Genomic DNA, 230,686 nt, shown 5'->3' on the forward strand with positions numbered 1-230,686 from the left:
GCTTTTATGCATACTGAAAAGGATCTTCAGGAAATGTTTAGTGTTGTAGGCTCTCATAAATAGGCTTAGTCTTACAAAGATAATTTTTTCATTTTATCCCTGCTTTATCATGAAGCTTAAAATAATTTTAAAAATAAGGCAAAAGGGCAAAAAGACAGATTGACCACAGATTTCTCAGATCTTCACAGATGATTGCGCATAGTTTTTTTAACATTAAGATTTGTGAAGGAGATAAGGACAGTTAGGAGAAAATCTTAGATTTTTTTTAGCTCTGGTTCTTAAAGCGAAGCTCAGCTTAATGATCTTAAAATCTTCAAAGATCTTAATGTTTTAAATCCTGTTTATAAAAATCTCTGATTTTTAAACTTATGTGTACTTCTTATTCTCAATACTTTAAACTAAAAAATAACTAAAGTGTTTAAAAACTTTTGTCCTTTTGTTGTTTAAATCAGGGCCCAGAATTCCCGATACCATTTTTTAATTTTCACAGATTTCAAAAAAACACTATTTTTATTTCGCATTAAATAACAAACAAGATGATCCTCGAAAACGTAGATGTAGTCAACGATATCAGTAAAGAAGATTTTCAGAAGAATTATTTCAAAAAACATAAGCCGCTTTTGATCAAAAATTTTGCGGCCAGATGGGATGCCTTCGACAAATGGAATCTTGCCTATATCCGTGAGAAAGCAGGTGATCAGATCGTACCGTTGTATGATAATAAACCGGCTGATGCTTCCAAAAGCTCAGATGCTCCTGTCACGAATATGAAAATGAAGGATTATATCGACCGGATTAAAAGCGGACCATCAGATCTGCGGATCTTTTTCTATATCATTACAGACCGACTTCCGGAACTGCTGAAAAATTTCACGTATCCCGACTTGGGAATTAAGTTTTTTAAGCGGCTGCCAACTCTTTTCTTTGGAGGAAGTGAGGCCCATGTTCTGATGCATTATGATGTAGATTTGGGAGATTTTCTTCATATTCATTTCGAGGGTAAGAAAAGAATCCTGCTATTTGATCAAAAACAATCTGCCTTTTTATATAAAGTGCCGCTCTCTGTTCATACGGTTTATGATATAGATTATGAAAATCCTGATTATGAGAAGTTTCCGGCCTTACAGTATGCCAAAGGCTATGAAATTTTTATGGAGCATGGTGATGCGCTTTTCATTCCCGGGGCATTCTGGCATTTTAACAGATATCTGGAACCGGGATTTTCCATGTCGCTCAGGGCTCTTCCCAACAAACCGAATGTTTTTGCCAATATGATGTACCATGTTTTTATCATGAGGTATACAGATAAGCTTCTTCGTAAGCTGTTTAAGGCTAAGTGGGTGAATTACAAGCAGAAATGGGCTTATGAAAAAGGGACGGAAGCTTTTGAAAAGAAAAGGAAATAGCCTTGAAGGTTGAAGAGGGAAGCTGGAGGTTAATGTATCTCCTTATAATATTTCCTGTGACAGTTATAATTGAAAGTCAATTAGGAAAGTCAAAATGTTTTAAAAAATTAATTAAAAAATATTCATTGGTTTTGTAGAGCTTCAGAAACTTCCCTCTTCGGAATCCATCTTCTCTTTTATTCATTAATAAGACCGAAGATTTTGGCATCTACAAACCTTCCTTTTTCAAAAAAGTAATCACGCAGAGTGCCCTCATCTTTAAAGTTTAAAGAGTTCAAAAGCTTCTCGGAAGAAATATTGGAAGGATCTATGAATGCGTCTACCCGGTGAAGTTTCATACTTTCAAAGCCAAAAGTAAGAATAGAAAGAATAGCTTCTTTCATATAAGAGTTTCTCCAAAATTTAGGATTCAGTTCATAGCCGATCTCAGCACGGAAATGTTCAGGGTACCAGTTATGGTAACCGCATGTTCCAATAACTTTCTTGTCAGATTTTAATTCCAGTGCCCATCGGAATCCTTTTCCTTTTTCAAATTCATTATTAAAATGTCGGATGATCTTTTGAGCATCTTCCTGTGTTTTAAAGGTTTCCAGATCATAATATTCCATGACTTCATCCAGAGAAAAATATTCGAAGAGGTCTTCTGCATCATCAATAGTCAGCTGTCTTAAAAGAAGTCTTTCAGTTTCTAAAACAGGGTAGATCATAGAGTTTATTTTACTGAAAAATACAACAAATATTTTATTATGAACATATAATACAGCTTTTGATCCCCATAGCGAGATTAATTTCATCACAATTTTCAACCCTGAATTTATTTTATTTAAATTTGGGGCTCATTTTTTATTATGGCAAAAACGAAGAAGGAAACCCCATTAATGACGCAGTATAATACCATCAAGGCGAAATACCCTGATGCACTGCTGTTATTCAGGGTTGGAGACTTTTATGAAACGTTCGGGCAGGATGCTGTGAGAACCTCCCAGATTCTGGGTATTGTTCTTACCAAAAGAGCTAATGGAGAAGGACATATAGAGCTGGCAGGATTTCCACACCATTCAGTAGACTCCTATCTTCCAAAATTGGTAAGAGCCGGAATGAGAGTTGCCATCTGTGATCAGCTGGAAGACCCAAAAATGGTCAAAGGAATTGTAAAAAGAGGCGTTACAGAGCTTGTGACACCAGGTGTTACCTTTAACGATCAGGTATTAAATTCAAAAAAGAATAATTTCCTTCTTTCTCTGCATAAAGAAAAAGAGAAGTACGGAATTGCCATGGTGGATGTTTCTACCGGCGAGTTTTTGGTGAGCGAAGGAAATCTGGAAAAGATCCTGCATATTATCAATACTTTTGATCCCAGCGAAATTGTGTATCAAAGAAGTGTTCAACTGCCGGAACAGCTCAAAAATAAAAGTGCCTTTAAGCTTGAAGACTGGGCTTTCCAGTATAATTTTGCCTACGAAAAACTGACCTCGCATTTTAAAACGAATTCTTTAAAAGGGTTTGGTACAGAAAACCTTCCACTGGCTATTACAGCAGCGGGAGCCATTTTCGCTTACCTGGTAGAAGATACACACCACAATCTGCTGGCACATATCACAAAGCTTCAGATCATTCCACAGGAAGATTACCTGATGATGGACAACTTTACCCTGAGAAATCTTGAAATTGTTTATCCAAGTAATCCACAGGGAAAATCGCTCCTGGATATTATTGACAAAACATCTACCCCGATGGGTGGAAGGTTATTGAGAAGAAGAATCATTCTTCCGTTAAAATCGGTGGACGAAATTATGAGGAGACTTTCTCTGATTGATTTTCTGAACGAAAATGATCAACTGAAATACGAGATTTGTCAGTTGTTGAAATCGATCTCGGACCTTGACAGGCTGATGGGGAAACTGGCTGCAGAAAAGATATCTCCGAAAGAACTTGGCTATCTGCGCCAGAGTCTGATCAATATTCATCAGATTAAAGCGTTGCTTCATCCTCATGCAGATGTTCTGGCCTGGCTGGAGCCGTTATTTGATATGGATGAACTGATCAAATTTTTGCAGAATCATCTCAATGAAGAGCTTCCGGTGAATATCTCCAAAGGAAATATTATCAAAGAAAGCATCTCGGAAGAGCTTGACCGATTGAGAAATCTACAAAGTAAAGGCCGTGGTTTCCTGGATGAGATGTGCCAGAGAGAAATAGAAAGAACGGGAATTTCAAGCCTTAAAATCGATTTTAATAATGTTTTCGGATATTATATAGAAGTAAGGAATGCCCATAAAGATAAAGTTCCCGCTGATTGGTTGAGAAAACAAACGCTTGTCAATGCAGAGCGTTACATCACCGAAGAGCTGAAAGAATATGAAAGCCAGATTCTGGGTGCCGAAGAAAAAATAGGGGTATTAGAAAATGAGCTGTATAGAAATGTGTGTGCCGAAACAATGGTCTATATGGATCAGATCCAGGGAAATTCCAATATTATTGCACAGCTTGATGTAGCGGTGGGACTTTCGGAACTGGCTGTTTCTGAAAGCTATACGAAGCCCATTCTTAATCAGGGATATGCCATTGACCTTAAAGAGGCAAGACACCCGATTATTGAAAATGCACTTCCTTTGGGAGAGAAATACATTCCCAACGATATATTTTTAGACAAAGATTCCCAGCAGATCATCATGGTGACTGGACCTAACATGGCCGGTAAATCAGCAATTCTGCGTCAAACGGCTATTGTGTGTCTCTTGGCTCAGATTGGAAGTTTTGTTCCCGCAAAACATGCTGAGATTGGGGTTTTGGATAAAATTTTTACAAGGGTAGGGGCGACTGATAATATTTCGGCCGGTGAATCTACTTTTATGGTAGAAATGAACGAAGCAGCCAATATCCTGAACAATATTTCGGAACGCAGTCTTATCCTGCTTGACGAAATAGGACGTGGAACATCTACTTACGATGGGGTTTCTATCGCATGGGCTATTGCAGAATACCTTCATCAGCATCCTACGCAGGCAAAAACTTTATTTGCAACCCATTATCATGAATTGAATGAAATGACGGTGAATTTTGAAAGAGTGAAGAACTTCCACGTTTCCATCCAGGAAAATAAAGGAAATATCATTTTCTTAAGAAAGCTGATTCCGGGAGGCAGTGAGCACAGTTTCGGTATTCATGTGGCTAAACTGGCGGGAATGCCGGCAAAAGTGGTCAACAGAGCCAATGAAATCCTTAAAACCCTTGAAGCGAGCCGTACACAAAACACCAGCACTTCTGAAAGCATCAAAAGAGTAACAGAAGAAAATATGCAGCTCTCGTTCTTCCAGCTGGATGATCCGGTTCTGGAAAATATCCGTGAGGAACTTACAAAAATAGATATCAATACCTTGACACCTATTGAAGCTTTAATGAAGCTTAATTCAATAAAAAAAATGATTGGAGGATAGATATATGCAGGCTTCCGGTGGGTTTTTGTTTTTCCGATCACTGTATTGCAGGAAGATATTAATATGCATTAAATTATTAAGAAAACAGGCTGGATCATCTCCAGCCTGTTTATATTTCTTTATAAAGGAATGTCTAGCAGCAGTATCCGTCACTGCCTCTCGGTCCAATGATCATGAAATGGCTGGGTACACCTCTGAGCTTGCACAGGCCTTCAGCACATGAAGCTCCTCCGTTGATCTCTTTTAACTCTTTTTTTGTAAGTTTTCTGCTTTGAAAGTTTGATTTTTTCATACTAATTATTTTGTAGTTAATTTAAATCCTTAACAGCAGTATCCGTCCTGAATACCATAAACGCCATACAATTCTACTCCGGTCACCGGATCAATACAGCTTACGACTCTTGGACATACAGGTCTGAAGCCTCCACTGATTTCTTTCAATTCTTTTTTTGAAAGCTTTCTTGGTTGAAGATTTGATTTTTTCATAATAATTTTAATTTGGTTATAGCTAATTTACATTTTATTTTATATAATTCTATAGTTGGTGATAAAAAATAAATATCATTAACAAAGTTTAACAGATTGATACTTAAAGAAAAGGATAGCATTCGTTAACTTTAAGCATGAAGAATTTATTAAGTATACTCCTCCTTTTTTTATCCTTTGCTGGTTTGAGTGCTCAGCAGAAAGAAGTTTCCATTATGAAATACGAAGATTTTGAAAAACGTATTCAGAAGGATAATGATAAGTTGTTGGTTGTCAATTTCTGGGCGACTACCTGCGCTCCTTGTGTGAAAGAACTGCCTCATTTTATGGAGATTAATAATAAATTTAAGGATCACTCAAACTTTAAAATGATTTTAGTTTCGTTGGACAGGCTTGTAGATAAAGAAAGAGTATTGAAATTTATCAAAAATAAAAACCTTACTGCTGAAGTGATCCTGCTGGATGATATTAAAAGAATGAATACCTGGATTCCAAGGTTTGAAAAAGACTGGGACGGAAATATTCCGGTGACAATCTTCTATAAAAATGGTGAAAAAGTGTATTTCAACGATGGCGAAATGAGCAAAGAAGACCTGGAAAAGACCATCAACAATAATTTAAAATAAAAAAATATCATATGAAAAATCTGAAAATTTTAATGGCTGCATTTATTGCTGGGCTTGGAGTTCTGAGCTTTACAACAACAGATCATAAAGCTGACGCTTCTCAAAATACATCTGTAAATTCTGCTGTAAAAGGGTATGAAGTTGGAGATGAAGCCGCTGATTTTAAGTTGAAGAATATTGACGGTAAAATGGTTTCTTTAAGCGATTTTAAAAGCTCGAAAGGATTTATAGTAATATTTACCTGCAACCATTGTCCGTACGCAAAAAAATACGAAGACAGGATTGTAGAGTTAGATAAAAAGTTCAAGGACCAGGGTTATCCGGTTATTGCTGTTAATCCCAATGATCCCAATGTACAGCCGGAAGACGGGTATCAACAAATGATCGAAAGGGCAAAACAGAAGGGGTTTACTTTCCCATATTTGGTAGATGAAGGACAAAAGATATATCCGCTTTACGGAGCTACAAAAACACCTCATGTTTTTGTCCTTCAGAAAGAAAACGGAAAAAATATCGTGAAATATATCGGAGCTATTGACAACAATTATGAAAATCCAGACGATGTATCCGAATATTATGTTCAGGATGCTGTAAATGCCCTGATCAAAGGGGAACCCATAAAAATGAAAAAAACAGTAGCTATAGGATGTACAATCAAAGTAAAGAAATAATATATTTGTATTAATATTATAAAAAATCGGTGTTCATTGAATGCCGATTTTTTATGACCGAAATTGAATGTCGATTTATCCATTCAATAGGGGTGGGCTTTAGCCCGCGCGAAAGGAAATTGGCCGTTAAAGGCTTTAGCCAAAATTTAAACACAGCATGGAATTTAAATTCAGCCTGAAATATCTTCTTCTTACCATTGTTATCTTTCTTATAGAAGTTCTGATCGCCACAAAACTGGCCCATATTTTCTTTGTAAGAGCTTATCTTGGTGACGTGATAGTCGTTATGCTTCTATACACATTTGTTAAAACCTTTGTGAAGATCAATAATGAAAAGCTTATCCTTGGAATTTTAATTTTTTCCTGTATGGTAGAATTTGCACAATACTTTACTGTTGCAGAAAAATTAGGCTTCCGTCCTGGAAGCCTGATGTATATTGTAATCGGAAATTCTTTCTCTTGGATAGATATTCTGTGTTATGCCGCAGGATGCCTGCTGCTTTTCCTTGGGCTGAAGTTTAGCCAATTGAAGAAAGAAAAGCAAACTATTGCAGGCTGAATACCAAAGGTTGCCTCATGATGCTCCGGACTTTTTTGCCATTCTCTTCTGCAGGAATCCATTGTGTTTTGATCATTTTCAAAGCTCTTAGAAATTCATCTTTTACCATTTTATATTCGTAGGATTCTATTTTAATATCCACCATATTTCCTTCCGTGTCTACAATAAAAGTAGCAACGGCTTTAGCTTTCATAATCTCCGCTTTTACTAATGGAGAGGTCCGGAAATTCTTTAAAACTTCCTTTACAAATGCCTGGTGCCCGCCAGGAAACGCCGCAATCTGGGATGGCCGGGGTTCTGTATCTACCGATGGCTTTGGACCTGGAATTACAGTTGAATCTTTTTGGGCAGCAATAGAAACAGTCCAGAATAACAGAATAAAAAACAAATATTTTTTCATGGAGTAAGTCTTATCTTCCAAAGCTGTCATATTTATCTTCCGCATATTTTATAAAGCGGTTAAGCAAAGCTACATTCTCCTTTTCCATTGGAGAAAGTTCCTTGTCAACATTATTTGAAACAGGAATATACCAGTCCGTCTGTTCAAAGAAATACCTGTAAGTCTCTTTTTTGAAAGAATAACCATGTCTTGCAAAAACAGAATTTTTGATGATTTCAAGATCTATTTTCCGTAAGTTTTTCAGGTCTTTTTCAGATAGCTTTTGCTTTGATGCATTCAAATTAAAAATCGCTTCAGAAGCTACCCTGTTTTTAGAAGTCGTATAGCTTTCCGTCTTTCCGGTTTCTTCGTCTGTATATTTTTCCACAAAATCCTTTGGATTGGACCAGTCAACCAGATCAGAATCCTTATCCAGCATAAAATTAGGATTGTATACAAATTCCTTTTTTGAAAGTTTAATCGTTTTTAAAGGTGATTTTACTGCAGTTTTATTAAAAGCATTCCATTTTCCGGTGATGCTGTCACCGCTTAATTTTACTTCAAATCTACCGTCTGTTTTATCATTGCCAGGTTCATCCAGTACAAAAGATTTAGTGCTTTCATTAAAAATACCCCTGAATGGACGCTGATTTCCATTGACGATGCTTTGTCCATAGACACTGTCTTTAGTTATTCTGTTAATTTTCAGTGAAATTCTCTTATTAATGCTGCCCTCATATTCAGAACCGTCTGTTTCATCTACCATTTTTTCCATACCGGCAAAATCACCGGTATAAATTCCGTAATATTCTTTGTAGATTTCAGGAACTGCTACAGAATCTTTTTTGGCGATCACCGAATCTTTTCCTGTTTCGTTTACTTTTCCATCTTTCTTACAGCTCAGAAGAGAGACTGCCAGCATGGAAGCTAGGGTGTAATTTAGAATTTTCATATATGTTTTTTTGTAATTAAATATTCAATCAAAAGGATATTGGGAATCCAGCCAAGCCATGCGATGATTTGGTAGACATCCATTGGGTTTGGGTGGAATAAATATACAATAATAACTTTCCAGATCCGTAAGGTAAGCGCAGATAAAGTAAGGGCAAAACTTCGCCACATCCACTGCTTGTGTTCTTTAAACCTTTTCTTTCTTGCCGATTGATAGGCTTTATACGTAGTAAACCACCAAAGAGACCCTAGAATAACGAACGAAATTTTAGATAAAAAGCCTCCGTTGGCAAAAAATCCCATATAGATTCCGGAAGGTGCCGCCAGAATCAGAATTAAAAAAATATAGACTTTGCCAATATTCCTGTGAAAATTTTCAATCCCGAAATTTTTTCTGAGAATAGCCAGAAATCCAGAAAATAGCACAAAAATACTGGTATACACATGGGTGTAGAAAAAAGAAAGATATTCCGGTCTGTCATGAACTTCCGTCTGCTTGATCATCAGAAAGCTTACATTAGGATCGAAGGGAAAATATTCTAGCGTAATTTTAAGCATCAGCCCAAAAAAATATCCAAATCCAATGATTAAAAGGATTTTTAATGAAAGGAGAATATGTTTTTTGGCGGTAAGCATTTAATTATTCATAGTTAAGGTGAAAGGAACCTTATAATACGAGCGGACAAGAACTCCTTTATCCTCTGCCGGTTTCCATCTGGTTCTCAAAGATTTTAGGGCTCTCTCTACTTCATTATTGAAATCGACATCGTCTCCGATTACCACAATGCCCTCTAATCTTCCTTTGATATTAACTATAAATTTTGCTTGCGAAAAGAGGATTCCCTTTTTTCCTTCTATTCCTTTTATTTTGTTTATTTTTAGTTTGTTAGCGATGTCTTTTCGAAGCTCCATCATCCCTCCGGGATATTCAGCACCTTTAGATTTTTCTGAAATATCTTGTAAAAGAGATGTTTTCAAAGTATCCAGTGTTTGCGTATATGCTGTTATTGTACTTAAAAATAAGATGAATAATATTATTTTTTTCATCATGATAAATTATTTAAATGTTGTGAAATAAGCCACGCCTCACTCCAGCATGCTTGGAAATTAAATCCTCCCGTCACAGCATCAATATTCAAAACTTCTCCGGCAATATAAAAATTCGGGAGCAGTTTTGAAGACATATTTTTAAAGTTAATTTCCTTTAAATCAACACCTCCGGCGGTTACAAACTCGTCTTTAAAAGTAGACTTTCCCGTAACCTTCAGCTTTTTTCTACAAAGGTTTTCAAGGATCTTCTGTATTTCTTTCCCTGAAATATTGGAGATTTGTTTATTAAGATCAACCTGTGAAACATCCAATATTTTCTGCCAGAATCGGTTGGTAATGTCAAAGATTTTCGCCTGTCCAATTGTCTTTTTCGGATTAGACTGTTTAAAGTTATGGAAACTTTCTTCAGCCTCATCCACAGATTTTGAAATAAAATTCACTTCAATTTCAAAATGGTACTTTGATTTCGCAAGACTTATCGCTTCCCATGCTGAAATTTTCAGAACAGCTGGTCCTGAAAGGCCCCAGTGTGTAATAAGCAAAGGTCCGTTTTCCTCAGTTCTTAAGGAAGGAATTGAGATTTCAGCATTTTCAAAGCTGGTTCCGGGAATATCCTGTAGCAATTCATCTTTAATATTGAAGGTAAAAAGTGATGGGACGAGATCTATGATCTTGTGACCCAGATTTTCAACGATTTTCAGTGATTTCGGAGAACTTCCGGTCGTATAAACGACATAATCCGCCTGAAAATCTCCCAAACTGGTCTTGACAAGATATTTTTCATCCTGTTTTTCAATTTCTTTTACAGAACATTTTGTTTTGACCTCAACCTTTTTATTCTGAATTTCATTCAGGAAAGTATTGATAATGGTCTGTGAAGAATTGCTTTCCGGAAAAACCCGGTTATCATTCTCAATTTTCAATGGTACATTGCGTTGGTCAAACCAATCCATAGTATCTCCCGGCTGAAATTTGGTAAAAACACTTAGCAGTTCCTTATTTCCCCTTGGATAAAACTGAACCAGTTCCCTTGGATCAAAACAGGCATGCGTAACATTGCAACGTCCGCCACCTGAGATTTTTACCTTCTGAAGTACATCCGAGTTCTGTTCAAGGATGGTAATTTTATATTTTTTTTCGTCAAGATTCGATGCGCAGAAAAAGCCTGCGGCGCCACCTCCGATAATAATGATCTGTTTCATGTAATGGTAATCCTATGCTGAAGATTATTTTTCCAAAAGTACAATTTTTATAAACCATCTTATTTGAGTAATTTTGAAGAATATAATTTAATCATACTAAAAACAACTTTTACATGATTTTTTACCATAAATTCGAAGTACGCTGGAGTGATCTGGATGCCAATAAACACTTAGCCAATTCATCATATGTACAGTACTGTGCCCAGTCCAGAATGGCCTTTATGACCAAAGAAAAAATGGGAGTAACCCAGTTGAGCCGATGGGGAATAGGACCTGTGATTCTGCATGAAAGATATTCTTTCTTCAAAGAGATCTACGCCGACCAGACGGTTGTCGTAAGCCTTGAGATCGATGGATGCTCGGAAGACTCTTCCATCTACAGATTTCTCCATAAATTCTATACGCCGGACGGAGTACATTGTGCCACTGCAGAGGCTACAGGAGTGTGGATCGATATGATGCTGAGAAAAATGACAACCCCGCCGGATGATGTGGTTGAAGCAATGAACAAATACAAAAGCCCTGAAACAATAGTGATGAGTAGGGAAGATTTCAAAAAGCTTCCTTTCCAGCCAAATAATGTGGATCCGGCAGAATTTAGCTAATTCGAAGTTTAAAGTTCACAGTTCAATGTTGAATGTCTTTAATACATTTTACACTGAACATTAATACAAAAGAAATTATGTTTGAAGATAAATCACAGGAACTTACTCCCATTTCCAAATTAGGAGAATTTGGTCTTATAAAGCATTTGACGCAATATTTTCCACTATCCAATGAGTCTTCGGAACTTGGAGTAGGAGATGATGGGGCAGTTATCAATCCTGGAAATAAAAAAGTTGTTCTTACAACGGACGTCCTTGCAGAAGGAGTTCACTTTAATTTAGGCTACGTCCCATTAAAGCATTTAGGCTACAAAGCTGTTGTCGTAAACCTCAGCGATATTGCAGCAATGAATGCTGTGCCGACGCAGATTTTGGTTTCTATGGCCGTGTCCAGCCGTTTTCCGGTAGAAGCTTTAGAAGAAATTTATTCCGGAATTCAGGCTGCTTGTGCAAGATATAAAGTTGATCTTATTGGTGGAGATACCACAAGCTCTAATTCCGGACTTGTTATGAGTATTACTGCTGTAGGAATTGAGGATGAAGAGAATATTGTAAAAAGAAGCGGGGCAAAACCTAATGACCTGCTGGTTGTAAGTGGAGATTTGGGTGGTGCTTATATGGGATTGCAGATCCTTGAAAGAGAACATGCTGTTTTCCTCGCCGACCCAAATATGCAGCCCGAAATGGAGGGCTATGACTATATTCTTGAAAGACAGCTTAAACCTGAAGCAAGAACAGACGTTAAAGCAATTTTGGAAGAGTTGGATATCAAACCGACTTCTATGATCGATATTTCTGACGGTCTGGCTTCTGAGATCCTTCACCTTTCTGACCAGTCTAAAACCGGTTTCAGATTATATGAAGAGAAAATCCCGATGGACAGCCTTACGATTTCCACGGCGGATGAAATGAATCTTAATCCGGTCATGACTGCATTAAGCGGTGGCGAAGATTATGAACTGCTGTTCACTATTTCACCTAATGATTTTGATAAGATTAAAAACCATCCTGATTTCACTATTATCGGTCATGCGGTAGAAAAGGAGGAAGGAAATTATATGGTAGCAAGGGGTTCCAACCAATTAATTCCACTTACAGCACAAGGCTGGGATGCTTTTTTAGGGAATCAGCAGAACGGATAAGTTAAATTGCATTTAGCTTGAAGATTATAAAAGCCACAGCATTCCCGCTGTGGTTTTTTCTAGGCAGTAATTCTCCGATCTTATAGATTTTATTTTTTTTCCAGTAATTGAATATAATACGATGGGGTCATTTTAGCCCTGTTTTTAAAAGCATTGATAAAGGTAGAGGCACTTTTGTAACCAATCTCTTCAGATATTGTTTTAATAGTATATTTCCGGAGCTTAGGATTTTCAGTTAATTCTTTTAAAATATAACTGATTCTCAAATCATTTACATATTCTGAAAATGTCACCCCTTTATGCTGATTTATTATTTGGGACAAATAAGTGGTGTTCGTATTAACCTGCTTTGCAATATGGGAAAGCTTGAAATCGTTAGACAGGAATTTTTTATCCAGCTCCATTAAGGTAATTTTTTTAAGAATCCGTCTGACCAGTTCATCTTCTATTATCAAAGGAACTTCCTCTTTTTGAGCTATAACAGGATAAATACTGGAATTACTAACGGAATCAGTCCTTTCGGGTAACTTTGAGAAGATGATCTTTTTTCTTTTATTATTTCTATAAGTGATATAAAGTATAATTATGGAGAATATCAATACGATTAAAGCAATTGACAGGAAACTATACCTTTTATTTTCTTTTACCATTTCTTCGGATAAAGCCTTTATTTCCTGCTGTTCATGCATTATTAGGAAAGAATGTCCTGAAGTATCCCAGTTTTTTTTCTTTTCCATTTCATCCAGGCTGAGTTTTGCAAACTTATAGGCATTTTTATGATCTCCAGTGTTTTCATAGTTAATGCTCAGTAAATGATACATTTTTAATTTGCTTTCATAGGTATGGTTTACTTTATTATTTAGCTTATTGATGTAGTAAAATGCGGAGTCGGTTTTATTGATAAATGTATATATTTCCGCTTTTCCAAGCCAGGTTGCCTCGCTTGAAATATTTTCTTTCATAAGAGTTGAATCCTTTTCACATGTATTGTAGAGTGATAATGAATAGAGGTATTGCTTTTTCAGCAGAGCAATATTTGCCAGATGGTCAATAAGTTCATTTTTAGAATGTTGGGAGTAGTTTAGTGAACTTCCCAGTGCATTATAAGCCTTTTCATAATTAATTTTTGAAGAATCCAGATACTCCTTTTTGCCGGTGTCTTTAAACCATTTAATAAATGCATCTCCCTTTGCATTATAAGTAACAGCAATCTCTTCCGGCTTAGAAAAATGACTATAAAGAATATTTTCTGTATCCAGCCGGATGTCATTTAGCCTGAGATCCAGGGACTGAATTCCTTTTTTGTAGTTTCCTAATTCTATATTCGCAACAGCAAAAAAAAGCCTTTGTTTTTTCTTCTGTACAGGGTTTATTTCTTTAGAAAAAAATTGAATATATTTTAATCCCTTTGAAACATTTCCTAGTCTCTTTTCAATATAAAACAGTCCTGATACGCCAATGTGTTTCAGATTTTCATAATCTGCAGATTTAAGTTGGAACTTATTTTTTTCAATCTTATTCAATATAGTTAAGTAAGCCTTTTCTGCATTCAGGTATTCACCTTTTTTATATATAGTAGAGGTAGAATCAAGTTTAATCAGTAAATCATAACGCAATGGATATTCAGAAAGACGTTTGAATTTTATATTTTCACTTTTCAGTTTGAAATGCACCAAATCCATCTGATCTTTTTTTATTAATCCATCTATTTCTGTTGAGAATTTTTGATCCGCCGTACTTTGAGAAAATGTTTTTAGGCATATAAGAAAAGTATGTATGATTAGTACTCTTTTTATTAAAATCATTTGTGTGTGTTTGTATTTTCAAATTTATTCAAAAATTATATTCAAGATATATAATTAGAACACTTCTTGGTGATAAAAATCACGACAATTTGATGTAGTTGGCTATAATTCAATGTTTTAATTGTGATCAAATTTATAAATTCATTCAATGGATTTATAAATTCAATGTATATTTCGTTTTATAGAATTCAAAGTTTGAATAGTTTTACTCAGATATATTATTTAAAAATTTTAATAAAGTGATAAAAAGAATTTTTACTCTTGATTTCTTAGCTAATAATGACAGTCTTTTATAACTGTATGTGCACAATAGAAATATTAAGATTAGAATTCTAGCCCATTTTATAAATCATTATAGAATTAGATCTTTGAATGTCAAATAACCTTTAAAGGGTTAAATTCTGTTAGTAGTAAACTAAATAATAGTCTATAATCAGTTATAACTAAAAAAAGCTTTATGAAAAAATCTTTATCAATTTTGGGCTTAATTATCTTTGGCTCACTTTTTTCTCAGAACATTGCTTTTGACAAACTATATAGTAATTCAGATCCAACACATTATTATTTAGGACATTATCCTGTGGCCAGCTCAGATGGATTAGATATTAACTGGTATGGAGGAATTAAACTTCAAACATCTGCAGGGGTAGGGATCCAGCTTTTAAATAATGGTAATGTAGGTGTAGGGACAAGTGATCCTTCATCAAAGCTAACAGTGCATCATGATGGCTCCCCAGGGTCTAGTCAATTGGAGTTAAGAACAAGCCATTTAAGAAATCCCGAGAGATATTTTATGAAAAATACAATATTCGGAACGGGAGTCGAAGATGTAACTTTTTCATTACGGCACGACGGACAAATGTTCGTAGGAGGGAATGTGGGAATTAAAACAGAACCTCACCCAGATATAGCCTTTAAAGTAAATGGGAGAACCCAAGTTATTACAGATATAGACAGCGATACTTTTTATGTTGGGAATACGGGCTCTAATATTGGTAGTGGTGCATCCCTTGTTTTTTTAAGGTATGGTCAGTATCAGCCTAATAATCCTGGAGTTTTGGATGTTGCCGGCTGGCCAACTTCCAGTGCTTATGAACTGATGTTTTCACTTAAAGCAAACGGTAAACTTTTTTTAGGAACTTCCAGTAATATTTCTTGTTCAGATTGTAATGATTACAGATTGTTTGTAAAGAACGGGATAAGAACTGAAAAAATAAAGGTAGATGTTGCCTCTGCAAACGGCTGGGCAGATTATGTATTCAAGAAAGATTATAAGCTCAACAGTCTGGAATATGTTGAAAGGCATATTAAAGAAAAAGGACATTTACCGAATATTCCTTCTGCTAAAGAAGTAGTGGAAAACGGAATTAATCTGGGTGAAATGAATGCCAAGCTTCTTGAAAAAATAGAAGAGCTCACACTATATGTTATTAAGCTTGACAAGGATTTTAAAAAGCTGGAGGAAGAGAATAAAAAACTCAGAAACAACAGCACTCTTGATCAATAAATTATCATCAGAATTAATAATCAATGTGGCTCTAAGAGCTAACATAATAAAACAGAAAACATCTTATGAAAAAAATTCTATTATTTGCTTTAGTGTCCTTCTCGAATTTTTATTTTTCTCAATCATGGAACCTAACCGGAAATTCGGGAACAAACCCACCTGACAATTTTATTGGAACAATCGACGATAAGGAATTGGTCATCAAAACTAATAATATGGAAAGGTTAAGGGTTTTTGCTGGTCCTTATGTTAACGGTATGGTGATAGGTAATGTAACGGCAACAGGTACAGCAAGAGGAAGATTAGAGATTGCGAGTGTACTTTGTAACGGCTGCGCCTCTAACTGGTCTGTACCTTCAGATATTGTTATTAGAAATCTGGGGAGTAGAAATATGGAATTTCATATGCCAAATAACAATGCAATTGATCCAAATTCAGATGTAACTACTCCTAACTCACCGGGAATTACAAAAATAAAATTTTCGGATAGTGTTCATAAAAGCAACCTTGTAGTATTTAATACAGGAAAAGTAACGGTGGGGACAGATCAGTACGACAGTGATCCTAATTATATATTCTATGTAAGAAAAGGGATAAAAGCTGAACAGATCAAAGTTGAAAATCCTTCTGCAAACGGCTGGGCCGATTATGTATTCAAAAAAGATTATAAGCTTAACAGCTTAGAAACAGTTGAAAAGCATATTGATGAAAAAGGACACTTACCGAATATCCCTTCTGCTAAAGAAGTAAAAGAAAACGGAATCAATTTAGGGGAAATGGATGCTAAACTTCTTGAAAAAATAGAGGAATTAACTCTATATGTTATCCAGCTTAATAAAGATGTGAAACAATTAAGAGGCGAAAACAAGGAGCTTAAAAAAACAATAGAATCACTGAGCAAGTAGAATCGGAGAAAGGGATCAGTCTTTTTCTTACCACTTATGATAGCTGCCTTTATCGGTTAACAATGGTAAGGCTGTTCCCAATCTTTTATAACAAACACATTAAACCTTTCCACATGCAGAAAGTCTACCATAAATCTATATTAGGGATTGCTGTGATGTTCTTTTTTTCATCCTACGGACAGACCAAAGATGGATTAAAAACAGATCCGCAGGAACGCGAAATCCAGGCTTTTCAGAAAAAAGTACAGGATTATACACAAAAGCAAAAAAATGAAATTCAAAGGCTTAAAGGCTTGGGTCATAAAGAATTCATTTCTGAAAATGGGAATGAAAAACAGCTTATAGGAGCTGACGAGAGCGGAAAGCCAATGTATTATACCACTCTTAATGCCGGAGCAGCAAAAATGACAAAGGCTGATAATCTCTATCCGGGCGGCGGAATTGGACTGAATATAACCGGAAACAATATGGTTATTGGTCAGTGGGATTATTCCAAGCCAAGAATAACCCATCAGTTATTAACCGGAAAAATCAATACTTATGATACTTCACAAAATCAAACCATTTCCCGGCATAGTACTAATATAGCGGGGACATTGGCAGGGAATAACGGTGAGGCCGAAGCCAGGGGAATTGCTTACGAAGCAAAAATCAATGCTTATGACTGGGTAAATGATGTTCAGGAAATGCTCTCCGAAGCCTATAACGGTACAACAGGAATATTAGTTGCCAATAACAGTTATGGTTTCGACCCTATGTATCTCCAGACCTATCAATTCGGGAAATATAATGTAACCGCTCAGTCCTGGGATAATCTGATGTATTTAAAACCCTATCTGCAAATTGTAAAGGCAGCGGGAAATGCAAGAGAAATAGATCCCGGTATTGTCCCTCAGGTTTCTGCAAAAAATGGATACGACTTGCTCGAAGGAGCAGGAGTTGCCAAAAACGTTCTGGTTGTGGCTTCAGCAAAGAAGAATATAAATATGAGTTCTGATGAAGCGTTTGATATTTCAGCATTCAGCAGCTATGGACCTACAGATGACGGAAGGATAAAACCTGATATCTGTGCTCCTGGAGAAAATATATATTCATCCATTGAAACATATGACGCAGCATATGGCACCTACAGAGGAACCTCTTCGGCAGCTGCTGTTGTTTCCGGGATTATTACACTCCTTCAGCAATACTATAAATCTGTAAGCCCGTCACAAAAGTATATGCTTTCTTCTACAGTAAGAGCATTACTGGCCCATACCGCAAATGATAAAGGAAGTGAAGGCCCCGATTATATATACGGTTGGGGTCTGGCAGATGCAAAAAGAGCATCTGAAGCCATTTATAATAATATTGAGGGAATTATTAATAATGAAAAAAAATCAACATTAATAAAAGAAGTTACTTTAAATCAAGGGAATAAATATACTCTGTATGTGGTTCCCTATGAAACCACTCAGCCATTATCTGCTACAATTTCATGGACGGACCCTCAGGGAAATACCGTGAATAATGTGGTAGACCTCAGCAATCCGAATGTAATTAATGATTTGGATTTAAAAATTGTAAAAATAAATGCGAACGGAACGGAAAGTACATACTACCCGTGGAAATTGGGGGGGATGAGCAATCTGACAGGAGCTGCAACGAATACATCAACAAACGATGTAGATACCATAGAAAGGGTTGATATTAAGAATCCTGAGAAAGTAACCTATAAGATTATTGTTTCTCCAAAAACAAATACAACTCCTTTGTTACCAAATGGGAATCAGACATTTTCAATTGTAGTTTCGAATGTAGATTTCTGCTATAAAGAAGATCTGAAAACCCTTGTAAGCCCTGCAGATGACATTACAACAACTCAGACAATATTAGCGAAACAGATCGTTGCAAGCAATAAAGTCATTGCTCCGGTACAAGGTGTTGAATATATCGCATCCAGGGATATTCTTTTACTTCCAGGATTCCAGGTTGAGCAGGGAGCTGGTTTTCATGCTTTTATAACACCATGTTTTGATATTATTTCTGCTTTCAGGTATATGGCGCAGCAAAGGGTTGGTGCAGGAGCTCTTTCCACAACCAGCAACAGTGTGGCGCTCGAGCATTTTACCCTGTTCCCAAATCCGGCAAAAGAAGAAGTAAATATCAGATTTTTCCTACAGAGCGAATCTGCAATCAAAATTTCAGTATATGACGCTTCAGGTAAGTTGGTATCAACGGATCAGAGCTCTACGAAATTTCCAAAAGGAGAATTCATAAAGACAATAGATACAAGATCTTTTTCTCAGGGAATCTATATGGTTTCTATAGAAACTGCAGAATATAAGGAAACAAAAAAACTGATAATAAAATAAAAACGCTTTACATGAAAAAAATATTTACGGTTCTCAGCGTTTTACTTGTCTGTATTTCGAATGCCCAGTCTCCCGGCGGAGTAGGAGGTACAAGTGTTTGGTATAAAACCAACTCGCTTCAGACCCCTTCTCTGATATATCAGGATTACAGCGGCAACCAGCATCAGATACAAGCTTTAACAGGAGCCAATAAACCGGCCTATTCATTACTTAATTATAATGAATGTTTAAATTTTGATGGAACAGATGATTTTTTAAAGTTTCCTTTTGTGATAGAAACAATGGATAAGCTGAATTTTTTCACCGCTTATCAGAACAAGAATCCCACACAGGAATCTGCTTTGTTTACAACAGATAATACAGATGAGAAAGAGCTGTTTTACAGTACTAAAAATGTTTTCAGATATAATAATGATCAGATTAATTTCATTAATACCAGTACAATAGATACTCTGGCTTCTTTCAGTCTCTACTCAAAGTTTGGAACCCCTTCAGCTAAAATCACTAAAGTTATAGGTAAAACCGGGCTTTCATCAATGTATATCGGAAAAGATGAAGGAAGCCATCAATGGCAAAACTTTAAGGGAAAGCTTCCTGAGTTTTTTGCTTACGGAAAGATTCTTACCCTTAATGAAAGAAACAGGGTGAATTCCTATCTGGCTGTAAAATATGCCATTACCATGCCTTATACGGAATACCTGAGTTCTAAAAATAAAAAAATCTGGAGACAGGCCGATTTTAATGATTATCCCGCCCGTATCACGGGTATTGCAAGAGACGGATATTCAGATCTTTATCAAAAACAGGCTACCAGCTCATCAGAACCTAAAAGACTGATTATTGCAGCAAAGAAATTAGTGGCAGACAACAGGTCAAATGATGCTCAATTTGCAGATCAGAGTTTTTTGATCTGGGGTGATAATAAAAAGCCCCTGGAGCTGGATAATGATACTTTCGGATATCAATTGTTAAAAAGAAAATGGAAAGCGAGATTTACCTCTGAAAACTCACAAACAATTCCAACGGAAGTGGTTTTTTCCATTAAAGATATTATTCAGCAAATTCCGGCAGATAAAAAACTTTGGCTCCTGGTGGATAGAACAGGGCAGGGAAATTTTAATTCCTCCAATATTGAAGCCTATCCAATGGATCATATTGATAATGATCAGGGTGTGCATTTTAAAGATGTTGTTTTTGATCAGGACTTATCAGGAACGGATGTTTTTTCATTTGCTTTAGGAAATAAGATTTTATCTATCTACGAGATTACCCAGCCTACATGTACCGTTACAAACGGAACGCTTAATTTAAATATTAAAGGAGGGAAAGCCCCGTTTAATGTGGCTCTTACCGGTAACGGGACTTCGCAGAATATCACCGTTCAGACTTCACAGGTATCATTTCCGAACTTAGCAATCGGCAATTATCACCTGGTAATTAAAGATGCTGATAATAATGTGACATCCTATGACTTTTCAGTCAGCGATTTCAGTACTATTAATTTAGACCTTGGTCCGGATGTGGCAATTTCTTCAGGAAATGCGGCCCAGTTTAATGCATCCTCACACATTACAGATCCTCATGCTGTATACTCATGGACTTCTGATAACGGATTTACGAGCAGCTCTCCGGAAATTAATGTTTATGAACCGGGCGAATACACTGTAACGGTAACAACATCAGATGGATGCATTAAAAAAGATACGGTAAAAGTGACAAGAAAACGTGAAAACGGAATTGTAATTTACCCTAATCCGGTACCTAAAGGACAGCAGTTTACCATCAGAATTATTTCAGATAAAATAGAAACGGTAGATATAAAAATCCATGACGGATCGGGAAGATTGGTAAAAACCATACAGGACAAAGGCAAGGATTATTATGAAATAAAAGATACGCTTCCAACAGAAGGGGTATACTTAATTATCGTTAAGACTTCGTCTGAAATCAAAGTATTCAAGCTAATTGTACAAAACTAATATCATGTCCAGGGCAATCCCGATAAAAAAGGAAAGCCCTGGAAAAAAAATACATATAAAAGAATGAAAAGATCTTTATTAAGCGTCTTAAGAACGAATACGAAACTTCTTAATTCAATTATATTTTTCACTTGCTGGTCCCAGGTTCATGCCCATGCTAATTCATATTATCTGAGTAAGCAGGAAAGCGTGGTGCCCATAATGAAAATTGATGATGCATTAAGAAACAATACGAATAAAGAAATTTCCGGTGATAATGTTACTGAAGATTCTAAAGTATCCGATAATATTCCGGAAAGTAGTTTTGATGGAAAGAATAAGAATTCAACCAATAGAATGCCTGTTCCTGTTACCAAAACGATCAGCAGTAAGGCATCTGTATCTGCATCCAATGAAAAAAGGTACTATATTTCTGATATCAGAGAAGGGATAATAGGAACGAATGCAGAACATCCGATTGATCAGATCTATGATAATGTCTTTACGATTTCTGTAGATGAAGAAATCAATCCTGCTTATCAGTATACCTTAGAATATGATCTGTATGGCGTCGACAGTTATAAACAGGTCAGTAAAGTCATCAATGATGATCTGGCAGTGGGAGGCAAGAATGTCGGGAAAAATTCTGATTGGACACATCAATCAGAGCCTATTGCAAACCAGTCTGTCAGAAAGGGAAAAAACACGGTAATTTTTACATTACCTCACCTGTCAGATTACAGTTATAAAGTAAGAAACCTTAGGATCGGAATTTCCAATAAGAAACAGAACCTTGAAACTGCAATTGAAGCAAAATATAATGCCCAGTCTGTTTCAAAATTTGTTGGAAGTATAGGCAATGCCGAAAAGCTTAGCCTGAGCTCAGCTGAATTAAACATTCCGCAAGGAGCTCTTAAAAGTGCAGAAGTTTTCTCAATTACTGCGCTTAGAGATATAGATATGCCTGCACTAACTCCGGAAATGGTCAATGTGACCTCAGACAATGCAGGATATAGGTTCCTTCCTCATGGAAATCATTTCTCGGCTCCGGCAAAAGTATCTTTGGGATACGACAAAAAGAAAATACCTACCGGATATACGGAACAGGATATCAAAACCTTTTATTTTGACACAACAGAGAAAAAGTGGATTGCTTTAGACAAAGACAGTGTCAATGTACAGCAGAATATTTTAGTGTCAAAGACCACTCACTTTACCGATATGGTAAACGGGGTTTTAAAAGTTCCTGAATCTCCGGAAACAGGAAGCTATGCCCCGAACTCTATCAAAGATATCAAAGCGGCCAATCCTTCTGAAGGAATTGTAAGTATTGCCCCGCCATCTCCTAATAGTATGGGAAGTGTTACAACAAGCTTTCCAATCAAACTTCCTGCCGGTAGAGCAGGAATGCAGCCGTCTTTAGGGGTAAGCTACAGCAGTGAAGGAGGAAATAGCTGGATGGGACTCGGTTGGGATATGTCTATCCCTGCTGTAACGATTGATACAAGATGGGGAGTACCAACATATGGAGATTTTGATGGAGATACAGTTGATGATGGAATTGAAACTGAAATTTATTCATTAGGAGGCGAGCAGCTTACCTTTGAAGTGAGCCCGGGCGTTTTTGCCATACCAAACAGAAATGAAGGGTTTAATAAGCCAAGGCAACCGAACAGACAGTTTTACCCTAGAATTGAAGGATCTTATAATAAAATCATAAGAGAAGGTGCTACTTCCGATAGATATGTTTGGGTGGTAACATCAAAAGACGGAACCAAATCTTATTTTGGAGGAGATGAAACGGGAGTAAAAGATAATGCCGTATTAAGAGATATCAATGGAAATATAGGGCATTGGGCTTTATATAAAACAATTGATACGAATGGGAACTATGTGTTATACACTTATGATAAATCGACATATTCGGGAAATCCGGGAACTGGAGGTCAGGAATTACACATTTCTGAAATAGATTATACATTACATACCTCGCAAAACCCGGCAAAAAAGTATAAAGTTTTATTTACAACAACTTCCGGAAGAGAGGATGTCCAGATTAATGGGCGACTAGGATTTCTTCAGATAGAATCAAAGAGATTAACCAAAGTAGAAGTTAAATATGACGATGAAAATGTAAGAAGCTATGAGTTTGAATACAAAAATGATGATAAAACATTCAGAAAATCCCTGTTAAAAAGCATAACGGAGAAAGATGCGGCAGGCGCTGTTTTCTATACTAACAAGATAGAATATAATGAAGCTCCTGATGCGGCCAATATGTTTGGTGCACCCATAAACTGGGGAGCCCCGGATCATGCCAATTTTCCCGGCTTGCTTTCATCAGGGCAATTATTCCAGGGGTATACGATGCTTTCCGGGAGTCAGGGAAAATCTACAGGAACAAACTTTGGAATTAGTGTTGGGGCATATAATTTATCCTCTCCTCCCACAAGTGATACCAGCTTATTTAGTTTCAGAAAAGGAACGGTAGGAGCTCATGGATCTATTACCAATTCGTCCTCAGAAAATCAGATTACTCTAATAGATATAGATGGAGATAACCTGGCGGACAGAGTATATCAGAATAACGGAGTTATTTCTTACTCTAAAAATTTATCAACGGCAACAAACGGGGTTCAGGCATTTGGACCTGTGGTGAATGTTGGAAATTTACAGGATATAGGAAAGTCCAAAAATTCATCCTGGGGAGTAGGTATAGATGCCAATTTTGGTGGCGGAAGTCTTGGATTCGACTATTCCAATAGTACAAATACCACCTCATCCTATTTTATGGATTTCAATAATGATGGGTTAGTAGATTTTGTTAAAAATGGGAAAGTATACTTCAACAGTCTTGTAGGAAATGTTCCTTCATTTGATCCTAATAGTGGATTGACGCCATATCCTATTAATGTTACAGCGACCGGTGTGCAGCCTTCTGTCTCATTGTTTGATGATCAGGATAAAGCAGAGAAAAAGATGATGCTGGAACAAAATCCACTGCATGACGTTGTTCGCGTGTGGGTTGCTCCAAAATCCGGAACTATTACAGTTAAAAATGCTTTCAAACTGAATCAGATATCATGTAATCCGGAAGAAGACTGTAGTAAAGCAGATGGGGTTGCAGTCTCTTTTCAGTATAAGAATAATGATCCGCTAGTTAATAATATCAATGCAGGGGATTATAGTTTGCATTCTTTTGGGGACCAGGTGATAAATATTGGAAAAGGAGAAAAATTATATTTCAGAGTTTCTTCTAAATATGACGGGACAATGGATCAGGTCACATGGAATCCTGAGATCGCCTATTCAACCCCAAATATTCCAGCTGTTGATAGTGATAACAGAGACTTGTCAACCTACAAATCACAGGAAGATTTTGTAAATTCCGGTACCAGCTCTTTCATGGTAGGAAATGCCGGGACATTAAATTTATATTTAAACAAAGCAATCCCACTGTCAGATGATGCTAAAATATTTCTGACAATCAATGATGTGGATTATCCTCAGTTCCCAATGACTATTGCCTCTGGCTCTACTTATAACAATAGTGTCATTGGTTCACAGGTGAATTTAAATCCTAATGATAAAGTATCTGTAAAAGTATATACTGATACCCAGATCGATTGGTCAAACTTTAAATTAATTCCTGAATTTACCGAAACTTCAACTGGTGAAAAGACCTATTTGCAGGTAGAGTACAGTATGTATAATGACAGAGGAAATTTTGTAACCTATGCAACCCAATCAGGAGATATAGGGAAAAAGATTTCTGTAAAAGCATCATCCCTTCCTAATTTTAACGGGAAAAGCGGAAAGGTTGTTATCTCTGCAAAAATTAAAAATAAATTATTAACCAAGACAGTTTATAATGTTGTTAATGGTAATGTAACTCCGGTTTTTGGAACACCATATACTATAGTTTCTCAGGATTTAAATGAGAATATATACCTGGAAACAACAGTAAGTAGTGACGATAGAGACTTTATCAATAATATAACCAGCATTAGCGGCACTCTGATAAATAATGGTCTCAATTATATAGACAATCCGAATAACTTATCAGTACAGTTGTCCGGTTCAAATACAGTGCAGCAGACAGGAACAATTGTAATCAGTCAGGCTACAATGCTGAAGTTTGAATTAGGAAATTATGTTGCAGGAACATCAGCAACCCTTGGTATAAATACATTTTTCCCTAACGGAACTTTATCCGGGCAATCGGGAATGCCTGTATACTCGGAAACCATGCTGAATCCGGGAACCTATACCTATACGCTGACATTTTCTCCTGGTGGAGCGCCTTCAGCATTTACAAAATTATATATTGAAAATCCGGGCAGTGAAACTACCATAACCAGTTTTACAAATTCACCGCCGCATAAACCGGTTCTGGGACCGCAAACACCAACATCTGCGTTAAACTCAAATGAATATGACAGCAGATTTGGTATACTGTATCGCGGGTGGGGTGGATTTATCCTGAATGGGAATAATCTAAGCAAGAATACAGTTGTAGAAGCCTATGACATTAACAATAACTTTGCTAATGGAGGAACTGTTGCGGAAATGAAAGTTGATGAAACCCGCCTGAAACTAAGCAATGCCTATGGTACAGATCCGGGTACAAACCCTACAATTAACAACCCTACAGTTGATCCTAACGGAAATGTTACGATTGTAGATAATGATGGAGCATTATCAAAGAACTATTTCCTGACCATCAATTCAAATGTTAATAATACTGATAAGGGAAGATTAATAGATGTAGATCCAAGCATATATATTTCTCAAAATACAATCAATGCTTCCCGTTTAGGAGTACATAATATAGATTCTAATTTTAATAACAATTCATTAAGCCAGGCTGTCGGGTCTGAGCTGAATGCACCGAATATTCAGCTTAAAAATCAAAGTATAAGTGTTGGTGCGGGAGCAAGTGCGGGCTTTGCCGGAGTGAACGTATCCCAAACTATTTTCTCTGAAAATAAATCTGTACGAAATGTTTTAGATTATAATGGAGACGGATTTCCGGATGATTTCAATAAAACCAATGTGAAAATTACACATCCTGTAGGGTTTTTATCAGGAAATTCTTTAAACGTGGGAAGCCAGTCTATTTCAAAAGCCAGCTCCACAGGTCTTTCATCAAGTTATTCATTTGTACATGGTGAATCTACAAGAATGGCCTTTATACAGACGACTGGAGAAAAATCAAAAAGCAGAGCGTTTAATAATTCATTAATAGAAAGTTCAGTTAAAAGTAAAGTTGCCGCAACAAAATTATCTGTCAGCGCAAATGGAGAAACATCTAGTGAGCATTCAAAGCAGACATTTCTAGATATTAATGGAGACGGTCTTCCGGATAAATTTAATACAAATAATTTTGAACTGAATATCGGAAACGGATTTGCAGGAAATGATTCCTGGGGGTCAGATATCAAACCAGAAGGTGTAGGAAATGGATTTGGACTGGGAGGAGGAATCAGTTTATTCAGAGGAAGCTTTGAATTTGGACTTAACTTCAGTTCTAATACAGGAACAACAACGAAAGAACTGGTTGACATTAATGGTGACGGATTAGCAGATAAGGTTTTATATTCAGGAAATACTGCGACAGTATATCTTAATTTAGGGGATAGAATGTCCAGCACGCCACTTAACTTAAGCTTTCAAAATGTAAATGATATTCATAAAGATATATCTATCAGTGTTGGAGGAAATGCAGCAGGAACTATTTTAATTCCTATTCCTATTGTTGCAGGAGTAAGCGGGCTGAAGCTGAACGTGACTTTAGGCGTTTCGAAAGGAAATTCAACCTCAAGATCCCATGCTACATTCAGAGATATGAATGGAGATGGCTATCCTGATTTTGTAAAATCTGATGATACAGATAATATTACTGTACAACTAAACCAAATTGGTACGACCAACCTTCTTAAAAAAGTAACCACACCAATGGGCGGTTCCTGGGAAGTTGATTATGAAAGAGTAGGAAACACCTATAATATGCCTCAAAGTAAATACGTATTAAAAAGCGTAATTACTAATGACGGATTTACCGGGGATAATGCTTACAGTCCGGATGTATCAAAAGTTACGGTAAATTATGAAGAACCTTATCACAGCCGAAGAGAGAGAACTTTTTATGGATTTGGGAGTGTAACTATCAACCAAATTGACACAAAACAAGGAGGAGCTGCTTCAAATGTAGTTTATAGAAAAACCATTCAAGCCTTTAATAATACAAATTACTATTTAAAAGGAACTTTGTTTATTGAAAGACTTGTTGATTCTAATAATAAATTATGGACGGAGAAAAATAATCAATATAGCCTTAGATATATTAAGAATGTTAATTCTGATGAGCTTCCTTTAGAAAAAGAGGATGAAAAAACAGCAAATAATTATGCTTACTTTGTTTCAGCAGACATTTCAATATCTAATTTTTATGAAGGACAAGCGGCTCCAGGGAAATCGACCTCAACAACTATTGTAGGTTATGACCAATGGGGTGATGCCACTAATATAATTGATACTGGAGACCAACAGATAGGAGTTTCTACTGATGGAATATATACTTTAGTACAATATTCCAATGTTGATCCATCAGGATATGTAATTAGGCCAATTTCTGTAAAAAATACTCCAATTATAGGTAACAGCTTTACCAGAGAGAAAAAAGCAGAATATAACGCTAATGGTAATCTTTCTAAGATGACGGTTCTTAATCAGGGTGTGAATTACTCCGTTTATGATTTTGAGTACGATGTTTATGGAAATATAACTAAATCCACAGGACCTGCAAATGTGCAGAACCAAAGATTCTTCCAGCAATATACTTATGATGATAATGTAAAAACCTACCCGGTAAAAGTTCAGGATGCTTTCGGATACAGCAGCAAAACCCAGTATGATTTCCGTTTCGGAGTGCCTACTTATACTGAGGACATGAACCTTCAGCCAATGAAATATGTATATGATGCCAAAGCAAGAACTACTGAAATTACAGGGCCTTACGAATTATTTAACAATATTCCATGGACTATAAAATTTGAATACAATCCGATTACGGATGCTCCGCTTAATGCAACAAATGCACAGTCTTTTGCGACAACAAAACATTATGATCCGGAATATACAGACAGCACCATTAATACCATTACCATTGCAGATGGTTTTGGAGGGGCGGTTCAGGTGAAGAAAACAGGAGACATTCACAATGAAGGATTAAAATATATTGTGGCTGGTAAAGTAGAAGAAGATGCATTCGGAAGATCTTTAAAAACATACTATCCGACAACAGAAAGTATTGGAGCAGGAAACACTCAGTATAATGCATCAGTAGATAATATAGAACCTACGATTAATCAGTATGATGTATTAGATAGGGTTGTGTATACTAAACTCCCTGGAGAAAACTTATTCTCAACCGTTACTTACAGTTTTGGAACAGACGTTCAGGGAAGAAATATGTTTGAAACGATTTTCAAGGATGAATTGGGAAGCATTAAGAAAACATATACTGACATCAAAGGAAGAACAACTTCGGTTCATGAAGTTTCAAACACCGGGGATATCAAAACTCAGTTTACCCATGATGCTATCGGCGAAATTCTTCAGGTAAAAGATGTAAATGGTAATATTACAACATCCGTTTATGATGATTTGGGAAGAAGGGTTTCTTACACTCACCCTGATAGTGGAGTGACCACTTACAAGTATGATCCGGCAAATAACATGACTTCCAAAACCAATGCAGCCAATGAAACGGTAGAATATCAATATGATTATTCAAGGCTGAAAGAAGTTAAATATCCTTTATATCCGGAAAACAACGTAAAATATTACTACGGAAATGCATTGGATGCTTCAGCAATGGACAATAATGCAGTAGGAAGATTATGGTATCAGACAGATGCGACAGGAACGCAGTATCTGAAATACGGAAGGCTGGGTGAACTTACTTATCAAAGACGTTCAGTTGCAGTACCTGGAGCACAGGTTTACTGGTTCGGAACAGAATGGCAGTATGATACCTGGAACCGTGTGAAAACCATTACGTATCCGGATGGAGAAAAATTAACGTACAAATACAACAGAGCGGGTAACTTAAATAATGTTGCCTCTGTAAAAGACGGTAATTCCTATCCGATGATCAATAGTCTTGGATATGATAAATTTGAACAGAGAGTATACCTGAAAAATGGAAACGGTACGGAAACAACGTATGAATACGAGACAAACCGTAGAAGACTGCTGAAAATGTATGCTCAAAATACCAATACCAACAGGTTCTTCATGCAGAACGTATACCAGTATGATGTGGTATCTAACGTAATGCAAGTTCATAACAATGCCCCTGTCGTAAATGGTCTTTTAGGAGGAGGAACCAATTATGCATTCGGTTATGATGACTTGTACCGTCTGACTTCGGCTTCAGGAAACTGGAGAGGTATTAATACGCAGGCTCAGGAAGAACGTCACCGATATACCGTTGCCATGTCTTATGATAATATGCACAATATCATGAGCAAAACCCAGAAGCATGAATGGACGACAGGTGCAAGCAACAATAACTGGACGGCAATGGAGCCAACCTCTTACAGACTAAACTATAAGTATGAAAATTCTTCACATCCACACGCCCCTACAACCATTGTAGATGAACCTAATTTGGTACCATCGTCTACATGTTGCAATCCGGATGATCCGGGAGTGAAGTTCCAACATTATAAATATGATGCTAAAGGAAATCCTACGACTATTGAACAGGAAACATGTACTTATATTGAAGCAAAAGCGGTATATCAGTGGGATGAAGAAAATCGCCTTCGTTTTGTAGATACCAATCCTTCTACTCCTGAAGTTGACGGGGCAGCGATCTACACTTATGATGCGGGAGGAGAAAGAATTATTAAAGATGTGATGTATTCAGGAATGCTTTTCAGAACAAGAGCAGAACAGACAAATACATGGCCACAGACACTTATGACATACCATTCAGCAACTATTTACCCGAATGGACTGTTGACGATGAACCTTTATTTTGATAGTCTTGGAGGTGTATCACTTCCTCGTTATACAAAACATTATTATGCAGGAAGCCAAAGAATAGTAACTAAGAATGGAACAAGCGATAATATTGGAGTTTTTGATTGTAACTGGCTGATCATTCCGTTTTCAGGAAGTACCCCGCCGATTAATCCGGTCAATACATCAAATACCATTCTGCAGGCAGCTACTCAGGCTACTCTTGCGGTAATGCAGCAGAATAATATCACGCCACCACCTAATTACGGACAGAATGCAGGATACAATGGAGCTTGTGTTAATGATTATGTTGGAGATAAAGAAAAAGAAATCTATTGGTTCCATCCGGATCATTTAGGTTCCAGCAGCTTTATTACAGGTGCAGACGGAGAAGTAACCCAGAATATAGAATACTTCCCAAGTGGCGAAACCTTTGTGGAAAACCACAGAAACAGTAACTATAGCCCATATAAATTTAATGGCAAGGAACTTGATGCTGAAACTGGGTACTATTATTATGGAGCGAGGTATTATAATCCTAGAATTTCTCTATGGTTGAATGTGGATCCGTTGGCGGAACAAACAATGGAGCCTTATATTTATTGTGGAAACCACCCTATTAATTACATTGATCCTGATGGAAATTTTAGATTACCAGCAAATGCTACGAGAGAGCAAAAAAGATTATATAAAGAGGCAATAAAAACTATAAAAGCGGTGTTTCGAGATTCAGGATTTCGAGGAGCGTTCAAAGAGAAATTTGGTGTAGATGATAAAATGATACAGACAATGCTCAAAGATGGAGATGGGCCCACTGTTATAATGAATGAAAGTTTACTTGATTTGGGGAATTTTGATCCAGATGATCCCAATGTTATTAAAATAGATTCTGGCGTAGTAAACACGGTTTCAAAAAATAAAGGAAATAAAAAGTATATTGATAATTTAGCAGAAATTATAATTCATGAAGGTGGTCATTGGGCAGACTATGCAATTGACCATGTTTCCAAGGAAAAGGACCCACTTTTTAAGAAGAGTCTTAAATCAAAAGGTGTTAAGGGTGATATAGGAGATAATTGGGAAATTATTTATTTTGGAACAGATCTTCAATTTTCTGCTTCTGATCGTGATATAATTAGTGAAAAGTTTGATGGATTTAGGAGGAATAATGCTGCAAAAGATTTTAGGCAACAACGTGAAATCAGGGACTTGAAATCAGAAAAAAAGCCATCTATTTTAGATATTTATAAAAAACCAAAAGATAATTTGCGAACAGGAAATCGTTAAAGAGGATGTTATTAATCTAAAATTTCCAAATAGTATGAATTTTAAAACTAAAATAGTTATGATTTTATTATCCTCTTTATTAATTACGAATTGTAAGGAGGAAATGAAAAAATGTGTAAGTCAATCAACCGATACTAATGTAAAACTATATAATGATTTAACAGATCAGTTGATACCTTATTTTTTTAGAGAAGATTATTTAGGTGAAAAAAGATATTTTGATAGTTTAAGAGTTCATGATGATGATTTATATATCGAAGAGAAGACAAAAGCGCACAACGAACTTTTTAATCATCCTGAAAAATTTTGCAATTTGTATATAGATTCTACTAAAAATAAAAATACATATTTCGGGACACATAATACCGAAGTTTATTTAAGACGCATAAAAAGAACGAAGGATTCTTTTAAAGACTTTTCTAATAATCCAGATATTAAAAATTTAAGCATACGAAGTTCTATAAAAGCAAATCAATTTAATTTGTGTACCGCAAAAGTCCTAGATCTGGCAGAGTATGATAAACATACAAATGAATGTGAGATAGGAGTAGTATATTTTTCAGAGATTGTATTTGATCCTTCTAAAAGAAGAGCATTAGTTTTTGTTGACCATCGTATAAAAAATTATTTCCATAGAAATGCTGTATTTGAACTAAGATTGAATAATGATAATTATTGGGAAATAGAAGATTCTATGTTAGTGTCAACTTCCTAATTTCCGGATCTTTTCTTTTTTCCCCGCTGCGCAAAGTCTCCCGACTTTGAGTAACGATAAATAGAACAATGAAAAAACCACCGCAAAAGCGGTGGTTTTTTCATTTATAAAATACTTTGAATTTTCCTTTTTGCAATAAAAGCATCAATGACTGAAAAGATGTGGTTACGCCCTGAATAGCTTCAATTGAAAAATAAGGAGGATTAGCAACAATAATATTAAAATGTGGATAAGGTCAATGCTTTTGCCATCGCTGTTTTACCCACATTTTAACATTTACAACAACAGCGACAATACCGAGATAAAAACCACCGGAACCGGAAAATAAATCAATAAGAAAAAAAATATACCTTTGTGAAAGAAAATAGTCCGCTGGTCAGAGCGGACTATCCATAATTAAAATTACTGAAAGTGATTGCGCTACTATTGTTCACGCAGTCACTTTTTTACTTTCCGGTATTTTTAGAAACAATGACAAAACTTATCATCGCTAAAATAACCAGGAGAAGCATCCCTAAAAACAATATAGCATCGTTCATATCGCAAATATAATATCAGGATTTACCAAAAACATTTTTGCTTAATTTATGCGTTTAAACACTCTGTGCAAGCTTTTTCTATAAAGATAAAATATTGTGAAACCGTCTGTGTTCTCTTCTTTTTTGTAAGTAAATATTTTCTACATTTATCATTCAAAAACAAAAATGCCTCCATCAGAAAAAAACATCCCCACCCATCACCTCACCACAGAACAGTTTCAGCTAATGACTCTGGACACAGGCCATCCGGAGAATTTTAATGATATCCACCGGCATAATTTCTTTGAGATCATATGGTTTCGAGAAGTAAGAGAAAACAGCAGTCTGGAATTGGATTTTGAAAGTTATAGCCTCAAAAATAACCAGATCTGTATCATTGCACCCGGACAGGTATTCAATATGAAGTTAAAAGGGGAAAAAGGATATGTACTTGCCGTTAGCAGAGAAATATTCAGAGAAGCGTGCGATATTGAATCTATCTTGACTGGAGGAACAATTCCATTTTTATTGGATGAAGAAAATGAGGCAACCTGTAGTACGGTTATTTCGCTTATAGAAAAAGAATATAAAGGGACAGCAAGGATAGATTTATTAAAAACCTACCTGAGAGCATTCTGTATCATTATAACAGAACAGATCAGCTTGCAGGATCCTTCAATTAATGACAGGCAGCGTATCCATCAGCTGGTAAGCCTGATTGAAGAACATTATACAGCTGAAAAAGATACCCGTTTCTATTCTGATCAGATAAAAATCAGCACCCATCATCTCAACGATATTGTTCGTTTGTCCAGAGGAACGACTGTGAAAAAAATGATTGCTCAGAGACTTGTTTTGGAAGCTAAAAGGGAACTTAGCTTTGGTGCTTTAACCGTTAAAGAAATTGCTTTTAAACTGGGATTCAGCAACGCGTCTTATTTCTCACGTTTTTTCAAAAAACATACCGGCCGGAATCCGGAGGGATTTAAAGAAGGAAAAGCTTAATCTTCAGAAAGTTCTTTTAAATTCATTTTAAAATAATAAGTTTTCATAAAAATTACAAAATGTAATCCTCAGTTTGTGCTGGTCTTCCTTCAGTTACTGTATTGAAAAGCTATGTTTTTTACCGGAATTTTGCCAGGAGAAAAAACGATCTGTGTAGATCGTTGAATGATTGAACCCCTTTATGAGAAACTTAAGTATCGTAGTGTTTATTCTGGCACTGCTCAACACCCTGGAATCACTGAGTATAGATCTTTATCTGCCTGCTTTTCCAAGCATGGCCCAGATTTTTCAAACTGATATCGGACATATCCAGATCTCAATTTCTGTGTTTTTTGCAGGATTTGCTTTCGGACAATTACTTTGGGGACCTTTGTCTGACAGGACAGGACGTAAACCCATGCTGTACTGTGGACTTTTCCTTTTTATTGCAGGTGCTACAGCCATATTTTTTACAGAAAACATTTATATATTATGGGCGATGCGTTTTCTGCAGGCATTCGGTGGAAGTGCTGGAATTGTGATCGGGAGAGCAATCGTCATCGACCTTTATGACAGGCAGAAATCTGTAGCCATATTTTCGCAGCAGTCTCAGATCAGCGGAATTGCTCCTATTGTTGCACCGCTTCTGGGAAGTGTATTTCTTAAATTTTGGGGATGGAACAGTTCGTTTGCTTTTTTAGGAATAATGGGGCTAATTACCTTTTTTATGGTTTATAAATACGTTCCTGAGACCAATTCAAGAACATCTCTTTCTGATCTTCCCGAAGCCGAAAAAGGATTAAAGAACCATTTAAAAACAATTATTTCCAATAAAGAATTCATCAACAGCACGATGATTGGAAGTATTGCCTTCGCTTCCCTGATCATTTATATTTCCAATGCACCGTTTTTATTTATGAAACTTCACGGATTTTCCAGTGGAATCTTCAGCCTGATATTTGGTTTTAATTCATTAGCCTTAATAACCGCTGCATATATTACACCTAAATTAATAAAGAGAATAAGCGATACAAAGCTTTTACTAGCAGCTACCCTTATGCTGTTGATCGTATGCAGCCTGCATATCCTCATCGCTGCCGGAAATCTTTCAGTAGCACTGGAAATTATGATGTTATACCTTTCATTGCTGGCTATAGGAATTCTTTTTCCCATCACTTCTGCTCATGCTTTGTCTCCTTTTAAAGAAGGGCGAGGGACAGCTGCTGCTGTAATGGGTTTTATGCAGCTGATGGTTACTTTTTTACTTTCAGGACTGGCTGGACTTTTAGAAGCAGATTCCATTATGCCAATGGTTATTTTGCGTACAGGCATTGCATTCATTGCGGTTTGGTTTGCTTACCGCTCATTTAAGAATAAAAAAACCTCAGTATAATGAAATTCTAGTAGGTTTGAACTCATGTTGAGTGAAGTACTATTTGTATATTATCATACAGTTTTTCCGTTTGGTCATACTATTTGAGCACTTAATCAAGTAATTTTTGTAACCGCCTTCTAAAAGTATCTCTTTGCATAAAATTTAAATTATGAAGAGAAATCTTTTGGCAGCTGCCTGCTGTCTGCTCGGATATTGGGTCAGTGCACAATCCGGAATATCAGGAGAGCTTAAGACTGAATATATACCCTTTTCCAGTTACATACGTCCGGAAGACAGTGTGAAAACCAATTCTAAAAGTAACTTTAAAAGAGCAGATCTTAACCTCAGCATTCCATTGTCAATGAAAAAAGACAGCAGCGGAAAGATAAAAGCCTGGTCACTTTTACTTAGCGGGTCATACGCAAAAATGACCCATAAAGACTATGAAAAACAGCTGTTTCCTGATCAGATGCTGAATGCGCAGGCCGGAATCCAGCACATAAGACCATTAGGAAAAAAATGGAGCATGATGATGACAGCTACAGTTGGAGTTTACACCGATATGGAGCAGATAAGTTCTGACGATATTCTCGGACAGGGAGGAGTATTATTTATCAGACACTTCAATCCCAATCTGGCTTTGGGAGGAGGACCTGTATTGACAACTGCCTTTGGAGTTCCTATGATATTACCGTGGATCTATTTCGACTGGAAAACAAATGGTAAAATTAAATTCAACATCAACTTTCCGGAAGGAATGGAAGCAGGCTACCTGTTTTCGGACAGATTTGCTTTAAAAGCTGTGGTCAACCTCAGCGGAATGACTGTAGAAAGAAGTAAAGACGGAAAATCCATGTTGTTGGGCTACCAACAGATCACGGCCGGAATCAGGCCAGAGCTGAAGCTCAATGACAAGCTAAGCCTTCGTCTTACAGGAGGAACAGCACTGTTGAGAAGTTTCAATGAAAACGACAGAAAGATCAAAAGTATTTTCAAAGACAAAAAAATAGCAGATCCCAAATTTGCCACCACATTTTATGCAGCCGTATCGCTGAGGTGGAATTTGCCTTAAGTGATTAAGATGGAAGATGGGGGTGGGGAGATGGGAGTGACTATCCAACGATTATTAACTTGTTGTCAATTGATTAAACACGATTCACCAAAGTGTATAAATAAAAGAGCGATGTTCTTAACGGCTTCAATAACTTCCCGCTCCAATCTCCCATCCTTATTCATATAATTTGATGAGATAGGTTTAAATAGAAAAGTAGAACATTTAATTTTCGAGAATAACCATCATCCAGCCTCCCTCTTCCTTTCCAAATCTACTTACTAATAAGCTTCTTATACACCACCTGATTAAGCAGTTCTTCTTTTCGGGTGCGGGAAATAGGAAGCTCTGTTTTATTGATGTAAAGACGTCCGCCTGAGATCATGTCGATATGGATGATATTGATCAGGAAAGATTTGTGGATCCTGAAAAAATGTTCGGATGGCAGAGACTCTTCAACAGCTTTCATTGTTTGATGAATGACCAGAGATTTGTCTTTAAAGTGCAGTTTCGTATAGTTCTGCATGCTTTCAATATACAGGATATCTACCCAAGAGACTTTTATGAAGGTATCAGATTGTCTTACATACAGAAAAGGATCATCAAAAGGGGAGTTCTTCTTCATCTTTTCAGAAACAATAAACTGCTGTTGTGCTTTGTTCACGGCCTGATAGAAACGGTTAAAGGCAATAGGTTTCAGAAGATAATCCACAACCTGCAGCCGGTAACCTTCCAGGGCATATTCGGAATAGGCGGTTGTGAGAATGCATAAAGGAGGATTTTCAAGCTGTTCCAGAAACTCAAGACCGCTTAAGTAAGGCATATTAATATCCAGAAAAAGAAGGTCAATTTCTTTTTCCTTCACTATGGCGTCGGCTTCCAGTGCTGTGGCACAGGTGCCTTCAACGGATAAAAAATCAATCTGATCCGCCAGCTCTTTCAGGTGAAATCTGGCCAAAGGCTCATCATCGATGATCAGACATTTTATTTTAGGGATATTACTGCTCATTATTGTCAGATAATTGTAAGGTTAGAGTTACTTTGTATATATTATCAGCTGTCACAATCGTAAGTTCGTGAGCATTCGGATACTGTAATTTTAAACGCTTTTGTACATTTTGAAGTCCAATCCCGCCGGAGCCGTCCTTCTTTTTATAGGTTGCTGGTTCCGAACAAGAGTTTTCGGCATAAAACAAAAGAAAACCGTCCTTCTCTATACAGGAAATCTTTACATAACCTTTATGACCGGGCAGTCTGCAGACATACTTAAATGCATTCTCGATAAATGGAACCAGAAGAAGAGGAGCAATAAACGACCTGTTATTTCCGGTACTCCAGTCTGCATTCACTTCCAGTTCATTTCCCCATCTTAGCTTTTCAACTTCTACCAGATTCTGCAGGTGTTCAATATCCTTATCCAGAGGAACAAGGTTCTGACTGCAGTGATAGAGCTGATAACGGAGAATATCTGAAAATTTGAGCAGCAGATAATCAGCAAGTTTTGTATCCGTTTTCATCAGAATATGAATATGATTCAAAATATTGAAAACCACATGAGGGTTGATCTGGTCCTGCAGCAGTTTGAGCTGATTTTCTAAATGAGCCTGCTGAAGAAGAATATGATCCCGTTCTATTTTTCCGTGTTCCTGATAAAACTTGATGCCGCAAGTAGATCCATTGATGAGAAATGAAGCGGGGAGCGCCAGATAAAAACCCTTCCATAAGAAAGGAAGATGATCGGTAAAGTCGGCTGGAAGCTGATTTTTTGAGCCTATTTCAATATAAGTGAAGATCAGAGAATAGATGAAGCTCAATAAAAGGATGACTCCTGTAGCCTGGATCAGAAATAATTTCATTTTTTTTAACCGCAATGCTTTTGGAAGGAGTTTGGTAGTAAGAAAATGAGTGAAAAAGAATGAAGAGACCACCAGAGCAATTGTTTGGAGTACGGATGAAACCTTGTCAGAACTAGCCTGAAAGTTGATATACACTGCAGCTGCAAAAACGAGCCAGAAAATAGCAACAAAAAAATATTTTTTTAAAATTAAAGGTTGTGTCATGGATAAGATAACGTAGGTTATAAAAAATTAGAAACTGCAGGGCGCAGTTTCTAATAGGTAAAGGTACTTTAAGTTTTTAGAATAAGAAATATCCTATCCCGAGTGTAAAGCTGTTGGGTTTAGATTTAAACTCCTTACTGATGCTCGTAAGTCCTGTTTCATATCTGAGGTCTGCTGTAAAGTTTTTGTAATCTACTCCGATACCTCCCGTAATTCCGATGTTAGATTTATCAAAGCTTTTAAAGCCTTCCTGCAATGCTTTGGATGTCGACAGATTATTTTTAAATGCATAGCTGTAAACTCCTCCGGCAAAGGCTCTTATATTGAAATCCTGGATATTGATCAATTTATAACCGATTACTATCGGAATGTCAATAGAGTTCCAGGTAAGCTTTGGAGTGCTTCCGTCTTTGGAGTTGTAAGAGGTCTTCCTCTTGTTGAATAAAGCTTCCCCCTGCACATATAGGCTTCCAATATCCATTCTTGTCATAATTCCTCCCTGATATCCAAAACCGTATTTTCCTTCCAGTGCAGAAGACTCTGTTGAGGTTTTTGTATAGGTTGCCCCACCCTTTATCCCGATGTGGAAAGCCGGAGTCTGCTGTGCTTTAGTCTCAACCGAGCATGTGATACATAATAAAAGTGAGCTTAGTGCTAAAATCTGCTGTTTCATAAATTGTTGTTAATAATCTGGTGCAAAACAACAACTATGAAGAATGAGATAAAACTTTATTTGATGAACGGCAGGGATGCTTGGATGAGGATCATTTTTTGGCTGAAAAGATTATAAAAAAAATCGGAAGGGTTTGGCTTCCGATAAGTATGGGTTAAAAAGGTTCTTCTTCGCAGATCGTTGGAGGAATGCATCCGCCTGTTCCGCCGCCGCCCGGGTTTCCACCACCTCCTACGGCAATACAGCTTCCCGGATTTCCATCATCGTACATCTCACAGGCTTTTCCGAAGGTACATTCACAGTCTGTCCAGCAGTACGCAGAATCGCCATTCATGTGGCAGCCGCCTATTCCATTTCCAAGGATTGTGGAAAGATCTTTTCTCAAAAGTTTTTTCATTTTTCTCATAATAAATTGATTTTTAAGTTAATAGTTTGATGTATAAGTAAATATAATCAAAAAATTAAATATTTTTCATCAACAGGAGAAATAATGAGTGGAAATTTTACGCAAGACAAAAGAAGCAACCCACTGCATCTGCAATGGGTTGATCTGTTTTATTTACTGAAATTTAATTGTAAAGGAAGGTTCACTACAGAAAGTACCGGCCGTCCATTCGATTCTGCGGGCTTCCATTTGCCCTTATCTTTAATACGGTAAAAAGCTGCTTCTATAAATGCGTTTACATCTTCGTTATTGCCTTTTACTTTCACATGATATGCATTCCCTTTAGAGTCTAAAGTGAATTTTAAAGTTATTTTATAAGGATTAACGGCAAAATTCAGGAAACTGAGGTCTACTGCTTCATTTAAAAGCTTTTGAAACGAAGCTTTTCCGGTTGCATACTCGGCTTCCTTGGTGATCTTCGGAGCCACAGGAGGCGGAACATCCGTTACTGCTTTGTTTTCCTCTTCATAAATTTTATCTAAAGCATTTTTATATGCCGATATTTTCTCCTCAGTAATAAGCCACTCCTGCTTAGTTTTTAAATCATTAGGCTTAGGGTATTTTTTATACAGAGCCTTTTTCTTTCTTTCATAACGGGAATCGGCTTTATCAAATTCAGAGATCTGTGCCTGGCTGAATACAAAAGATATAATGAATACTAATGCTAAGAGTCTTTTCATAACCTATTAAGCTTTAACAATATTAATGATCACCTCAACCGCCTTCTCCATGCTTTCCAAAGCAACATATTCGTAAGGACCGTGGAAGTTCATTCCCCCTGCGAAAATATTCGGACATGGCAGCCCCATATAAGAGAGCTGAGCTCCGTCTGTTCCTCCTCTGATCGCTTTGATTTTAGGTTCAATACCAGCTTCTTTCATGGCCTTTGCAGCAAGATCGATGATGTGCATTTTTCCTTCAAACTGCTGCTTCATGTTTCTGTACTGTTCTTTTATTTCCACCTCGGTAGTGCCTGCACCGTATTTTTGGTTGAATTCAGCCACTTTTTCCTCCATGAATTTTTTTCTGGCTTCATACTTTTCCTCATCATGATCACGGATGATGTATTGAAGCTTAGCCTCAGAAATATCAGCTGTAATATCCATTAAATGATAGAATCCGTCAAAACCTTTAGTCGTAGCCGGAGTTTCATTCTCTGGAAGCATCTGGATAAATTCAGCGGCTAAAAGGCTTGCATTCACCATTTTTCCATAAGCATAACCCGGGTGAACGCTTAATCCGTGGATTTTTACCACAGCTCCGGCAGCATTGAAGTTTTCATATTCCAATTCTCCCACTTCACTTCCATCCATAGTATATGCCCATTCTGCACCGAATTTAGCTACATCAAATTTATGCGCTCCTCTGCCGATCTCTTCATCAGGAGTAAATCCTACAGCAACTCTTCCGTGCTTAATTTCCGGATGTGCAATAAGATATTCCGCAGCAGTTACAATTTCTGCACAGCCAGCCTTATCATCAGCTCCTAAAAGCGTATTCCCGTCAGTCGTGATCAGGGTTTGTCCGATATATTTTTTTAAGCTTTCAAATTTTGAAGCGGATAGTGTAAATCCTGTGGCCTGATTCAGAACAAGATCACTTCCGTCATATTTTTTCCAAATCTGTGGTTTTACATTTTCACCACTGAAATCCGGTGAAGTGTCATAATGTGAAATAAAACCAATCGTAGGCCTGTTATCATCTTCTAGGTTAGAAGGAATATATCCCATAATATAGCCATTGTCATCAAGAGAAACATCTTCCAGACCAATAGTTTTCAGTTCCTCAGTAATATATTTTGCAATGTCCCACTGGCGTGGAGTAGAAGGAGTCGTTTCGCTTTCTGCATCACTGGTTGAATATATTTTTACATAAGTGAGAAAACGGTTCAGTAATTTCTCTTTCCATAATGGGTTGAATTCTATTATACTCATCGATCATAAATTTCCAACAAATATACAATGTAAATTTTTCAAATTTAAAATTTAGGCCATCTTTCTGGCATCTTTCAACCCGTAAAAGTGTTTCATTTTTTCAATTCCAAACAGTGATTTCGATAATCAAATAAATTATCATAACTTGCATCAATTATGATGTCCAAACGTTGCAAATATGCATTGAAAGCAATGGTAAGATTGGCAAGAAACTACAACCAGGGGTTTTTGTCAACTGCTATTATTGCACAGGATGAAAATATTTCAAAAAAGTTTTTAGAACAGATTCTTCTTGAACTTAAAAGAGCCAAGCTGGTCAACAGCAAGCAGGGAACAGCGGGCGGCTACTACCTCCTGAAGTCACCTGATGATATTTCATTGGCAGATATCTACCGGATTTTTGAAGGACCAATTGCCTTAACTCCCTGTATTTCAATAAATTTCTATGAACCTTGTGACGACTGTGTCGATGAAGCAACATGCTATCTCAGAAATGAACTGATCATAGTAAGAGAAAAAACAAGAAAAAGTATGATGGAAGCTACCCTTACTTCCTTTATAAAAAACAGCTGAAAATTTTTTTAATTTTTATATACTAGTAATTTGGTAGGATAACTAGGATTTATATATATTTGCAGAAGTTAATTTCAATTTAAAAATGGAAAACGCTCTGAAAATAGAATTCAATAACCTTCTCGAAAATGCCTCTACAGGTGTTTTGAGTGCCGATTTTTTGCAGGTTCTGGCAGAAAAATATCCGGGAGAAGTTATATTTTCTACCAGCTTCAGCTATGAAGACCAGGTTGTGAATCATCTGATAAAAAATCTTGATATTGATATTTTCACGCTTGATACGGGAAGACTTTTTGAACAGACCTACGAAACCTGGACCTCATCCAGAGCATTCTTTAAAAAAAATATAAAAGCCTATTATCCGGATCCGGAAGCCCTGCAGAAATTTGTCTCAGAAAACGGACCGGATTCCTTTTATCAGTCCGTGGAAAATAGAAAAGCTTGCTGTAATATCCGAAAGGTTCAGCCTCTGAAAAAGGCCCTTCAGGGATATAAGGTCTGGATTACAGGCTTAAGGTCTCAGCATTCTGCGGGCAGGAAAGAAATGCCGCAGCTGGAGTGGGATCCAGATCATCAGATCATTAAGTTTCATCCTATCCTTCACTGGACCACGGAACAGGTGGCAGACTATGTAAAAACACATCAGCTTCCTTATAATCACCTTCACAAAAAAGGGTTTGTAAGCATCGGATGTGAACCCTGTACCAGAGCGATCAAAGAGGGCGAAGATTTCAGAGCCGGCCGATGGTGGTGGGAAGATGCTGACAAGAAAGAATGCGGCTTACATGTTCATCAATAAAAATATACTATGTCATTATATAAATTAAACTATTTAGATCAGCTAGAATCTGAGTCCATTTATATCCTCAGAGAGGTTGCAGGACAGTTTGAGCGTCCGGCATTACTGTTCAGTGGCGGAAAAGACAGTATTGTTCTGGCTCATCTGGCAGCAAAAGCATTTCCTCACGGAAAGATCCCTTTTACATTCGTCCATATTGATACCGGACACAATTTTCAGGAGGTTTTAGATTTCAGAGATCAGCTGGCTGGAGAACTGAATGTGGATTTGGTTGTACGGAAAGTAGAAGATACCATTCAGAAAAGAAAACTTACAGAACCTAAAGGTAAATTCCCGAGCCGCAACTGGCTGCAAACCTTTACATTGCTTGATGTAATTGAAGAGTTTGAGTTCGACGCATGCATAGGAGGAGCAAGGAGGGATGAAGAAAAGGCCCGTGCAAAAGAGAGAATATTTTCTGTAAGAGATGAATTCGGACAATGGGACCCCAAGCTCCAACGTCCCGAGCTTTGGAATATTTTTAACGGAAAAATCCATAAAGGAGAGAATGTAAGAGTTTTCCCAATAAGCAACTGGACCGAATTGGATGTATGGAACTACATCCGTAGAGAGCATATAGACCTGCCATCTATTTACTTTTCGCACGAAAGAGAAGTCGTAGATCTTAATGGACAATGGATCGCTAATTCTGAGTTTGCCGTACTGGAAGAAAGTGACATTGTAATAACAAAACGGATCCGTTACCGCACCGTAGGTGATATGACCTGTACAGCAGCTGTAGAATCTGAAGCGGCAACCGTTGACAGGGTAATTGAAGAAATTGTAGCCACCAGAATCTCAGAAAGAGGAGAGACCAGAATTGACGACCGTGTTACAGAAGCGGCCATGGAAGACCGGAAAAAAGGAGGCTATTTCTAATAGGTAATCAATCTGACATTACTTATCATGTATCACTCATAAATAAAAAATCGTGGATATATTAAGATTAATAACAGCAGGAAGCGTAGATGACGGTAAAAGTACCCTCATTGGAAGACTGCTTTACGATAGCAAAAGCATTTTACAGGATCAGCTGGAAGTACTTGAAAAACACTCTAAAAACAAAAATGATGATGGGGTAGACCTTGCTCTTTTAACGGATGGGCTCCGTGCAGAAAGAGAACAGGGAATCACCATTGATGTCGCTTACCGGTATTTTTCGACATCAAAAAGAAAATTTATTATTGCAGATGCTCCGGGGCATGTTCAGTATACCCGAAACATGATTACCGGAGCTTCTAATTCAGATCTTATGGTTATTCTCATTGATGCCCGTAAAGGAGTCATTGAGCAGACGAGGAGACATTCCATTATTGCTTCATTACTTAAACTGAAAAAAGTAGCTGTTGCGATCAATAAAATGGATATGGTGGATTATTCGGAAAATGTTTTTGAAACGATTAAAACAGATTATTCCAAGATCGCAGAAGGCTTAGGTTTAAATGATGTTACCTATTTCCCGATTTCAGCATTGAAAGGGGATAATATCGTTTCCTTATCTCCTGTTACAGGCTGGTATAAAGGAAGTTCCCTTCTTGAATACCTGGAAGAAGTGCAGCTTGATCAGGAGCAGAACAGTGGCAGCCGTTTTCAGGTGCAGTATGTCATCCGTCCGCAGACCGAAGAATTGCATGATTACCGCGGTTATGCCGGGCAAGTCGTCAGTGGAAGCTTTCAGAAAGGAAATAAAATAGCCATACTTCCGGCTGGAATAATCACTGAAATTATAGCAATAGAAGTGAATGGTGCTGAGGTTCAGGAGGCTTTTGAAGGACAGCCTGTTGTTATTCAGATTAAAGAAGATATAGATATTAGCAGAGGAGATTTCTTTACCTCGGCAGAAGAACTTCCCAATGTGGAAAAAGAAATAGAAGTATTGCTGTGCTGGCTTGATCATAAAGCCCTGCAGCCGGGAAATAAATACCTGCTGCAACATCACAGCAGGCAGTTAAAAGCTGTGGTAAAACAGGTCGATTATAAGATCAATGTCAATACACTGGAAAAAGAAACGGCAGAAGAGGGCATCAGGCTCAATGAAATTGCAAAAGTAACCATACGGACGGCGCAGCCTTTAGTATTTGATGATTTTATAAGCAATAAAAAAACAGGATCCGCTATTCTGGTAGATGAAACGTCCAATGCTACCGTTGCAGCCTGTATAATTCAGTAGAAATGAAAATATCAGATCATTTTATTAAGAAGATTCTTGAAAAAAAGCAAATCAGTTCCACCCGGTTCTTTGATCAGAACAAAATGGAAAATTTTGTCACAGAGCTGTACAATCTCCTGTTTCTTCCCAAACAGGTAAACACGGGTGATCAGCTTTACAATGATTTTGAAATACTGAGTAAACTTCTTTTTGATTTAATAGGAAGTACAGAGATTGATGAGGTTTCCGTTGAAAATCAAACCAATGCTTTTTTTCTGGCCTTGCCTGATATTTATGATAAACTGATTCTCGATGCTGAATCTATCCTGGAGTTTGATCCCGCAACAGAGTCTTTGGAAGAGATACTTCTCTCTTATCCCGGCTTTTTTGCAACCTATGTCTATAGAATTTCGCATCAGCTTTGGATTCAAAAAGTAAAAACACTGCCACGCATAATCTCAGAATATGCGCACAGCAGGACAGGAATAGATATTCATCCGGGGGCGGTTATTGGAGAACATTTCTTTATTGACCACGGAACCGGGATTGTGGTTGGAGAAACAACGGTTATTGGCAATCATGTGAAGCTATATCAGGGAGTAACATTGGGAGCCTTACATGTTTCAAAAGATAAAGCCAATGAGAAAAGGCACCCCAATATTGAAGATCACGTGATTATTTACTCAGGGGCAACCATTTTAGGAGGAGATACAACCATCGGCAGAGATAGCATCATAGATGGAAATGTGTGGATTACCCAAAATGTACCTTCCAATTCCTTAGTCTATAATAAAAGTGAAATAAAAATAAAAGATAACGGACCGCTTCCTGAATCTTTAACATTTGTGATATAAACAACAAAACAACATAAAATTGAATCGGTATGAAGTTCCAAAACACATTAGAAACCATCGGAAATACCCCGGTTGTAAAAATTAATCAGCTTTTCGGTGCCGGACATGAAGTCTGGATCAAGCTGGAAAAAGCAAATCCGGGCGGAAGTATCAAAGACAGAATTGCTTTGTCAATGATCGAAGATGCTGAATCTAAAGGTCTTCTGAATAAAGACAGCATCATTATAGAGCCTACAAGCGGAAACACAGGAATTGGACTTGCCCTGGTAGCTGCTGTAAAAAACTATAAGCTGATTCTCGTGATGCCGGAAAGTATGAGTTTGGAACGCCGTAAAATTATGGAATCATACGGAGCAGAATTCGTTCTGACTCCTAGGGAAAAAGGAATGAAAGGAGCCATTGAAAAAGCGGAAGAACTGGCAAAGGAAACCCCGAATTCATGGATCCCAAGGCAATTTGATAACCCGGCTAATGTAAAAGTGCATGTTGAAACCACCGCCCAGGAAATCCTCAAAGACTTTCCGGAAGGACTCGATTACCTTATCACCGGAGTCGGAACAGGAGGACATATCACCGGAATTGCAAAGGTACTTAAGCAGAAGTTTCCCCATATTAAAGTAATTGCTGTTGAGCCCGAGCTATCTCCCGTACTCAGCGGAGGTGCCCCCGCTCCACATCCTTTGCAGGGTCTGGGTGCAGGATTCATTCCTTCCATACTTGATACAGCCCTATTAGATGAAATTGTTCAGATTAATAAAGACGAAGCTTTTGAATACACAAAAAATGCCGCCAAAAAAGAAGGTCTTTTCGTTGGGATTTCCACAGGAGCAGCTTTAGCAGCAGTAGCAAAAAAACTGCCTGAAATCCCGGACGGATCTACCATTCTTACGGTAAACTATGATACAGGCGAAAGATACCTGTCCATTGAAGGACTGTTCTAGAACCCACCAATAAAAAAATTAAAAATGAAACATACTAGTAGTTCACCACAGGTTTTCCTTGTCGGTGCAGGACCCGGCGACCCTGATCTGATCACTGTGAAAGCGGTAAAAGCTATTGCTGCTGCCGACGTTATCTTATGCGACCGTCTTGTAAGCCCTGAAATAATAGACCGTTATGCCAATAAAAAAGCCGAAATTATATATGTTGGAAAAGAATGCAGTAAAAATGCTTCTACACCGCAGTCCCGCATCAATACATTAATTGTGGACTATGCTTCCCTGGGAAAAACCGTGGTAAGGCTTAAAGGAGGGGATATATCCTTTTTTTCCAATGTTCTGGATGAATTGAAAGCTTTGAAAGAGCATCATATACCATTTGAAATTATCCCTGGAATTACAGCAGCTTCAGGAGCAGCAGCCTATGCCGGAATACCTTTAACGGCAAGAGGGTATGCCACATCCGTACGCTTTCTGACCTATTATAAAACAGAAATTCTCAGTGATGAGTACTGGAAAGAACTGGGAATATCAGAAGATACTCTTGTTTTTTATATGTCTAAAGGAAACCTCAATGGCCTGGTAGATAAATTCTTAGCACTAGGCAAAACTGATGAGAAGAAGATTGCGGTGATTGAACAGGCTACCACCCCTTATCAGAAAGTACATACCTCATCCATAGAGGATTTTCATGCAAAATTCGGGAATAAAGATTTTATATCTCCATCATTGGTCGTGATAGGGAAAGTAGTTAACCTTCACGATGAGTTTTCCTGGCTGAAAACACCTATACAGGAAGGGATTTACTTTAAATCTGTAACAAACGGAACTCTGGTGTCAAACCATCAAAACCTATTCGAATATGCTGTCTGAAATTAAATTAAAAGCCCTTAAAGAAATATCCGGCGATTTTTCAAGGGATGAAGCGGTCTGGGCCAGCGGTTTTCTGGCAGGCCTTGCAGGATCATATGCTACAGTACAGGAAGATTTTACACTTGCAACTCATACCGAAACAGTTTCTGCAAAGAAAATTACCCTTGCCTATGGTACTGAAACCGGAAACAGTAAGAAGCTCGCGGTAGAACTTGCGGGAATCATCAAGAAGAAAGGTATTCAGGTAAAGCTGGCAGACCTTTCCCAATACAAACCGAAAGATCTTGCTAAAGAAGATTTGTTCTTCATTATTATCAGTACTCAGGGAGAGGGTGATCCACCTATTCTTGCCAAAAAGTTTTATGATCATATTCATGAAAATGACTTGAATATCAGTAATTTGAAATTCGGAGTCCTTGCTTTGGGAGATAGCAGTTACCCTCTGTTCTGCAAAACCGGGGAGGACATCGATTCCCGTTTTGAAATACTGGGTGCACAGCGTATTCTTCCTTTAAAAAAATGTGATATTGATTACGAAGAGGAAGCTCATACCTGGGCTGAACATATTCTGGATGTTGCTAATAAAACGAAAGAAAGCAGTCATAAAAGCACTGTTACTCCCAAAATATCAACCGGAAGAAAAAAGTACCAGGGGAAAATTTCAACAATCATCAATTTAAATGACATTGGGTCTGATAAAGAAACCTATCACATTGAAATAGAAACAGAAGAACCTTTAGTCTATAGCCCAGGGGATGCATTGGGCGTTATTGCCCTCAACCCGAAACATGAAGTGGATGAGATCATTGCCCTAACCGGGATTGATCCTCAGAAACAGATTACAACCGCCAAAATTACAGCCGGCGCAGAAGAACTTCTCTACAAACATCTTAATATCAGCTACCTGCTTAAAACAACAGTAGCTCAATATGCACAGACCACTGGGCATCATATCCCTGAAGTGAGGTTAAGCCTTCTCGATTTGCTGAGGATTTATCCTGTAAAAAATGCCGATGAATTTGAACAGGTACTTAAGTTTTTAACCGGGCAGTCACCACGTTTATATTCCATTTCTTCATCGCTGGAAGCTCATGGTGATGCAGACATTCACATCACGGTAACAAAATCCGAGTTTTTTATTAATGATAAAAAGCAGAACGGACTCTGCAGTAGTTTCCTTGCTGAATTTAAGGAAGGAGAAAACCTTGAATTCTATATTCAGGAAGCCAAACATTTCAGATTACCCAAGCCGGATAAAGATATCATTATGATTGGTCCCGGAACCGGCATTGCGCCTTTCAGGTCTTTTCTCTACGAACGGGATGCCCTTGGAGCAGAAGGCAGAAACTGGCTTTTCTTTGGTGACCGGACATTCGTTTCAGATTTTCTTTATCAGGCCGAACTACAGGACTTTCTGAAAACCGGGACATTAACTCATTTAGACCTGGCTTTTTCCAGAGATACAGCCGAAAAAATATACGTTCAGCACAGGCTGGAGCAAAAAGCACAGGAGGTCTATCACTGGTTGGAAAGCGGAGCATCACTCTACGTATGCGGAACAAGAGATCCTATGAGCAAGGATGTTGAAAAAACCATTCTGAACATTATTCAGGATAAAGGAAAACATAGTGTAGAAGAAGCTCAGGCTTACCTGGAAGAACTGGAACTCAGCGGCAGATATGTAAAAGATGTGTACTAAATCATAAACGGATCAATATGACAGATAAGAATAACCTTTCCCCTGTAGAAAGGATCAAGACCAGCAGTAACGGACTTAGAGGAACTTTAAAAGAAAGCCTTTTGGACGATTTTACGGGAGCTATCAGAGAAGATGACCAAACACTCATCAAGTTTCACGGGATGTATCAGCAGGATGATCGGGACAGACGTGAAGAAAGAGTCGCCAAAAAACTGGAATGGCTGTACTCCTATATGATTCGTTTGAGGCTTCCGGGAGGTTTTTTAACTTCTGAACAATGGGCAGGACTTCATGAAATTGCAGAAAATCATTCCACAGGAGTGATCAAAATTACCACCCGCCAGACCATTCAGCTGCACGGAATTTTAAAATCTCATGTAAAACCGACCATTCAGAGCTTCAATTTGCAGCATCTGGATTCCATTGCAGCATGTGGTGATGTGAACAGGAATGTGACCTGTACCTCAAATCCTTCCGAATCGCCCTTGCATCAGGAGGCTTATGAATTAGCGGGGAAAATAAGCGAAATGTGTCTGCCCAAAACAAAATCATATTATGATCTGTGGATCGATGACGAATTGGTTGTTGACAGAAAAGCAGAGGAAGACCCCCTATACCAAGACAGATATCTGCCCAGAAAGCTGAAAATTGGAATTGCCGTTCCTCCCAATAACGATGTAGATGTTTTTATTAATGACATAGCGCTGATTGCTGTCATTGAAGATCATAAAATTGTCGGTTATAATATTGCGGCAGGTGGAGGATTGGGGGCCACACATGGAAATGATGCAACCTATGCACGCCTTGCATCTCTCCTGGGTTTTGTAGATACAGAAGAAAAAGTATTGAAAGCGGTGTATGAAATTATCACAGTACAGCGTGACTTCGGGAACAGAAGCGACAGGAAATTATCAAGGTTAAAATATACAATAGACAAACTGGGTATCGAGGGATATAGAACTGAAGTAGAAAAAAGATGTGGTTTCAGTTTTGAACCTGCCAGGGAATTTAAGTTTGAGCAGAGAAAAGACCGTTACGGCTGGGTACAGAATCATGAAGGAAAATGGTTTTATACTTTATTCGTAGAACACGGACGTGTACTTGATACAGATGAATATCCTTTAAAATCAGGGCTGTTAAAAATTGCTGAAACCGGGAAAACCAATTTCCGCTTTACCTGCAATCAAAACCTGATCCTGTCTGATATTCTGGAAAATGATAAAGCTGAAATTGAGGTTCTTCTGAAAGAATCAGGAATTTCAACCTATACCGATGAAGCCAGCGCACTTCGTAAAAATTCCGTTGCCTGCGTAGCATTGAATACATGTTCATTGGCTTTGGCAGAAGCGCAGCGCTATTTACCCTCTTTAGTCACCAAAATAGAGCCTGTCCTTGAAAAATATGGCCTTCAAAACGAAGATATTACCATCAGGATGACGGGGTGTCCCAATGGGTGCGGAAGATCACCTAATGCCGAAATTGGATTCGTGGGTACAGCATATGGCAAATATAATCTTCATATCGGCGGGGACAGACTGGGTACGCGCCTGAATACAAAATTTAAAGAAAACATCGGTGAAGAAGAAATCATAGAAACCCTCGACCAGCTTTTCAGAATCTATTCGGAAGAGAGAAGTACAGAAGAAACATTTGGTGATTTCTCCTACCGTTATTTACAAACCGCAAAATAAAAAATATGATCAACCTCTTTTACAGACAGACAAAAGCTAGACAACATGATCAGAATCTTTTAGGGATCCGAATGTGTATGTGCTGTTCATTAATTGACAACGCATAAAATCATTTTTCAACCCTAAAATTAAAAACAAGTGAAATCCATACACCACCCATATTTTAAACATAAAATCCATCTTATACTGTTTACCCTTTCCTTCACCGGCTTTGTACAGGCGCAGCAGCTTATCGAAGTAAGCGGCACGATCAGGCATACAGACACCCAAAAAGGAATTGCCGGAGCAAACATCCGGGTAGAAAATACCCAGGATGCAGCAGTAACCGATCAGGATGGAAACTTTCAGCTGAGAACAAGGGTGAAAATACCCTTCAGAATTGCCATTGCCAAAGAAGGCTTTGCCACTCAGACTACTGAAATATTGTCATTGTCCAGTAAAATTGCAGTAGAATTGAATCCTCAGAACACCATCATTAATGAAGTGGTGATTTCCGCTTCACGTGTTCCCGAAAAGATACTGAGATCTCCGATTGCTATTGAAAAAATTGATATTAAAACCATCAGGGAAAGTCCGGCCGCTTCATTTTACGAAACATTGGAAAATGTAAAAGGGCTGCAGCTTTTGACCTCAAGCCTTACTTTAAAAGTTCCCAATTCCAGAGGATTCAATTCTCCGAATAACTTCCGGTTTATGCAGCTGGTTGATGGTGTCGATGTGCAGTCTGCCACGCTCGGAGTTCCGCTGGGAAATGCAATAGGGCCTACAGAACTGGATATCCAGTCTATGGAAATTACTCCCGGAGCCGCTTCCGCTTTGTATGGAATGAATGCTGTGAACGGATTGGCGAGTCTTCAGACAAAAGATCCGTTTACCTCGGAAGGAGTAAGTCTTTATTTCAGAGGCGGAGTGAATCATGTGGACAATGTGAATCATAAAACCGCTTCTTTAGGAGAAAGCGCTGTCAGAATTGCAAAAGTTTTTAATAAGAATTTTGCTGTAAAGATCAATGCCTCTTATTTCAGCGGAGTTGACTGGATCTCAGATAACCGTACAGATCAGAACCCCAATTCACTGATTACTGCCAATCCAAACTTTTCCCTGGCGAATAACCCGGCTGAAGATCTCTGGAATAAATACGGTGATGAAAGAAACAACAGGACATCGGTAAAAGTGAATTATAATGGAAAGCCAACCACCTTTAATGTTTCAAGGACAGGATATGATGAAAAAGATCTGATAAGTCCCGAAGTGAAAAATGTAAAATTCGATGCCGGATTGTACTATCGTTTTGGAGATCAGTGGAAAACTTCTTACGTGTACCGTTACGGATTACTCGATGGTACTTTTCAGAGAGGAAACAAGATCCGCCTTCAGAATGCAACGGTTCAGAACCATAAAGTAGAATTGACGGGTAAAGAACTGACATTCAGGGCATACATGTCCATAGAAAATACCGGAGATTCTTATAATCTTAAGCCATTAGCTGATAATCTGGACCTTACCAATCTTTCCAATACCAACTGGAAAAATATCTTTCAGAATACTTTGCAGGACAGGCTTAATTCTGGAGTAAATCTGAATGATGCTTTTATTTTGGCAAGACAGGAAGCCGATAAAAACCGGGCTATTCCAGGGTCGGCAGCTTTTGAACAGCTGAAAAATACAATCATTGGGATCAATAACTGGGATTCAGCCAATTCCGGAATTGCAGGAGCACCCGCCACCGGAGGCGCAAAGCTTGAACAGAAATCCCGATTTTACCAGGGCGAAATTACTTACGACTTTACAAAATTTGTAAAGGTTTTTAATCTTCTTGTCGGCGCAGATTACCGTCTTTACAGCATCACTCCCGACGGAAATAATTTTGTTGATTTCGACAGGCCGGTCAGTGAACGGAATATTCCTTTATCAGACGGGACTTTTGGAAACAATGTCATTTATCAGAAATATGGTGCTTTTGCCCAACTTACCAAGCTTTTTTTCGATGATAAGTTAAAAGTAAATCTGGCTCTTCGCGCCGATAGAAATCCTGAGTTTCAAACCAAATTAAATCCAAGGGTAAGCGTGGTTTACTCTCCGGTTAATCAACATAATTTCCGGGTTTCTTTTCAAAATGGTTACCGTTTTCCTTCTTTGTTTGAAGCCCTTTCATTCGTTAATAACGGAAATGTAAGAAGAGTGGGTGGACTGTCGAAAGCCAATGACGGATTGGGTTATCTTGAAAATTCATATACACTGGCTTCTATTGACCAATTCACTTCTGCAGTTAATAAAGATATAGACGGAGGGCTCAATCAGAACCAGGCTGCACTGAAAAATAAAAGCTTATTGTCCGCGGCCAATCTCCCGAAATTACAGCCTGAAAAGGTAACCTCTTTTGAAATAGGCTATAAATCAGCGTTATTCAACAGCAGGCTTATCATCGACTGGGACCTTTATTACAATGTCTATGAAGGTTTTCTGGGACAGGTAGAAGTGGCGGTGCCTAAAAATGAAAGTATAGGCAGTGATAATGCCGTTTTAGCAATGCTGGACAGAAGTAAGCAGGACCGGTACAGAGTGTATACCAATAGCAACAGTAAATATAAAAGTCTTGGAACATCTCTGGGAATCCGATATAATCTGGTGAAAAACTATAATGTAAATGTGAACATTTCATATAATGATCTGGTTTCAACCAATACCTCGGATCTTTTCATTACTGCTTTCAATACTCCTAAATGGGCAGTTAATTTAAGTGTTGGAAATAGGGAGATTATTAAAAATATAGGATTTACGGTTGCAGCGAGATGGCAGAATAGTTTCTTATGGGAAAGTCCGTTAGCTTCCGGAAATATTCCGGCCTATTATACCATCGATGCTCAGGCAACATGGAGAATTCCGGACATTAAAACGAGTGTGAAAATCGGAGCAACGAATCTGCTTAACCGCCGGTATTTTCAGTATGCCGCAGGACCCGAGATCGGGGGACTGTATTATGTCGCATTTACCTATGATCTAAACTTTAAATAAGATGAGTAACTTTTTATATCCCATATTCTTAAAACTCGAAGAATTATCACTGCTCATCATTGGTGGAGGCAACATTGCTCTGGAGAAGCTGGAATCTGTTCTCGTTAATTCTCCGGGAGCGCGCATTAAGCTTGTAGCATTGGAAATAAGTGATCAGGTTAAAGAACTAAAAAAGAATTATCCCAACCTTACCCTGCATGAAAGGTCTTTTACGGATAATGATTTTAACAGTGCCGATCTTGCGATCGTGGCGGTTAATGATATTTTCGTTGCAGAGCAGATCCGTGACAGGGCTCATCAAAATAATACACTGGTGAATATTGCCGATAAACCAGATCTATGTGATTTTTATCTGGGTTCCATTGTAAGAAAAGGACATCTTAAAATTGCAGTTTCTACTAACGGAAAATCTCCGACGGTAGCGAAACGGGTACGTGAGATTTTAACGGAAACAATTCCCGATGAAGAAATGGATGGGCTCTTAGACAATATGCAGGACATCCGCAATCAGTTAAAGGGAGACTTTAGTTACAAGGTAAAAGAACTCAATAGGCTTACAACGCAATACCTGGATGAGAAAAAGGACCCGCCTGCTGAAGCGAAACTGGAGATGGAAAAATTAATTAACATCACTAAAACAGTACAGAGAAGAGCTAATATTTATCTTGGAATCATTGGTGTTCTGATACTTATTGGTGTATTGGCGCTGATTATTTATCAGTTTAACCTGTCCGGGGATATTCAGAGCTTTCTCAGTAAAGACGGACATATTTTTTACTGGATGCTGCTGGCCGGATTTCTGGCAGAAATTGTCGCCGGATCTATGGGCATGGGATATGGAGTAATCTGTACAACAATTCTTTTGCTTCTGAATGTTCCGCCTCCTGTGGTAAGCGCTAGCATACATTCTGCGGAATCTTTCACTTCGGCTGCGGGAAGTATCAGTCATTACAAGCTGGGAAATGTCAATAAAAAAATGGTTTGGGTCTTATTTCCTGTTGCGGCTGTAGGTGCTTTTATCGGGGCATTTGCATTATCTCATTTCGGCGAATATTATGCCCATATTGTAAAACCGGTCATCGCTTGTTATACCTTGTACCTGGGACTGAATATTCTCAGAAATGCATTTAAAGGAAAAGAAAAAAAACCAGGAGGAAGACAGCGTAAAAAAAGAACAAATCTCAGAATACTTGGTCTGGCAGGTGGATTTATTGATTCTTTTGCCGGAGGAGGCTGGGGACCACTGGTGACGGGGACCCTGATTAAAGAGGGAAGAACGCCCAGGTATGTAGTGGGGAGCTCTACTATGGCTAAATTCTTACTGACCGTAGTCAGTGCGCTAACCTTTATTTTCACCATCGGGATACATCACTGGAATATTGTGCTTGGCCTTCTTTTGGGAGGTGTTTTTACAGCCCCTTTTTCAGCGATGTTTGCCTCGCGTCTTCCTGCTAAAAAAATGTTTGCGGTAGTAGGTGTGGTGGTGATTGTGATGAGTCTGATTACGATTGTAAAATCATTAATCTAGCTGTTTTTTTGAATCATAATATAGGAGATCAACAAAGGTTTCTGTGTCTGGTCTGGTTTATCCGGAGCTGCATATCAGTTATCGAAATTTTAAATTGAATATAAATATTTGAAAATCAAAATAATGTTAGATTTGTATGCCTCATCTATAAACTTGTTTAGTTTTATTATATTTGAGAAAATCAAAAAGTAAAAATGTTTCTTACTGAATGTCCTAGAGATGCCATGCAGGGTTGGGGAGAATTTATCCCTACCGGCAAAAAAATAGATTACATCAACTCTCTGATGGAGGTTGGCTTTGATGTATTGGACTGTCTGAGCTTTGTTTCCCCGAAAGCAATTCCACAGATGGCCGATTCAGATGAGGTAGCTGAAAATATTGATAAATCCTTATCCAATACAAAAGTTTCTGCAATCATTGGGAATTACAGAGGTGCTGAAAAAGCGTTAAAACATCAGAGCGTAGATATTTTAGGCTTTCCGTTCTCTATTTCGGAAACATTCCAGCACAGGAATACCAACAAAAACCAGGAAGAGGCTTTTGATGAGATCATCAGGATGCTTGAGCTGGTAAAAAGTGAAGGAAAACAGCTGAATATCTATTTTTCTATGGCCTTTGGAAATCCTTACGGAGAAATGTGGAAATGGGAAGACGTAGATTTCTGGGCCAAAAGGTTTTCAGACATTGGAATTAAAGATGTTCTTCTGTCTGATACGACAGGGGTTGCAACTCCTGAAACGATTGCCCTTTTATTCGAAAAAATCCCTTCAAAATACCCTGAGATCAATTTCGGAGGGCATTTCCATAACCGATACGAAGATTCTTATTCAAAACTGAAGGCCGCTTACGATAAAGGCTGCAGAAGATTCGACAGTGCCATCAAAGGAATAGGAGGCTGTCCTATGGCCAAAGATGATCTGGTAGGAAATATGCCGACAGAACAGGTAATCAACTTTATGAGCGTAGAAAAAGTGGAGCACAAGTTGAATTTATTAAATTTTGAAAGTTCATATAATAAAGCGAAGGATATCTTTCATTTTTAATTAAAATATCATCTTGCAAATCGGACAGACGGAACAGGTAAAATTGCTTTTAAAGTATAAAAAATCTGCGTAATCTGTAAAATCTACGGAATAAAACAAATATTAATAGGAGCGGGTTTTAATCCGCTCTCCTATATTAAAAACTCGCTCGGCTTTAACTAAAACTTATCATTTAACCCCAAAATCACCAAAAATGTCACCCATAATCTCATCATCCCAGCTAAAAAACCTTTCACCAGAAAACCTCATCATTCTTGATGCCAGAGTAGGAAAAGACGTACATCAAACTTACCTTGAGAAACACATCAAAAGTGCCCGTTTTATAGATCTGGATAAAGATCTGGCAGAGATCGGAGAAAATGCTGCTTTTGGAGGAAGGCATCCACTCCCTGATATTACAAAATTTGCAGAAACACTTTCCAGGCTTGGAATTTCTGAAGATTCACATGTTGTGATTTATGATGATAAAAACGGAGCTAATGCAGCGGCAAGAGCCTGGTGGATGCTGAGATCTTTCGGATTACAAAACGTTCAGGTTCTGGATGGAGGCATACAGTCTGCCGAGAAAGAGGGTATCGAATTTTCATCCGGTGAGGAAACTTTTGAAAAAACTTCTGTCATTAAAAAAGAAGGTTGGCTTCTTCCCGTTAAGGCGTTGGAAGATGTTGAAAATGAGATCGTAAACCATTATTCGACCGTTGTTGATGTAAGAGATGCTTACCGTTATAAAGGTGAATCTGAACCTATTGATCTTGTAGCCGGACACATACCGGGAGCCGTTAATATTCCTTTTTCAGAAAATCTTGATGAGAATGGCAATTTCCTGAAACCTGAAGTTTTAAAAGAAAAATATAAGGAACTTTTAAAAGATCAACCTCAACATCTGATCATTCATTGCGGATCTGGTGTTACCGCTTGCCATACTATTTTGGCACTGGATTATGCAGGTTTTCCAATTCCTGATCTATATGTAGGTTCATGGAGCGAATGGAGCCGGAGAGAAGGAAAAGAGATTGCGAAAGAGATTTAAAGGCTGGAAGCTGAAAGAGGGAAGGCGGAAGTTACTGTTAGCCTTACTACTTTCTGGAAATTAACCTCAGTAATTTTCTTCTTCGAACTCATCGTATTGAAAATAGAAAAACCCGGAAATTTCCGGGTTTTTATTGTATTAGTGTAAAAAAGGAAGTTTATATGGGAAGAAAGTGGTTTTATGAACTCTGAAAACTTCCATCCTCCTGCTTCCGTCTTCCTTACCTTAAAGCATTCCCAATTCAAACTTCGCTTCTTCACTCATCATATCCTTGTTCCAGCTAGGTTCGAAAGTGAGCTCTAAATCTACGCTTTTCACCCCTTCCACTTCTCCTACCTTGTCTTTTACTTCCTGAGGCAGACTTTCTGCAACCGGACAGTTTGGGGTAGTAAGGGTCATTATAATTTTTACATCGCCATCCTCGGAGATCTGTACATCATATATCAGTCCTAATTCGTAAATATCTACCGGAATTTCCGGGTCGTATACGGATTTTAAGACGCTGATGATTTCCTCACCAATGTCAGCAATTTGATCGTCTGTAAATTTCATTTTTTAATCTAGATTGATATTCCTTTTCAACAAATCTTCCTGACGCATCCGCCGGAAAACATTTGCCAAAGTTAAGACATCTTTTTCACAATAGTCAACAATTCGTTGCAAGTCTTTTTCTATGTAGTAGATTGATGAAACCATTGAACCGTCTATATCATCTTTGGGAGTAGGAATTCCGAACACATGAGCTAGCAGTTCCAGGGAAACAAAACTTTTATAATCTCCGAATTTCCAAAGCTCCATCGTGTCAATATGAGGAATTTCCCAGGGCTTTTTTCCAAACATCTGGAAAGGGACCGGAGGTTGGATTCCATTAATAAGATACCTTCTCGCAATCCATGGAAAATCAAATTCTTTTCCGTTGTGGGCGCAGAGAATTACGTTATTCAGTCTTGGGCTGTTGAAGATCTCTCCGAATTCCTGAAGCAGCTTCTTCTCATCGTGACCTGAAAAGCTTTTGATTTTTAAGGTTTCATTCTTTTCGACCATTCCGATGGTAATGCAGATGATCTTTCCAAACTCGGCCATAATGCCGGCACGGTCATAAAATTCTGCGGCAGTAACATCTTCTTTTCTCTGGAACCTTGTTTTCTTGTCCCAGAGTTTTTGTTCTGTTTCAGGAAGCTCTTCCCATGATCCTGATCCGGGAACGGTCTCAATATCAAGGAATAAGATCTTTTCTAATGGAATGTGTTGTATCATATGTGTTTGTAATTTATCCTACCGGCATTCCGTTTTTTACGGGCAGTGAAGGGGTTAAAAGAGTAACTTCTTTTTTATCTTCACCATAAACTCCCATCACAAGACACTCACTGAAGAAATTGGCGATCTGTTTTTTGGGGAAATTCACTACAGCCATCACCTGTTTTCCTATGAGCTCTTCTTTTTGATAAAGGGAAGTGATCTGTGCAGAGGATTTTTTAATTCCAAGATCCCCGAAATCAATTTCCAGTTGATAAGAAGGGTTTCTTGCTTTCTCAAAATCGGCAACTGAAATTATCGTTCCGCATCGCATGTCAATTTTTTCAAAGTCTGTCCAGGATATTTCCGGTTTTATAGTCATGATAATGAGTTGATTAAGTGTTCTATTTCTGCTTTTTCTGCTTCATATTTCTGCTGCAGTTCCGATCCTTCGCCCATTCTCCTGTAATATTCTAAGGCCTGGCCTCCAAAGAATTTCTTATAATGATCCGAGACTTCCGGGATCTGTGGAAAGACTTTATGGAAAAGCATTTCATAGTAGGCCTGAAATTCCCGTTCATTTTTGTCTTCGATGACCTGTCCGGGAGCCTTTTGCCGTACATGAAGCATTTCGTGGGCAACCATATTCAGAACGAGATTCAGATCAAAATCAAATAAATTCTTCGGGATCATTACGGTTTGTGGACCGCCCAATACTCCTTCTGCCGTCAAAAGCATAGAAGTGGGGGAAAGCTCTTCCCGGAATCCGAAACCGGCAAAATTTTCATGCTCCAGGTCGAAGGAATGGATTAAAAATTTAGCGGCATCCAGAATCTGGTCGTGTTCTTTGTAAGCCTCAAGGTGTAAATTGATCTGCTCGAAATTCATTCAGAATATGTTTTAAACAAATGTATTAAAATATTGAAAATTTTGGTAGTGTTTTGGGATGAAAATAGAGGATTGAATATGCTGATGATTCTGTATTATTTTGATACTTTAGACTTCTTAGTGTTCAAAGTTTTCTGTTTTATCCATTGAATTGAAAGAGAAAAAGGTTCTGTAATGTTAAATGCAGTATTGTGTCCCAATGTTGAAAATAAAGTATATTCAAAAGGTTTGCCCTGAACTTTGAGTGAATTTAATTGCTCTATGCACAACTTTACGGGAATTTGTATATCCTTCTCTCCAAAAAGCCAAAGTCCGGGAATCGAAAGACTTTTAAGAGAAGTTTTTGGGTCAGTTGCCACAAATTGATACCGATCTGGGTCATTTTTAGTGTGCTCAAGAGCATCTGTTTCTGTATGATTTTCCCAAAATTGATTGTTTCCATTAGTATAAAACTGAAATCGGAGTTGTTCTAAAGTAGTAATTGTAGGGCAACTAAATAATACCATAAATTCTATTTGTGGATTTTTGCTCGCAGCAATTGGAATGATCCATCCTGCCTGACTGAAGCCAACTAATCCAATAGGAGTCTTTTTATCTTTCAAATACTTTCGAAATGTATTTACCGCTGCATTTGCATCTTGAGATAGTAAATTAAGATTAGCAGTATCAATATTATTAGTGCCAACAGATGGTCCTACATACACACCACCAGATTCTCCAACGCCACGTTTGTCATATGTAAGTACAGCAATGCCTTCTTTAGCAAGACGCTTGGCAAACTCCATTTCTCTTTTTACCGGATCAGACCCATGAACAATTACAACTGCGGCAAATGGATCCTTAGGTTTTAAAATTGAGCCTGCAAGAGTAATGCCCTGACTTTCAAACTTTACATCTTGAATGACAAAGTCGGTCGATTGCGAAAATACAGTTATAGGCAAGGTGATTAATAATAACCACAGAAATAAGTTATAAAAAAAGTTGATTTTCATTTTGGAATTATATAAAAATTTATTTTGAACGGTTTTACTTAGCATTCCCTACAACATCTGAATTTACACGTTGCGTGAACAAAAATTTGAAAAATTAGTTTACCACTCACTGAACGGCTATCTATGCTCTCTGCAATAGATTTAAAATGTATTCCTTTTACGCTGAGTTCGGTTATAAGCTGAATTAAACCAACGGTTTTGCGTCTTATTATATCGAATCCAAAAAGCCAAAGTATCACCTTTTCTTATCAATTAAGAAGTTCATTTAGTACACTTTCTCATTTACGTCAAATATAATCTAATTTGTTTTTGTACAACGAAAATGTACAAAAAAGAAAATAAAAAGCTTCAATAAATAAATACCAAAACGAGTACAGGAAGCGGACTGTAAAAAAAGAGCCCAACTAAAAGTCAGGCTCTTCATATAAAGAAAAAAAATTGGTTATGGATGCTCGTTGCGGGCTCTTATCACGAGATTGACGAGATCTGAGCCGCCACTTGCAAAATTTTCACTTGGGTTATGAGCACTTTGTGTTGCTACAGCATAAGGAGCTCCGTCCCAATATCCCCAGAACGGACCACCACTTTGCCCTGGCCAGATATCTGCTTTGTGGGTCATGCTTTCATTATCATCGGCGCTCCAGAAGTCTCCGTCTAAAGCAATACCGGTCTGATAAGTGGGTCTCTGGGTTCCTGTTAAATCTCCGGGATAACCTGCATGTGTCCAGTAAGCCCCGCCATCCCATGAATCTGAATAAGATTTGGCACCCAGCCAGCCTGTACTGTTTCCGATAGGTCTGTCCAGAACAATAACAACATAATCATATTGAATTTCTGTAGAATCAATCGTAGGTCCGGCTACTTTGTACTTATAATAGGTTAATGTACCCCAGGCGCTTCCGTAAGGAGCACTTCCGTTATAATACATTGGAGTAAATTTTAACCAGCCCGTGGTGTTATTTGGCTGCCAGTCTACAATGTGGGCACAGGTAAGAAGGTGTCTCGGGCCTATCATTACCCCGCTTCCTGAGCCCAAAGCGCTTTCTACTCTCCCTACGCATCGCCACGGATACGCAGTAGAATTATATACTTTTCTCTGATCGGGACCGAATATAGTTTTTACCCCTTCTGCGGTTAAGAAAGATTCTCTGTCAATGAATTTTGGTTTACGGTCCTTTTTAGCTTCCAGTTTAGGCTGATATTCAAAATCTGAATGGGTAGGATAGAAATGATCGGTCTCGAGTACTTTTCCTTCTGCAGCTTTTTCACCTGCAGGCATTCCGATCGATTTCATTCCTTTCGGGAAAGATCTGCCGTCAATGGTTTCCATGGCAGGTCCCTGGTGGGTTAGTTTTTCGGCATTTGCCAATTTTTCAGTTGATTTTGCTTTAACGGTTTTAAGTCTTGAGACTTCTTCCGTTGTCATTGGTTTGTTATGGTCAGTTTTAGACATGATTATTGGTTTTTAATCAGTTTTTTCCTACTCTTTGGATGGCTTTTCGGATTCCGCCAGTGATTTGATTTTTATGAAAATATTTTTTGAGAAAATTCTGCTGTAATGCTTTCTGTTTGGTTAATTTGTGCAGCTCCCATCGCAGCTAAAGCAATCGCGATCTGTTTATCAAGTGTTTTTCTGACAATATTGCCGTTGGTTGCCCGTAGTATTTTACAGAAGTGATACGTGAAATAACCTCTTATCTGGCCACTCATATTTCCTTCCATAGATACCTGGTTGTCTTTGGAAGCCGCCCATAACGTATGATTCATTCCGGCAACGGGAACTAAAGCTTTGGTCATAGAGATTGATTTTTTAGAAGTTTTAGAGGATTGCATTTCACTGGCGTAGGTCATATAAAATTCATCTTCCAGCATAGGTGGAATGAAACGGGGCGTTTCATAGGAAAGCTCTAAATCCAGTCCGAGCTCCATCTTTCTGGTTCCTGTTCCTGAATGGCAACAGTCGAAAATAACTTCCAGATTCACGCCTGCTTTCAGCTTACTGAGAACAGCTTTGAAATCATCATCACGAATCACGCCTGCACTTGCATAATCGTGTGGACAAATTGCTTCATCCAATCCGTCTATTTCCAGATCTGTTCCGATATTGGCTACTCTGGTTCCGTGTCCGGAATAATAGAAGACCAGAGAATCTCCTTTTACACTGCTATTCACTAATGCTTTCAGATAATTCAGTATATTGGCTCTTGTGGCGTTCTGATTGGTGAGGATTTTAATCTTTGCCGGATTAAATCCGCAAATCACCAATGTATTTGCCATATCCCTTGCATCGTTCACACAACCGTTTAAGTCCGGGCCGCCTGATCCTATAGGTGCATAGTCATTGATTCCTATTACAAGTGCTTTTTTCATTTCTATTAGTTTTTAAAATTTTCCCTACTCTATTTTGGCTTTTCGGGTTCTGCCTTTGTGGATTAGTTTTATATGACAAAATTCCATTATTCAACAGAGCAAAAACAGAGGGAAAGGCCTGATTGTGTGGCAGGTAAAACACCTTTTTTGGGGTTTGAAAGAGTTTTTAACCCCGGATTGTACAGATTTGCACGGATGATTGGGTATTTGGAAGATAAATTCTTTTTTAACGCAAAGGTTCATTTAGGAAGCGCATAATTTTGAGGAAGGCAAAGAGGAGCAGCATGGCCGCTGATGAAACGAATGGATAAAACGGTCGCTTAGTCGAAACAATGAATTTGATCTCTTCTTTGCTCTCCTAATCCTATACGGTATTAAAATCGAACTTTACATTAAAAAAATAAGTAGGCTTTTTTACAACTGGTACCAATTAAAGGAAATTGAAAAATCAGATAATTGTAAGAATTAACCCCGGATTGTACAGATTTGCACGGATGATTGGGTATTTGGAAGGAAAAATAAGTATCGTGTTTTTAAAACTGAACTATTTTATGGATGATTAGAATGAAGAGGAAACAAAAAAACCCGGTACATTGTAAAAATCTACCGGATGAGTGATTGAGTTATAATGGTTTGGACTGTGTTGATTTAAAAGGAAAAATCACATCAGCATAAGTCATGTTTTAAGGCAAAAAGAACCAGGCCGACCCTATTTTTTATTTCTAATTTTGTGAAAACAGAATCTCTGTAGCCATCAATAGTTTTTGGACTGAGGAACATTTTGTCCGCTATTTCCTTGTAGGTAAGTTCGCTGCAGGCCCATTTTATAAATTCTTTTTCCCTGCCTTTTAACTCGGAAAGAAGAGACGCATTTTTGATGTCTTCTGTTTTTACCTTTAACAATTTCTGGGCAACGAAATCGGTATAAAAACTGCCTTTGTCAAATACGGTATCTATCGCCTGAAAGAGGATAGCAGGCTGCATATCTTTCAGCAGATAGCCTTTCGCTCCCGCCTTCAGCATTTTGATAAGTACTTTTTCATCATCTTCCATAGTCAAAGCTATTACTTTTATGTCAGGATGATGCTCGGTGAGCCATTCTGTGGTTTCTATACCATTTTTATAAGGCATATTGATGTCCATCAGTACTACAGCGGGTAATTCTGAAGCTTTTTCTATGGCGGCAATAAAATCTTCGCCGTTGGGATGATTCATGATCACACTGTACTGAGGATTTTCCATAATCATATTTTCCAATGCCTTGGACATTAACGTATGGTCATCAACGATAGCGATGGGAATAGTTTTCATATGAAGTGTTTGTAATAAATTATCGAGGTTTGTGTTCCTTTATCAAGTTCCGACTGGATGGAAAATTCTGCATGGATCAGCTTAGCTCTCAGTTCCATATTCTTCAGTCCCGAACCATCCTGTATCTTGTCGGTATTAAAACCTTTTCCGTTATCAGAGATATTGATTCGTAAGGTATTGTGATCATCTTCCAGTTTTATAGATACATTTTTAGCCCTGGAATGCTTTAAGATATTATTGATGCTTTCCTGAATGATCCGGAAAAGAATCAGCCCATGCTTGGGAGAAATATCAATATCCTGTTTCTGGGTGATGAATTCTATTTTTAATAATTTTAATTTCTGTATTCTTTTTACTTCTCTTTCAATAGATTCTGTCAATCCGAAATGAATGATTTGTTCCGTAATCAGGGTTTTGGATAGGTTTCTGATATCCTGGATACATTCGCCCAACAACTCACTCAGCTCGCTCAGTTCTTCTTTTTCTGCATTTTTCAGTTTGGAAATCAGTTGATTTTGTCTCAAACGGACCACAGAGAGCTTTTGTCCTACATCATCGTGTAATTCCTGTCCGATGTAATTCAGTGTCTGTTCCTTTATTTCCACCTGCGAAGTTGCCAGTTCTTTTTCAAACCGCATGTCTTTTTCTTTCTGCTCGATCAGAAGGGTTGTTTTCTTTTTGATAAAGACCACATAGATGAAGATCATCATCAGAACGACAATAAGTAAGGTAATGGTGAAGGTAATAACCAAATTATTTTCTTCCATACTTTAGATCTTATCTTGGTTTATCCTGTCTGTTCCAAATCAATCCCAGTATGAGTATCCCGTTACTGATAAGATTCAGCATAAATAAAATAAAAAAATAGATATGCTCTGAAACGGTAGTCCTGAAATAAAGGATCGGAATACTCCCAATAAAAAGAATCAGTAAAGAGACTGAAACCCAAAATGGTAAATAATTATTAAGCTCCAGTATTTTATCAGAATTAAAGGTCTGGTATAAAAATAAAATAATGGAAAACAGTAACAAAAGGATATTAGTATACAGCATATTAAAGGAGAAATGATGCAGCAGATCATCTTCTGTATAAAACATCACAATAATATTGACTGCAAACAGAATCAAAAGAATCAGCTGTAGTTTTTTTAAAATGGGCCAATACAGTAATTGAAAATAATACAGCAAATACAGGAAAAACACAATCATTAAAAAGCCAATCACGAAAAATATTTCAGTAGACCGGTGAGTAGATTTGAAATAGAAATAGCAAAAAATATCAATCAGGGAAAATAATATATACCCTGCAATAAAAAATAAATTCTCTTTTCTGATTTTCCTGTATTTGATAATCATCAAAGCCATTACCATAAGGGATATCATCATAGATATTTGTTTCCCTATTTCTATGTTCCAGTTCATGGCTTTATTTTTTACGGCATATCTGCGGTGGACACTTTAGGTGGGGGAGCAAGATTAGTCATATTTAGAACTTCCATCTCACTTACATTTATATTCTCATCTATAGACCTCATCGCTTTGGACATTGTTCCTGAGCTATCTCTTTTCAGATTCTGAGCGGTAGGAACTAAGAAGATAGTCTGGTAGCCGGCGTATTCCGGTTTTGCCATTTTGTTTTTAGGATGATTCATAGGATATTTTCCCATATAAATTCTGATCCCCGGATTTTTAAGGTGTTGTTTTTTGGCGGTTTCTTTTACATAGTTAAGGTATCCTTCCATATCTTCTACAGAAAACCAGTACCAGCGTGAATCCGGTTCTCCGTTTCTGTATTTTGTAAGAATTACATTATTGGTTCTGGAATATTCATCATAAAGTATCCTGCCTTCACGATAACTGATCAGTTTCTTTTTATAACTATCACTTACAGGTTCTTTTGGCGGTTCGGAGCAGCGTGTGCAGCTTAGCATACAAAAACTTAAAATAAGCAGAGCAAGAAGCGCGCTTAGACTTTTGAATAAAAAAGGAGTTTTCATTTTTATGGTTTTTAATTTTATAATACAAAATTAGGTAACTGCTCAACTCTATAAAAGGGGGAAAACACTGTTTTTGTGAGTAATAAATTTACGACATTTTGTTTTGGAATTCAGGGAGATATGAATTTATTTGATCATAGCTTCTAAATATTTTCTTTTAGACTTTCATATCTAATATTTAAAACGAAAAATATTTGCAATACCCAGTACAATGGTTTGAAACGAATTTAAAAGCGCTTTCTCTTGAATATAGATATTTGGTTATTCTAAGAAGGACTCCACACACTTATCTTTTCTGCTTTTCAATCTGAATAACTAAATATTTAGTTTTTTAAATTTCAACGAGCAGAGTGTTTTTTGAATTGATATAAAATAAATTTCAAAATTTTATTCACAGTAAACCAGTGCTTTACAATATAATTTCATCCTTTTTTCAAAATTCCATGCAAGATTTCCCAAAAACCGGATTTTATAGATGAGTACTCAATACAATTAATGTTTAATGTAAAAAAATAATGAAATGAATAATTCAATAGTACTTAAGGTTATTACGACCGTTTTAATTTTATCAATCATCTTCTCCCTGTTCTCGTGTATGAACGAGGACAGGATAGAAGTACCACCCGTAAAGCTGGAAGATATTAACGGGAATTATAAAGGAAGGCTTATCACAGTGCAGGGAGAGTTGAGGTCGGAAAAAGTTGTAGACTTTAAAATAAAAAAAGATACCCTCACATTTCCGGAATTTCCTTTAAAAGAAATTGTAATGGCGGTAGTAAAAGATCCGGTGAAAACACAGAGTGCCATAGCAGCGATGGGAAAAGTGAAATATAATCTGAATTATACAACAGTATTAAATGCCGATAAAAACTGGGTAGAACTCACTTTTGTACCAAAAGTTCTTCAGCTTCAGATCCCGGTAGACGGAGCGATCAAAAACACAGTCGTAACGGTCGTAGCAAAACAAAAAGGATACTTTGTGGGTCTGGATCACACGCTGAGATTTGCCTTGGTAGCAGAAAAAATAACGGTAAATGGAACGGAATTGAGTCCCTTCGAGGCGATTAACTACAATTTCCCGTACTGCATAAAAACTAATTGATAAGATAATATAAACAATAGATTGTGGTTTGCCGGATGCGGTCTATTTTTGCGTTAAAATTTTAATCGGTGCTAAACCGGACCTTAGTCGTACATGGAAGAAAACAAGGAGCAGATTTTAATAAAACGCCTTCTCACGAAGGAAGAAACTGCCTGGAAAGAACTTTTCGGAAACTATTCCGGAAACCTTGCCGGGGTCTGTTCCCGTTATCTTTCAGGAAAAGACGATGTTCATGACGTTCTTCAGAACAGCTTTATCAAAATGTTCCGCTCCATAGCAACATTTGAATACAGAGGCAACGGTTCTTTGAAAGCATGGATGATCCGTATCACCGTAAACGAAGCTTTAAAGCATATAAAGCAGCATTCCGGCATAACAACAAATGAAGACCTTACAGAGCTTCCCGACATTCCCAATGATGAGGAACCGGATCTCGAGGAAATTCCCCAGGCAGCTATTATGAAAATGATACGCTCGCTTCCTGATGGGTACAGAACCGTTTTTAACCTGTTTGTATTTGAGAAAAAAAGCCATAAAGAGATTGCCGGGCTTTTAGGAATCGCAGAAAATTCTTCCGCCTCACAGTTTCACAGGGCAAAAGGACTGCTGATCCAGAAAATTAAAGAATTTAAAATGTCAAAAAAAGCACAATATGAATAATCGGTGGCTCAATGATCTGCACAGGAAAATGGAAGACCACGAAGAGGATGTTCCGGATGGGCTGTGGGAAGATATTAAAGATGAACTTTTTTCCGAAGGAGAAGAAAACGGAATGGCCGGAGGAATGATGCTTGAAGCTGATGATAAAAAAGAAAGTAAAACTATTTCTATAAATAAAAAAAGCACTCTGTTCTACCGTATTGTTGGAATGGCTGCTGCCGTTACCATGCTGTTCTTTACAGGAAAGTTTTTACAGGAAATGAATGCAGAAACAGAACCTAAAATAGCGGTAAACTCTGAAAATGCTGATAACATTAAAAAAGATGGCAAAAAGATCAAAGAATCAGTAAAGGCAAGTACAAATGAGCAGGGCAACACCAAATCAGGTGAAAAATATAGTGACCAGGGAAATATATTAATAGGGAATGCTCATTCACGCACTATTTTAGAAAATATATTTAATAAAGAAACCATTGATCATAATAGGATAGTACCTGGGCCTGTGGAAAAGCAAAATAATTTAATTCCATTGGCAAAAAAAGAATTACCTCTATACAATATATCTCCTTCATTTAGTGAGAGTCCGGAATTGAAAGAGAAACAGGATGACGGGGAGATTTTTAACAATTATGAAAATAAACTTCCGGAAAAGTATGCCGGTACCGATAAATCTAAAATTTTAGGTCGTCCTTCCAAAAAATGGATGCTGAGCATGCTTACAGGAAACGTTTCGTCAAATTCTTCCGAACAGAGGTTCCCTGGCTACACCTCTATGAGCGGAAGTCCTATGACTTTCAATGATTTCTGGATCACCGGAACAGAACCTGATCCGCTTACAGAAGTCCTGCTGGCTAACCAAAGCAAAGAAGTTGAAGCAAGGATAAGACATAAAATTCCTGTTACATTTGGTGTTTCCGTGTATTATAACCTTGGGAAAAAATGGGGCATAGGAACAGGTGTCAATTACACAAAACTTACTTCAGAACTTCACTCCGGAAGCAATTCAAATTATATAAAAGGGGATCAGAGCATTCATTATATAGGTATTCCGGTACAGGTAAATTACAATGTCATTCAGAAAGGACGTTTTACAGGATATGTTACCGGCGGAGTGCTTGCCGAAAAAGCTATAGCAGGGAAGCTTAAGACAAAATATATTGTAAATGATGAAGTTCAGGACGAACAGGAGGAACGGCTTGATGTGAAGCCCGTACAGCTTTCAGTGAATTCGGCGATAGGGCTGCAGGTGAAAATTATTGATAAAATCGGGATATATGCAGAACCCGGAATAGGATATCACTTTAAAAATGATAATCAGCTCAATACCATTTACAAAGAAAAACCATTAAACTTTAATATGAAGTTCGGAATCAGGCTGTTACTGGACTGATATATTGAGTAAGACTAAAACAAACCATTAAATATTTAAATATGAAACCAAAACTGATTTTTTTGGCTTTTCTGTTCATGACCCTTCTGAATATAAAAGCACAGTGTAATCCAACCATCACAAGCCCGAGGCTGGGCGTAAAATTCCCGGATAAAATCCTGTTCTGTAACACCGAAACAGAGACACTTTCTACACAAACATTCGGAAGCTACCAGTGGTACAAACAGCAATGGACCTGGCAAACGCCTAATACCAATCCCTGGACACCAATCCCCGGGGCAGTTTCACAGACTTTGACCATCAATGGGAATGATGACCAGCTTTATTATTTTAAAGTGGCAGTTACGCAAGGAGACTGCGTGGCAGAAAGCCCGGCTATTATGGCAGATGGATTCATGTATGCGCTTCCTGCAATGATGAGCACCTTTACACCCGGAACTTTTTCTCAGGTAGGACTTGGAGAATATAATATCTGTGCCGGAGCATCTGTAAAATTTGATGATGCCTTTCCAGATCTCTATGGCAGCCATGTATGGTATAAATGCATTCCAGCCAGTGCGCCGCCTTCCAATGGAGATCCTTGTGTTATAAATGGTGCAACTGGCGATACCTATATGGCAACAGAATCCGGAGAATATGGATTTTATGCCTGTACAGAGTACTGCCCGGATCAGTGTGAATTTTTAGGGACAGGAAATTTTGTAAAGCTGAATTTTGGTAACTGGGAGTTTTGCAGCCTGGGAACAGATGAAACAAAAGGCAAGGAAAAAGACCTGAGAATATACCCAAATCCTACAGCCCAGTTCCTTTATATCGGAAAAGAGTCCGATAAAACGTACAAAGCGGTTTCCATTATTGATATGTCAGGAAAAGTAGTTCTTCAGAAAAATGATCACCGTTTTAATGAGGCTATTGATGTGAGCAGGCTCGTACCCGGAAACTATATTATTCTTTCCAAAGACTCACAGGGAAATACCTATAAGAATAAATTCATAAAGAAATAACAGCATATGATCAATCCTTAGTTAGTTTTTTTTAATCATGATAAAGCCGGTACAGAGATGGTCTGTATCGGCTTATCTTTTTTAAGAATAAATTTTTTTAAATGCATTTTCAATCCAAAAACTATTCATGAAAAAGCTGATTTTTTAAAATATTATATTATTTATTTTTACAAAAACACCCATCATGTTAGTTAAAATTTATGGAAGTGCCATCTTCGGAGTAGCAGCACAAACCATTACTATCGAAGTAAATGTAGACACGGGAGGAGTAGGATACCATCTCGTTGGGCTTCCCGATAACGCCATTAAAGAAAGCAGTTACAGAATCTCTGCTGCCCTGAAAAATGTAGGATACAAAATTCCCGGTAAGAAAATCACGATTAATATGGCGCCTGCAGATCTTAGAAAAGAAGGCGCTGCTTACGACCTCTCCATTGCAATAGGGATTCTTGCCGCTTCAGATCAGATTCTTGCCGAAAATATCCATCAGTATGTTATTATGGGTGAACTTTCCCTTGATGGAAGCCTGCAGCCCATAAAAGGAGTGTTGCCAATAGCAATTCAGGCACGTGAAGAAGGTTTTAAAGGAATTATACTTCCCATGCAAAATACCCGTGAAGCAGCAATTGTAGACAACCTGGAAGTTTATGGAGTAGAAAATATCAAAGAAGTAATTGATTTTTTTAACGAAGGAAAGCCTATTGAAAGAGTAATACTGGACACCAGAAAAGAATTTCAGGAAAAAATGAATGATTTTCCGTTTGATTTTTCCGAAGTTAAAGGTCAGGAAACAGCAAAGAGAGCGATGGAAATAGCCGCAGCAGGCGGCCACAATATCATTCTCATCGGCCCTCCGGGAAGTGGAAAGACAATGCTTGCCAAAAGAGTACCGGGCATTCTTCCTCCATTAACCCTGAAAGAAGCTTTAGAAACAACAAAAATACATTCTGTAGCCGGTAAAATGGGTGCAGAAACATCTCTCATGACCGTGAGGCCCTTTAGATCACCGCATCACACCATTTCAGACGTTGCATTAGTAGGGGGAGGCAGTTATCCCCAGCCTGGAGAGATCTCGCTTGCGCACAATGGCGTTTTGTTTCTTGATGAGATGCCTGAGTTTAAAAGAACCGTTTTAGAAGTGATGAGACAGCCTCTTGAAGACCGTGAAGTAACAATTTCCAGAGCCCGGTTTACCGTAAACTATCCTGCCAGCTTTATGCTGGTGGCTTCTATGAATCCAAGTCCCAGTGGTTTTTTTCCGGACGATCCGGGAAACACCTCATCCGTTTACGAAATGCAGCGGTATATGAATAAACTTTCAGGTCCATTATTAGACAGAATAGATATTCATATAGAAGTACAGAAAGTTGAGTTTGAACAGCTGGCAGAAAAAAGAAAAGGAGAAAAAAGTTCAGATATCCGGGAACGGGTACTCAAGGCACGCAATATTCAGAATGAACGCTATAAAAACCTCAATATCAGCTACAATGCTCAGATTGGTCCTAAGGAAATTGAAGCATTCTGCGGGTTGGATGAAACCTCTATGCATCTCATTAAACTCGCTATGGAAAAGCTGAATCTTTCAGCAAGAGCTTATGACCGTATCCTGAAAGTGGCCAGAACTGCAGCCGACCTGGAGGGGGTTGAAAATATATTATCCCATCATATTTCAGAAGCCATACAGTACAGAAGTCTGGACAGGGAATTTTGGAATGTGTAATCATGAAATTCTCAATATGGTTTCGTAAAATACATTCTGGCTTATTGAATATTTCCTCCATTTTTGTTGATCAGGAAATGCTATTTCTCCTGTTTTCTTGACCTGATTTTACTAGATTTTTGGCTTAAATCACGTATAGTAATACTTAAATCCCTGTTTGGAGAAAGTTTATGATTATTTATTTCTTTATCTCAAATATTATGTTAAATTTGATTACCAAATTTTTAAAAATATTGCATTATGAAATAGAAATTAATAAACTGGATTTAAGTCAATCAATTCTGACTAACAATAGGCAAGAATGTATAGCATTTTTTGCAGTTAATATGTACTAGGCTGTTTTATACAGGCCTAAAGCTCTGCCATAATGCAGTTCATCTGAAACTATTATCACCAAACAAAACCAAAAACTAATATGCCGAATACACTATCAACGCCGTCGGGGCAGCCCGCTGGTGTACCGATTCTTTTATCCTCTGAAGACAGAGAAAGACTTCTCAACGATTTCAACAAAACAAATTGGGACTATCACAAAGAAGAAACACTGGTCTCTCTTTTCAACAACCAGGCACTCCTTCATCCCGAAAATCTTGCAGCTGTTTATCAGGACAGCTGGATCAGTTACCGTGAGCTGGATCAGAAAAGCAACCAACTTGCCAATGTGCTGTTAGAGAAAGGAATACAAGAAGGAATGTTTGTCCCCGTATGGCTGGACCGTTCTCTCGAGTGGCTGGTTGCCATTCTGGGCATTTTGAAGACAGGAGCAGCTTATGTGCCTATTGATCCTGCTTATCCTGTAAAACGTGTAGAATACATCCTTGCAAATACCTCAGCGGGAATACTTATTACAGATGCTCAGCGGGGAAATTCACTGGTGAAAGGAATTAACGCTGAAATTTTTTATCTGGATAATGCAGAAAGCCTGTCACATTTACCTGCTGAACTGCCTGATCTTACTATATCTCAGGATGCATTAGCCTATACCATCTATACATCCGGATCAACAGGCAACCCTAAAGGGGTCATGATTTCTCACCATAGTATTCAACATTTGGTTACATGGCACAACCAGTACTTTCATGTTGATAACACATCACACCTAACCCTTGTTGCCGGATTGGCATTCGATATCTCCGTATGGGAAACTTGGTCAGCACTTATTGCCGGTGCCGTATTGTATATTGCCGGCAATGAAGATAGAGTAGAAGCTTCAGAGCTTGTGAATTTTTACCGTAGAAACAGCATTACCCATGGATTTGTCCCTTCTGTTCTTGCTCCTTCCGTTGTTGAAGAAACACGAAAGTATAGTAACCTTGACCTTAAATATCTTTTCACAGGAGGAGAAAAACTTAAGCCTGTACTTACCAGCGAATTAAGTTATGAGTTAATTGATTATTACGGTCCTACTGAATGCACGGTTTATGCCACTTTCAAAAAAGTTAAAGATATGAATGGGCAATATGTTTCTTCAATAGGAAGGCCAATAGCCAATGCACAAGCTTACATTTTAGGAGAAAACAGCGAACTTTTGCCAGTAGGAGCCGTAGGAGAGCTACATATAGGAGGAAATCTTTTGGCTAAGGGTTATCTTAATAATGAAGAGCTCACATCTTCAAAATTCATTAACAGTCCATTCAGGGAGAACGAAAAGCTATACCGTACCGGTGATCTTGCCCGCTGGAAGTCAGATGGAGATATTGAATTTTTAGGAAGAATAGACAATCAGGTGAAAATTAGGGGCTTCCGTGTGGAATTGGGCGAAATTGAACGCTGCCTTGCCCGTTTGGAAGGAATACAGGAAGCAGCAGTCATTACAAAAGACCATGGAAATAATAAATATATTGTAGCCTTTGTCATAGTAAAGCCCGGTGCAAAAGCAGACGCTGCATGGGTAAGACAACAGCTGAAAGAAGAGCTGCCCGGTTATATGATTCCGGCTCAGATCATCAATGTTGATAAAATACCACTCACGGCCAACGGAAAAACAGATGCCAATTTGTTAAAAGAACTCGCAGATAAAGAGGCAAAAGAACTGATTTCTACAGAACCTCCTACCAATGAAACCGAAAGAATTATAGCAGATATCTGGGCTGAAGAACTTGAGCGTCCGGTGATTAATATGACAGATAATTTCTTTGATATCGGTGGAAATTCACTCCTTGTCGCTATAGTTGCAACCGCCCTGAATTCAAGATTGGATACCAAGGTTTATATGAGAGATATTTACCAGTTTCCGGTCCTTAGGCAGCTTGCCAATGAATTGATCACCAGAGCCAATGAAGCCCGTGAAGCCATTCCGAAAGAAGATGTAGAGCCTTATATAGCCCTTCAGCAGGATGTTTACCTGGCTCCGGAAACTGTTTTTGCAGGCGGTTTCGATCCCAGACAACTGGAAAATCCTAAAACCATATTTTTGACCGGGGTTACCGGATTTGTCGGTATACATTTGCTTCAGGAACTTTTGGATACCACATCAGCAGATATTTACTGTCTGGTAAGGGCTCAGGATGAATTTCATGCAATGGAAAAAATTGACAGCTGCTATAAACAGTATCATATCGATAGAAAAGAAGAGCAAAAGCCGAGAATCATACCTGTAATAGGAGATCTGTCCCTTCCGTTATTAGGGTTTTCTGAAGACCAGTTCAAAAAACTTGCAGGAATACTGGATCTTATTTACCACTCTGGCAGCTCCGTTAATTTTATAGAACCTTATTCTTACATGAAAGCTCCGAACGTAGAAGGATTAAGAGAAATCATAAAGCTTGCCGGTGCCGAAAGAACTAAGTGTCTTGCCCTGCTATCCACTATTTCGGTCTACAGTTGGGGACATGTTTTTACCGGGAAAACCGTGATGATGGAAAGCGATGATATTGCTCAGAACCTAATGTCTGTAAGTAAAGATATCGGGTATGTAAGAAGCAAATGGGTAATGGAGGCGGTTGCAGATCTTGCTGCTAAAGAAGGTCTTCCTTTAATTACCTACCGTCTTGGCTATGCCATGTGCCACAGCGAAACGGGTGCCAGTGCTCCTTACCAGTGGTGGTCAGGTCTTGTGAAAAACTGTGTTGAATTTAAATCTTATCCTTTACTTACTGAATTAAGAGAAGGACTGATCACAGTAGACTATATGACCAAATCTATGGCCCATATCACAAAAAGTAAAGAGGCGATCGGTAAAAAGTTTAACCTGATCGCAAGACCGGAAACCAATCTTACCCTGGAAAGTTTCTTTGGACTCCTGAAGAAGTATTATCCGCTTACTCTTGAAGGTCTTCCCTACAAAGAATGGAGAAAGCAGTGGGAAGATGACAGCCGGAACCGTTTGTATCCACTTACCAGCCTCTTTAAAGATAATATGCATGAAGGGCTTTCCACGGTGGAATTATATCAGAACACCTATGTCTGGGACTGTTCCAATGTTATTCAGTTTTTGGAAGGATCTGGTATTGAGGAGCCTGCATTTGATAAGAAGATGCTGGATGCTTATCTCAAATATTTAGGAATTCCTGTGTAGAAATCTTTGAAATAATAGGGCCGGGATGTATGCCCGGCTTTATTTATATGCCCTTTTTTCCACTCAAAATCATTTCAATCATCCTGATCTTTCTGGTTTCTCTGGTTTCAGGCTTTTTCGCTTCCTCTATCCAGCGGATGTATTCTTTCCGGTGAGTATAGCTCATTTTGTCGAACAGGTTCTTTGCATCGGGATTTTCATTAAAAACAACGGCGATGTCATTTGCAATTTCAACAATTCTTTCCTCCTGATCTTCCATAAGGCTTACAACAATCTCATCGCCAAATGTTTTCCCCAACTTCTTTCGGATTTCCTGGGTCAAGCCTAAAATATGACAGTCAGATTTCATTTTAGCAAGGCTTCCACGGTATTCGACCTTATTGTCAAATATTGCTTTAATTTTAACCTGTCCTTTTTTGCCAAACAGTTTTTCCGCAGAAAAAGGAAACTCTACAAAAGCGGCATTCATGGTTCCGTTTTGCTTTATAATTCCTGTAAATTCTATTTTCTGTTTCATCACAAAGATTTAGAGCTCAAAAATAAAAAAACCGTGAACGCAAATTCACGGTTTTAAAAATTTATCAGAAAAAGATTATTTTACCTTTTTTGTTTTCTTAGGCATTTGAGTAGTTCCTGAATTTTTAGACTTCGTATCAGGAGGTGTATTTTCTCCTCTTACAAGCTTTAATTCATCGATCAGCCTTCTTGCTCCTGCATATTTGTCGATTGTCCAAAGAACAAAACGTACATCTACGTTAATTGTTTTCTGCCAGTCTTGTTCAAATACAATATCACCGCTTAATGCTTCGCTGTTTCCATCGAATGCAATACCGATAAGGTTTCCGTCTCCGTCAATAACAGGAGAACCTGAGTTACCACCTGTAATATCATTGTTAGAAAGGAAGTTTACAGGCATATATCCAGCAGCATCAGCATACTGTCCGAAATCCTTAAGATTATAAAGGTCGATCACTCTTTGAGGAAGATCGAATTCTTCATCACCTTTCTTGTATTTTCCTACAAGACCGGTCATATCAGTATAATAGTTGTCAGTAACTCCAAAGTAGTTTCTGTCATTTCTTACAGGAAGTTTATCTACTGTTCCGTAAGTTAATCTCATGGTAGAGTTAGCATCAGGATAGAATTTTTTCTCAGGCATAGCCTTCATTAATCCAGCTAAGAATAGACGGTTGTTCTTGTTGAAGTTATCGTCAACTTTAGAATACTTCTCCATGCTCATTTTCTGGTCAGCAACAATTCCGTTCGCGATTTTCCAAAGCGGATCAGCATCAAGTTTCAATGCATCTGGGTTTAATAAGAAATTCGTAGCAGAAGTCTTATTGGCAAAAATTGAAGAATAGGCTACATTAGAAAGAGTCTTAGAATCCAATCCTAAAATAGTAGCAGATGCCACCTCTTTATTGGTCACTCTTGATTGGTAAAGTCCAGCCATAGAAGCTAGCATTTCTCCCTCCAGAGAAGGATTGAAGTTTTCATAAGCTTCTTTGATTGCAGTTTCGGTTTTAGCTTTCATCGCTAATCTTCCTTGCATATCCTGAGCAGAATAAGCTTTAAGAACAGATCCTACCTGTAAAGCAAGAGTGATATATTTTGCATTTCTTGAGAACTGAGAAGCGTAGTTTCTTTCAACATTTCTGTCGGAGACCTGCTTGTAATAAGCGCCGATATCTTCTAAAATACCATCATATTCTGCGTTTCCTGGCAATGCAGACCATTTTCTGTAAGTATCCTCAATCTTTTGTTTGTCGGCTATCGTTCCGTTTTTATCTACCGCATCGATAGTTCCCTGTCTGTTTTTCCAGTAGTTGGCTACAGAAGCATATTGAGACGCATAGTTAAGCTGAGTCGCTTTATCCTTGTCCATATACTTTTTCATAACATCCATAGCAAGCTTGGAAGCTTCCACCCAAGCCGGATAGTCTTTGTTTACCATCTGCTGAATTCCGTAAGATGTAAGGTAACGGTTGGTTCTTCCAGGATATCCTAAGATCATAGAGAAATCTCCAGGTTTGATCCCTTTAAGAGAAACCGGAAGGAAATGCTTAGGCTTCAAAGGAACATTGCTTGGTGCAAATTCTGCAGGGTTACCTGCTGCATCCCCGTATACTCTGAATACCGTGAAGTCAGCAGTATGTCTTGGCCATTCCCAGTTATCTGTATCACCTCCGAATTTACCCAATGATGAAGGTGGTGCACCTACCAATCTGATATCTTTATAATCCTGGTATACGAAATAGTAGAATTCATTTCCGTTGAAGAAATCTCTTACCACTACTGTGTACTTTCCATTTTCAGAGTTTTCAGTCTGGATTGCTTTTGTTTCAGCATCAATAACTGCTTTTCTCTCTGCTCCGGTCATATTGTTGTTTAGCTTGGAAGTGATTCTCTGCGTAGCATCATCCATTCTAACTAAAAACCTTACATAAAGATCTTTTGCATTAAATTCGTCCTTCTGCTTCATAGCCCAGAATCCGTTTTTAAGATAATCTTTCTCCGGAGTAGAAGCGGCAGCTACGGCACCATAACCACAGTGGTGGTTAGTGAAAATAAGTCCTTTGTCAGAAACAATTTCCCCGGTACAAAAACCCCCGAAGCTTACGATAGCATCCTTTAAGCTTGAATTGTTTACTGAATAAATTTCTTCAGGTGTCAAATGCAGTCCCTCTTTTTGCATGTCGACCCCGTTAAGTCTTTTGATGAGCATTAACAGCCACATCCCCTCATCCGCCCTCATCTGAGCAAAGCCCAATAAGAAAGTGAACAGTAGAAATAGTCTTTTCATTTTATAAAATAATTTTTGTGTCGCTAATTTACTAATTTTTACGATATTCTGTCCCGGAATGGTATGAAAATGGAAGGATAATCCCCATGAAAAAAATACTTGTATCATTTTTTGCCATTTTGCTATTAGGAGCTGTGGTCAGCTGCTCTTCAGTCCCGCAAAAAAATCCGAGCCTTCAAAGACAGTGGATGCTCATTTCTTTTGATCAATTTTCTAAAGAGGAATTAGTCAGAAATAAGGCAGAGATCAACCTCACAGGCATAATGGAAAAAGGAAAAATAAAAGGAGGAGCCAATATGGGGTGCAACAGCATGTTCTTTACTGCAGAATTTAAAACCAATGGAAAAGTGAAGATCTCAGGAGTAGGGAGCACATTGAAGGCCTGTCAGAATATGGAACTGGAAAACGCTTTTATCCAGAAATTTGATAAAATGACCAATTATTCCATAGAAGGGCATTTCCTTACTTTATCCGATGACAATGGAAACTCTATGAAATTTTTGGCTGCAGATTGGGATTAAGAATATGGATTGAGTGATCAAGCTTAAATTTTGAGGATTTTAAATAAACCATAGATCTGAAATATAAAAAGTCCGCGCTGGAGCGGACTTTTGCTTGAAATCTGGTTATGGGTTATCAGTTTTTTGGGATTGTTTTCTTTATTTCTTCTAAGGTCGCCGTATTGGGCAGACCTATGACATTACTATTTGTGTTCCTGGAATTCACGGTATTGGTTCGGGATGCCTGCCTGTTGGGAATAGAGGCTTTTATTTCTGCTAAAGTGGCTGTGTTAGGTAGTAATTTCCCCGAAGTATTGTTTGAATTGGAAGGCTGGGATTTTACTTCCTGGCTTTTCCCTTCAAGACCCTGTTCTGAAGCCAATACGGATACGTTTTGCTTTTTAGGAGCATTTTCCTGAGACGCTTTTGCCAGCTGGGCTTCCCGTTCTCTGAGCTGTTTCACAATCTGGGCCTGATCTTCAGATTCAGAAGCTTTCTTATTTTCCTGAGCATAAACGGATACGCTTAATGCTAAAAATGCAGTGATATATAGTAATTTCATGATAATTTATTTAATATTAACCAATACCTGGATTTTTCCTGTTTCATTCTGATTGTAATCCTGGAGAGCCTTTCCGATCACCTGTCCTATTTTTACCTTTTTAGGATTGGCCTTCATGGCTGTTCCGGATTTTGATGACGTTACCAAAAGATCACCTCTTTTAATTTTTCCGCCTTCCAGACATACTTTGGTCGGAATAACTCCAATCACACCCATTGGTACTTTACCGGAAATGTCAGAATCAATATGTTCTTCGGTAAGAAGTACTCCCGGTTTTGTCGCATATACTCCTGCTACAAGCGTAGAATAAGGCTTAGAAGATCTTTCAACGGTTCGGTCCGTATCTGTAGAAATTACAAGAATATCCCCGGTTTCATACTCAGAAATACTCCCTTCCACATCAAAGACTTCGGCAACGTCTGCACCACTACTTTGAGTACCGCCATTAAAAAAACCTTTTCCGGTTTTATCTATACGGGCTACGTTTACTGAGGCACTTTGGAATACAGAAAGATTTCCCGACGGTCCCTGGTGGTTGACAAGCAGGGTAGATCCGGTACCAGTTGTCGTTACATGAACCACCGGCTGACCGTTGGCATTATTAAAGTTGGCGAATCTTCCCGCTTTACCCGTACCGAAATTAGGAATAAAGCCTGAAATTGCATTGCCATTTCCATCACATGATGCTTCCACACCATCGCCTGTACCTCCGGCATTGGCGGTAATACCATTCCCGCTGCCTTCTGTGATTGCCAATAAAGCCGGTCCACTGCCGCCTGCATTAGAGGAATAAAATAAACCTCCATACCCTCCGGTTCCTGAAGAAATACCATAAATACCGGCAGTTCCGAAATTAGCAAACTGCGAATTTACTTCCCCTTTCACGGCGGGAGAGGTACCCGTTACCTTGTCTACTTTAAAATTTCCAGCAGTACCATTACCTACTGTGGTTACCGTTATTACATCGCTTGTATTGGCATCATTAAAGATGTTAAATCTTCCTGCACGCCCGGTTGAAAAAGTAGGAACCCATGCATACAGAGCGTTTCCGGCTCCATCAATATTGGTTTCAACACCGTTTCCGTCCTTACCCGCGTTGGCGGTGATGGCATTTCCGTTCCCATCAGTTAAAGCAATTAATGCAGCGCCGTTTCCTGCAGGATTTGACGCATAAAATAACCCTGCACGTCCTCCTGTTCCTGAGGAAACCCCAAAAATACCTGCAGCACCAAAGTTTCCGAAAATAGTATTCACTTCACCCCTTACTGCCGCTCCTACACTGTTTGTATTATCAACTAAGAAAGAAGCTGCATTACCCTGGGTATTATCCGGAATATTTCCATTACCGTTGGTTTCTACCTCAAATACATTATTGATTTCGTTGGTGGCATTAAAATTTTCAAAACGTCCTGCACGTCCTTTACTGTTGTTTAATCCTACCTGTCCTAAAACTCCGACAGCCGTTCCGGTTGTGTTGGTCGCAACAAAACCCCTTACACCATAACCTCCACCATCATTACGTCCTACTACAGCCCCGGCAATATCACTGGTTGTCCTGCCGACTACCGCTTCACCGGCTCCGTTATTATCACCTATTATACCTGCAGAGGTCTGTGCACTTGTAATGCCGTGCAACGCGAATCCGGCCCCTGTAGAACTGCGTACTCCGGCCCCGTTTCCGGTAGTGGTTACATTCACCACTGTTCCGTTTCCAACACTGGAAACATTGAGGGCATTGTTATTATTGGCATTGTTGAATATTGATATACTTGCAGGGATTCCGTTATTGCTGGTTGCTGTAAGTCCGGTTCCTGTATTACTGTTGGCATATACTCCGGTTCCGTTGGCACTTGCATTTCCATAGACCCCTAATCCGTTAGGCGTAACACCGTAAACTCCCCAGCCGCTTCCATTCTGACTTCCCCAGACACCAACTCCGAGCCCTCCGGTTCCATTGTTGATACCCCGGACACCGCTGGAAAATCCGCCTGGTGCCACGTTGTTTACAATACCCCGAACTGAAGCAATGCTGGAAGTAGTTGTATTGTTGATGCCTTCCACGGAAGTTCCGTCTCCGTCATTGATCAGCGAAAATAGAGTAGATGCATTATTTATTGTATTGGTATAAGGAATTGTGAAACTTCCGCCTGTTCCGCCAGCAGACTTAGCGTACATAGCATAAGGTACGCTTAATAGCTGGCTTGTTCCTGCTATCGTGTAATTGATACCTCCAGCAGGATCGGTTTCTGTTTTCAGATAATAGTTCCCCGTTGGCCAGTCTATGGTAGAAAAAGTTCCCGAAAGCACGGTGCCTGTCCCTATTTCCATGCTGATAAGTCCATTGGCGTTTGTGTTTCCGGTCAGTCTTTCGGAATAGACCAGTGTTCCGGCAGGAGAGCCCTGCAGTACACTTACTTTAACAGCGATGCTTTGATTGATCAGCAGCTGACCGGATCCGTTTCTCATAATGGCCTGGTAGCTCATTTTTTCCGGAGCCTGGGCATGCCCTAAAAAGAGGCCGAGCATGATCCCCAGAGAAAGTAATATTTTTTTCATGGCTTATTTTTTTATGACTTTAAAGGTTTTTAAATTTTCTCCATTCTGATTGATTCTGATAATGTAAACCGCAGAAGGAAGAGAAGAAAGATTAAGTTCGGACTTTGGCTGTGAGATCACGTCCTTTATGATCAGTTTGCCCTGAGCGTCGAACAGCTGATACTCCGATCCCTTATACGGAACAGAAGAAAAATCTATGTACAGATAATCTCTGGTGGGATTCGGATAGAGTAAAATGCCTTCTTGCTTTGTTGTGGTTTCGCTGGCAGAAAGTGTCGTGATTTCATAAGCCTGCTGTACGCCTTCCAACACCTGAGAGCCTGCTCCCTTGTACATATAAGCGGTCTGACCGACACTGTAAGAAACCGAGCCGTTGCCTCCTGATGCATTTGTTCCTGTGGCCAGAACTGCCGATTGGGCACTCAAAATACTGACGGAAAAGGTGAACAGAATGAGAAAGAAGCAGTGAATAGATGTTCTTTTCATGTTAAATATTTTTGTGGTTATTAATTGGTTATCCAAGTTTTCAAGAGAAAATTTGTGAACACTAAATTACCACATATCGCAACCGGATTGAAGGAAAATAGACTAACGGTCAAAAAAATCGACCAACGGCATTTTATAGTAAAAATGTTGGTATTCAGTCGTTAATGGTTAAGGAAGGACAGACTTTCTTTGTAAGTTCTGCCTATGGGAAGCCTGATCTGATGGATCAGTTCTATTTCATGGCTGTTTTTTCCGCGGATGAAATGACGAGGTACGGCATAGCTGCGATGGATTCTTATAAAAGAATCGAAGAAGCTATTATGAAGGAGGTTTCCCAGGGAATCTAGAACACAGTGTTTCTTTTCATGCGTAACAAGCCGGGTATAGTCTTTTAAAGCTTCGAGGTAAAGAATATCGGTAAGTCTGACTTGAGAAATGTTACCGTTTTCTTTTATCTTAATACAGTTTTCACCGAGAATGGCATCGAAGCATTCGCATTTTTTTTTCATTTCAAAAAAATTGAAAACTTTTTCTATGGAATGCTGGAAACGTTCTGCTTTAAGGGGTTTTGTTACAAAATCCAGGGCATCAATTTCAAATGCTTCTGCTGCCAGCTCCGGTTGGGAACTTACGAAGATGCAGACGGGAATCTTATAGGCCAGTTTCCTGAATTCCAATCCGCTCATTCCGCTAAGCCTAGTTTCGCAGATCAACAGGTCGATTGGGAATTCCAGATGGGGAACTGCCTTTTCCGTCGAATTAAAAGACGCAACAATCTCTATATTATCGTACTGCCTGACATGATGCTGGAGAACCAGTCTGTCCAGTTCATCATCATCAATAATCATACATTTAATATGGGAATTCATGATCTTGGTGTTAGTTTTTACAATATTTGTAATTTTAATGGATTATTAATTACAAATCAGCGTTATAAAGGTATTAATTTTTTACAAATGAATGATATTATAAACTTAAATTAACATTAAAAAAGAAGGAAATTTAAAAAATGATTTTGTTTTTTTTCCTGAAATTGGTATCTTGTAAAAATCATAAACATAGACAGAAATTAATGCTAGATAAGAAACAACATAATTACGAGAGAGCAGTTTTGGTGGGGGTTATTACCCAAAATCAGGATGAAGATAAGCTAACGGAATATATGGATGAACTTGAGTTTTTAGCCTTCACAGCAGGTGCAACGGTTCAAAAACGTTTTACTCAAAAATTAACTCAACCGGATTCTAAAACCTTTATTGGAAGCGGAAAAGCACAGGAAATAAAAGAATATGTAAAAGAGAACGAGATAGGAACCATTATTTTCGATGATGAATTGTCTCCTTCCCAGCTTAAAAATCTCGAAAGAGAAATAGAGGTGAAAATTCTTGACAGAACCAACCTTATCCTTGATATTTTTGCACAGAGAGCACAGACTTCCTACGCAAGGACACAAGTAGAATTGGCACAATATCAATATCTTCTACCACGTCTGACAAGAATGTGGACTCACCTTGAACGTCAGAAAGGAGGAATCGGGATGAGAGGTCCCGGGGAAACGGAGATTGAAACTGACCGCCGTATCATCCGCGACAGGATTTCCTTGTTAAAAGATAAACTGAAAACCATCGACAGGCAAATGGCTACCCAGCGTAACAACCGCGGAAAGGTGGTACGTGCTGCTTTGGTGGGATATACCAATGTTGGAAAATCTACGCTGATGAATGCGCTTTCCAAATCTGAGGTTTTTGCAGAAAATAAATTGTTTGCAACCTTAGACACAACGGTAAGAAAGGTGGTTATTGGTAATTTACCGTTTTTGCTTACCGATACGGTAGGATTCATCAGAAAGCTTCCTACGCAGCTTGTGGAATCTTTTAAATCTACGCTGGATGAGGTGCGTGAAGCAGATCTGCTTATTCATGTGGTAGATATTTCCCATGAAAGCTTTGAAGATCAGGTAGAATCTGTTAATCAGACGTTAATGGAGATCAATGCCCATCAGAAGCCTATGATCATGGTCTTTAATAAAATTGATGACTTCAGTTACGATAAAAAAGATGAGGATGATCTTACGCCGTCTACAAAAAAGAATGTTTCTCTGGAGGAGTGGAAAAAAACATGGATGGCTAAATCTAAGTATCCGACAGTATTTATTTCTGCGCTGACGAAAGAAAATTTCCCGGAAATGAAGAAAATGATCTACGATGAGGTGATGAAGATCCATATCTCCAGATTCCCATACAATGATTTCCTTTTCGAGTATTTTGACAACGATGAAGAAGAAGAAAACAACGATTAATGAAATATCACTTTTTCCTGTTATTGATTTTCTTTTCTGTTTTTGGTTTCAGCCAGAAGTCAGAAATTGATTTGAAAAATATTGAGAAGAATCTTAAAAATCCGGATTCTCCCTACAATTATGAAAAGCTGATTTTTAAATACAAAGGATATCCTAAATCCCTGGATAGTATTGAAGCTCAGTATCTTTATTACGGCCGAAATTTCAGGGATGATAAACTTTCATCGAGTGATGAAAGTTTCAAGAGTCTTACAGATGCTTTTAAACAAAGTAATTTCGATGAATGCATCAGGCTGGGCAAAGTCCTCTACGGTAAAGATCCTACCAATCTGGATATACTTCTGGTTCTTCTGAGAGCTTATGATTTCCGGAAAGACGGAAATAATTTTGTACATCATCTGAGCCAGTTCAGGTTGCTTACCGGAGGGATAAAGAATTCCGGTAACGGGACCTCTGAAAAAACAGCCTATTTAGTCAACTCTGTAGGAGATGAATATATCCTGCTTAATATTCTGAATATCGGAAAAGACTATACAAGGGCATCACAGCCGGCCAAAGACGGAACATTTGATATCTGGGAAAAAGACGGGCGCAAGCTCTATATTAAAATACTTTATTCAGACCTTAATTAAAAAAAACACTTTAGTGGAGTTATATTATTCATTTTCAGCCTTAATAGTATTAGCATCAATTTTTGCCTATCTCAATTACAGATTTCTGAAGCTTCCCAGCACCATCGGGATTATGGTCATTGCCATCGTAGTTTCTATTTTTCTGGTAATGTTTGGAGAAACAGTGCTTCCGAGAACTTTTGGGCATCTTAATAAGTTAATGAACAGTATAGACTTTACAGAAGTTCTGATGGGCGCAATGCTTAATTTCCTTCTCTTTGCGGGAGGTATCCATATCAATATCAATGATCTCAAGGAGCAGTTCAGGCCGGTCTTGATATTTTCTACGGCCGGAGTGGTTATTTCCACATTTGTAGTAGGGTTCGGGATGTTTTACCTGCTGCCTTTTTTAGGGATTCAGCTTCCGTTTATCTTCTGTCTGCTTTTTGGAGCGCTTATTTCGCCTACCGATCCGGTGGCTGTTTTAAGTATTCTGAAACAGGCCAATGTGTCTAAATCACTGGAAACAAAAGTGGCTGGAGAATCTCTTTTCAATGACGGTATGGCCGTAGTGGTATTTACAGTGGTTTTACAGCTTGCCATCGGGAAAGAAGTAGATCTGGGTGTCGAAAGTATAGGATTACTTCTGATGAAAGAAGCCGGCGGAGGAATTCTGCTTGGTGTTTTGCTGGGGTGGATCACTTCCAGGCTGATGCGTGAGGTGGACGATTATATTATTTCTGTTCTGGTAACGCTTTCCGTAGTAATGGGAGGCTATCTTGTTGCAAGACAGATGCATATTTCCGGACCTCTGACGATGGTGGCCGCAGGTTTATTCATGGGTAATTTTAATGTAAGGTTCAAAATGAAATCCATTACCCAGGATTACCTCATCAAATTCTGGGAGCTGATCGACGAAATTCTTAATGCTGTTCTATTCCTGTTCATCGGTTTTGAACTACTGATGATCAAGGATTTAAAGCACTTTATGGTTCCTGGTTTACTGGCGATTGCAGTCGTTTTAATTGCCCGTTTCATTTCGATCTGGGTACCTACGAAATTTATGTCCCTGCGAACAAGATTTAGTCCGCAAACGGTAAAAGTTCTCGTCTGGGGAGGAATCCGGGGCGGAGTTTCCATAGCATTAGCCATGTCTATTCCAAAAAGCGAATACAGCGAAATTATATTAAGTATCACTTACTGTGTAGTTGTGTTCTCGATTATCGTTCAGGGACTTACCATTGCAAAAGTAGCCAATCCGAAAGCCATTGCAAAAGAAGAGGAAGCGCAGGGTATTGTGACAGATGAGCATGCTTAATTAATTAAAAACACGAATTGAGATGAATAAATTATTTCAAATTATTTTTATTCTGTGCTTTGGTTTATACTTTTCTCAGGTCAATGTTGAGGAAATTAAAAAGGATGTTACAGAGAACCCTCAGCAATACAATACTTATTTGGAGACCTTCAAAAAGGATCCGGAAAGCCTTACCCAGCAACAGATGAATTTGCTTTATTACGGGAGTCGTTTTATGAGCTCCGGTCATGAAATGTCAGATTATAATAATGATTACAAAAAAATCTGGAAAATTGCAGAAAAGAAACCTTCAAAAAGTAAAGCACAGAAAATCCTGGCTAAAGCCGAGGCTGCCTATGCAAAAGACCCGTTGAATAAAGCGATATTGAGCAATATGGCACATATCTACGATTCTTTAGATGATAAGGCCAGAAATGAACTGGCTGTAACCCAATATAATGCTATAATTAATACCATTAACAGAAGCGGAGACGGAAGTTCAGAAGATTCTCCTATCTGTGTGATCTGGGCTGGCGATGTTATTGCCCAAATTGATAATTTGATTGGCTATGGAACTGCTGCAGATTTTAAACAGAATATGAAGTTTTTGCCGGATGGAAGCATGCTTACTGTTTATTCAATGGGGTCTAAAAAAATATTTGTAAAACTTGTAGGGGGATTTAGATGAAAGGAATAATCAAAGAAATACAAGAAGCATTAGCAGTTTTGTCCATTCCCGAAAAAGCTGAATTCTTCCCGAGGTTCTTCAAAACAGGAAAAGGAGAATATGGTGAGGGAGATCTGTTTTTAGGCGTGAAAGTACCGGATCAGAGATCTGTTGCTAAAGAATATTACTCAAAGATAAGCCTGCAGGACCTCAGTGTTCTGTTATCTTCAAAATATCATGAGCACAGGCTAACTGCACTCTTCATGCTGATCTCTAAATTTGAAAAAACAAAGGATAAGATTGTGAAAGAAGAAATTGTCCAATTTTATCTGGATCATCTTCCGCATGTCAATAACTGGGATCTGGTGGATTCAAGCTGCTACAAAATTTTAGGGAGATATGCTTTTGAAAACGGAAAGGAAGAACTGTTGAGAAATCTTTCGGATTCTGAAGAAATGTGGCATAAGAGAATTGCTGTAGTAGGTACAATGCATTATGTGAAAAAAGGTTCTTTTGAATTGACTAAAGAATTTGTGACCAAAAACCTTAAACATACTCATGACCTGATGCATAAGGCAAACGGATGGCTGCTTAGAGAAATGGGTCAGAAAAATGAAATAGAGCTCATCAGCTTCCTGAATAAACATTATCAGAAAATGCCGAGAACCTGTCTGAGATATGCCATTGAAAAGTTGGATGAGGAAGTAAGACAGGATTATTTGAAAGGCAGAATTTGAAAAAATGGCTGTTTTCAGTGAAATAACAGAGTCCATAAAGTATTTTCAAACGGAATTAAGTAGTTTTGTGTTTTAAAACTCAATTATGAAAAATTTTCTGAAGCTTTTTTTACTGCTTTTTCCTTTATTATTGCTGACAAGTTGTTTTGATATTTTGGATAAAGTGAATGTCAAAGCCGACGGAACAGGAGAGTATACCATTATTCTGAATGCCAGCAAAAGCAAAACAAGGCTGGCTTCCATTTCTAAAATGGAGACGATTAACGGAAAAAAAGTTCCTAAAAAAAGTGAAATTGAAAATAAAATCAATGAAGCGGCCAGAATTTTTAAAGCAACTCCAGGAATCAGCAATGTAAAAACTTCAATGGATTTTGATAACTACATCATCAAGCTGAGCTGTAATTTTAAAAAGATTGAAAATATCAATGCAGGGCTGGAACAGCTGAAAGCCAAAAATATCCTTGGTAAAATGATTCCCACACAAATTTACAGTCAGAATCTTCAGAAAAAATTATTGACCAGAAACAAAGTCAATACTTTCAAGGAGGACTACGACAAAATGGGAAAGGCAGATAAAGAAATCTTCAATAATGCCAGATATACCTCTGTAATGCAGTTTGAAAATACCGTAAAATCTCAGACGAACAGCGCATATCTATTGGCTCCGAATAAGAAAGCAGTAAAATTGGAAGCGGATATTCTAGACCTGATCTTTCAAAAAAAACAATTACAAAACACGATATTATTTCAATAAATATTAACACTCAACCATGAAATCTCTATTATTAAAAACACAAATAATCACTTTCGTACTTTTTGGTTTTATGCTCCTTTTTTCGCAAAAAAGTATGAAACTTCCTACTGATGCTGTATTTTATATGGAAATTAACGGGAAACAGCTGAACCAGAAAATCAACTGGCAAAAGCTTAATCCTTTATTACATGAATTAAGCAAAAAAAGTAAAGAAAAATCTTCGTGGAATGATTATTCCAAGACGGGCATTAAATATGATGCTACCCAATATCATTATGCCAGTTTTAATGATTCGATACAGACGTATACCACACATTTTATTGTAGATAACAAAGAAAAGTTCCAGGAATTCATCAATTCTACCAAGAAAAAAGGATTGGAGATCTCAAAGAAAAAGAATTATTCTTATGTGGATGTAGATGATCATATTTTTGTTGCCTGGAATAATGACCGTGCTGTTTTGAGTATGGTAAACTATACCAAACCGTATAAAGATACCTGGTCTTCTAGTATTGTACTGGATAGTGCTGCAACCGCTGCAGACAGTGTGGCTGTTGCTGTGGACAGCGCTTATACCATAGAACCGGAAAAGCCTTTTGATTATAAGGAAGAAATAATAAGTCTGAAACAAGATATTAAATATTTAAAAGACAATATCAGGGAGAATAACAAGGAAATTACCAGAATTCAGAAAGATATCAAGTACCTGGAAAAGAATCACAAATATCCAAAGGAAAACGTAGATACCCAGCATTCTGAAGGGGAAGCCGAAGTGTATCCAAAAGAAGAGGAATATGCAGAAGCTGAAATAGATTCGGCATACCAGAAAGAACTGGATTCTGTGCGTATTGAAAACTTCAAGATTGTAAAGAAAATTGCGGAAGAGCGTTTCGACCAATACTTCAGCTCAAACTTAGAAATTGAAGTTCCGAAAGCCATGCTTACGTTCAGAGATCCTAATTCCGATGCCTATGTTTATACAGATTACGGAAGAATGGTCAATGATGGGGTTTATGGAAAAATGATGGAGCGTTTTAAATTTGGACAGTTTTTAAGAAATGCATACGATTCAAACTCCTATTACAATTTGTATTTTGACAAAGATAAAGTAAAGCTTGTCAATAATTATCAGCATAAAAATCCGGAAATACAGAAAACCATTTCCTCTGTTTATAAAGGAAAGAAAAACAAAAAGCTGGCAGCACTGATCAACGAAAAAAGCATTGGTTACTATGTGATTAACGTCAACGGAGCCAAGTCTTTCGATATGATGTATGACCTTCTTCAGGATACGGGAGACGGCGAATATAAAAAAGAAATGGAGCTGATGATGGAAACCATGAAAATTGTTCTGGATGAAGAAGCCATCACTAAAATAGCCCCGGGAAACGGAATCTTTGTTCTGAATGAATTAAAGTCCAAAAAAGTAGACTATACCGATTACGAATATGATGATGATTACAATGAAAAAGAAGTTAAGAAAACCAAAGAGGTGGCGGTTCCCAATTTTACCTTTGCTTTTGCAACAGAAAACGAAGGCTATTGGAACCGTGTTTTTAACGTATTGTCCACTAATAAGCATTTGTCTAAGAAATTCTCAAAAACCGGAAATATATACTCTTTTAAGGATGAGAAAGGCGACGGATATATGGATCAGCTGTACTTCGTTGTAAAAGAGGGTATCGTTTATCTTACGAGCTCTACAGAAAATCTTACCCCTCAAGGCCAGTCCGAAATCTCAAAGCAATGGGCAAAAGATTCTTCCAAATATCCTTTATCCGGAAGATTGGATGTTCAGAAACTTTTAATTGGTTTGGAAAAAGAATTTAAAACTCCTTCGGAAAGAAAATCATTAGATCTTTTCAGAAAAAATGTGGGTGAAATGTATTATAAAACAGAGGTGAAAGGAGAAAGCGTAGAAACGGAAATAGACTACAATATTAAAAATTCTTCAGAAAACAGCTTAATGTACTTCTTTGACCTGTTCGATGAGATCTTTAAAATGAATGAAGAAGAAAAAAAGCCTCAAATATTATAAATGAAGAAGAAAAAAATTATTGTCCCGTTAACCCTTTTACTCGCTGCTGCGCTCTATTTTGTATTTTTCTATAAAAACAAAACATTAAAATTTGTTCCTGAAAATGCAGATGTCGTTGTTTTGATCGATGTGAAAAGATTAACAGGACAATATATTTCAAGCTTCATTGCCCATCCCTCAAAATGGACAGAGAGTAAAAAGAAAGATAAAAAAACGATTTCATTAAAAGACTCAGGAATCAAAACCCCGGATTTTTTGCAGATTTTCCACCTCAAAGGCACCAGATTCTCAGAATGGTACAGTGTGGTTGAATTAAAAGACCCACAAAAATTCTTGACTTATTTAAAGAATCATCAGTTTATCAGCAAAGGAAAAAACGTCTTTCAAAAAGATCAGATTTTTGTAAGAATAGAAGACGAAAACGGATTCATAGGAAGTTCCGCTTCAGGTTTTGAAAATATTAGCCAGCAGCTTCATTCCTCCGAAAAAAGGGCACTGAATGCAGATCAGTTGATCAATAATGCTTTAGGAAGTGTTTCTTTCATTTCAGGAAAAACAATTCAGAATTTTTCCATTGAATTAAAATCCGATGAAATTGAAATAAAAAACACATCGGAAACCGGATCTTTAGCTTCCATTGTGGAAGATCTTCAGAAGAAAAATCATTTTTTAGAGATAGAGCTGGATGCCCGTAATGTGAAGAATTACGCTCGTCTTTTTGATAAAGCCTTCGCGGATTCTGCCCAAATCAGTTATTTTAAAGCAACTGCTGATCTCGAGCAGGTGAATGATACCATCATCAGCTACGGCTATGATGATAATTTTAATGAAATAGAGAAAAAGACCTTTCAGAAAATTATTCAGCCTAATTATGTGATCAATCTTCAAAGTTCTTCTCCTGAAAGGGCATGGGCATATTTTCAGCATCAAAAATGGCTTAATGCCCAGGATCAGTTTACTGCGATCCCTTTTCAGCCTAATCAGATAGAGAGAGGTGAAGGGAATTTTATAATAAAATCTACCAGAAAACCGATCGTGTTATCCCCAAAGCTCAAAGAAAATTATATCTTCGTCAGAAACAGCCCGATGCTAATCTCTTCATTAAGTATTTTCTCACCAGCAGAGAAAAAAATACTTTCTGATATAGACTATATTTTTTACGGGAATAAAGCAAACGGTTATTGGCTGAAAATCAAAGCGAAGAAGGCAGAGCTACCATTAATTTTAAGATGGTAGGAATCTATAATCCTAAAAAACTGACTGATTATTAATGACTTTATCTGACACTGTATTACTTAAAACATTCACACACTACTTTTTACATTTGGTTTTTCCGGTTTTTATAGCCCTTATCTTTTTCCGCAAAAACTGGAAGAAAGCTTATCTTATTATGTTGGCTACCATGCTCGTAGATCTGGACCATATTTTTGCCAATCCTGTTTTTGATCCGTCAAGAAATAGTATAGGTTTTCACATTTTACATTCCTATTATGCTATTGCGGTGTATTTTTTGCTGCTCTTTTTTAAAGGTAATATCAGAATTGTGGCCATTGGTCTTTTATTTCATATGCTGACAGATTTTCTGGATTTTAACCTGTGGATGCACTAAGAGGAAGGAAAGTGGAAGAGAGAGGCTGGAAGTTAATATTCAGTTTCAATATCAATTGCGGTGGTAGTAAATTAACAAAGTAGGATTTAAAAGAATAAAAAGGAGTGGTCATCCTTTATGACCTCAATAACTTCGCTCTTCCAACTTCAGACTTCTTACGTATTAGATTAAAATATGATTAATATTTTCTTTTGATATTTCAAATTTCATAGATTTTTTGTATTTTGTAGACACTTTATGAGATTGAAAGAATTTTTACATTATACGTATATTTTCCCTGTCCTTGCTGTAGGGTATTACTTTTCCGGACTGATGGGAACCGGAATTTTATATGATGTTCTTGCAGGAATCCTGCTTACCGGAAGTGTCTTATCCGCAGTACATCACGCAGAAGTGGTGGCTCATAAAGTAGGAGAACCTTTTGGAACAATTATTCTGGCACTCTGTATCACCATTATTGAAGTTGCGCTCATCATCTCGCTGATGGTCGCCGGCGGAGATCAGGCGATCACGCTGGCCAGAGATACCGTTTTTGCTGCCGTAATGATTATTCTTAACGGAATTCTGGGGATTTGTATTCTTATAGGTGGCGTAAAATATCATGAACAGTTTTTTGCAAGAACTTCAGCTACGACCTATCTGGTAAGTATTGTTTCAATTCTTGTTCTTACCCTTGTCCTTCCCAACTTTACCTCAAGTGTCAACGGACCTTTCTACAACGAAGCACAACTTGTTTTTATTTCCATTGCCTGTCTCGTGATCTACGGAATTTTCCTGATGGTACAGACCGTACGCCACAGAAGCTATTTTATTGTTCCTGATGAGCATCCGGAAGAACATTATATTCCGTCGTTGAAAAAGACACTTATAAGCTTTGTTTTTCTGGTAGTTTGTCTGGTAATTGTTGTGTTGATGGCCAAAGGGCTTTCCGGAACCATCGAAGGGATGGTACAAAGTATCGGCGCTCCGAAATCTTTGGTAGGGGTAATTATTGCAGGGGTTGTACTTCTTCCTGAGGGAGTGGCTGCCATACGTGCGGCAAGAAGCAACCAAATACAGTCCAGCTTAAATTTGGCATTAGGATCTGCTTTGGCAAGTATTGGCTTAACAATTCCGGCTGTATCTACTGTTTGTATCGTCTATGACATCCCGTTGGTATTGGGGCTCGATAAAAAGGATATCATCCTGCTGTCCTTATCTGTATTTATTGTAATGCTTTCCTTAAGCCGTGGGAAAACGAATATTCTGTACGGAACTGTTTTATTGGTGAATCTCGCAGCCTATATTTTTACGGTTATCGTCCCATAATCAATTTTCACCACCCAACGCTCTGACTCTCGACCGTGTCACAGTCTCCTGGCGAGTTCCATTTTATAAGCCATCAGCCTGGCGATATTTTCAGATTTGTAAATGGCCATATCTGCATTTTCCCCGGCAAAATTCTCCTCAATGGTCTCTCTCCAAAGCTTCAGCCACTGATCAAAGTGTCTCTGCTCCATAAACTGAATTTCATTGATTGGAAAATGAACAGCCATAGGATTTCCTTTATAGCTCATCTGTCCAAAAAGAATAGACTCCCAGAATGAATACATTTTCGGAAGGTGCTTGTCCCAGTCTACTTTGGCTACATCATTAAAGAAAAAACCAATCGTTTCATCTTTAACGACTTTGGCATAAAATGAATTGACAAGATGCTCAATATCCTCTCTTGATTCCAGTTTTTTCATACTTCAAATGTACTGCAAAATCAAATTAAAAAATCAATCAGCAGCTTGATAAATTTCATGAAAACAATATTTTATCTTTGCATTGTAAAAGGGGAGAATGGGTAAAAGTGAATTTGCTCATTTGCAGTTACCTCAACAAATAAAATAATATATGGCTAGAGGCTTCAGACAGAAAATCCGTCAGAAAAATACTGAAAACAGTGGCTTTGGTAGCAATGCTTCCGGCAGATTCATCAATAAGGACGGGCTTCCGAATGTAAAACGGAGAGGCGTGAATGTATTCAATAGGCTTAGCTGGTATCATACCATGCTGAACCTGTCTACTTTCCGTTTCTTATCCTATCTGGTGATTGCTTACGTCCTGATTAATCTTGTATTCGCAATGATTTATTATCTTATTGGAGTAGAGCATCTTACCGGAATTGATAAAAGCGATCCACTGAACGAGTTCATTGATGTATTTTTCTTCAGCTCGCAGACCTTTACCACGGTAGGGTATGGGAGGATTGCTCCTGTAGGCTTTATGGCAAGCTTGGTGGCTACTTTTGAAGCCTTTCTGGGATTGCTTACCTTTGCTATTGCAACCGGGCTTTTTTACGGAAGATTTTCAAGGCCGAGAGCCTACCTCCGGTTTTCAGATATAGCCGTTATTGCTCCGTTTAAAGAATCAAGGGCTTTAATGTTCAGGCTGGCTCCTTATAAAAATAATGCTTTGACGGATGCTGATGTTATTGTTTCAGCAGCTATTGAAGTGATCGAAGAAGGAACTCCGAAAAGTAATTTTTATTCTTTAAAGACCCATCTGAGCAAAATCAATACTTTGGCGCTGAACTGGACCGTTGTGCATGAGATCAAGGAAGATTCGCCGTTTTACGGGTTTTCTGAAGAAGATTTTAAGAACACGGATATTGAGATCATTGTTCAGGTCCGCGCATTTGATGAAGTCTTTTCCAATACAGTAGTCCAGAGATCTTCCTATGTGTCGGCAGAAATTGTTTACGGAGCAAGATTTACCCTGATGTATTATCCGGACAATAATGATCTTACAACAATATTGGACCTTGATAAAATTAATGACCATCAAAAAACAGATCTTCCGCCTATAGCAGGAGATAAAGATAAAGAATAAATGAATTTAGACTTCTATAAAAAGCAGGCTTTACAAAAGCAGAAAGAGCATAAAAAATTTCTGGACGGACTGAAAAAGAAACCGCCCAAGAATCTTGATTATATTGTTCAGGAAACCCATGATGAAGTCTTTGATGAAGTGAATTGCCTTCAGTGTGCTAATTGCTGTAAAACAACCGGACCTTTATATACGGAAAAAGACATAGAGCGTATTTCAAAACACCTGCGAATGAAGCAAGCTGATTTTGAAGCTAAGTTTTTAAAAGTGGATGAAGATAATGATAAGGTACTCCAGAATCTTCCCTGCTTTTTCCTGAATAATGACAATACCTGCTCCATCTATGAAGTAAGGCCCAAAGCCTGCCGGGAATATCCGCACACAGACCGTAAAAAGATCTACCAGATCAATAATTTAATGCTGAAAAACACCGTCATATGTCCGGCTGCATTTGAGTTTGTGGAAAAAATGATGAAGAATATTGCAAAGTAAACCTTCTGTTGTAAAATATCTTAAATAATGATAAAGTACGTTAAATAAGAACTTTACACATAATTTAATAAAAAGAGTGTCGTTTAAGTTAAACAATCATTTAAAATATTACATTATGAAAAAATTAGTTTTAACTGCAGCGTTTACTTTAGTCGGTGTAATCGCAGTATCGGCACAAACACAGACACAACCACAAAAACCAGCCGATACGTCTAATAACCAGACCACTCAGACTCAACAGCAGAACACCCAGACAAGTACTACTACTGATGCCAGTGCTCAACCACAAAATACCACAGCAACGGCTACGGTAGATGCAGCAGCAACTCCGGCTGCCACAGCTGATGCTACGGCAACAGTAAGTGCAGAAACAGCAACAGATGCTACGAAACCTTCAGAAACAACTAAAGCAGAAAGAAAAGCTAAGAAAAAAGCAAAGTCATCTAAGTAGTAATATTGAGCAAAGTAGAAAGGGAATCCTGGGACAAATGTCTCGGGATTTTTTTGTTATCCATTAATTGAAGTAATCAACCCGTATATTATTTACGTATATTTCAGATGTAATTATAGATCCGGATCATTCGGGCCAAGCTGATTTATTCAATGAAAAGATTAAACCCTTCCCTTAAGCATCACTTACTGATAGGAGCTTTCCTGAGTATGTGGCTTTTCATTTTTGCTTTTTTTATCAGACCGTTTGACGACGGAACCATTAGTTTTAAGGTATGGATCATTATTAGTATTGGATTTAGCATCATTGCATTTCTGTGTTATGGGGTTATTGCTTTGCTGCAGAAAAAGGTTTACGGGAAACTGGCAAAATGGAACATTAGGTTTGAATTAATAAGCATTGTTTTTTTTCAATTTCTTTTTTGGATAGGCACATATTGTTTTTATAAGAGCCCTATTTTGAATGGAGGATATGGGTTTATCAAATTTTTAGAGACCATCATTCTTAAATCAGCTTTGATTTCAACGCCCATCATAGTTTTGGCAAGAATATATGTAGTTTCATTAATTCCTGCACAGGATGACACCATCATCATTAGGGGAGACAATAAGCTGGATATTTTAAAAATTAAAAGGGATGAGCTGATTTGTGTTTCCAATGCTCAGAATTATGTTGAGATTTTCTTTGTAGAAGGAAATGAAGTTAAGGTAAAACTCATTCGCAGCACGCTTAAAAAGATTCAGAATGATTTTGATTTTTTGATTCAGGTTCATCGTTCACACCTCATCAATCCTTCTCATTTTAAGGCCTGGAAAAATGCGGATACCATTTCGCTTACTCAAATTGAACTTCCTGTCTCTAAAAATTACAGAGAACATTTATTGTCCTTATAATTTCCGTACCTAAAACCGCGTATTTCATCCCTAATCCTTCATATCACCTTGTTGAACGGTGTTTTTGTTTTTATTTTGCCTTCCAGATTAAGAATAAATATTGTATGAAAAAGCTTTGGATGAGGAGAATTGTATGGTCATCTGCAATAGGATTGTGCATGATGGGCTGTATTTTTTTATGGGCAGATCATGAACTCAATAAAGTCCTGGGTAAATCTACCCGGGTTATTAACTTTTCTTCATTTATTAAGCCATCACCATTAGTACAAATTAGAAATGTCAATGTCCTTTCAGAAGATTGTACTCATTTTATTAAAAACCAGAATGTCCTTATGAAAGATGGACTCATTCTTCAGCTTGGCGCCAATCAACCCGTGAATAAGGATGCTACCCTCATTGACGGTACAGGAAAGTATCTTATTCCGGGTCTTGTAGACAGCCATGTTCATGTAAAAGAAAGTAAAAATGATTTGTTTTTGTATCTGACGAATGGGGTTACCTACATCAGGGAAATGGCCGGGAATCCGAAGATTTTAGAATGGCGGAAATCAATACGGAAAAACGGTTTGGGGCCGAGGATGTTTGTTGCTTCACCACCTATATTTAGTGAGGTGGGTCTGGCGGGTTATTATTATAGCTGGACAAGACAGTCCGTCAATTATTCCAATAAAAAAGATGCGGAAAAAGCCATAAAGAAAATAAAGGAGCAGGGCTATGATGCCATCAAAATGTACGGCTTTGTGAATCCGGAAATGTTTAAAACAACAATAGAGATAGCTAAAGAAAATAAGATACCGGTTATTGGGCACATACCGTTGGTTGATTTAGAAACCTTTTCTCACTCAGGACAGAAGGAAGTCGCTCATATTGAAGAGATAACCGTTAAAACAATTGATGAATTCGGAAAATCAATTTCTAAAAATCCCGAAGAATATCTCCGTTTTTTAAAAATACGGTCACATCAGATCGCCAAAAAACTAAAAGAAAATAAGGTAAGTGTTACTTCAACCGTTTGGTTGTGCAAAAGCTTTTTAGCCCAGCGGTTTGATTTAAAATCTAAGCTTAAAGTAATAGAATTAAAATATGCTAATCCCAAAATTATTGAAGGAACGCCATTGTACAAAATGGGCTGGTTACCCGGTAAAAATGGCTATGAATATGATGGAAAAGATACACCTGAAGCAAAAAAATTATCACTGACGTTTTGGAAGACCTATGTGGAAGCGATTCACATCATGACCAAAGCATTGGTAGATCATCATATCCCTGTTATGGCCGGAACTGATGCTAATGTTGCCACGGTTGTTCCCGGGTTTGCTCTTCACGATGAATTAGAGTCTTTATCTCAATCCGGAATGACCAATTCACAGGCCATCTATTCTGCTACGGTGGAGCCTGGTGAATGGATGAAAAGCAAGACCGGGAAGATAAAAGCAGGCTACTATTCAGATTTGGTGCTCCTTTCTAAAAATCCATTGGAAGATATCAGAAATACAAAAGCTATCGAGTATGTGTTTTTTAATAAACATGTAATTGGTAAAGTTCAAATTAAAATGATTCTGAAAGCTATCGAGGATGGCAACAATGAAAACAGGAATATAGAAATTGATGAATACCTGAAATGAAGATATCCATTAATGTTTTAATTTTTTACATCTGATACAATAAAAAAAGCGCTGTAACATGTACTGCGCTTTCTCCTTTCACTTTTTACTTTTTTCCCATTATCCCGGGAACAGGCTATATCAAAAAAGGTTGGGAATTTTCCCAACCTTTATTTATTTTTATACCACTCCCTGAGCCAGCATTGCTTCCGCAACTTTCACGAAGCCGGCAATATTTGCCCCTTTCACGTAGTTTACGTAGCCATCTTCATCTTTTCCATAGTCTCTGCAAGCTTTATGGATTCCGATCATAATTTCCTTCAGTCTTGCATCAACCTCTTCAGATGTCCAGTTAAGACGGATAGAGTTCTGCGTCATCTCAAGACCTGAGGTAGCAACACCTCCGGCATTGGAAGCTTTACCAGGTGAGAACAATATTTTATTATCCAAGAAATAGTTGATGGCGTCTAAAGTAGAAGGCATGTTTGCGGCTTCAGTAACGCAAAGGCATCCGTTTTCTACCAAAACTTTAGCATCTTCAAGATCCAGCTCGTTTTGGGTTGCAGAAGGAAATGCTACATCACATTTCACTTCCCAAGGACGTTTTCCTGCGTGGAATTCAGCAGAAGGATATTTCTTAGCATAATCTTCAGCTCTGTTGTTACCGGAAGATCTAAGTTCTAACAAATAATCGATTTTTTCTCCGCTGATACCGTCTTTATCATAGATATAACCGTCCGGGCCAGAAATTGTTACCACTTTAGCACCAAGCTCAGTTGCCTTTTTGATTACTCCCCAGGCTACGTTTCCGAAACCTGATACACTTACCGTTTTATCCTTGAAAGTCTCGTTGATTGTTTTAAGCATCTGCTCCGCGAAGTATACCACACCGTATCCCGTAGCTTCAGGACGGATAAGTGAACCTCCGTAAGCAAGACCTTTTCCTGTAAGGACTCCGGTAAATTCGTTTCTTATTTTTTTGTATTGTCCAAAAAGATATCCAATTTCTCTTGCTCCTACACCAATGTCTCCTGCAGGTACATCTGTTTCAGGACCGATATGCTTGCATAGCTCAGTCATGAAAGCCTGGCAGAAACGCATTACTTCCATATCAGATTTTCCTTGCGGATCGAAATCCGAACCTCCTTTACCTCCTCCCATTGGAAGAGTCGTCAGTGAGTTTTTAAATACCTGCTCGAAAGCTAAAAATTTAAGAACTGAAAGGTTTACAGTAGGATGGAAACGGATTCCCCCTTTGTATGGTCCGATCGCAGAGTTCATCTGGATTCTGAAACCTCTGTTTACCTGGATCTCTCCTTTGTCATCAACCCATGGAACCCTGAAGATAATGATTCTTTCAGCTTCAGCCATTCTCTCCAGCAGCTTCATTCCTGTATATTCCTTCTTGGTCATAATAAACGGAATTACAGTCACAGCTACTTCCTTTACGGCTTGTAAAAACTCTGGCTCATTAGGATTTTTTGCTTCAATCTTGGCAATAAACTCCTGGATTTTCTGGTCAATATTATATTGTTCCATATATTAGGGTTGAATATTATTGTCAACAAATTTAATTTTTTTTTCAAGATTCACAATACTGTATTTCAACATTGTTAAAAATTAAATAATAATGTTTCGAAATATTATTAAATTGATAATTTGTGATCAAATTTTATTAAAAATTAAAAGTTACGTCTCAAATAATGCAATATTAAGAAATCGTTAATTTTCAAATTGCTACGAATTGCCTCCCGGAAAATGATTTTACTTTCCCCAAAAGCTCCAATTCTAAAATTATAGGAAGAATTTTATAAGACGGGACCGAAATCATCTGCGCAAGATCGTCCAGAGATACCTGAGGGTGGGCTTTTATTGACTGATATATGCTTTCCTGACTGTCAGTAAGTTGTATATCTGTTTCACTATAGGGAAACAGTTCTGCGACTTTCTCTTTTGAATGATTAAGTCCAACTGAATCTATGAGACTCTTAACGGTGGAAATAGATGCAGCTTTATTCTGGAAAATCAGCTGATTACACCCTTGGCTGTATAGATCCGTAATCTTTCCGGGAAGGGCGAAAACTTCACGGTTATAGTCGTTGGCAAAAGATGCAGTACTTATTGACCCGCCACCAAATCCAGTTTCTACTACTATCGTTGAAGGAGAAATTCCGGCTATGATTCTGTTTCTTTGAATGAAATTTTCCCGGTCCGGTTTTCGTGAAGAATTAAATTCTGTTACTAAAGTACCACCTTCCTGCAGGATTTTTTCAGACAGTTTCCTGTTTTTTGGAGGGTACAGCGTATGAAAGCCATGAGCAAGAACGGCCATGGTAGGGATTTTAAACTGAATAGACTGCTCATGAACCTCTTTATCAACACCAAGAGCTAATCCACTGACGGATATATATTTAGATGACTTTGATGTTTCGAAGAAATCTCCGATGAACTCCTTGCCGTAAGAAGTCATATTCCGTGTTCCTACAATACTGATCTTCTGTAAGGAATCGTCAAAATCTCCTTTTTGATAGAGAATTGCAGGAGCATCATCGCATTCATTAAGCAGATAAGGGAGCTCTTTAAGATGTCGCAGCCTGATTTGGATATTGTTCTTTTCGCAGAATTTGATCTCGTTTTCTGCAAATTTCAGATATTCTTCATTTCCGATATCGGCTACAGTCTTTTTTCCTACGCCATCTGTTTTGCTGAATTCCCTTTTTGCTTTCTTCCAGGCTTCTTCAGCACTTCCAAAGGTCCGGATAAGTTTTTGAAAATTAATGTCTCCTATCAGGCTGCATTCGCGTAGGGCGATTGCATACAGATGCTCTTCAGTGATCATGTGTGTTTTTTTTCAAATGTAATAAAATAACCCGAGTTGAATATTGTCATGAAGCCTGAAGTTTGAAGAGGGGAGTTATTGATCACCTAATGAATAGCCACAGGCCTGTTTTTATTACTTTTTTTAATAGGCTCACCAGAACTTTCGATAACTTTCAGAAATACTAAGTCTAATAGTAACTTCCAACCTCCCTTCTCCGAGCTTCCAGTTCCATTTTATTTTTTTCTTAATTCATCCAGATGATCCCAGATATCATCTCTTTTTTTATAAGGCAGTTCCATAAAGTCCTCCGGATGATTTTCTTTGTACTCCTGCCATAGTTTATCGTCTTTTTCGCTGTAATAGTTTGGGAATTCCCAGATATATTTCTTTTTCTTGTCGCCCACATTTTTAAAGGCAAAAGCGATAATACTCCCCACAACAGCTCCTGAAAGGTGGGCCTGCCAAGATATTTTACTCGGTTCCTGAAGATTGTAGAATAATTCCTCCGGAAACATACCCCAGATTAAACTGCCGTAATACAGAACTACAAGCAGCGAGATAGTAAGAAGTTTCATATTCCATTTGAAAACTCCGCTGAAGAAGAGGAAGAAGGCAAGGACATATACCACGCCGCTGGCTCCAATGGTACAGGTATACATATAATCGCCGGTGAGGATATCTATCGGTGGAAGCAGCCATACCAGCAATCCTGTAGCCAGCCAGCCGATAATAAAGACCTTGTTGGCAACTAAAGGGTAGAACTGGTATAAAAGAAACAGAAGAACAGCTACCGGGATAGAATTGCTTATGATATGATCAATATTTCCATGCAGAAGGGGGGAGGTAATGATTCCCAGTAAGCCTTCCGGCAATAGAGGTATTATAGCTCCAAAGCAGCTTTGAAAAAAGCCCTGCATCTGCAGAAAGTAACCGAACCACATGGCCGAAAGCATCAGCAAGGGGGTTATAACAGCTCTTTTGGAAATTATATTTTTAAACATGTCGATGGTACGTCAAATCAAAAGCCAATGATAAATTTCGGAAATTTTGTCGATGTATTTCAACGAGTAGTGTTTATTTTAAGACAAAAGGTTTGTATTTTAATATTCTAAACCTAATATTTTGACATTGAATGTATTAAACTGGCCTGTTTTTGGATGTTGAAGAGATTTTAATCTGTTTAAGGCTTTTTATAGGCCAATATTCACGTTTAAAAATTATATTAATATTTTTGTAATGAAAATCATGTAAAATAATGAAGAAGTTTTTATTGATTCTTTCCTTTTCTATGGGGATTTATGCAAGTGCACAAGAAGAATTGAAAAAAGATTCAGTAGTCGTAGATACGGTAAAATACTGGTCGGTACTAGGGAAAAATACTCTGATGATCAATCAGGCTGCTTTTTCAAACTGGGTTGGTGGAGGAGCCAACAATGTGGGATGGCTGGCCGGAGTAAATTACAATATAACTTATGAAAAAGATAATGACCTCTGGGAAAATATTATTGCCCTGGATTATGGACAGAATGATACTAAGGGGCTTGGCGTAAGGAAAACACAGGATGTAATGAATGTTTCCACCAATTATGGGCGGAAATTTTCGAATAGCTGGTATTTTTCTGCAGGGGCGGGATTACAGTCACAATTTTATAAAGGATATGAAGACGGGAATAATCCGGCGGCTAAAAAAATATCCAATTTTATGGCTCCCGGTTATCTGAACCTTGGTATGGGTATCACATACAGACCTAATGACAATCTTACGGTAACCATGCGTCCTATCAACGCCAGATGGACTTTCGTTCTGGATAAAGACTTGCAGTTCGCAGGAAGTTATGGTTTGAAAAATGACGGAGATACTTCACTTTTGCAGTTCGGTTTTCTGGGAACAGCTTTATACAAAGTAAAACTGATGGAGAATATTAATATAACCAATACTGCCTCTGTATTCTCCAATTATCTGGACCATCCGGAACGGCTGGTGCTTGCTTATGGAGCTGTTGTAAACTTCAAAGTCAATAAATTCATATCATCTAATGTCACATTGGATCTGCTGTACGATCATAACCAGATCCAGAAAACACAGTTGAAGCAAACGCTTGGGATAGGATTTGCCTATACTTTGAATAATGGTGTAAAACGCTCTGACCGTAAAGACAGTCAGTGGTGGATAAAAAAATAGATTATTAAATTCATTCAATAGGAAAGCGCTTCAATATGAGGCGCTTTTTTTGCAGAAAAATATAATTTTAAGTAGAGATAAGTTCATTTTTGCTTTTCACGTCTATTTCCAAGATGTATTTTGCTGTTTTCTAATGCAATAAATACTAATTTAATATTTCAAATAGGAGTGATTAGTTTTTTAACAAAAATTATATGTATATTTTTGTAACGAAAATCCTTATCTATGAAAAAACTTTTATTGGCCGTTTCCATTTCTGCCGGAATCACCACAATGGCTCAGGAAGTCAGAACTGATGCTGCTAAAACAGATACCGTAAAAGCGTGGTCTGTCCAGGGACAAAATACATTAATGCTCAATCAGGCTGCATTCTCAAACTGGGTTGGTGGAGGAGCCAACAATGTCGGATGGCTTGCCGGAGTTAATTATAACCTTACTTATGAAAAAGGGAAGGATCTCTGGGAAAATATCATCATCCTGGGATACGGGCAGAATAACACAAAAGGCATCGGAACCAGAAAAACACAGGATGTGATTAATCTGTCAACCAATTACGGACGTGAGTTTGCCAAGAACTGGTATCTTTCAGGAGGTATAGGCCTTCAGACGCAATTTGCCGGAGGTTATGAAGACGGAAATAATCCTGATGCCAAAAAGATCTCCAATTTTATGGCTCCGGGATATCTCAATATTGGTGCCGGTGTTACCTATCGACCCAATGACAACTTTACCATGACACTTCGCCCTGCCAATGCAAGATGGACATTTGTATTGGACGAAGATCTCCAGACCGCAGGAACTTATGGACTTAAGAATGACGGAGATTCTTCTCTGTTCCAGTTCGGTTTCCTGGGTACGGCTATCTATAAGATCAAGATCATGGAAAATATTAACCTGACCAATACAGCGTCGGTATTTTCAAACTATCTTGACCACCCTGATCATCTGGTCCTGGGGTACAGCGGAATCCTTAATATGAAGATCAACAAGTTTATTTCGACGAATATTACGCTGGATCTGTTATACGACCACAATCAAATCCAAAAAACGCAGCTTAAGCAGACTTTAGGAGTAGGATTTGCGTATAATATCGATAATGGAAAGAAACGTTCCGATAAGAAAGATAATCAGTCCTGGCTGAAATAAATAAGACGGTAGGAAGACAAAGGAGGGAGGCCGGAAGTACTAGTAGGCTTATAGTTTCTGACAGTATAATAAATGAATTATCTCTTGAAAAGAACAAAAGCTTAGGTTCGACTTGAATAACCTCCGTCTTCAAGCTTCAAACTCCCATCTTACCTAATAAAAAAGCACTTCGGATGGAAGTGCTTTTTGGTATCAATTTATATTAGTCTTAAAATTCTATATCAACCTGAAGCTTTTCAGCTAAAAGTTTTGAGATTTTTTCTTTAAGCGGTTCAATGTCGATGTTCTGCATGGCATCATTGGCAAAAGCATATAAAAGCAATGCCTGAGCTTCTTTCTTGGAAATTCCTCTTGCTCTTAAATAAAATAATGCATCTTCATTAAGCTGGCCTACTGTACAGCCGTGAGAACATTTCACATCATCTGCGAAGATCTCCAATTGAGGTTTGGTATCAATGGTCGCTCCTTCACTTAGCAATACATTATTGTTCTGCTGATAAGCATTGGTTTTCTGGGCAATTTTATCTACAAAAACCTTTCCGTTGAAAACACCGTGCGCATTTCCGTCGAAAATACCTTTATAGTTCTGGTAGCTTTCACAGTTCGGGAAATTATGGTGAACTGCTGTATGGTGGTCCACCAGCTGATCTTTTCCAATAATCGTAATCCCGTTCATAAACGAATTGATATTGCTTCCGTTATGAATGAAATCCAGGTTGTTTCTTACCAGTTTTCCTCCGAAAGAGAAAGTATTTACAGTAGTTAAACTGTCTTTTTCCTGTCTTGCAAAAGTGCTGTCGATCAGATAAGATGTATTGTTGTCATTCTGAAGCTTATGCCAGTCTGCTTTTGCATTGGGATACGTAAAGATTTCCGTCACAGAATTCGTCAGTACATACGTACTGTCAAAATTATGGTGACTTTCTATAACCTCAACTTTTGCTCCTTCTTCTACAATCAGTAAGTTTCTTGTATTGTAGAATGTGTTTTCTTCCTGATTTTGAGAGATGTAGAAAATATGGATCGGTTTTTCGATCACTACATTTTTCGGAACTTTTAGGAAGAAACCGTATTTGCAATAGGCAAGATTTAAGTTCGTAAAAGCAGTGTCTTTAGAAGCAATGGTATTGAAATACCTATCAAATACTTCCTTATGTTTTTCATCATTCAACGCATAGTTGAATGAAAGAAATTCTACATTCTCAATAGAAACTTTTGAAAGTTCTTTATGAAGTTTACCATTTACAAAAACGATCCAGTCAAAATTCTCTTCACCTAAATGCAGCTGATCCAGCTGTTCTTTGGTAATATTATGACTTTCCTTAGGGAAAAAATTATAGTTTTTCTCTGTGATCTCTTTGATGCTGGTATATTTATATTCTTCGTCTTTTTTTGTCGGAAAACCTAAGTTTTCGAAATTCTGAAGAGCAGTTTTTCTATCTTCATCCAGAAATCTGTGACGAAGGCTCTCCAAAAATTCACCGTGATTGTCAATAATCTGATCGTATAAAGCCATTACTGATATTTCGGCCATCACACCTTATTTTATATATTTGAAATAATACTATTTACTGCGGTTTTTCCGCATCTTCAGAAAGGATTGATAAAATCCCTGCTGAAAAGAGTTGCTTCTTAGTTAAGAAGCCAATCGTACCCTTTTTCTTCAAGTTCTAAAGCGAGAGATTTATCACCGGTTTTGATGATTTTTCCATTGGCAAGAACGTGAACAAAGTCAGGCTGGATATAATTAAGCAATCTCTGATAGTGAGTGATCAGAAGAACTGCATTTCCTTCGTTTTTAAAAGTGTTTACACCGTCTGCAACAATTCTTAATGCATCAATGTCTAATCCTGAATCTGTTTCATCAAGGATAGCCAGTTTAGGATTAAGCATCATCATCTGGAAGATCTCATTTCTTTTCTTTTCACCCCCGGAGAAACCTTCGTTCAGTGATCTTGAAAGGAAATCTTTTTTTATACCTAATTGCTCGGATTTTTCACGGATAAGGGCAAGCATTTCTTTTGCCGGCATTTCCTCCAGTCCGTTTGCTTTTCTTGTTTCGTTTAAAGCAGCTTTAATGAAGTTCGTTACAGAAACTCCCGGAATTTCCACTGGATACTGGAAAGAAAGGAAGATCCCCTTATGCGCTCTGTCTTCAGGAGCATCTTCGCCGATGTTTTCTCCCTGAAAAAGAATTTCACCTTCCGTTACCTCATACTCCTCTTTTCCTGCAATCACAGAAGAAAGAGTAGATTTTCCAGCTCCGTTAGGTCCCATGATGGCATGAACTTCTCCCGGTTTTATTTCAAGATTAATACCTTTTAAAATTTCTGCGCCATCTTCAATTTTGGCGTGCAAGTTTTTTATTTCTAACATTTTTATTTGCTAAACAAATTATTTTTGAATTCTATATACTAAACTTTCAGGCTGACCGGGAACATCATTAAGCTTTCCTATACGTATCATACCTGCCTTTTCCAAAACTTTAACAGAAGCTATATTGTCAGGACGAACAATTCCAAATATCTCTTCTTTACTGATACTGGTAAATCCAAATTCTATAGCTTTCTTTGTGAACTCTGTTGCATATCCTTTTCCCCATGCTTCAACAGCAAAGCGATATCCGAGATTTAGTTTTTCTTCCTCTCCATACATTTTATAGCTCAAGCCTCCAAAGCCAATAATACTCTTGTTTTCTTTTGCTATAATGGTCCAGCCTCCAAAATTATATTGATCCCAATGTTCCTGCATTCTTTTGAATGTACCTTCTGCTTTTTCAATGTTCATTGGTCCACTTGGGTTATACAGATTGGTCTGTGGATCTCTGTTAATTTCAAAAAACCTTTCAAAATCATCATTTTCAGGTTTTCTTAAAATTAGGTTTTCTGTAGTTTCCATCCTCAAATTATCCAACAGAACCCTCAAGAGAAATCTCCAATAATTTCTGAGCCTCAATTGCAAATTCCATTGGAAGCTTATTCAATACTTCTTTACTGAAACCATTTACAATCAATGCAATAGCTCTTTCTGTATCAATACCCCTCTGGTTGCAGTAGAAGATCTGATCTTCTCCAATTTTTGAAGTAGTAGCTTCATGTTCCAGCTGGGCAGTAGGATCTTTGATTTCAATATAAGGGAAGGTATGCGCACCGCATTCATTACCCATCAACAGGGAATCACACTGGGAGAAGTTTCTTGCTCCTTTTGCTGAAGGCATTACTTTTACCAGTCCTCTGTATGAATTCTGAGATTTTCCTGCAGAAATACCTTTTGAAATGATCGTAGATCTGGTATTTTTCCCAATGTGGATCATTTTTGTTCCCGTATCTGCATATTGGTGATTGTTGGTTACTGCAATAGAGTAGAACTCACCAATAGAATTGTCTCCTTTCAGGATACAAGACGGATATTTCCATGTTACGGCAGATCCTGTTTCAACCTGCGTCCAGGAGATTTTTGCATTTTTCTCGCAAAGTCCTCTTTTTGTTACAAAATTGAACACCCCACCTTTTCCTTCTTCATTACCCGGATACCAGTTTTGAACAGTAGAATATTTAATTTCGGCATTATCCATTGCAATCAATTCAACAACAGCTGCGTGAAGCTGGTTTTCGTCTCTTGATGGGGCAGTACAGCCTTCAAGGTAAGATACATAACTTCCTTCGTCAGCAATCACAAGCGTTCTTTCGAACTGGCCTGTTCCTGCCTGGTTGATACGGAAATAAGTTGAAAGCTCCATCGGGCATCTTACACCTTTTGGAATATAGCAGAAACTTCCGTCAGAAAATACTGCGGAATTCAGTGCTGAATAAAAATTATCTCCTCTTGGAACTACTTTTCCAAGGTATTTTCTTACTAGATCAGGATGGTTTTTAATAGCTTCTGAAATAGAACAGAAAATAATTCCTTTTTCCATTAAGGTATCCTGGAAAGTGGTTTTCACAGAAACGGAATCCATTACGATGTCTACTGCAACTCCTGAAAGTCTTTTTTGTTCTTCGATATTGATTCCTAATTTTGCAAAAGTGGCCAACAATTCGGGATCTACCTCATCTAAGCTCTCCAATTCTGGTTTCGCTTTCGGTGCGGCATAATATTTAATAGCTTGAAAATCAGGTTTTTCATATTTAATATTTGCCCAGGTAGGCTCTGCCATTTTCAGCCAGATTCTGAAAGACTCCAGACGCCATTCTGTCATCCATTCCGGCTCCTCTTTTTTCGCGGAGATCGCACGGACAATATCTTCGTTTAAACCGATTGGAAACTCTTCATAATCGATCTTCGTTTCCCACCCGAATTCATATTTTTTATTTTCTAGATCGACTCTTAAATCGTCTTCAGTATATTTACTCATTGTTTTTTTAATTTCAGATATTAGACTTAAAATCTCAGAAACAGGTCTGATATCCAGTGTCTAATGTCTTTTCTATAAAGAAAAACTCTCTCCACAACCACACGTTCTGGATGCATTAGGATTGTTAAAAACAAACCCCTTTCCGTTTAATCCTCCTGAGTATTCAAGAGTTGTTCCTGCTAAATAGAGGATAGATTTTTTATCTACAACAATTTTGATTTCATTATCTTCAAAAACCTGATCTGCATCTGTTTTTTTATTGTCGAAACCCAAAACATATTCTAAACCAGAGCATCCTCCACTTTTTACCCCTACTCTTATATAATCCTCAGCAGCGTTGAAACCATCCTCTGTCATCAGCTGAATGGCTTTTGCTTTTGCTTGATCTGATACTTTTATCATTGTATTTATTTAGAATGATTTAATTATGCAAAAATACGTACAATAATTAGGAAATAAAAATCCGGAATTTTATTTTATCGATTTTTATTATTGATGGCTTAACTTTGTTAACCTTTTGAAATCCAAACAATAAATTTATTCTATAATGAAAAAAATTGGCATCATTGCTTTAGCGCTGGTTATGCAGCATATTTCTGCACAGAACAACCGGTTTGTATATCAGGTTACCATGAAACCGGATGCAGAAAATAAAAGCGATATTAAAACTGAAAATGCATATTTAGATATTTCCGCCGAAAAGTCTCTTTTTTATTCAGAAAACAGATATAAGAGAGATTCTATCCTGCAGAAAGCTTTCCAGGGCGGAGGAGGCAGAGGTTCCGTGAGCAGGGAGCAGATGGAAGGGGTAAGAACCAATATCAATTATTCTGTAGAAAAAGATAAGGCCAGCCAAAAGACCTACTTTAAGGACAGAATAGGCAGAGACGTCTACGTTTATGAGGAAGATCGTCCTTTGAACTGGAAAATGTCTTCTGAAACAACGAAGATAGGAGATTATAAAGTTCAGAAAGCAACAACAGATTTTGCCGGAAGGACATGGACAGCCTGGTTTACTACAGATCTGCCATATCAGGATGGACCGTATAAGTTTGGAGGGCTGCCTGGGCTGATTGTGAAAGTAGAGGATGATAAAGGTGATTATTCTTTTGATTTAATGAAGAATTATAAAATTGCTGAAATCGTAACTTTGAACCAGTTTGGAAATACTTTGAAAGTAAAAAGATCGGATTACCTGAAACAGCAGGAAAAATTTAAAACAGATCCGATGTCATTCATGCAGAGTGGTGGTGGAGGAGGCTTTCCTGCGCCACCGAGAGCTGGCGGAGGAAGAGGTGGAAATCAGAATCCAGCTGATATGAGGAAGAGAATGGAAGAGAGAGTGAAAGAGGAAGCGAAGAAAAACAGCAACCCGATTGAATTGCAATAAAAAAATAACCCCTGGAGAATTTCTTCAGGGGTTTTTAATTATATAAAGAAGGATTTATTTTAAAAGTTGATTAAAAGTATCTCCCTGTTTGATGTCTCCGGTATTATACCCTTTCATAAACCATTCTTTACGCTGTGCAGATGATCCATGGGTAAAGCTCTCCTGATTAACGTAACCCTGAGATCTTTTCTGGATATTGTCATCGCCTACGGCTTCAGCTGCTTCTATGGCAGACTGAATATCACCCGGTTCCAGGATATGTTCCCTGCTGTCTGTCTGCTTAGCCCAAACACCCGCATAGAAATCTGCCTGTAGCTCTGTAGCTACTGAAACCCTGTTTAAATCTGCTTCAGAATATCTTCCGCTTCTTCTTAAGGCATCTACTTTCTGAGTAGTTCCTAAAAGGGTTTGTACATGGTGACCCATTTCGTGAGCCATTACATAAGCAATGGAAAATTCCGTAACCTGTGCGCCAAACTGCTGTTGAAGCTCTTTAAAAAAGCTCATATCCATATAAACCTTTTGATCCGCAGGACAGTAAAAAGGTCCCATGGCAGCTTGGGCTGTTCCGCAACCGGATTGCGTTGTACTTTCAAATAAGACAACTACGGCAGGTTGATATTGCATTCCGTTTTCAGCAAAAATTTTAGTCCAGGTCTGCTCATTTTCGGCAGTGACCATCTTAACAAATTCACGGATTTGAAGCTCATTGGCACTTAATTCTCTCTGTTCGGTGGGAGTAGAACTGCCTCCTCCGGAAGAAAGTAAAGATGAAGGGTCTCCGCCCAAAAAGAATATAATTGCGGCAATGATCAGGGTTCCCAATCCACCACCTACAAGAGCGCCTCCGCCACCTCCGCCGGATCCTCGTCGGTCGTCTACGTTGTCGCTTCTATCGTCTGTCCATTTCATAACAAATTTTTTTTGCCCTGTAAATTTAAAATAATATCATTACTAAATTACTACTTTTGTGAAAAATTACAGCCGACGTGAAAAAAATTAAACTTTGCCTGTTATCTGTTGGGATCATGGCACTTACAGCATGTAAAAAAGAAAAAGAAGATGAAGTAAACAGTGTAGATAAGACTGGCTCTATTGAAACAGTACTTTCTGTTGAGCACCTGGATACTGCTGATGTTCTTATTACTAAACACAAGATCTGGAAAAATAAAAAGCTTTTTAAAGAGATCATTAAAAAAGATACCATTCCTGCTTTGGGCGACACTCTTGTAGGAGGAGAAGACAGTGACGGCTATAACCATATTGCCAAAACGAAAAAAGACTATGAATTTTTTATAACGGTTCAATAATGAAAAAGTCAAGTTCTATAAAATTACTTTTCGTAACGGGTGTATTGGCTGCCTGTTCCCAGGAGAAGCCTAAAGAGAAAGCCGAAAAGAAAGTCTATATGAGGTCCGACACTACAGCTTCTTATACGAGGAGTCATGGTTTTTTGACGGGAGTCCTTCTTTATCATGCGTTCAGACCGTATGGTGCTTATAGCTATGGATCTTATCAGAAGGCCGGTTATTACAGTGATGCGATAAGCAGCAAATCCAATATCGGAAGAAATAATTTCAAAGGAAATGTAGTAAGAGGGCAATTGGGAAGAAGCGGTTTCAGTGCATCAGCATAAAATATGGAAAGAATTCAATCACAGTTCAGAAAAAACTGGCAGCATAAACTAGAGAATCTTGGTTTCGGGTATCACTCCCTGGATGGCCTTTATTGGGATGAAAGTCATTATTACCAGTTTAGCACAGAAGAAATTAATACAATAGAAAAGGCTACTGCAGAACTCTGGCAGATGTGCCTGGAGGCGGTGGATCATATCATTGAAAAAAATCTTTGGGAAAAGTTTAATATTCCTGACTGGTTCCGGAATTATATCGTTACAAGCTGGGAAGAAGATCATCCTTCTATCTATGGAAGATTTGATTTTGGTTTTGACGGAAAAAATTTAAAGCTGCTGGAATTTAATGCTGACACGCCGACTTCACTATATGAAGGTTCGGTGATACAATGGTACTGGCTTCAGGAGCTGTTTCCTTATAAAGATCAGTTTAATTCCATTCATGAGAAACTGGTAGATTACTGGAAGCATCTTAAAAATTACATGAACCCGCATCATATTTATTTTGCTTCTCTTACCAATATTGAAGATGTTACCAATGTGGAATACATGCGTGACTGTGCTTCTCAGGCAGGATTCGATACGGAATTTATTCCTGTTCAGGATATTGGCTGGGCTGAGGATATTTCTGAATTCATTGCAGCTGACCGGTCGATCATGGAATATATTTTCAAGCTTTATCCTTACGAATGGATTCTTGCAGACGGTTTTGGAGAAAAACTTGTAAAAAACGGTTTCCGATCGCAATGGATTGAGCCTGCATGGAAAATTTTACTTTCATCCAAGGCTCTTCTTCCGATCCTTTGGGAGATGTATCCCAATCATCCTTACCTGTTGGAATCTTATTTTGAACCGAAACATCTGAAAGATTTTGCTAAAAAGCCTGTTTATTCCAGAGAGGGAGCCAATGTAATTTTGTATAAAAATAATATTCCTGTCGAGGAAAATGATGGTGTATATGGTAAAGAAGGTTTTATTTACCAGCAATTATTTGATCTTCCCAATTTTGATGGCAATTATCCGGTGATTGGCAGCTGGGTAATAGGGCAGGAGTCTGCCGGTATCGGGATCAGGGAAAGTGTTCACCTGATCACCAATAACCAGAGCCGTTTTGTTCCTCACCTTATCGGTTAAGTTTCTTTTCTTTAAGCCAGAATGATGTGGACTGATAGGCGGAAATAGCATCATTAACGAGTTTCTGCTCAGGCTTCTTGATCAGCTTTTCATCATAATAGAGTTTGAATTCAGGGGCAAGGCTGCTGGATTCAAGCTGTAAAGAGTACTGTTTTACTTTTTTAACCGGTGAAATGATTGTTAAATGTCCATCTTTTACCAAACCGAGGTCCTGATAAGTGGCTATATAAGCTTTTGGCTGGAATTCTTTTTTGAAGACATCCTGACCAAGGAATTTGGATTTATAGTTAAAATTCAGCAGTCCGAAAAGGGTAGGCATAATATCTATCTGAGACATCAGCTTATCAAACTTCTGAGGCTGGATAAAGTCTTCTGAAAAAATCATCGCCGGAATTCTGTATTTGTCCATAGGAAGTTCTGTTTTCCCTGCACTGGATGCGCAATGATCGGCAATGATCACAAAGACCGTGTTTTTGTACCAGTCCTGTTTTTTAGCCATTTCAAAGAACATTCTAAGTGAATAATCAGTGTATTTTACCCCTCCGTCACGGGATTTTGCTGTTCCTGGAATATCAATCCTTCCATCTGGATACGTAAAAGGCCTGTGGTTGGAAACCGTCATCCAATGATTGAAAAAAGGTTTGCCGGATTTGGCCTCAGCATTCATGGTCTGAATTGCTTTTTTAGCCATATCTTCATCGGCAACGCCCCAGACATTGGCAAAGGTGATTTCTTCGGGTTTAAAATTGTTTCTGTCAACAATATCATAACCGTTTCCGGCAAAGAAGTCCTGCATATTATCGAAATAGCTGTAACCTCCGTACAGGAATTTCACATCATATCCTTTGGATTTGAATACACTTCCTGTTGTGAATTTATTTTTGTTGTCGTCTCTTTTAATAACACTTTCTCCAGCAGTAGGAGGAATACAGAGTGTAAGTGCCTCAAGTCCTCTTACGGTTCTGTTTCCGGTAGCATAAAGATTGGTAAACATGATCGAGCGGTCTGCCAGGCTGTCCAGGAAAGGAGTAATCTTTAAAGTACCCCCATAATGTTCCATAAAATCTGCAGATAAGCTTTCTATGGAGATGAGAACTACATTTTTCTTAAGTTCCGGCTGCTCTGAAATTATATTTCTTGGTAATGAAGGTTCGGAATATTGACTCAAAAAGTTCTTTTCAGCTTCTTTCTGTGCGATTTGCGGATAAAACTGAAAATAGTCCAGCTCGTTGTGGGTGAAGGCCCAGTAGAATTTGGGAAGACCATTGCTTTCGATCTCATCAGCAAAAACATTGTCTGAACGGATCTGCATTAAAGAAGATACTCCTAAAATACTGAGGCTGACCATAACAATAAAAGTTCCCAGCAATACCATTTTTTGCTTAAAATCGGGCAGTTCCAGCAGCTGATCTTTTGTTTTTTTATAGATGAACCATGTAATGGCTAAAGTAATAATAAGAATTGCAGAAAACAGGGGAACAACCGGATAGCTTTCCATGATGTTTCCAATGACCTCATTGGTGTATATCAAATAATCTACCGCAATGAAGTTATAGCGTACCCCGAACTCATTATAGAAAAAGTATTCACTTACAGCGTTAAAGATAATGAGAAGAACATACAGCAACAGTGTGATGAAATACAGAACATTCCGGATCCTGATCCTTTTTGAAGGGAGAAAAAGCATCAAACCAAATAAAATGGTTTTGAGTCCTACAAAAGCTAAGGCGACTTCTGATATAGAGCCTCCATACTGGTTGAAAATATTATTCGGAATGAGCAGAATGTATAGAAAAAACAGTACTAAAGCTCCAAAAATAATATATCCATACGGCTTATTATATTTTGAATTGGATAGAAATAAAAAGTAAACGGCCAATAATGTACTGGCTAAAATAAAAACAAAAATATCATTCAACAGGCCGATTGACAGGACTTTTATGATCTCAAAAAATCCGAAAGTGGCCGTAGTGATTGGATGAAATAAAAACACGATCCGTACAATAAGCGAAATGATAAGATAGAAGATCCCTAAATATAAGAATGGTTTTATTTTACTTGAAAACATGTACGTTAGATTAATTTCCGCAAAGATAGTTTTTGTATATAACTTTTAATGAAAAAAAATGGAAACATGCTATTTCTTATCATTTTTTTGAATTATTAATGAAGATTTAACGTATTATGTAGTGAATGATTGGTAATATAAAAAGTAATGGTAGGCTGAATATCAATAAAAAAGGACTATTAAAAATAGTCCTGTATACTGTTAAGATGTATTAAAGATTAAGGATGCCCGAAACCGATGTTTCCTTTTTTATCAGAAAGATTCTTTTTAAAATCGATCATTCTCAAAGCGGTTACAGCTGCTTCTACACCTTTATTTCCTAGGTCTCCACCGCTTCTGGCAATGGACTGTTCTTTATTATCATCGGTCAGAACGCAGAAAATAGTAGGAGTGTCCGTTAAGACATTGCAGTCTTTGATTCCCTGTGCTACTGCTGAGCAAACAAAATCAAAGTGAGGGGTCTCTCCGCGGATTACACACCCGATAGCAATTACTGCGTCGTATTTTCTTTCTTTGCAGAGCTGCATGCTTGCATAGTTGAGCTCAAAAGCACCCGGAACCGGAAAAAGCTTAATGTTTTCTGGTTTTACCCCTTCTTTTTCTAGGATTTCAAGGGCTGCATCACGAAGATTGTAAGTTACAAAATCATTCCACTCAGAAAAAACAATGCCGATAGAAAAATCTTCGGCATTTGTTATATGAAGTGGCTTGTAATCGGAAAGATTAACTGTTGCCATTTTTTAAAAGTATTTAGTCATTTCAATATAAGAGTCAGACATTCCGTTATCATAGTCCTGGTATTTCTCGTCAATTGCAGAGAAATATTTTTTAGCTTCTGCATTTTTCTTTAATCCTAATGCTACAATACCTGCTTTTCTTGTGAAATAGTAAGTGGTATAAGGATCATCAGAAGCAGTCGACGCTTTGTCTAATAAGGAAAGAGCTTCATCGTTTTTGTTAAGACCTGATTTTGCATCTGCCATAGCACCGAATTTCAATGCCATTAATGTTTTGTTGTCAGATGAAAATTTATCTAAAAGATCGTAAGCTTCCTGGAATTTTCCTTCTTTGAATTTTAATAAACCTGCATTATAAGCAGAAAGTTCACCAACCTTCGTATTCGAATATTCGTTATATGTTCCTATAAAACCTGGATTAGCTGCAGATTTTCCGCCTAAAGCTTCTTTATCTTTACCTTCCGTCTGTTTTTTCTGAGCAGCGAGGAAACTTTTTACAGCTTCAACATTCTTAGGAGCCACTACAAACTGTTTGTAAGCAAAAAATCCTAAAACACCCAAAACCAGTACCCCGAATACAATACCCAATTGCTTGGAGTATTTCTCAAGGAATCTTTCAGTGTTTAAAGCTTCTCTGTCAAGGTCTTTGAAGAACTCAACCGTTTCTTTACCTTCTTGCTCATTTGGAGCATTCTTTCCCAATTTTGCCATAAATTTTTAAAAATTGAAATGCAAATTTAATTGTTTCTGAATGATTTACAAAATACTTTGTGAGTATTATTGTTATTCCCGGAAAAATTATTCTGTTTTATTATAAAATTTCAATCTGAAGATTTTATATTTTGTCCTTTTTTCTTTTGGTAAATGGATCTGTGAGATGGTGAAATATAAATTTCCGGCCTTATCGAAGGCAAAAGAATCCGGCCATTTTATTCCCGGGTCGCTGATGATTTCTGATAAAATTCTGTTTTTATCAATTCTGCTGATGGCATTTTTCTCTAAACTGCTTAGATACAAATTTCCCTTTTTGTCGAATATGATTCCATCATTGGCCGTACTTTCTGCATATTTTTCTACTGTTGCCTGAAGTGAACCATCGGGGAGATTTTTATTCAGTAGCGATGATATCGGTATTCTGTATATGTTTTTGCCCATAAGTGCGCAGTAATAGAGATGTTTTTTATCAGGATCTATCGCAATTCCGTCAGAATGTACCGGATGTTTTCTTTCATATCCTTCGATTACTATTTTATCTACTTCTGCAAGTGTGGAATGGTGATTGGAAAGTACTCTCCTTACATCAGCAGTTATCATATCCAAAATCACAATTCCGCCAACCTGCGAATCGGTAAAATAAACGGAATAATTTTGATTATCAATCCTGAAATCATTTAAATAAGCCTTTGGGCTGATCTTCTCAACAGATAATGTATATTTTACTTTTAGATTATTATTTCGTAGATCAAAGCAATATAAAAAGGCTCCTTGGGTTGCATCTGTCTTTAAGTCATATCCCGTGTCTAAAATCCACAGCTGGTTAAGCTCGTCAATGTAAACACTTTGGACACAGATAAACTGATTTTTGCTGCCTGCATTTTCATTCCATCGGTTCCATGCTGCATCCGGAAACGGGATGGTTTTTCCGTTAATGATTTCTGCCACTGAAACGGGAGTGTCTGCAGACCATCTTGGAAAACTCACAAAAACACGATTGTTCTTTGAAATGGCAATTCCTGTCCATTGGTTTTTGCTTTCTGCAAAAAGACTCATATGAACTTTTGGTGAAATGGGATTAATTTTTTTTTTCTGGCAGCCCACTGCTGCATGTATAAATAATACAAAAACAAGGATTATATTTTTCATGGAGAAGATATTTATGTAAATAATTGAAGGTACTATATGCCTGTAAAAGCCATTTTTATTGCTAATGCCATTAAAATACCGGCAATGGTCCAGTTCTGGACCTTTATCAGTTTTGGATTTTTACTCAGCCTTATCTTTGATTTCGAGGCGCTGAAAATAATCAGAGAATTTATTAAAAGACTGATTGTAATAAAGATGGAGCCCAAAAGTAAAAACTGATGTCCTATGTCTCCGGATTTCGGATCCAGGAACTGTGAAAATACAGAAACAAAAAACAATGCCACTTTAGGGTTTGAAATGGTGGTTAGCAAACCTATGGCAAATAATTTTTGCGGCTTATCTTTTATCAAACCTTTGTGTGATTTTGTGCTGTCAAAAGAAGGGACTCGTACGGCCTGATAAGCAAGATAAATCAAGTATAGGGCGCCGGATAGCTTTAGTATATGAAACAATAAAGGAAATGTAAAAAGCGCGGCTGAAAGTCCGAATGAGGATAACAGGATGTAAAAAAGATCACCTGTAACAATTCCAAGCAGAGAAATCATTCCTGCTTTTTGCCCTTGCAGTAAGGAGCGGGAAATCAGATATAGCATTGTCGGGCCTGGAATAATGATCAGCACTATAACAGACAATGAAAAATAAATAAGTTGAGTAATCGGTAACATGTATAAACTAAATTGTATTAAAATTGAATACAAAGATCAGTTTATAGCATTGCAGGTAAAAGGAGTAAAATCACAATTATTTTGTGATGTATCTCACAATCTGGAATTTAAACGGCTTAAAGATTCTCTTGAAACTCCCAGATAAGAAGCAATTATGGTTTTTGATACCCGTTGAAAAAGATCCGGGTACTGTGAAAGAAGAATTTCGTAGCGTTCTTTTATATTATTTGACAGAAAGGAAAGCATCCTTTTTTGTAAGGCAACAAATCCGCTATTCGCTTTTTTCCTGAAAAAATATTCTACTTTCTGCAGTTCAGAACAAAGCTTTTCCCGGTTTTCGTAGGACAGGCAATATAATTCGGAGTCTTCCAGGCAGTCAACATTTACAATAGCCTGTGTTTGGGTAAAGTAAGCCTGATAATCGGTGATCCACCAGTTTTCCATTGCAAACTGAATGATATGCTCTTTTTCTTTCTCATCTATAAAGGTTGCTTTCAGTAACCCTTTTTTTACCCAGTAGGAATGATGTACATGATCGCCGGTCTGTATAAGAAACTGATGTTTTTTTAATTTTTTTACAGTGAAGTAAGAAAGTATGGACGCAAATTCTTCATCAGTTAAATGAATGAGTTCTTCAAAATGCGCCCTCAGTTCTTGTGCATCGGAAATTTTGATTGAACTCATATTTTCCTGATTATCATTTAGAATTCTAAAATATGATAGATCTCGGCATTGAACTTTTTCAGTTTTTCATCCCCGTTCAAACCTTTCAGACCAATAAGGAAACTGAATTGCGAAACAGTTGCCCCTTGTTTTTCCACAAGTTTTGCTGCAGCTTCTGTAGTTCCGCCTGTTGCCAATAAATCGTCGTGGATCAGAATTCTTTGTCCCGGCTTTATCTGCCCTTCACGGGTTTCGATGATAGCACTTCCATATTCTAGGTCATAATTTTCTGAAATAATGGGTGGCGGTAGCTTCCCTGCTTTTCTGATTAGGATGAAAGGAACTTCCAGTGCTACTGCAATGGCAATTCCGAAGAGATAACCCCTGCTTTCTATTCCGCATACGGCATCTATTTTTCCTTTGCTGAAAGCAACAAGGTCTGCAATGACTTCTTCATATAGCTTTGGATTCAGGAAAATGGGTGAAATATCCTTGAACTGAATTCCCGGGATAGGAAAATCAGGAACATTTTCAATAGTTTCTTCCAGTTTTTTAATCAGTTCTTGTGAAGCCATTAATTATGGGTTTATTTTATAGCTGGAAATTTTCCAGTCTCCATTTACATTTTTAAGTCCGAAAGTTACCTTTAAAGAAGTGGTTTTCCCGTTCTTGTCTGTAACATCGTATGTTACATTTACACTTGCACCGTTGGCCGTAGTACCATTGGTGGTAATGTTTTTAACACTTACGTTTTTCACTGATCCAAAACCTGAAGTAGGGTTGGAGAACGATTCATAGCTTCCCCAGCTAGGGTTGCTTGACGTTTCATAGGCTGCCTTAAGGTTTTGTGAGCTTACACTGTTTAAGAATTTGCTTACTGTACTTTTTGGATCTGCTGCCGGCTGTTTAGGAGCAGCTGGGGTCGTAGTAGTAGCATTTGGATCTGTAGGTGTTGTAGGTGTAGCTGTGGGATTGTTTGGGTCGATTACAGCATTAGGATCCTGTGTTACAGAAGTTGAGTCCGTTTTAGGCACAGCGGGAACTTTTAAGGCAGATGCATTGACATCGAGTCCAATCTTAGACATTTTGAATGTCTTAGCTGTGGTTTTTACTGAAACGGTAATATCTATTTTATTGTCTACCACTTTAGCTGCAGGAATTGAAGAGAATTTTAGATTGAATCCTTTAAAATTATTATCCTGCATCAGGTTTTTCGCGGTAGAAAGTTTTACTCCATTACTGAATACTTCCAAAGTAGCTTCGAGTCCGGCTCCGGTAAATGAAACAGGGTTTCCTGAACCATCTACAAGTCTAGGTACGATCTGAATGGCCGTTGGTGCTCCGGATCCGTCATCGCCGGTTGGTCTGGTGATAATGCTAAGTGAGCTTGCTTTTACATCATTCGCATCGGTTTCTTTGGCTTTATCATCCCCAAAGATATTCATTTCTCCAAGAGAAGGTGGGGATGTACTAGCCCATTCAATTCCGTTTTTCTGTGCAACTTCATCGGCCAACGCAAGAATTTCAGGGACTTTTTTTCCGTCGATAAGCTTTCCAAGAGCTTTAAGTTCTTCTACATCACCTTCTGCCTCTACACCAAACGTCTTTAGGATATAAAGCGCTTCATTGAACTTGATTTGTTTAATGGTTGAGAGGCTGGAAGTCATGTCATTGATACTTGACTGCAGCGTTTTAGTATTCGTAGCATCTACATGATCCTTCTTGCATGCCGTAAATAGCAACAGACTGAGAACAAGTAGAAAAGAAAACTTTTTCATTTTATTTTGTTTATTGCAAATTTAATAAAACCTTTATTAATAGTGAGTTTTTATTTTTGTTTTGTGTTTTTGGGGAACAAAAGTAATTGATCATTAAAGTTTTTAATAAGGGAATGGTGAAATACCCGGATCATCCGGAACTGACTTTATGTGGTTTAAGTTATTATTGGGCAGCATTAAATTGAATGATAATGAGAACTTTCAATAATCAATGACTCTTGTTTTTGAAAAAATATTTTTTTGGAATTTCTATAGCTCTATAACATGAGGCTTCATGCCTGGATCATGATTGGCAATGGCTTCTATACAAGTTGGTTTTTCACTTTCACTTTTAATCCACTTTAATGAGCTTACCACTTTATGCTTATTTACCTGGACACCGGGTAAAATCATTTGTTCCCATGATTTCTTTGCATACCCAACATCACTGGCTAAGAGTACAAAATTTTCTTTATTTTTTATTATAGTCGAGGCAAGTCCCATTGTGTGACCTGGTGTAGAAACAAATACTACTGTCCCGTCATCAAACAAATCGTAAGACAACCCTTCCGGCCCTATTCCTGTCTTGTTAAAGTTAAATAATTCAAAATCAACATCCTCCCACATACTTTTCACGTATCGCATTGATCTGTCTTGGGTTTCTTTCCATTCTAAATCACTTACCAGAATTTTTTTAGCGTCTTTTACCAGTTTTATGCCACTTACATGATCAGCGTGCATATGGCTCAGTACTAAATAATCAATATCGGAGGTTTTATACCCTAATTTTTCTAATTGCTCGTTTATAGCATCACCATCCGGTAATAAGGCTCTGCTTACAGAATATTGCAGAAATCCGAGATGCTCTTTTTGATGGTTTCTAACATCAGAATGCCATCCCGTATCTATCAGGACAAGACCCTTTGGATGTTCTATTAGGTAAACTGAAACAGGAAGCCAGACCTGATGCTTTTTGCTTCTAAATAATCCGGTATAGGCTAAAGGATTAATGCTGTTTTCGTGAAAAGGGAGTGAGCTGTCTACTCTTACCTGCCCGCAATGTAATAGGTGTACCTTGATCATTATGAATTTATTTTTGGGTAAATTTATAATGACTTTTGCATAAGATTTTTGATTGAAATCAAAAGCGGGTTATTTTTTATTCCTCAATCTACTTAATGTCTCTTGCGTCATTCCCAGGTAAGAGGCGATATTTCCCAATGGTACATCTGAAAGATTATCGGGCATTTCGAGTAGGAAAGTTTCATATCTTTCTTTTGGGGTTTGAAATTTAAGGTTGTAAATCCGGTCATTTGATTTTTTGATATAGTCAATCATTCCGCGATAAATGAATTCCTGCATGGGTGCATTATTGCAGATAATATTGATCCACTGTTCATAGTCAATCATCGCAACCTTTGTTTCCGATAAAGCCTCAATTCCGAACTTACAGATATTATGATAAAAAATACTCTCAATGGGAAGCCCTATCATATTTTCCTGCAAGAAGTATAAAGTTACGTCTTTCTCTTTTTTATTATAAAATACTCGTGCTATGCCCTGTTCAATAAAATAAAGCTGCTTGGAAGTATTTTCAATACTCAGAATTAATTCTTTCTTAGGAATTTTTTTTCTACGTATACATTTTGCCAATTCTTTTGCCTCTATGTCATTCAATAAGTTCTTTGATTCAAAAAAATCTACAATGTTCATGTTTGTAAGGTATAATGGTTGTAAAATTTCATTAAAGTCCCAGCAGTTTGCGGAGTAGCGGAATGAAAAGCCAGAACTTTCAATTATTTACTACCGTAAGTAAAACAGTGAGGTTTTACTAAATTACAAAAACAAAAGTACACACTAGATGATTTTTTTTTGCTTAACCAGCACTTTTACTGAACTGTTTGATGAAAACCATCTTTTGTGTGTCATGCTTTTTATTTTTTGATTCCCTATTTCTTATTCTGCTGTTCTTTCAAATCATCTTTGAAAAAAGAGCTAAAGATAGTCTGCATATTTGGAAAAGAAGGCTCCTGCCAGTATTGGGTTTTATAGTTACTGTTTTCTTTATCAAATTTCACTTTTTCTATATCATCATCGTTACTGAAATTAAGTTCTGATGGATAAAAATTATTGTAGAGAATGATCTGGTTATAATCAGGTTCACTTTTATGCTTAAGTTTTACAAAAGCCACCTCATTGTATTCAAGGAAATCTTTCAAGCTTTTTTCTGATCCTTTTTCGAAAGACATATTGAGGATTGTTCTGATATCAAAAAACCTGAACCCAAATAGAGAAAACTCTTTTTCCTGGAGAGCAGCACCTGTTACCTCGATCTGATCCCTGCGGTCACCTTTTAATTCTTTGATGGTATTTCTTTTGGTTTTGTATTCTTCGGGATTTCCGACATTTTTGAGTTTCGGAAGCTGTAAGGAATTGCCGTAATCCCATGTTGAAGTTTCTTTCTTCTCATTTTTGGCTTGTAATCTGAAGACTCTATACTGCTCAACATTTGTACTTTTCAGTTTTTTTGTTTTATTGTCAAAAATATAAGTGACAATTCCATCTGTATAGCTGTTAAGTTTATTGTTCACCGTTACATAGGCATTAAAATTTCCTTTGATCATAATATATTTTGCAGGCTTCGTGTTCTTGATGACCACAGTTTCTATTTCCTTAACCTGATCATTGATTTTAATAACATCCTGATTGAGTTCCGAAAAAGTGAGAAGGGCGACGGGAAAATTATTATAAACCAATTGAAATTTTTCCTGAGCAGGCGATATTGCCTGTCTATCAATTTTACCGTCAATATCAGAAAAAGCAAGAATGCTTCCGTCTTTTCCGAAGACTGAAACTTTAGGCAGAGGTTTGTTCGTCTGTTCGGAAACGAACGTTATGGATTGTGCCTGAATAAGGCTAAATAAAAAAATGAACAGGGCGAAGAGGTGATAACATCTTTTCATAGTGATAATTTGTTTATGGTTTACTGAAATAATTCATTGATCTTTATTATGAAGACCCCAAAAATTCAAAATGGTTGCCTGAACAGCTTAAAATATTCACTTGTGTGCATAAAAAAAGACTGATCATTATAATCAGTCTTTTTTATTTTATTTCTGTTACAAGTCCTTAGAAAGGATACTCATAAATTTCAGATTCATGTAAGAATGGGTTTCCTGTAGGAATTAACTTTAATTTAGATAAAGCTGATAGTACAGTAAACATAAATAATCCTGCTACAAATAGAACAGCTCCTGCTATTAATAGGAATACTTCAGGATTTTTCCAGTAAGGTCCTACCGTTCCAGGCATTACCATATTGAAGTAATCTAAAAGGTGACCTAAAATAACCACTACAGCCATAGTTGTTACTACTTTGTAGTTTCTCTTGATGCTGCTGCTTACTAATACCAATAAAGGTAATAAGAAGTTGATGATCAACATTGGTAAGAACGTAGGTCCATAGTGCTGGAATCTTCCAAAGAAGTAGTTAACTTCTTCCGGAACGTTCGCATACCAATAAAGCATAAACTGAGCAAACCATGTATATGTCCAAAGCATACTTGTAGCGAAAAGGAATACTCCTAAATCGTGTAAGTGATTGTCATTGAACTGAGGTAAGAATCCGTTTTTCTTCAGGTAAACACTTAGAAGGATAATCACAGCGATTCCACTTGAAAGGCAGCTAACCATTGAATACCAGATATACATTGTAGAATACCAGTGTGGATCAATAGACATCAACCAGTCCCAAGCCCAAGCTGCAGAAGCAAATCCGAAGAATGCAATATATCCTACCGCCCATCTGTAAAGCATCTGATAATCTACTTTAGATTTAGTCTCATCTACTTTCTTAGACTGAGCTTTAAGTTTCCATGCAAAGAAAGAAGCACCTACTACATAAATGATCGTTCTGATAGCATAGAAAGGAATGTTTAAGAATCTTTTCTTTTCGAAAAGGATCACATCGAAATGTGCAGAATTAGGATCTGTCAATTCGGGATCCATCCAGTGGAATAAATGGCCATTGTGAGTGATATTCAATATCATCATAATAACCAGAATGGCACCACCATATGGGATATAAGAAGCAATAGCTTCCATTACTCTTGTAATAATAATAGGCCAACCTGCATGTGCAGCATGCTGAATACAGTAGAAAAACAATACAGCACAACTAACTCCAAAGAAAAAGACAGCTACAAAATGCAGCGATGCAAGAGGCTGGTTGTGAACCTGAAGCTCTGCGTGCTCTAAATGAGACGCATGGTCCTGAGGTCCTACCATTTCACTTGAGTGTGTAGGGGCAGTATGACCGGCAGAATGAACCGCTTCCATCATGTGCTCTATTTTCTCAGTAGTCATTCCTTTATTCATAAAGAAACCGATAGCAAATAGAACTAAACCTACAACAAGAAGGATTATAGAAGTTGATTTTAATTTTGGTGAAAAACTATACATTTCTTTTCTTATTTTTTAGTTGCGGTAGTAGTCTCTGTTGTTGCGGCCGCTGGTGTAGCTGTAGCCGTTGTAGCTGCTGCAGGTGCTGCTGCTCCTTTTTTGAAGGCACTCATCACATACATTGCCACTCTCCATCTGTCACCAGGGTTAAGCTGGCCAGCATAAGATCCCATTGCATTTCTACCGTTAGTTAATACATAATGAACAGATCCTACAGTAATTTCTCTGTCAGCATAGTTGGGTACACCAGAGAAAGCTCCGCTTTGTACAATTGGACCTTGCCCATCTCCACCAGTTCCGTGGCAGGCTGCACAAGTATGATCAAACAGCATTTTTCCTCTTTCAATGTCTTTAGCTGCATTAGCTGGATTAAGAGGTGATGTTGTCATTGTTTTGGAAGCGTCATAACCTGCATTATACTCATCTGCATTTTTAGGCAGAAGACTTTCTTCAAAAATCCCGTCTTTATTTTGAGCAACACTTCCTTCTACAGGAGAAAGACCTGTTGCGCCATTATTTTTTACAAATGCAGGGATTTCATTTTCATGATCTGAATAAGCATCCTGAGCTTTCATCAATGGATCGTAAGCTACCGGAAAGTACATATCAGGAAAATATACCAATGGTGTATTTTCTTTTGGTCCGCAAGAATTAAGTAAAACCGTTGTTAAACCTAAAACAGCTGTAATTTTTAATACATTCTTTTTCATTTTAAGCATCTTTAACAGTTATTTCTTCAACCCCGGTTTCAATCAGCAACTGTTTTACAGACTCTACGTCATCAGTTACAAATTCCATCATGAATTTATCATCAGTAGTTCTTGGATCAGGATTCTGGGCCGGAGCTCCCGGATACATTTTGTTTCTAACAAGGAATGTTAGAGACATCATGTGAGCTGCACAGAATACCATTAATTCAAACATTGGAACCACAAATGCAGGCATGTTGTGTGCCCAGTCAAAAGCAGGTTTACCACCAATATTTTGAGGCCAGTCATGATTCATCACATACCATGTTACAGTAGCACCGATGGTAACACCGTAAAGAGCATAGAAGAAAGCAGCATCAGAAATTCTGGTTTTCTTTAACCCTAAAGCTTTATCAAGTCCGTGAACCGGGAATGGAGTATAAACTTCGTTTATCGCAATCCCTTTATCGTTGAATGCTTTAACGCCGTTCATCAAATCGTCGTCGTCAGCATAAAGTCCGTATACAATTTTAGTGGTGCTCATCTCCTTCTTTTGCTTTATAAGTTTCACCTGAAATTTTCAGAATCGATTTTAATTCAGCCTGTGCAATTACAGGGAACGTTCTTGCGTATAGTAAGAATAATACAGAGAAGAATCCGATTGTTCCTAAATATACACCCACATCAATGATCGTTGGCTTAAACATAGTCCAAGATCCTGGTAAGTAATCTCTAGAAAGGTTGATAACGATGATATCGAAACGCTCGAACCACATACCAATATTTATGATCAATGCAACGATGAAAGTCCAGATAATGTTCGTTCTCAGTTTCTTGAACCAGAATGAAGCAGGAATAATCAAGTTACAAGTAATCAATGCCCAGAAAGCCCACCAGTAAGGTCCAACAGCAGCACCAGGAGAAAGATAAGTAAAATCTTCAAATCTGGATCCTGAGTACCATCCGATGAAGTATTCAGTAGCATAAGCTACCGTTACCATACCCCCTGTAAGGATAATTACAATGTTCATAATTTCAATATGATACATTGTGATGTATTCTTCAAGGTGACATACTTTTCTGGCAACCAGCAACAGGGTCTGTACCATTGCGAATCCTGAGAAGATTGCACCGGCAACGAAGTAAGGAGGGTAGATTGTAGAGTGCCATCCTTTAATAACCGAAGTTGCGAAGTCAAAAGATACCGTGGTGTGTACCGAGAATACAAGTGGAGTTGCCAAACCTGCAAGAACCAAAGAAAGTTCTTCGAATCTCTGCCAGTGTTTTGCTTTACCACCCCAACCGAAAGCCAGGAATGTATAAATTTTTCTTGTCCAAGGAGTTTTTGCTCTATCTCTGATCATTGCAAAGTCAGGGATTAGTCCCATGAACCAGAATACAGTTGATACTGAGAAATACGTGGAGATTGCAAATACGTCCCAAAGTAGAGGAGAGTTGAAGTTCCCCCAAAGAGAACCAAACTGGTTAGGTAATGGGAATACCCAGTATCCTACCCAAACTCTACCCATGTGGATTACAGGGAAGATGGCTGCCTGTACAACCGCAAAGATCGTCATTGCCTCTGCAGATCTGTTTACAGACATTCTCCAACGCTGTCTAAATAATAATAATACTGCGGAGATTAGGGTTCCGGCATGACCGATACCTACCCACCATACGAAGTTGGTAATATCCCAACCCCAGTTAATAGTTCTGTTAAGCCCCCATGCTCCAATACCTGTTCCGATAGTATAAGCGATACAGCCAAATCCGTAGATGAATAGAACTAAGGCTGCATATAGTGAAATCCACCATAGTTTACCTGCTCTTTCTTCGATAGGTCGTGCAATATCTTCTGTGATATCGTGATAAGTTTTGTGACCAATAATTAGAGGTTCCCTTATCGGAGCTTCGTAATGTCCTGACATTTTTTACCTATTTATTATTTAAACTTTATTTTTCTACTCTGTTTCTTACTTTAGTGTGATAGAACACGTTTGGTTTTGTGCCGATCTCTTCAAGTAAATAATATCTTCTGTTGCTGGAGTATAATTCTCTCACTTCAGATTCTTTGTCATTCATGTCTCCAAACGTCATTGCTCCGGTAGAACAAGCAGCAGCACAAGCACAAGAATTTTTGAATTCGTTGTCTGTTACTTTTCTGTTTTCTCTCTTAGCAGCTAAGATTGTAGCTTGAGTTTCCTGGATACACATTGAACATTTCTCCATTACCCCTCTTGTTCTTACCACTACATCCGGGTTAAGTACCATTCTTCCAAGATCGTTGTTCATGTTGAAATCGAACTTGTCATTCAGGTTATACGTAAACCAGTTGAAACGTCTTACTTTATAAGGACAGTTGTTAGCACAATATCTTGTACCGATACATCTGTTATAAGCCATATGGTTCTGACCTTGCTTACCGTGTGAAGTAGCCGCTACCGGACATACAGTTTCACAAGGAGCATGGTTACAGTGCTGACACATTACCGGCTGGAAGATTACATCTGGGTTGTCAGCAGGGTGGTTGAGTGCACCTCCGTCTCCGAATGCCGTACCATACAATTCTGGTACTGCCATTCCTTCTTTCAATCCTTCGTATACTTCTACTTTTTGTCTTGAAGAATAGTAACGGTCAATTCTTAACCAATACATATCTCTGGACATTCTGATCTCTTCTTTACCTACTACAGGAACGTTGTTTTCTGCTTGACAAGCAATGATGCATGCTCCACAACCCGTACAAGAGTTTAAGTCGATTGATAGATTGAAGTGAGGTCCGTCCGTATCATCGAAAGCATCCCAAAGGTCAATCTTTCTTGCCGGAAGAGCTCCGCTGATGGTGTGATATTCCAAAGGCTTGTTCCATCCTTTATGCTCATCATCAAATGCAACGTTTAAGAATTCTGCCAAAGGAACTTCCTTGGCGATTTCGTAACGTCCCATTAATGTATTCTGAAGCTGAATACCTGCGAATTCGTGGTCTTCTCCTGTTTTTTCGATCTTAACTCCTGAAACAGTTAGGTTAGAACCGTCAAATAATGGATAAGCGTTTACCCCAGTATCAGCAGTTGTACCTGAGTCTTTTTTACCGTATCCAAGCGCAAGACCTACAGATCCTTCTGCCTGTCCCGGTTGAATGAATACAGGAACGTCTTTTATTGTTACTCCGTTTACAGTAAGGTTTACGATAGAACCGTCCAGTTGCATTCTTGCATTAAGGTCGTTTTCAATCGCGAATTTTTCTGCATCTTTAGGAGAAATTGTTAAATAGTTATCCCAAGACATTCTTGTGATAGGATCCGGTAATTCCTGAAGCCAAGGGTTGTTAGCCTGAGTACCGTCACCCATTGAAGGCTTGGTGTATAATACTAATTCTAATTCGGAAGCTTTGAAGTTTCCTAGTTCAGCAATAGCCTGGGCAGCATTTCCTCCGGCGTAAGATAATGCAGTTGCATTATTTGAAGTCGTGATACCGTTATATAGGGCTTTGTTGAAAGAAGTAGCTCCTAAGATAGAGGCAGAACTGGCTTTCAGATAGTCATAATAATTATTGGCAGCATTGTTCTTCCCGTTTTTCCAAACCAGTAAAGATTCTTCAATCTGTCTTGATTTGTAGATTTTCTGGATGGTTGGCTGCATTAATGAATATACTCCTGTCTGAGGCTCAATATCACCCCAAGATTCTAACCAGTTAGCTACAGGAATTACAGCTTTCGCTGCTTTGTACATTTCATTTTTCTTATCAGCTACAGCTACTACACAAGCAACTTTAGCTAAGGATTTTTTGAAATCTTCTCCTTTTGGATGGGAGTAGATAGGGTCTACATTGTTTGCAATCAATACGCCAACCTGACCTGCATTTATCCATCCTAAGAATTCCTGGTATCTTGCTTTATCAAATTCTTTAAGGAAGTTAGCTTTACCTGTGAAAGCTACTGAACCTAATTTTTGGTTGATTAAGTGTGCTAAAACCTGTGCTCCTTTAGAACCGTCGGCAAAAACAACAGCTTTGCTGCCTTTTGCTTGAAGTTCTTTTGCAATTTCAGAAGCAGTCTTATCAGAAGTACCACCACCTACGATTGCGTTGTAAACTTCAACTAAAGTTTTATTGACAAGGCTTGGCTTTAATCTAACTCTTTCATCTGCATTAGCACCAGTCAATGACATGTTGGATTCCACCTGAATGTGTCTCAACATGTTTGGTCCCGGTTTTCTTGCTGCTGCGTAAGAAGTTTCTAAGCTTGAAGCGTTATAATCTCCTAAGAAATCTGCTTGGAAAGAAACAACCAATTCTGAACCTTTAAGGTCATAAACCGGTAATGCTCTCTGTCCGAATACTTCCTGAGCTGCATCTAAAGCCGCAGTGTGAGGATAAGCATCATACGTTACAAGTTCAGCAGTCGGATATTTAGCTTTGAACTCAGCAAATAACTTTTTGAAAGTAGGAGAAGGGAAAGAGTGTGACAAAAGCACAATCTTTTTACCTGCTGCATTGGCATCTGCCAGACCTTTAAGGATAAAACTGTCTACTTTATCGAAAGTTTCATCTTTACCGTCCAGTTTAGGCTGTTTTACTTTATCATTATCATAAAGAGAAAGTACACTTGCCTGAGCTCTTGCGTTGGTTTTTCCTAAATCTCCTGCTGCCGGGTTCGGATCTATTTTGATAGGTCTTCCTTCACGGGTCTTTACTAAAACGCTGGCGAAGTCGAATCCGTCAAAATAAGTTGAAGCGTAATAATTCGGAACCCCCGGAATAATATCGTGTGGTTTTACCACGTAAGGAATCGTTTTGATCACCGGAGCTTCACAGGCAGCCAATGTTACGGCTGCTGTAGAGAATCCTAATATTTTTAAGAAATCTCTTCTTGAAGTACTGGATCCGTTCTGTTCAGCATCTCCAAGGAAATCTTCTACCGGAATTTCTTCCTGAAACTCTTTCTGAGCCAGCTTATTGTTCAAAGCCGGATCTTTAAGTTCATGAATACTTCTAAATTGTATTTTGTTTGAAGCCATTTATACTTCTAATTTTTTAGTTATTAATAATGACATTTACCACACTCAAGACCTCCAATTGCATCTACAGTGATCTTACCGCCATCCTGAGGATATTGTTTTTTCAACTTGTCATGTAGATTCTTGAAGTATTCTTTATTATAACCGTTGTTCATATCAACCTCAGTAGTTCTGTGGCACTCGATACACCATCCCATCGTGAAGTCATTAGCCATCTGAACAACATTCATTGTATCAATTTTTCCGTGACAAGCTTTACATACAACATCAATTTTGTTGTTTGGATTCTTTTTATTGAAAGAATTGATGATCGCCTGTTCACCCGCTACTACGTGCTGAGAGTGGTTGAAGTACACGAAGTCTGGCATGTTGTGAATTCTAGTCCATTCAACTGGCTGTGTTTTTCCAGTGTACTGCTGTTTTGCAGGATCCCAACCTGTAGCTGCATAGATCTTCTGGATCTCACCGTCGTAGAATGCTTTATCTTTTCCTGGCTCCATGTAGTGATCTGCGTTATACTCAGAAATTGTTCTGTGACAGTTCATACAAACGTTCATGGAAGGAATTTCAGATACTTTTCCGTATTTGGCACTGGAGTGACACAACTGACAGTCAATTTTCTGTTCTCCTGCGTGAATTTTGTGAGAGAAGTAGATAGGCTGTTCCGGCTTATATCCTTTGTAAACCCCGATCCACATGATCCAGTTCCAAACTCCATAAGCAGCCAGAAGGGCAAGGATACCCAGTACTGCTTTACCGATGTAGTGGTATTTCTCGTAGATTTCGCTGAAAGATTTAACTCTTGTTTCGTTAAGCCCGGCTAAGTCTTCAGATTGACCTAATTTAACCAATTGTCTCAGTTTAATTAAGATCCAAACTAATAAACCTGCTATTGCAATAAGCGAAATAATAACAACGCTTGTGGTTGTTTTGTCTGCCGGTGCTGCAGCTGCTCCGTCTGTTGCAGGCGCTTTGGCGTCAGTTTTTGCTGGCTCGGGAGCCGGAGGATTAGTTGTAAACGCTAAAATGTCGTCAATATCCTTATCTGTAAGATTTGGAAACTGTAACATTTCGGTTTTGTTGTACTTTTCAAAAATCTCATTGGCGTATTTATCCCCAGAAGCTCTAAGAGCTTTGTTGTCTTTGATCCACTTGTGAAGCCAATCTTTGTCTACACCACCTTCTGTCTTTACTCGCTCTACAACCCCTTTTAAAGGAGGTCCTATTACTTGTTTATCCAGCGCGTGACATGCCGTACAATTCGCTTTGAAAAGTTTTTCGCCGTTTTTAGGATCGCCGTCTTGCCCGTAAATTGAAGCACTGGTTGATAGCAATAAGCCTATCGCGATCAACGTTTGTTTATAATGCTTTCTCCAACTAATCATTTAAATTATCTTATGTTAGTAAAATATTGAACCAATCAATTCGGCAAAAATAATATTTTTAACAGGAATTTAACGGTATATGGAAAAGGGAAAATATCATTTACGTTTAATTTGTATTGATTCTAAATAGTGTTGTTTGGTATAATTTTTTAATTTTAATAGATTTGCAGAAACAAGTTTAAATGAGAAATTTAATCAAAATATTTTCAATATTATCTTTATTTGGGTTTTATAGTGTTGAAGCCCAACAGGTTGTTCAGAAAGATACTCTTGCCGGAACAGAGCTGATTATGACTATGGATTCCAAAGTAAGCACTGCTTTGGGGGGAATTGAAGACAAATGTTCAAGGACTGCAGGTGGTCCTTCGGTGAGAGAAAATAATACAGACAGTGGAATTGTAACGAGTCCAAGGCCTCCAAAAATCTATGTTCCGAGCAGAGAACTGAGCAATGCGGAAATCTGCCGTAAGAATCCAAGGATTTTAGGATTTAAAATCCAGATCACAACGGTGAAAAGCAACGAAGAGGCGAATGAAGTAAAATCTTATTTCAGAAAAAGATTCCCGAACCTGAAAGTGGAAACGGATGCTTCTTTAAGACCGAATTATAAAATTCTGGCAGGAAGTTATTTTACGAAACAAAGCGCAGCTTCAGACCTGTCAAAAATACGAGAATACTTCAAATCGGCCATCGCTGTACAATACAGAATTTTCTGTTCTGAAGCAAGATAACGGAGATGAGATAACAAACTAAAGCCGGGGATTTTCCCGGCTTTTTTTATTGGTAATAAGTATCTAAAAACTGGAAGAAATCAGACATTCTGAACAGGTTATTAGTCAGTAAAAAAGCAAATAGAATAACCAGTGTCAACACTAAAAATGATAAAATTTTTGGTTTCGTTCTGTAAGCGTAAAAAAGCCATCCCAAAAGCAGCGGATAGACAAAAATAAAATGCCCTGCATAGATATAAGAAGTATGGAGTCCGAATCGCATAATGCAGTGAATCAGAATGTCAAACATGAATGAAATGGCAATAATCTGTACCAGTTTATTCTTAAAATTTTTAAAATAACTCCATAAAATAAGGGCCAGCAATATTATGGTAAAAGCATAACAGAAAAAGGATGAATAGGGCTCCATTAAAAGGCCTTTGAAATTAAATCCTTTCATATTATGCTTATCCGTTGTCATAAAACTGGGAAACAGAATACTGCCCCCGAAAAAATAAGAAAGCATCATGTCCCAGTCCGGAATGGATTCTACATTGGAGAACTTTTCATACTGCTGGTTGGTTTTGGAGAAGATATTTTCATATTTAAAATCTATTCTGAGCAAGTAAAGGAATGCAAAGCACACCGTGGCAAGTGCAACACGGAAAACTGCGTTTCCAAATTTTTTCCAGCTTCTGAAAACATCCTTTTCAAATAAAACGGGAATAAAAACTTTAGCCAGATTGGTGATGGTAATACCTCCAATGGTAATTCCGGCAAGCGTTAAGGCGGATCCTGATATCTTTTCTTCTTTTCTGAGTTTTACGGCCGCATAATAATTATAAATACATAGCAACAGCAAGGTATAGGTGAAGTTTTCCGGAGTAAAAGAAAGAATAATACTCGTAGAAAAAAATCCAAAGAACAAAACAAGCAATAAGGTGATCTTTAATGGAAGTCTGATGATATTATTTAGGTACTTAAAAATCTGAACGATGCATAAGCTTATGGCTATATTGCTAAGCCATGCCAGGGTTAGTCTGAATGTTGCATTCATTTTTCCACCAGAAACAAAAAGAGAAAACTCCCGGACCCAATTGAAAAAATAGTAGGCCAAAGGATGTCTCTCAAAGCTTCCGCCGGTCATTACAATCGCTTTGTTGTCAAAACTGAAGTAGGCATCCCAGGGAATTCTGCTGTCAAAAATGATCCTGTAATGAAGAGCAATATAGGTGCCCAGTATTCCGTAACAGAGCAGGAAGAACATAAATACTGCTAATTCTGTGTAAGAAGATGGGAAGACCTGTTTTAATAGGTTGATGAGTTTTGTTTTAGTAAAAGACACGTGTCAGTTTTTTGCAAAAATAAAATAAAAAAGCTCACCATATCCGGTGAGCTTTAAAGATTATGATCATATCATTATTGCTTAATCACTTTCGTTGTAGAGGTACTGCCGTCGGCAAAATTAACTTTGACTAAGTAGGTTCCTTTTGGAAGTGAAGAAATGTCAGTTTTTTCAGAGTCATTCTGAAGAAGGGATTTGCCCGTCATATCAAAAACAGTAGTGGATTTGATTTTTTTGCTGGTTCTGATATTGATTTCTCCGTTAGTTGGGTTAGGGTAGATGTCTGCAGCTATTATTTTAACTGTAGTGCTGGCTTCCTGAGTAGATAAGGTACCGTTTGCTAAAACCTGTACATCATCTATTGAAAGGCTGTCTGCATCGTTTGCTACATAGCGGAACCTGAATTTAACATTTGCCTGCCCTATATATGGTGTTAAACTGACAGTAACGGCTAATGTTTCATAATCAATATAAAGTCCATAATTTTCTTCTACCCATACCTGGTTCCATGTAGTTCCTCCATCTGTTGACACCTCAACTTTTAGATCCCCATTAGGATAAGGATCCACCATGTATTCATATCCTATCTTGGCATTGAACTTCAGAACAGGGCTTGTTGCTCCTACTAAACTGAAAGGAGGGCTTGTTAAATGAGCATCCTGGCTTTGCGCAATCCATCCGATTCCTGCAGATTTCCCACCTGTGATATTGAATGTGGTCTGACCTGAGGCATTAAATATAACTGTTGTAAAGCCCCAAGGTCTTGTTGCTACATTTGTACCTGTTGTCCATCCGGTAGGAGGAAATGTCGTTCCTTGAAAAGTCTCTGTTAGAATTTGTGCATTTCCTAGTATTGAAGAGACTAAGAAAATGAAGAGTAATTTTGTTTTCATTCAATTTAATTTAAAAGTTTTAAGTAAAAGTAATAAAAAAAATGAATGGAATTAACAATGTAATGTAAATAATTCAGTAAAAACAAATAAAGGTTGTAATTTATTCGTCAAGAACTGCAGGAAAGTGTAGAACATCCGGTGGTGTCATCATAAGCTGCAGGCCTTTTTACGGAAAATTCGGGATACAATTCTTGATAAGGATTTTCCAGAGCATGAGTCAGTTTTCCCAGCATTTCTATTTTTCCGGTACCTATCTCTTCGATGCACTGATAAAGAAGATAATTTCTCAGTGTAAATTTTGGGTTTGACTGTTGCATAAGTGATAATGATTCTTCTTTTGAAATCGTGTTGGATGATAATCTTGCCTCATATTTCCTTATAAAATCTTCCAGCTTTTTTATTTTCTCGTCATTCAAAACAGAGTAGGAAATATTTTCAAAAAGAAATTTAATATCGCTATTGGGACTCAATTTTTCCAGCTGATTAAAAAACAGCGTATAATCTAAGTGAAGTTCCTGCATCAACCCCTGCCAGTTGGTAAAAAATTCTTCATCACTCTCCCTCAATTCATCGAATCCAAATTTTTTGCATAGCATTTTGTCATGAGCTTCCCAGAAATAGGTTCCATACCGGTTTAAAGTGTCTTCTAAAAACTTTTCGTCTTTAATGAGTGGATGAAGGGCATTTGCCAGCTGCCAGAGATTCCACTGCGATATCTGACCCTGTTTTCCAAAGGCGTATCTTCTTCCCGGAAGGTCAGTTGTATTCGGGGTAAAGTTCAGATCATATTCATCCATCATCGAATAGGGTCCGTAATCTATGGTCAGGCCTAAAACAGACATATTATCAGTATTCATCACGCCATGAACAAACCCGACCCTGAACCATTCAGTCATAAGGTCTGCTGTCCTGGTGCATATTTTTTCAAAAAAGTCTTTGTATTTCTGAATTCCGTCTGTTGTGATTTCCGGATAATAATTTTCAATCGTAAAATCTGCCAGATCCTGCAGGGTATTGTATTCCTTTTGTGCAGAAAGCAGTTCAAAATGCCCGAAACGGAGAAAGCTTTCTGCAGTTCTGATTACAACTGCCCCTTTTTCCAGCTGAGGATTTCCGTTATACATCATGTCCCTTACCACATCTTCACCGGTAAAAGTAAGGCTTAAGGCTCTGGTTGTAGGAACTCCCAGGTGGTACATAGCTTCGCTCATCAGGTATTCACGTACTGAAGACCTCAGCACCGCTCTTCCGTCTGCATGCCTTGAGTATGGTGTTGCCCCGGCACCTTTCCATTGAATTTCTGTTTTCTTCCCATCTTTATTGATGATTTCCCCTGCCAGTATTGCTCTTCCGTCTCCCAGCTGTCCTGCCCAGTTTCCGAACTGATGCCCGGCATAAGCGGTAGCATACGTTTTTACATTTTCAGGAAGGTTATTTCCTACGAGAAAATCCAGGTCTTTTTCTTCATATTTCCCCAGCCTGATCTCTTCGGATAAAACTTCATTAAAGGCAATTAGCTCTGGCTCATCAAAACCGGCCGGCTTTACGGTTGCAAATAAAACTTTAGGGGTGTTTCTCTGCATCGGGTTGCCGGAAAGATCTCCTGGAAATATATCGGTAAAAGGCTGTTTGATCTGTTCAATATTCATAGATCAAAGATATTAATTATAAAAGAAAAGACCTTCCAGATTATTGAAAGGTCTTGTGTATTTCTAAAAGAGAATTTATTTATTGAAATCTACCTCATCGGTGGAGTGAAGATTGTCATTGATATTTTCTTCTTTCTTTTCCGGATTGTTTCTAGGTGTTGGCTCTACCGGTCTTGGATTTTTGATCTCATCGATGGTCTGAAGTCCACCATCATCTCCATATCCTTCACCCAGGCCTTTTAAATTCGAACATCCGTCTTTCCAGTCTGATGGTCTGGTGAACTTATCGTCAGGACTAATTCCCAGAGATTTGTCTGCCCATACCTTCTTCATGAAAATGGCCCATATTGGTAATGCCATTTTCGCACCCTGGCCTTCACCGGTTCCGAAGAAGTGGGTTGCTCTGTCTTCCCAGCCTACCCAGGCTCCTGTTGCCAGTTTCGGAGTGATTCCCATGAACCAACCGTCAGAGTTGTTCTGTGTAGTACCCGTTTTAGCAGCGATTTCCACGCCTTTTGAGATTCCTCTTCTTCCTAGTTCTCCTGAAGCGGTACCGTATTGCGCAACACCCTTCATCAGCTCGATCATGGTATAGGCGTACATTGGGTTCATTACTTCTTTCGGTTCTACATTTACTTCTTTGATCACTCTTCCGTTGGCATCTTCAATTCTCCAGATCATTTCCGGTTTATTGTAGTTTCCGTAGTTGGCGAAAGTACTGTAGGCACCAAGCATTTCATAAATGGTAATATCTGATGAACCTAAAGCAATAGTATTGTTTCTAGGGATGTCTTCTGTAACTCCCAGGTCTCTTGCGGTCTGAATAACGGCATCTACACCCGTCATTTCAATAAGACGAGCAGCTACCGGGTTTTGAGAGTGAGCCAGGGCATCTTTTAAAGTAAGCATTCCTCCTCTTCCCGGAACATGCCATCCTTTATGGTCATAAGTACCGTTGGAAACCGTAGAGCATGGCGTCATACCAAGTTTCATGATTGCTGTAGCATATACAAAAGGTTTGAATGTAGATCCCACTTGTCTTTTACCCTGCTTGATGTGGTCATACTGGAAATGCTGCCAGTCTATGCCTCCTACCCATGCTTTGATCTCTCCACTTCCCGGAACCATAGACATTAAGCCTGCCTGTGCAATCTGCTTGTGGTATCTGATGGAGTCCCAAGGTGACATTTCAACCTCTTCTTCACCAGCCCACGTAAAGCGGGAAGTTTTTATTGGCTTATGGAATTCCAGTAAGATAGAATCTTCAGAAACTCCGGCGGCCTTCAGTTGTTTGTAACGACCGGTTCTTTTCATCGCCTGAGTCATTACGCTGGTTACCTGCTTATCCGTTAAATAGTAGAACGGTCTGTTTTTTCTGCCTCTCTGTTCAGCATCAAATCTTTTTTGAAGGTCTGTTAAATGCTCTTTGATGGACTCTTCTGCATATTTCTGCATTTTTGAATCAAGAGTTACATATATTTTTAAACCGTCTTTGTAAAGATTAAGCTTCTTTCCTGTTTCTTTCTCGTAACCTTCAAGATACTTGTCGATTTCCTTTCTTAAATAGAATTTATAGTAAGCAGAATAGTCATCATTGATGTTTTTGATCGGATGATAATCTACCTCAACAGGTGTATTAATTGCCTTATCATAGGTTGCCTGGTCTATATAACCCGTTTCAAACATTTGCTGCAAAACAACATCTCTTCTTCGTTTTGCTCGTTCAGGATTTCTCATAGGGTTATTAGCGATAGGCGCTTCTAACATGGCTACGAAAACTGCCGCCTCCGGAAGAGTAAGTTGGGAAGTTGTTTTATTAAAATAAATTTTGGAAGCCATTTCAATACCGTTCGCATTGTATGTAAAGTCGAACTTGTTGAAATATAATGTGATAATTTCTTCCTTAGTATATCGTTTTTCCAAGCTTACTGCAACGGACCATTCCTTTAGTTTCTGTATAACCCTTTTGATAGGGTTTTTAGATGGCTCTTTGGTAAATAGTAGTTTAGCAAGCTGCTGCGTGATTGTAGAACCCCCACCTCTGTCTCCTCCATATCTAACAGCTCTTAGAATAGATTTTAAATCAATTCCCGAATGCTCTTTGAAACGCTCATCTTCCTTTGCCTGTAATGCATAGATAAGATAGGGAGGAAGCTGTTTGTAGGTAATTGGCTGTGTTTTTTCCTTTTCAAACTTTCCCAGTAAAATACCGTCTGATGAAATGATTTCAGAAGCGACATAGATATCAGGGTTTTCAAGTTCCTTTACATCCGGCATTTCTCCAAGAAATCCCTGGGAAACAGCAAAGAAAAGTCCTGAAATACCTAAAACTACCGCAATGAGTCCAATCCAAATGAATCTAACCCATCTTTTCCAAGAGGTATCTTTCTTTTTTTTGGGAGGAAGGGGGAAGGTTTTTCCCTTGTTTCCTGCATTTTGTCTGTTGTCTTCCATTTATGGTTACGGTTTAGCCGTTTCTACTTTTACTCCAACGTCTTCAATTCCCGGAAGGTTGTCATTTCTCATCGCCTGGATCAGGCTGATTTCATATTTTCCTTTTCCCGGAAATTTATAGTTCATTTTATACTGAAATAATGCCTCCTTCGTATCACCAAAACCTGTACCAAGCCATTCTCCGTTTGGTTTTGCCAGTACATAGTTCAGGGTATCTGTTTCCTTATTTTTGTTCTGGAGATTGGTGAAATTGACAATAAATCTTATATTGCTGTAAGGGTAACTGTTGTTATTTCTTACAACAAATATAATATTTTTAGGATTCTGCGGATCTGAAACTTCAAGATTAAATTTTTGCTCACTTTTCTTATCCCATTTGTTATTAACGGAATTCATTATCACATTTTCTCCTGAAGAGGAATTGCAGCTAAAGAAAAGGATAAGAGGTAATAATCCTAAAATTTTACGCATTTTTATCTTTTTTTGGAGGGTATTTCTTTTTAAAATTTTTCTTGTTCGGGTTCTGCTGTTTTTTTTCAGGGTCGGAAGAAACATCCGTTTTTTCCGTTTGTGCTTTTGGCTGCGGTTTAGGCTGCTGCTTTTGCTGTTGTCTTGGCTGATTTCCGGCATTAGCATTAGGATTTTCTGCTCTGTCAGGTCTCTCGGATCTCTCCGTTCTTTTCTTTGGTCCCTGGCCTTGCCCTTGCTGTCCTCCCTGGTTTTGCCCGTTGTTGGGTCTGTTCTGGTTTCTGTTCCTGTTGTTGCCTCTGTTCTTCTTTTCGAACCTGTCCATGTTGTTTTCCTGGATCAGGTCGATGGTCTGAATTGGGCTGTCAGGCTGCTTAAGGTCTTCTAAAGGAAGGATTTTTTCGCCTCTTTTATTTTTAGCGATTAATTTCTTAACAAGGTCGATATCAAAATCATACCATGCCATAGAACTGTCTACGTAAGCAAACCACATTTTCTTTTTGAAAACATCTATTTTAATGCAGAATGCTCTTCCTTTTTCCGTATCCAGGGTAGTTGAAGAAGAAGGGAAGTGGCTTAATGCATCAAGGTAGCTGTCCAGTTCATAATTCAGGCAGCATTTCAGCTTACCGCATTGTCCTGCAAGCTTTTGAGGATTAATGCTCAGCTGCTGATATCTGGCGACATTCGTGTTCACAGATCTGAAATCCGTAAGCCAGGTCGAGCAGCAAAGCTCCCTTCCACATGAACCTATACCTCCAACTTTTGCAGCTTCCTGTCTGAACCCGATCTGTTTCATGTCGATCTTGGTTCTGAAAGCACCGGCGTACTCTTTGATCAACTGTCTGAAATCCACTCGGTTGTCAGCGGTATAATAGAATGTGATCTTGGAAGAATCTCCCTGATATTCCACATCCGTTACCTTCATTTCAAGACCTATTCTATGAGCGATTTTTCTCGCCTCAATCTTTACACTGTCTTCTTTTTTTCTGGCTTCCTGCCAAACCTCAAGGTCTTTCTGGTTAGCCTGTCTGTATATTTTAAGTATAGATTCTTCAGGAAATTTTTTCTTTTTCATCTGAATCTTTACTAATTCTCCGGTGAGGCTTACAACGCCTACATCGTGTCCGGGACTCGATTCTACTGTTACTACGCTACCTATATGTAAAGGAATATTATTTACATTTTTATAAAACGATTTTCTGTCATTTTTAAATCTAACTTCCACAAGGTCACACCTGTTCGATGCGGGGTTGTTGATGTTAGAAAGCCAGTCGAAAACACTTAATTTATAACTATTACCACAGGTATTTACACTTTCACAGCCATTCGCGGTTTTTTTTGGTCCGCAAGAATGGGCAGAATCGCCGGATGTTTTGCATCCACAACTCATATAACTATTTTTTATAATCTTGCAAATTTATGTAAATTTATCTTTATGCAATTCTAAAATACTTAAATATTCAATATCGTGATTGTTTAACCTTAAACGTGAAAAATATAGACTGCTTCAAAAGCCGATAAGTTGCTAGTGTCTATGTGTTTATATAGATATATTTTTAAAGTACTATTTTAAACATAATTTTCTTTTGGCATATTGTTTAAAATATTAAGAAATATTAACAGCTGTATCTAAAATAATTTTATATTTGGGTTATATAATAAACAGTCTATGAAAAAAATATTAGTATCAACTGCTTTATTGGCGGGTGTTTTATCTTACGCGGGAGGCTTCAGGGTATCTCTGCAGGGAGTGAAACAATTGGCAATGGCGCATACTAGTGCTCATGCCGAAGATGCAAGTGTGGCATTCTTTAACCCGGCGGGGATGTCATTTATTCCTTCCAAACTGAGTATAGTAGCAGGAGGGTTCGGTGCAAGTAATAAAGTTACTTTTCAAAACTTAAATACTTTGCAGAGTACAGAAACAGATAATCCTATTGGTACTCCGTTATATGCTGCGGTTGCTTATAGACCGATAGAGAATTTATCTGTTGGTTTCAGTTTTACAACACCTTTCGGAAGTACAATCCAGTGGCCAAGCGATTGGGAGGGGAAAGAAATGGTTCAGAAACTGGAGCTTAAGAGCTTCTATTTTCAGCCGATGGTCTCTGTAAAGCTGGCACCTTGGATGTCATTCGGGGCGAGCTATATTTATGCAAAAGGTAAAGTAGACTGGGATAAAGCGGTAACGCAGTTTGGAGGTGAATTAAATATTAAAGACGAAAAGGCAAGTGGGCACGGTTACGGATTCGGTTTCTATTTCAGACCTGATCCTAAATTAGATATCAGTATTGCTTACCGTTCACCTATAGATATGAAGGCTAAAAAAGGAACTGCAACATTCAAGTTCCCGTCAGCATCTATTTATCCGTTATTAGGACTGGACCCAAGTACAGGACAGGATAAATTTACAGCAACACTTCCTTTAGTAGAAGAATATACCATTGGTTTAACATATAAAGTAACACCGAAATGGTTAATTTCAGCTGACTTTAACTACCACGGATGGGAAAGATACAGCAAGCTGACTCTGGATTTTGCTACTGCTCCAGTGGGGAATCAGCCAGATCCAACAATTCTTGTGTCTCCTAAAAACTTTAGAAACTCAAAAACATTCAGATTGGGTACACAGTATGCATTCACAGATATGATTTTTGGTCGTTTGGGTGCTTACTATGATGAGTCACCATACACTGACGAGAATTTCATCCCGGAAACGCCATCATTTAATACATATGTAATTACCGGAGGTCTTGGTTTTAAACTAAAGCAGTTTGGAGTTGATATAGCAGGAGGATATGCCCTTCCTCAGGCCAGAGATGTAAGAAATGCTAGTCTTGGCTTTAATGGACAGGCAAAAGCTAGAGCATTTTACTTTGGTTTAGGTTTATCGTACAACCCTTTTTAATTGAAAGACTATGAAAAAAATTATAATATCAACACTTGCCGTTTCCGCACTTCTTTTTACAACAAGCTGTGAGAATGATTTTGATACTGATGTAAAAGATATCCAGATAACAAGCGGCGAGGCAAACTTTTCTAATTATGTTTCTTTGGGGAACTCGTTGACATCCGGTTACAGGGATGGGGCTCTTTATAGCAGCGGACAAAATGAATCATACCCAAGTATTATTGCAATGCAGATGAAACTTGCGGGTGGCGGAGCATTTAAACAACCTTTAATGCCAAATGATGTAGGTGGATTTATCGGATTGCCTGGCTTTCCTGGAAAATTGACTCTTCAGGTGACAGCAAGCGGAAGTTTAGGTCCGGTTGCAAGTAGTCCTGCAGCAGCATTAGATAATGTAACTGCCGGTGGACCTTACCACAATATGGGGGTTCCGGGGGCGAAATCTTTCCATCTGGTTGCGCCAGGTTACGGAAGCTCTGCGAACCTTGCTCTAGGTGCTGCTAATCCTTATTTCGTGCGATTTGCTACTTCTCCAACAACTTCTGTTTTACAGGACGCAATGGCTCAGAAACCTACATTTTTCTCTCTTTGGATTGGTAATAATGATGTATTGTCTTATGCGACCAATGGAGGCACGAATTCTCAGACTGTAGGAGGGGTTACTACTTATACTCCGGCAACAGTTCAGAGTGGGAATGTAAACCCGTTAACTTATAAATCCAATGATATTTCTGATCCTAATCTTGTAGCAGGATCTATTAAAAATGTACTGGATGGTCTTAAAAGTGTAGGAACAACAAAAGGAGTTATCGCAAATATTCCTTATGTTACATCTATTCCTTTTTTCACGACAGTTCCTTACAATCCTTTAACACCAACAACTTTAGGAGCAAATTTAGCCACTCTTAATACAAACTTATATGGGCCATTGAAACAGGCGCTTACTGCTTTTGGGGCTGGAGACAGAATTAATCTGCTTTCTTCTACTTCTTCCAATCCTGTTTTGATAAAAGATGTTGCTCTTACGAATCTGTCTGCACAGCTTACGGCTGCTCTGACTCCTTCTTTAGGATTGCCTACAGCAACTGCGTTTGGACAAATCTTTGGACAGGCAAGACAGGCTACATCAGAAGATTATATCCTTCTTACAACAAGTTCTCTAATTGGAACTCCTGCACCTGGTGCGCCAGCGCCTGCAAATGTTTATGGAATTTCTTATCCGCTGCAAAATCAGCATGTATTGACAAAAACAGAGGCTTCTTATGTAAAAACGGCTGTAGATGCCTATAATAATTCTATAAAATCACTTGCTGATTCTTATGGGTTAGCTTTTGTAGATGGGAATGCTAAAATGGTTGAGCTTAATGGAAAGTCGGGTATCCTCTACGATGGGGTAAGATATACTGCCAAATTCGTGACCGGTGGAGCTTTCTCTCTTGATGGTGTACACCTTACAGGAAGAGGTTATGCGGTTATTGCCAACGAGTTTATCAAATCGATCAATCAAAAGTATAAATCTACACTGCCACAGGTAGATCCTAATAAATATTCAGGAGTAAAATTCCCGTAATAATAGCAGGAAAATAAAAACTTAGAAACCACAAGAGTAATTCTTGTGGTTTTTTTTTAAATTTGCAAAATCTTTAAAAAGTAAAAATGGCCGATCAGTTAAGTTATCTATTTTGTACAAGAACCAGTAAGGACTTGGCAGAAAACATTGCCCAATATTATGGGAAAGAGTTAGGGAAAATCAACTTTCAGGAGTTCAGCGACGGGGAATTCGAGCCTGTTTTGGATGAGTCAGTAAGAGGAGGACGAGTTTTCCTAATCGGATCTACCTTCCCGCCTGCAGACAATCTGCTGGAACTACTATTGATGATTGATGCTGCGAAAAGAGCTTCCGCAAAAAGCATTACTGTTGTAATTCCTTATTTCGGACTTGCGAGACAGGACAGAAAAGACAAGCCAAGAGCTCCGATAGGCGCAAAACTGGTTGCTAATTTATTAACAGCTGCAGGGGCAACAAGAATTATGACAATGGATCTGCATGCGGACCAGATTCAGGGATTCTTTGAAATTCCGGTAGATCATCTGTATGCTTCAAGTATCTTCGTAGATTATATCAGAGCTTTAAACCTGGATAATCTTACCATTGCTTCACCGGATATGGGAGGAGCAAAAAGAGCGAAGAACTACGCCGGTCACCTGAGTGCTGAAGTAGTAATTGCCTATAAAGAAAGAAAAAAAGCAAATGTTGTAGAAGAGATGTTCCTTATCGGTGATGTGGAAGGCAAAAATGTGATTCTTATTGATGATATGATCGATACTGCGGGTACACTTTGTAAAGCGGCAGATATCTTAATGGAAAAAGGAGCAAAATCAGTAAGAGCGATGGCTACTCACGGAGTACTTTCCGGAAAAGCATACGAAAATATTGAAAACTCTAAATTGCTGGAAGTTATTGTAACTGACTCAATTCCTGTTAAAAATAATTTGTCAACTAAAATAAAAGTGCTATCTTGCGCCCCATTATTTGCGGACGTTATGAAGATGGTTCATGAGCATCAATCAATTAGTAGCAAGTTTATTATTTAATTGATTTTTAGCGAGTTGCAAAATTAAACAAAAACAATTTTTTAAATTTTTATAAATGAAATCTATTACAATTCAAGGTACAAAAAGAGAAAGCGTGGGCAAAAAGTCTACAAAAGCTTTACGTGATGCTGAATTAGTTCCTTGTGTTGTTTATGGAGGTGAAGCACCTTTAAACTTCTCTGCTGAAGAGAAAGCTTTCAAAGGTTTAGTATACACTCCTGAAGCACACACGGTATCTATTGAACTAGACGGAAAAACAATTTCAGCTGTTCTTCAGGATATTCAGTTCCACCCAATTACGGACAAAATTTTACATGCAGACTTCTATCAGTTATCTGCTGATAAGCCAGTGATTATGGAAGTTCCTGTAAGAATTACCGGACGTTCTAAAGGTGTTGTGGCTGGTGGTGTTTTACGTCAGTCTTTCAGAAAATTAAAAGTGAAAGCTATCCCTGCAAACTTACCTGATGAGGTAGTTGTAGATGTTACTCCATTAAGAATCGGTAACAAGATTTATGTAGGAGGGATCAAAGCTGAAGGATATTCTTTCGTACACCCTGACAATGCAGTTGTAGTGGCTGTTAAGATGTCTAGAAATGCAATGAAAGGTGGTGCCGTAGCAGAAGATGATGAAGATGAAGAAGCAGCAGAAGAAGTGGCAACACAGTCTCCTGACGTTCCTACAACAGAAGAAAAATCTGCAGAATAATATTTGCTTATTCAACAAACCATATAAACCTGTCAATCTATTGGCAGGTTTTTATTTTGTGATAAAATGATGATAATTATATGAGGGCTATTCTGTTCATCGAATCTTTCTATCGCCTGACCAATATCAGCCTTTAAGCCACTATGTCCTTTCAGAAAAAAAGCCGTAAATTTGAAGTGTTCTAAATAAGAGCAATCTAATTTAAAATTTTAATAAATGTTTGACATTCAGGAAATAAGAAGTCAGTTTACTATATTAAACCGCGAAGTGAATGGTAAACCATTGGTTTACTTAGATAATGCAGCAACATCCCAGAAACCGGATTCTGTTTTAAAGGTCTGGAATGACTATTATACAGAGATTAATGCCAATGTTCATAGAGGAATTCATACATTAAGCCAGTTAGCTACCGAAGAAATGGAGCTTTCAAGAAGAAAGATTCAGAAATTTATCAATGCTAAACATGATTTTGAAGTCATTTTTACAAAGGGAACAACGGAAGGTCTGAACCTTATCGCCTACATTCTGACGCAGAAGCTTAAAAAAGATGATGAGATTATCATTTCTTACCTGGAACACCATTCCAATATTGTTCCATGGCAGCTGCTTTGCGAAAGGACTGGGGCAAAGCTAAGAGTAATCCCGATTGATGAAAATGGTATTCTTCAATTGAACTATCTGGATGAATTTCTTAGCGAGAAGACAAAAGTGGTTTCTGTAAACCAGGTTTCCAATGCTTTGGGAATTGTAAATCCTGTAGAAGAGATTATTGCCAGGACAAGAAAAAATTCAGATGCTTATATTGTGATTGACGGAGCCCAGTCTGCACCTCACTTCGAGATCGATGTACAGCAGATGGACTGTGATTTCTTTGTTTTTTCAGGACATAAGATGTATGCTCCGATGGGAACAGGCATCCTTTATGGAAAACAGGAAATCCTGGAAGATCTTCCGCCATTTCACGGAGGAGGGGAGATGATTGCTACATGTTCTTTCGATGGAACTACGTATGCCGGGCTTCCTTTTAAGTACGAAGCAGGAACTCCAAATGTTGGAGGGAATATTGCACTGGGTGCGGCTGTTGATTTTATTGAAAAAATAGGCAGACAAAATATCCAGAATCATGAAAATGCCTTACTGGAATATGCCCAGAGAAAACTCTTGGAGCTGGAAAACATAAAGATTTATGGAGAGAAGGCTAAAAGAGTAGGTGTAGTTTCCTTTAATCTGGAAGGAGTAGGAATATCTTCAGATGTAGGAATGATCCTGGATAAAATGGGAATTGCTGTGAGAACAGGCCACCACTGTACACAACCTATCATGGATTTTTTCAATATAGCCGGAACGGTAAGAGCAAGTTTTGCGGTCTATAATACTTTTGAAGAAATAGACAAGCTTGTGGAAGGAGTAAAGAAAGCTCAGAAAATGCTCGGATAATAAAAAAGCAGTTGTTTATCAACTGCTTTTTTATTTAATACTTACTCCCACGGAATACAATAACATTTCCCGTCAATAATAACCTGATAGTATCCAATGGCACATTCAAGGCAGATTTCTCCTCCGGCTACGATGGTTTTTAATTTTTCTTTGCTTAACTTTTTCATATTGTCGGTTTAAAGATTTGGTAATCAAATATAAATCCATAAAAGAGAAAATTTATAAAGATTCCAATTTCAGAGGCTTTTGATAGAAATCATCTGGATTATAAAATAATAGATTCTTACAATATTTCAAATAGCAATTTTTGTGGTTTATTGTCTTTATTCTTGGAGTAATTTTGCCTGGTCTAAATTTAATTTAATGGAATTAATTGAAAAATTGAACTGGAGATTTGCCACTAAAGCAATGAACGGTCAGAAAGTACCACAGGAAAAAGTGGATAAAATATTAGAAGCTGCAAGACTGGCACCTACATCCAGCGGGCTTCAGCCTTTTGAGATCATTGTAGTGACCAATCAGGAGGTAAAAGAACAGCTTAAGCCTCATGCATGGAATCAGCCGCAGATCACGGATTGTTCACATCTTTTGGTATTTGCCGCATGGGATAACTATACGGAGGAAAGAATCAACAGTATGTTTGATCTTACCAACGAAATCAGAGGCTTTAAAAATGAAGGCTGGGAAAACTACAGACAGATGTTGTTGGGAACTTATCCCCAGAGATCTGCTGAAGAAAACTTTACCCATGCTGCCAAGCAGGCTTATATTTCTTTTGGTGCTGCCATTATCGCAGCGGCTTTTGAAGAAGTGGATTCCACACCAATGGAAGGTTTCTCACCTGAAGCTGTGGATGAAGTTTTGAATCTGAAAGAAAAAGGACTGAAGAGCGTATTGTTGCTGCCAATCGGTTACAGAGATGCATCAAATGACTGGTTGGTGAATCTTACGAAAGTGAGAAAGCCTAAAGAAGCTTTTATTACAGAAGTGAATTAATCAGTTGATAAAAAAAATCCCTTTCAAAACAATTGAAAGGAATTTTTTTATAATTTTTAATTTAAAGATTCGGTTTCCAGTCAACAACCGCTCTGATGAATGCTTCTGCGTTTTCAACGGGAATATTAGGTAAAATTCCGTGTCCGAGGTTAGCAATATATCTGTCTTTTCCAAAACGGTTGATCATCTCAGTTACCATTTTTTTGATGGTTTCCGGAGTAGAATGTAATCTTGCAGGATCAAAATTTCCCTGAAGCGTCATCGTATGGTTCGTTAATGTTCTTGCAAATTCCGGAGTAATCGTCCAGTCCACACCCAAAGCAGATGCTTTAGACATCGTCATGTCCTCAAGAGCAAACCAGCATCCTTTTCCAAATACCACGACATGGGTAAGAGGGCTTAATGCTTCAACGATCTGATTGATATACTGCCATGAGAATTCCTGATAATCCGTAGGAGAAAGCATTCCACCCCATGAATCAAAAACCTGAACCGCAGAAACTCCTTTTTCAACTTTTCTTTTTAAATATGCAATGGTAGTGTCTGTGATCTTCTGAAGCAGTAAATGAGCTGCTTCCGGCTGCTGGAAACAGAATGATTTTGCAATATCAAACGCTTTGCTTCCCTTTCCTTCCACACAATAGCACAGGATCGTCCATGGAGACCCCGCAAAACCGATCAATGGAATTTCATTATCCAGCTTTTGAAGAGTCAGTTCAATTGCATCAAAAACATAACCTAGCGTATCATTAACATCAGGAACTTCAATATTCTGCACCTGTTCCGCCGTTCTGATAGGATTGTCCAGCCACGGGCCAACTGATTCCTTCATTTTGAAATCAATTCCCATTGCCTGAGGAACTACAAGAATGTCAGAGAAAAGGATCGCAGCATCCAACGGAAATCTTTTGATGGGCTGTATCGTGATTTCAGCAGCCAGCTCGGGAGTCTGACATCTTGTGAAGAAGTCGTACTTATCCCGGAGAGCAATGAATTCCGGCAGATATCTTCCGGCCTGTCTCATCATCCATACCGGCGGTCTTTCTACAGTTTCTCCGCGGAGTGCTTTTAAATATAAGTCGTTTTTAATCATAATTTATTTAAACTAATACGGCCGTTGCCGGCACTCATTATTTTTACCAGCCAGGCGTGCGGCTGTTTAAAGTTCCTTTTTTATCAATTCAAAAATGGAAGCCAGATTATTTTCTTCTGATGTAAAGATTTCTTCTGTAGTGTGCTTTCTGAGCTCACCTGAGGTAGTTTCCCCGATGGAAAAAATCTTCATTCCTTCTAAAGAGTTGAGTTTTGCAAAACTACGAACTCCGCTTGGACTAAAAAAAACTGCAGCATGATATTTTTCAGGTACGGAAGGATAGAGCTCTTCGGTTTTATAAATCGTGATCTTTTTGTAGCTGATATTCTGCAAAGGCAGATCATTATCCAGGACATCTATGGCAAGATTACCGCAGAAGTGAAGGAATTGTTCGTGCTGGCAGTTTCCGATGATAAATCTTGAAAGGGTTTCCGCATTTTTCAGAACTTTAAATGTTCCGAAACCGTGTTTTCTCAGTTCACGTTTCGTCTTTTCACCAACGCAATATATTTTATTGTAGTTTTTTGCTGTAAAATCCTCGTTGGGTTTAAACTGATTGTTGAAAAATGAAATCACCCCGTTGACACTGGTGAAAATCAGGGAATAATTCTTTAAGTCAAATGCAGCTGTTTTTATAGGCTCTGTCCTGATTACCTCAATACATTCAGCCGAAATATCCGATCCTAATTCTTTGGATAACAGCGGGGCATCTATAATTTTGGTAAACAGAATTTTCATTAAATTAAGGTTTGTCTTTTAAATGCAGATCAGTCACTAACAGTCTTACTTTCGTCATAAAATCTTTCCCCGGATCGTCTTTGACAGTAAAATAATCCGGATCCGTCTCTTTCCAAAGTTTAGAACCTCTGAATACACCATATTCTGAATGGCCTATCAGATATTCTATATTGTATTTTTTAGTCAAATGCCTAATCAGTTGAGCATTGGATAAAACCTGTTTTTCTGTAAGCGGCTGCTTCCTGCTTCCTATATTTTCAATGCCGATTGCACAGTAATTAAGGCCTATCGTGTGTCTTGCAAACATATTAGGCTCCATAAGCTGGTAAATGGTGCCATCCCGGTCTACAATAAACTGTGAAGAGACATTTAAAGTGCTCTGTTTCTTTAAAACATTTCTGGCAGATTCCAGGTGAGTTTTATTGAAATATTTATAATTGGTTTCAACAGTTCCACCTGCAGTATAATGCAGAACAATTATTTTGGGAGAAATTGTTGGTGAGTTTTGTACAATATGATGATGATCTTTAAGGTACTCCAAACTTAAACGGACTCTCTCCTGAGAATAATCGATAGGCTTGTTGACGATTTTAAACTCGTTGGTTTGAGCTTTCGTATAACATGATAACAATACAAATAAAGCATAGATGAGGTTTTTCATAAAAGCAGCTTATTTGGGGTATTGATAATGTCCTGTGATGGTATATTTAAAGAGACAGTCTTCCAAAACCTGTCCGCCTCCTATATTATGCACAACCAGGAATCTTTTTCCATCAGCAGATTTTTTATTGACAACAATTCCGATGTGCGTCAGGTTTCCCGGTAAAATCCACGTTACAATATCTCCCGGAACATAAAGTGCGGGATTGGTTTCAGTAGATTTTACTTTTCCAAATTTAGAAAAAAATACGGCAAGATTGGGAACCCTTCTGTGATCAATATTCGTGTCAGGTTTTTTTAATCCCCAGGTTTTCGGATACTTTGAAAAGTTCTTTACCATATCCTCATGTACTTCTTTTTGCAGATCAATACCAAGTTTTCTATAGGCTCTTATAATAACATCTGTGCAAACTCCTTTGTCAGCCGGGACATCACCGTTGGGATATTTGAGGACAAAATAGGCAGGATCGTACTTAACGGAGCTGTCTATTAGCGTCAAAGCAGAACTGGACAGCTGAAGCCCAAATTTATTCTGCGCATTTGCAATAAATACACAAAATAGAAATACGAATAAAAAAAAGGATTTTTTCATTGTTCTGCACTTACGAATATAAACGTTCAATCTGTTTAAAAATTCTTAATACGAATTCTTAATTTCAGTCATCAGTTCTTTTCCGCCGTTTTCAAGAACGATTTTGGCGAACTTCTCTCCAAAATTTTCAGTGTCATTATATTCAAAGTTCTCATCGGTAGCAATACAGTTTTTGCCATCCAATGAGCAAAGAGCGGCTTTGAAGCGGATCTGGTTTTCGATCATCTCAGCAAAAGCTCCGATTGGGGCGGTGCATCCGCCTTCCAGTGTGCTCAGGAAATTTCTTTCGATCTCTACACAGATCTGGGTTTTCTTATGATTAATCTGGCTTAGGATTTCATTGATCTCTGTTTTATCAGAATGTCCGGCAACAGCAATGACTCCCTGCGAAGCAGCCGGGATCATTAGCGGAAGCATTTCATAATCAATGTCCATTTTCATTCTTTTGATTCCTGCCAGAGAAAGAATAGTAGCATCAAAATCTCCTTCTTCCAGTTTCTGGAGACGGGTCTGGATATTCCCGCGGATATCAGAAAACTCAGCAAGAGGATAATTCTTTAACCAGAATGCTCTTCTTCTTAAGCTGCTTGTGGCTAGCTTAAGTTCATGGAACTCTTTATTTCTTGAAGATTCTTTTCTGATCAGTACGTCCTGAGGGAAATCTCTTTCCAGGTAAGCAACGATCTCGATATTTTGAGGCAGTTGCGTCGGAACATCCTTTAAAGAGTGAACGGCAATATCAATTTCGTCATTCAATAGAGCAACATCAAGGTCTCTTGTAAAAACCCCGGTGATTCCTAATGAATAAAGTGGTTGATTTAAGTTTTTGTCGCCGGAAGATACAATAGGAACAATTTCCGTTAAATAATTACGATTTTGAAGGTTCCTGGCAACCTCTCTTGCCTGCCAAAGTGCCAATGCGGAATTTCTTGTTCCAATTCTAATGCTTTTCATTGAATTCGTTGTTTGGTTGTTCAACTAATATTTCGTGCATTAATTTACTAATTTCTTCGGCTTTTAAAGGATTGTCGATGATAAATTTTGCAAAACGGTTGGTAATTTTCTGGATCATTTTGTCAGAAAGCTCCATGTCCGTGATGTTTATGTATTTATTTTTTTTATAAAAATTATGCATTTCATTGCGTTCCATATTCTTGAGAACAGCTTTGAAATGGTGAATATTGGGTGCCAGCTTTCTCTTTTTTTCCCATTCCAGAAACTCTTTCATCAGCTCTTTAATGATTTTTTCAGCTTTTGGAATTTCTTTTTCCCGCTGCTGAATCGTTTCCTGGATTTGTTTGGAAAGCTCATCTACATCAATCAGGGTTACATTTTCATTCTCGGTAACATTTTTTTCAACGTTGTGAGGAATAGAAAGGTCGATCACCAAGGTTTCTTTCCCGTTCGGGAAATGAGATTTGTTGATGATAGGATGTTTGGCTCCTGTGGCAACAATAAGAATGTCCGTGTTTTTTAATTCCCTGTCAAAATCAGAATAATCAACATGAGGAATACTGTATTTTTGGGAAATTTTTTCAGCTTTTTCCTGAGTTCTGTTAGCAATTTTAATTTTTGGCTGATAAACATGTTTGACCAGGTTTTCAACCGTATTTTGCCCGATCTCACCCACACCCAAAAGAAGAATGTTCTTTTCTGTAATTTTCTTCTGGCTGTTTAAAATATAATGAACGGCAGCATAAGACACGGAAGCGGCTCCGTTGGAAATTCCTGTCTCATTTTTAATTCTTTTCGAAATCTGGATCGCTGCATTGATGGCTCTTTCCAGATATGGATTGGAATTCTGTCTTTCTTTTTTAAAACGGCTGTATGCTTTTTTGATTTGTCCGATGATCTCAAAATCTCCGATAATCTGGCTTTCCAGTCCGGCTGCCACCCTGAAAAGATGGATAAGGGCCTCTTCTTTGGTCAGAATATTGGCAAACTGAAGAAAATCCGTAAGGTTTACTCCGATTGTCTTGCAGTATTCTTCTGCTACCAGGAGATAATTTGGAGAAGTGGTATAGATCTCGGTTCTGTTACAGGTAGAAACCACAAATGCATCTCCTAAATCCATAGTATGGACCCTGGCGACAAAATTCTTGATGTTATCATCAAAAAATGCAAACTTCCCTCTCGTTTCCACATCAGCCTTTTCATAGCTAATGGAAAGTACAGCAAAGTTTGAGGTCTGATGGATATTGGAATACTGTAACATAAGCAGCGCAAATTTACGGATTTTTTAATTAATCATTCTCTGATAATGTATATGATAATTATCGTGAAAAACTATGGTGATAAGGAAGAAAAAAGAAGTAGGAAGAGAAAGCTTCTAAGCTTATAAAATAACTCGTAGCGTAGAAATATTTTATAATCAACCTATTATAATCTTGCTGATGTTATTTTATTGCTTTTAACGGAAGTGTTTTTATCTTTTGGCTCTGTCTTTTCTCCCGGTCAATTTTAGTTTAAATCAGGCTCCGTAAATGATTAAATCAAAAGTTAATAAACAATTGTGAATTTTAATAAAATTTTAACCAAATTATATTCATGTTAAATTTCTTTAGTGGTGTTAAATTTATATCTTTGTAATCTTAAAATCAGAAGAAAAATATGAGTTTATTTGATATGTTTACGCAAGAAATTGCGATAGACCTTGGTACTGCCAATACCCTTATCATCCATAATAATAAAATTGTTATAGATCAACCGTCAATTGTTGCAATTGAACGTTCTACGGGTAGGCCGATTGCCGTCGGTGAGCAGGCTAAGCATATGCAGGGTAAAACTCATGAGGACATCAAAACAATCCGTCCGTTGAAAGATGGTGTTATTGCAGATTTCCACGCTTCTGAACACATGATTAAGGAATTTATCAAAAAGATTCCCGGAATTAAAGGCAGATTTATTCAGCCGGCACTAAGAATCGTTATCTGTATCCCTTCCGGTATTACTGAAGTTGAGAAGAGAGCGGTAAGAGATTCTGCTCAGAAAGTAAACGCAAAAGAAGTAAGACTGATCTACGAACCAATGGCTGCAGCAATAGGAGTCGGAATCGATGTGCAGAAACCTGAAGGAAATATGATCATCGACATAGGTGGTGGTACTACGGAAATTGCGGTTGTAGCTTTAGGAGGTATTGTATGTGACAAATCTGTGAAAATTGCAGGTGATGTATTTACAAATGACATTGCTTACTATCTGAGAACTCACCATAATCTTTACATTGGGGAAAGAACAGCTGAAAGAATTAAAATTGAAGTTGGTTCCGCAGTGGAAGATCTTGATGTTGATATTGAAGATATCCCGGTACAGGGTAGAGACCTTATTACAGGAAAGCCAAAAGAGATCATGGTAGGATATAAGGAAATTGCACGTGCATTGGACAAATCTATCATCAGAATTGAAGACGCTGTAATGGAAACACTTTCTCTTACTCCGCCAGAATTGGCTGCCGATATTTATAAAACGGGTATCTATCTTGCTGGTGGAGGTGCTTTATTAAGAGGCCTTGCGGACAGATTGCACAAAAAAACCGGTCTTCCTGTATTTGTTGCAGAAGATCCGTTGAGAGCTGTTGTTCGTGGAACAGGTATTGCCCTTAAGAATATGGATAAATTCAATTTCTTAATTAAATAATTTTAACCTTTTACGACTATATATCTGAATGGGATTTTTGCTGAGACTATTTTCGAAGAACGCCCTTTTTGTCTTCTTTATATTCCTGCAGATTGTTGCTCTGGTTCTGATATTCTCTAAAAATGCCATGCAGAAATCATGGGTAGCTGGCCAGTCGGCTGCGCTGAATTCATGGATTTCGGGGTATATTGATGAAGGAGTTTCATATCTGAAGCTGAAGCAGATCAATGAAGATCTTGTTGCCCAGAACAAAGCCCTGATGACCCAGCTTTATGGCAAAGAAGGGGCAAAAAATCCTGTATTCAGAAAAGTACATGATACATTAGGCGGTGGCCAGATCTATACCTTTGTAGATGGCGAAATCGTCTTTAACAGTATCAACAGAAGAAATAATTATTTTACCATTAATCGCGGCCGCAGAGACGGTGTTTTTCCTCAGATGGGCGTAATGGCTCCTAAAGGGATTGCCGGAATTGTAATCAACTCTACGGACAGCTATGCTTTGGTTCAGTCTGTTCTGAGTGTTAACAGGATCAGAATCAACGCTTCGTTGAAAAATTCAGGATATTTCGGAACTTTAACATGGAATGGTGATAATTCCAGGGTGATGCATCTTGCAGACATCCCTAAATATGTTGCCTTAAAAGTAGGTGATACCGTTGTTACAGACGGTAAATCAGCTATTTTCCCTAAAGGGGTAATGATTGGTACTATTGCCGGATATTCTGTAGATAATAAAACAGGTTTCTGGGATATCTCGGTAGAGCTGAGTGAAAAAATGGGAGCTTTAAGCAAAGTATTTGTTGTAAAGAACCTTAAAAAAGCTGAGGTACAGAGAATTCAGGATACATTGCAGACCGTAATAAAAAAAGAAAATGATTAGCAGGACTCTATTTACCGATATATTGATCATGATCTTCCTGGTTGCATTACAGATTTTTGTACTGAACAGGATCACTATTTTCGGAAAGTACACCCCGGTTCTTTATCCGGTATTCGTCATGTTTTATCCTTTCTTCAGAAATAAATATCAGTTTTTAGCTTTAAGCTTTTTAATAGGACTTTCTGTGGACGCATTTCTCTACTCATGGGGAATCAATGCTTTTGCAACAACATTGATCGCTTATTTCAGAACCTTGATCTTCAGAACTTCCACAGATACTTCCACAGACTTTTTCTCTTTTCAGTCCCTTCAATGGGCGCAGTTTTTACTGTTTCTGTTTTCGAGTATCTTCCTGCATCAGCTTTTAGTGCAGTATATAGAATTTTTTAAATTTAGCCGTTTTTTTGAAATATTACTTAATGTGGTGATCACAAGTATAATTTCCTTTATATTTATAGTGGTTTACGCATTAATATTTAAAATCAAACAAAAAGTTTGAACACACGTTATTTAAAAATTTTTTCTGCCCTCGTATTCATCGCCCTTATTTTTGTGGCGAGGCTTGCTTATTTGCAGCTGTTTACAGACCGTTATGCTTTAAATGCAGCAAACACATCTATTAAAATTGAATACGTTATCCCGCAGAGAGGAGTTGTTTTTGACAGGAACGGAAAGATCCTAGTAGGAAACCAGCCTGCCTATGAGATTTCCTTTACGCAGGCCTTAATGAAACCGGATTTTGATACCGTCGGGTTTTGTAATCTGATGCAGATCAGTAAAGCGGATTTTATTAAAAGAATCGAGATCATCAAAAAGGAAAAATACTATTCAAAGCTGACTCCTATGACCTTTCTGAAGGACCTCAGCAGGGAAGATATTGCCAGGGTGCAGGAAATTATTTTCAAATATCCGGCATTCAGTATTGTTTCCAGACCTCAGCGTCAGTATGAAGTGGCCACTTCCGGAAACCTTTTAGGGTATACCAGTGAAGTGAATGAAAGAGAAATTAAAAAAGATTCCATTTATTACCTTCCCGGAGACTTTATCGGGAAAACAGGAGTTGAGAAATCTTATGAGAAAGATCTTCGCGGTATAAAAGGGATGAAATATATTCAGAAAGATATTAAGCTTCGGAATATTGGTTCATACAAAAACGGTGCATTAGATAAAGATGTGGTTACCGGTAAAGATATTACCTTAACAATTGACTATGACCTGCAAAGGATGGCTGAAGAAATGCTGGTTGACAAGCATGGTGCAATTGTAGCAATAGACCCGAATAATGGGGAAATTCTTACCCTGGCAACAGGCCCGGATATTGACCCCAACTTATTTACAGGTCCTTACAAGTCAAAGAACCTTTACGCATTATCAAAAGATACCTTATACGAAAACAAGCCTACATTTGACAGGTCTGTTCAGGCAGCTTACCCTCCGGGTTCTACCTTCAAGTTGCTGACTGCCCTGGCAGGAATGCAGATGGGAGTAATGGATGAGAATACGGTTTTCCCTTGTGGAGGCGGATTTTATTATAAGGGGTTAAGAATTAAAGGACATGGTGGAGCAGATCCTCTTATTCCTTCTATCCAGGTTTCCAGTAACTGTTATTTTTCGCATGCATTTATTGCTATCATGAATAAATATCCGGGTGATCCTTCCAAAGGAGTTGATGAATGGAAAAAAATCATGAGCAGCTTTGGAGTAGGAGAGTATCTGAATAATGATATTGCCGTAGGTTCTCCAGGTAGAATTCCTACCGGGAAGTTTTACGAAAAAAGAAGCGGAAAGAAAAACTGGAGCTCAGACTATACGATGAATGGTTCTATTTTTAATGGAATGGGTCAGGGTGACGTTTTGGTAACCCCTCTTCAGTTGGCGAATTATGTTGCTGCCATTGCCAATAAAGGCTGGTTTTACACCCCCCATATCGTTAAATCTATTGATGGCAAGCCGAATCCTGATCCAAGATTTAAGACTAAACATAAAACCCTTGTAGATCCTAAACATTTCGAACCTGTACTGAAAGGTATGGAGGCTGTGGTCTTGAGAGGTACTGCAAGAAGCTTGAAATCCAACGACTTTACCCAGCTTGCAAAAACAGGGACTGCACAGGTTCCTCAGGGAAAAGACAATTCTATCTTTGTATTGATTGCTCCTGCGGACAAACCTAGAATTGTAGTAGCAGCAGTAATGGAACATGCTGGATTTGGAGCAACATGGGCAGGTCCCGCCTGTACCGTGATCGCTGAAAAATATATAACCGGGGATCTTAAGAGAGAAAATCTTTACAAGAAGATGACCAGTGCCAGCTTTATGCCTGAGTACAAAAGGCAGTGGGTAGCAGATCTCAAACGTAAAGGATTGTATAAAGATCCTAAAGTAGATTCTGTTAAGCTGAAAAGACAACAGGACAGCCTGAACTTTATCAAAGAGCAGAAAGCAAAACTGAAGAAGAAAATAGAAGAAGAAACAAAGAACAACACTAAAAACGTAAAGCGATGAAGTGGGCAGAAGGAATAGATAAACTAGGACTCGGGCTATATTTTCTGCTTTGCATTTTTGCGATTGCAAATATTTATAGTGTTGATCAGAAACTTGGAGAAAAACAGTTGATTTTCTTCTGTATATCCCTATTTGTGGGGCTTATTATATTCGTAGGGAGAAGTAAGTTCTTCGAGAACATGTCTGCGATTATCTACATTGGCGGTGTTTTGCTTCTCATTGGGCTTTTCCCGTTTGGGAAAGAAATCCTTGGCCAGAAAAACTGGTATAAGTTCGGAAGCTTTACGATGCAGCCGGTAGAATTTGCGAAAATAGGAACCGCTCTTATGCTTGCCAACTATGTCTCCGGACCGGATTTTAATTTGAAAGTTAAAAAATCACTCTGGACTGTTTTAGCTATTATCGGGATTCCAGCAGTAGTCGTTTTGGCGATTCCGGATGTGGGTTCCATGCTTGTATTTATAGCATTCTTTATAGCATTATACAGAGAAGGCCTGAATGGGCTTCTGTTTGGAATTGGGTTTATTTTTGCTGGAGTCTTTTTAGTCTCTCTTGCTATACCTCCTGTTTATGTGGCATTGACGGTAGTTGTAATTGCCGGGATTTTGATCGCCATGAATTATCACAGAATGTCTTGGGATGTAATTTCTATTTCAGGAATTGCCGGTTCAATTCTGCTGTTGTGCGGATTGGCTTTTGGCTCACCCTATATTCTGGAAAAACTTCCAAAGCACCAGAGAGAAAGAATTGAGGTTCTTTACAAAGGAGAAAAAGCGTTCAGAGATACTTCCGGGTACAACTTATTATATTCAAAAACAGCTATAGGATCCGGTGGGCTTGTAGGAAAAGGATACCGTGAAGGATCGGTAACACAGGGAAAATTTGTTCCCGAGCAGGAAACCGATTATATTTTCTGTACAGTAGGCGAAGAATGGGGCTTTATAGGAAGCGCCGTGCTGGTTTTATGCTACATGATCTACATCGGACGCATCTATTATCTCGCAGAACAGCAAAAATCTACTTTTAACAGGGTATTTGGGTATTGCTTTGCTTCCATCCTCATGATGCACTTTACCATCAATTTAGGAATGGTTATGGGGTTATTCCCGACGGTGGGTATTCCGCTTCCTTACTTCAGTTATGGAGGAAGCTCGCTGCTTGCCTTTTCTATGATGACTTTTATTTTCTTTAAACTGAATTATTCGGATAAGAACAGTCTGGTATAACTGTAAGCTCATTTTCATATTCCCTAAATATAGAAGGAAATAGACCCATTCGCATAAAAACAGACCTGATGCAAGCATATATTCTGGATCAAAATTATCAAAACATAAACTTTAATGAACAGCCTTTCGAAAAAGGGGAATATGAGAACTGCACCTTCAGAAACTGTAGCTTTGAATATGCAGATCTTTCAGGTTTCAGCTTTACGGACTGCAAATTTTCCGGATGTAATCTGAGTATGGCAAAACTGGTGAAAACCTCTTTTCATGACACAGCTTTCATAGAATGTAAAATGTTCGGGCTTCAGTTTAATGACTGCAACGATTTCGGACTTTCCTTTACATTTGATGAATGTCTACTGAATGATGCCGTATTCTACAAAACTTCAATTAAGAAAACAGTATTTAAAAATTCCAGATTAATTGAAACCGATTTTGCTGAATGCGATGTGTCCAATTCAATATTTTTAGAATGTGATCTTTCCAGAGCCATTTTCGACAATACCAACCTTGAAAAAACAGATTTCAGGACTTCCTTCAATTATTCTATAGATCCTTCCGTAAATCGTCTTAAAAAGGCTAAATTTTCCCTTTCTGAGGTACATGGACTTCTTTATAAACTGGACATTGAAATTGATAGGGATTAGGCGATAACGGAAGATGTCTTCTGCTTGAATAATTAAAATTTAATAGAGGTGGGCTTTAAGCCCGCCTTTGTATTTAATATATTCTTCTACGGCTTTAGCCAAAATAATTATTCCTGCGAGCTAAACAAAACAAGTAGTAAACCCTCCCTTTTTTACGTTACTTATACGTCATTCCTCTTACTGAAGGGGTGGATTTTGTGCAGGAAAAGACAAAGTAGTAAAAAGTGGAATAATTAAACAATAAAAAAGCCATCAGATTCTGATGGCTTCATTATTTAAATCAATTATTTAAAATTAAAAACTTGTCGCTGCGGATGGAGTAGAAGATGCAAGATTATTATAAGCATCTCCGTTCTCGTTGATTACTCTTTTTGCAAACCTGAATTTAGGTCCCCAGTAAGAATCATTCAGCGATGAGATCATTACCCCTTTAGAAGTGGCTGCATGGATGAATTTAATTTCACCTTCTTCAGTTACACTTTCTACGATACCTACGTGAGAGATTCTTCTTCCGTGTGAAAAGAAAATCAGATCTCCTTTCTGAAGCTCACTTTTATCAATGCTTTCTCCTTCCTGAGCCTGAGAAGCTGCTACTCTTGGTAAGCTAAGCCCTGCTGCTGCTCCGAATACAGAAAGAACGAAAGCTGAACAATCAATACCTCTTCTCGTCATTCCTCCGTATCTGTAAGGAGTTCCAAGGTATGTTTCAGCTTCTGTAAGGATATTGTCGATGGTTTTATTGTATTTGACTGCCTTTGCAATCTCAGAATTCTTAATAGCTTTTTTCGCGTTTGCGATAGATGCCGCCTTTTCCGCCAGGAAAGAATCAATAAGTCTTTGCTTATCCTGCTCTATTCTCTTATTATCAATAGAAGCTAGTTTGGCATCTGTTTTGTATTCTTTAGCGTAAGTTGCTGGTTGTGAAACTACATAATTTGTAGCGCAAGATTGAACAGAAACTGTAGACACTAAAGCAACTAAATAAAACAAAACTCTTTTCTTCATATATATTTGATTATCCGTGTTAAAAGGAATATTTATTTTCAAAAGCATTACAAAAGTAGAGATTCCGAGCAAAAGACCCCTGATATGATTATTGTCAGGTTCTTTATTTAACACATTTTAACATATTATTTAAGTATGTTAAAGAAAAACAAACCGCAACCGCCTATTTTTGGCGAGTCTGCGGTTTTTTTTATTAAGATTCTTTAACATAATAAATAGCTTTTCCTTTATTAATCGGATTTCGTGATTTAAAACTCCACTTTTTGTAGCTGTTAATAAATCAAAAAAAATCCCCGGTTTTCCGGGGATTTAACTAATATGGAACTTTACAGATGTTATTTTGTAAATAACATTTCTCTATATTTAGTCATTGGCCAAAGTTCATCATCCACCATCATTTCAAGATCATCAGAAGCTTCTCTGATCACATCGAATAAAGGAATTACTTTGCTGCAGTATGTTTCTGCCTGCTTCTGACTATTTGATACAGCTTTCGCTGCTTCTCTTGCTTTGATAAGGTCCTCAACGCCCAGTTTGATCTTGGAAACGTTTTCAGAGATATTAGTGATTAAGCTCATTTGCTCTTTCGCCAATGTTTTGAATTCTTTATCAGGGAATATTTCTTTAAGACCTTTTACGTTCTCAATCAGTCTGTTCTGATAATTTAAAGCAGAAGGAATGATGTGGTTTCTTGCGATGTCACTTAACACTCTTGCTTCAATATCAATAACAGTAGAATATTTTTCCAGTTTGATTTCGTTTCTTGCCTCAACCTCTCTGTGAGTAAATACTCCGATTTCTTCATAAAGATCAACGAATTTTTTATCCATTTCCTGCTTAAGTGCTTCCGGAGTAGTTTTTAAGTTATTTAAACCTCTCTTTTTAGCTTCTTTCGCCCAGTCATCAGAATATCCATCACCTTCAAACATAATGCTCTTGCACTGCTTGATGTACTCTCTCAATACATTGAAGATCGCTTCGTCTTTCTTAAGTCCTGTTTCAATAAGAGCATCAACTTCTTTTTTGAAATCGATCAATTGTTTAGCAGCGATCGTATTCATAACAGTCATGGATTCTGCACAGTTGGCAGAAGATCCTACCGCTCTGATCTCGAATTTATTTCCTGTAAATGCAAACGGAGAAGTTCTGTTTCTATCTGTATTATCTAGAAGAATTTCAGGGATTTTTCCAACTACATTTAATTTAAGGTCTGTTTTTTCGTCCGGAGAAAGCTTTCCTTCCGTTACTTTTTCCAGTTCTTCCAATACTCTGAACAGCTGGCTTCCGATAAATACGGAAATAATTGCCGGTGGAGCTTCGTTAGCACCTAATCTGTGGTCGTTGCTTGCAGAGGCGATGCTTGCTCTTAAAAGGTCAGCGTATTCGTAAACCGCTTTGATTGTGTTCACGAAGAATGTTAAGAACTGTAAGTTTTTCTTAGGATTTTTTCCGGGGCTTAACAGGTTTTCACCAGTATCCGTTGCTAAAGACCAGTTGTTGTGCTTTCCGCTTCCGTTTACTCCTGCAAATGGCTTTTCATGGAATAAAATATGGAAATGGTGCTTGTGAGCAATTCTCGCCATGATATCCATCAACAAAGAGTTGTGGTCTACGGCAACGTTTACTTCTTCAAACATTGGAGCAAGTTCGAACTGGTTAGGGGCAACCTCGTTATGTCTTGTTGTTACGGGAATCCCCAACTTCATACATTCAATTTCCAGTTCTTTCATGAAGTTCATTACCCTTGTTGGGATAGAACCGAAATAGTGGTCGTCCAGCTGCTGTCCTTTAGCAGGAGAATGTCCCAATAAAGTCTTTCCTGTTAAAACAAGATCCGGACGGGATTGATATAATGCGGAATCAACTAAGAAATATTCCTGCTCCCAGCCTAAAGTAGGAGTTACTTTTGTTACGTTTTTGTCAAAATACTGCATTACATTGGTTGCAGCTTCATCTACAGCATTCAAAGCTCTTAAAAGAGGTGCTTTATAATCTAAAGTTTCTCCTGTGTAAGAAATAAAGATAGAAGGAATACATAAAGTAGTTCCCATGATGAATGCAGGAGAAGTAGGATCCCAAGCCGTATACCCTCTTGCTTCGAAGGTATTTCTGATTCCTCCATTAGGGAAAGAAGAAGCATCAGGTTCCTGCTGGATCAACAGGTTTCCGCTGAATCTTTCAATGGCTCTGCCTCCTTCGATGGGAGTAAAGAAAGAATCGTGCTTTTCTGCAGTAGTTCCTGTCAAAGGCTGAAACCAGTGTGTGTAGTGAGTCGCTCCTTTACTCATTGCCCAGTCTTTCATAGCCACTGCTACCTGGTCTGCAATGTGTCTCTGGATCTTTGTTCCTTTTTTGATAGCATCCATAATAGACTGGAATGCTTCTTTGGTTAAATATTCTCTCATGGTCTCTTCTGAGAAAACATTCTGGCAGAATAATTCTGACAGTTTTCCAGGAACCTCAACAGAATTATCTCTTCTGAAGTCCTTAAATGGTAAAGTTTCTAACGCTTTGAATCTTAAAGTTGACATAATAAGGTTAATTTTTACAGGGCAAATTTACAAAAAAAATGGATTGAAAATATTTTACCCCTATATTTTTTAGGGGTATTTGTAAAATTTATGAAAATCAAACGATGGTTTAACTATTTTTAATAGGGTGATTGGCTGGTGAAAGGTAATGTTTAGCCCTTTAATAAACATCACAATGCATTTTATGATATGCATTTTACAATTCTAAAGATACAAATTTAAACTGCTTGTTAAAAGATACTTAAAATAAGTTGAGCGAAGATTTTGTATATTTGTGTGAAATTTATTTTATGACAAATTCTAGAGCTAGAGAAACAACGGAAGCAATTGAAAGATTGTATATTTCTATGAGACACCTCTTTTACAGAGGTTTTTTTAAACCTGCCGGTGTTTCTGGAGAAAGTATCAGAAGTTTGTTAAAGACTATCAATCCAGAGATTTATGGTACCATGAATATTCCTAATAAAATGGAATTAGATGGTTTGATGTACGTTTTAGACAGACTTCCGGAAGGGATTGAAGAATGTGCGTTTATTCATCTTACATCGGATGAAGGTTTTGATAAAGGAAGTTTCGAACCCATTGTCCCTAAAAAGAGAAGAAGAAACTGTTACAGGATAGATGAGCACCAGATGAATATTGAAGTTCTTTTGGGACGTTCTGAAATTTATGACATTCTTACCCACTTAACATTCTTATTTATAGAAGCCGATAAAGTGAGAAACCTTGCTTTCATTCAGGATGAAAACTGGAAACCTACACGTGCTTTTAAAATTATCGAAGAAGTCGTAAAGGGAGAGAAAAAATTCAGCAGAAAAGAAAAAGAGGTTGCTCTTATTCATTTATCTTCTTTAATAGGAAGAACTTTTGAAGAAACCCTGAACGCTTACAATGCTTTTGGGGATGATGATAATCCAGACCGTTTATTCAAAATCATCTACAACTTAGGAAAAGTAAGTCTGGAAGATGCAAAACAGACGAGAGAAAGAGAGATTCATTTCAGTGCTATATTAAAGGAAAGAGTAGGGCATCACTATTTTGGTGAAAAATGGGCCAACAAAGTGAAAGAGGTTTTATTTGAAAACAATCTTCATATGCGTCCATTGCACATTATTTCTGCCAATATGCATTCCGTGAAAAATATGCTGTACGGAAATGATGCCTTAAAGAAAAAAGACAACAAAGAAGTAGATTACAAACTGTACGGAGAGATTTCTGATAAAAAAGAACTTCGCGACAAGGTTTCAAAATATGCTTTAGAGGAAGGTTTGATTTATATTAATGATAAGAGCGGAAGTAATATAGATGTTCAAATCATTGATTTAAGCAAAACAGCCCTTAAAAACACTCCGTTCAGCGGTATAAAATATGGTGGAGACGATGTGATCATGGTTTTCGACTATGCTTTCGGAGAGCAGGCTTTTGAGGTAATGGATGAATTACTTAGACCTTTTGAGCATAAAGGAGAGGTGTATATGATGAAAGTGAAATCCGTTTCTATCATGGGTAAAGCCGGGATCCTTGCCGGAGGAAAAGGAGACATTATGATTCCTACTGCCCATATTTTTGAAGGAACAGCGGATAACTATCCTTTTGAAAATGCTTTAAAACTGGATGATTTTAAAGATGATGAACTAAAAGCGTTTGAAGGCCCGATGATTACTGTATTAGGAACATCACTTCAAAACAGAGATATCCTTTCTTACTTTATGAACACTTCATGGAAAGCAATTGGTCTTGAAATGGAAGGGGCACATTACCAGAAAGCGATTCAGGTAGCGTCTAAAATCAGACATCATATTGCACCGGATCTGTTTGTATGTTATGCGTACTATGCTTCGGATAATCCATTGGAAACAGGAAGTACACTTTCTTCAGGAGGCTTAGGCCTTACAGGAGTGAAACCTACTTATCTGATTACTTTAAGAATCCTTGAAAAGATCTTACACAGCGGAAAAAAAGAAATTCCGGCTAAAAAATAATTTGATTTTTAAATCATATAAAAACCTCAAATGTAAAATACACTTGAGGTTTTTTATTTTAGACTTCCTAGGACTAATTTTATATGTTCTCAGAAAATGCTTAATTGCATAATGCCTGATTCAAAGCTATAATAGCTTTCTCATAATGCTCCCTTTTTACTACAAACTGCATGTTAACCTGCATGATGGACTGTGCATAACATTCGATATTAATATGATTCTCATACAGGGCTTTTGCCGCACGATATAAGAATCCGGGGGTAGCAATATTGGTTCCCATTGCACAGACTAATGCAACCGGAACTCCCGTTACCTGATAGAAATTTTGTTTGAGTTCCTCCAAAAGCTTTTCCGCGGCATTACTTTCCCAAATCACCATTGTTATTGAGTTTGCGTTTGTAGATTTCAATACGTAACTTATATTATACTTTTGGAAATAGGTCATGATCTGGGCATCATAACCCACTTCACTTACCATAAGCGGATCATGAATTTCTATGGCCAGCATTTTTTTTGATCCGGAAACGATCTCAACACGGGCGTCAGGAGATACATAATTCTTTGATATCAAGGTACCGATATGATCCGGGTCGAATGTATTTTTAATACGGATATTAATTCCGGAGAGTTCTAATGGTTTTGCTGCCTTTGGGTGAATGGCTTCCATACCTATATCAGCCAGCTGGTCTGCAATGATGTAATTGGTCAGTCCTACCGGAACACAGTTTTCTACACCCACGATATTAGGGTCTGCGCTGGATAAGTGATATTCTTTATGAATAACTGCCTCATCAGCCTTTATATCTACAGCGACCTTACTGAAGGTAACTTCGGAATATCCACGGTCAAAAACCCTCATAATTCCTTCAGTTCCTTTAGTGTATCCGGTGGCTACACAAATTACATTTTTAAAATCTATTCCGCTGAATTCTTTTGTAATTCTTTCATCAATAGTAAGGGCTTCGTTATCATCAAATCCGCATAAATCCACAAATTTTGCGTTAATTCCTTTATTGTTGATAATATTAGTAGAATTCCACGCAGAATGGGCTTCCCCAATAGAGGCTAAAATTTCCCTTGCCGCAAGATGAATATCGTGGGCATTTACATATCCTGATGCCAAAACCTTACTCAGGCTGCTAAGCATTGTTTTTGCCTGCTCCACTCTGTTTGTTATAAATTCATTAGCTTCAGAAAGCTGAAGGCCAACATTCTCCAATCCTTCATTAATGGGAATAAGTTTTTGGCATACCTTATCGAGATCAGCCTTATAATCTTCACCGTTCAGAAACTTTTGATATACACCGGGTTCACCTGTTTTTTTATGTTCTAATAGCCAGTTTGTTACATTATTATAGGCGGAGACTACAAAAACCCTATTATAAAATTCTCCCTCCTTTCTTTTTCCAATAATTATATTGTAAAGAACATCCTGAAACTGAGACATGGAAGTTCCTCCTATTTTTTCTACGGTCAGCATTATAAAACTTTATTTAATCTGCGAAAATAAGAAAATTAAGATGATTGGAGATACTGATCTGTAAGTTACCGGTTTAATCTTTTAAAAAATGCTTATACTTTTCATTCAAATTCTAGAACCAGCCTTGTCAAGGTTTTAAACCTTGACAAGGCTCATGAATGATTAGTGCTTAAAATTGTGTATTAATTTGTCTGTGAGAAATTAAAAAAATAAATTAATTATCTTTAAAAAACATAAATTTTAAATAATGAGTTCAACTATACAGTTATCAAAAAGATTCAGGGAAGTCTTGCTTGATGGTTACTGGATCGCCAATACTAATTTTAAGGATAAACTCTCAGATGTAACATGGAAACAAGCCATTGCTAAAATAGATTCTTTAAATACGATTGCTATGCTTACTTTTCATATCCATTATTATATAGCCGGAATTGTTAATGTATTGGAAGGCGGTGAGCTCGAAATAAAAGATCAATTCAGTTTTGATCTTCCGCCTATTGAATCTGCGGAGCAATGGGAAGCGCTTTTAAATAGGCTTTGGACAGACTCAGAAAAGTTTGCATTATTAGTTGAACAGATGGCTGACAGTAAACTTGATGAGGTTTTCGTAGATAAAAAATACGGGACCTACAGAAGAAATATCGATGGAATAATTGAACATGCTTACTATCATTTAGGGCAAATCACATTAATTAAGAAAATGCTGACTCATCTATAATTTGTGTCATTAGTGTTTAAAAAAAGCAAAACCTGCACGCGCAGCTTAACCATCTGGAAGAAAACCCATCTAAAGTTATAACGGATTAAAAAGCCCTAAAATAGTCCCATATTTGAGGCTTTTACACAAATTACCTATCTTTAAAAAAAATAAATTTTAAATGAAAAAATCGGTTGCAATCATTTTTGCGTTTATCATTTCTCAATTTCAGGCTCAGCAAGGAGCTTACTATCAGCAAAGTGCGAAGTACAAGATGAATATTGATGTAAATGCTGAAAAATTTACTTACCAGGGAAATCAGACCTTAGAATACACAAACAATTCGCCAGACGAGCTCAATGTGGTATATTTCCACCTGTACTGGAATGCTTTTAAACCCAATTCCATGATGGATCAAAGAGTTGCAGGTCAAGGTAAAAATGGAGATTCAAGATTGCAAAAAGATGGGACTTCAAGATTAGCTTCCATTCCTAAAGATCAGGAAGGAGCACAAAATATTCACTGGCTTAAACAAAACGGAAAAGATGTGAAGTTTGAGATTCAGGAAACGATCATGAAAGTCTATCTGGCAGAACCGGTTAAACCTAATTCATCTACAAGTTTCACCATGGAATGGGATGCTGTGATTCCCCAGCAGATCAGAAGAAGCGGAAGAAACAACAGGGAAGGAGTTGACATGACCATGACGCAGTGGTATCCGAAAATTGCAGAGTACGATTATGATGGCTGGGCAACATTTGACTATATCGGAAGAGAATTCCATGCCCCGTTCTCGGATTTTGATGTTACCATCAAGATCAACAAAGACTATGTAATCGGAGCAGGAGGTATTCTTGAAAACCCGGCAGAAGTTAAAGGTTATGACACCAATGCAAAAATCAAAGCCGAAAAAGATAAGAAAGCAACATGGAGATGGACTGCAAAAAATATGTTGGATTTCGCATGGAGTGCAGACAGAGACTATGTTGTAAAGAGTTTTGACGTTCCGGAAGGGCCGAAAGTATTTTTAGTATATCAGCAGAATGAGAAAACAAAAGTTTGGGAAGAAGCACAGCCTTATGTCATCAAATATTTTCAGCTGATGAACAGCCATTTCGGGAAATATGTATATCCTACCTATGCTTTTATCCAGGGTGGTGATGGCGGTATGGAGTACGGAATGTGTACGATGATCCTGGGAGAAGCTAAGGATATTAAAGGTTTAATGGGCTTAATGGCTCATGAAGGGGCACACTCCTGGTATCAGCAAATGCTGGCAACCAACGAATCTGTACGTCCGTGGATGGATGAAGGATTTACCAGCTATGCAGAAGGTTATGTGATGTATCAGCTGTTTCCGGAAGAACTTCCGAATCCTTTTGCCAATACCGTGAATGCATACAGAAATTTCGTTAAAAAAGGAATTGAAGAACCTGCCGTATGGCTGGGGGACCACCATGATAATGGGACTGCTTATACCTATGCTTCCTATGTGAAAGGGGAATTATACCTCGTACAGCTAGGCTACATTATGGGTGAGCAAAAACTTGCCGAAACCTTAAAGCAATATTATGACCAGTGGCATATGAAACACCCGTCCGACAGGGATTTTCTTCACATTGCACAGAAAGTTTCAGGAATGGATCTGAAATGGTTCCATAATTACTGGATCAACACCACAAAAACCATTGATTATGGAATCAAAGATGTGAAGTACGATGCAAAATCCACAACCATTACTTTGATTAATAATGGACAAGTTCCTATGCCTGTTGATTTCAATGTGATGACTGCAGATAAAAAGATTGTTACTTATCAGATTCCTTTGAATATGACCCATGCATGGAAGGAGAAAGATGTTTACGGCGATTTTAAGACGATGCCTTACTGGCCCTGGACTCAGAAAGAATATACGCTGACAATTCCTTATACGAAAGCTCAGCTGTCTGTTTTAGGAATAGATTTCAGCCAGAGAATAGCAGATGTCAATACGGATGATAATATTGTAGAAGTAAAGCAATAGATTATACAATTACAATAAAAACCCACAGAAAGTTCTGTGGGTTTTTTATTGTATTAAAGTCTTTCACTAAGTCTTTCAATTTGAAACCTGATGTCGAAATCACATATCTTTAGAAGCCTTCACGATTGACTTGCGAAGCAAAATTCACGATTCACAACCACATTATTACCGAAAAACCTCTCATATCTGAGATCTGAGATCTGATGTCTGAAATCCAAATACCTTTATTTTATCCCAAACTGCAGGACCATCCAGTGATTAGGATGATTTTTTACAAGATCATTTCTTAAAACCTCATCTTTTGTATTGAGGTAGCGGTATACTTTTAAAGGAACTGAATCCGGATATTCTTTTAGCCCCTGATCTACTGTAGCTTTAGCATCTTCTTTCTTTCCTCCTCCGTCTAGGGCTTCAGATTTGTAGATATAAATAATAGCAGGTATTTTTCCATAAATATCTTTGGTTTCATTCTCTAATAATTTGATAGCCTCTATCTGGAATTCTGTATCAGGTGCCTTTCCGACCATAGAAGTGCGGCTGAGATGCTGCTGATACATCAGGAACAATAACAGGATATGAAGATTTTTCGTATCTGGATTGGAGGCCATTTTTTCAATTTTCTGAACCGTTTCCGGAGTCATTTCGTCATTTTCTGCCTGCAGGCTTTTAGTATAAAACTCGTCAAGAAGGTCATAAACAGCCTTGTCGTTCCGGTCAATCTTTGATTCCTGTTTTATTTTAAGAAATATATCTTTTACCTGGTTTCCGCTCTGGGCAAAAGTATTCAGGCTAATACAAAAGATTACAATCAGCATTAATTTTTTCATGGAAGCAGGATAAAAATATTTTCAGTTTTAAAGGTAATTAAATGTTTCCAATCTTCTAAATCTCAGGCTCAGGTTTTTTTAATATATAATGTCATTCCCTTAAATAATTATCTGCTTCCCACGCTTGAACGAAATGACCATTAAAAATAGTATAAGTAATCTATTTTTCATAATCTGTGATTCAAGACAAATGCTTCCGAAGAGACATTGCTTATTGCATAGTAAAGATTAAATCTTTAGTTTCAGGAAGATAAATTTTTGTGTCCAATGTTGGAGGGCATTTTGCTGCCGTTGTAACAATATTATCTGGTCAATATTCTGATGAAATTTTTGCATTATTTATTCTTTCCAGAAATCTCTTTCCAAAGTTTTACTAAATCTTCTGCAAATCTTCCCATGATTGGAATTGCTTTTCCATTCTCTATTTTATAATATTTTTCAGGGAATTTGATTTTTTTTAATTGAGCAATTTGGTCTTTAGATGGATTTTTATTACTTGTTAATAAATCAAAAGCTACTGATTTATCAAAGGTAATGTTTGTTGGAACGAATTGATCAGATTTATAGTAATGTTCTACATAAGTATCAATAGGAGCTGCCCATCTTCCATCTTTTGTTTTATATACAGGGAAAAAATAATCTTTAATTAAATCACCACAATACTCTCCAACAAAAATCAATATAGTTTCATAATTTCTAAAGTCATATTCATACTGGCTATTATGATCATACACCGTAAAAAAGATTGATGAATTGGGATAATGATCAGAAAACTCCTGCTCAATTTTATACTCAGCTTTATATTCACTATCCAATGACAGACCACAGTATTTAGATTGATCAATAAAGGTCACCTCTATTCTTTTTCCTATAAAAGCATATAGTTTTGATGGGATTTTTTGATCACATTTTTTATGCGGAACACAAGGTGCAGGTGCTAAAATTACTTTTATATTATTTTTAATTATATCCGCAACTTTATATTTTTGCGTTATATATCGACGCTTATAAAAATATAATGTATCAGTAAGTTTTGCTGTTATTGTATAATTTCCATTGGGAAAATCTGGTGAGGTACTAAAATTTTTCACCAATTCCTCATACTTATTCCAGTTCTCACTTTTAAATTTTTCATCTTTAAATGCTTTATCTCTAAATTTTCTTATAGTATCATTAACAACAATTCCAATAATATTGTTAATTTTTAAAGAGTCTTTAGCAATGCCTCGCACAGTTACTGTTTGAGATTTATAAAATGTAGTAGCTAAAACTATACAAAATAAAAAAATGGTTTTCATATTTCATCATTTTAAAAAACCTCCCATTGGAGGTTTTATTTATTGCTTGGTAAAAATTAAATCTTTTGTTTCAGGAAGATAAATTTTTGTGTCCAAAGTAGGAGGGCATTTAGCTGCTGTTGTAACAATATCATTAGGACGATATTGCCAAGAGATTTGAGTTGAATCAATTCTCTTCAATTTAATTTCTCCAAAACCTACATTACAATGAGTTCCTCTATAAACAAAAGTAATAGTATTTTCAGTAGGTTCAGTGCCAATACTAAATATAGAGGCAATGTCTAAATTATTATTCTGCGTATCTTGTAGAATAGTTCCAGAAGAATTTTTTACAATATACTTTATTACTAAAGCATCCCTGTAAAATTGTTTTGATGATCGTTTTTGTAGCTTATTTTCCTGTTTAGTAAGGAATAAAGTAATTTCATTCCCATTGAAGTTAGTTTTATAAGTTCCTATATATGGAGCTAATTCATTATTTGTATCTTTTATATAAGCACCATTCGGAATATCTAATAAAGCAGTGTTGAGAGGCAAAGTTTGAGCTTTACAAGACATCAAACTTAAGATTAATGCCAATGCAAGTAACATTTTTGATTGTAATATATTCATATTGTTTTTATTTTAAATTGATTAATTAGGACAAGGCGTTCCTGTAGGCGTACCATTACTATCTAAGGTTACAGTATTGACAGTTCCGTTAGCTTCCACTCGCTGTAAATTTACTTTTCCATCAAGTTTCATCACTTTTAATGTATTAAAAAATAATTTTTCTAATCCTTTCTGATTGAGATCTCCAGAATTTTTTATATAAGTTGTTCCATTTTTAGATTTACTTTTTAAGTTATCTATAATTTCCTGATAATCATCAATAAATTCGTTCATATCTGCTTCTGTATACACATGGTTCCCTCCTGTTCCTAAATCTGAAGCTGCACCTGTATATTGAATCACATAATGTAGTATATTCTTTGGATCAGGACAAGTATTACACCATTCTGCAGCTATCATGCCAAGATATGCATTTCCTACACCATCCTGTAGACTTTGTGCTGCTGCAAACCCCAATAACGCCTGAATATCCGGCGGTGAAAACATATGGGTTCCTTCCGCTGTATGATTATGATAGCCACCATAAGAGTCAGTAACATCATTGAATACCACTTTATGTGCCCCAGTTACATCTGCAGGAGCCAAAGTCCCATCTTTCTTTTCTTTAAAACCAATTTCTCCGGCATTTACATCACTAAGAGTTTTAAGTGCTTGGGCTTTTATAATATTAATACCCTGCTGTACATCCGGTTTATTTAGGTCGTTTTTTGTTTTCTCACAAGGATTAGTATTGGCCGTGTTACTAGGATAAGGATATCCACCTCCTCCTGTACCCCCTCCTGTACAGTCTTCCTCTAAACAGTCACCTGGTGTGGTAGGATCTGTTAAAATAGGACCGGTAGATGTACATCTAGTTTTAGTGTATACATAAGAAGCTATTACTTCTCCGGTTGTTTCATTAGTCCATGTCCAGGTAGCGGTTACGTTATAGCATTCCGATTTTGAGGAAATTCCATCTCCGCTTCCACTTACAATGTTTCCTTTAAGCTGGCTTCGGTCTTTAAAAACCAATACATCAAAAAAGTCATTAGAGCTTTGCTCGTTTTTTATTTTAAAAAATACCCTGTCTCCTCTGCGCTCTGCAGTAAGGACGAAATTTATCTTTCCATTTCTGGAAATAGGAACTTCCAGGAAGCTTTCATCAAATGTACCCATAGTGAGGGCATAGTCCCAAAGTACATTTCCGTATTTGCCGGAGAAATAGCTTTTGTTGGCATACTGATCAAAAATTTTTTTGACATTCCTGATGTATTTCTCATCCTCTTTCCATAGGCTCTTATTGGTATATTCTTGAGACACCGGATCTGGCGAAGCTAAAGTTTCATCATGAATACAGGAGTACAGCGAAATGCTGAGGGCTATCAATAGAAATAGCCGGAGAACTAAATTTTTTCTCATAGATTGGTTGTGTTTTTAAGTTATTAAATATATAAAATAATTCTCTTCACATAGAGAATTATGACAAACCTAAAATATTTCCCTATATGCATAACACACTTTTTCGGAAAAATTATTACTTTTACGAAAAATATTTTTACTATTATGGAAAAGATTATCAAAAAGATTGCGGAGATCCGTACCAGAAAAGGCTTTTCTTATGAGAATATGGCTCACGACCTGGATCTCAGTACCTCAGCATACAGGAAAATAGAAACCGGAGAAACCAAACTTACGGTAGAAAGACTGGTTGATATTTCTAAAATCCTGGAAACACCTCTTGATGAGTTTTTAGATACAAATTCACAAAAAAATTTTAATCAAGAAAATAATGATAGTGCAAGTGGTTTTCAAGGATTTGATTATAAAACTTATTACGAATATTCTGAGGTTTCCAAAAAATTGATTGAAGTTTACGAACAGCAGATCAAAGATTTAAAAGCAGAAATAGAGCAACTGAAAAAGAAGTAAATGAATTCAATTGTAATCAACGTAGGGAACAGCAACATCAGATTCGGACTTTTCAATGGAGACAACTGTGATATTTCATGGGTGATCAATACAAAGCCGTACAGAACGGTAGATGAGCTGTATGTACAGATTCTCATGCTTTATCAGACCTACAAAGTAGAACCGAAAGATATCAGTAAAGTCATCATAGGATCTGTAGTACCGCAGCTTACCAAGGTCATGGGTTCGGCGATCAAAAAGATCCATGGTATTCAGCCTGTGATTGTAGACCGGTCTACGCCTTCGGGTGTTCAGGCAAAATCCAAACAGATGGGAACGGATATTTATGCCAATCTTGTGGCTGCCCATAATCTTTACCCAAACCGGAAGAAGATCATCATAGATTTTGGAACGGCTCTTACGGCAAGCTGTGTAACGGAAACCGGAGAGACATTGGGAGTAATCATTGCCCCTGGAATTGTAACGTCTTTAAATTCATTGATCAGCCAAACTGCCCAGCTTCCTGATATTGAGCTGAAAAAACCTAAATCCGTATTGGGTCTGGACACGGTAACCTGTATGCAAAGCGGCATGGTATACGGATTTCTGGGAATGGTAGAAGGTTTTATAGACCGCATCAACGATGAGGTGAATGACGACTGTTTTGTAGTCGCAACGGGCGGTGTTTCCCATGTTTATAAGCCTCTGACGGAAAAAATTCATGTAATGGACAGGCTCCATACGCTGAAAGGGCTTTATTTTTTAGGAAAAGACTTATAGGAAAACTTCAATGAACCAAAACGTATTATGAGAAAATTAAAAGAATTCCCGGCAATAGAAACGGAAAGATTAATTCTTTCCCAGCTGAAGGAAGAAGATCTTCCTTTTGTAACTGAATATCTTCAGGATAAAATTTTCTCAGATGTTACGTCCAATATTCCTTATCCTTATACAGGGGAACATGCTAGGTTCTGGATGAAAATGTCCCGGGAATCCTTTGAAAACAATACAGGATATACTTTTGCAGTCCGAAATAAGGAAGGACAGATTTTAGGTGCCATTGGTCTTCACGACAGGGATGATGACAAAGCCGAGCTTGGCTACTGGATGGGAAAGCCTTTCTGGAACAAAGGATATATCACCGAAGCTGCTATAGCTTTAATTGATTTTGGGTTTAATGAACTACAGATTAATAAAATCTATGCAACTTATTTTTTAGACAATCCGGCCTCCGGAAGAATCATGGAAAAAATAGGGATGGAAAAAGAAGCTTTGCTAAAGCAACATCTTAAAAAAGATGGCAAATACATTGATGTCATGATGTATTCTATCTTAAAAAACAAATAATGATTGAGTCTTTCGTGGAAGCGGGCATCAAATTCTAAAATATTATCTTTTGCTTTTAAAGAATTCTTTAACGATCGTTGAGCACTCATTTTCCATTACTCCGGTTACCATTTCTGTTTTGGGATGCAAAGAAAGGTGTTTGTTGATAAATCCTCTTTGCTCATCTCTGGCTCCAATTACGACTTTGGAGATCTGTGACCAGGCCAAGGCTCCGGAGCACATCACACAGGGTTCAAGGGTTACATAAAGGGTACAGTTGATCAGATATTTCCCACCCAGAAAATTAGCGGCGGAAGTAATGGCCTGCATTTCTGCATGGGCAGTTACATCGTTTAATGTTTCCGTGAGATTGTGAGCTCTTGCAATGATGCGATTATTGGAAACAATGACACATCCTATGGGAACCTCATCTTTTTCCAGTGCAGCCTCTGCTTCCTGCAGGGCCATTTTCATATAATATTCGTCGGTAAACATTTTTAATCTTCAATAGTTAAGGTTAAAGGAAGCCTGAGGTAATACCTTACCGGATCTCCTTTGCTAACTGCCGGAGAAAATTTCTCCGAAACGGAATACAGTGCAATTTCAGCCTGTCTGTTGAAGGTGAAATTATCTCCCTGTGCGTGTACATTGCTGATACTGCCATCTTTTTCAACAATAAAACCCACATTTGTTTTTACTGTTTTGGTTTCAGTATAAACACCTCCGGTATAGAAAAGATTGGCAACTTCCTGTCTCAATGTATTAAATCCGCCAGGATAGTCAGCAGATTTATCAAAAACAGCAGTTTTCTCAATAGTGTTTTCCGATATGCCTTTTGGACTCTTCAGGGTCTGCAGGTCTTCAAGGTTTCTTACTTTCAATAAAGCTCCTATCATGGCTACGTTTTCAATGCTGTCCATCTTTTTCATGAAAAGCATAAAATCAAGTTTTATATTGGCTTTTCTGAAAGAATCTGCTTCCGCGTCAAACTTCTTTTTAAATTCTGTATTCAGCATATTCCTGTGATGGTTATAATAGTTTTTAACCTGCCGGAATTCTTCCTTCTGCTGCGAAAAACAGAAAGAGTAAGTAATGCAAAACAGACAAAAGATTAAAGCTTTCAAAAGAGTATATTTATGTAAATATAATTAAAAAAATGAGAACTTTTTATCCTTTGATATCAGCTTTCGAGATAGCGGTTCAGAGATTCCTGGAGATGGGTCCGGATGTCATCAACTAAACATTTCGGTTCTAATACGGTCACTTCTTTTCCATACGAAAGAATCTCCTGCATAAAATCATAAGTAGGGTGGAGGAAGAACTCAAAATAAATCTCTTCCGGTGTTTCTTTGGTTTCTTTCTGAGACTGGTGAAGCGGAAAACTTCTGATATACTCTCCCTGATGCCTGCTGCATTTCATAATGATCTTCTGAGGATTTTGTTCTGCAAGATTCATAACCCCGAATGCATTTTTGAAGTGCTCTCTGAAATTGTAGTTATACTTTTCACGGAATTTGCTGTCGCTCACATCCAGATAATTGACCCTATCTAACCCAAATGATTTTAAGGTCTTATCCTTGGTATCTATGGCGATAAGATACCATCTGTCCTTCGATTCTTTCAAAGCCAGGGGATGTACTTTTCGTGAGGTCATGACTTTGTTTTTGTAGTTATAATGCTCAAAACTAACGACTCTTTTATTACGAATGGCGAAGAAAAGATCATAAAAATGTTCTATCCCTGTAGGTTTTCTGCTTTCAAAAAAGATAAAATCTGAAAAGTCCGGGTGAAGATTCAGGGCATTGCTTACCTGAAAGGATTCCAGCAATTTCTGGTTGTATTCATCCACTTCCATGATCGGGCGGCTTTCAATATAATACCGGTTGTCTCCCTTTTTCTTGTTATGAATGGAGAGGTTAAAAAGATCGGAAATTTCACGGATATCTCTCTGCAAGGTACGTATAGAGTAGCTCTTGATCCCGGCATCCTGGAATTCAAAAGAGTTTAAAAGATAGTCTTCCAGCTGGGAATAGGTAGCCGGAGAACTTTCTAATCTTTTGATAATTAAGGCATATCGTGTCAGATAAAAATCTTTTTTCATTCGTCTGTATTTTATGCAGCTTTTCACCGCGTTTCAGGGTAAAATTTTATAAGACAAATATATAGGCTTAATGCGACAAAACGTGTCGTGTTTTATTTTTTATAAGAACTTACCTTAAAAAATCTTATATATACCTTTAGGCTATATAATTCTGACAAATAGATGTCAAATTAATGGATGTTAAAGAGCGGAAAAGTTGCTCTCAACATTGATATTTTGTGTTTAGTAGTTTTTGAAGTTCAAAAGCACCTATCTCGACAGGTGCTTTTATTATTTAAAGTTATATTTTAGGTATAAGTCACTATGTCCTACTGTTATAAAAATCAACAGCATATTTACCCAAAGAATAAAATGTATTTACATATGTTTCTATACTTCTTGTAATAACATTACTGTTAAAGGATGATGGATCTGTTGGGTTGTAAAAGTCTCCCTGATCTGTCTCCATTGTCATAGCGACTACTTGCTGATTCCCCATCCAAGCCTGAGACATTGGGGAACTGCCATCAATATCGGAAAAAGCAAGTAGATCTTTATTTGCCAAATAACTGTATCGTTTCCTTGTTTCGGCATCTAATCTGTCACACAATGAATATATGGCATTTTGAATTGTATTAAATGATGATGCAAACCAAGCAGTCCGATAATCAATATTTACTCCCGATCCAAAATTATGGCAATCTATATATAATACCGTGTCCGTTTTGATGGAATTAAAAGTATCCCTTACTAATTGTGATTCTTTTTCACTAAACGGTGCAGTACCTTTATAGGATTGTGAGCCAATGCCGCCGTCTGCATATTCAGCCCATCGATAATCAAAGTTTCTATTAATATCCACGCCGTTATGATTCCATCTCACTGACTCTGTACCGCCAACATTCCCAATATTCAAAGCATACGGATTAACCAAAGGAATAAATGTCCAATCATAATTAGTGCGTAAAGCATCTATCATTTCATCTTTATTGGGGTTTTCAAGCAGTAATTTAAAAAATAAATAGGTGGTATAAACCGCTAATTTTTCGCCTCCGTGTATACCTCCACATACAAATATGCGAGGCTTCCTACGTCTTTGCGTTGGTGGTGTCTTCCTGTTAAATGAAATGTCAATTCGCAAAATATCATAAGGTGTTGGCCCTTCTGTTTGACCTATAACTGTTTTTGTCACGTTATTAGAAAAAGATGCTATTACATTGTCATACATTGGATAAAGAACACTTGACGTAAGAGTTAAAGGATTGAAAGCAGGATAAACTGGAGCGCTCCAATATTTGATCCCGAAATTATCGACTGCAAATTTATTCATTTGCCGTGTGTCCTTTTGAGATATGGGAACTCCATTTACGCAATAATTTTTCAGTCCGGTTACGTAAAAACTAGCAAACGAACCGCTATATCGATAAGTAAACAAAACCAAATGATTCAACAAAGGAGCAGATGTTTGATTTTGAACAATGATTGTACTATTTGTTTTATTATAGAGCACCACACCGGCTGTTACAGCGGAAGGCATATCTATACCCACAGTTGAAGTAGGCAAACTTATCCTCCCCACAGTTGTATTCCCAGTGTCAATTATTGCGCCTCCGGAAATAATTATCTTACGATTAGCTAAATCAAAATTGATGTCAGAGTCATTTGTGTTTAGAATGGCAACCTGTTCATTTATCGTATAAATAGTGGATGGGAGCGGCTTGCTTTTTTTAGTTTCATTTAATAATTGATCATACTTACTGGCACTAACATTTTTTAGAATGTATGTAAAATCAAGGCGATCCTGTTCAGTAATAATGTCCGTTGGGTTATTCTTTTCAAAAACGATTCTAACCTGATTAGTGGTTGCATTATCTACTGAAAACTCATTTGTGGTCACATTCTGGTTGGCGAAGACCCCATCCTTGTAAAAAACAACACGGGATATTTTATACCCTGATTTTTGACTAATCAAATAGTTGCCGGTAACTACAGGAATTAAAGCTGTTCTTATTCCTGTATCAGAGGTAGAATTGAAGCCATTATTTACCGCTATTCTTCCGGTTTCTGTCACAATACTCTCGCCTAAATTAATTTCAAAACCATTGTATTCTGATATAATCCTTGCAGATGTTTTTGTGTTTTCTACGATATCATTAAATGTGATGGACTCGGATGAGTAGCAACTAATTTTGATTGCATTTAATTCTGTTTGAGTGACTGTTTGTGTGTTGTTAATGTGATATACAGAAACCTTCCATTTCTTTGCTGTTGGAGGAATGGTTGGAGTAAGTGTTTTTGCGTTTATATCTTGTTTTGAAATAAAAACATTTGTAGCAGTGTAATAAAAAATTGTTTGAAATAACATATCACCCACCAGTTCAATTTGGCTTGCATAAAGGATATCTAAAAAGGAATCCGTCCTACCTCTTGTGGTTGATCCTGTAGGAAATCCAACAGAGCCCGCAAGCGCCAAAGCCCCAACTTCCAGAGTTGGATTAATGTAATCTTTAAAACTGCTGTTTTGCTGAATAAGTTGATCACTATTTTGAATTTGGTTTAATGGGATTAAATCATTTTTATGCCAGTAAGCATCCAGCCAGGACCAGAAATGCTCTTGTGTGGGCTTGTCTCCATTCTCGAAGTATAGTTTTAAGTCTTCTTTTGTTTTCATAATAAAATTAGGTGATTTTGTTTGTTGTATTAATAGGTAAGATTATAAAAGTCTTATAATAGAATTTTTTCAGACGTTCAATTTGTTTTTGAAAATGTCTAACTGTATTCCAAGCTTAATTTATATTTTTCTTGTCTTTACAGATTTTTAGACATAGTTCTGACTATCCATCATTTTGTAAATGGTAAATTCAAAAGCTTAAAATTTTAAAGATTGTTTTTTTGTGTATTTGTTTCTACTTCAAAAGTAGTTCGGGAAAACGACAAAACTTGACGTGTTTTATTTTTTTGTGGGAAGTTTAGTAGAAAAATAATAAGCCACAGTGTTTCTGTGGCTTATTGATTATTGATCAAAATATTCTTTTCCTTTTCTATCCACCCAGCCTTTTTTACCATCCGGAGTTTCAAACCTGGCAAAATATTCTATATATGGCTCAAGTTTTTGATATTTCGGTTCAGTGCCTATGTTAGGATAGAATGTAGATAGTCCGTTTTTTTCTAAGGAAAGATATGAGGTAAAGTTTTAGATTTTGTCGAACTCTAGGGAAATTATATATTTTTCCTCTAATAAAGACCATACTCCGTATTTTTTATCCTCTTTTAAGATCACAAAATCAGGATCAGGTTTTCCCCATATATCTCCTGTATACGATCCTCTTTCAAAAGAAAAATTATTTTTACTCATCTTATGCTTTCATTAACCAAAGCTGTAAAATCCTAACCATTGAGTTTTAATACAGCTCTGATCCTTCTTTGGAACAAAAGAGATTTTATTTTAGCTTTTTTTAGAAACCTTTGTACCCTTATTGTCCATAATCTATAAAGGAGTTTTTATCTATAAATAAGTGAAAAGAGATGGGTGTAACTTCTATTTTTGAAATAGGACTATTGGAAATAACAAAGGTAGTTTTGCTATTTTGCTCATTTTCTGTAAATGATTTCCCTTGTAAATTATTTTTTACAATATCTTTAAAAACCTGAGAAGGCGTTTGGAATTCCATAAATAAGTTGTCCAAATATTCAGTATTTCCTCCGAAATCAGTTTTTACTCCATCTTTAAAGTCAAATTGTACTTTTTTGATATCTTTTCTTTTTGATGATTCTTTTTTTGTTTTCATGTCATAATCTACAATTCCTGTCCAGATAGGTAATGGGTTGGTATATTTGTTTTTGAATACTTTGATAATGGTTGCCACTAAATCATTTAAAGAACATTGTAATAACAATTCTTCCAGATGTTCTTCTTTATTCATATTTTCTAACGACAGGGGGGTGGTTCTCCATCTAATATTCCTCTATATTCTTTGGGACTAATGTAATATAGAATTTCTAAATCTTTATCTGTTATCATAATTTATAATGTTTTATAGTGAATATAATCAAAACGATCTTTAAATTTCATAAGCTCTTTAATATAAGAGTCGGCAACATCCAATGCATTATCTTTGATTCCAGCGCCAGATGTCTTAAATGATTTGACTAAATTTTTTTGAATCGTTACTATTTCTGAAATAGTCAATCTCTCTACAGCTACAAGATTTCTAAGTACAAAATACTACCATTTGTTCCAGTTGAAGAGGCATCTTCATGTACTTTGGAAAAAACTATTTTAGACTGTTCGCAAATCCTTCACCGTATTATTAGAAAAAACTGCCCTAAAAGGGCAGTCTTAATCTATCTTCCATAGTCTTTTATAAAAGAATGTTCCGTAGGGTGATATTCAAAGGTTTTTAAATTTAACCATCTTATTTCTATAAACCCTTCTACTCCTTTTTCTTTGCTGAAATAATTATCTGTATCTATATATGTAGCGATATAATTTTCTCCATCAATTTCTTTTATTTCACCTATAGAATAAATTGGAGAAATTTTATCCCAATTAATGGGCTTTGGTGGTAGAATCACTCTAATTATTTCTTTTTTAAGATTATACATAATAACATTGTTAGGGAAAGTATGTATTTTTGACTTTTTTGAATAACAAGCTATTATAAATTCTTGGGAAAGGAAAATCTTAGAAATGAAATCATCTTCATTACCAATGATTTCATAATCAATATCTTCATAATTCCATTTCACATATGAAGGGGTATCAATATTTCCTTCGGATAGTTGCAAAGGGTTATTTTCATTATCCCAAGTTGAACTGTATTTTATATTAAATAATATTTTCATTTTAATATTTTTTCATCTATTTTATCGATTAAATGTACAAAATCACTATCCCAAGCATTAATGAATTCATATTGATGACTACCTCCAGGTAAAACTTCATTAAAATACGGAGAGCTTGGCGTGTCTTCAAGCATTGGGCCGACCCAACCACTTCTAGATGGAATTTCTTTACCTGCTTTGACTGTATAGGTTCTGATAACAATTTCACCACGTGCTTCATCTTTCCAATCTTTTTTAACAGCAATATCCTCCCGTAATTCTTTAATAGTATTGATTTTATCTTTGGAACCAAAACCGCCAGGAACATTTCTTTGTAAACTTCTGTCTTTATATTCTACAATATAGAAAATATCACCTTCTTGTAACGTAACATCTACAGTTTTAGATTTACTTAACGGATTTGTTGCATATGCTGGATCTTTACCGGATTTTCCATAAGTATAGTTAATATATTCACCATCTCGTATTTTTCCTTCTTCAAATTTTGCACGAAAGCCTACGTCATCTCCCTTCTTCATTACTTCTACGGTGTCTTCATACTTTTTAATAGTTTTTCTTCCCAAATCATCTATTATTTCCAGTTCTATTTTTATATTTTTTAGTTCCGTAAAATAAGTGTAACTATTGAGTTCTCTAAAATATTTTATCTCCGTTATAATTCCCTTGGGGTTTATTTTTGCTAAAATATTTCCTTTAAATTCAATTATCAAAAGGCCATCTACAATTTTCTTTTGAAGTTTAGGAAAATTCTTGGATAGTAAATCTACAAATTTTCCTATGTTGGAAGGCAATTTTTTGATGAAAATACCTGCCTGTTCCTCTATCACTTTGGAAGATTTTTCAAAAACGTCATCAATTATTCTTTTTATTTCCTGCCATCCTTGTTTCAAAAATTTCAACAACTCCTGGAAGCCTTTGATAACATCTTTAATAGATTTTACTACAAATTTAGCAAAAGTTCGTACCACTCTTGCCGTACCTTTAGCAATTCCCCAACCTAGCCTGAAAATTCCGAAGATAGCCTCTTCCAGCTTTTCTATAATTAACGGGACTGTTACTGTACCCCCTGTTAAAATGATTGTTAGAACAACCTCAATAATCAATGAGATAATAAAGCCATAAACATATCCTGTAAAATACGCACAGGCAACAGGATCAAATGTAAGATTTATTTCCTTGAGTTTAGTGTATATATATTTGGCTGTTTCAGAAAAGCTAATATTCTTTATTGCCTCTATAGTCTCGTCATATTGTTCCAAAAGAGTCGGCAGATACTTATGTATATTCTGTACAAAATCTTTTCCTAGTGTAATACCATCATAAAACATTTTTACAAGAGCAAATAACCCGGAAACGGCATCTATCAATCCGTTCCACACACCACAAAGTAATGCATTATAGGCTTGAGCGCCATGCTTAAGAAATTCCATTTCGGAAAGATCTTCAAGACCATTAATGACACCCAACGCTATATCGTAAGAGTCCAGATACTTTGCATACAAAAATTCTAAAATGCCCGTAGCTTTTGTATTGCTGTTAAAATCTTTTCTTATTAAAAGAACATTTCTCATGACAAGATTCTGTGCTTCCAGCATTCCTTTTAGAATTTTTGCGAGTTGGGTAATGTTTATCGTTCCGTTTTCATCTTTCCCAGAAGATATAAGGGGCTCATAACGGTAGTTTTCATCCTGTTCACCGTTTTCTTTTTTGGGAGGCTTGGGCTGCCATCTGTTTTCTTCTAATCGTGTTTTTTCTATCAATTGTATAGCTTTACCCAAAATAGCACTCATTGCTGTTCTTGCTGCATCATTGGTAAGCCATGACATACCGGGAATAAAAGACATCCCACTGGAAAATGCGGAAGCAAGCTGAAAAAAATCTTTTACAAGACCAATTCTTTTATCTTCAATATATCCTTTGTGGAAAAGACTCGTAAGTTGTTCTTCTGTAATTCCGGGAACAGATTTTCTTAGGTAATCATATACATTTTTATTATCCTGGAGGTCATAAGATAAAAAATTATAATTTTTGTATTGTTTGTCTTTGTTTGTGAAAAATTGTAAAAGTTCTTCAGAAATACGTATTGCGCCATATGTTCCACTTGTGTCTCCTTTGTTGTCTTCTATAAACATTAAAATCTCCCTGCCTTTTGGTTTGCAAACCTCGAAGCATTCTTTAAGTTTAGTAGCTTCTGTAGAGGAAAAAAGTATTACTTTAAATGCAAAATGATCCACATCCTGTTTCTCATAATAATAGAAATCTTTTACATCTTTAATATATTGGGTAAGATCACTTCGAATATCTGAAACATAAGTAAACGTTCCTTTTTCTGGCGGATCAGCATCTACAAAATATTTCGATGCAATCTCATTTGAATTTTGATTATAAAATTTATAGGTTGCCAATGGACCCACATTATTCATCCCCCTTATATTTTCTCCAATAGTAAAAGCATTTTTGAAAGAGGGAAATGCAGGATAGGAGAATTTATTCTCCATCGACAGCGCTTCATCTCCGACATCAATAACATCTTTATATTCTGTATTTTTCATTTTTAATAATTTTAAAGATTAATAAAAAGGGCAGAGTCTTTCACTCTGCCCATAAAATATGCTTCAACAGAATTATTGAAGTGCTTCTTTCAAATCAGCTAGAGGAAGCTGTGCTACCACTTCTTTCGGATTGTCATCAGTGGTTAACTGAAGGAATCCGTTATTTAATTCGATATTATCTACAAATTTGTCGTTTCCGGAATTCAATTGAGAATCGACGATGGCAAATTCGGTCTCTGTAACTAAATCTGAAGGAACTTCAAATTCTTCAGGATTTTCTTCTGTAAATGGCAATGCTGTCAGTGTTTTCAATCCTGCAGAATCTTCCTGTAGAATATTTAGAGAAGTTGGAAGGGTAGTAATCCATGCTTTTCCTTGTTTTAAACCAACTGGTTCACGCATTTCATCAACAATACTCATATACATAGGATCTCCAATTACAGGAACTTCACCGCCATTCCAGATTCTTCCGGTAGACATAAAGAATTGTACAGCATCTTCAAATCCAGGATTAACAGTTACAATTACTCTTGCCATACCTGCTTGTAAGAAACTTCTGAATAATGGATCTGTACTTTGGGTAAGATACATTTCCTGCCATTTTTTTCTGTCTCCCCAATAGTATGGGTAGAAGGTATAATCCATAATGCTCCATTCAAATGCCTGCTCCATAAACTTAGCAAGCGCAGTATATTGCTCAAGATTTTCCCCAAGGATTACCTGGAAGTTGCTCATCTGATCACCTTCGGTAAACGGCTGTCCTAATGTTGTCAGATAATCCTGTAATAAATAAGCAATACAGTTATGCTTTAGAATGACAGATTCCATATCACGGTAAAAATTACCAAGCTTTTCTTTATTGGCTTCTTCCTCTTCTTTTGCCTTTTCTTCAAATTCTTTCTGTTTAGCAAGGAAATCAGCATAGGCAGCTTCGTACGCTTTAATAATGGCGTCGAAGTTTTCCTGTCTCCAAGCCTGCATAAATTCATCAGAAAGTTTACAGTCAAGAACAATGGTAAAATCAAAAGATTCTACGTTGTTTCCGACAAATTCAAAAACAAAGTTATTTTTCACATTCAGACCGCTAAACGAAAGCTGTCTCTGATCTCCTCTGGAGCGGAAATCATATCCGAATCTCGATCCCTGGAAGTTACTTACTTCCACATGCACCCATCCGGATCTTGCATAGGCATGATTTCTTACTGTGTTAGTATAGACTTTTGCAGCATATGCGCTATAATTGTCGGTAATGGTAATTGATCTTGTATATTGTGAACCTCCGTCCGTATTAGGCTTTTCATAAATCTGTCCGGTATTGATCGTTACATTTTCTATAGGTAGTTCTGTTAATTTTACTCCATAAATATCAGCCCAATGTTTTAATTGATCTTTTGTGGCTTCCTTCGAGTTTAGCATCGTCCACGGGGCAGGTGCTTTTCTTGGATCAATAGGTTCTACTAAGGTGCTGGATTTGGAGGAGGCTGTTGCCAGATTGTGTAATTTTGCAGGTTCCGGAATCATAAATTCAAACATCGTGCGTTTTCCATAATTGTAGATCTGGTTTTTCATTTTTTTATCTACCCATCTGTAAACTCCTATAACATGTTTATTGCCATTTCTATTATCAAAACCATGTGCATTATTTTCTTCAAATTCTTCAATGATTTTTTCGATTCTTTCCTCTGCAACTTTAGTAAGAAGTCTTTCGGTTGCTTTTTCAGTAATTTCCTGAGATTTCGCAATGGCTTGTCTTGTACTGTTCTCTTTAGAATTATTTGCTGCGAAACTACCTCCTACTTCATAAGGTAATTTTCCTCCACCATATCGGAAGTGTGCTTCAGTATTTATTTGATTCTGGATTATATTTGCAACTTCAGATTGCATATCGTTTCTTGTCGTTGTAGTAGTATCGCTCTGAGTTTCTCTTTCAGTAGATTTTGAAGTCGTAGTCTGTATTTCGCTTCTTCTTAATCTTCTTGTAGATTTTTGCTTAAACTCTTTTGCCATTACATTCTCAATGTGAGTAACCTCTCCTGGAACGTAAGCATGAGTACTCTGAACAACTTTCAGATAATCTGCAATTCCTAATCTTTTTACCCCGAAATGTTTCGGAATGAAAGTTCCCGGTTTAGGATTTCCTTCAGTCGGGTTTTCTGGATTTTCTGGTCCATCCTTAATCTCTTCGGTATATAAAATCCCCGTGTAAGGCTGGTTGATTTCTACATCAGCAAGGTCTAATGAAGCTTCTTTTCCGTTGTTGAAGTAAATTTTAATTTTAAGGCTTCTGATCAGCTTTCCAAATTTATCAATTAAGAAAAGAGGTAGAGTTACTTTGTTATCAACAACATCAATATTAGAGAAGGTTTCTTCATAAGTGCCAAAATCAGTATCTGCGTTTATTTTGACTGTTGCTAGTCCCCAAGAGCTGGTTTCTGCCTGATAATAAAAGGATACGGCTCCCGGATTTCTTGAGTAAGTAGGTTCATAAGATGCTTTCAGATAATATGATCTGGAAACGATTCGTGAAGAAGGGCTTGTGGAATTAACCACAGGAATTAAAACTCCGCCCACACTTGCATACATTTGCTCCTGAAGCGGGGACTTTTTGAATAACTCCTGTGTTTTGGAAGAAATTTCCTCGTCCAGTTTTTCAAAAACTTCGACGTAAGTATCATATTCGTCAGTAACCGAAACGGTAGCGCCGCGTCCTAATTGTAAAACCCTGTCTGAAACAACATCGATTATTGAAAAATCATAACCATCTTCAGGCTTTGTCCCGCTGCTCAACTCTGTAAAAATATTTACGAATAATTTCAGAGAGTCCAAAGAAAGCTTGGCTTTGAAATCATCAAAATTGATTTCTCCCTTGTAGGTAAAGTTGAATGACGGAACATTAGGTTCTCCTAATTCACCGTATAAAGCCTCAATTTCCTCTTGCGTGGTAGTTTCTGTGATTTTTGATTCGATTTTTTCAACGTTGGTTTCATAGTCATTAATAGCTGTCTGATGAAGTGCCTGATATTCTGCATAAGCAGTTTCATACGCTTTGGCTTTCAATTTATAGTAAGTCTTCTGAACAGCTTCTAATTCGGTTTTCAGTTTTTCAAGGTTGTCCTTTTCCAATGTTGTTTTAGAAATATCTAAAATTCTTTCTCCTTCTGCTTTTAACTGTTCTGTAGCTGAAACGGATAACTGCTGGGTTCCATTGATAACACCGTCTCCGATCTTAGAAACATTTACCTGAAAAGTGTTACCATTGGTTGTTCCCGATGTACTTTCTCCTTCATATCCGTCACCGAAAAACTTCATTGGAAGCACGACTCTGGCTTCTAATGCTTTAGCTTTTAAATCACTGCCGTTGATTTTTGTAAGCTCCGGAGTTACGGGAAGATCACAAGCATATCCGAAATGTAATGCTTTTAAAATGTGAATTAAAGCTTCCTTTACATAAAAATTACTTTGAGTAACAGTCTGATACATCAGATTATCCCATACCTCAGCAAGTTTATTCTGAATATTGCTGCTACTGTATAAGCTTTTGGCTGTATTTTCGTCAATTGTGGAAAGCGTTTCTTTTTTAGCTATTTTTCTACCGATCCTCAAAGCTTCGGATAAAGTTCCTTCTTCAATTTCAAGTTCATTTTGATAGCCTGTTGAATTGAAAGTCTTTGAAGCACGTTCAAGAGCCTGAAATTTTGAAAGGGCAGTATCATCGGTATTGATTATACTATCGAAAGCACTGGCTAAATCTGCAGGTCTGTGGATGAAACCTAGGTTTTCTTTTTTAGTTTCCGTTAATTGGGGATTCCTTAAACTTACAAATCTGAAAAGTGTCTGGGACGCATTATTTGTCGTATTCATACTATTTGTTTCTTTATAATTAATGATGCCTTCTCCTATTAGTGATCCGCCTACGGTAAATGCGGTTTTTGGAGGTGTGTTGTTTGTTGCCATTTTAATATTTTGTTTTAATGATTTATTTTTTTGTGTATTCAAGGGTCAGAGTAAATGAATTAATGATAGAATAATCATAATCCGGTTCGCCTAAAAGCTCAATTGTAGCCTTGTCTCTTTCTACAGTGATGTAAATTTTTGTTCGCCATTGATTGCCTGCAAACGCTGTATCCAGGGCATACCATTCTGTGAACATCTCATTGGAAATAATAGTTTCAAGATCGGGGAATTCGGCTCTGAGATCAATCTCTCCGGTTCTCGGAATCTGGTCTAAAAACAGAGTTTTTTTGTAAACAGGTTTATCATTGATCCAGGTTCCGCCAGTTAATTCTTCATCACGGGTATAAGAATGTTGCTTGTCTGCATATTTCTTTTGAATAAAAGAGTTGTCATCATAATTATTGCCAAAATAAACATTACTTGTTATACCTTTTGAATCCGCAAAACTTGATGTAAAATTCAATTCCATCGCCTGAGAAACGGTTAACGCAAAGGTATCTGATGCAGAACCCCCGGTACCTGTAAGTCCAAAACCACCATCTTCCAGAGCGAATCTAGAATTATAAGAAGGGTTAACGTAATTAATAAAATTAACGCTTTCATTTAAGTGAAGATCTCCAGTGATTGGTTGTCCAGTAGCGGTTCCTGTTCTTGGTATAAAGCCTGATGCATCAACCATTCCGGAAAGTTTATCCCAGCCGGGAATACCGGTATTATTCAAGTTGTCAACCCAAACATAGTTTTCACCTGTATCAAGTAAATTCCATACATCACCTACCGCTTGACCTGTTGCAGGTAAAGCTCCAAAATTGGCAACGGAACCCATGACATGATAAGTCCTGTTCAATAGTGAATTAATTTGAGCCTGGTTATAATAATTGTTAAATATCCAGCCACGTTGAACATAATCATTATTGCTTGCAGGAGTATATAGTTTTGCTGCTGTTATCCCTGTTGTAGGTGTTATAGTGATATCATCAGCATTTGAAGCAGGGGATCCGATTTGTAGGAATCCAGTATTCATCCTAACCCAGCGTTCTACAAAATCCCCTGTGATTAAAGCTCTGTTTAACTGACCTTGCTGGAAACTTCCAAAATTTCCATCAGCGGTATTTGAATATCCTGTTAGTGTTTGGTTACCATGGATAATTAATTTATTACCGATTGCTCCGTCATTCATTCCTGCCCCTGTACCAATCAAAACATTATTATTGCCTGTAACACCTGAACCGGCTGAAACGCCAATCATAATGTTTTTATCACCCAAATTTGATTGATTATTGGCTTTCCAACCAATTAAGGTATTAAGATTTCCAGTTGTATTAAAATAACCGGCACCCATTCCGACAAATGTATTTTTATATCCGGTAGTAGTTCTGTTTCCTGCTTCATCACCGAGCATCGTATTTGAATTACCTGTTGTACAGCTATTCCCTGAAGCCCATCCGAAATAAGTATTATACTGGCCTGTGGTTAGTTTTTGCCCTGCATTTACTCCGACGGCGGTATTTAATGTACCTGTCGTAGTTGCCTCTAATGCGTAGGAACCGATACCAACATTTGATTGGCCTGTGGTTAATGCTGATAAAGTATTGTATCCAATAGCCACTGTATAATAAGATGAATTATTATTGCTATGGTTTCCAAAATAATGAGAGTAGGAAGTTTTATTAAAGTTCAACTCTCCGGCTCTGCCCTGATCAGCATTAAAAACAATAGCTTTTGTGGAGGAATTACCTCTGTCTATGACCGATTGTAATGTATCATTTTCAGTGAAAGCCGGCTTGTCACTCAGATCATTATAGCTGCCTGAAATACCAACTTTATGTATTTTTACTTTTTCGGCACCTTCCTGAACCAAAGAAACACTTCCGTCTACATTGGTCGTTGGGATAATGCTAAATTCAGAAAGGTTGATCGGAAACGAAGATCCGTCACTCTGAGTAATGGTAATGATATTTTGAGAAGCATCATATTCTGCATTTTCAATATGGATATTATTGGTTGCCAAACCGCTTAAATCTACCGCCTTACTCTGTTGAATACCGTTTTCTCCTGTATAAAATACCGTTAAAACATTTCCATTCAATTCAGGATTCTGAATTGATGTCTGTGTTTCTATTTTATCTTTCCAAAGCTGAACATTTTGCGGGCTTATATTGGAAGCGTTTGCATCTGCTTTTTGAGAAAAATCATAATCAATATTGTCCAAAGGAAGTTTTTCATTTTTGTGCCAGTAAGATTCCTGCCATTCCCAGAATTCTTCCTGTACTGGGATATCTCCGTTTTCGAAATATTTTTTTAGTTCTTGTTTTGTTTTCATTTTGTGATTTATTTAAGATTCGCTGATAAGACTTCCTCCAATGACCCTTGTATTAGAATCAAATGAATTAGAGTAGTATTGTGTATTGTTATCAAGTATAACTGTATTTACATCTGGATTATAATTGAAGGCATTAGGCCCGATCTTTGCAACTCCAGCCACAATATATATTGAGCTAAGCTTGTTGTAGGCAAAAGCATAATCTTTAATTTCTTTTACATTCGCTGGAATCGTTATTGTTTCCAGTAGATTAGACGAAAAAGCCCGGTCACTGATTGTGGTTACATTTCCTGGAATGCTTAAAGATTTTAGCTGATTATTGCTGAAGGCATCTGCACCTATGGTTAGAACACTATCAGCAAGGAATAGGTTGGATATTCCGGTTCCTGTAGCAAACTGCGCAGGAATGTGAAGAGTTCCTTGTTTTATAAATATATTCAGAACCCGGAGAGGTGCTAATGTGGCGTTTCCGTTTTCGTCTATTTCCGCATGAAAATCATTCCATCGTGGAAGGCCATTTTCCAGACCTGCAATTTTAGCCATGTCTATTTTCTCATCCTTGTGCCAGTAAGAGTCCAGCCATGTCCAGAAATCTTCCTGTGTAGGTTTGTCTCCGTTTTCGAATAGGAACCTTAGCTCTTCTTTTGTTTTCATAATATTTTATCTATAAGTGATTGTTGCTATTGCTGGAATACCGGAAATGCTTAGATCTAATCCCGCAGGAGCAGAAACTGTTAGAAGCGAGGAAATGGCAAAAGCATCCTGTCCTACAGATCGTATAGAATTGGGAATATGTAAATCAAATACGTTTTTATTACCAGTGAATTGGAAAGCTGTAGATCCGATAGTCTCTATTCCTTCTTCCAAAATCAGTTCTGTTATATTAGAATTTGCACCATAAAATGCTCCGGATTCAATGACTTTACATGAGCTAGGGATCCTTAGACTTCCTTTTAAAAATTGATGCATGAAAGCATTTGTTTTTATTTTTTCCAAAGTATTAGGAAGGGTGACTTTTATAATGACATTTTTAGCAGCGCCAGTATATATGAATCCTCCTATAATTTTTATGCCCTCAGGAAATATGAATGTTTTCCCAACTCCAATTATTTCTGTAACATCAGTATTAGAGTAGAGAAATTCATCATTAGCTATTATACTAAGCGAATTATTGGCGATTTTTTCATCCTTATGCCAGTAAGAGTCCAATAAAGCCCAGAAATCTTCCTGTACAGGCTTGTCTCCATTTTCGAATAAAAGCCTTAATTCTTCTTTTGTTTTCATAATATTTATCTATAAGTGATTGTGGCTGTTGCTGGAATTTCCGCATTACTTAAATCCAGACCAACTGGGGCTGAAACAGTTTCTAGTGAAGGAATGGCAAGTGCATTTTGTCCAACAAATTGGACTGAACCTGGGATATAAAGATTTTTAACAGTAGCTTTTGGGCAATTAAAAGCATAACCATCAATTCGTATTAATCCTTCATTGAGGATAATCTCTTCTAATGAGTAGGATTCATTGGTCATAACTCCATTTACAAGATCAGCTTGTCCACTGAATGCACCACTACCAATAATTCTTAATGTGGAAGGGGTTTTAACCCTTTTTATATTTTGGGATGAAAATACACCAATCCCAATTTCCTCAAGACCTTCAGTAAAGTTTACTTCAATAATCTGATAGCCCATCCCTGAATATTGAAAAGATGCATCTGTAATTTTTTTAACATTTTTGGGAATGGAAATGGATAATACATGTCCTAATAGTATCCCATCGGTAACATAAGGGATCACTTTTTCCACTGAATCGATAGATTCTGGAGTGATTTTTTCATCCTTATGCCAGTAAGAGTCCAGTAAAGCCCAGAAATCTTCCTGTACAGGCTTGTCTCCATTCTCGAATAAAAGCCTTAGTTCTTCTTTTGTTTTCATAATATTTTATCTATAGGTGATTATTGTTGTTGCAGGAATACCGGCATTACTTAGATCCAGACCAGCCGGAGCTGAAACTGTTTTTAGCGAAGGAATGGCAAATGCATTTTGTCCGACAGTTGTTACTGTGCTGGGAATGTATAAGTCTTCAACATAGGCTACTCTGGGGCAGTAAAATGCCTGACTTTCAATGGTTGTTAAACCTTCATTTAGAATGATTTCTTCTAAAGCATCTGAGCCATTAATATTGTTTCTTTGATCATAAAAAGCCTGTCCTTTTATGGTTTTTAATGTTGAAGGAGTTCTGATGCTTTTAATATTTTGTCCGAAAAATGCAGATTCTCCTATTTCTTCAAGCCCTTCATTAAAAAGTACTTTTATGATTTGGTATGACATACCTGTATAAACAAAGGCGGATGGAAGGATTTTTTTTGTATTGGCAGGAATAGTAACTGCTGCTGCTGAGCCAAGTAATCCGGCTTCGGTAAAAAAGGGCACTACTTTTTCAATACTTTCAATAGAATCCTGGATGATTTTTTCATCCTTATGCCAGTAAGAGTCCAGTAAAGCCCAGAAATCTTCCTGTGTAGGCTTGTCTCCGTTTTCAAATAAGAGTTTTAAATCTTCTTTTGTTTTCATAATAAAATTGTGTGATTTTGTTTGATTAATTAATAGGTTATGATTGAAGAGCCTTTTAATAGAATCTCTTCAGGTTTTAGTCTAATTTTTATAGTGATTGCTGACTGCACACTTTTACAGTTACGTTTTCATATTTTTTATAGATTTTTAGACATAGTTCTGGCTGTCCGGCATTTTGTGAATGATAGATTCAAAGGTGTATTTGAATGATTATAGGATACTGCTAGGTGTTTTGATTTGGTGTTTCAAAGGTAATTCCGGACAGCGTCAGAACTTGTCGTGTTATAATGTATTTAGTATATATTTTCTTCAGGAATTGCATTTTCGAAGTCTTCCCTGAAAAAACTTTCAATGTCATTGAGATAGTTTTCATAGTCCATCTCAGCATGTTCGATATCGCTCCACTCAATAGTATAGAGATCTTCATCGAAAAGGATATCTGGATTGTGATCTGGTGTTTGCATGTTTTGTGTTTTAAGGTTGAGGTGATGTTTTGAACATATTTCTGGCTGTCCAGCATTAATAAATGTTGAATTCAAAGGCTTTTTAAAATTTTAATGATTGTTTTTTGTGTCTTTGTTTATACTCCAAAAGTAGTAGGAGAAGACGACAAAACTTGACGTGTTTAAAAACTTTTTTTATTTTTTTTAATATTAGCGATTTAACTTATATGGGTCCTTTATAAGGTAAAAAGCTTATATTTTATTTTTGATCAATTTCTGTACAATTTGGTTCAGAATTTCTCTGTTATCATCGATATAGCTTAATCCTGCCTGAATCAGGTTTTCAATGTTTGATCTTCTGACATTGTCCATTGCCGGAGATGCATTTTTCAACGAAGGATTCAGACGGTAATAATTTTTCTGGTTTCGCTGGCCTAAAGTCTGAAACATCTGGCAAAGCTGATAATCTACAGTTTCTGCATTTGCAGACATTAATATATCTATGATTGGATTTACCCAGCCTATTTTTCCCGACTTTTGAAGTTTTCTGAAAGAATAAGGTTTGGCCTCAATACCCGTTCCGATAGAAACGATAATCATATCATTTACACCGGGATGATTAGCCTTCTGATGGTTCTTCAATACTTCTGCAAAAGGAATTTTTCGGGCTTCCGCATAAGCGCAAAGTGAAGGATTATTGGCAAACATGCCACCGTCAATCAGGCTGAAGATCTGCCCGTACATCGATTTGATCTGTACGGGACTGAAATAAGTAGGAGCTGCTGCTGTCGCCCTGCAGATATCTTTTACATAAAAGTTATCCGTACTCAGATTAGCCTCCCAGGAATTAAAAAGTTTTGCTCTTCTGTTTTCAATATCATAACTGGTTATTAAACATGGTTTTATAAATTCTTTAAGTTCAAGCTGTCCAAAAAAGTCATTCAGATTTTTTTCAAGTGCATCCTGAGAAATTTTTTCATTAAGCAGGCCAAACGGATTGACCAGTTTTTCCCAAAAAGAAACCTGAAAGATGTCGCCTCCCTTTTCAGCGTATAATTCTAGCCCTTTCTGGATAGAATATTTCGCCTTTCGGTGTTCATCGGGACATAGAATAATAGAAGCAATCAGTCCTCCTGTACTGCTTCCTGCAACCAGATCAAAATAATCACCAAGTTTGGCGCCCGGATTATCATGATACTGAAGCTGTTCCTCTATGTAGCGGAGAATAATACAGGTGATAATACCTCTTATTCCGCCCCCGTCCAAAGAAAGAATGGTTGTCTTTTTCATGTGATGTTTTGTTGGTTTTAAAAGAAAAATTAAGGTCCTGAGACAACTAAAACCAACTTTCTGCCTATAAAAGCGGATGTTGGTTTTAGTATTTGAGATCTCAGGTAACTAACATTTTCTTACAAAACAAAGGTAGGCCGGGGAAGCGACAGAACTTGTCGTATTATAATTATTTTCAAATAAAAGGGAATTAAAATAGGATATAATTTTGTTTATCTTTTGGCATCTTGGATAATATTCTCCAGCTCGTTTTCACCAATCCTTTTTTAGTCAGTATATTCTTTTTTTCGAAGTGGGGAAGGTCTTTGAAGGTCTTCCAGTTTCCGCCCCAGTCCCAGCCGTGGCGTGCAAAAATTTTCACACATTCGTACCAGTCGGCCACCCTGTCATTGTCCCAGTCTTTCACCGTGTCCCAGCTTGCAACCTTACCGTCAATCATCAGGCAGATATCAACAGCAAGCCCGTAATTATGGATGCTCTGGCCGGCTTTGGCATTTGTTACTTTTTTTCCGGACGTAATTCTTCCGATAGCGTACAGTTTTTCCTGTTCTTCGAAAGATCTCAGGCCTTGGGTGATTCTTACTTTGGCTCTTCCGGTAAGGGCTTCATCGCATTCTTTTATGATCTGTTTTACTTCATCTCTTACAGAAGGGTGAAGCTTATTTATTCTTTCTGACGTTACTTTATCCATGATTCATTATTATTTATGAAACAAAAGTATAGGTTAAGGGCGACGGAACTTGACGTATTTAATGATAATATTAAATAAAAATATATTTTAAATATAAAAATTTTCAAGCAACCTTATACCCCAATATTATACGGTATTTCAAAAATTTAATGTACAAACTCAGTAATTCGGTTTTTTGTGACCCGGTAATTTAAGTTCAAATATAAAATCATTTTGCTGAAATGTTCGAAGTCAGAGATAGTAGCCTTCAGAGCCTAGTAAAGCTTTAATGCGACAAAACTTGACGTGTTTGAAATAGATTAACTATATCATATTCAGTTTGTTAAATGTGCTGTTGATTTTAAAATAAAACAGAATAATTGGTTTTTTAAATGTAATTTTACATTAAAATTATCAGTACCCTGTCATGTATGCTTTAGTAGATTGCAACAATTTTTTTGTTTCCTGCGAGAGAACTCTGGACCCGTCTCTTGAGGGAAAAGCTGTTGTGGTGCTTTCCAATAATGACGGATGCGTAGTGTCCAGAAGTAAAGAAGCAAAAGATCTGGGGATTCCTATGGCAGCTCCTGCTTTCAAATATAAAGACCTTTTCAAGCAGCATGATGTAAAAAGTTTCTCCGCAAAATTTGAGCTCTATAATTACAAAAGCCAGCGGGTTATTGAAATCTCAAGATCATACGTCCTGGAATATGAAGTTTACAGTATTGATGAGCTTTTTTTGGAGCTTTCAGGCTTTAAATATATAGATATCCGGGATTATTGCCTTAAGATCAAAAATGACATCAAAAATCAGGAAAGTATTCCTGTAAGCATAGGCATTGCTCCTACCAAAACGCTTTGTAAAGTCGCCAACAGGATCGTAAAAGAATTTCCGGATAAGTTTGAGGGTGTTTATACCCTCGATACTCCTGAAAAAATTGAAAAAGCTCTGAAATGGCTCAACATAGGTGATGTCTGGGGAATAGGGCGTAAACTTGCAGCAAAAATGAATGACAGTGGTGTTTATAAAGCCTGGGATCTCCTTCAGAAACCCGAAATATGGGTTCGGAAAATCATGGGGATCCACGGAGTAAGAATGATCAATGAGCTGAAAGGGATTCGCCAACTCGAATTAGACAGTCCATCGCCTAAAAAGTCAATAGCAGTTACCCGAAGCTTTATGGAAATGCTTACCAAAAAAGAAGAAGTCCGGGAACGTGTGGAAACCTTTGGGATGTATTGCTCCGAAAGACTCCGTAAGCAAAATACATGCTGCAGAATGGTTACTGTTTTTGTCCAGACCAATCGTTTCAGAAAAGATCTTCCGGAATATAAAAATGCAATGACGCAAGTCCTTCCTAATCCTACGAATTCCTCTATTTTGATAGGTAGGGTAGTGAACGAGCTTTTTGAGGCTATTTACAGAGAAGGGTTCCATTACAAAAGAGCAGGGGTTATCGTCAATGATTTCGTTCCTGAAAACGAAAGACTGATCAACCTCTTTGAAGAAGATACCCAAAACCAACATCTTCCTGTCATGAGGGCAATGGATGCCATGAATAAAAAATTCGGGAAAGATAAAGTACGTCTCGGAAGCATGAGCGGAGAGAATACATTCGGGCGGGCTAAACTTTCTCCGGAATACGAAGCATTCTTAAAAAACAATACACTTCCTGAAGCCAATTTCAGGTTTCATTAATGTTTTAAAAATTTCTGATAAATCTATTTTCCGGTAAAAAAAATGCCGGTTTTTGAAACTTTGTCATCATAATTTATTAAAATTCCGAATTTTGATATTGTTTAAATATTTCTAACGCTATAATTATCAGTTAGTTAAGTTTATTCAGTTAATCTGTGTATTGTACAGGTGATTCACTTCAATCTATCTTTGCAAAGGAATTTTCACATTCTAAAAACCACAAATTACATGAAAAAAATAAACACAATGATGAAAAGTGTAGTGGCTGGAGGATGCTTTTTGATGAGTTTTGCCAATGCTCAAGTTGGTATTAATACATCAAGTCCTCAAGCCGTACTGCATACCGACGGTGCCAAAGATAATCCTGCCTCCGGAATTCCAACTGCTGCCCAGGCAGCTAATGATGTGGTATTCACTGCCAACGGAGAAATAGGCGTGGGAACCCTTGCTCCCGCAGTAAAAATAGACGCCCGGTCCGCTAATAATGCAGATAATTCTATTGGGATAGGAGAGACTACCCAGACAGCATCTGTGGCAGGTTCAGGAGCGATGAGGTATAATCCGTTTAATGGTGGGAAAATGCAGTATTCAGACGGAATTGTCTGGCAGGATCTTATTTCTTCGCCTACAAAAGCTGTTGTAGTAGCTAACCTTCAGGCAGCTAATTTTGCAGTTAAAGTTCCTTATCAGGTTTCTACAGGAATCTCCGGATGGACGGAAATTTCTGACCCTACTGCTAATTTCACTCCCGCAACGGGCATTTTCACAGCGCCAAGAACCGGTGTTTACTTAATCTCTTTTACATATGACTTTGTAAGAGTCGCCCTTGCTTCAGGATATTTTTCCGAAGCAAGATATGTTGTGAACGGGAGCACTGTTGTTAAAAAATGTGTAAAATCTTTTTCGAATACTTCAAAACAGGCACAGATTGCAGGCTCATGCGTGGCCGGAGTACAGCTCAATAAAGGAGATACTTTCCAGCCGCATATTTACCAGTCGGTCTATAACGGAAGTTTAAGCCTGCGGACAGATATCACACCGGCTAGTAATGAGTACGGTTTTGTAAATCTTTCCATTGTAGAACAATAACACACTTGATATGAAAAAAAGATTAGCAATTGCCTTAATGATAGGTGGAAGTCTATTAATTAAGGCACAGATAGGAATCAATATGTCTGCTCCCGAAGCAATACTTCATGTAGACGGACAGAAAAATACAGCTTCGGCAGTTCCGTCAAGTTATTATGATGATGTAGTCGTTACTTCTTCAGGAAATATGGGGGCTGGAACAAAATCACCCAAAGTAAGATTGGATTTAAGATCCGGTGAACACGTGAATGCTATAGGTATTGGCGGAACATCACAGACTGCTTCTGCAGCAAAAGCAGGTGCGATGAGGTACAATACCGGAACACAGGACTTAAGTTACTCCAATGGAACCTCATGGGTCACACTGGCACATAAAGCCACCAATGATTTTGTGGATGCAGAAAACTTTTCAACACAAAGTTTTACCAGTGGAACACAGGCAGCCGTTACTAACTGGACAAAAAAAACAGATGTTAATGGCAGTTTTAATTCAGGGACGGGAATTTTTATTGCTTCCAAAACCGGAGTGTATATTGTCTCTTTTGCATTTTCACTGGCTTCAGGGACTATTGCCAATGATTCACGTTATGAAACCCTGATTCAAACCAATTCCACCTCTTCAACAACCAATAAGGTCTTCAAATGTGTCGGAAGCTATCCGGGAACGAATTCCCTTTCCAACCGTGTTGCGGGAAACTGCTCCGGGATTTTCAACCTTAACAAAGGAGATAATATTACGGTGAGCCTCAATCAGGCTTTAGGAACTGCAAAAACATTAGATACGGACGGTTCACTGACTTCTCTAAGTATTTTCGGATTATAAAAACAGGAATGATGAAAAAAAGATATTTAATAATAATTTTAGCCTTAAGCTTCAATTTTGCATTTTCACAGGTTGGAGTTAATACACCGAACCCGGCAGGAATCCTTCATACCGATGGGCAAAAGGACAATCCCGTATCAGGATCTTCATTTACACCTGCCCAGAAGGCTAATGATGTTTTGATTACAAGCGCAGGAAGAGTAGGAGCGGGAACACACAGCCCGACTGTAAAAGTAGATGCCAGAAATTCAGGGGACGGAGCAATCGGTTTCGGAACTTCCTCACTTACGGCAGCAACGGCAGACGAAGGTGCCGTTCGCTACAATAGCGGAATGGAATATTCTAACGGAAATGAATGGCTGCCCTTGCTTACTGCCCAACCAGCCGTTAATAAGGTCATTGTTATTGCTGCAAAAACGGATAACACTGTAAAGTTGGTAACCCCGGCAGCAGCAGTTACAACAGGTCTTCAGAACCGCGCCAGCAATTACCTGGTAGGCTGGACGAAAGCTTTTGAGAGTAATTCCGGAAACAATTTCAATGCTGCGACGGGAATTTTTACAGCACCCCGGAACGGAGTTTATGTAGCTTCTTTTACTACAGATCTGGCTCCTCTTGCTATTAATTATACGACAGATCCTTTGAATCCAATACAAATAGAAGCGATCTGGCAGCTGTATGACAATACAGCAGGAGTGCTTCCGGCAAATATTGTAAATACCGTGAAGTGTGTGAATACCATGTCTTCAAACAGCAACGGGAATATTGATGCAGGAAGTAACTGTACAGCTTCCTTTTATATGACTGCAGGACAACGTTTGATGCCTTATATCTGGTTCAATTTAAATGGCTTAAATACAGCAGGCTTCTCACTGAATAATACGGGAGGCTATAACAACCTGACCATAGCGGAACAGTAATTACGATATTCCTTCCAGAGCTTTGATGAATGCAGAAGGGTGTATTCCTGTTATTTTTTTGAATTCAAGAGAGAATGCACTGTGAGAGGAGTATCCTGTGATTTCTGCGAGATGATTGATCTTGTATTTACGGTATTGAGGATCATTTTTTAACTTGTCAACAATATAATTGATCCTCAGATGATTGATGTATTGATTGAAATTGAAATTTTTGTGCTTCCTGATCACAGCAGACAGATATTTTGTATTCACATTCAGGGTATTCGATATATTATAACGTGAAATATTTTTGTTGTTAAAGCCAAAGCTCTCTTCGAAGGCCTTTAAGCCTGCTAAAATATGTTCCTCTGCTTCAGGTGAAATTTTTATATCAGCCGGAATGCTGTTTCCCGATTGATCTTCAGCCTCATGAGGATCCTCTTCGTATGCAACGGGGGTAATTCCCTGCTGATAAATTTGAGTTACAGTTTTTTTGTGTTTTTTTTGGAGGCTGATCATATTAAAAATAACTGTTCCCAAAACGAGAAGCAGCATGATACAGGCTGCAATCAGACCTTTTGAGAGGCTGTGGCTTTTAACCAGCTGGCTGTCGAAATTCTCTTCCTTTTGGGTAAGGGTTTTATTGACGGCCATTTTCTGATTGTAGGCAATGCTGTCTTTTAATTCAAGGTTCTCTAATTTATATTTCTGAACATTTTCAGGATCCTTCAATTTTTTGTAGGCTTCCTCAAGATTTTTTGTAATCTCTATTTTCTTTTCCGTAAAACCATATTTATTGGCAATTTTTAAAGCCTTTTGAAAATATGAAACAGCACTGTCCTGTTTATTCTGCTGTGAATATGAGAATCCGATATCATGGAGAATATTGGATCTCAGATAATAATTATCATTCCCAACCAGGGCAAGAGCCTTCGCAAAAAAAGACTGGGCTTCTTCAAACTTTTTAACTTCTGACAAATTATAACCCAGGTTGGTGTATGCCGAAACCAGAAGCTCATTTCTTCTCGGAATATTTTTGATCTGCTGAAATTCCCGGACTGCATTTTTAGAATAAGATTCTTTTTTTTGATATTCATTCTGATTAAAAAGAATCAGAAAAGAATTGTAGATCATTCCTTTCAGCTCATGTCCTTCATCCGTGTTCTCGTTTTTTATTTCGGACAACCCTTTATTTAAGCTTTCTGAAGCTTCTTTTAACAGTCCGAGTTTTGCATACTGTGTTCCCTGCATCCTGTAGGCAAGCGCCTTTCCAGGGGCATAATTGTTTTCTGTAGCGATTTTCAGTGCTTTTTCAGCAAAATCAAGACTTCCCTTGGCATCCGATCTTAGATAGCTGTTGAACGATTTCAGATAATAAGCTTTAGCAATATAATTAGGCTGATTTTTTCTCTGGGCAGAATCTATGATGGTATTCAGGACAATTTCCGAGCTGTCCGGATTTTTAGAGGTCAGTGACCGTGCGTATTTATATTGTCTCTCAAAATCAAAGTGTTGAGAGAATAGGGAATGTGAAAATATAAGGAAGAGAAAGAATATAATTTTTTTTTTCATCTGTTTTTGTTGTGTTTACTTTTTTTCGTATTTCCAGTTTCTGGATTTTCCTTCGGCTAGCCATTCCAAAGATTGTTCCATTCTTTTGTTTCTGGTTGTTTCAGTCTTTGCTCCAGTGATCCAGCTGATATATTCTTTCCTGAAAGAAGGCGATTTTTTCTCAAAAACGGCCAAGGCATCTTTATTTTTATTCAAGGCATTTTGAAAATAATCAGGAATTTCCGTTTCCACTTTGGAGGGTGCTGCTTTTTTCATGGTAACCCCCATATCTGTAAGTTCCATCGCTTCTTTAATCGCCTTTTTAAGCTGAGGTTTTGAAGGCAGGTCTTTCATTTTGGTGAGCTTGCCTAAGCTGAACATTGAACTTCTTTCGGCTGTTGTTTCTATTTCCTTTAAAGTTTTCATCTCCTGGTGCAGCCAGAATCCGAGGCTGCAATACTGTTTGAAAGAAGTAATAGAGCAAAGTATTTTTCCTTTATACATGAAGGTAGGAAACTTCCATTTTATAGCTTCTTCTGCCTCAGGACAACATTCATGAATAGTTTCCCTGAGATAATTTAAAATAGGTTTTGCAAAATCCGGAGATTTCTCAATGTACTCATCGACTTTTACATGATAATTTTCCATAGTTTTTACTGAAATAATGATACGGTTTCGTTGACAAGAAATTTTACCTGATCCGGTCTTCCCCTGTCATTTTTAGGATTATTTCTGTAGCTTCCGGTTCTTACAATGACCATATTGTGTTCGGGAACCATAATAATATATTGTCCCTGCAGTCCCAGAAAATAATAATGTTTGATAGGATTATCATGGTTGATCCAGAGCCCCATTCCGTAGATCTCTTCAGATTTTTCCGTTGGTGTTCTCATCTGCTCTATAAAATCCCTGTTAAGGATCTGATGATCTCCCACCTTCCCGTCATCTAGAAACAGCTGTCCCAGCTTCGCATAATCTCTTGCATTGGAATGGATGCAGCAGTATGTTTTTTCCATCCCGTAATTATCCGTGCTCCATGAGGCATTCTGTTCCATTCCCATCGGGATCCAGAATTTTTCGGATAAATAACTTGCTAAAGTCTGATTCAGGGCTTTTTTCAAAGCAAATCCGAGGAGCTGGGTAGATCCGCTCTGGTATTCATACCGGGTGCCGGGTTCTTCTTTAAACCTTCTCGAAAAAACTGCTTTAATCAGATCTTTGCCATAATAGGCTTTTGCATTCGGCAGAAAAGGGTTATTGTAATTTTCATCCCAATCGAGCCCTGCTTCCATTTGGGCTAAATTTTTAAGCGTGACATTGCTTCCGAATTGTTTTTCTTTAAATTCAGGATGAAAATCAGAAAGTTTTTCATCCATATTTTTAATGATACCTTCTTCCAGAGCTTTTCCTAGCAGCATGACAGTAACAGCCTTTGCCATGGAAAAAGAATTGGTCGGTGAAAGCTGATTATAGCCGTCCCAATATTGCTCATGAAGGATCTTGCCATTTTTTATGACAACAAAGGCAGCTGTTTTGGAATGTTTTAAATTTTCAATTACACTGCCCGGGAGTTCTTTATGATTGTATTCAGGGTCTTCCGCCCACAGTTCCGGCTCTTTCGTAGCGATGAGGTTTCCGGGAAAAAGTTTCCCATCGTCAATATAGGCGCTTGATTTTCCTTTAAGATACGTTTTGGAAATTCCGCTGAATAAATAATCGTATCCCAAAAGATAAACTGCAGCTGCACCTAAGGCTGCTCCGCCTATTACATATTTTAATACCTTCATATGGTCATGAGTATCAGTCTCAAACAAATTTATAATAATTTTGATAAGAAAATGAGAAAGAAACGGTAAATAAACTATTTTTGCGATTAATGATGAAAAATATGACCAGAAAACTTATTGTATTCGTGTTTTTCATTTTTTCAGTGATGGGAGCTGCCCAGACCTATAAAATGATCGACACCGCAGACTATTTACAGAGAAAAGAATTCTTAAAAAGTTTTGCCGGAAATAACGAGGTTTTTATTAAAAAATTAAAATCGCAGTATTCCGGGAAGACAGGTTCAGAACTGTCCAGGATTTACAAGGAATTCGGGACTGATTTTGAGAAACAGGTGAAAAACAAAGATTTTATTTTCAAGTCTGAATTTGAAACTGAAATAAAAAGCCTGATTCAGCGCCTCAAAAAAAACAATCCGAACATTCCCCAGGATCTGAAAATTTTGGTAGCAAGGGACAATACTCCTAATGCTTATTGCCTTGCAGATGGTACTTTCGTGATCAATATGGGCCTCTACAACTGGCTAAACAGCGAAGATCAGATTGCTGCCGTCATCACTCATGAGCTTGGACATAAGCTTGATGAACACTCACTTAAAACATTTTTAAGCATTATTGAACAGAATCAACTAGATAAAATAACGGTTCAGAGTTTAAAGGAAACAACGGAAAAGCGCAGTCATAGCCAAAATCAGAAGGCCTTTGATATCCTTAAAAACCGCGCTTATAAAAAAGGGGTGGAAAGAAGAAAACAGGAAATGAAGGCCGATTCGCTGGGGTATGTGATCTTTAAGAGCAGTGATTTTAAGAAAGCTGAATTCGTCAATGCCCTTCAACGGCTGCAGGATTTCGATACGATCTCTCCCCGTGAATTAAAAGTGGAAACCTATAAAAAGCTTTTTGATCTTCCCAAGCAGGCTTTCAATGAAAAGTGGATGAAAAAAGAAGATTTCTCACTGTATAATTATAATTTTTACAAAGAGAAGCTGGATAAAGATTCCCTGGCATCCCATCCTGAAATGTCCAGGAGAATTGAAAGACTCAAAAAAACATTCACTGAGCTGAAAACATCTGCAGAACCGGAAAAAGCCTCTGAGACCTTTACAACCCTAAAGAAAATGGCCAGAATGGAAATCCTTCCCAATTATTTTCATTCCGAAGATTATGGACTGGGGATTTATGTAGCCATGCAGTTCCTGCAGGACGGCGAAGAGGAAAAATATTATAAAGGCTGGCTGGGCAAATGCTTTTCAAAAATATATGAAGCCCGGAAAAATTACAACCTGAACCGTTATCTGGACAGGATTGAACCTAAAAATCAAAGTGAAAGCTATCAGCAGTTCCTGAACTTTATGTGGAATCTAAGCCTTGATGACATTAAAAATATAGCAGAGTTTTACCAGAGCAGCTACCAAATAAAAGAATCCTGATGCACCATCAGGATTCCTATTTTTTAGTAATTCAGTTTTTCTAAGCGAATCTTATTGAATTTTTCCTTTTCGTTGTACTCCCGGAGAAGGATATAGCCTTCTTTTCCAACATACGGTGTAACGGCATAATTGTCTTTCTCAGAAATAGGAATGATTTCCTGTTTGAACTTTCCATCTATAACCGTGTTGATGAAAAGATTCCATTTTTTTTGTTTGGTAACTTCATCTTTCTGGTAGTCGCGGTAGAAGAAAACAACATCTTTCCCGCCGTTGAGGTACTGGGAGAAAAGATAATCGCTGTTCACCCATTTCGTTTTTTCCTTTTCAAAAACCTTGATATTTTTGATCTTGAAATCTTTATCCGTATAAATATAAACTAAATCGGTCGTTTTAGGGGCATTATATTGGCCGGCCGGTTTGTATTTTTCAGTAAGGATCCCAACGCTTCCGTCATTCATAAAATACATATCCTTGGTCTGAAGCATATAGCCGCTTTCTACCATTCCGTTGGCATTGATTTTCGGAAGGAATGATGCAAAGTCCGGCTTGAAATTGATCTCTTTCGTGTCTACGGTAAAATCAGATTTGTTGACCATCATTCTGGCATAGCCTATAAAATCATATTTGGCAAAATTTCTTCCCAGTAGAACAATCTTGTCGTCAAATGTTTTATCATTGTCAAGACTGCTGCCATAGCCCAGAGAGAAACTGTCGATGAGGTCGATAGTTGTATCGGAAAGCCCGGTGACAGGTTTATTGGCAGCCTCTTTTCCTGTTTTCATATCAATTACAACAAGGCTGAAAGATTTTTTATCATCATCCGCCTTTTTCATGATGCAGTACATATAGTTCTCATCTCTTTCCAGAACGGATAATGTGGAGAATACTTTTTTATTCCCGTCAGTATTGTATTTGTATCTCCAAAGCTCCTTTTTATTATCGTCGAATTTAATGATGCTGTTGCTGTTTACATATTTTCCATAGTCTTTATATTCTATGGCAAAATAACCACCTTCTTTCACTTCTCCCACAGCCGAAACATAGTTGTAGCCCTTTTCTTTTTTCTCCTCACGGTTTTCTTTGCGTTGTGCTTTCCAGTTTTTAGGCTCATTGATCTCTTTGAAAGTACCGTCCTCTAAATAATCATAGTACACTTTTCTCTTAATAGTATTGGTTTTCGGATCTATTACCATAGAAACCGGTGTGAATACCTCCCTGCTTTTTACCAGGGAATAATCCATCATGGAAGGTTTCAAAATGATTTGTCCCTTAAAATCAACATAACCAAGGTAAGAGCCTGCTGTAATATCTCCTTCAAATTCTTTGTTGGCAACGGGGTTAAGGTTTTTGTCCAGAATTACATATTCGAATTTCTTAGTCTTATCGCCTGCTTTTCCGTAAGAATAAAGAGAGACGTAGCCATAAAGATTATCTTTATCATCGAACAGGGCATTCATGCCTACATGATCACCGGCTGCGAGTGTTGTAAGGTCTTGGGTCTGGGAATAGGATAAAGTCTGGAACAATCCAAAGAGCAGAAAATATATTTTTTTCATAATCATTATTTTTCCAAAAATAATAAATTAAGGAATACGCCGGATAAGTTTCATTTTCTTTATTAATATTCTAAATAAAACAGAGAAGCAGGAAAATTTTGTCTGATGAAGAAAGTATATGATGCTGAGTTTTCTAAATATGAAAAACCTTATAGGTCTTCAAAACCTATAAGGTTTGCATTGTAAGTATCTTCTCTGCAGATTCGAAAGAATCAGCGTCATTTGCCCAATCTGTGCGAGATTTTAAAATAGATGTTTATGCTAATAAATAACAATAAAAAAGCCCCAAATGCTGGGGCTTGAGTCTATAGTTTAGAAAGTAAATTTCTGAAGTTTGTTTTTTCATCGATGATCCTTCTTAATTCGGATACAGGAACTCTTTCCTGCTGCATCGTATCCCGGTCTCTTATCGTAACCGTGTGGTCCGTCAGAGAGTCATGGTCGATGGTGATACAGTAAGGCGTACCGATGGCATCCTGCCTTCTGTAACGTTTTCCGATGGCATCCTTTTCTTCGTAGAATAAGTTGAAATCATATTTCAGATCATTGAAGATCTTTTCTGCGTATTCCGCAAGACCATCTTTTTTCATCAATGGAAGAATGGCCGCTTTAATTGGTGCTAAAGCCGGAGGTAAAGATAAAACCGTTCTTTCTGAACCATCTTCCAATACTTCGTCTTTCAGACAGTGAGAGAAGATAGAAAGGAATAATCTGTCTAAACCTACCGATGTTTCTACAACGTAAGGGACATAGTTTTCATTTCTTTCAGGATCGAAGAACTGAAGTTTTCTTCCAGAAAATTCCTCATGAGCTTTTAAATCGAAATCCGTTCTGGAGTGAATACCTTCCAGTTCTTTGAAACCGAATGGGAAGTTAAATTCAATATCAGCTGCTGCATTCGCATAGTGAGCCAGTTTTTCGTGATCGTGGAATCTGTAGTTGTCATCACCTAAACCTAAAGCGAGGTGCCAGTTCAGACGTTTTGTTTTCCACTGCTCATAGAACTCAAGTTCAGTTCCCGGAGCTACAAAAAACTGCATTTCCATTTGTTCAAATTCACGCATTCTGAAGATAAACTGTCTGGCAACAATCTCATTTCTGAATGCTTTACCAATTTGAGCAATACCAAAAGGAAGTCTGTGACGTGAAGTCTTCTGTACATTCAGGAAGTTAACGAAGATACCCTGAGCCGTTTCCGGTCTTAGATAAAGATCCATCGCAGAATCTGCAGAAGCCCCTAATTTAGTTCCGAACATCAGGTTAAACTGTCTTACTTCCGTCCAGTTTTTAGAACCGGTATCCGGATCAGCAATTTCCAGTTCTTCAATTAAGGCTTTTACATCAGCAAGATCTTCATTTTCAAGAGATTTTGCCAGTCTTGAAAGAATAGCTTCTCTTTTTGCTCTGTATTCAAGAATCTTTGGATTCGTTGCAACAAATTGATCTTTATCGAAAGCATCACCGAATCTTTTCGCGGCCTTTTCAATTTCTTTATTCTCTTTGTCTTCAATTTTAGCACAATAATCTTCTACCAGAACATCCGCTCTGAAACGTTTTTTAGAATCTTTATTGTCAATCAATGGATCGTTGAAAGCGTCTACGTGGCCCGATGCCTTCCATGTGGTAGGGTGCATAAGGATTGCAGAATCAATACCGACAATATTTTCGTTAAGCTGTACCATAGCTTTCCACCAATACTGTTTGATATTGTTTTTTAATTCGGCACCGTTCTGTCCATAATCATAAACAGCGGATAAACCGTCATAGATCTCACTGGAAGGGAAAATAAAACCATATTCTTTAGCGTGAGAAATCACTTTCTTGAAAACATCTTCTTGCTTTGCCATAATTTTTTTACGTCTGATGTGCAAAAATATGAATTTGGATTCCAAAATCATGGAATTCAGTAAAAAAAGAGTGTATTAACCGAAAAAATAGGTGTTTATCCAATTTTCCAATTATACTATACATTATAAACCTTCGTGGAAATGAAAAAATAAAGCAGGTAACAGCGCGAAGTTTCATGCAATTTTTAAGGAGCCGGGAACCTGCTGTCCGCTGCATCTTTTGCTTTGCAAAAGGATGCCGCTGCCATCAGGGCTAAATCAGTATAAAATTTCTACTTTTGTCCCATGTTAGAAATTCTTTATCGCGACGAGCATATTATTGCCATCAACAAACCCAGCGGATTACTGGTTCATAAATCTTTTTATTCAGGAGAAGCTGATACTTATGCTATTCGGGAGTTGAGAAATCAAATTGGGCAAAAAGTTTTTCCTGTACATCGGTTAGACCGAAAAACTTCGGGTGTTTTGCTGTTCACTTTAGATAAAGAAACACTGAGAACGATGAGCGATCAGTTTGCATCACGGGAAGTTGAAAAGAAATACATAGCAATTCTTCGTGGCTGGGCAAAAGAAGAAGAAACGATTGATTATGATTTAATTAATGAAAATGAAGTCAAGCAGAATGCAATCACTTATTATCGCCGTTTACAGACTTCAGAAATCAATTTACCTTTTTTAAAACATCAGACTTCCAGATATTGTTTGGTAGAAGCCATTCCTGAAACGGGAAGATTTCATCAGTTGAGAAAACATTTTAAACATATTCTGCATCCGATTTTAGGTTGTCGGAAGCACGGTTGCAATAAACAGAATAAATTGTGGCTCCAAACATTTGACATCAACAAAATGACACTTCACGCCCATCAATTGATTTTTAATCATCCTATTTCTAACGAAAAAATTACGGTAAATGCCACTATAGATGATGAGTTCAAAAGAGTAGGTGATATTTTAAATTTCGATTTGAGTTCGTATTCTTAAATTAAACGCAAAGATTGTATTAATAAACTTTCTATATTATAGAGTAAGTTTCTAGGAAATATCCTTGTCAAGGTTTTAAACTTGACAAGGATAAAAACTATTGTGTTTTATAGATGGTGTTTATAAAACAATTTGATAAAATATCATAGGTTAGCCGAACATTAATTTTAAATTGAGTATTTTTGTAAAACTTTTTTTCAATGTACAAAAGTATCATCAGACCCATTCTCTTCAAATTTGATCCCGAGGAAGTTCATCATTTTACATTTTCAATGCTTAAAAATTTTGGATTTCTCACCAAATTATTTTTGCCCAAACCTATTGAAGACAAGCGACTGGAAAGAGAAGTTTTCGGATTGAAATTTAAAAATCCTGTAGGGTTGGCTGCGGGTTTTGATAAAAATGCGGTCTTGTTCAATGAGTTGGGTGATCTTGGTTTCGGATTTGTAGAAATCGGAACCGTAACACCAAAAGCTCAGGCAGGAAATCCTAAGAAAAGATTGTTCCGTCTTATTGAAGATGGCGGAATTATCAACAGAATGGGTTTTAACAATGATGGTCTTGAAGCTGCCATAGAAAAACTCAAAGGAAATAAAGGGAAAATAATCATCGGTGGAAACATCGGAAAAAACACCGATACAAAACCGGAAAACTATACCCAGGATTATCTGGACTGTTTTGAAGGCCTTCATCCCCATGTAGATTATTTCGTCCTGAATGTAAGCTGTCCGAATGTGGGAAGCCACGCCAAACTGGAAGATGTGGAATATCTGCGTGAGCTGATTACAGCAGTAAAGAAAATCAATCAATCGAAATCTGTACAGAAACCTATATTACTGAAAATTGCTCCGGATCTTAATAACAACCAGTTAGATGAAATTGTAGAATTGATTGCAGAGACAAAAATTGACGGAGTCATTGTTTCCAATACATCTGTCAACCGGGAAGGCTTAAAAACTTCACCAGAGGCTTTAGCAGAAATAGGAAATGGTGGATTGAGTGGAAAACCTATCCGTGAAAGAAGTACAAAAATGATCAAATATCTTTCCGATAAAAGCAACAGAGCTTTCCCGATCATTGGAGTAGGAGGAATTCATAGTGCAAAAGATGCAATAGAGAAACTGGATGCTGGAGCAAGTCTGGTACAGCTTTACACCGGATTTATCTACGAAGGTCCGGAACTGATCAATAACATCAATAAAGAACTTTTAAAAAGAGCCGGCAGGCTTCCAAGATAAGACAAAGAGAGTTGAGAAGCTCTCTTTTTATTTTTGATTTTGTTACTTTGATTTGGAAACAGAAGCATTTTTTATATCCACTGTCAGAATATAAGGAGGATTATTATATGATTTTTTAATATTAAACTGTAGTATATTAGCGTTTTTGGTTTTTACCTTTTGTGTTTCAGATATTCCTTCAAGGCAACTTTCAGTAAGAAATTCTTCATAGTTTTTATAATTCCAGTTCTTGGTAAAATACAAAACCCTGTATCCTTTTTCACCATCACTGGCTCCACACATTCCGCAAAAATTAAAATTGGACAAGTTTTCAAAATAAAGCAATATTCTATTTCCTATACTATAAGCGGCTGTTGATAATAATGTATTTCCCCCCAGCCTATTCATGAAATCAAAAGTATTGAGCTTCTTATTGCCAGGAAGAAGTAAATAATTGTTATACCGGTAGATCATTGGATTGCTGGTATATAATTTAGCCGGTTGTGACTGTTTTCCCATATAGAAAGTCCCGGAAACATTCTGTTTTTTATCACTTCTTTCAAATAAAAGGGACTCCTTAGGTTTTAAAAAGCGGGCAATGCTGTCTGTTTTTTCCACTTTACGCGGAGAAGTGATAGCTTCCCTTAATTCTTTTGCATAATATTTATGTCTGTTTCCAAAATTATAGAGATAGAGCACCCCCAAATCATAAATTCCTGTTAGTGGAATTTTCTTCTGATGTTTGTCGTAATAGTACCATCCGTCTACAAAATGCTGGTACTGGTTACAGTCAACAATTCCAGTGTAATTAAGCTGCATGGTAACCGGAACTCCCGAAATTTCCCCTTTGAAGATCTGTGAGGAATCTGTTACTGCTTTTAATTCAACTTTTTGACAGAAACAAAGCGCAAAAAGAGGAAATAGCAAAATGATAAATAGTTTTTTCATGGTTGGTTTTGATAGTTTTTAGAGGAAGAAATTGGCGATGGTGTAGATGATCAGGCCGACAAGTCCTCCAACAAGCGTTCCATTGACCCGGATAAACTGCAGGTCTTTTCCCACTTCCAGCTCCAGTTTCTCGCTTAGCTCTTTGCCCTGCCAGTTTCCTACGGTGGAACTGATGAGGTTTCCGAACTGATGGGTGTTTTTAAGAATATATTTATAAGCAGTCACCCGAACCCAATGATCTATCTTATTCTGAAGATTTTCATCCGTTTTTAAATTTTCGGAAAATTCATTCAGGTTTTTAGTGAGGTAGATTTTTAAAGAAGATTGGTCATCCTGTAACTCCTTCATCAGAGTTTTCTTAATGGAAACCCAAATGTCATTAGAGTATTCATCAAGTTTATCATTTTTCAGAAGGCCGTTTTTGATGGTTTTAAATTCATCATCCCATTTCGGATCTTCCTTCAGATCGGTAGAAAAATCATGGATCTTCCGGGTAATCAGATTTCGGATTTCATGGTCAGGATCTTCTTCTATCTCCCTGAAAAAATCTGAAAGTCCACTGGCAATTTTATCTGCAATTTTATTGTCAACAAAAGAAGGAATGAATGAATAACTTCCTTTCTGTACGCGTTCTTTGATCATTTCATCATTTTCGATGATATAATCTTTGATCTGCTTGGAAAGATTGGTAACGATTCTCTGGTGGTCATTTTTTTCCAGGATATAATTGATACCATTTCCCACCACCTTATTAAGCTTGATATCATCCGTCATTTCTGAAACTTTCTTGCTGATAAACTGGCTCACAGAAGTATCATCGAGTTTATTGAGAATATCCAGAACAATATCCGAAAGATTTCTGATCAGGATTTCCTGGCTTTTTTCTTTTCCAAGCCATTCTCCGACGAAATTCGAAATTTTAAGCTTCTGGATATACGGACGAATATTTTGAGGCGAAAGAAAATTACTCACGACAAAACTGCCGAGATTATCTCCCAGCCTCTGTTTGCTGTTTTCGATGAGGTTCGTATGAGGAATAGGAAGCCCAAGCGGATGCCTGAAAAGAGCAGTCACAGCGAACCAGTCTGCTAAGGCTCCAACCATTGCTGCCTCGGAAAAAGCCCTCACATAGCCAAGCCAATGAGATGGATTCGACTTCTGAAGTAGGGTGGTGGCAATAAAAATAACGGCCATCAGGACAAATAATCCGGTGGCAAACATTTTATATTTTCTCAGCCGTTTTCTTTTCGCTTCGTCATTCATATTCTCAAATTTACTAAATTTGGTAATGAAACCATCATTATAACTGGGATGGAATTCAGGACTAAAATGTACAATGAAATTTTTAGTTTTCATCATATTATTAACCCTTTTTGCAGGCATGTCTGCAGAACCCCCAATCTATTAAAACCTTTCCTATGGAAAATAAAGAAGCAAAAAATAATCCATACTATTCCAGAACCGCTACTTCAAAACTTGATGTTTCTAATGATGAATGGAAAAAGATCCTTACCCCGGATTTATATGCTATTGCCAGAGAGGCTGCTACAGAAAGAGCGTTTACCGGAAAGTATAATGAATTTGATGAAACCGGTGATTATTATTGTGCTGTCTGCGGGAATCATCTTTTCCGTTCTACTTCAAAATTTGCGAGCAGCTGCGGATGGCCAAGCTTTTTCGAGGCAGACAAAGAAGGTGTTTATTACAAGAGAGACACTGCGTATGGAATGGAAAGAGTGGAAGTGCTTTGCAAACGGTGTGACTCCCATCTCGGACATGTTTTTGATGATGGCCCGAAACCTACGGGGCTGCGGTATTGTATGAATTCTGTAAGCCTGGAATTTGTTCCGGATTAGCCAAAAAATACAGCTTTAATTCACAAAATCAGGACGTTAAAGTTTCTTAAATTCAGTTAAACTTTGTGGACTTATAAGTGTCTGGTAATTATGTTTTTATAATTTTGCCTCACTAATTTGGAATTTAATATTATTGAATGAAAGGAATTTATAGTGTATTAGGCCTGGTGTATATGGTCACGACTTCATTCTATCTTTCGCCGGGAAAGGCAGTAAAGAATGAGAATGTCAATACAGCAAAAATTGTAAAAGTAGCAGACACGAAATCTGAGAAGACCGCTGGTACAGCATCTTCGTCAGAAGAATTGTACAAATCAATTCCATTTGACCCTGAACATGAACTGAATTACGAAGTTTTCGCAAAAGCATTGACAGGTTTTGAAAATTTAAAAAAAGCAGGATTGCTGAACCAAGACTCGCATTTATTGACTATCTGCGATTTTTCTATGTCTTCGAATACAAAAAGACTTTGGGTGATTGATACCAATGAGAAAAAGGTACTGTTCAATTCACTGGTAGCACACGGAAAAAATACAGGCGAAGAATTTGCGTCGAATTTTTCTAATACGGAAAGTTCGCTGCAGAGCAGCTTAGGATTTTATATCACAGATGCTACTTACCAGGGAGACAACGGATATTCTTTGAAATTGTTGGGGATGGATAAAGGTTTTAATGATGCCGCCTACAGAAGAGCTATCGTGATGCACGGAGCAGATTATGTAAGCGACGAGTTTGCATCCATGCACAAAAGAATCGGAAGAAGCTGGGGATGTCCAGCCGTTCCGAAAGCATTAACGCAGCCAATCATTAATACCATAAAAGGGCGAAATTGCCTTTTTATTTATTATCCCGATCAGAAATACCTTTCTTCTTCGGAATGGCTGAGGTCTTAATTCAGAGTAATTATTGTATAAAAATAGTATAATTTGAAAAGCACAAGTGATTCTGTTCCTGCCGTAAGGCTCGTGAATAGTCCTGATGGGACCAGTAATTTCGAAATAGGAAGAATTCCTACTTTGAAGCAGATGAACACAAACGCTTTTTGGATAAGTACGACCACTGAAGAGTGGGAAAAAGAGGTGCACACTGCCCCACGAAAGCAATATGTGGTAACGCTGAAAGGCAAGATCAGGTTTAAAGTGAGTAATGGTTCCACATTCCTTATCGAACCGGGAATTATCCTTTTAGCAGAAGATGTAGAAGGCGAGGGGCACAGTTGGGAAATAGAAGAAGGTGAACAATGGGAAAGGTTATATATTCCAATTGCAGACAATGCGGATGATTTTTTTTATACAGGATTCTGAGTAAAAGATCTGTCATTTAAGAAAGTAATAAATTTCTTAAAAAAAGAATGAAAGGCAAAAAGCAGTCAATTTTGACTGCTTTTGTTGTTATTTAACCTGAATTTGGGTTACTGATTTTGGTTTTATCCTTGTCAGGGATAATTAAGCAGATTCTGTTAAACCTGCAAATTAAAAACCATTCAATTAACCGTTGAATTTTTTAAAAACCAAACTCGCATTATGTCCTCCAAATCCAAAGGCATTGCTTAACGCGAAATTAATATCCTTTTCTTTAGCTTCCCCAAAAACGATATTTACATCTTTCGGAATACTTTCATCAATATGATGAAGATTGATAGTAGGAGGGATAATTCCTTTTTCCACAGCCTTGATAGAAAGGATGGCTTCTGCGGCGCCGGCAGCACCCAGTAAATGCCCTGTCATGGATTTTGTAGCACTGATATCGAGATTTTTATTTCCTCCGAATAATGTACTGATCGCTTTCAGCTCTACCAGATCTCCAAGCGGAGTGGAAGTAGCGTGAGGGTTCAGATAATCAAGATCTTCAATATTGGCACCAGCTTCTTTCATAGCCAGCTGCATGGCTTTAATGGCACTGACTCCCTCCGGATGAGGTGCAGTCATATGATACGCATCTGCGGTCATAGCAGCACCAGCAAGTTCAGCATAAATTTTGGCTCCTCTTGCTTTGGCATGCTCATACTCTTCAAGGATCAAAGCGCCGGCACCTTCACCCATGACAAAACCGTCTCTGTCCGCATCATACGGACGGCTTGCTGTAGCGAAATCATCATTTCTGGTGGACATTGCTTTCATAACCGAGAAACCACCCACAGAAGCAGGCGTAATAGCTGCTTCAGAACCGCCGCTCACAATCACTTTAGCTTTTCCAAGACGGATATAGTTGAACGCATCCATTAATGCAGTGTTTCCTGTTGCACAGGCTGAAATGGTTGTATAATTGATTCCTTGGAGTCCGAATTTCATAGAGATCATTCCTGAAGCCATATTGGCAATAAATTTAGGAACAAAGAAAGGATTGAATTTTGGCGTTCCGTCTCCGTCTGCAAAATTCATAACCTCAGTTTCAAATGTGATCATGCCGCCTTGTCCGGTTCCCCAGATCACGCCCGTATCGAATGGGTCCATTTTCTCGAATTCGAGCCCCGAATCCTGAATTGCTTCTGTAGAAGCATACATTGCATATTGTGAAAATAGGTCACTTCTTTTTATTTCATTATGGGTCAGGTATACTTTCGGATCAAAGTTTTTCACTTCACAGGCGAAGTGCACTTTAAATTTCTCTGAATCAAAATGGGTAATTATACCTGCTCCACTTACACCGTTAATGCTATTTTGCCAAAAATCTTCGACATTGTTCCCCAAAGGCGTTACCGCGCCCAGTCCTGTAATGACAACTCTTTTCATACTTAGTTATTAATTTTGAATAGATTAGAGGTTCCCCTGGCAATCAGTCTTGTTTTGTCTGCGTTCCATATTTCGCATTGTGCATTGACAAACTGCCTGCCTCTTTTTATAATTTTCGTTTCGGCTACAATATTATCATTTTCTTTTGCAGTTGAAAAATAATCGATCACATTATTGATGGTCGTTATGAAAGAATTTTCGTTCAGGGAGAACATTGTGGCTCCAATAATGTCGTCAACGATGGCTGCAGTGACACCGCCATGAAGGTTTCCGATCGGGTTAAGCCATTCCGGTCTCACGGTATATTGGAATTCAAGATGTCCTTCTTCTGCAGAAACTACAATAGGGTTGAGCCATTTCATAAACGGAGATGGCGATTGGTCAAATTCCTTTCCAATGAATTGCTGCAGTTGTGTTAATCTGTCCATATTTTTCTTTTTACTTTTCTAAAATCATAGTTACACCCTGTCCGCGCGCAGCACAAATAGAGATGAAGCCTTTCCCACTGCCCTTTTCGTGAAGGAGTTTTGCTAAGGTACCGATTATTCTTCCGCCGGTAGCTGCAAAAGGGTGTGCTACTGCGAGGCTTCCGCCTTTTACATTCAGTTTATCCCTGTCAATTTTCCCCAGTGCTTTTTCCAGTCCGAATTTTTTAGCAAGATCATCATTTTCCCATATCTTGATGGTGGCAAGGACCTGTGCGGCAAAAGCTTCATGAATTTCATAATAATCAAAATCTTCCAGACTCATTCCTGCCTTTTTAAGCATTCTGTCTGCTGCAAAAACAGGGGCAAGAAGTAGATTTTGTTTGTTTTCTACATACTCAATTCCTGCCACTTCTGAGAAAGTAATATAGGCTAAAACAGGAAGACCATTGGCATTGGCCCATTCTTCACTGGCCAGAAGTACAGCAGAAGCACCGTCTGTAAAAGGAGTTGAATTTCCGGCAGTCAGAGTTCCGTTCTCTTTATCAAAAGCAGGCTTCAGCTGTGAAAGTTTTTCAAGGCTGGTATCTCTGCGAAGATTATTGTCTTTATCTAAGCCGAAAGCGGGAATGATCATATCATCAAAAAATCCTTCATCATAAGCTTTGGCCATGTTTCTGTGACTTTTGAATGCCAATTCATCCTGCTCCTCACGGGAAATCTGGTAATATTTTGCTGTAATTTCCGTATGCCCACCCATCACCAGACCGGTTTTCGGTTCCTGTCCTCTGTAAGGAATAGGCATCCAGTCTTTCAACTTTGGACTTAACAGTTGTTTAAGTTTTTTAAATACTGATTTTTCTTTATTGGCTTTTAACAAGGCTTTCCTTAATCTCGGTGCGGATTCAAACGGAATATTACTCATTGCTTCAACGCCACAGGCAATTCCACTTTCTATCTGTCCCAACGCAATTTTATTTCCAATGTATACGGCTGCCTCAATTCCGGTATCACAGGCTTGCTGAAGATCACATGCTGGAGTAGCAGGATCAAGCGCAGTATTCATCACTGTTTCTCTGATGAGGTTGCTTTCTGAAATATGTTTGATAACGGCACCTCCAGCTACCTCGCCTAAGAGTTTTCCCTGTAAATGATATTTGTTAATCAGTCCGTTGAGAGACGCTTCCAGAAGCTCCTGGTTATCCAGGTCTGCATAGGCTGTATTAATTCTGGCAAAAGGAATTCTGCTGTATCCTACAATGGCCACTTTTTTTGTTTCCATATTGAAAAGTTTTATGATGGAAGTATTTTTAGCTCTTTATCGATCATGAATAATATTCTGTCTAAAGCCAGGTTTAAGTATTTTTCATCTTCTGTTGTTTTAGAAAGAAGAATTCCGCCCTCAATGAGCATAATAAATAGTGACCCGTATGCGTCAGCATCGATATCCGGCTGTATTTCTCCTGTTTTCTGCCCCTCAATAATGACGGCTGTTATTTTTTTGATCCAGCCTTCAAACGATTGGGTCACCTGTTTCTTCAGGCTGGGGAAGGTATCATCAGCTTCGGTAGCTGCATTCATCAGAGGGCAGCCCCCATTTTCAAAGACTGCTTTCCAGTTTTTACGGTAAAAACTAACAAAAGCATTTAACTTATCAATCGTAGTTGGAAATTCCTCTCCTAAAGATCTGGCCATACTTTTAGACAGAAGACTGGAGTTGTATTTGTAAACTTCAAGCGCAACCTGATCCTTATTGTCAAAATTTCCGTAGATGCTACCTTTGGTAAGGCCCGTAGCTTCCGTAATGTCAGATAAAGATGTAGACAGATAACCCTTGGTATTGAACAAAGAAGCTGTTTTCTCAATAATAAACTGTTTGGTCTTTTCTGCTTTTGACATTTTAAGTATTTAGTGTACTGCAAATATACATAAAATATACCAATCGGTATATTTTGTTTTAAAATTGTGTACTTTACTTCAAATATGCTCCTGAAAAGGCTCTGCCATAAAAGGAACAAAAGTTTTAAGATACTTAAGTTAATCTGAAGTTTAAAATCATTGTGCTAAAGAAGATCACTTAAGTTTTTTGAAAATCTTTGATTTTCATGATCTATTGGAGTCTAATAAAAAATCTGTATAATCTGTGTGATCTGTGGGAACACTTTTCTGCTTAATTTGAGAATTTCAGATAAAATGTTTTCACCAAAAAAATAAACCATTAAGATCTTTTAAGCAGTAAGATTAATCAAGGATCCGCCAGCGGATAAAAGCAATTTACTTAAAAATATTGTTTGATATTCTTAACCTTCGTTAATCACTTAAAAAAATCTTAATGGTTCAATAAGAATTTTGCTGTTATTGAGCTAAAGTAGCACTCAAAGTAATTTCGAAATTGAAAGCTGCACTTACAGGACAACCTTCTTCTGCAATTTTAGCATATTTTTGGAATTCCTCTTCTGAAAGTCCCGGAACTTTTGCGGTAAGAGTCAGTTCAGATTTTGTGATTTTTCCAACGCTTGGATCTAGGGTGATCACAGAGGTTGTTTTTAATTCTTCAGGAGTAAAACCAGCCTGGGAAAGCTCGGCACTTAGTTTCATGGTAAAACATCCTGCATGTGCTGCCGCCAATAATTCTTCGGGATTTGTCCCTACTCCGTCTGCGAAACGGCTGTTGAAAGAATACTGGGTCTCGTTTAAAGTTGTGCTTTGAGTAGTTAAGTGTCCTTTACCTTCTTTGATGTTACCGTTCCAAACGGCTGTTGCGTTACGTCTCATAATGTTTGTTTTGTTGTTGTTTTAATATGTTGTTTTGATGATACAAAGATAGAGCGGTTGTAAACCGGAATCAATGGATAAAAAGCCTTAAAAATTGTACTTTTTTCCCGATAAGTAATTTTTGAAACTTTATCATGATAAAATCTATACTACATTCATAGTCCGAAATTAAAAAGTATTTTAAATGTCATATCTGAATTAAGTTCTACTGATGGCTTTGGATTTTATAGTGGCTTCTAAAAATAACCGTCGCCTCATATAATTTAGCTAAAGATACAAAAAGGCGTTTTGAAATTATCAATAGAATGCATCTATTATTTAAAAGCATTATTGTTATTTATAATAGACATTAATTTAAATTCTAATTTGCTGTTTTTATTAAAAATAAAGAAAAAATAAAAATTATATATTAATTGATTGGTTTTTTATCAAATTTGTAAAAAGTTCTGTATTGAATAATAACTTTAATTTTTTCAAAGATTAGATGAGCAAGCTAGAAAATATTTTGAGAGAAATAACTCCATTATCTCCCGAGGACAGCTTTCTTGTGTTTGACCGGATAAAGGCTTCTTTTGATTTTCCGTATCATTATCATCCGGAGATCGAGATCAATTTTATCAGCAAAGGAAAGGGATACCGCCGTATGATCGGTGATCACACAGGGGAGATTGGCGATATCGAACTGGTGTTGGTGGGTCCAAACCTTCCGCACTGCTGGGCCAATCATAAATGCAAAAACAGGAAAACCCATGAAATCACAGTGCAGTTCAATCAGGATTTTTTTAATCAGTCCATGATGGATAAAAATATCCTGAAACCTATCAGCAACCTGATGAAGGACTCCATCCGGGGCATTTTATTTTCTCAGGAAACAGCAGAAAAGCTTAAAGACTCTTTTTTCAACTTATCCAAAATGAACAGTTTTGAATCTTTTATTGAGATCATGAAAATTCTTAATGAACTGGCCATTGCCGAAGACAAGACATTGTTATCTTCTTACAGTATAGAGCTTGAAACCTTTGCCGATAATGATAAAATGAAGATAGTTCATGATTTTGTGCATAAGAATTTTGAAAGCAAAATAACACTCCATGATGCTGCATCACTTATCAATATGAGCAGCGTAACCTTCAACAGGTTCATCAAGAAAAGAACAGGCAAAACCTTTGTGAATTATCTGAATGAAATCAGGATCAGCTATGCGGCAAGATGGCTCATGGAGAAAAATCTGACGGTTTTTGAGACTGCATTTGAAGCCGGTTTTAATAATATCGCCAATTTTAATAAAGTTTTCAAGTCTATTAAAAAAACAACCCCTACAGAGTTTAAAGAGCTTTTTAAAGGAGTGAAAAAAATCGAGTAATCCTTTTTATTAAATAAATACATTTTAATCATAAGATCCGGATAGTTGTATCCGGATTTTTTGATGTAATCAAATGTATTTTAATCAAAATATGCTGAAAAAGCACTACATCTTAATTATAAATAATAAGTCTGATATCTACTTACCATACTGTAAATCAGGGTGTAATTTCGGTTTAACAAAAACGTATGAAAAAATAATATCGTTTTATGATAAAATAGCATTATATCTGACTGTGAACAAAATTTAGATTTGTTAATGTGAATTAAATCTTAACAAAACTTTAATTATTTGATGCGAATAGGATATAATGTTGCAGAAAAATGAAGATAAATCCTGTTTTAAAATCTAAACAATATTTAAGGCAATGTAGTTGATTCTCAAATAAATCTTAATAAAACTAACCTTATGAGAAAAACTGTTATACCGGTTTTATTAGCTATTTCTTTATCTGCCTACGCACAGGAAACAAAACAGGCAGATACTGCTAAAACAACCAAAATTGAAGAAGTGGTGGTGACCTCTTTGGGGATTAAAAGGCAGGCTCGCTCCCTTACTTACTCTAGCCAGCAAATAGGAGGAGATGAACTTACAGAAGTAAAAACGCCTAATCTTTTAAACTCTATTAACGGGAAAGTTTCCAATGTACAGATTAATAAAACCAATGGTGGTGTCGGAGGTTCCGTAAGAATCACTATGAGAGGTGACAAATCCACAAGAAATAGCCAACCTTTGTATGTTATTGATGGAGTTCCTATCGTCAATAATACAGGTATTACAGGAACAGGAGGTCCAAACGTAGATTATTTTTCAGGAATGCCAGACACTGGAGATGTTTTAAGTACAATAAATCCTGAAGATATAGAAAGCATCAACTTCTTGAAGGGTGCTTCTGCGGCGGCCTTGTATGGATCGCAAGGAAGTAATGGTGCAGTTTTGATTGTGACGAAAAAAGGAGTTGCAGGAAGGAGCAGTATTTCGTTTTCATCCAGCATTACTTTCGATGATGTTTACAATTTACCAAAATTACAAAACAGTTATTTACAGTCAACCCCTTATAATGCGGCTACCGGAGCTACAGGTACTTATGATAGCTGGGGCGCAAAAGGAGCTTCTAAAGACTATGTGAAAAATTTTTTCGATACGGGAATTACAAGGATCAATAGTTTGAGTTTCCAGGCAGGGAATGAAAAAACAACTAATTTTTTCTCATTGGGTAGTACTAATAATACCGGTGTAATCCCAACTTCTACATTTGATCAATATAATATTAACTATAGAAATTCCAGTAAATTTCTTAACGATAAACTGACATTGGATGCCAACGTAATGGCTTCTTTGCAGGATTCTAAAAATAGATTAACACCGGGTTCTTACTTCTCGCCAATTAGTAATTTATATTGGTTGCCAAGAGGAATCGATTTTGATCAATTCAGTGAAGATAACTATACCTATTTTAACAATACTCGTTTTTTACCCGCACAAAACTGGTGGGCAATCAGGCCGGATGGTGGTTTTGAGGATAGTGAGACCCAAAATCCTTATTGGATTCTCAACAAAAATCCTGTTACGACCAAAAATAAAAATTTCTACGGATCTGCAAGTTTAAGTTATGCCTTAAACAGCTGGTTAACTGCAAAATTAAGAGGAAATTATAATTATTATAATTCTGACACACAGCGTAATATTTATGCGTTTTCTAATAATACTGTGAGTGGTATCAATGGAAAATTATCAAAAAACACCATTGAGAAAACCACAACGTATAGTGACTTTATCTTAGCGGGTAGCCCAAAAATCAGTGATAATTTAAGTTTTGATTTTACGGTTGGAACAAGTATTTCTGATCTTAAATATACAATTACCAATATAGAAAACAACAGATTATTTACTGCCAATCTTTTTACTTTAAATAACCTTGCTTGGAATGGTGAGGGGAATGGCTACAAAATTGACACCCCACATCGACAAGATCAGTCGGTTTTTGCGAGTGCCAATTTTGGATACAAAAGATTATTGTATTTAGATCTTACGTATAGAGTCGATTGGTCTTCTACATTATCAAAAGCCCCTAAAAATAATTTTGATTATTATTCCGCAGGTCTTAACTCTATTTTAAGTGATGTTTTCAAGCTTCCTGAAGCTATTAACTTTTGGAAAGTAAGAGCATCATACGCAACTGTGGGGAATGCTTTAGATCCTACATCTACCAACCCACAACCTATTTTTAATGGTGGTGTAATTACAGGATCTTATAGCTCAGCACCTGTTGATATTGTAAACTTTCCACAATTTGCCTATCTGTTTCCACAACCGGAAATGAATAAAACGTTTGAAGCGGGAACAGAATTCAGGTTGTTTAATAATAGATTGAGTTTCGATTTTACGTACTATAATTCAAATGTATCCAATCAATATCTAAAAAATGTAAGTACAGGAGGCAGTATATATGGTACCAATCTGGCAGGAATTGACATCAGTGCAGGAAAAATTCAGAATACTGGTTTCGAATCCAGTTTGTCTTACAAAGTATTGGATTCTAAGAAATTTGGTTGGACGGTTGCTGTAAATGCTTCTGCAAATAAAAATAAAATAAAAGAAGTATTCCCAATCGGTTTCTATACAGGAAGTGGTGATGTAAAACCGTTTTTCTTGACTGGTGGTGGCTACAACGGAATTAAAGTAGGTGGTTCTTTCGGAGATATTTACGGAACTGCTTTCTTGAGAGATGCACAAGGAAGGATTGTAGTTACTGCAGAAGGAGTTCCGCAATTGGCTGCAGACAGACAAACGTATTTAGGGAATCCCAATCCTAAATTTATGTTAGGTTTTAATAACACATTTAATATCGGGAAAGTAAATATTAATTTCCTGATTGATGGTAAATTCGGGGGTAAAGTACTGGGGATTACACAGGCTTTGAATGACAAAAAAGGAGTAAGCCAAGTTTCTGCAGATGCCCGAGACAATGGAGGTGTTTCTATTGCCAATGCAGCCTATGCAAATGGAACGACATACACAGGAAAAACGGATGCAAGAGCATATTATGATGTAGTCGGAGGTTCAGGAGGCATTAATGAAGCGTATATGTATAATGCAACAAATGTAAGATTAAGACAGGCTTCTATTTCTTATCAATTCAGTATAAACGGTAAATATTTCAAAGATGCAACGCTAAGCTTGATTGGAACCAATTTATTCTTCCTATACAACAAAGCGCCATTCGATCCGGAACAGGTATCCGGTGTAAACCCGGGTGGAGTTGGGGTAGATATTCTTGGTATGCCGGTTACCCGTTCGATAGGTTTCTCAGTAAAAGCAAACTTTTAATACAATAATAATGAAAAATAAATATTTTAAAATATTAATGTTAGGTACAATAGGACTTTTACCCTTATTAAACTGTACCGGCAATTTTGAAGAAATAGATTCTGAATACAATGGGGTTTATGACGAGCAGCTTTTGGCAGATTTCGCGTTGCTTACCAATCCTTTAAGACAGATACAAAGCAATTTGCAAAATCCTCAAAACTGGATTTATCAATTGCAAACTAATTTAAATGCAGATATGTACAGTGGTTTTTTCAGTACAGCAACCCGTTATAATGGAGGAATAAACAATACCACATATTTTATGATGGATGGCTGGAACGAAAGAATTATGCTCAATCAATTGGAAGATGTTAATCAGCAATACAAAAATTTCAAGTTAAACGCTCCGAAATATTATCCGGGAATAGATTTTTCTCAATCTTTAGCAGTTCTTAATATTTCAAGAATTTTGGCAGCACAAAAAGTTTCAGATGCTCACGGGCCGGTAATTTATAGCAAATTTGAAACACCCGGAGCCAATGGTATTACAGATTTTGACTCTCAACAAGATGCTTATAATCATTTCGTTACCGATCTTAATGCAGCGATTGTTGCATTACAAAAACCAATTGGAGTAGAAGATAAAGCGGTAATTTCTAAATCAGACCTGGTTTTTGGGGGAAATACTGCTAATTGGGCAAAGCTGGCCAACTCTCTGAAACTGAGATATGCCATCAGAATCAGCTATGCAGATCCTGCAAAAGCAAAACAATATGCAGAAGAAGCACTTGCGTCATCTGCTGGATTAATCGATGATACTTCAGAAAATGCTTTGGTTTCTTATGGAAAGGCTTCTCCATTGTTTGATATTATTTATTCTTGGGGTGATTGTAAAATCGGAGCCCCTCTGATGGCATACATGAATGGTTATAATGATCCGAGAATTTCCTTATATGCACAGCCTGCAACCGATGCAGGTGTATTAAACCAATATGTGGGAGTAAGGCAAGGTGTGGATTTGAGTCCGGGTTACGGAAGCTACTCAAAGGCAGCTGCGATCTCTGCTAATGGAGATTACTTTTCTGGCTCCAATGGTAAAAACAAAATTTTTACTGCTGCTGAAGCATGGTTCTTGAAAGCAGAAGCTGCTATAAGAGGCTATGCAGGTGCTGGTGATGCAGGAACCAATTATAACAAAGGAATTTCTGTGTCTTTAGAAGAGTGGGGAAAGGCTGGAGGCTATGATGCTTATGTAAATAATTCTACCTCTACAGAAGCCCCTTATATAGATCCCAAAAATCATTCTAACGATATTTTGCCGGGAAACCCACAGCTAAGTACCATTACCATAAAATGGAATGCCACAGATTCTTTTGAAAGAAAATTAGAAAGAATTATGACCCAGAAATGGATTGCGCTTTATCCTGATGGTGCAGAAGCATGGGCAGAACAAAGAAGAACGGGTTATCCAATCATCTTCAAAAATGTATTGAATGATAGCCAGGGAACGATAAGCACTGATGCTATGATCAGAAGAATCCCTATCCCATCAAAATACCGTAACAGTACTTTGAACTATGCACAAGCTGTCCAATTACTGGGAGGCCCCGATACAGGTGGAACCAGGTTATGGTGGGATAAAAAGTAATAATTTTAAGCAGATCAATTATAAAGATAAAGAGGCCGTCTCAAAAGTTAGATTTAATTTTTTCATTTCGGCAGGAGAAATATCGGATAAACACTTGTTTTAAAGATTCTTCAATTTTAGTTTCGTTTCAATTCGGAATGATGCTTTTGAGAGGCCTTCTTTTCTTTACTATTTTATTTGAATATGGGAAACAATAAGTCTGAAACTCGCTCAGTAAAACCGATCCTCTGGATCTCTACATTATATTTTGCAATGGGAATACCCTTTGTGACCATTAATGCGGTTTCCGGAATTATGTACAAGGATATGGGTGTTTCAGATTCCAAGATTACATTCTGGACAGCGCTTATTATGTTTTCCTGGACATTAAAACCTCTATGGAGTCCTTTTCTTGAGATCTATAAAACAAAAAAGTTCTTTGTTGTTGCAACTCAGTTTGCCATAGGAATTCTGTTCGCTTTGGTTGCATTAACGCTTCCTCTGCCGGATTTTTTCAAATATAGCATTGCTCTTTTTGCGGTCGTTGCATTCTGCGGAGCCACACATGACATTGCTGCAGACGGGACCTATATCAATTTTTTAACGAACAAAGAGCAAGCAAAATATATCGGATGGCAGGGCGCTTTTTACAATCTGGCCAAAATCATAAGCAGCGGAGTTCTGGTTTATTTCGCGGGAGTTTTGGAGAAAACCAAAGGAGTCACCAATGCCTGGATGATCATCATGGGAATTTATGGTCTTTTGTTTTTTGCCCTGGCTTTGTACCATTATGCTGTTTTACCGAAAGAAAATAAGCAGGAAAAAGAAACCAGAAAAGCAGGAAATGTCCGTAAAGAGCTTTGGGAGGTGATCATCTCTTTCTTCAAAAAGAAAAATATCATGTGGGCGGTACTGTTTATTATCCTGTATCGTTTTGCAGAAGGATTTGCGATAAAAATCGCTCCCCTGTTTTTTAAAGCTCCGAGAACTTCAGGAGGTCTTGGATTATCCACATCGGATATTGGGCTTATTTATGGGACCTATGGTTCTGCAGCCTTTATTTTGGGATCTGTGTTGGCAGGCTACTTTATCGCAGCCAGAGGATTGAAAAAATCTTTAATCTGGTTATGCTCAGCCTTTAATATTCCATTTATAGTTTATGCACTACTGGCCTATTTCCAGCCGGCAGAACTTCTTCCGGTAGGAATTGCAGTTGTAGTCGAATATTTTGGCTACGGATTCGGTTTTGTAGGACTCATGCTTTACATCATGCAGCAGATCGCACCAGGTGAACATAAAACGGCTCACTATGCTTTTGCAACCGGGATTATGAATCTTGGGGTAATGATTCCCGGAATGTTCAGCGGGATGATCAGTGATTGGGTAGGTTACAAAATGTTTTTTATCTGGGTACTTATTGCTACCATACCTGCTTTTGTCGTGACCCTTTTGGTTCCGTTTTCATATCCTGAAAAACTAAAAGAACACTAAATCATTTTATTAAATACATTAAATAAAAAAGTAAAAATACTTTATGACATTTCAACCAGCAAAGATCCCTTGGCAGGATCGTCCGGAAGAGAGCCGGGATATCATGTGGCGTTACTCTGCAAATCCGATTATCAACAGATATGCAATACCTACGTCCAACAGCATTTTTAACAGTGCGGTGGTTCCTTTTGAAGATGGATTCGCAGGAGTTTTCCGTTGCGATAACAAAGCAGTGCAGATGAATATTTTTGCAGGTTTCAGTAAAGATGGGATCAATTGGGAGATCAATCATGACCCGATTGATATGAAAGCCGGAAATACAGAAATGATAGAATCGGATTATAAATACGATCCCCGTGTTGCCTTTATAGAAGACCGATACTGGATCACGTGGTGTAACGGATACCATGGACCGACTATCGGAATAGCCTATACTTTTGATTTTAAAGAATTCTTTCAGTGTGAAAATGCATTCCTTCCTTTCAACAGAAACGGAGTTCTTTTCCCTGAGAAAATAAACGGTAAATATGCCATGCTGAGCAGACCGAGTGATAACGGGCATACGCCTTTCGGAGATATCTATATCAGCTACAGCCCGGATATGAAATACTGGGGCGAGCACCGTTGCGTGATGAAAGTAGCACCGTTTGAAGACAGTGCATGGCAATGTACAAAAATAGGGGCAGGACCTGTTCCGATTAAAACGGATGAAGGGTGGCTGCTTTTTTATCACGGAGTGATCAATACCTGCAGAGGGTTCCGTTATTCTATGGGAGCATCACTGCTTGATCTTGAAGATCCGTCAAAAGTATTATACAGAACGAAACCTTATTTACTGGCTCCGGCAGAATTGTATGAACTTACGGGAGATATTCCGAATGTAGTTTTCCCGTGTGCAGCCCTTTCAGAAGGAGATAAGGTAACTGTATATTATGGGGCAGCGGATACCGTTGTGGCCATTGCGTTTGGATATATTTCTGAAATTATTGATTTTATGAAAAAGAATTCGCTGTAAGCGGATTCAAAATATAAATAATATACCGGTCACTGCTTGTTGAAATCATTGTTTCGGTTTTTATATTGTTAAATAAACTCCTATCTTGAGAAATTTTTAAGATTTCCCTATTATGATTATGAAAAAAGAACTGCTTATATTTTTATCAATGATCCTGTTTTCTCATGTGGGAAATGCCCAGCAACGGAAGGATGATGTTCTTTCATGGGTAGATCCTTTCATAGGAACAGGAGGACACGGCCATACATTTCCCGGAGCGACTACACCTTTTGGAATGATCCAGCTCAGTCCGGATCAGAATACTAAAAGCGGCGATTGGGACTGGTGTTCGGGATACCATTACAGCAGTAAAACCATTATGGGATTCAGTCATAATCATCTCAGCGGAACAGGTTGGGCAGATCTTGGAGATATTTTAGTGATGCCAACCGTCGGGAAAATAAAGATGCTTCCAGGTTCTGAGGACAAACCGGAAAGTGGCTACCGGTCGACATTCAGTCACGACAAAGAAACGGCTTCACCGGGATATTATTCCGTGATGTTGGACAGCTACGGAATTAAAGCCGAGCTGACCGCTTCTCCGAGAGTAGGTTTCCATAAATATACCTTCCCAAAGAGAGAAGAATCCAATGTCATCATTGATCCTACCAATAAAATTTTCGGGAATATTTACCATACGCTGGTAAGCATAGAAGGAAACAATAAGATCAAAGGATACTGCTACAGCAACGGCTGGGGTGGAAAACGTTTTGCTTATTTCGTGATGGAATTTTCAAAACCTTTTAAATCCTATGGAACTTATTCTGAAGGAAAAATAAAAGAGAACGAAAAAATAGCGCTTGCTAAAGATGCCAAAGCTTTCGTGAGATTTTCAACTGAGGAAAATGAAAGTATAGAGGTTAAAGTCTCCTTATCTCCTGTAAGTACGGAAGGTGCCCAGGAAAACTTTGATGCCGAAGCTAAGAATGTGAATTTTGCACAGGCTAAAGAAACGGCTCAGAATACCTGG

The 230,686-nt window shown here is 37.6% G+C and carries 201 protein-coding genes (2 of these 201 cut by a window edge); 92 read left to right on the forward strand and 109 right to left on the reverse strand.

The window, feature by feature from the left end:
* Positions 1 to 57, reverse strand: partial view of a bestrophin family protein gene (locus LC418_RS02205; protein WP_111954085.1) — the 5' portion only. It extends 825 nt beyond the left edge of the window; only the first 57 of its 882 coding nucleotides appear in the window; the start codon lies at positions 55 to 57; its stop codon lies beyond the left edge, outside the window.
* 479 nt (positions 58 to 536) lie between these two features.
* Between LC418_RS02205 and LC418_RS02210 the strand changes: the two genes are divergently transcribed.
* Entirely contained in the window at positions 537 to 1,406 is an 870-nt protein-coding gene (locus tag LC418_RS02210) for a cupin-like domain-containing protein (protein WP_111954087.1), read from the forward strand.
* Positions 1,407 to 1,582: 176 nt separating this feature from the next.
* On the opposite strand, the gene LC418_RS02215 is transcribed toward LC418_RS02210, so the two are convergent.
* Positions 1,583 to 2,200, reverse strand: coding sequence for a GNAT family N-acetyltransferase (locus tag LC418_RS02215; protein WP_223557941.1), 618 nt, complete (start codon positions 2,198 to 2,200; stop codon positions 1,583 to 1,585).
* A gap of 54 nt (positions 2,201 to 2,254) precedes the next feature.
* Between LC418_RS02215 and mutS the strand changes: the two genes are divergently transcribed.
* Positions 2,255 to 4,843 (forward strand): DNA mismatch repair protein MutS, encoded by a 2,589-nt coding sequence (mutS, locus tag LC418_RS02220; protein ID WP_223557942.1) that lies wholly within the window; start codon positions 2,255 to 2,257, stop codon positions 4,841 to 4,843.
* 133 nt (positions 4,844 to 4,976) lie between these two features.
* On the opposite strand, the gene LC418_RS02225 is transcribed toward mutS, so the two are convergent.
* Positions 4,977 to 5,135: a bacteriocin gene (locus tag LC418_RS02225; protein ID WP_223557943.1), complete on the reverse strand. Its 159-nt coding sequence runs from the start codon at positions 5,133 to 5,135 to the stop codon at positions 4,977 to 4,979.
* Between the two features lie 29 nt (positions 5,136 to 5,164).
* A complete protein-coding gene (locus LC418_RS02230; protein WP_111954095.1) occupies positions 5,165 to 5,329 on the reverse strand; it encodes a bacteriocin in 165 nt (54 codons plus the stop codon).
* Between the two features lie 137 nt (positions 5,330 to 5,466).
* Here LC418_RS02230 and LC418_RS02235 point away from each other — a divergent pair, with 137 nt between their 5' ends.
* The 3 genes from LC418_RS02235 to LC418_RS02245 all read left to right on the forward strand — a co-directional run bounded on the left by LC418_RS02235 (position 5,467) and on the right by LC418_RS02245 (position 7,185).
* A complete protein-coding gene (locus tag LC418_RS02235; protein ID WP_111954097.1) occupies positions 5,467 to 5,955 on the forward strand; it encodes a TlpA family protein disulfide reductase in 489 nt (162 codons plus the stop codon).
* An 11-nt stretch (positions 5,956 to 5,966) separates the two neighbouring features.
* Positions 5,967 to 6,626, forward strand: a complete 660-nt coding sequence (locus LC418_RS02240; RefSeq protein ID WP_223557944.1) for a thioredoxin family protein — start codon at positions 5,967 to 5,969, stop codon at positions 6,624 to 6,626.
* 157 nt (positions 6,627 to 6,783) lie between these two features.
* Positions 6,784 to 7,185 carry a ribosomal maturation YjgA family protein gene (locus LC418_RS02245; RefSeq protein ID WP_223557945.1) on the forward strand — a complete coding sequence of 134 codons (402 nt, stop codon included), beginning with the start codon at positions 6,784 to 6,786 and terminating at the stop codon, positions 7,183 to 7,185.
* Here LC418_RS02245 and LC418_RS02250 read toward each other — a convergent pair.
* The 5 genes from LC418_RS02250 to LC418_RS02270 are packed head-to-tail and all read right to left on the reverse strand — an operon-like array spanning position 7,172 to position 10,767.
* On the reverse strand, positions 7,172 to 7,630 hold the full coding sequence (locus LC418_RS02250) for an energy transducer TonB (protein ID WP_223557946.1): 459 nt from the start codon (positions 7,628 to 7,630) through the stop codon (positions 7,172 to 7,174). The two genes, LC418_RS02245 and LC418_RS02250, sit on opposite strands and share 14 nt — an antisense overlap.
* Positions 7,596 to 8,516 carry a YARHG domain-containing protein gene (locus LC418_RS02255; RefSeq protein WP_111954105.1) on the reverse strand — a complete coding sequence of 307 codons (921 nt, stop codon included), beginning with the start codon at positions 8,514 to 8,516 and terminating at the stop codon, positions 7,596 to 7,598. Before LC418_RS02255 ends, LC418_RS02250 begins: the two co-directional genes overlap by 35 nt.
* Complete coding sequence (locus LC418_RS02260; protein WP_223557947.1) at positions 8,513 to 9,151, reverse strand: DUF2306 domain-containing protein; 639 nt, start codon at positions 9,149 to 9,151, stop codon at positions 8,513 to 8,515. Before LC418_RS02260 ends, LC418_RS02255 begins: the two co-directional genes overlap by 4 nt.
* Positions 9,152 to 9,565: an energy transducer TonB gene (locus LC418_RS02265; RefSeq protein WP_223557948.1), complete on the reverse strand. Its 414-nt coding sequence runs from the start codon at positions 9,563 to 9,565 to the stop codon at positions 9,152 to 9,154.
* The gene (locus LC418_RS02270) at positions 9,562 to 10,767 is read right to left on the reverse strand and encodes a BaiN/RdsA family NAD(P)/FAD-dependent oxidoreductase (RefSeq protein ID WP_223557949.1); all 1,206 of its coding nucleotides are present in this window, start codon (positions 10,765 to 10,767) and stop codon (positions 9,562 to 9,564) included. Before LC418_RS02270 ends, LC418_RS02265 begins: the two co-directional genes overlap by 4 nt.
* A 113-nt stretch (positions 10,768 to 10,880) precedes the next feature.
* Here LC418_RS02270 and LC418_RS02275 point away from each other — a divergent pair, with 113 nt between their 5' ends.
* Both LC418_RS02275 and thiL read left to right on the forward strand, forming a co-directional pair.
* A complete protein-coding gene (locus LC418_RS02275) occupies positions 10,881 to 11,372 on the forward strand; it encodes an acyl-CoA thioesterase (protein ID WP_223557950.1) in 492 nt (163 codons plus the stop codon).
* A 77-nt stretch (positions 11,373 to 11,449) separates the two neighbouring features.
* Positions 11,450 to 12,514, forward strand: coding sequence for a thiamine-phosphate kinase (gene thiL, locus LC418_RS02280; RefSeq protein WP_223557951.1), 1,065 nt, complete (start codon positions 11,450 to 11,452; stop codon positions 12,512 to 12,514).
* Positions 12,515 to 12,603: 89 nt separating this feature from the next.
* On the opposite strand, the gene LC418_RS02285 is transcribed toward thiL, so the two are convergent.
* Positions 12,604 to 14,196 (reverse strand): helix-turn-helix domain-containing protein, encoded by a 1,593-nt coding sequence (locus tag LC418_RS02285; protein ID WP_223557952.1) that lies wholly within the window; start codon positions 14,194 to 14,196, stop codon positions 12,604 to 12,606.
* 580 nt (positions 14,197 to 14,776) lie between these two features.
* Here LC418_RS02285 and LC418_RS02290 point away from each other — a divergent pair.
* The 9 genes from LC418_RS02290 to LC418_RS02330 all read left to right on the forward strand — a co-directional run bounded on the left by LC418_RS02290 (position 14,777) and on the right by LC418_RS02330 (position 36,027).
* The gene (locus LC418_RS02290) at positions 14,777 to 15,826 is read left to right on the forward strand and encodes a hypothetical protein (RefSeq protein WP_223557953.1); all 1,050 of its coding nucleotides are present in this window, start codon (positions 14,777 to 14,779) and stop codon (positions 15,824 to 15,826) included.
* Positions 15,827 to 15,891: 65 nt separating this feature from the next.
* Entirely contained in the window at positions 15,892 to 16,731 is an 840-nt protein-coding gene (locus LC418_RS02295; protein WP_223557954.1) for a cell wall anchor protein, read from the forward strand.
* A 113-nt stretch (positions 16,732 to 16,844) separates the two neighbouring features.
* Positions 16,845 to 19,085, forward strand: a complete 2,241-nt coding sequence (locus LC418_RS02300; RefSeq protein ID WP_223557955.1) for a S8 family serine peptidase — start codon at positions 16,845 to 16,847, stop codon at positions 19,083 to 19,085.
* Between the two features lie 11 nt (positions 19,086 to 19,096).
* Positions 19,097 to 21,064, forward strand: coding sequence for a DUF8202 domain-containing protein (locus LC418_RS02305; RefSeq protein ID WP_223557956.1), 1,968 nt, complete (start codon positions 19,097 to 19,099; stop codon positions 21,062 to 21,064).
* A 63-nt stretch (positions 21,065 to 21,127) separates the two neighbouring features.
* Positions 21,128 to 31,363 (forward strand): SpvB/TcaC N-terminal domain-containing protein, encoded by a 10,236-nt coding sequence (locus LC418_RS02310; RefSeq protein ID WP_223557957.1) that lies wholly within the window; start codon positions 21,128 to 21,130, stop codon positions 31,361 to 31,363.
* Between the two features lie 34 nt (positions 31,364 to 31,397).
* On the forward strand, positions 31,398 to 32,078 hold the full coding sequence (locus LC418_RS02315; protein ID WP_223557958.1) for a hypothetical protein: 681 nt from the start codon (positions 31,398 to 31,400) through the stop codon (positions 32,076 to 32,078).
* Positions 32,079 to 32,782: 704 nt separating this feature from the next.
* Positions 32,783 to 33,601, forward strand: a complete 819-nt coding sequence (locus tag LC418_RS02320; protein ID WP_223557959.1) for an AraC family transcriptional regulator — start codon at positions 32,783 to 32,785, stop codon at positions 33,599 to 33,601.
* A 181-nt stretch (positions 33,602 to 33,782) separates the two neighbouring features.
* Positions 33,783 to 34,973, forward strand: a complete 1,191-nt coding sequence (locus tag LC418_RS02325) for a multidrug effflux MFS transporter (RefSeq protein ID WP_223557960.1) — start codon at positions 33,783 to 33,785, stop codon at positions 34,971 to 34,973.
* 151 nt (positions 34,974 to 35,124) lie between these two features.
* Positions 35,125 to 36,027, forward strand: coding sequence for a DUF6268 family outer membrane beta-barrel protein (locus LC418_RS02330; protein WP_223557961.1), 903 nt, complete (start codon positions 35,125 to 35,127; stop codon positions 36,025 to 36,027).
* A gap of 253 nt (positions 36,028 to 36,280) precedes the next feature.
* On the opposite strand, the gene LC418_RS02335 is transcribed toward LC418_RS02330, so the two are convergent.
* From LC418_RS02335 to pepT, 6 genes are all read right to left on the reverse strand, one after another.
* Positions 36,281 to 37,015, reverse strand: a complete 735-nt coding sequence (locus LC418_RS02335; RefSeq protein WP_111954121.1) for a LytR/AlgR family response regulator transcription factor — start codon at positions 37,013 to 37,015, stop codon at positions 36,281 to 36,283.
* Entirely contained in the window at positions 37,005 to 37,862 is an 858-nt protein-coding gene (locus LC418_RS02340; protein ID WP_223557962.1) for a sensor histidine kinase, read from the reverse strand. The genes LC418_RS02335 and LC418_RS02340 overlap by 11 nt, the downstream gene beginning before the upstream one ends.
* A 280-nt stretch (positions 37,863 to 38,142) precedes the next feature.
* Entirely contained in the window at positions 38,143 to 38,739 is a 597-nt protein-coding gene (locus LC418_RS02345; protein ID WP_223557963.1) for a porin family protein, read from the reverse strand.
* 154 nt (positions 38,740 to 38,893) lie between these two features.
* Complete coding sequence (locus tag LC418_RS02350; protein WP_223557964.1) at positions 38,894 to 39,145, reverse strand: hypothetical protein; 252 nt, start codon at positions 39,143 to 39,145, stop codon at positions 38,894 to 38,896.
* Between the two features lie 149 nt (positions 39,146 to 39,294).
* A complete protein-coding gene (locus LC418_RS02355) occupies positions 39,295 to 39,864 on the reverse strand; it encodes a hypothetical protein (protein WP_111954129.1) in 570 nt (189 codons plus the stop codon).
* Between the two features lie 6 nt (positions 39,865 to 39,870).
* The gene (gene pepT, locus LC418_RS02360; protein ID WP_223557965.1) at positions 39,871 to 41,118 is read right to left on the reverse strand and encodes a peptidase T; all 1,248 of its coding nucleotides are present in this window, start codon (positions 41,116 to 41,118) and stop codon (positions 39,871 to 39,873) included.
* Between the two features lie 156 nt (positions 41,119 to 41,274).
* On the opposite strand from pepT, the gene LC418_RS02365 reads away from it, so the two are divergent.
* The 13 genes from LC418_RS02365 (at position 41,275) to LC418_RS02425 (ending at position 57,349) form a co-directional block, all read left to right on the forward strand.
* The gene (locus tag LC418_RS02365; protein ID WP_083996783.1) at positions 41,275 to 41,691 is read left to right on the forward strand and encodes an RrF2 family transcriptional regulator; all 417 of its coding nucleotides are present in this window, start codon (positions 41,275 to 41,277) and stop codon (positions 41,689 to 41,691) included.
* 85 nt (positions 41,692 to 41,776) lie between these two features.
* On the forward strand, positions 41,777 to 42,490 hold the full coding sequence (locus LC418_RS02370) for a phosphoadenylyl-sulfate reductase (RefSeq protein ID WP_223557966.1): 714 nt from the start codon (positions 41,777 to 41,779) through the stop codon (positions 42,488 to 42,490).
* A 9-nt stretch (positions 42,491 to 42,499) separates the two neighbouring features.
* The gene (gene cysD, locus LC418_RS02375; RefSeq protein ID WP_223557967.1) at positions 42,500 to 43,408 is read left to right on the forward strand and encodes a sulfate adenylyltransferase subunit CysD; all 909 of its coding nucleotides are present in this window, start codon (positions 42,500 to 42,502) and stop codon (positions 43,406 to 43,408) included.
* Between the two features lie 52 nt (positions 43,409 to 43,460).
* Positions 43,461 to 44,699, forward strand: a complete 1,239-nt coding sequence (locus tag LC418_RS02380; protein WP_223557968.1) for a sulfate adenylyltransferase subunit 1 — start codon at positions 43,461 to 43,463, stop codon at positions 44,697 to 44,699.
* A gap of 2 nt (positions 44,700 to 44,701) precedes the next feature.
* Positions 44,702 to 45,532: a serine O-acetyltransferase EpsC gene (gene epsC, locus LC418_RS02385; RefSeq protein WP_223557969.1), complete on the forward strand. Its 831-nt coding sequence runs from the start codon at positions 44,702 to 44,704 to the stop codon at positions 45,530 to 45,532.
* Positions 45,533 to 45,561: 29 nt separating this feature from the next.
* Positions 45,562 to 46,473, forward strand: coding sequence for a cysteine synthase A (cysK, locus tag LC418_RS02390; RefSeq protein ID WP_223557970.1), 912 nt, complete (start codon positions 45,562 to 45,564; stop codon positions 46,471 to 46,473).
* 24 nt (positions 46,474 to 46,497) lie between these two features.
* A complete protein-coding gene (cobA, locus tag LC418_RS02395; RefSeq protein ID WP_223557971.1) occupies positions 46,498 to 47,343 on the forward strand; it encodes a uroporphyrinogen-III C-methyltransferase in 846 nt (281 codons plus the stop codon).
* The gene (locus tag LC418_RS02400) at positions 47,333 to 49,042 is read left to right on the forward strand and encodes a diflavin oxidoreductase (protein ID WP_223557972.1); all 1,710 of its coding nucleotides are present in this window, start codon (positions 47,333 to 47,335) and stop codon (positions 49,040 to 49,042) included. Before cobA ends, LC418_RS02400 begins: the two co-directional genes overlap by 11 nt.
* 17 nt (positions 49,043 to 49,059) lie before the next feature.
* On the forward strand, positions 49,060 to 50,733 hold the full coding sequence (locus LC418_RS02405) for an NADPH-dependent assimilatory sulfite reductase hemoprotein subunit (RefSeq protein WP_223557973.1): 1,674 nt from the start codon (positions 49,060 to 49,062) through the stop codon (positions 50,731 to 50,733).
* 138 nt (positions 50,734 to 50,871) lie between these two features.
* Positions 50,872 to 53,748 (forward strand): TonB-dependent receptor, encoded by a 2,877-nt coding sequence (locus tag LC418_RS02410; RefSeq protein WP_223557974.1) that lies wholly within the window; start codon positions 50,872 to 50,874, stop codon positions 53,746 to 53,748.
* A gap of 1 nt (position 53,749) precedes the next feature.
* Positions 53,750 to 55,276, forward strand: coding sequence for a TSUP family transporter (locus LC418_RS02415; RefSeq protein WP_223557975.1), 1,527 nt, complete (start codon positions 53,750 to 53,752; stop codon positions 55,274 to 55,276).
* 194 nt (positions 55,277 to 55,470) lie between these two features.
* Complete coding sequence (locus LC418_RS02420) at positions 55,471 to 56,319, forward strand: hydroxymethylglutaryl-CoA lyase (protein WP_111954153.1); 849 nt, start codon at positions 55,471 to 55,473, stop codon at positions 56,317 to 56,319.
* Positions 56,320 to 56,512: 193 nt separating this feature from the next.
* Positions 56,513 to 57,349 carry a sulfurtransferase gene (locus tag LC418_RS02425; RefSeq protein ID WP_223557976.1) on the forward strand — a complete coding sequence of 279 codons (837 nt, stop codon included), beginning with the start codon at positions 56,513 to 56,515 and terminating at the stop codon, positions 57,347 to 57,349.
* Positions 57,350 to 57,574: 225 nt separating this feature from the next.
* Here the strand turns inward: LC418_RS02425 and LC418_RS02430 are convergent, their stop codons facing one another.
* The 11 genes from LC418_RS02430 to LC418_RS02480 all read right to left on the reverse strand — a co-directional run bounded on the left by LC418_RS02430 (position 57,575) and on the right by LC418_RS02480 (position 66,143).
* On the reverse strand, positions 57,575 to 57,901 hold the full coding sequence (locus LC418_RS02430) for an SUF system Fe-S cluster assembly protein (RefSeq protein WP_111954157.1): 327 nt from the start codon (positions 57,899 to 57,901) through the stop codon (positions 57,575 to 57,577).
* A 3-nt stretch (positions 57,902 to 57,904) separates the two neighbouring features.
* Positions 57,905 to 58,606 (reverse strand): 3'-5' exonuclease, encoded by a 702-nt coding sequence (locus tag LC418_RS02435; protein WP_111954159.1) that lies wholly within the window; start codon positions 58,604 to 58,606, stop codon positions 57,905 to 57,907.
* Between the two features lie 13 nt (positions 58,607 to 58,619).
* The gene (locus LC418_RS02440; protein WP_223557977.1) at positions 58,620 to 58,967 is read right to left on the reverse strand and encodes a tRNA-binding protein; all 348 of its coding nucleotides are present in this window, start codon (positions 58,965 to 58,967) and stop codon (positions 58,620 to 58,622) included.
* Positions 58,964 to 59,473: a hypothetical protein gene (locus tag LC418_RS02445; RefSeq protein WP_223557978.1), complete on the reverse strand. Its 510-nt coding sequence runs from the start codon at positions 59,471 to 59,473 to the stop codon at positions 58,964 to 58,966. The genes LC418_RS02440 and LC418_RS02445 overlap by 4 nt, the downstream gene beginning before the upstream one ends.
* 95 nt (positions 59,474 to 59,568) lie before the next feature.
* Positions 59,569 to 60,465, reverse strand: coding sequence for an alpha/beta hydrolase family protein (locus tag LC418_RS02450; RefSeq protein ID WP_223557979.1), 897 nt, complete (start codon positions 60,463 to 60,465; stop codon positions 59,569 to 59,571).
* A gap of 442 nt (positions 60,466 to 60,907) precedes the next feature.
* The gene (locus LC418_RS02455) at positions 60,908 to 61,918 is read right to left on the reverse strand and encodes a trypsin-like serine peptidase (protein WP_111954167.1); all 1,011 of its coding nucleotides are present in this window, start codon (positions 61,916 to 61,918) and stop codon (positions 60,908 to 60,910) included.
* Between the two features lie 71 nt (positions 61,919 to 61,989).
* Positions 61,990 to 62,835, reverse strand: coding sequence for a caspase family protein (locus LC418_RS02460; protein ID WP_223557980.1), 846 nt, complete (start codon positions 62,833 to 62,835; stop codon positions 61,990 to 61,992).
* Between the two features lie 666 nt (positions 62,836 to 63,501).
* The gene (locus LC418_RS02465) at positions 63,502 to 64,146 is read right to left on the reverse strand and encodes a response regulator transcription factor (RefSeq protein WP_111954173.1); all 645 of its coding nucleotides are present in this window, start codon (positions 64,144 to 64,146) and stop codon (positions 63,502 to 63,504) included.
* The gene (locus LC418_RS02470; RefSeq protein ID WP_111954175.1) at positions 64,143 to 64,913 is read right to left on the reverse strand and encodes a sensor histidine kinase; all 771 of its coding nucleotides are present in this window, start codon (positions 64,911 to 64,913) and stop codon (positions 64,143 to 64,145) included. The genes LC418_RS02465 and LC418_RS02470 overlap by 4 nt, the downstream gene beginning before the upstream one ends.
* A 10-nt stretch (positions 64,914 to 64,923) precedes the next feature.
* Positions 64,924 to 65,568: a hypothetical protein gene (locus tag LC418_RS02475; protein ID WP_146897049.1), complete on the reverse strand. Its 645-nt coding sequence runs from the start codon at positions 65,566 to 65,568 to the stop codon at positions 64,924 to 64,926.
* Positions 65,569 to 65,579: 11 nt separating this feature from the next.
* The gene (locus tag LC418_RS02480; RefSeq protein WP_223557981.1) at positions 65,580 to 66,143 is read right to left on the reverse strand and encodes a hypothetical protein; all 564 of its coding nucleotides are present in this window, start codon (positions 66,141 to 66,143) and stop codon (positions 65,580 to 65,582) included.
* Positions 66,144 to 66,663: 520 nt separating this feature from the next.
* Here LC418_RS02480 and LC418_RS02485 point away from each other — a divergent pair.
* The 6 genes from LC418_RS02485 to LC418_RS02510 all read left to right on the forward strand — a co-directional run bounded on the left by LC418_RS02485 (position 66,664) and on the right by LC418_RS02510 (position 75,536).
* Positions 66,664 to 67,245 (forward strand): DUF4840 domain-containing protein, encoded by a 582-nt coding sequence (locus LC418_RS02485; RefSeq protein ID WP_223557982.1) that lies wholly within the window; start codon positions 66,664 to 66,666, stop codon positions 67,243 to 67,245.
* A gap of 93 nt (positions 67,246 to 67,338) precedes the next feature.
* On the forward strand, positions 67,339 to 67,905 hold the full coding sequence (locus tag LC418_RS02490; protein WP_223557983.1) for an RNA polymerase sigma factor: 567 nt from the start codon (positions 67,339 to 67,341) through the stop codon (positions 67,903 to 67,905).
* Positions 67,898 to 69,295, forward strand: coding sequence for an outer membrane beta-barrel protein (locus tag LC418_RS02495; protein ID WP_223557984.1), 1,398 nt, complete (start codon positions 67,898 to 67,900; stop codon positions 69,293 to 69,295). The genes LC418_RS02490 and LC418_RS02495 overlap by 8 nt, the downstream gene beginning before the upstream one ends.
* A gap of 41 nt (positions 69,296 to 69,336) precedes the next feature.
* Positions 69,337 to 70,299 carry a T9SS type A sorting domain-containing protein gene (locus tag LC418_RS02500; protein ID WP_223557985.1) on the forward strand — a complete coding sequence of 321 codons (963 nt, stop codon included), beginning with the start codon at positions 69,337 to 69,339 and terminating at the stop codon, positions 70,297 to 70,299.
* Between the two features lie 184 nt (positions 70,300 to 70,483).
* Entirely contained in the window at positions 70,484 to 72,019 is a 1,536-nt protein-coding gene (locus LC418_RS02505) for a YifB family Mg chelatase-like AAA ATPase (protein ID WP_223557986.1), read from the forward strand.
* Between the two features lie 415 nt (positions 72,020 to 72,434).
* Entirely contained in the window at positions 72,435 to 75,536 is a 3,102-nt protein-coding gene (locus LC418_RS02510; RefSeq protein ID WP_223557987.1) for a non-ribosomal peptide synthetase family protein, read from the forward strand.
* Between the two features lie 43 nt (positions 75,537 to 75,579).
* Here LC418_RS02510 and LC418_RS02515 read toward each other — a convergent pair whose 3' ends face one another.
* Together LC418_RS02515 and LC418_RS02520 are read right to left on the reverse strand one after the other, a co-directional pair.
* Positions 75,580 to 76,053, reverse strand: a complete 474-nt coding sequence (locus LC418_RS02515; RefSeq protein WP_223557988.1) for a YdeI/OmpD-associated family protein — start codon at positions 76,051 to 76,053, stop codon at positions 75,580 to 75,582.
* A 75-nt stretch (positions 76,054 to 76,128) separates the two neighbouring features.
* Positions 76,129 to 78,339 (reverse strand): S46 family peptidase, encoded by a 2,211-nt coding sequence (locus LC418_RS02520; RefSeq protein WP_111954408.1) that lies wholly within the window; start codon positions 78,337 to 78,339, stop codon positions 76,129 to 76,131.
* Between the two features lie 86 nt (positions 78,340 to 78,425).
* Between LC418_RS02520 and LC418_RS02525 the strand changes: the two genes are divergently transcribed.
* Complete coding sequence (locus LC418_RS02525) at positions 78,426 to 78,860, forward strand: META domain-containing protein (protein ID WP_223557989.1); 435 nt, start codon at positions 78,426 to 78,428, stop codon at positions 78,858 to 78,860.
* 115 nt (positions 78,861 to 78,975) lie between these two features.
* Here LC418_RS02525 and LC418_RS02530 read toward each other — a convergent pair whose 3' ends face one another.
* From LC418_RS02530 to LC418_RS02545, 4 genes are all read right to left on the reverse strand, one after another.
* On the reverse strand, positions 78,976 to 79,401 hold the full coding sequence (locus LC418_RS02530) for a hypothetical protein (RefSeq protein ID WP_223557990.1): 426 nt from the start codon (positions 79,399 to 79,401) through the stop codon (positions 78,976 to 78,978).
* Positions 79,402 to 79,407: 6 nt separating this feature from the next.
* Positions 79,408 to 81,957: a beta strand repeat-containing protein gene (locus LC418_RS02535; protein ID WP_223557991.1), complete on the reverse strand. Its 2,550-nt coding sequence runs from the start codon at positions 81,955 to 81,957 to the stop codon at positions 79,408 to 79,410.
* Positions 81,958 to 81,960: 3 nt separating this feature from the next.
* Positions 81,961 to 82,443: a T9SS type A sorting domain-containing protein gene (locus tag LC418_RS02540; RefSeq protein ID WP_223557992.1), complete on the reverse strand. Its 483-nt coding sequence runs from the start codon at positions 82,441 to 82,443 to the stop codon at positions 81,961 to 81,963.
* 161 nt (positions 82,444 to 82,604) lie between these two features.
* On the reverse strand, positions 82,605 to 83,312 hold the full coding sequence (locus tag LC418_RS02545) for a LytR/AlgR family response regulator transcription factor (protein ID WP_111954203.1): 708 nt from the start codon (positions 83,310 to 83,312) through the stop codon (positions 82,605 to 82,607).
* A gap of 203 nt (positions 83,313 to 83,515) precedes the next feature.
* Here LC418_RS02545 and hflX point away from each other — a divergent pair, with 203 nt between their 5' ends.
* The 10 genes from hflX to LC418_RS02595 all read left to right on the forward strand — a co-directional run bounded on the left by hflX (position 83,516) and on the right by LC418_RS02595 (position 93,763).
* Positions 83,516 to 84,742, forward strand: coding sequence for a GTPase HflX (hflX, locus tag LC418_RS02550; RefSeq protein WP_111954410.1), 1,227 nt, complete (start codon positions 83,516 to 83,518; stop codon positions 84,740 to 84,742).
* The gene (locus LC418_RS02555) at positions 84,742 to 85,374 is read left to right on the forward strand and encodes a DUF4919 domain-containing protein (RefSeq protein WP_223557993.1); all 633 of its coding nucleotides are present in this window, start codon (positions 84,742 to 84,744) and stop codon (positions 85,372 to 85,374) included. The genes hflX and LC418_RS02555 overlap by 1 nt, the downstream gene beginning before the upstream one ends.
* A gap of 13 nt (positions 85,375 to 85,387) precedes the next feature.
* Positions 85,388 to 86,671, forward strand: coding sequence for a cation:proton antiporter (locus LC418_RS02560; RefSeq protein ID WP_223557994.1), 1,284 nt, complete (start codon positions 85,388 to 85,390; stop codon positions 86,669 to 86,671).
* Positions 86,672 to 86,693: 22 nt separating this feature from the next.
* Positions 86,694 to 87,338 carry a DUF4919 domain-containing protein gene (locus LC418_RS02565; RefSeq protein ID WP_223557995.1) on the forward strand — a complete coding sequence of 215 codons (645 nt, stop codon included), beginning with the start codon at positions 86,694 to 86,696 and terminating at the stop codon, positions 87,336 to 87,338.
* A complete protein-coding gene (locus LC418_RS02570) occupies positions 87,335 to 88,054 on the forward strand; it encodes a DNA alkylation repair protein (protein ID WP_223557996.1) in 720 nt (239 codons plus the stop codon). The genes LC418_RS02565 and LC418_RS02570 overlap by 4 nt, the downstream gene beginning before the upstream one ends.
* Before the next feature lie 85 nt (positions 88,055 to 88,139).
* Entirely contained in the window at positions 88,140 to 88,808 is a 669-nt protein-coding gene (locus tag LC418_RS02575) for a hypothetical protein (RefSeq protein ID WP_223557997.1), read from the forward strand.
* A gap of 94 nt (positions 88,809 to 88,902) precedes the next feature.
* A complete protein-coding gene (locus LC418_RS02580) occupies positions 88,903 to 90,846 on the forward strand; it encodes a hypothetical protein (protein WP_223557998.1) in 1,944 nt (647 codons plus the stop codon).
* Positions 90,847 to 92,082, forward strand: coding sequence for a hypothetical protein (locus tag LC418_RS02585; RefSeq protein ID WP_223557999.1), 1,236 nt, complete (start codon positions 90,847 to 90,849; stop codon positions 92,080 to 92,082).
* 34 nt (positions 92,083 to 92,116) lie between these two features.
* On the forward strand, positions 92,117 to 92,455 hold the full coding sequence (locus LC418_RS02590) for a DUF6122 family protein (RefSeq protein ID WP_223558000.1): 339 nt from the start codon (positions 92,117 to 92,119) through the stop codon (positions 92,453 to 92,455).
* A gap of 237 nt (positions 92,456 to 92,692) precedes the next feature.
* Complete coding sequence (locus LC418_RS02595) at positions 92,693 to 93,763, forward strand: calcium:cation antiporter (RefSeq protein WP_223558001.1); 1,071 nt, start codon at positions 92,693 to 92,695, stop codon at positions 93,761 to 93,763.
* 38 nt (positions 93,764 to 93,801) lie between these two features.
* Here the strand turns inward: LC418_RS02595 and LC418_RS02600 are convergent, their stop codons facing one another.
* Positions 93,802 to 94,182 carry a group III truncated hemoglobin gene (locus LC418_RS02600; RefSeq protein ID WP_223558002.1) on the reverse strand — a complete coding sequence of 127 codons (381 nt, stop codon included), beginning with the start codon at positions 94,180 to 94,182 and terminating at the stop codon, positions 93,802 to 93,804.
* A 151-nt stretch (positions 94,183 to 94,333) separates the two neighbouring features.
* On the opposite strand from LC418_RS02600, the gene LC418_RS02605 reads away from it, so the two are divergent.
* The 5 genes from LC418_RS02605 (at position 94,334) to LC418_RS02625 (ending at position 98,769) form a co-directional block, all read left to right on the forward strand.
* The gene (locus LC418_RS02605) at positions 94,334 to 95,311 is read left to right on the forward strand and encodes an ion channel (protein ID WP_223558003.1); all 978 of its coding nucleotides are present in this window, start codon (positions 94,334 to 94,336) and stop codon (positions 95,309 to 95,311) included.
* On the forward strand, positions 95,312 to 95,800 hold the full coding sequence (locus tag LC418_RS02610; RefSeq protein ID WP_223558004.1) for a YkgJ family cysteine cluster protein: 489 nt from the start codon (positions 95,312 to 95,314) through the stop codon (positions 95,798 to 95,800).
* 115 nt (positions 95,801 to 95,915) lie between these two features.
* Positions 95,916 to 96,251: a hypothetical protein gene (locus tag LC418_RS02615; RefSeq protein ID WP_111954229.1), complete on the forward strand. Its 336-nt coding sequence runs from the start codon at positions 95,916 to 95,918 to the stop codon at positions 96,249 to 96,251.
* 152 nt (positions 96,252 to 96,403) lie between these two features.
* Positions 96,404 to 97,144, forward strand: coding sequence for a LytTR family DNA-binding domain-containing protein (locus LC418_RS02620; protein ID WP_223558005.1), 741 nt, complete (start codon positions 96,404 to 96,406; stop codon positions 97,142 to 97,144).
* Between the two features lie 104 nt (positions 97,145 to 97,248).
* Positions 97,249 to 98,769: an amidohydrolase family protein gene (locus LC418_RS02625; RefSeq protein WP_223558006.1), complete on the forward strand. Its 1,521-nt coding sequence runs from the start codon at positions 97,249 to 97,251 to the stop codon at positions 98,767 to 98,769.
* Positions 98,770 to 98,928: 159 nt separating this feature from the next.
* Here the strand turns inward: LC418_RS02625 and gdhA are convergent, their stop codons facing one another.
* From gdhA to LC418_RS02640, 3 genes are all read right to left on the reverse strand, one after another.
* On the reverse strand, positions 98,929 to 100,287 hold the full coding sequence (gdhA, locus tag LC418_RS02630) for an NADP-specific glutamate dehydrogenase (RefSeq protein ID WP_223558007.1): 1,359 nt from the start codon (positions 100,285 to 100,287) through the stop codon (positions 98,929 to 98,931).
* 190 nt (positions 100,288 to 100,477) lie between these two features.
* Positions 100,478 to 101,587, reverse strand: a complete 1,110-nt coding sequence (dprA, locus tag LC418_RS02635) for a DNA-processing protein DprA (RefSeq protein ID WP_223558008.1) — start codon at positions 101,585 to 101,587, stop codon at positions 100,478 to 100,480.
* A 215-nt stretch (positions 101,588 to 101,802) separates the two neighbouring features.
* Positions 101,803 to 102,570, reverse strand: a complete 768-nt coding sequence (locus tag LC418_RS02640) for a rhomboid family intramembrane serine protease (protein ID WP_223558009.1) — start codon at positions 102,568 to 102,570, stop codon at positions 101,803 to 101,805.
* Between the two features lie 254 nt (positions 102,571 to 102,824).
* Between LC418_RS02640 and LC418_RS02645 the strand changes: the two genes are divergently transcribed.
* On the forward strand, positions 102,825 to 103,751 hold the full coding sequence (locus LC418_RS02645; RefSeq protein ID WP_111954241.1) for a DUF3078 domain-containing protein: 927 nt from the start codon (positions 102,825 to 102,827) through the stop codon (positions 103,749 to 103,751).
* 225 nt (positions 103,752 to 103,976) lie between these two features.
* The gene (locus tag LC418_RS02650) at positions 103,977 to 104,897 is read left to right on the forward strand and encodes a DUF3078 domain-containing protein (RefSeq protein WP_111954243.1); all 921 of its coding nucleotides are present in this window, start codon (positions 103,977 to 103,979) and stop codon (positions 104,895 to 104,897) included.
* A 208-nt stretch (positions 104,898 to 105,105) separates the two neighbouring features.
* Here LC418_RS02650 and sufD read toward each other — a convergent pair whose 3' ends face one another.
* The 5 genes from sufD to LC418_RS02675 form a co-directional block, all read right to left on the reverse strand.
* On the reverse strand, positions 105,106 to 106,413 hold the full coding sequence (gene sufD, locus LC418_RS02655) for a Fe-S cluster assembly protein SufD (protein WP_174772313.1): 1,308 nt from the start codon (positions 106,411 to 106,413) through the stop codon (positions 105,106 to 105,108).
* Positions 106,414 to 106,529: 116 nt separating this feature from the next.
* Positions 106,530 to 107,273, reverse strand: a complete 744-nt coding sequence (gene sufC / locus LC418_RS02660; protein WP_111954245.1) for a Fe-S cluster assembly ATPase SufC — start codon at positions 107,271 to 107,273, stop codon at positions 106,530 to 106,532.
* A gap of 18 nt (positions 107,274 to 107,291) precedes the next feature.
* A complete protein-coding gene (locus tag LC418_RS02665; protein ID WP_111954247.1) occupies positions 107,292 to 107,795 on the reverse strand; it encodes a GNAT family N-acetyltransferase in 504 nt (167 codons plus the stop codon).
* Between the two features lie 7 nt (positions 107,796 to 107,802).
* On the reverse strand, positions 107,803 to 109,251 hold the full coding sequence (gene sufB, locus LC418_RS02670; RefSeq protein WP_111954249.1) for a Fe-S cluster assembly protein SufB: 1,449 nt from the start codon (positions 109,249 to 109,251) through the stop codon (positions 107,803 to 107,805).
* A gap of 72 nt (positions 109,252 to 109,323) precedes the next feature.
* Positions 109,324 to 109,653, reverse strand: a complete 330-nt coding sequence (locus LC418_RS02675) for a HesB/IscA family protein (protein WP_111954251.1) — start codon at positions 109,651 to 109,653, stop codon at positions 109,324 to 109,326.
* A gap of 145 nt (positions 109,654 to 109,798) precedes the next feature.
* Between LC418_RS02675 and LC418_RS02680 the strand changes: the two genes are divergently transcribed.
* Positions 109,799 to 110,641 carry a GLPGLI family protein gene (locus LC418_RS02680; RefSeq protein ID WP_223558010.1) on the forward strand — a complete coding sequence of 281 codons (843 nt, stop codon included), beginning with the start codon at positions 109,799 to 109,801 and terminating at the stop codon, positions 110,639 to 110,641.
* A gap of 54 nt (positions 110,642 to 110,695) precedes the next feature.
* Here the strand turns inward: LC418_RS02680 and ypfJ are convergent, their stop codons facing one another.
* Positions 110,696 to 111,553 carry a KPN_02809 family neutral zinc metallopeptidase gene (gene ypfJ, locus LC418_RS02685; protein WP_223558011.1) on the reverse strand — a complete coding sequence of 286 codons (858 nt, stop codon included), beginning with the start codon at positions 111,551 to 111,553 and terminating at the stop codon, positions 110,696 to 110,698.
* Between the two features lie 77 nt (positions 111,554 to 111,630).
* On the opposite strand from ypfJ, the gene LC418_RS02690 reads away from it, so the two are divergent.
* From LC418_RS02690 to LC418_RS02700, 3 genes are read left to right on the forward strand one after another with little or no spacing between them, the layout of a single operon-like run.
* Positions 111,631 to 111,951, forward strand: coding sequence for a hypothetical protein (locus LC418_RS02690; protein WP_223558012.1), 321 nt, complete (start codon positions 111,631 to 111,633; stop codon positions 111,949 to 111,951).
* A complete protein-coding gene (locus LC418_RS02695) occupies positions 111,951 to 112,277 on the forward strand; it encodes a hypothetical protein (RefSeq protein ID WP_223558013.1) in 327 nt (108 codons plus the stop codon). Before LC418_RS02690 ends, LC418_RS02695 begins: the two co-directional genes overlap by 1 nt.
* A 3-nt stretch (positions 112,278 to 112,280) precedes the next feature.
* Entirely contained in the window at positions 112,281 to 113,408 is a 1,128-nt protein-coding gene (locus LC418_RS02700) for a glutathionylspermidine synthase family protein (RefSeq protein ID WP_223558014.1), read from the forward strand.
* Here the strand turns inward: LC418_RS02700 and LC418_RS02705 are convergent.
* The 17 genes from LC418_RS02705 to LC418_RS02785 all read right to left on the reverse strand — a co-directional run bounded on the left by LC418_RS02705 (position 113,398) and on the right by LC418_RS02785 (position 132,715).
* Positions 113,398 to 115,476, reverse strand: coding sequence for an LTA synthase family protein (locus LC418_RS02705; RefSeq protein WP_223558015.1), 2,079 nt, complete (start codon positions 115,474 to 115,476; stop codon positions 113,398 to 113,400). The two genes, LC418_RS02700 and LC418_RS02705, sit on opposite strands and share 11 nt — an antisense overlap.
* A gap of 218 nt (positions 115,477 to 115,694) precedes the next feature.
* On the reverse strand, positions 115,695 to 116,213 hold the full coding sequence (ribH, locus tag LC418_RS02710) for a 6,7-dimethyl-8-ribityllumazine synthase (RefSeq protein WP_223558016.1): 519 nt from the start codon (positions 116,211 to 116,213) through the stop codon (positions 115,695 to 115,697).
* Between the two features lie 3 nt (positions 116,214 to 116,216).
* Positions 116,217 to 116,924: a YfgM family protein gene (locus LC418_RS02715; protein WP_111954269.1), complete on the reverse strand. Its 708-nt coding sequence runs from the start codon at positions 116,922 to 116,924 to the stop codon at positions 116,217 to 116,219.
* A gap of 87 nt (positions 116,925 to 117,011) precedes the next feature.
* Positions 117,012 to 118,076 (reverse strand): SMP-30/gluconolactonase/LRE family protein, encoded by a 1,065-nt coding sequence (locus LC418_RS02720; RefSeq protein WP_223558017.1) that lies wholly within the window; start codon positions 118,074 to 118,076, stop codon positions 117,012 to 117,014.
* 32 nt (positions 118,077 to 118,108) lie between these two features.
* The gene (locus tag LC418_RS02725; protein ID WP_223558018.1) at positions 118,109 to 118,741 is read right to left on the reverse strand and encodes a LysE family translocator; all 633 of its coding nucleotides are present in this window, start codon (positions 118,739 to 118,741) and stop codon (positions 118,109 to 118,111) included.
* A 93-nt stretch (positions 118,742 to 118,834) separates the two neighbouring features.
* Positions 118,835 to 119,425 carry a Crp/Fnr family transcriptional regulator gene (locus LC418_RS02730; RefSeq protein ID WP_111954275.1) on the reverse strand — a complete coding sequence of 197 codons (591 nt, stop codon included), beginning with the start codon at positions 119,423 to 119,425 and terminating at the stop codon, positions 118,835 to 118,837.
* Between the two features lie 17 nt (positions 119,426 to 119,442).
* Positions 119,443 to 119,979 (reverse strand): adenine phosphoribosyltransferase, encoded by a 537-nt coding sequence (locus LC418_RS02735; RefSeq protein WP_223558019.1) that lies wholly within the window; start codon positions 119,977 to 119,979, stop codon positions 119,443 to 119,445.
* A 3-nt stretch (positions 119,980 to 119,982) separates the two neighbouring features.
* Positions 119,983 to 121,182, reverse strand: a complete 1,200-nt coding sequence (locus LC418_RS02740) for a hypothetical protein (RefSeq protein WP_223558020.1) — start codon at positions 121,180 to 121,182, stop codon at positions 119,983 to 119,985.
* Between the two features lie 249 nt (positions 121,183 to 121,431).
* On the reverse strand, positions 121,432 to 122,244 hold the full coding sequence (locus LC418_RS02745; protein WP_111954281.1) for an N-acyl homoserine lactonase family protein: 813 nt from the start codon (positions 122,242 to 122,244) through the stop codon (positions 121,432 to 121,434).
* Between the two features lie 69 nt (positions 122,245 to 122,313).
* On the reverse strand, positions 122,314 to 122,874 hold the full coding sequence (locus LC418_RS02750; RefSeq protein ID WP_223558021.1) for a Crp/Fnr family transcriptional regulator: 561 nt from the start codon (positions 122,872 to 122,874) through the stop codon (positions 122,314 to 122,316).
* Positions 122,875 to 123,110: 236 nt separating this feature from the next.
* Positions 123,111 to 124,124 (reverse strand): hypothetical protein, encoded by a 1,014-nt coding sequence (locus LC418_RS02755; protein ID WP_223558022.1) that lies wholly within the window; start codon positions 124,122 to 124,124, stop codon positions 123,111 to 123,113.
* A 166-nt stretch (positions 124,125 to 124,290) separates the two neighbouring features.
* Positions 124,291 to 125,622, reverse strand: a complete 1,332-nt coding sequence (locus tag LC418_RS02760; protein ID WP_111954287.1) for a quinol:cytochrome C oxidoreductase — start codon at positions 125,620 to 125,622, stop codon at positions 124,291 to 124,293.
* An 8-nt stretch (positions 125,623 to 125,630) separates the two neighbouring features.
* Positions 125,631 to 126,341 (reverse strand): c-type cytochrome, encoded by a 711-nt coding sequence (locus LC418_RS02765; protein WP_111954289.1) that lies wholly within the window; start codon positions 126,339 to 126,341, stop codon positions 125,631 to 125,633.
* On the reverse strand, positions 126,334 to 126,855 hold the full coding sequence (locus tag LC418_RS02770; RefSeq protein ID WP_184163928.1) for a DUF3341 domain-containing protein: 522 nt from the start codon (positions 126,853 to 126,855) through the stop codon (positions 126,334 to 126,336). The genes LC418_RS02765 and LC418_RS02770 overlap by 8 nt, the downstream gene beginning before the upstream one ends.
* Positions 126,842 to 128,239, reverse strand: a complete 1,398-nt coding sequence (nrfD, locus tag LC418_RS02775; protein ID WP_223558023.1) for an NrfD/PsrC family molybdoenzyme membrane anchor subunit — start codon at positions 128,237 to 128,239, stop codon at positions 126,842 to 126,844. Before nrfD ends, LC418_RS02770 begins: the two co-directional genes overlap by 14 nt.
* 25 nt (positions 128,240 to 128,264) lie before the next feature.
* Complete coding sequence (locus LC418_RS02780; RefSeq protein WP_223558024.1) at positions 128,265 to 131,330, reverse strand: TAT-variant-translocated molybdopterin oxidoreductase; 3,066 nt, start codon at positions 131,328 to 131,330, stop codon at positions 128,265 to 128,267.
* 23 nt (positions 131,331 to 131,353) lie between these two features.
* Positions 131,354 to 132,715: a c-type cytochrome gene (locus tag LC418_RS02785; protein ID WP_223558025.1), complete on the reverse strand. Its 1,362-nt coding sequence runs from the start codon at positions 132,713 to 132,715 to the stop codon at positions 131,354 to 131,356.
* Positions 132,716 to 132,897: 182 nt separating this feature from the next.
* On the opposite strand from LC418_RS02785, the gene LC418_RS02790 reads away from it, so the two are divergent.
* A complete protein-coding gene (locus tag LC418_RS02790) occupies positions 132,898 to 133,446 on the forward strand; it encodes an SPOR domain-containing protein (RefSeq protein ID WP_111954299.1) in 549 nt (182 codons plus the stop codon).
* 46 nt (positions 133,447 to 133,492) lie between these two features.
* Here the strand turns inward: LC418_RS02790 and LC418_RS02795 are convergent, their stop codons facing one another.
* From LC418_RS02795 to LC418_RS02820, 6 genes are all read right to left on the reverse strand, one after another.
* Positions 133,493 to 134,770: a DUF6080 domain-containing protein gene (locus tag LC418_RS02795; protein WP_223558026.1), complete on the reverse strand. Its 1,278-nt coding sequence runs from the start codon at positions 134,768 to 134,770 to the stop codon at positions 133,493 to 133,495.
* Between the two features lie 74 nt (positions 134,771 to 134,844).
* The gene (locus LC418_RS02800; RefSeq protein WP_223558027.1) at positions 134,845 to 135,663 is read right to left on the reverse strand and encodes a T9SS type A sorting domain-containing protein; all 819 of its coding nucleotides are present in this window, start codon (positions 135,661 to 135,663) and stop codon (positions 134,845 to 134,847) included.
* Between the two features lie 107 nt (positions 135,664 to 135,770).
* A complete protein-coding gene (locus LC418_RS02805) occupies positions 135,771 to 137,312 on the reverse strand; it encodes a protein adenylyltransferase SelO (RefSeq protein ID WP_223558028.1) in 1,542 nt (513 codons plus the stop codon).
* A gap of 75 nt (positions 137,313 to 137,387) precedes the next feature.
* On the reverse strand, positions 137,388 to 139,766 hold the full coding sequence (locus LC418_RS02810; RefSeq protein WP_111954307.1) for a penicillin-binding protein 1A: 2,379 nt from the start codon (positions 139,764 to 139,766) through the stop codon (positions 137,388 to 137,390).
* A 6-nt stretch (positions 139,767 to 139,772) separates the two neighbouring features.
* The gene (locus LC418_RS02815) at positions 139,773 to 140,237 is read right to left on the reverse strand and encodes a gliding motility lipoprotein GldH (protein ID WP_223558029.1); all 465 of its coding nucleotides are present in this window, start codon (positions 140,235 to 140,237) and stop codon (positions 139,773 to 139,775) included.
* Positions 140,230 to 141,627, reverse strand: coding sequence for a PSP1 domain-containing protein (locus LC418_RS02820; protein WP_111954311.1), 1,398 nt, complete (start codon positions 141,625 to 141,627; stop codon positions 140,230 to 140,232). The genes LC418_RS02815 and LC418_RS02820 overlap by 8 nt, the downstream gene beginning before the upstream one ends.
* Positions 141,628 to 141,906: 279 nt before the next feature.
* Between LC418_RS02820 and LC418_RS02825 the strand changes: the two genes are divergently transcribed.
* From LC418_RS02825 to LC418_RS02845, 5 genes are all read left to right on the forward strand, one after another.
* On the forward strand, positions 141,907 to 143,145 hold the full coding sequence (locus LC418_RS02825; protein ID WP_111954313.1) for an OmpP1/FadL family transporter: 1,239 nt from the start codon (positions 141,907 to 141,909) through the stop codon (positions 143,143 to 143,145).
* Positions 143,146 to 143,155: 10 nt separating this feature from the next.
* Positions 143,156 to 144,718, forward strand: coding sequence for an SGNH/GDSL hydrolase family protein (locus LC418_RS02830; protein WP_223558030.1), 1,563 nt, complete (start codon positions 143,156 to 143,158; stop codon positions 144,716 to 144,718).
* 86 nt (positions 144,719 to 144,804) lie between these two features.
* Positions 144,805 to 145,743 (forward strand): ribose-phosphate pyrophosphokinase, encoded by a 939-nt coding sequence (locus LC418_RS02835; RefSeq protein ID WP_116010304.1) that lies wholly within the window; start codon positions 144,805 to 144,807, stop codon positions 145,741 to 145,743.
* A 55-nt stretch (positions 145,744 to 145,798) separates the two neighbouring features.
* Complete coding sequence (locus LC418_RS02840; protein WP_111954320.1) at positions 145,799 to 146,452, forward strand: 50S ribosomal protein L25/general stress protein Ctc; 654 nt, start codon at positions 145,799 to 145,801, stop codon at positions 146,450 to 146,452.
* 216 nt (positions 146,453 to 146,668) lie between these two features.
* Positions 146,669 to 147,889 (forward strand): aminotransferase class V-fold PLP-dependent enzyme, encoded by a 1,221-nt coding sequence (locus tag LC418_RS02845; RefSeq protein WP_223558031.1) that lies wholly within the window; start codon positions 146,669 to 146,671, stop codon positions 147,887 to 147,889.
* 41 nt (positions 147,890 to 147,930) lie between these two features.
* Here LC418_RS02845 and LC418_RS02850 read toward each other — a convergent pair whose 3' ends face one another.
* On the reverse strand, positions 147,931 to 148,056 hold the full coding sequence (locus LC418_RS02850) for a GNAT family acetyltransferase (RefSeq protein ID WP_048501376.1): 126 nt from the start codon (positions 148,054 to 148,056) through the stop codon (positions 147,931 to 147,933).
* Between the two features lie 196 nt (positions 148,057 to 148,252).
* Between LC418_RS02850 and LC418_RS02855 the strand changes: the two genes are divergently transcribed.
* A complete protein-coding gene (locus LC418_RS02855; RefSeq protein ID WP_223558032.1) occupies positions 148,253 to 148,885 on the forward strand; it encodes an NAD(P)H-dependent oxidoreductase in 633 nt (210 codons plus the stop codon).
* A 61-nt stretch (positions 148,886 to 148,946) separates the two neighbouring features.
* On the opposite strand, the gene hemE is transcribed toward LC418_RS02855, so the two are convergent.
* The 6 genes from hemE to hemA form a co-directional block, all read right to left on the reverse strand.
* Positions 148,947 to 149,978, reverse strand: a complete 1,032-nt coding sequence (gene hemE, locus LC418_RS02860; RefSeq protein WP_111954328.1) for a uroporphyrinogen decarboxylase — start codon at positions 149,976 to 149,978, stop codon at positions 148,947 to 148,949.
* 66 nt (positions 149,979 to 150,044) lie between these two features.
* A complete protein-coding gene (locus tag LC418_RS02865; RefSeq protein ID WP_223558033.1) occupies positions 150,045 to 150,716 on the reverse strand; it encodes a uroporphyrinogen-III synthase in 672 nt (223 codons plus the stop codon).
* Positions 150,717 to 150,720: 4 nt separating this feature from the next.
* Positions 150,721 to 151,377, reverse strand: a complete 657-nt coding sequence (locus LC418_RS02870; RefSeq protein ID WP_223558034.1) for a peptidoglycan recognition protein family protein — start codon at positions 151,375 to 151,377, stop codon at positions 150,721 to 150,723.
* A 9-nt stretch (positions 151,378 to 151,386) separates the two neighbouring features.
* Positions 151,387 to 151,968: a DUF1287 domain-containing protein gene (locus LC418_RS02875; protein ID WP_223558035.1), complete on the reverse strand. Its 582-nt coding sequence runs from the start codon at positions 151,966 to 151,968 to the stop codon at positions 151,387 to 151,389.
* 45 nt (positions 151,969 to 152,013) lie between these two features.
* On the reverse strand, positions 152,014 to 152,922 hold the full coding sequence (gene hemC, locus LC418_RS02880; RefSeq protein WP_223558036.1) for a hydroxymethylbilane synthase: 909 nt from the start codon (positions 152,920 to 152,922) through the stop codon (positions 152,014 to 152,016).
* Positions 152,909 to 154,183 carry a glutamyl-tRNA reductase gene (gene hemA / locus LC418_RS02885; protein ID WP_111954338.1) on the reverse strand — a complete coding sequence of 425 codons (1,275 nt, stop codon included), beginning with the start codon at positions 154,181 to 154,183 and terminating at the stop codon, positions 152,909 to 152,911. Before hemA ends, hemC begins: the two co-directional genes overlap by 14 nt.
* Positions 154,184 to 154,578: 395 nt before the next feature.
* Between hemA and LC418_RS02890 the strand changes: the two genes are divergently transcribed.
* The 6 genes from LC418_RS02890 (at position 154,579) to LC418_RS02915 (ending at position 160,859) form a co-directional block, all read left to right on the forward strand.
* Complete coding sequence (locus LC418_RS02890; protein ID WP_034700899.1) at positions 154,579 to 155,604, forward strand: rod shape-determining protein; 1,026 nt, start codon at positions 154,579 to 154,581, stop codon at positions 155,602 to 155,604.
* A 28-nt stretch (positions 155,605 to 155,632) separates the two neighbouring features.
* Positions 155,633 to 156,487, forward strand: coding sequence for a rod shape-determining protein MreC (gene mreC / locus LC418_RS02895; RefSeq protein WP_111954340.1), 855 nt, complete (start codon positions 155,633 to 155,635; stop codon positions 156,485 to 156,487).
* Positions 156,480 to 156,986, forward strand: coding sequence for a hypothetical protein (locus LC418_RS02900; protein ID WP_034724152.1), 507 nt, complete (start codon positions 156,480 to 156,482; stop codon positions 156,984 to 156,986). Before mreC ends, LC418_RS02900 begins: the two co-directional genes overlap by 8 nt.
* Positions 156,983 to 158,989 (forward strand): penicillin-binding transpeptidase domain-containing protein, encoded by a 2,007-nt coding sequence (locus LC418_RS02905; RefSeq protein ID WP_223558037.1) that lies wholly within the window; start codon positions 156,983 to 156,985, stop codon positions 158,987 to 158,989. The genes LC418_RS02900 and LC418_RS02905 overlap by 4 nt, the downstream gene beginning before the upstream one ends.
* Positions 158,986 to 160,215, forward strand: a complete 1,230-nt coding sequence (rodA, locus tag LC418_RS02910; protein WP_111954344.1) for a rod shape-determining protein RodA — start codon at positions 158,986 to 158,988, stop codon at positions 160,213 to 160,215. Before LC418_RS02905 ends, rodA begins: the two co-directional genes overlap by 4 nt.
* 68 nt (positions 160,216 to 160,283) lie before the next feature.
* Positions 160,284 to 160,859 carry a pentapeptide repeat-containing protein gene (locus LC418_RS02915; RefSeq protein WP_223558038.1) on the forward strand — a complete coding sequence of 192 codons (576 nt, stop codon included), beginning with the start codon at positions 160,284 to 160,286 and terminating at the stop codon, positions 160,857 to 160,859.
* A 294-nt stretch (positions 160,860 to 161,153) separates the two neighbouring features.
* Here LC418_RS02915 and LC418_RS02920 read toward each other — a convergent pair whose 3' ends face one another.
* Together LC418_RS02920 and LC418_RS02925 are read right to left on the reverse strand one after the other, a co-directional pair.
* Complete coding sequence (locus tag LC418_RS02920) at positions 161,154 to 161,864, reverse strand: C40 family peptidase (protein WP_111954416.1); 711 nt, start codon at positions 161,862 to 161,864, stop codon at positions 161,154 to 161,156.
* A 335-nt stretch (positions 161,865 to 162,199) separates the two neighbouring features.
* Positions 162,200 to 164,395 (reverse strand): glutamine synthetase III family protein, encoded by a 2,196-nt coding sequence (locus LC418_RS02925; RefSeq protein WP_111954348.1) that lies wholly within the window; start codon positions 164,393 to 164,395, stop codon positions 162,200 to 162,202.
* 290 nt (positions 164,396 to 164,685) lie between these two features.
* Here LC418_RS02925 and LC418_RS02930 point away from each other — a divergent pair, with 290 nt between their 5' ends.
* Positions 164,686 to 166,377 (forward strand): DUF6909 family protein, encoded by a 1,692-nt coding sequence (locus LC418_RS02930; protein WP_223558039.1) that lies wholly within the window; start codon positions 164,686 to 164,688, stop codon positions 166,375 to 166,377.
* Positions 166,378 to 166,477: 100 nt separating this feature from the next.
* On the opposite strand, the gene LC418_RS02935 is transcribed toward LC418_RS02930, so the two are convergent.
* Positions 166,478 to 167,857 (reverse strand): aspartate kinase, encoded by a 1,380-nt coding sequence (locus tag LC418_RS02935; RefSeq protein ID WP_223558040.1) that lies wholly within the window; start codon positions 167,855 to 167,857, stop codon positions 166,478 to 166,480.
* 247 nt (positions 167,858 to 168,104) lie between these two features.
* On the opposite strand from LC418_RS02935, the gene LC418_RS02940 reads away from it, so the two are divergent.
* Both LC418_RS02940 and LC418_RS02945 read left to right on the forward strand, forming a co-directional pair.
* Positions 168,105 to 168,575 carry a DUF1572 domain-containing protein gene (locus tag LC418_RS02940; protein WP_223558041.1) on the forward strand — a complete coding sequence of 157 codons (471 nt, stop codon included), beginning with the start codon at positions 168,105 to 168,107 and terminating at the stop codon, positions 168,573 to 168,575.
* A gap of 160 nt (positions 168,576 to 168,735) precedes the next feature.
* A complete protein-coding gene (locus tag LC418_RS02945) occupies positions 168,736 to 170,577 on the forward strand; it encodes a M1 family metallopeptidase (RefSeq protein WP_223558042.1) in 1,842 nt (613 codons plus the stop codon).
* 224 nt (positions 170,578 to 170,801) lie between these two features.
* Here the strand turns inward: LC418_RS02945 and LC418_RS02950 are convergent, their stop codons facing one another.
* The 4 genes from LC418_RS02950 to LC418_RS02965 all read right to left on the reverse strand — a co-directional run bounded on the left by LC418_RS02950 (position 170,802) and on the right by LC418_RS02965 (position 174,712).
* A complete protein-coding gene (locus LC418_RS02950; protein WP_223558043.1) occupies positions 170,802 to 171,404 on the reverse strand; it encodes a hypothetical protein in 603 nt (200 codons plus the stop codon).
* 335 nt (positions 171,405 to 171,739) lie between these two features.
* Complete coding sequence (locus LC418_RS02955) at positions 171,740 to 172,702, reverse strand: hypothetical protein (protein WP_223558044.1); 963 nt, start codon at positions 172,700 to 172,702, stop codon at positions 171,740 to 171,742.
* Between the two features lie 39 nt (positions 172,703 to 172,741).
* On the reverse strand, positions 172,742 to 173,314 hold the full coding sequence (locus tag LC418_RS02960; protein WP_223558045.1) for a DUF6705 family protein: 573 nt from the start codon (positions 173,312 to 173,314) through the stop codon (positions 172,742 to 172,744).
* 21 nt (positions 173,315 to 173,335) lie between these two features.
* Positions 173,336 to 174,712: a hypothetical protein gene (locus tag LC418_RS02965; protein ID WP_223558046.1), complete on the reverse strand. Its 1,377-nt coding sequence runs from the start codon at positions 174,710 to 174,712 to the stop codon at positions 173,336 to 173,338.
* Between the two features lie 144 nt (positions 174,713 to 174,856).
* Between LC418_RS02965 and LC418_RS02970 the strand changes: the two genes are divergently transcribed.
* The 3 genes from LC418_RS02970 to LC418_RS02980 are packed head-to-tail and all read left to right on the forward strand — an operon-like array spanning position 174,857 to position 176,548.
* Complete coding sequence (locus tag LC418_RS02970; RefSeq protein ID WP_223558047.1) at positions 174,857 to 175,222, forward strand: helix-turn-helix domain-containing protein; 366 nt, start codon at positions 174,857 to 174,859, stop codon at positions 175,220 to 175,222.
* Positions 175,223 to 175,981 carry a type III pantothenate kinase gene (locus LC418_RS02975; RefSeq protein ID WP_223558048.1) on the forward strand — a complete coding sequence of 253 codons (759 nt, stop codon included), beginning with the start codon at positions 175,223 to 175,225 and terminating at the stop codon, positions 175,979 to 175,981.
* Positions 175,982 to 176,008: 27 nt separating this feature from the next.
* On the forward strand, positions 176,009 to 176,548 hold the full coding sequence (locus tag LC418_RS02980; protein WP_223558049.1) for a GNAT family N-acetyltransferase: 540 nt from the start codon (positions 176,009 to 176,011) through the stop codon (positions 176,546 to 176,548).
* 42 nt (positions 176,549 to 176,590) lie between these two features.
* Here the strand turns inward: LC418_RS02980 and LC418_RS02985 are convergent, their stop codons facing one another.
* The 17 genes from LC418_RS02985 to LC418_RS03065 all read right to left on the reverse strand — a co-directional run bounded on the left by LC418_RS02985 (position 176,591) and on the right by LC418_RS03065 (position 197,278).
* Positions 176,591 to 177,022 carry a nucleoside deaminase gene (locus LC418_RS02985; protein WP_111954364.1) on the reverse strand — a complete coding sequence of 144 codons (432 nt, stop codon included), beginning with the start codon at positions 177,020 to 177,022 and terminating at the stop codon, positions 176,591 to 176,593.
* Between the two features lie 2 nt (positions 177,023 to 177,024).
* Positions 177,025 to 177,651, reverse strand: coding sequence for a hypothetical protein (locus LC418_RS02990; RefSeq protein WP_223558050.1), 627 nt, complete (start codon positions 177,649 to 177,651; stop codon positions 177,025 to 177,027).
* A 56-nt stretch (positions 177,652 to 177,707) separates the two neighbouring features.
* On the reverse strand, positions 177,708 to 178,628 hold the full coding sequence (locus LC418_RS02995) for a helix-turn-helix transcriptional regulator (protein ID WP_223558051.1): 921 nt from the start codon (positions 178,626 to 178,628) through the stop codon (positions 177,708 to 177,710).
* Between the two features lie 301 nt (positions 178,629 to 178,929).
* Positions 178,930 to 181,278 (reverse strand): M14 family metallopeptidase, encoded by a 2,349-nt coding sequence (locus tag LC418_RS03000; RefSeq protein WP_223558052.1) that lies wholly within the window; start codon positions 181,276 to 181,278, stop codon positions 178,930 to 178,932.
* A gap of 522 nt (positions 181,279 to 181,800) precedes the next feature.
* Positions 181,801 to 181,962: a hypothetical protein gene (locus LC418_RS03005; RefSeq protein WP_223558053.1), complete on the reverse strand. Its 162-nt coding sequence runs from the start codon at positions 181,960 to 181,962 to the stop codon at positions 181,801 to 181,803.
* Between the two features lie 118 nt (positions 181,963 to 182,080).
* Positions 182,081 to 182,530, reverse strand: coding sequence for a hypothetical protein (locus LC418_RS03010; protein WP_223558054.1), 450 nt, complete (start codon positions 182,528 to 182,530; stop codon positions 182,081 to 182,083).
* Positions 182,531 to 182,951: 421 nt separating this feature from the next.
* On the reverse strand, positions 182,952 to 183,452 hold the full coding sequence (locus tag LC418_RS03015; protein ID WP_223558055.1) for a hypothetical protein: 501 nt from the start codon (positions 183,450 to 183,452) through the stop codon (positions 182,952 to 182,954).
* The gene (locus LC418_RS03020) at positions 183,449 to 186,004 is read right to left on the reverse strand and encodes a phage tail family protein (protein ID WP_223558056.1); all 2,556 of its coding nucleotides are present in this window, start codon (positions 186,002 to 186,004) and stop codon (positions 183,449 to 183,451) included. The genes LC418_RS03015 and LC418_RS03020 overlap by 4 nt, the downstream gene beginning before the upstream one ends.
* 72 nt (positions 186,005 to 186,076) lie before the next feature.
* Positions 186,077 to 189,958, reverse strand: a complete 3,882-nt coding sequence (locus LC418_RS03025) for a hypothetical protein (RefSeq protein ID WP_223558057.1) — start codon at positions 189,956 to 189,958, stop codon at positions 186,077 to 186,079.
* 22 nt (positions 189,959 to 189,980) lie between these two features.
* Positions 189,981 to 192,281 (reverse strand): hypothetical protein, encoded by a 2,301-nt coding sequence (locus LC418_RS03030; protein WP_223558058.1) that lies wholly within the window; start codon positions 192,279 to 192,281, stop codon positions 189,981 to 189,983.
* A gap of 12 nt (positions 192,282 to 192,293) precedes the next feature.
* Entirely contained in the window at positions 192,294 to 192,935 is a 642-nt protein-coding gene (locus tag LC418_RS03035) for a leucine-rich repeat domain-containing protein (protein WP_223558059.1), read from the reverse strand.
* Between the two features lie 6 nt (positions 192,936 to 192,941).
* On the reverse strand, positions 192,942 to 193,565 hold the full coding sequence (locus LC418_RS03040; protein WP_223558060.1) for a leucine-rich repeat domain-containing protein: 624 nt from the start codon (positions 193,563 to 193,565) through the stop codon (positions 192,942 to 192,944).
* Positions 193,566 to 193,570: 5 nt separating this feature from the next.
* Positions 193,571 to 194,215 (reverse strand): leucine-rich repeat domain-containing protein, encoded by a 645-nt coding sequence (locus LC418_RS03045; protein WP_223558061.1) that lies wholly within the window; start codon positions 194,213 to 194,215, stop codon positions 193,571 to 193,573.
* Positions 194,216 to 194,221: 6 nt separating this feature from the next.
* A complete protein-coding gene (locus LC418_RS03050) occupies positions 194,222 to 194,854 on the reverse strand; it encodes a leucine-rich repeat domain-containing protein (protein ID WP_223558062.1) in 633 nt (210 codons plus the stop codon).
* A gap of 293 nt (positions 194,855 to 195,147) precedes the next feature.
* Entirely contained in the window at positions 195,148 to 195,318 is a 171-nt protein-coding gene (locus LC418_RS03055; protein ID WP_157963426.1) for a hypothetical protein, read from the reverse strand.
* Between the two features lie 231 nt (positions 195,319 to 195,549).
* The gene (locus tag LC418_RS03060) at positions 195,550 to 196,587 is read right to left on the reverse strand and encodes a patatin-like phospholipase family protein (RefSeq protein WP_111961066.1); all 1,038 of its coding nucleotides are present in this window, start codon (positions 196,585 to 196,587) and stop codon (positions 195,550 to 195,552) included.
* Positions 196,588 to 196,777: 190 nt separating this feature from the next.
* Positions 196,778 to 197,278: a M15 family metallopeptidase gene (locus tag LC418_RS03065; protein ID WP_223558063.1), complete on the reverse strand. Its 501-nt coding sequence runs from the start codon at positions 197,276 to 197,278 to the stop codon at positions 196,778 to 196,780.
* 406 nt (positions 197,279 to 197,684) lie between these two features.
* On the opposite strand from LC418_RS03065, the gene LC418_RS03070 reads away from it, so the two are divergent.
* The 4 genes from LC418_RS03070 to LC418_RS03085 all read left to right on the forward strand — a co-directional run bounded on the left by LC418_RS03070 (position 197,685) and on the right by LC418_RS03085 (position 201,788).
* Positions 197,685 to 198,956 carry a Y-family DNA polymerase gene (locus tag LC418_RS03070; RefSeq protein ID WP_223558064.1) on the forward strand — a complete coding sequence of 424 codons (1,272 nt, stop codon included), beginning with the start codon at positions 197,685 to 197,687 and terminating at the stop codon, positions 198,954 to 198,956.
* Between the two features lie 228 nt (positions 198,957 to 199,184).
* On the forward strand, positions 199,185 to 200,045 hold the full coding sequence (locus tag LC418_RS03075) for a complement C1q domain-containing protein (protein WP_223558065.1): 861 nt from the start codon (positions 199,185 to 199,187) through the stop codon (positions 200,043 to 200,045).
* 10 nt (positions 200,046 to 200,055) lie between these two features.
* On the forward strand, positions 200,056 to 200,868 hold the full coding sequence (locus tag LC418_RS03080) for a hypothetical protein (protein ID WP_223558066.1): 813 nt from the start codon (positions 200,056 to 200,058) through the stop codon (positions 200,866 to 200,868).
* Positions 200,869 to 200,876: 8 nt separating this feature from the next.
* Positions 200,877 to 201,788, forward strand: a complete 912-nt coding sequence (locus LC418_RS03085) for a complement C1q domain-containing protein (protein ID WP_223558067.1) — start codon at positions 200,877 to 200,879, stop codon at positions 201,786 to 201,788.
* Here the strand turns inward: LC418_RS03085 and LC418_RS03090 are convergent, their stop codons facing one another.
* Genes LC418_RS03090 through LC418_RS03100 form a run of 3 tightly spaced genes read right to left on the reverse strand, consistent with a single transcriptional unit; the run spans position 201,789 to position 205,105 of the window.
* Complete coding sequence (locus LC418_RS03090; protein ID WP_111958742.1) at positions 201,789 to 203,339, reverse strand: tetratricopeptide repeat protein; 1,551 nt, start codon at positions 203,337 to 203,339, stop codon at positions 201,789 to 201,791.
* Positions 203,340 to 203,354: 15 nt separating this feature from the next.
* The gene (locus LC418_RS03095) at positions 203,355 to 203,966 is read right to left on the reverse strand and encodes a YdeI/OmpD-associated family protein (protein WP_223558068.1); all 612 of its coding nucleotides are present in this window, start codon (positions 203,964 to 203,966) and stop codon (positions 203,355 to 203,357) included.
* A gap of 5 nt (positions 203,967 to 203,971) precedes the next feature.
* Positions 203,972 to 205,105 (reverse strand): serine hydrolase domain-containing protein, encoded by a 1,134-nt coding sequence (locus LC418_RS03100; protein ID WP_223558069.1) that lies wholly within the window; start codon positions 205,103 to 205,105, stop codon positions 203,972 to 203,974.
* Positions 205,106 to 205,206: 101 nt separating this feature from the next.
* On the opposite strand from LC418_RS03100, the gene LC418_RS03105 reads away from it, so the two are divergent.
* Positions 205,207 to 206,532, forward strand: coding sequence for a M48 family metalloprotease (locus LC418_RS03105; protein ID WP_223558070.1), 1,326 nt, complete (start codon positions 205,207 to 205,209; stop codon positions 206,530 to 206,532).
* A 23-nt stretch (positions 206,533 to 206,555) separates the two neighbouring features.
* On the opposite strand, the gene LC418_RS03110 is transcribed toward LC418_RS03105, so the two are convergent.
* Positions 206,556 to 208,088: a hypothetical protein gene (locus tag LC418_RS03110; RefSeq protein ID WP_223558071.1), complete on the reverse strand. Its 1,533-nt coding sequence runs from the start codon at positions 208,086 to 208,088 to the stop codon at positions 206,556 to 206,558.
* A gap of 305 nt (positions 208,089 to 208,393) precedes the next feature.
* The gene (locus LC418_RS03115) at positions 208,394 to 209,935 is read right to left on the reverse strand and encodes a glycine--tRNA ligase (protein ID WP_111959008.1); all 1,542 of its coding nucleotides are present in this window, start codon (positions 209,933 to 209,935) and stop codon (positions 208,394 to 208,396) included.
* A 285-nt stretch (positions 209,936 to 210,220) separates the two neighbouring features.
* On the opposite strand from LC418_RS03115, the gene LC418_RS03120 reads away from it, so the two are divergent.
* Both LC418_RS03120 and LC418_RS03125 read left to right on the forward strand, forming a co-directional pair.
* A complete protein-coding gene (locus tag LC418_RS03120) occupies positions 210,221 to 210,916 on the forward strand; it encodes a pseudouridine synthase (protein WP_223558072.1) in 696 nt (231 codons plus the stop codon).
* A 200-nt stretch (positions 210,917 to 211,116) separates the two neighbouring features.
* The gene (locus LC418_RS03125) at positions 211,117 to 212,154 is read left to right on the forward strand and encodes a quinone-dependent dihydroorotate dehydrogenase (RefSeq protein WP_223558073.1); all 1,038 of its coding nucleotides are present in this window, start codon (positions 211,117 to 211,119) and stop codon (positions 212,152 to 212,154) included.
* A gap of 42 nt (positions 212,155 to 212,196) precedes the next feature.
* On the opposite strand, the gene LC418_RS03130 is transcribed toward LC418_RS03125, so the two are convergent.
* Positions 212,197 to 213,081 carry a hypothetical protein gene (locus LC418_RS03130; protein WP_223558074.1) on the reverse strand — a complete coding sequence of 295 codons (885 nt, stop codon included), beginning with the start codon at positions 213,079 to 213,081 and terminating at the stop codon, positions 212,197 to 212,199.
* Positions 213,082 to 213,099: 18 nt separating this feature from the next.
* Entirely contained in the window at positions 213,100 to 214,344 is a 1,245-nt protein-coding gene (locus tag LC418_RS03135) for a DUF445 domain-containing protein (RefSeq protein ID WP_223558342.1), read from the reverse strand.
* 155 nt (positions 214,345 to 214,499) lie between these two features.
* Between LC418_RS03135 and msrB the strand changes: the two genes are divergently transcribed.
* The 3 genes from msrB to LC418_RS03150 all read left to right on the forward strand — a co-directional run bounded on the left by msrB (position 214,500) and on the right by LC418_RS03150 (position 216,241).
* Positions 214,500 to 214,937, forward strand: coding sequence for a peptide-methionine (R)-S-oxide reductase MsrB (gene msrB, locus LC418_RS03140; protein ID WP_223558075.1), 438 nt, complete (start codon positions 214,500 to 214,502; stop codon positions 214,935 to 214,937).
* Between the two features lie 137 nt (positions 214,938 to 215,074).
* Positions 215,075 to 215,830, forward strand: coding sequence for a murein L,D-transpeptidase catalytic domain family protein (locus tag LC418_RS03145; RefSeq protein WP_223558076.1), 756 nt, complete (start codon positions 215,075 to 215,077; stop codon positions 215,828 to 215,830).
* Between the two features lie 33 nt (positions 215,831 to 215,863).
* Positions 215,864 to 216,241 (forward strand): cupin domain-containing protein, encoded by a 378-nt coding sequence (locus LC418_RS03150; RefSeq protein ID WP_223558077.1) that lies wholly within the window; start codon positions 215,864 to 215,866, stop codon positions 216,239 to 216,241.
* Positions 216,242 to 216,424: 183 nt separating this feature from the next.
* On the opposite strand, the gene fabF is transcribed toward LC418_RS03150, so the two are convergent.
* The 5 genes from fabF to LC418_RS03175 form a co-directional block, all read right to left on the reverse strand.
* Positions 216,425 to 217,669 carry a beta-ketoacyl-ACP synthase II gene (fabF, locus tag LC418_RS03155; protein ID WP_111958762.1) on the reverse strand — a complete coding sequence of 415 codons (1,245 nt, stop codon included), beginning with the start codon at positions 217,667 to 217,669 and terminating at the stop codon, positions 216,425 to 216,427.
* A gap of 2 nt (positions 217,670 to 217,671) precedes the next feature.
* Positions 217,672 to 218,097, reverse strand: a complete 426-nt coding sequence (locus LC418_RS03160) for a PaaI family thioesterase (protein ID WP_223558078.1) — start codon at positions 218,095 to 218,097, stop codon at positions 217,672 to 217,674.
* Between the two features lie 10 nt (positions 218,098 to 218,107).
* Positions 218,108 to 219,376: an acetyl-CoA C-acetyltransferase gene (locus LC418_RS03165; RefSeq protein WP_111958766.1), complete on the reverse strand. Its 1,269-nt coding sequence runs from the start codon at positions 219,374 to 219,376 to the stop codon at positions 218,108 to 218,110.
* Positions 219,377 to 219,387: 11 nt separating this feature from the next.
* On the reverse strand, positions 219,388 to 219,993 hold the full coding sequence (locus LC418_RS03170; protein ID WP_223558079.1) for a TetR/AcrR family transcriptional regulator: 606 nt from the start codon (positions 219,991 to 219,993) through the stop codon (positions 219,388 to 219,390).
* 456 nt (positions 219,994 to 220,449) lie between these two features.
* Complete coding sequence (locus LC418_RS03175; protein ID WP_116010251.1) at positions 220,450 to 220,869, reverse strand: OsmC family protein; 420 nt, start codon at positions 220,867 to 220,869, stop codon at positions 220,450 to 220,452.
* Positions 220,870 to 221,353: 484 nt separating this feature from the next.
* Between LC418_RS03175 and LC418_RS03180 the strand changes: the two genes are divergently transcribed.
* The 6 genes from LC418_RS03180 to LC418_RS03205 all read left to right on the forward strand — a co-directional run.
* On the forward strand, positions 221,354 to 222,232 hold the full coding sequence (locus LC418_RS03180; protein ID WP_111958772.1) for an AraC family transcriptional regulator: 879 nt from the start codon (positions 221,354 to 221,356) through the stop codon (positions 222,230 to 222,232).
* A 408-nt stretch (positions 222,233 to 222,640) separates the two neighbouring features.
* Positions 222,641 to 225,562, forward strand: coding sequence for a SusC/RagA family TonB-linked outer membrane protein (locus tag LC418_RS03185; RefSeq protein WP_223558080.1), 2,922 nt, complete (start codon positions 222,641 to 222,643; stop codon positions 225,560 to 225,562).
* A gap of 37 nt (positions 225,563 to 225,599) precedes the next feature.
* On the forward strand, positions 225,600 to 227,192 hold the full coding sequence (locus tag LC418_RS03190) for a SusD/RagB family nutrient-binding outer membrane lipoprotein (RefSeq protein WP_223558081.1): 1,593 nt from the start codon (positions 225,600 to 225,602) through the stop codon (positions 227,190 to 227,192).
* A 183-nt stretch (positions 227,193 to 227,375) separates the two neighbouring features.
* Positions 227,376 to 228,662, forward strand: coding sequence for an MFS transporter (locus tag LC418_RS03195; RefSeq protein ID WP_223558082.1), 1,287 nt, complete (start codon positions 227,376 to 227,378; stop codon positions 228,660 to 228,662).
* 43 nt (positions 228,663 to 228,705) lie between these two features.
* Entirely contained in the window at positions 228,706 to 229,677 is a 972-nt protein-coding gene (locus tag LC418_RS03200) for a glycoside hydrolase family 130 protein (RefSeq protein WP_111958778.1), read from the forward strand.
* Positions 229,678 to 229,795: 118 nt separating this feature from the next.
* On the forward strand, positions 229,796 to 230,686 hold the beginning of the coding sequence (locus tag LC418_RS03205) for a GH92 family glycosyl hydrolase (protein ID WP_223558083.1). 1,344 nt of this gene lie beyond the right edge of the window; the window shows 891 of its 2,235 coding nt (coding positions 1–891); it begins with the start codon at positions 229,796 to 229,798; its stop codon lies off the right edge, out of view.

Origin of the sequence: Chryseobacterium lathyri, from assembly GCF_019970085.1 — a bacterium.
Lineage (GTDB): Bacteria > Bacteroidota > Bacteroidia > Flavobacteriales > Weeksellaceae > Chryseobacterium > Chryseobacterium lathyri.

Excerpts from the sequence above, each read along its gene's own strand:
- LC418_RS02210 (WP_111954087.1), top strand. The coding sequence starts at position 537 with ATGATCCTCGAAAACGTAGATGTAGTCAACGATATCAGTAAAGAAGAT.
- LC418_RS02215 (WP_223557941.1), bottom strand. The coding sequence starts at position 2,200 with ATGAAATTAATCTCGCTATGGGGATCAAAAGCTGTATTATATGTTCAT.
- mutS (WP_223557942.1), top strand. The coding sequence starts at position 2,255 with ATGGCAAAAACGAAGAAGGAAACCCCATTAATGACGCAGTATAATACC.
- LC418_RS02225 (WP_223557943.1), bottom strand. The coding sequence starts at position 5,135 with ATGAAAAAATCAAACTTTCAAAGCAGAAAACTTACAAAAAAAGAGTTA.
- LC418_RS02230 (WP_111954095.1), bottom strand. The coding sequence starts at position 5,329 with ATGAAAAAATCAAATCTTCAACCAAGAAAGCTTTCAAAAAAAGAATTG.
- LC418_RS02235 (WP_111954097.1), top strand. The coding sequence starts at position 5,467 with ATGAAGAATTTATTAAGTATACTCCTCCTTTTTTTATCCTTTGCTGGT.
- LC418_RS02240 (WP_223557944.1), top strand. The coding sequence starts at position 5,967 with ATGAAAAATCTGAAAATTTTAATGGCTGCATTTATTGCTGGGCTTGGA.
- LC418_RS02245 (WP_223557945.1), top strand. The coding sequence starts at position 6,784 with ATGGAATTTAAATTCAGCCTGAAATATCTTCTTCTTACCATTGTTATC.
- LC418_RS02250 (WP_223557946.1), bottom strand. The coding sequence starts at position 7,630 with ATGCGGAAGATAAATATGACAGCTTTGGAAGATAAGACTTACTCCATG.
- LC418_RS02255 (WP_111954105.1), bottom strand. The coding sequence starts at position 8,516 with ATGAAAATTCTAAATTACACCCTAGCTTCCATGCTGGCAGTCTCTCTT.
- LC418_RS02260 (WP_223557947.1), bottom strand. The coding sequence starts at position 9,151 with ATGCTTACCGCCAAAAAACATATTCTCCTTTCATTAAAAATCCTTTTA.
- LC418_RS02265 (WP_223557948.1), bottom strand. The coding sequence starts at position 9,565 with ATGATGAAAAAAATAATATTATTCATCTTATTTTTAAGTACAATAACA.
- LC418_RS02270 (WP_223557949.1), bottom strand. The coding sequence starts at position 10,767 with ATGAAACAGATCATTATTATCGGAGGTGGCGCCGCAGGCTTTTTCTGC.
- LC418_RS02275 (WP_223557950.1), top strand. The coding sequence starts at position 10,881 with ATGATTTTTTACCATAAATTCGAAGTACGCTGGAGTGATCTGGATGCC.
- thiL (WP_223557951.1), top strand. The coding sequence starts at position 11,450 with ATGTTTGAAGATAAATCACAGGAACTTACTCCCATTTCCAAATTAGGA.
- LC418_RS02285 (WP_223557952.1), bottom strand. The coding sequence starts at position 14,196 with ATGGATTTGGTGCATTTCAAACTGAAAAGTGAAAATATAAAATTCAAA.
- LC418_RS02290 (WP_223557953.1), top strand. The coding sequence starts at position 14,777 with ATGAAAAAATCTTTATCAATTTTGGGCTTAATTATCTTTGGCTCACTT.
- LC418_RS02295 (WP_223557954.1), top strand. The coding sequence starts at position 15,892 with ATGAAAAAAATTCTATTATTTGCTTTAGTGTCCTTCTCGAATTTTTAT.
- LC418_RS02300 (WP_223557955.1), top strand. The coding sequence starts at position 16,845 with ATGCAGAAAGTCTACCATAAATCTATATTAGGGATTGCTGTGATGTTC.
- LC418_RS02305 (WP_223557956.1), top strand. The coding sequence starts at position 19,097 with ATGAAAAAAATATTTACGGTTCTCAGCGTTTTACTTGTCTGTATTTCG.
- LC418_RS02310 (WP_223557957.1), top strand. The coding sequence starts at position 21,128 with ATGAAAAGATCTTTATTAAGCGTCTTAAGAACGAATACGAAACTTCTT.
- LC418_RS02315 (WP_223557958.1), top strand. The coding sequence starts at position 31,398 with ATGAATTTTAAAACTAAAATAGTTATGATTTTATTATCCTCTTTATTA.
- LC418_RS02320 (WP_223557959.1), top strand. The coding sequence starts at position 32,783 with ATGCCTCCATCAGAAAAAAACATCCCCACCCATCACCTCACCACAGAA.
- LC418_RS02325 (WP_223557960.1), top strand. The coding sequence starts at position 33,783 with ATGAGAAACTTAAGTATCGTAGTGTTTATTCTGGCACTGCTCAACACC.
- LC418_RS02330 (WP_223557961.1), top strand. The coding sequence starts at position 35,125 with ATGAAGAGAAATCTTTTGGCAGCTGCCTGCTGTCTGCTCGGATATTGG.
- LC418_RS02335 (WP_111954121.1), bottom strand. The coding sequence starts at position 37,015 with ATGAGCAGTAATATCCCTAAAATAAAATGTCTGATCATCGATGATGAG.
- LC418_RS02340 (WP_223557962.1), bottom strand. The coding sequence starts at position 37,862 with ATGAAATTATTTCTGATCCAGGCTACAGGAGTCATCCTTTTATTGAGC.
- LC418_RS02345 (WP_223557963.1), bottom strand. The coding sequence starts at position 38,739 with ATGAAACAGCAGATTTTAGCACTAAGCTCACTTTTATTATGTATCACA.
- LC418_RS02350 (WP_223557964.1), bottom strand. The coding sequence starts at position 39,145 with ATGAGAAAAATGAAAAAACTTTTGAGAAAAGATCTTTCCACAATCCTT.
- LC418_RS02355 (WP_111954129.1), bottom strand. The coding sequence starts at position 39,864 with ATGAAAAGACTCTTAGCATTAGTATTCATTATATCTTTTGTATTCAGC.
- pepT (WP_223557965.1), bottom strand. The coding sequence starts at position 41,118 with ATGAGTATAATAGAATTCAACCCATTATGGAAAGAGAAATTACTGAAC.
- LC418_RS02365 (WP_083996783.1), top strand. The coding sequence starts at position 41,275 with ATGATGTCCAAACGTTGCAAATATGCATTGAAAGCAATGGTAAGATTG.
- LC418_RS02370 (WP_223557966.1), top strand. The coding sequence starts at position 41,777 with ATGGAAAACGCTCTGAAAATAGAATTCAATAACCTTCTCGAAAATGCC.
- cysD (WP_223557967.1), top strand. The coding sequence starts at position 42,500 with ATGTCATTATATAAATTAAACTATTTAGATCAGCTAGAATCTGAGTCC.
- epsC (WP_223557969.1), top strand. The coding sequence starts at position 44,702 with ATGAAAATATCAGATCATTTTATTAAGAAGATTCTTGAAAAAAAGCAA.
- cysK (WP_223557970.1), top strand. The coding sequence starts at position 45,562 with ATGAAGTTCCAAAACACATTAGAAACCATCGGAAATACCCCGGTTGTA.
- cobA (WP_223557971.1), top strand. The coding sequence starts at position 46,498 with ATGAAACATACTAGTAGTTCACCACAGGTTTTCCTTGTCGGTGCAGGA.
- LC418_RS02400 (WP_223557972.1), top strand. The coding sequence starts at position 47,333 with ATGCTGTCTGAAATTAAATTAAAAGCCCTTAAAGAAATATCCGGCGAT.
- LC418_RS02405 (WP_223557973.1), top strand. The coding sequence starts at position 49,060 with ATGACAGATAAGAATAACCTTTCCCCTGTAGAAAGGATCAAGACCAGC.
- LC418_RS02415 (WP_223557975.1), top strand. The coding sequence starts at position 53,750 with ATGAGTAACTTTTTATATCCCATATTCTTAAAACTCGAAGAATTATCA.
- LC418_RS02420 (WP_111954153.1), top strand. The coding sequence starts at position 55,471 with ATGTTTCTTACTGAATGTCCTAGAGATGCCATGCAGGGTTGGGGAGAA.
- LC418_RS02425 (WP_223557976.1), top strand. The coding sequence starts at position 56,513 with ATGTCACCCATAATCTCATCATCCCAGCTAAAAAACCTTTCACCAGAA.
- LC418_RS02430 (WP_111954157.1), bottom strand. The coding sequence starts at position 57,901 with ATGAAATTTACAGACGATCAAATTGCTGACATTGGTGAGGAAATCATC.
- LC418_RS02435 (WP_111954159.1), bottom strand. The coding sequence starts at position 58,606 with ATGATACAACACATTCCATTAGAAAAGATCTTATTCCTTGATATTGAG.
- LC418_RS02440 (WP_223557977.1), bottom strand. The coding sequence starts at position 58,967 with ATGACTATAAAACCGGAAATATCCTGGACAGACTTTGAAAAAATTGAC.
- LC418_RS02445 (WP_223557978.1), bottom strand. The coding sequence starts at position 59,473 with ATGAATTTCGAGCAGATCAATTTACACCTTGAGGCTTACAAAGAACAC.
- LC418_RS02450 (WP_223557979.1), bottom strand. The coding sequence starts at position 60,465 with ATGAAAATCAACTTTTTTTATAACTTATTTCTGTGGTTATTATTAATC.
- LC418_RS02455 (WP_111954167.1), bottom strand. The coding sequence starts at position 61,918 with ATGTCTAAAACTGACCATAACAAACCAATGACAACGGAAGAAGTCTCA.
- LC418_RS02460 (WP_223557980.1), bottom strand. The coding sequence starts at position 62,835 with ATGAAAAAAGCACTTGTAATAGGAATCAATGACTATGCACCTATAGGA.
- LC418_RS02465 (WP_111954173.1), bottom strand. The coding sequence starts at position 64,146 with ATGAAAACTATTCCCATCGCTATCGTTGATGACCATACGTTAATGTCC.
- LC418_RS02470 (WP_111954175.1), bottom strand. The coding sequence starts at position 64,913 with ATGGAAGAAAATAATTTGGTTATTACCTTCACCATTACCTTACTTATT.
- LC418_RS02475 (WP_146897049.1), bottom strand. The coding sequence starts at position 65,568 with ATGAACTGGAACATAGAAATAGGGAAACAAATATCTATGATGATATCC.
- LC418_RS02480 (WP_223557981.1), bottom strand. The coding sequence starts at position 66,143 with ATGAAAACTCCTTTTTTATTCAAAAGTCTAAGCGCGCTTCTTGCTCTG.
- LC418_RS02485 (WP_223557982.1), top strand. The coding sequence starts at position 66,664 with ATGAATAATTCAATAGTACTTAAGGTTATTACGACCGTTTTAATTTTA.
- LC418_RS02490 (WP_223557983.1), top strand. The coding sequence starts at position 67,339 with ATGGAAGAAAACAAGGAGCAGATTTTAATAAAACGCCTTCTCACGAAG.
- LC418_RS02495 (WP_223557984.1), top strand. The coding sequence starts at position 67,898 with ATGAATAATCGGTGGCTCAATGATCTGCACAGGAAAATGGAAGACCAC.
- LC418_RS02500 (WP_223557985.1), top strand. The coding sequence starts at position 69,337 with ATGAAACCAAAACTGATTTTTTTGGCTTTTCTGTTCATGACCCTTCTG.
- LC418_RS02505 (WP_223557986.1), top strand. The coding sequence starts at position 70,484 with ATGTTAGTTAAAATTTATGGAAGTGCCATCTTCGGAGTAGCAGCACAA.
- LC418_RS02510 (WP_223557987.1), top strand. The coding sequence starts at position 72,435 with ATGCCGAATACACTATCAACGCCGTCGGGGCAGCCCGCTGGTGTACCG.
- LC418_RS02515 (WP_223557988.1), bottom strand. The coding sequence starts at position 76,053 with ATGAAACAGAAAATAGAATTTACAGGAATTATAAAGCAAAACGGAACC.
- LC418_RS02520 (WP_111954408.1), bottom strand. The coding sequence starts at position 78,339 with ATGAAAAGACTATTTCTACTGTTCACTTTCTTATTGGGCTTTGCTCAG.
- LC418_RS02525 (WP_223557989.1), top strand. The coding sequence starts at position 78,426 with ATGAAAAAAATACTTGTATCATTTTTTGCCATTTTGCTATTAGGAGCT.
- LC418_RS02530 (WP_223557990.1), bottom strand. The coding sequence starts at position 79,401 with ATGAAATTACTATATATCACTGCATTTTTAGCATTAAGCGTATCCGTT.
- LC418_RS02535 (WP_223557991.1), bottom strand. The coding sequence starts at position 81,957 with ATGAAAAAAATATTACTTTCTCTGGGGATCATGCTCGGCCTCTTTTTA.
- LC418_RS02540 (WP_223557992.1), bottom strand. The coding sequence starts at position 82,443 with ATGAAAAGAACATCTATTCACTGCTTCTTTCTCATTCTGTTCACCTTT.
- LC418_RS02545 (WP_111954203.1), bottom strand. The coding sequence starts at position 83,312 with ATGAATTCCCATATTAAATGTATGATTATTGATGATGATGAACTGGAC.
- hflX (WP_111954410.1), top strand. The coding sequence starts at position 83,516 with ATGCTAGATAAGAAACAACATAATTACGAGAGAGCAGTTTTGGTGGGG.
- LC418_RS02555 (WP_223557993.1), top strand. The coding sequence starts at position 84,742 with ATGAAATATCACTTTTTCCTGTTATTGATTTTCTTTTCTGTTTTTGGT.
- LC418_RS02565 (WP_223557995.1), top strand. The coding sequence starts at position 86,694 with ATGAATAAATTATTTCAAATTATTTTTATTCTGTGCTTTGGTTTATAC.
- LC418_RS02570 (WP_223557996.1), top strand. The coding sequence starts at position 87,335 with ATGAAAGGAATAATCAAAGAAATACAAGAAGCATTAGCAGTTTTGTCC.
- LC418_RS02575 (WP_223557997.1), top strand. The coding sequence starts at position 88,140 with ATGAAAAATTTTCTGAAGCTTTTTTTACTGCTTTTTCCTTTATTATTG.
- LC418_RS02580 (WP_223557998.1), top strand. The coding sequence starts at position 88,903 with ATGAAACTTCCTACTGATGCTGTATTTTATATGGAAATTAACGGGAAA.
- LC418_RS02585 (WP_223557999.1), top strand. The coding sequence starts at position 90,847 with ATGAAGAAGAAAAAAATTATTGTCCCGTTAACCCTTTTACTCGCTGCT.
- LC418_RS02590 (WP_223558000.1), top strand. The coding sequence starts at position 92,117 with ATGACTTTATCTGACACTGTATTACTTAAAACATTCACACACTACTTT.
- LC418_RS02595 (WP_223558001.1), top strand. The coding sequence starts at position 92,693 with ATGAGATTGAAAGAATTTTTACATTATACGTATATTTTCCCTGTCCTT.
- LC418_RS02600 (WP_223558002.1), bottom strand. The coding sequence starts at position 94,182 with ATGAAAAAACTGGAATCAAGAGAGGATATTGAGCATCTTGTCAATTCA.
- LC418_RS02605 (WP_223558003.1), top strand. The coding sequence starts at position 94,334 with ATGGCTAGAGGCTTCAGACAGAAAATCCGTCAGAAAAATACTGAAAAC.
- LC418_RS02610 (WP_223558004.1), top strand. The coding sequence starts at position 95,312 with ATGAATTTAGACTTCTATAAAAAGCAGGCTTTACAAAAGCAGAAAGAG.
- LC418_RS02615 (WP_111954229.1), top strand. The coding sequence starts at position 95,916 with ATGAAAAAATTAGTTTTAACTGCAGCGTTTACTTTAGTCGGTGTAATC.
- LC418_RS02620 (WP_223558005.1), top strand. The coding sequence starts at position 96,404 with ATGAAAAGATTAAACCCTTCCCTTAAGCATCACTTACTGATAGGAGCT.
- LC418_RS02625 (WP_223558006.1), top strand. The coding sequence starts at position 97,249 with ATGAAAAAGCTTTGGATGAGGAGAATTGTATGGTCATCTGCAATAGGA.
- gdhA (WP_223558007.1), bottom strand. The coding sequence starts at position 100,287 with ATGGAACAATATAATATTGACCAGAAAATCCAGGAGTTTATTGCCAAG.
- dprA (WP_223558008.1), bottom strand. The coding sequence starts at position 101,587 with ATGATCACTGAAGAGCATCTGTATGCAATCGCCCTACGCGAATGCAGC.
- LC418_RS02640 (WP_223558009.1), bottom strand. The coding sequence starts at position 102,570 with ATGTTTAAAAATATAATTTCCAAAAGAGCTGTTATAACCCCCTTGCTG.
- LC418_RS02645 (WP_111954241.1), top strand. The coding sequence starts at position 102,825 with ATGAAGAAGTTTTTATTGATTCTTTCCTTTTCTATGGGGATTTATGCA.
- LC418_RS02650 (WP_111954243.1), top strand. The coding sequence starts at position 103,977 with ATGAAAAAACTTTTATTGGCCGTTTCCATTTCTGCCGGAATCACCACA.
- sufD (WP_174772313.1), bottom strand. The coding sequence starts at position 106,413 with ATGGCTTTATACGATCAGATTATTGACAATCACGGTGAATTTTTGGAG.
- sufC (WP_111954245.1), bottom strand. The coding sequence starts at position 107,273 with ATGTTAGAAATAAAAAACTTGCACGCCAAAATTGAAGATGGCGCAGAA.
- LC418_RS02665 (WP_111954247.1), bottom strand. The coding sequence starts at position 107,795 with ATGGAAACTACAGAAAACCTAATTTTAAGAAAACCTGAAAATGATGAT.
- sufB (WP_111954249.1), bottom strand. The coding sequence starts at position 109,251 with ATGAGTAAATATACTGAAGACGATTTAAGAGTCGATCTAGAAAATAAA.
- LC418_RS02675 (WP_111954251.1), bottom strand. The coding sequence starts at position 109,653 with ATGATAAAAGTATCAGATCAAGCAAAAGCAAAAGCCATTCAGCTGATG.
- LC418_RS02680 (WP_223558010.1), top strand. The coding sequence starts at position 109,799 with ATGAAAAAAATTGGCATCATTGCTTTAGCGCTGGTTATGCAGCATATT.
- ypfJ (WP_223558011.1), bottom strand. The coding sequence starts at position 111,553 with ATGAAATGGACAGACGATAGAAGCGACAACGTAGACGACCGACGAGGA.
- LC418_RS02695 (WP_223558013.1), top strand. The coding sequence starts at position 111,951 with ATGAAAAAGTCAAGTTCTATAAAATTACTTTTCGTAACGGGTGTATTG.
- LC418_RS02700 (WP_223558014.1), top strand. The coding sequence starts at position 112,281 with ATGGAAAGAATTCAATCACAGTTCAGAAAAAACTGGCAGCATAAACTA.
- LC418_RS02705 (WP_223558015.1), bottom strand. The coding sequence starts at position 115,476 with ATGTTTTCAAGTAAAATAAAACCATTCTTATATTTAGGGATCTTCTAT.
- ribH (WP_223558016.1), bottom strand. The coding sequence starts at position 116,213 with ATGGCAACAGTTAATCTTTCCGATTACAAGCCACTTCATATAACAAAT.
- LC418_RS02715 (WP_111954269.1), bottom strand. The coding sequence starts at position 116,924 with ATGGCAAAATTGGGAAAGAATGCTCCAAATGAGCAAGAAGGTAAAGAA.
- LC418_RS02720 (WP_223558017.1), bottom strand. The coding sequence starts at position 118,076 with ATGAAAAATATAATCCTTGTTTTTGTATTATTTATACATGCAGCAGTG.
- LC418_RS02725 (WP_223558018.1), bottom strand. The coding sequence starts at position 118,741 with ATGTTACCGATTACTCAACTTATTTATTTTTCATTGTCTGTTATAGTG.
- LC418_RS02730 (WP_111954275.1), bottom strand. The coding sequence starts at position 119,425 with ATGAGTTCAATCAAAATTTCCGATGCACAAGAACTGAGGGCGCATTTT.
- LC418_RS02735 (WP_223558019.1), bottom strand. The coding sequence starts at position 119,979 with ATGGCTTCACAAGAACTGATTAAAAAACTGGAAGAAACTATTGAAAAT.
- LC418_RS02740 (WP_223558020.1), bottom strand. The coding sequence starts at position 121,182 with ATGAAAAAGTTTTCTTTTCTACTTGTTCTCAGTCTGTTGCTATTTACG.
- LC418_RS02745 (WP_111954281.1), bottom strand. The coding sequence starts at position 122,244 with ATGATCAAGGTACACCTATTACATTGCGGGCAGGTAAGAGTAGACAGC.
- LC418_RS02750 (WP_223558021.1), bottom strand. The coding sequence starts at position 122,874 with ATGAACATTGTAGATTTTTTTGAATCAAAGAACTTATTGAATGACATA.
- LC418_RS02755 (WP_223558022.1), bottom strand. The coding sequence starts at position 124,124 with ATGAAAAGATGTTATCACCTCTTCGCCCTGTTCATTTTTTTATTTAGC.
- LC418_RS02760 (WP_111954287.1), bottom strand. The coding sequence starts at position 125,622 with ATGTATAGTTTTTCACCAAAATTAAAATCAACTTCTATAATCCTTCTT.
- LC418_RS02765 (WP_111954289.1), bottom strand. The coding sequence starts at position 126,341 with ATGCTTAAAATGAAAAAGAATGTATTAAAAATTACAGCTGTTTTAGGT.
- LC418_RS02770 (WP_184163928.1), bottom strand. The coding sequence starts at position 126,855 with ATGAGCACCACTAAAATTGTATACGGACTTTATGCTGACGACGACGAT.
- nrfD (WP_223558023.1), bottom strand. The coding sequence starts at position 128,239 with ATGTCAGGACATTACGAAGCTCCGATAAGGGAACCTCTAATTATTGGT.
- LC418_RS02780 (WP_223558024.1), bottom strand. The coding sequence starts at position 131,330 with ATGGCTTCAAACAAAATACAATTTAGAAGTATTCATGAACTTAAAGAT.
- LC418_RS02785 (WP_223558025.1), bottom strand. The coding sequence starts at position 132,715 with ATGATTAGTTGGAGAAAGCATTATAAACAAACGTTGATCGCGATAGGC.
- LC418_RS02790 (WP_111954299.1), top strand. The coding sequence starts at position 132,898 with ATGAGAAATTTAATCAAAATATTTTCAATATTATCTTTATTTGGGTTT.
- LC418_RS02800 (WP_223558027.1), bottom strand. The coding sequence starts at position 135,663 with ATGAAAACAAAATTACTCTTCATTTTCTTAGTCTCTTCAATACTAGGA.
- LC418_RS02805 (WP_223558028.1), bottom strand. The coding sequence starts at position 137,312 with ATGAATATTGAACAGATCAAACAGCCTTTTACCGATATATTTCCAGGA.
- LC418_RS02810 (WP_111954307.1), bottom strand. The coding sequence starts at position 139,766 with ATGGAAGACAACAGACAAAATGCAGGAAACAAGGGAAAAACCTTCCCC.
- LC418_RS02815 (WP_223558029.1), bottom strand. The coding sequence starts at position 140,237 with ATGCGTAAAATTTTAGGATTATTACCTCTTATCCTTTTCTTTAGCTGC.
- LC418_RS02820 (WP_111954311.1), bottom strand. The coding sequence starts at position 141,627 with ATGAGTTGTGGATGCAAAACATCCGGCGATTCTGCCCATTCTTGCGGA.
- LC418_RS02825 (WP_111954313.1), top strand. The coding sequence starts at position 141,907 with ATGAAAAAAATATTAGTATCAACTGCTTTATTGGCGGGTGTTTTATCT.
- LC418_RS02830 (WP_223558030.1), top strand. The coding sequence starts at position 143,156 with ATGAAAAAAATTATAATATCAACACTTGCCGTTTCCGCACTTCTTTTT.
- LC418_RS02835 (WP_116010304.1), top strand. The coding sequence starts at position 144,805 with ATGGCCGATCAGTTAAGTTATCTATTTTGTACAAGAACCAGTAAGGAC.
- LC418_RS02840 (WP_111954320.1), top strand. The coding sequence starts at position 145,799 with ATGAAATCTATTACAATTCAAGGTACAAAAAGAGAAAGCGTGGGCAAA.
- LC418_RS02845 (WP_223558031.1), top strand. The coding sequence starts at position 146,669 with ATGTTTGACATTCAGGAAATAAGAAGTCAGTTTACTATATTAAACCGC.
- LC418_RS02850 (WP_048501376.1), bottom strand. The coding sequence starts at position 148,056 with ATGAAAAAGTTAAGCAAAGAAAAATTAAAAACCATCGTAGCCGGAGGA.
- LC418_RS02855 (WP_223558032.1), top strand. The coding sequence starts at position 148,253 with ATGGAATTAATTGAAAAATTGAACTGGAGATTTGCCACTAAAGCAATG.
- hemE (WP_111954328.1), bottom strand. The coding sequence starts at position 149,978 with ATGATTAAAAACGACTTATATTTAAAAGCACTCCGCGGAGAAACTGTA.
- LC418_RS02865 (WP_223558033.1), bottom strand. The coding sequence starts at position 150,716 with ATGAAAATTCTGTTTACCAAAATTATAGATGCCCCGCTGTTATCCAAA.
- LC418_RS02870 (WP_223558034.1), bottom strand. The coding sequence starts at position 151,377 with ATGAAAAACCTCATCTATGCTTTATTTGTATTGTTATCATGTTATACG.
- LC418_RS02875 (WP_223558035.1), bottom strand. The coding sequence starts at position 151,968 with ATGAAAAAATCCTTTTTTTTATTCGTATTTCTATTTTGTGTATTTATT.
- hemC (WP_223558036.1), bottom strand. The coding sequence starts at position 152,922 with ATGAAAAGCATTAGAATTGGAACAAGAAATTCCGCATTGGCACTTTGG.
- hemA (WP_111954338.1), bottom strand. The coding sequence starts at position 154,183 with ATGTTACAGTATTCCAATATCCATCAGACCTCAAACTTTGCTGTACTT.
- LC418_RS02890 (WP_034700899.1), top strand. The coding sequence starts at position 154,579 with ATGAGTTTATTTGATATGTTTACGCAAGAAATTGCGATAGACCTTGGT.
- mreC (WP_111954340.1), top strand. The coding sequence starts at position 155,633 with ATGGGATTTTTGCTGAGACTATTTTCGAAGAACGCCCTTTTTGTCTTC.
- LC418_RS02900 (WP_034724152.1), top strand. The coding sequence starts at position 156,480 with ATGATTAGCAGGACTCTATTTACCGATATATTGATCATGATCTTCCTG.
- rodA (WP_111954344.1), top strand. The coding sequence starts at position 158,986 with ATGAAGTGGGCAGAAGGAATAGATAAACTAGGACTCGGGCTATATTTT.
- LC418_RS02915 (WP_223558038.1), top strand. The coding sequence starts at position 160,284 with ATGCAAGCATATATTCTGGATCAAAATTATCAAAACATAAACTTTAAT.
- LC418_RS02920 (WP_111954416.1), bottom strand. The coding sequence starts at position 161,864 with ATGAAGAAAAGAGTTTTGTTTTATTTAGTTGCTTTAGTGTCTACAGTT.
- LC418_RS02925 (WP_111954348.1), bottom strand. The coding sequence starts at position 164,395 with ATGTCAACTTTAAGATTCAAAGCGTTAGAAACTTTACCATTTAAGGAC.
- LC418_RS02930 (WP_223558039.1), top strand. The coding sequence starts at position 164,686 with ATGACAAATTCTAGAGCTAGAGAAACAACGGAAGCAATTGAAAGATTG.
- LC418_RS02935 (WP_223558040.1), bottom strand. The coding sequence starts at position 167,857 with ATGCTGACCGTAGAAAAAATAGGAGGAACTTCCATGTCTCAGTTTCAG.
- LC418_RS02940 (WP_223558041.1), top strand. The coding sequence starts at position 168,105 with ATGAGTTCAACTATACAGTTATCAAAAAGATTCAGGGAAGTCTTGCTT.
- LC418_RS02945 (WP_223558042.1), top strand. The coding sequence starts at position 168,736 with ATGAAAAAATCGGTTGCAATCATTTTTGCGTTTATCATTTCTCAATTT.
- LC418_RS02950 (WP_223558043.1), bottom strand. The coding sequence starts at position 171,404 with ATGAAAAAATTAATGCTGATTGTAATCTTTTGTATTAGCCTGAATACT.
- LC418_RS02955 (WP_223558044.1), bottom strand. The coding sequence starts at position 172,702 with ATGAAAACCATTTTTTTATTTTGTATAGTTTTAGCTACTACATTTTAT.
- LC418_RS02960 (WP_223558045.1), bottom strand. The coding sequence starts at position 173,314 with ATGAATATATTACAATCAAAAATGTTACTTGCATTGGCATTAATCTTA.
- LC418_RS02965 (WP_223558046.1), bottom strand. The coding sequence starts at position 174,712 with ATGAGAAAAAATTTAGTTCTCCGGCTATTTCTATTGATAGCCCTCAGC.
- LC418_RS02970 (WP_223558047.1), top strand. The coding sequence starts at position 174,857 with ATGGAAAAGATTATCAAAAAGATTGCGGAGATCCGTACCAGAAAAGGC.
- LC418_RS02975 (WP_223558048.1), top strand. The coding sequence starts at position 175,223 with ATGAATTCAATTGTAATCAACGTAGGGAACAGCAACATCAGATTCGGA.
- LC418_RS02980 (WP_223558049.1), top strand. The coding sequence starts at position 176,009 with ATGAGAAAATTAAAAGAATTCCCGGCAATAGAAACGGAAAGATTAATT.
- LC418_RS02985 (WP_111954364.1), bottom strand. The coding sequence starts at position 177,022 with ATGTTTACCGACGAATATTATATGAAAATGGCCCTGCAGGAAGCAGAG.
- LC418_RS02995 (WP_223558051.1), bottom strand. The coding sequence starts at position 178,628 with ATGAAAAAAGATTTTTATCTGACACGATATGCCTTAATTATCAAAAGA.
- LC418_RS03000 (WP_223558052.1), bottom strand. The coding sequence starts at position 181,278 with ATGAAAACAAAAGAAGACTTAAAACTATACTTCGAGAATGGAGACAAG.
- LC418_RS03005 (WP_223558053.1), bottom strand. The coding sequence starts at position 181,962 with ATGAGTAAAAATAATTTTTCTTTTGAAAGAGGATCGTATACAGGAGAT.
- LC418_RS03010 (WP_223558054.1), bottom strand. The coding sequence starts at position 182,530 with ATGAATAAAGAAGAACATCTGGAAGAATTGTTATTACAATGTTCTTTA.
- LC418_RS03015 (WP_223558055.1), bottom strand. The coding sequence starts at position 183,452 with ATGAAAATATTATTTAATATAAAATACAGTTCAACTTGGGATAATGAA.
- LC418_RS03020 (WP_223558056.1), bottom strand. The coding sequence starts at position 186,004 with ATGAAAAATACAGAATATAAAGATGTTATTGATGTCGGAGATGAAGCG.
- LC418_RS03025 (WP_223558057.1), bottom strand. The coding sequence starts at position 189,958 with ATGGCAACAAACAACACACCTCCAAAAACCGCATTTACCGTAGGCGGA.
- LC418_RS03030 (WP_223558058.1), bottom strand. The coding sequence starts at position 192,281 with ATGAAAACAAAACAAGAACTAAAAAAATATTTCGAAAACGGAGATATC.
- LC418_RS03035 (WP_223558059.1), bottom strand. The coding sequence starts at position 192,935 with ATGAAAACAAAAGAAGAGCTAAGGTTCCTATTCGAAAACGGAGACAAA.
- LC418_RS03040 (WP_223558060.1), bottom strand. The coding sequence starts at position 193,565 with ATGAAAACAAAAGAAGAATTAAGGCTTTTATTCGAAAATGGAGACAAG.
- LC418_RS03045 (WP_223558061.1), bottom strand. The coding sequence starts at position 194,215 with ATGAAAACAAAAGAAGAACTAAGGCTTTTATTCGAGAATGGAGACAAG.
- LC418_RS03050 (WP_223558062.1), bottom strand. The coding sequence starts at position 194,854 with ATGAAAACAAAAGAAGATTTAAAACTCTTATTTGAAAACGGAGACAAG.
- LC418_RS03055 (WP_157963426.1), bottom strand. The coding sequence starts at position 195,318 with ATGCAAACACCAGATCACAATCCAGATATCCTTTTCGATGAAGATCTC.
- LC418_RS03060 (WP_111961066.1), bottom strand. The coding sequence starts at position 196,587 with ATGAAAAAGACAACCATTCTTTCTTTGGACGGGGGCGGAATAAGAGGT.
- LC418_RS03065 (WP_223558063.1), bottom strand. The coding sequence starts at position 197,278 with ATGGATAAAGTAACGTCAGAAAGAATAAATAAGCTTCACCCTTCTGTA.
- LC418_RS03070 (WP_223558064.1), top strand. The coding sequence starts at position 197,685 with ATGTATGCTTTAGTAGATTGCAACAATTTTTTTGTTTCCTGCGAGAGA.
- LC418_RS03075 (WP_223558065.1), top strand. The coding sequence starts at position 199,185 with ATGAAAAAAATAAACACAATGATGAAAAGTGTAGTGGCTGGAGGATGC.
- LC418_RS03080 (WP_223558066.1), top strand. The coding sequence starts at position 200,056 with ATGAAAAAAAGATTAGCAATTGCCTTAATGATAGGTGGAAGTCTATTA.
- LC418_RS03085 (WP_223558067.1), top strand. The coding sequence starts at position 200,877 with ATGATGAAAAAAAGATATTTAATAATAATTTTAGCCTTAAGCTTCAAT.
- LC418_RS03090 (WP_111958742.1), bottom strand. The coding sequence starts at position 203,339 with ATGAAAAAAAAAATTATATTCTTTCTCTTCCTTATATTTTCACATTCC.
- LC418_RS03095 (WP_223558068.1), bottom strand. The coding sequence starts at position 203,966 with ATGGAAAATTATCATGTAAAAGTCGATGAGTACATTGAGAAATCTCCG.
- LC418_RS03100 (WP_223558069.1), bottom strand. The coding sequence starts at position 205,105 with ATGAAGGTATTAAAATATGTAATAGGCGGAGCAGCCTTAGGTGCAGCT.
- LC418_RS03105 (WP_223558070.1), top strand. The coding sequence starts at position 205,207 with ATGACCAGAAAACTTATTGTATTCGTGTTTTTCATTTTTTCAGTGATG.
- LC418_RS03110 (WP_223558071.1), bottom strand. The coding sequence starts at position 208,088 with ATGAAAAAAATATATTTTCTGCTCTTTGGATTGTTCCAGACTTTATCC.
- LC418_RS03115 (WP_111959008.1), bottom strand. The coding sequence starts at position 209,935 with ATGGCAAAGCAAGAAGATGTTTTCAAGAAAGTGATTTCTCACGCTAAA.
- LC418_RS03120 (WP_223558072.1), top strand. The coding sequence starts at position 210,221 with ATGTTAGAAATTCTTTATCGCGACGAGCATATTATTGCCATCAACAAA.
- LC418_RS03125 (WP_223558073.1), top strand. The coding sequence starts at position 211,117 with ATGTACAAAAGTATCATCAGACCCATTCTCTTCAAATTTGATCCCGAG.
- LC418_RS03130 (WP_223558074.1), bottom strand. The coding sequence starts at position 213,081 with ATGAAAAAACTATTTATCATTTTGCTATTTCCTCTTTTTGCGCTTTGT.
- LC418_RS03135 (WP_223558342.1), bottom strand. The coding sequence starts at position 214,344 with ATGAATGACGAAGCGAAAAGAAAACGGCTGAGAAAATATAAAATGTTT.
- msrB (WP_223558075.1), top strand. The coding sequence starts at position 214,500 with ATGGAAAATAAAGAAGCAAAAAATAATCCATACTATTCCAGAACCGCT.
- LC418_RS03145 (WP_223558076.1), top strand. The coding sequence starts at position 215,075 with ATGAAAGGAATTTATAGTGTATTAGGCCTGGTGTATATGGTCACGACT.
- fabF (WP_111958762.1), bottom strand. The coding sequence starts at position 217,669 with ATGAAAAGAGTTGTCATTACAGGACTGGGCGCGGTAACGCCTTTGGGG.
- LC418_RS03160 (WP_223558078.1), bottom strand. The coding sequence starts at position 218,097 with ATGGACAGATTAACACAACTGCAGCAATTCATTGGAAAGGAATTTGAC.
- LC418_RS03165 (WP_111958766.1), bottom strand. The coding sequence starts at position 219,376 with ATGGAAACAAAAAAAGTGGCCATTGTAGGATACAGCAGAATTCCTTTT.
- LC418_RS03170 (WP_223558079.1), bottom strand. The coding sequence starts at position 219,993 with ATGTCAAAAGCAGAAAAGACCAAACAGTTTATTATTGAGAAAACAGCT.
- LC418_RS03175 (WP_116010251.1), bottom strand. The coding sequence starts at position 220,869 with ATGAGACGTAACGCAACAGCCGTTTGGAACGGTAACATCAAAGAAGGT.
- LC418_RS03180 (WP_111958772.1), top strand. The coding sequence starts at position 221,354 with ATGAGCAAGCTAGAAAATATTTTGAGAGAAATAACTCCATTATCTCCC.
- LC418_RS03185 (WP_223558080.1), top strand. The coding sequence starts at position 222,641 with ATGAGAAAAACTGTTATACCGGTTTTATTAGCTATTTCTTTATCTGCC.
- LC418_RS03190 (WP_223558081.1), top strand. The coding sequence starts at position 225,600 with ATGTTAGGTACAATAGGACTTTTACCCTTATTAAACTGTACCGGCAAT.
- LC418_RS03195 (WP_223558082.1), top strand. The coding sequence starts at position 227,376 with ATGGGAAACAATAAGTCTGAAACTCGCTCAGTAAAACCGATCCTCTGG.
- LC418_RS03200 (WP_111958778.1), top strand. The coding sequence starts at position 228,706 with ATGACATTTCAACCAGCAAAGATCCCTTGGCAGGATCGTCCGGAAGAG.